This window comes from Natronomonas amylolytica (assembly GCF_037031205.1).
In the GTDB taxonomy this organism is placed as follows: domain Archaea; phylum Halobacteriota; class Halobacteria; order Halobacteriales; family Haloarculaceae; genus Natronomonas; species Natronomonas amylolytica.
Genome location: NZ_JAYEZM010000004.1, coordinates 219,005 through 426,027, shown reverse-complemented (window position 1 = coordinate 426,027; position 207,023 = coordinate 219,005). Strand labels below are relative to the sequence as shown.

The 207,023-nt window shown below is 65.7% G+C and carries 222 protein-coding genes, 6 tRNA genes and 3 pseudogenes; 142 read left to right on the top strand and 89 right to left on the bottom strand.

Features of this window, described 5'->3' with window-relative positions; translation table 11 throughout:
• Positions 1–81 (bottom strand): annotated as a pseudogene (locus tag U5914_RS16860) (IS6 family transposase); the annotation flags it as partial.
• A 126-nt stretch (positions 82–207) separates the two neighbouring features.
• Here U5914_RS16860 and U5914_RS07950 point away from each other — a divergent pair.
• A complete protein-coding gene (locus U5914_RS07950; protein ID WP_336135220.1) occupies positions 208–732 on the top strand; it encodes an SCP2 sterol-binding domain-containing protein in 525 nt (174 codons plus the stop codon).
• Here U5914_RS07950 and U5914_RS07945 read toward each other — a convergent pair whose 3' ends face one another.
• Entirely contained in the window at positions 733–2,391 is a 1,659-nt protein-coding gene (locus U5914_RS07945) for an AMP-binding protein (protein ID WP_336135219.1), read from the bottom strand. It lies immediately after the preceding gene.
• An 88-nt stretch (positions 2,392–2,479) separates the two neighbouring features.
• Positions 2,480–3,130: a helix-turn-helix domain-containing protein gene (locus U5914_RS07940; protein ID WP_336135218.1), complete on the bottom strand. Its 651-nt coding sequence runs from the start codon at positions 3,128–3,130 to the stop codon at positions 2,480–2,482.
• A 268-nt stretch (positions 3,131–3,398) separates the two neighbouring features.
• On the opposite strand from U5914_RS07940, the gene U5914_RS07935 reads away from it, so the two are divergent.
• Positions 3,399–3,956 (top strand): SCP2 sterol-binding domain-containing protein, encoded by a 558-nt coding sequence (locus tag U5914_RS07935; protein WP_336135217.1) that lies wholly within the window; start codon positions 3,399–3,401, stop codon positions 3,954–3,956.
• Positions 3,957–5,159 (top strand): acyl-CoA dehydrogenase family protein, encoded by a 1,203-nt coding sequence (locus U5914_RS07930; protein WP_336135216.1) that lies wholly within the window; start codon positions 3,957–3,959, stop codon positions 5,157–5,159.
• A gap of 481 nt (positions 5,160–5,640) precedes the next feature.
• On the opposite strand, the gene U5914_RS07925 is transcribed toward U5914_RS07930, so the two are convergent.
• The 4 genes from U5914_RS07925 to U5914_RS07910 form a co-directional block, all read right to left on the bottom strand.
• A complete protein-coding gene (locus tag U5914_RS07925) occupies positions 5,641–6,591 on the bottom strand; it encodes a ferritin family protein (protein WP_336135215.1) in 951 nt (316 codons plus the stop codon).
• A 92-nt stretch (positions 6,592–6,683) separates the two neighbouring features.
• Positions 6,684–7,451 (bottom strand): enoyl-CoA hydratase/isomerase family protein, encoded by a 768-nt coding sequence (locus U5914_RS07920; protein ID WP_336135214.1) that lies wholly within the window; start codon positions 7,449–7,451, stop codon positions 6,684–6,686.
• Between the two features lie 25 nt (positions 7,452–7,476).
• Positions 7,477–7,920 carry a hypothetical protein gene (locus U5914_RS07915; protein WP_336135213.1) on the bottom strand — a complete coding sequence of 148 codons (444 nt, stop codon included), beginning with the start codon at positions 7,918–7,920 and terminating at the stop codon, positions 7,477–7,479.
• Between the two features lie 40 nt (positions 7,921–7,960).
• Positions 7,961–8,665, bottom strand: a complete 705-nt coding sequence (locus tag U5914_RS07910) for a helix-hairpin-helix domain-containing protein (RefSeq protein ID WP_336135212.1) — start codon at positions 8,663–8,665, stop codon at positions 7,961–7,963.
• 84 nt (positions 8,666–8,749) lie between these two features.
• Here U5914_RS07910 and U5914_RS07905 point away from each other — a divergent pair, with 84 nt between their 5' ends.
• Complete coding sequence (locus U5914_RS07905; protein WP_336135211.1) at positions 8,750–8,977, top strand: hypothetical protein; 228 nt, start codon at positions 8,750–8,752, stop codon at positions 8,975–8,977.
• 3 nt (positions 8,978–8,980) lie between these two features.
• Here the strand turns inward: U5914_RS07905 and U5914_RS07900 are convergent, their stop codons facing one another.
• From U5914_RS07900 to U5914_RS07885, 4 genes are all read right to left on the bottom strand, one after another.
• The gene (locus tag U5914_RS07900; RefSeq protein WP_336135210.1) at positions 8,981–9,409 is read right to left on the bottom strand and encodes a universal stress protein; all 429 of its coding nucleotides are present in this window, start codon (positions 9,407–9,409) and stop codon (positions 8,981–8,983) included.
• Between the two features lie 95 nt (positions 9,410–9,504).
• Positions 9,505–10,038 carry a peptide-methionine (S)-S-oxide reductase MsrA gene (gene msrA, locus U5914_RS07895; protein WP_336135209.1) on the bottom strand — a complete coding sequence of 178 codons (534 nt, stop codon included), beginning with the start codon at positions 10,036–10,038 and terminating at the stop codon, positions 9,505–9,507.
• 635 nt (positions 10,039–10,673) lie between these two features.
• Positions 10,674–11,426 carry a coenzyme F420-0:L-glutamate ligase gene (locus U5914_RS07890; RefSeq protein ID WP_336135208.1) on the bottom strand — a complete coding sequence of 251 codons (753 nt, stop codon included), beginning with the start codon at positions 11,424–11,426 and terminating at the stop codon, positions 10,674–10,676.
• 47 nt (positions 11,427–11,473) lie between these two features.
• Complete coding sequence (locus tag U5914_RS07885) at positions 11,474–11,968, bottom strand: metallophosphoesterase family protein (protein ID WP_336135207.1); 495 nt, start codon at positions 11,966–11,968, stop codon at positions 11,474–11,476.
• 55 nt (positions 11,969–12,023) lie between these two features.
• Between U5914_RS07885 and U5914_RS07880 the strand changes: the two genes are divergently transcribed.
• The 9 genes from U5914_RS07880 to U5914_RS07840 all read left to right on the top strand — a co-directional run bounded on the left by U5914_RS07880 (position 12,024) and on the right by U5914_RS07840 (position 21,589).
• Complete coding sequence (locus tag U5914_RS07880) at positions 12,024–13,268, top strand: eIF2B alpha/beta/delta subunit family protein (protein ID WP_336135206.1); 1,245 nt, start codon at positions 12,024–12,026, stop codon at positions 13,266–13,268.
• A gap of 53 nt (positions 13,269–13,321) precedes the next feature.
• Positions 13,322–14,080 (top strand): endonuclease/exonuclease/phosphatase family protein, encoded by a 759-nt coding sequence (locus tag U5914_RS07875; RefSeq protein WP_336135205.1) that lies wholly within the window; start codon positions 13,322–13,324, stop codon positions 14,078–14,080.
• 189 nt (positions 14,081–14,269) lie between these two features.
• The gene (locus U5914_RS07870) at positions 14,270–14,965 is read left to right on the top strand and encodes a TMEM165/GDT1 family protein (protein ID WP_336135204.1); all 696 of its coding nucleotides are present in this window, start codon (positions 14,270–14,272) and stop codon (positions 14,963–14,965) included.
• A gap of 154 nt (positions 14,966–15,119) precedes the next feature.
• On the top strand, positions 15,120–15,467 hold the full coding sequence (locus tag U5914_RS07865) for a DUF8109 family protein (protein ID WP_336135203.1): 348 nt from the start codon (positions 15,120–15,122) through the stop codon (positions 15,465–15,467).
• Between the two features lie 56 nt (positions 15,468–15,523).
• Positions 15,524–16,147 (top strand): rod-determining factor RdfA, encoded by a 624-nt coding sequence (gene rdfA, locus U5914_RS07860; RefSeq protein WP_336135202.1) that lies wholly within the window; start codon positions 15,524–15,526, stop codon positions 16,145–16,147.
• Between the two features lie 76 nt (positions 16,148–16,223).
• Positions 16,224–18,164: an archaea-specific SMC-related protein gene (locus tag U5914_RS07855; protein ID WP_336135201.1), complete on the top strand. Its 1,941-nt coding sequence runs from the start codon at positions 16,224–16,226 to the stop codon at positions 18,162–18,164.
• A gap of 44 nt (positions 18,165–18,208) precedes the next feature.
• Entirely contained in the window at positions 18,209–18,898 is a 690-nt protein-coding gene (locus U5914_RS07850) for a cyclase family protein (protein ID WP_336135200.1), read from the top strand.
• A 320-nt stretch (positions 18,899–19,218) separates the two neighbouring features.
• Complete coding sequence (locus U5914_RS07845; protein ID WP_336135199.1) at positions 19,219–19,986, top strand: IclR family transcriptional regulator; 768 nt, start codon at positions 19,219–19,221, stop codon at positions 19,984–19,986.
• Entirely contained in the window at positions 19,949–21,589 is a 1,641-nt protein-coding gene (locus U5914_RS07840) for an AMP-binding protein (RefSeq protein WP_336135198.1), read from the top strand. The genes U5914_RS07845 and U5914_RS07840 overlap by 38 nt, the downstream gene beginning before the upstream one ends.
• A gap of 1 nt (position 21,590) precedes the next feature.
• On the opposite strand, the gene U5914_RS07835 is transcribed toward U5914_RS07840, so the two are convergent.
• Entirely contained in the window at positions 21,591–22,655 is a 1,065-nt protein-coding gene (locus tag U5914_RS07835; RefSeq protein WP_336135197.1) for a phosphotransferase family protein, read from the bottom strand.
• A gap of 124 nt (positions 22,656–22,779) precedes the next feature.
• Between U5914_RS07835 and U5914_RS07830 the strand changes: the two genes are divergently transcribed.
• Positions 22,780–23,994, top strand: coding sequence for an acyl-CoA dehydrogenase family protein (locus U5914_RS07830; RefSeq protein WP_336135196.1), 1,215 nt, complete (start codon positions 22,780–22,782; stop codon positions 23,992–23,994).
• 15 nt (positions 23,995–24,009) lie between these two features.
• Here the strand turns inward: U5914_RS07830 and U5914_RS07825 are convergent, their stop codons facing one another.
• The 3 genes from U5914_RS07825 to U5914_RS07815 all read right to left on the bottom strand — a co-directional run bounded on the left by U5914_RS07825 (position 24,010) and on the right by U5914_RS07815 (position 27,276).
• A complete protein-coding gene (locus tag U5914_RS07825) occupies positions 24,010–25,188 on the bottom strand; it encodes an MFS transporter (RefSeq protein ID WP_336135195.1) in 1,179 nt (392 codons plus the stop codon).
• Positions 25,189–25,255: 67 nt separating this feature from the next.
• Positions 25,256–26,251, bottom strand: coding sequence for an FAS1-like dehydratase domain-containing protein (locus U5914_RS07820; RefSeq protein WP_336135194.1), 996 nt, complete (start codon positions 26,249–26,251; stop codon positions 25,256–25,258).
• 2 nt (positions 26,252–26,253) lie between these two features.
• Entirely contained in the window at positions 26,254–27,276 is a 1,023-nt protein-coding gene (locus U5914_RS07815) for a zinc-binding dehydrogenase (RefSeq protein ID WP_336135193.1), read from the bottom strand.
• Positions 27,277–27,486: 210 nt separating this feature from the next.
• On the opposite strand from U5914_RS07815, the gene U5914_RS07810 reads away from it, so the two are divergent.
• The 7 genes and pseudogenes from U5914_RS07810 to U5914_RS07780 all read left to right on the top strand — a co-directional run.
• Positions 27,487–29,169 (top strand): acyl-CoA synthetase, encoded by a 1,683-nt coding sequence (locus U5914_RS07810; protein WP_336135192.1) that lies wholly within the window; start codon positions 27,487–27,489, stop codon positions 29,167–29,169.
• Positions 29,170–29,291: 122 nt separating this feature from the next.
• Positions 29,292–30,668, top strand: a complete 1,377-nt coding sequence (locus U5914_RS07805) for an ABC transporter substrate-binding protein (protein WP_336135191.1) — start codon at positions 29,292–29,294, stop codon at positions 30,666–30,668.
• Between the two features lie 7 nt (positions 30,669–30,675).
• Entirely contained in the window at positions 30,676–31,599 is a 924-nt protein-coding gene (locus U5914_RS07800; RefSeq protein WP_336135190.1) for a branched-chain amino acid ABC transporter permease, read from the top strand.
• Entirely contained in the window at positions 31,596–32,633 is a 1,038-nt protein-coding gene (locus U5914_RS07795) for a branched-chain amino acid ABC transporter permease (protein WP_336135189.1), read from the top strand. The genes U5914_RS07800 and U5914_RS07795 overlap by 4 nt, the downstream gene beginning before the upstream one ends.
• Complete coding sequence (locus U5914_RS07790) at positions 32,633–33,379, top strand: ABC transporter ATP-binding protein (RefSeq protein ID WP_336135188.1); 747 nt, start codon at positions 32,633–32,635, stop codon at positions 33,377–33,379. Before U5914_RS07795 ends, U5914_RS07790 begins: the two co-directional genes overlap by 1 nt.
• Complete coding sequence (locus U5914_RS07785; RefSeq protein WP_336135187.1) at positions 33,379–34,095, top strand: ABC transporter ATP-binding protein; 717 nt, start codon at positions 33,379–33,381, stop codon at positions 34,093–34,095. The genes U5914_RS07790 and U5914_RS07785 overlap by 1 nt, the downstream gene beginning before the upstream one ends.
• A gap of 40 nt (positions 34,096–34,135) precedes the next feature.
• Positions 34,136–34,930, top strand: a pseudogene (locus tag U5914_RS07780) (enoyl-CoA hydratase/isomerase family protein); the annotation flags it as partial.
• 24 nt (positions 34,931–34,954) lie between these two features.
• Here the strand turns inward: U5914_RS07780 and U5914_RS07775 are convergent.
• Both U5914_RS07775 and U5914_RS07770 read right to left on the bottom strand, forming a co-directional pair.
• On the bottom strand, positions 34,955–35,704 hold the full coding sequence (locus tag U5914_RS07775; RefSeq protein WP_336135185.1) for an SDR family NAD(P)-dependent oxidoreductase: 750 nt from the start codon (positions 35,702–35,704) through the stop codon (positions 34,955–34,957).
• Between the two features lie 49 nt (positions 35,705–35,753).
• A complete protein-coding gene (locus tag U5914_RS07770; RefSeq protein WP_336135184.1) occupies positions 35,754–36,542 on the bottom strand; it encodes an enoyl-CoA hydratase/isomerase family protein in 789 nt (262 codons plus the stop codon).
• Between the two features lie 119 nt (positions 36,543–36,661).
• Between U5914_RS07770 and U5914_RS07765 the strand changes: the two genes are divergently transcribed.
• Both U5914_RS07765 and U5914_RS07760 read left to right on the top strand, forming a co-directional pair.
• The gene (locus tag U5914_RS07765; RefSeq protein ID WP_336135183.1) at positions 36,662–38,359 is read left to right on the top strand and encodes an acyl-CoA mutase large subunit family protein; all 1,698 of its coding nucleotides are present in this window, start codon (positions 36,662–36,664) and stop codon (positions 38,357–38,359) included.
• Complete coding sequence (locus tag U5914_RS07760) at positions 38,356–38,778, top strand: cobalamin B12-binding domain-containing protein (RefSeq protein WP_336135182.1); 423 nt, start codon at positions 38,356–38,358, stop codon at positions 38,776–38,778. Before U5914_RS07765 ends, U5914_RS07760 begins: the two co-directional genes overlap by 4 nt.
• 24 nt (positions 38,779–38,802) lie before the next feature.
• Here U5914_RS07760 and U5914_RS07755 read toward each other — a convergent pair whose 3' ends face one another.
• Together U5914_RS07755 and engB are read right to left on the bottom strand one after the other, a co-directional pair.
• Entirely contained in the window at positions 38,803–39,567 is a 765-nt protein-coding gene (locus tag U5914_RS07755) for a DUF7260 family protein (protein WP_336135181.1), read from the bottom strand.
• Positions 39,568–40,404: 837 nt separating this feature from the next.
• Positions 40,405–41,025, bottom strand: a complete 621-nt coding sequence (gene engB / locus U5914_RS07750; RefSeq protein WP_336135180.1) for a GTP-binding protein EngB — start codon at positions 41,023–41,025, stop codon at positions 40,405–40,407.
• 737 nt (positions 41,026–41,762) lie between these two features.
• On the opposite strand from engB, the gene U5914_RS07745 reads away from it, so the two are divergent.
• From U5914_RS07745 to U5914_RS07735, 3 genes are read left to right on the top strand one after another with little or no spacing between them, the layout of a single operon-like run.
• Positions 41,763–42,152: a 30S ribosomal protein S6e gene (locus tag U5914_RS07745; RefSeq protein ID WP_336135179.1), complete on the top strand. Its 390-nt coding sequence runs from the start codon at positions 41,763–41,765 to the stop codon at positions 42,150–42,152.
• Positions 42,153–42,172: 20 nt separating this feature from the next.
• On the top strand, positions 42,173–42,586 hold the full coding sequence (locus U5914_RS07740) for a DUF7112 family protein (protein ID WP_336135178.1): 414 nt from the start codon (positions 42,173–42,175) through the stop codon (positions 42,584–42,586).
• Positions 42,583–43,032, top strand: a complete 450-nt coding sequence (locus U5914_RS07735; protein ID WP_336135177.1) for a DUF5807 family protein — start codon at positions 42,583–42,585, stop codon at positions 43,030–43,032. Before U5914_RS07740 ends, U5914_RS07735 begins: the two co-directional genes overlap by 4 nt.
• Before the next feature lie 24 nt (positions 43,033–43,056).
• On the opposite strand, the gene U5914_RS07730 is transcribed toward U5914_RS07735, so the two are convergent.
• Positions 43,057–44,136, bottom strand: coding sequence for a DHH family phosphoesterase (locus tag U5914_RS07730; RefSeq protein WP_336135176.1), 1,080 nt, complete (start codon positions 44,134–44,136; stop codon positions 43,057–43,059).
• Between the two features lie 70 nt (positions 44,137–44,206).
• Complete coding sequence (locus U5914_RS07725; protein WP_336135175.1) at positions 44,207–44,644, bottom strand: universal stress protein; 438 nt, start codon at positions 44,642–44,644, stop codon at positions 44,207–44,209.
• Between the two features lie 77 nt (positions 44,645–44,721).
• On the opposite strand from U5914_RS07725, the gene U5914_RS07720 reads away from it, so the two are divergent.
• Positions 44,722–45,156 (top strand): universal stress protein, encoded by a 435-nt coding sequence (locus U5914_RS07720; RefSeq protein WP_336135174.1) that lies wholly within the window; start codon positions 44,722–44,724, stop codon positions 45,154–45,156.
• 64 nt (positions 45,157–45,220) lie between these two features.
• On the opposite strand, the gene U5914_RS07715 is transcribed toward U5914_RS07720, so the two are convergent.
• Positions 45,221–46,084, bottom strand: a complete 864-nt coding sequence (locus U5914_RS07715) for a hypothetical protein (protein ID WP_336135173.1) — start codon at positions 46,082–46,084, stop codon at positions 45,221–45,223.
• Between the two features lie 108 nt (positions 46,085–46,192).
• Between U5914_RS07715 and U5914_RS07710 the strand changes: the two genes are divergently transcribed.
• The 4 genes from U5914_RS07710 to U5914_RS07695 all read left to right on the top strand — a co-directional run bounded on the left by U5914_RS07710 (position 46,193) and on the right by U5914_RS07695 (position 49,515).
• On the top strand, positions 46,193–46,744 hold the full coding sequence (locus tag U5914_RS07710; protein WP_336135172.1) for a hypothetical protein: 552 nt from the start codon (positions 46,193–46,195) through the stop codon (positions 46,742–46,744).
• A gap of 130 nt (positions 46,745–46,874) precedes the next feature.
• Positions 46,875–48,173 (top strand): TIGR00341 family protein, encoded by a 1,299-nt coding sequence (locus U5914_RS07705; RefSeq protein WP_336135171.1) that lies wholly within the window; start codon positions 46,875–46,877, stop codon positions 48,171–48,173.
• A gap of 63 nt (positions 48,174–48,236) precedes the next feature.
• Positions 48,237–48,992: an SIMPL domain-containing protein gene (locus U5914_RS07700; protein WP_336135170.1), complete on the top strand. Its 756-nt coding sequence runs from the start codon at positions 48,237–48,239 to the stop codon at positions 48,990–48,992.
• Between the two features lie 76 nt (positions 48,993–49,068).
• The gene (locus U5914_RS07695; protein ID WP_336135169.1) at positions 49,069–49,515 is read left to right on the top strand and encodes a hypothetical protein; all 447 of its coding nucleotides are present in this window, start codon (positions 49,069–49,071) and stop codon (positions 49,513–49,515) included.
• Here the strand turns inward: U5914_RS07695 and U5914_RS07690 are convergent.
• Entirely contained in the window at positions 49,512–50,492 is a 981-nt protein-coding gene (locus U5914_RS07690; RefSeq protein ID WP_336135168.1) for an NOG1 family protein, read from the bottom strand. The two genes, U5914_RS07695 and U5914_RS07690, sit on opposite strands and share 4 nt — an antisense overlap.
• 140 nt (positions 50,493–50,632) lie before the next feature.
• On the opposite strand from U5914_RS07690, the gene U5914_RS07685 reads away from it, so the two are divergent.
• From U5914_RS07685 to U5914_RS07675, 3 genes are all read left to right on the top strand, one after another.
• Positions 50,633–50,992 carry a DUF5518 domain-containing protein gene (locus U5914_RS07685; RefSeq protein ID WP_336135167.1) on the top strand — a complete coding sequence of 120 codons (360 nt, stop codon included), beginning with the start codon at positions 50,633–50,635 and terminating at the stop codon, positions 50,990–50,992.
• 102 nt (positions 50,993–51,094) lie between these two features.
• Positions 51,095–51,415: an ASCH domain-containing protein gene (locus U5914_RS07680; protein WP_336135166.1), complete on the top strand. Its 321-nt coding sequence runs from the start codon at positions 51,095–51,097 to the stop codon at positions 51,413–51,415.
• A gap of 42 nt (positions 51,416–51,457) precedes the next feature.
• Entirely contained in the window at positions 51,458–51,655 is a 198-nt protein-coding gene (locus U5914_RS07675; protein WP_336135165.1) for a hypothetical protein, read from the top strand.
• Between the two features lie 329 nt (positions 51,656–51,984).
• On the opposite strand, the gene hisE is transcribed toward U5914_RS07675, so the two are convergent.
• The 4 genes from hisE to U5914_RS07655 form a co-directional block, all read right to left on the bottom strand.
• Complete coding sequence (hisE, locus tag U5914_RS07670) at positions 51,985–52,284, bottom strand: phosphoribosyl-ATP diphosphatase (RefSeq protein ID WP_336135164.1); 300 nt, start codon at positions 52,282–52,284, stop codon at positions 51,985–51,987.
• Positions 52,284–52,727: a bifunctional nuclease family protein gene (locus U5914_RS07665; RefSeq protein WP_336135163.1), complete on the bottom strand. Its 444-nt coding sequence runs from the start codon at positions 52,725–52,727 to the stop codon at positions 52,284–52,286. Before U5914_RS07665 ends, hisE begins: the two co-directional genes overlap by 1 nt.
• A 96-nt stretch (positions 52,728–52,823) precedes the next feature.
• Positions 52,824–53,402: a pyridoxal 5'-phosphate synthase glutaminase subunit PdxT gene (pdxT, locus tag U5914_RS07660; protein WP_336135162.1), complete on the bottom strand. Its 579-nt coding sequence runs from the start codon at positions 53,400–53,402 to the stop codon at positions 52,824–52,826.
• A gap of 66 nt (positions 53,403–53,468) precedes the next feature.
• Positions 53,469–54,431 carry a cation diffusion facilitator family transporter gene (locus tag U5914_RS07655; protein WP_336135161.1) on the bottom strand — a complete coding sequence of 321 codons (963 nt, stop codon included), beginning with the start codon at positions 54,429–54,431 and terminating at the stop codon, positions 53,469–53,471.
• A 65-nt stretch (positions 54,432–54,496) separates the two neighbouring features.
• Between U5914_RS07655 and U5914_RS07650 the strand changes: the two genes are divergently transcribed.
• A complete protein-coding gene (locus tag U5914_RS07650) occupies positions 54,497–55,027 on the top strand; it encodes a metallophosphoesterase (RefSeq protein WP_336135160.1) in 531 nt (176 codons plus the stop codon).
• Positions 55,028–55,306: 279 nt separating this feature from the next.
• On the opposite strand, the gene U5914_RS07645 is transcribed toward U5914_RS07650, so the two are convergent.
• A complete protein-coding gene (locus tag U5914_RS07645) occupies positions 55,307–56,134 on the bottom strand; it encodes an ArsR/SmtB family transcription factor (RefSeq protein ID WP_336135159.1) in 828 nt (275 codons plus the stop codon).
• Positions 56,135–56,211: 77 nt separating this feature from the next.
• Between U5914_RS07645 and U5914_RS07640 the strand changes: the two genes are divergently transcribed.
• A complete protein-coding gene (locus U5914_RS07640; protein ID WP_336135158.1) occupies positions 56,212–56,409 on the top strand; it encodes a DUF7859 family protein in 198 nt (65 codons plus the stop codon).
• A 21-nt stretch (positions 56,410–56,430) separates the two neighbouring features.
• Here U5914_RS07640 and U5914_RS07635 read toward each other — a convergent pair whose 3' ends face one another.
• Positions 56,431–57,441: a threonine aldolase family protein gene (locus U5914_RS07635; protein ID WP_336135157.1), complete on the bottom strand. Its 1,011-nt coding sequence runs from the start codon at positions 57,439–57,441 to the stop codon at positions 56,431–56,433.
• A gap of 200 nt (positions 57,442–57,641) precedes the next feature.
• On the opposite strand from U5914_RS07635, the gene U5914_RS07630 reads away from it, so the two are divergent.
• The gene (locus tag U5914_RS07630) at positions 57,642–58,121 is read left to right on the top strand and encodes an RNA-binding protein (protein ID WP_336135156.1); all 480 of its coding nucleotides are present in this window, start codon (positions 57,642–57,644) and stop codon (positions 58,119–58,121) included.
• A gap of 29 nt (positions 58,122–58,150) precedes the next feature.
• On the opposite strand, the gene U5914_RS07625 is transcribed toward U5914_RS07630, so the two are convergent.
• Entirely contained in the window at positions 58,151–58,360 is a 210-nt protein-coding gene (locus U5914_RS07625) for a hypothetical protein (protein WP_336135155.1), read from the bottom strand.
• A 250-nt stretch (positions 58,361–58,610) separates the two neighbouring features.
• On the opposite strand from U5914_RS07625, the gene U5914_RS07620 reads away from it, so the two are divergent.
• The gene (locus U5914_RS07620) at positions 58,611–59,267 is read left to right on the top strand and encodes a helix-turn-helix domain-containing protein (RefSeq protein ID WP_336135154.1); all 657 of its coding nucleotides are present in this window, start codon (positions 58,611–58,613) and stop codon (positions 59,265–59,267) included.
• A 16-nt stretch (positions 59,268–59,283) separates the two neighbouring features.
• Here U5914_RS07620 and U5914_RS07615 read toward each other — a convergent pair whose 3' ends face one another.
• Both U5914_RS07615 and U5914_RS07610 read right to left on the bottom strand, forming a co-directional pair.
• Positions 59,284–60,054 carry a DUF1028 domain-containing protein gene (locus tag U5914_RS07615; RefSeq protein WP_336135153.1) on the bottom strand — a complete coding sequence of 257 codons (771 nt, stop codon included), beginning with the start codon at positions 60,052–60,054 and terminating at the stop codon, positions 59,284–59,286.
• Between the two features lie 99 nt (positions 60,055–60,153).
• On the bottom strand, positions 60,154–61,185 hold the full coding sequence (locus tag U5914_RS07610; RefSeq protein ID WP_336135152.1) for a two-component system sensor histidine kinase NtrB: 1,032 nt from the start codon (positions 61,183–61,185) through the stop codon (positions 60,154–60,156).
• A 165-nt stretch (positions 61,186–61,350) separates the two neighbouring features.
• Here U5914_RS07610 and U5914_RS07605 point away from each other — a divergent pair, with 165 nt between their 5' ends.
• The 3 genes from U5914_RS07605 to U5914_RS07595 are packed head-to-tail and all read left to right on the top strand — an operon-like array spanning position 61,351 to position 63,481.
• On the top strand, positions 61,351–61,704 hold the full coding sequence (locus tag U5914_RS07605) for a cell division protein SepF (RefSeq protein WP_336135151.1): 354 nt from the start codon (positions 61,351–61,353) through the stop codon (positions 61,702–61,704).
• 59 nt (positions 61,705–61,763) lie between these two features.
• Positions 61,764–62,711: an ABC transporter ATP-binding protein gene (locus U5914_RS07600; protein WP_336135150.1), complete on the top strand. Its 948-nt coding sequence runs from the start codon at positions 61,764–61,766 to the stop codon at positions 62,709–62,711.
• Positions 62,708–63,481, top strand: coding sequence for an ABC transporter permease (locus U5914_RS07595; RefSeq protein ID WP_336135149.1), 774 nt, complete (start codon positions 62,708–62,710; stop codon positions 63,479–63,481). Before U5914_RS07600 ends, U5914_RS07595 begins: the two co-directional genes overlap by 4 nt.
• Positions 63,482–63,490: 9 nt before the next feature.
• Here U5914_RS07595 and npdG read toward each other — a convergent pair whose 3' ends face one another.
• Complete coding sequence (gene npdG / locus U5914_RS07590) at positions 63,491–64,159, bottom strand: NADPH-dependent F420 reductase (protein ID WP_336135148.1); 669 nt, start codon at positions 64,157–64,159, stop codon at positions 63,491–63,493.
• Between the two features lie 155 nt (positions 64,160–64,314).
• Here npdG and U5914_RS07585 point away from each other — a divergent pair, with 155 nt between their 5' ends.
• The 6 genes from U5914_RS07585 to U5914_RS07560 all read left to right on the top strand — a co-directional run bounded on the left by U5914_RS07585 (position 64,315) and on the right by U5914_RS07560 (position 71,115).
• The gene (locus U5914_RS07585) at positions 64,315–65,946 is read left to right on the top strand and encodes an ABC transporter substrate-binding protein (protein ID WP_336135147.1); all 1,632 of its coding nucleotides are present in this window, start codon (positions 64,315–64,317) and stop codon (positions 65,944–65,946) included.
• 105 nt (positions 65,947–66,051) lie between these two features.
• The gene (locus U5914_RS07580; RefSeq protein ID WP_336135146.1) at positions 66,052–67,041 is read left to right on the top strand and encodes an ABC transporter permease; all 990 of its coding nucleotides are present in this window, start codon (positions 66,052–66,054) and stop codon (positions 67,039–67,041) included.
• Positions 67,041–68,099 carry an ABC transporter permease gene (locus tag U5914_RS07575; protein WP_336135145.1) on the top strand — a complete coding sequence of 353 codons (1,059 nt, stop codon included), beginning with the start codon at positions 67,041–67,043 and terminating at the stop codon, positions 68,097–68,099. The genes U5914_RS07580 and U5914_RS07575 overlap by 1 nt, the downstream gene beginning before the upstream one ends.
• A gap of 1 nt (position 68,100) precedes the next feature.
• Positions 68,101–69,264: an ABC transporter ATP-binding protein gene (locus U5914_RS07570; RefSeq protein WP_336135144.1), complete on the top strand. Its 1,164-nt coding sequence runs from the start codon at positions 68,101–68,103 to the stop codon at positions 69,262–69,264.
• A complete protein-coding gene (locus U5914_RS07565) occupies positions 69,257–70,591 on the top strand; it encodes an ABC transporter ATP-binding protein (RefSeq protein WP_336135143.1) in 1,335 nt (444 codons plus the stop codon). Before U5914_RS07570 ends, U5914_RS07565 begins: the two co-directional genes overlap by 8 nt.
• Positions 70,592–70,650: 59 nt before the next feature.
• Complete coding sequence (locus tag U5914_RS07560; protein ID WP_336135142.1) at positions 70,651–71,115, top strand: DUF7529 family protein; 465 nt, start codon at positions 70,651–70,653, stop codon at positions 71,113–71,115.
• Here the strand turns inward: U5914_RS07560 and U5914_RS07555 are convergent.
• From U5914_RS07555 to U5914_RS07545, 3 genes are read right to left on the bottom strand one after another with little or no spacing between them, the layout of a single operon-like run.
• Complete coding sequence (locus U5914_RS07555) at positions 71,112–71,309, bottom strand: hypothetical protein (RefSeq protein ID WP_336135141.1); 198 nt, start codon at positions 71,307–71,309, stop codon at positions 71,112–71,114. The genes U5914_RS07560 and U5914_RS07555 overlap by 4 nt on opposite strands.
• Complete coding sequence (locus U5914_RS07550; protein WP_336135140.1) at positions 71,306–72,175, bottom strand: TIGR01548 family HAD-type hydrolase; 870 nt, start codon at positions 72,173–72,175, stop codon at positions 71,306–71,308. The genes U5914_RS07555 and U5914_RS07550 overlap by 4 nt, the downstream gene beginning before the upstream one ends.
• Positions 72,172–72,561: a UPF0146 family protein gene (locus U5914_RS07545; protein WP_336135139.1), complete on the bottom strand. Its 390-nt coding sequence runs from the start codon at positions 72,559–72,561 to the stop codon at positions 72,172–72,174. Before U5914_RS07545 ends, U5914_RS07550 begins: the two co-directional genes overlap by 4 nt.
• 39 nt (positions 72,562–72,600) lie before the next feature.
• On the opposite strand from U5914_RS07545, the gene U5914_RS07540 reads away from it, so the two are divergent.
• Positions 72,601–73,122 (top strand): archaemetzincin family Zn-dependent metalloprotease, encoded by a 522-nt coding sequence (locus U5914_RS07540; RefSeq protein ID WP_336135138.1) that lies wholly within the window; start codon positions 72,601–72,603, stop codon positions 73,120–73,122.
• Between the two features lie 22 nt (positions 73,123–73,144).
• Here the strand turns inward: U5914_RS07540 and U5914_RS07535 are convergent, their stop codons facing one another.
• On the bottom strand, positions 73,145–73,570 hold the full coding sequence (locus tag U5914_RS07535; protein WP_336135137.1) for a hypothetical protein: 426 nt from the start codon (positions 73,568–73,570) through the stop codon (positions 73,145–73,147).
• 84 nt (positions 73,571–73,654) lie between these two features.
• Positions 73,655–74,428 (bottom strand): PHP domain-containing protein, encoded by a 774-nt coding sequence (locus U5914_RS07530; RefSeq protein ID WP_336135136.1) that lies wholly within the window; start codon positions 74,426–74,428, stop codon positions 73,655–73,657.
• Positions 74,429–74,481: 53 nt separating this feature from the next.
• Between U5914_RS07530 and U5914_RS07525 the strand changes: the two genes are divergently transcribed.
• From U5914_RS07525 to U5914_RS07515, 3 genes are all read left to right on the top strand, one after another.
• Complete coding sequence (locus U5914_RS07525) at positions 74,482–75,393, top strand: cobalamin-binding protein (RefSeq protein WP_336135135.1); 912 nt, start codon at positions 74,482–74,484, stop codon at positions 75,391–75,393.
• Between the two features lies 1 nt (position 75,394).
• Positions 75,395–75,817: a desampylase gene (locus U5914_RS07520; RefSeq protein WP_336135134.1), complete on the top strand. Its 423-nt coding sequence runs from the start codon at positions 75,395–75,397 to the stop codon at positions 75,815–75,817.
• Positions 75,818–75,908: 91 nt separating this feature from the next.
• Positions 75,909–76,553: an HVO_2922 family protein gene (locus U5914_RS07515; protein ID WP_336135133.1), complete on the top strand. Its 645-nt coding sequence runs from the start codon at positions 75,909–75,911 to the stop codon at positions 76,551–76,553.
• A gap of 16 nt (positions 76,554–76,569) precedes the next feature.
• On the opposite strand, the gene ubaA is transcribed toward U5914_RS07515, so the two are convergent.
• Positions 76,570–77,385, bottom strand: a complete 816-nt coding sequence (ubaA, locus tag U5914_RS07510; protein WP_336135132.1) for an SAMP-activating enzyme E1 — start codon at positions 77,383–77,385, stop codon at positions 76,570–76,572.
• 60 nt (positions 77,386–77,445) lie between these two features.
• Positions 77,446–78,144, bottom strand: coding sequence for a DUF2238 domain-containing protein (locus tag U5914_RS07505; RefSeq protein WP_336135131.1), 699 nt, complete (start codon positions 78,142–78,144; stop codon positions 77,446–77,448).
• A 195-nt stretch (positions 78,145–78,339) separates the two neighbouring features.
• Between U5914_RS07505 and U5914_RS07500 the strand changes: the two genes are divergently transcribed.
• A complete protein-coding gene (locus U5914_RS07500) occupies positions 78,340–81,492 on the top strand; it encodes a S8 family serine peptidase (RefSeq protein WP_336135130.1) in 3,153 nt (1,050 codons plus the stop codon).
• A 215-nt stretch (positions 81,493–81,707) separates the two neighbouring features.
• Here U5914_RS07500 and U5914_RS07495 read toward each other — a convergent pair whose 3' ends face one another.
• The 3 genes from U5914_RS07495 to U5914_RS07485 all read right to left on the bottom strand — a co-directional run bounded on the left by U5914_RS07495 (position 81,708) and on the right by U5914_RS07485 (position 84,012).
• Positions 81,708–82,451 (bottom strand): halocyanin domain-containing protein, encoded by a 744-nt coding sequence (locus U5914_RS07495; protein ID WP_336135129.1) that lies wholly within the window; start codon positions 82,449–82,451, stop codon positions 81,708–81,710.
• A gap of 70 nt (positions 82,452–82,521) precedes the next feature.
• Positions 82,522–82,920, bottom strand: coding sequence for a peptide-methionine (R)-S-oxide reductase MsrB (gene msrB, locus U5914_RS07490; protein ID WP_336135128.1), 399 nt, complete (start codon positions 82,918–82,920; stop codon positions 82,522–82,524).
• Between the two features lie 39 nt (positions 82,921–82,959).
• Positions 82,960–84,012 carry a sensor histidine kinase gene (locus U5914_RS07485; protein WP_336135127.1) on the bottom strand — a complete coding sequence of 351 codons (1,053 nt, stop codon included), beginning with the start codon at positions 84,010–84,012 and terminating at the stop codon, positions 82,960–82,962.
• 80 nt (positions 84,013–84,092) lie between these two features.
• On the opposite strand from U5914_RS07485, the gene U5914_RS07480 reads away from it, so the two are divergent.
• Positions 84,093–84,272, top strand: a complete 180-nt coding sequence (locus U5914_RS07480) for a hypothetical protein (protein WP_178289786.1) — start codon at positions 84,093–84,095, stop codon at positions 84,270–84,272.
• 15 nt (positions 84,273–84,287) lie between these two features.
• Here U5914_RS07480 and U5914_RS07475 read toward each other — a convergent pair whose 3' ends face one another.
• Positions 84,288–86,639, bottom strand: a complete 2,352-nt coding sequence (locus U5914_RS07475; RefSeq protein ID WP_336135126.1) for an amino acid permease — start codon at positions 86,637–86,639, stop codon at positions 84,288–84,290.
• Between the two features lie 262 nt (positions 86,640–86,901).
• Here U5914_RS07475 and U5914_RS07470 point away from each other — a divergent pair, with 262 nt between their 5' ends.
• From U5914_RS07470 to U5914_RS07460, 3 genes and pseudogenes are all read left to right on the top strand, one after another.
• A complete protein-coding gene (locus tag U5914_RS07470) occupies positions 86,902–87,318 on the top strand; it encodes a universal stress protein (RefSeq protein WP_336135125.1) in 417 nt (138 codons plus the stop codon).
• A gap of 101 nt (positions 87,319–87,419) precedes the next feature.
• A pseudogene (locus U5914_RS07465) lies at positions 87,420–88,244 on the top strand (universal stress protein); the annotation flags it as partial.
• Between the two features lie 146 nt (positions 88,245–88,390).
• Positions 88,391–89,854, top strand: coding sequence for an APC family permease (locus U5914_RS07460; protein WP_336135123.1), 1,464 nt, complete (start codon positions 88,391–88,393; stop codon positions 89,852–89,854).
• Positions 89,855–90,611: 757 nt separating this feature from the next.
• Here the strand turns inward: U5914_RS07460 and U5914_RS07455 are convergent.
• The gene (locus U5914_RS07455) at positions 90,612–92,006 is read right to left on the bottom strand and encodes a signal recognition particle protein Srp54 (RefSeq protein WP_336135122.1); all 1,395 of its coding nucleotides are present in this window, start codon (positions 92,004–92,006) and stop codon (positions 90,612–90,614) included.
• Between the two features lie 145 nt (positions 92,007–92,151).
• Between U5914_RS07455 and U5914_RS07450 the strand changes: the two genes are divergently transcribed.
• Entirely contained in the window at positions 92,152–92,742 is a 591-nt protein-coding gene (locus U5914_RS07450; protein ID WP_336135121.1) for a LysE family translocator, read from the top strand.
• 159 nt (positions 92,743–92,901) lie between these two features.
• Here U5914_RS07450 and U5914_RS07445 read toward each other — a convergent pair whose 3' ends face one another.
• On the bottom strand, positions 92,902–93,735 hold the full coding sequence (locus tag U5914_RS07445; protein ID WP_336135120.1) for a DUF8155 domain-containing protein: 834 nt from the start codon (positions 93,733–93,735) through the stop codon (positions 92,902–92,904).
• A 51-nt stretch (positions 93,736–93,786) separates the two neighbouring features.
• Here U5914_RS07445 and U5914_RS07440 point away from each other — a divergent pair, with 51 nt between their 5' ends.
• Both U5914_RS07440 and U5914_RS07435 read left to right on the top strand, forming a co-directional pair.
• Complete coding sequence (locus U5914_RS07440; RefSeq protein WP_336135119.1) at positions 93,787–94,476, top strand: lipoate--protein ligase family protein; 690 nt, start codon at positions 93,787–93,789, stop codon at positions 94,474–94,476.
• Positions 94,477–94,530: 54 nt separating this feature from the next.
• The gene (locus U5914_RS07435) at positions 94,531–95,793 is read left to right on the top strand and encodes a dihydroorotase (RefSeq protein ID WP_336135118.1); all 1,263 of its coding nucleotides are present in this window, start codon (positions 94,531–94,533) and stop codon (positions 95,791–95,793) included.
• On the opposite strand, the gene U5914_RS07430 is transcribed toward U5914_RS07435, so the two are convergent.
• Positions 95,790–96,446, bottom strand: coding sequence for a DUF5806 family protein (locus tag U5914_RS07430; protein WP_336135117.1), 657 nt, complete (start codon positions 96,444–96,446; stop codon positions 95,790–95,792). The genes U5914_RS07435 and U5914_RS07430 overlap by 4 nt on opposite strands.
• Positions 96,447–96,922: 476 nt before the next feature.
• Between U5914_RS07430 and U5914_RS07425 the strand changes: the two genes are divergently transcribed.
• From U5914_RS07425 to azf, 3 genes are read left to right on the top strand one after another with little or no spacing between them, the layout of a single operon-like run.
• Positions 96,923–97,291, top strand: coding sequence for a universal stress protein (locus U5914_RS07425; RefSeq protein ID WP_336135116.1), 369 nt, complete (start codon positions 96,923–96,925; stop codon positions 97,289–97,291).
• Positions 97,288–97,812 (top strand): GNAT family N-acetyltransferase, encoded by a 525-nt coding sequence (locus U5914_RS07420; RefSeq protein WP_336135115.1) that lies wholly within the window; start codon positions 97,288–97,290, stop codon positions 97,810–97,812. Before U5914_RS07425 ends, U5914_RS07420 begins: the two co-directional genes overlap by 4 nt.
• Before the next feature lie 50 nt (positions 97,813–97,862).
• Entirely contained in the window at positions 97,863–98,642 is a 780-nt protein-coding gene (gene azf / locus U5914_RS07415) for an NAD-dependent glucose-6-phosphate dehydrogenase Azf (RefSeq protein ID WP_336135114.1), read from the top strand.
• Here the strand turns inward: azf and U5914_RS07410 are convergent.
• Positions 98,639–99,172: a nicotinamide-nucleotide adenylyltransferase gene (locus tag U5914_RS07410; protein WP_336135113.1), complete on the bottom strand. Its 534-nt coding sequence runs from the start codon at positions 99,170–99,172 to the stop codon at positions 98,639–98,641. The genes azf and U5914_RS07410 overlap by 4 nt on opposite strands.
• A 51-nt stretch (positions 99,173–99,223) precedes the next feature.
• Positions 99,224–99,802, bottom strand: a complete 579-nt coding sequence (locus U5914_RS07405; RefSeq protein WP_336135112.1) for a DUF309 domain-containing protein — start codon at positions 99,800–99,802, stop codon at positions 99,224–99,226.
• A gap of 212 nt (positions 99,803–100,014) precedes the next feature.
• Here U5914_RS07405 and U5914_RS07400 point away from each other — a divergent pair, with 212 nt between their 5' ends.
• The 3 genes from U5914_RS07400 (at position 100,015) to U5914_RS07390 (ending at position 103,031) form a co-directional block, all read left to right on the top strand.
• Entirely contained in the window at positions 100,015–100,863 is an 849-nt protein-coding gene (locus U5914_RS07400; protein WP_336135111.1) for a universal stress protein, read from the top strand.
• 126 nt (positions 100,864–100,989) lie between these two features.
• Positions 100,990–101,574: a TetR/AcrR family transcriptional regulator gene (locus tag U5914_RS07395; protein ID WP_336135110.1), complete on the top strand. Its 585-nt coding sequence runs from the start codon at positions 100,990–100,992 to the stop codon at positions 101,572–101,574.
• Positions 101,571–103,031, top strand: coding sequence for an MATE family efflux transporter (locus tag U5914_RS07390; RefSeq protein WP_336135109.1), 1,461 nt, complete (start codon positions 101,571–101,573; stop codon positions 103,029–103,031). The genes U5914_RS07395 and U5914_RS07390 overlap by 4 nt, the downstream gene beginning before the upstream one ends.
• Positions 103,032–103,239: 208 nt before the next feature.
• Here U5914_RS07390 and U5914_RS07385 read toward each other — a convergent pair.
• Positions 103,240–103,312: transfer RNA gene (locus tag U5914_RS07385), tRNA-Arg, on the bottom strand.
• 107 nt (positions 103,313–103,419) lie between these two features.
• On the opposite strand from U5914_RS07385, the gene U5914_RS07380 reads away from it, so the two are divergent.
• The 9 genes from U5914_RS07380 to U5914_RS07340 all read left to right on the top strand — a co-directional run bounded on the left by U5914_RS07380 (position 103,420) and on the right by U5914_RS07340 (position 112,811).
• On the top strand, positions 103,420–104,076 hold the full coding sequence (locus U5914_RS07380; RefSeq protein ID WP_336135108.1) for a DUF7504 family protein: 657 nt from the start codon (positions 103,420–103,422) through the stop codon (positions 104,074–104,076).
• Positions 104,077–104,226: 150 nt separating this feature from the next.
• On the top strand, positions 104,227–105,630 hold the full coding sequence (locus U5914_RS07375; protein ID WP_336135107.1) for a single-stranded DNA binding protein: 1,404 nt from the start codon (positions 104,227–104,229) through the stop codon (positions 105,628–105,630).
• A gap of 179 nt (positions 105,631–105,809) precedes the next feature.
• Complete coding sequence (locus U5914_RS07370) at positions 105,810–106,754, top strand: alpha/beta hydrolase (protein WP_336135106.1); 945 nt, start codon at positions 105,810–105,812, stop codon at positions 106,752–106,754.
• Positions 106,755–106,888: 134 nt separating this feature from the next.
• Positions 106,889–108,172 carry an ABC transporter substrate-binding protein gene (locus U5914_RS07365; RefSeq protein WP_336135105.1) on the top strand — a complete coding sequence of 428 codons (1,284 nt, stop codon included), beginning with the start codon at positions 106,889–106,891 and terminating at the stop codon, positions 108,170–108,172.
• 6 nt (positions 108,173–108,178) lie between these two features.
• The gene (locus tag U5914_RS07360) at positions 108,179–109,147 is read left to right on the top strand and encodes a branched-chain amino acid ABC transporter permease (RefSeq protein WP_336135104.1); all 969 of its coding nucleotides are present in this window, start codon (positions 108,179–108,181) and stop codon (positions 109,145–109,147) included.
• Between the two features lies 1 nt (position 109,148).
• Complete coding sequence (locus U5914_RS07355; RefSeq protein WP_336135103.1) at positions 109,149–110,363, top strand: branched-chain amino acid ABC transporter permease; 1,215 nt, start codon at positions 109,149–109,151, stop codon at positions 110,361–110,363.
• Positions 110,356–111,174 (top strand): ABC transporter ATP-binding protein, encoded by an 819-nt coding sequence (locus U5914_RS07350; protein ID WP_336135102.1) that lies wholly within the window; start codon positions 110,356–110,358, stop codon positions 111,172–111,174. The genes U5914_RS07355 and U5914_RS07350 overlap by 8 nt, the downstream gene beginning before the upstream one ends.
• Positions 111,171–111,884 (top strand): ABC transporter ATP-binding protein, encoded by a 714-nt coding sequence (locus U5914_RS07345; protein WP_336135101.1) that lies wholly within the window; start codon positions 111,171–111,173, stop codon positions 111,882–111,884. Before U5914_RS07350 ends, U5914_RS07345 begins: the two co-directional genes overlap by 4 nt.
• Positions 111,885–111,971: 87 nt before the next feature.
• A complete protein-coding gene (locus tag U5914_RS07340) occupies positions 111,972–112,811 on the top strand; it encodes a proline dehydrogenase family protein (RefSeq protein WP_336135100.1) in 840 nt (279 codons plus the stop codon).
• On the opposite strand, the gene U5914_RS07335 is transcribed toward U5914_RS07340, so the two are convergent.
• Positions 112,798–113,529 (bottom strand): helix-turn-helix domain-containing protein, encoded by a 732-nt coding sequence (locus U5914_RS07335; RefSeq protein ID WP_336135099.1) that lies wholly within the window; start codon positions 113,527–113,529, stop codon positions 112,798–112,800. The genes U5914_RS07340 and U5914_RS07335 overlap by 14 nt on opposite strands.
• Before the next feature lie 169 nt (positions 113,530–113,698).
• Here U5914_RS07335 and U5914_RS07330 point away from each other — a divergent pair, with 169 nt between their 5' ends.
• The 4 genes from U5914_RS07330 (at position 113,699) to U5914_RS07315 (ending at position 118,004) form a co-directional block, all read left to right on the top strand.
• On the top strand, positions 113,699–115,207 hold the full coding sequence (locus U5914_RS07330; RefSeq protein ID WP_336135098.1) for an aldehyde dehydrogenase family protein: 1,509 nt from the start codon (positions 113,699–113,701) through the stop codon (positions 115,205–115,207).
• Positions 115,208–115,388: 181 nt separating this feature from the next.
• A complete protein-coding gene (locus U5914_RS07325) occupies positions 115,389–116,372 on the top strand; it encodes a nucleoside recognition protein (RefSeq protein ID WP_336135097.1) in 984 nt (327 codons plus the stop codon).
• 139 nt (positions 116,373–116,511) lie between these two features.
• Positions 116,512–117,594, top strand: coding sequence for a THUMP domain-containing class I SAM-dependent RNA methyltransferase (locus tag U5914_RS07320; protein ID WP_336135096.1), 1,083 nt, complete (start codon positions 116,512–116,514; stop codon positions 117,592–117,594).
• Between the two features lie 200 nt (positions 117,595–117,794).
• Complete coding sequence (locus U5914_RS07315; protein ID WP_336135095.1) at positions 117,795–118,004, top strand: hypothetical protein; 210 nt, start codon at positions 117,795–117,797, stop codon at positions 118,002–118,004.
• Positions 118,005–118,060: 56 nt separating this feature from the next.
• On the opposite strand, the gene U5914_RS07310 is transcribed toward U5914_RS07315, so the two are convergent.
• Complete coding sequence (locus tag U5914_RS07310) at positions 118,061–118,477, bottom strand: RNA-binding domain-containing protein (protein ID WP_336135094.1); 417 nt, start codon at positions 118,475–118,477, stop codon at positions 118,061–118,063.
• A complete protein-coding gene (locus tag U5914_RS07305; protein ID WP_336135093.1) occupies positions 118,474–119,013 on the bottom strand; it encodes an AAA family ATPase in 540 nt (179 codons plus the stop codon). The genes U5914_RS07310 and U5914_RS07305 overlap by 4 nt, the downstream gene beginning before the upstream one ends.
• 84 nt (positions 119,014–119,097) lie before the next feature.
• On the opposite strand from U5914_RS07305, the gene U5914_RS07300 reads away from it, so the two are divergent.
• The 3 genes from U5914_RS07300 (at position 119,098) to U5914_RS07290 (ending at position 121,963) form a co-directional block, all read left to right on the top strand.
• A complete protein-coding gene (locus tag U5914_RS07300; RefSeq protein WP_336135092.1) occupies positions 119,098–119,475 on the top strand; it encodes a YccF domain-containing protein in 378 nt (125 codons plus the stop codon).
• Between the two features lie 41 nt (positions 119,476–119,516).
• Positions 119,517–119,591 (top strand) — tRNA-Arg (locus tag U5914_RS07295).
• A 161-nt stretch (positions 119,592–119,752) separates the two neighbouring features.
• Positions 119,753–121,963, top strand: coding sequence for an LVIVD repeat-containing protein (locus U5914_RS07290; protein ID WP_336135091.1), 2,211 nt, complete (start codon positions 119,753–119,755; stop codon positions 121,961–121,963).
• A 34-nt stretch (positions 121,964–121,997) separates the two neighbouring features.
• On the opposite strand, the gene U5914_RS07285 is transcribed toward U5914_RS07290, so the two are convergent.
• Complete coding sequence (locus tag U5914_RS07285) at positions 121,998–123,089, bottom strand: aminopeptidase (RefSeq protein ID WP_336135090.1); 1,092 nt, start codon at positions 123,087–123,089, stop codon at positions 121,998–122,000.
• A 108-nt stretch (positions 123,090–123,197) separates the two neighbouring features.
• Here U5914_RS07285 and U5914_RS07280 point away from each other — a divergent pair, with 108 nt between their 5' ends.
• The 5 genes from U5914_RS07280 to U5914_RS07260 all read left to right on the top strand — a co-directional run bounded on the left by U5914_RS07280 (position 123,198) and on the right by U5914_RS07260 (position 128,307).
• Complete coding sequence (locus U5914_RS07280; protein ID WP_336135089.1) at positions 123,198–123,497, top strand: DUF7562 family protein; 300 nt, start codon at positions 123,198–123,200, stop codon at positions 123,495–123,497.
• A gap of 45 nt (positions 123,498–123,542) precedes the next feature.
• Positions 123,543–124,847, top strand: a complete 1,305-nt coding sequence (locus U5914_RS07275; RefSeq protein WP_336135088.1) for a ribonuclease catalytic domain-containing protein — start codon at positions 123,543–123,545, stop codon at positions 124,845–124,847.
• 63 nt (positions 124,848–124,910) lie between these two features.
• On the top strand, positions 124,911–126,434 hold the full coding sequence (locus U5914_RS07270) for a COG1361 family protein (protein ID WP_336135087.1): 1,524 nt from the start codon (positions 124,911–124,913) through the stop codon (positions 126,432–126,434).
• Positions 126,431–127,168 (top strand): ABC transporter ATP-binding protein, encoded by a 738-nt coding sequence (locus U5914_RS07265; RefSeq protein WP_336135086.1) that lies wholly within the window; start codon positions 126,431–126,433, stop codon positions 127,166–127,168. Before U5914_RS07270 ends, U5914_RS07265 begins: the two co-directional genes overlap by 4 nt.
• Entirely contained in the window at positions 127,165–128,307 is a 1,143-nt protein-coding gene (locus tag U5914_RS07260; protein WP_336135085.1) for an ABC transporter permease, read from the top strand. Before U5914_RS07265 ends, U5914_RS07260 begins: the two co-directional genes overlap by 4 nt.
• A 1-nt stretch (position 128,308) precedes the next feature.
• Here U5914_RS07260 and U5914_RS07255 read toward each other — a convergent pair whose 3' ends face one another.
• The 3 genes from U5914_RS07255 to U5914_RS07245 form a co-directional block, all read right to left on the bottom strand.
• The gene (locus tag U5914_RS07255; RefSeq protein ID WP_336135084.1) at positions 128,309–128,755 is read right to left on the bottom strand and encodes a pyridoxamine 5'-phosphate oxidase family protein; all 447 of its coding nucleotides are present in this window, start codon (positions 128,753–128,755) and stop codon (positions 128,309–128,311) included.
• A gap of 53 nt (positions 128,756–128,808) precedes the next feature.
• The gene (locus U5914_RS07250; protein WP_336135083.1) at positions 128,809–129,228 is read right to left on the bottom strand and encodes a group I intron-associated PD-(D/E)XK endonuclease; all 420 of its coding nucleotides are present in this window, start codon (positions 129,226–129,228) and stop codon (positions 128,809–128,811) included.
• A 159-nt stretch (positions 129,229–129,387) separates the two neighbouring features.
• A tRNA-Asp gene (locus U5914_RS07245) sits at positions 129,388–129,460 on the bottom strand.
• Positions 129,461–129,745: 285 nt separating this feature from the next.
• Here U5914_RS07245 and U5914_RS07240 point away from each other — a divergent pair.
• From U5914_RS07240 to U5914_RS07215, 6 genes are read left to right on the top strand one after another with little or no spacing between them, the layout of a single operon-like run.
• On the top strand, positions 129,746–129,976 hold the full coding sequence (locus U5914_RS07240) for a DNA-directed RNA polymerase subunit H (RefSeq protein WP_178289730.1): 231 nt from the start codon (positions 129,746–129,748) through the stop codon (positions 129,974–129,976).
• Positions 129,973–131,538, top strand: coding sequence for a DNA-directed RNA polymerase subunit B'' (locus tag U5914_RS07235; RefSeq protein WP_336135082.1), 1,566 nt, complete (start codon positions 129,973–129,975; stop codon positions 131,536–131,538). Before U5914_RS07240 ends, U5914_RS07235 begins: the two co-directional genes overlap by 4 nt.
• A gap of 1 nt (position 131,539) precedes the next feature.
• Entirely contained in the window at positions 131,540–133,366 is a 1,827-nt protein-coding gene (gene rpoB / locus U5914_RS07230) for a DNA-directed RNA polymerase subunit B (RefSeq protein WP_336135081.1), read from the top strand.
• On the top strand, positions 133,363–136,320 hold the full coding sequence (locus tag U5914_RS07225) for a DNA-directed RNA polymerase subunit A' (protein WP_336135229.1): 2,958 nt from the start codon (positions 133,363–133,365) through the stop codon (positions 136,318–136,320). The genes rpoB and U5914_RS07225 overlap by 4 nt, the downstream gene beginning before the upstream one ends.
• Positions 136,313–137,518: a DNA-directed RNA polymerase subunit A'' gene (gene rpoA2 / locus U5914_RS07220; RefSeq protein ID WP_336135080.1), complete on the top strand. Its 1,206-nt coding sequence runs from the start codon at positions 136,313–136,315 to the stop codon at positions 137,516–137,518. Before U5914_RS07225 ends, rpoA2 begins: the two co-directional genes overlap by 8 nt.
• 41 nt (positions 137,519–137,559) lie before the next feature.
• Positions 137,560–137,985: a NusA-like transcription termination signal-binding factor gene (locus U5914_RS07215; protein ID WP_336135079.1), complete on the top strand. Its 426-nt coding sequence runs from the start codon at positions 137,560–137,562 to the stop codon at positions 137,983–137,985.
• Positions 137,986–138,291: 306 nt separating this feature from the next.
• Here the strand turns inward: U5914_RS07215 and U5914_RS07210 are convergent, their stop codons facing one another.
• Complete coding sequence (locus U5914_RS07210) at positions 138,292–138,612, bottom strand: hypothetical protein (RefSeq protein WP_336135078.1); 321 nt, start codon at positions 138,610–138,612, stop codon at positions 138,292–138,294.
• A 192-nt stretch (positions 138,613–138,804) separates the two neighbouring features.
• Between U5914_RS07210 and U5914_RS07205 the strand changes: the two genes are divergently transcribed.
• The 4 genes from U5914_RS07205 (at position 138,805) to U5914_RS07190 (ending at position 141,988) form a co-directional block, all read left to right on the top strand.
• A complete protein-coding gene (locus U5914_RS07205; protein ID WP_336135077.1) occupies positions 138,805–139,233 on the top strand; it encodes a 30S ribosomal protein S12 in 429 nt (142 codons plus the stop codon).
• Positions 139,233–139,844 (top strand): 30S ribosomal protein S7, encoded by a 612-nt coding sequence (locus tag U5914_RS07200; protein ID WP_336135076.1) that lies wholly within the window; start codon positions 139,233–139,235, stop codon positions 139,842–139,844. Before U5914_RS07205 ends, U5914_RS07200 begins: the two co-directional genes overlap by 1 nt.
• Before the next feature lie 82 nt (positions 139,845–139,926).
• Positions 139,927–141,273 carry a PQQ-dependent sugar dehydrogenase gene (locus U5914_RS07195; protein WP_336135075.1) on the top strand — a complete coding sequence of 449 codons (1,347 nt, stop codon included), beginning with the start codon at positions 139,927–139,929 and terminating at the stop codon, positions 141,271–141,273.
• Positions 141,274–141,400: 127 nt separating this feature from the next.
• Positions 141,401–141,988, top strand: a complete 588-nt coding sequence (locus tag U5914_RS07190; RefSeq protein ID WP_336135074.1) for an FAD-dependent oxidoreductase — start codon at positions 141,401–141,403, stop codon at positions 141,986–141,988.
• Positions 141,989–142,125: 137 nt separating this feature from the next.
• On the opposite strand, the gene U5914_RS07185 is transcribed toward U5914_RS07190, so the two are convergent.
• Entirely contained in the window at positions 142,126–142,878 is a 753-nt protein-coding gene (locus tag U5914_RS07185; protein WP_336135073.1) for a DUF5781 family protein, read from the bottom strand.
• 310 nt (positions 142,879–143,188) lie between these two features.
• Here U5914_RS07185 and U5914_RS07180 point away from each other — a divergent pair, with 310 nt between their 5' ends.
• On the top strand, positions 143,189–145,378 hold the full coding sequence (locus U5914_RS07180; protein ID WP_336135072.1) for an elongation factor EF-2: 2,190 nt from the start codon (positions 143,189–143,191) through the stop codon (positions 145,376–145,378).
• A 402-nt stretch (positions 145,379–145,780) separates the two neighbouring features.
• Here U5914_RS07180 and U5914_RS07175 read toward each other — a convergent pair whose 3' ends face one another.
• A complete protein-coding gene (locus U5914_RS07175) occupies positions 145,781–146,194 on the bottom strand; it encodes a hypothetical protein (RefSeq protein WP_336135071.1) in 414 nt (137 codons plus the stop codon).
• A gap of 181 nt (positions 146,195–146,375) precedes the next feature.
• On the opposite strand from U5914_RS07175, the gene U5914_RS07170 reads away from it, so the two are divergent.
• The 5 genes from U5914_RS07170 to U5914_RS07150 all read left to right on the top strand — a co-directional run bounded on the left by U5914_RS07170 (position 146,376) and on the right by U5914_RS07150 (position 149,801).
• Positions 146,376–146,900, top strand: coding sequence for an amino acid-binding protein (locus tag U5914_RS07170; protein ID WP_336135070.1), 525 nt, complete (start codon positions 146,376–146,378; stop codon positions 146,898–146,900).
• On the top strand, positions 146,897–147,844 hold the full coding sequence (locus U5914_RS07165; RefSeq protein ID WP_336135069.1) for a homoserine dehydrogenase: 948 nt from the start codon (positions 146,897–146,899) through the stop codon (positions 147,842–147,844). The genes U5914_RS07170 and U5914_RS07165 overlap by 4 nt, the downstream gene beginning before the upstream one ends.
• A gap of 154 nt (positions 147,845–147,998) precedes the next feature.
• Positions 147,999–149,264: a translation elongation factor EF-1 subunit alpha gene (tuf, locus tag U5914_RS07160; RefSeq protein ID WP_178289713.1), complete on the top strand. Its 1,266-nt coding sequence runs from the start codon at positions 147,999–148,001 to the stop codon at positions 149,262–149,264.
• Between the two features lie 3 nt (positions 149,265–149,267).
• Positions 149,268–149,576: a 30S ribosomal protein S10 gene (gene rpsJ / locus U5914_RS07155; RefSeq protein ID WP_178289712.1), complete on the top strand. Its 309-nt coding sequence runs from the start codon at positions 149,268–149,270 to the stop codon at positions 149,574–149,576.
• A 153-nt stretch (positions 149,577–149,729) separates the two neighbouring features.
• Positions 149,730–149,801: transfer RNA gene (locus U5914_RS07150), tRNA-Ala, on the top strand.
• Between the two features lie 116 nt (positions 149,802–149,917).
• Here the strand turns inward: U5914_RS07150 and U5914_RS07145 are convergent.
• Positions 149,918–150,388: an FKBP-type peptidyl-prolyl cis-trans isomerase gene (locus U5914_RS07145; RefSeq protein ID WP_336135068.1), complete on the bottom strand. Its 471-nt coding sequence runs from the start codon at positions 150,386–150,388 to the stop codon at positions 149,918–149,920.
• Between the two features lie 135 nt (positions 150,389–150,523).
• Between U5914_RS07145 and U5914_RS07140 the strand changes: the two genes are divergently transcribed.
• Positions 150,524–151,027 carry a hypothetical protein gene (locus tag U5914_RS07140; RefSeq protein WP_336135067.1) on the top strand — a complete coding sequence of 168 codons (504 nt, stop codon included), beginning with the start codon at positions 150,524–150,526 and terminating at the stop codon, positions 151,025–151,027.
• Positions 151,028–151,121: 94 nt separating this feature from the next.
• Positions 151,122–151,433: a hypothetical protein gene (locus U5914_RS07135; RefSeq protein WP_336135066.1), complete on the top strand. Its 312-nt coding sequence runs from the start codon at positions 151,122–151,124 to the stop codon at positions 151,431–151,433.
• A 39-nt stretch (positions 151,434–151,472) separates the two neighbouring features.
• Here U5914_RS07135 and U5914_RS07130 read toward each other — a convergent pair whose 3' ends face one another.
• Both U5914_RS07130 and U5914_RS07125 read right to left on the bottom strand, forming a co-directional pair.
• Positions 151,473–152,885 (bottom strand): winged helix-turn-helix transcriptional regulator, encoded by a 1,413-nt coding sequence (locus U5914_RS07130; protein ID WP_336135065.1) that lies wholly within the window; start codon positions 152,883–152,885, stop codon positions 151,473–151,475.
• A gap of 166 nt (positions 152,886–153,051) precedes the next feature.
• Positions 153,052–153,555 (bottom strand): deoxyuridine 5'-triphosphate nucleotidohydrolase, encoded by a 504-nt coding sequence (locus U5914_RS07125; protein ID WP_336135064.1) that lies wholly within the window; start codon positions 153,553–153,555, stop codon positions 153,052–153,054.
• A 107-nt stretch (positions 153,556–153,662) separates the two neighbouring features.
• Between U5914_RS07125 and U5914_RS07120 the strand changes: the two genes are divergently transcribed.
• Complete coding sequence (locus U5914_RS07120; RefSeq protein ID WP_336135063.1) at positions 153,663–153,971, top strand: DUF5783 family protein; 309 nt, start codon at positions 153,663–153,665, stop codon at positions 153,969–153,971.
• On the opposite strand, the gene U5914_RS07115 is transcribed toward U5914_RS07120, so the two are convergent.
• Positions 153,968–154,420: an Ig-like domain-containing protein gene (locus U5914_RS07115; RefSeq protein ID WP_336135062.1), complete on the bottom strand. Its 453-nt coding sequence runs from the start codon at positions 154,418–154,420 to the stop codon at positions 153,968–153,970. The two genes, U5914_RS07120 and U5914_RS07115, sit on opposite strands and share 4 nt — an antisense overlap.
• Before the next feature lie 132 nt (positions 154,421–154,552).
• Between U5914_RS07115 and U5914_RS07110 the strand changes: the two genes are divergently transcribed.
• The 4 genes from U5914_RS07110 to U5914_RS07095 all read left to right on the top strand — a co-directional run bounded on the left by U5914_RS07110 (position 154,553) and on the right by U5914_RS07095 (position 157,294).
• Positions 154,553–154,921: a NifU family protein gene (locus tag U5914_RS07110; protein WP_336135061.1), complete on the top strand. Its 369-nt coding sequence runs from the start codon at positions 154,553–154,555 to the stop codon at positions 154,919–154,921.
• Between the two features lie 95 nt (positions 154,922–155,016).
• Positions 155,017–155,169 (top strand): hypothetical protein, encoded by a 153-nt coding sequence (locus U5914_RS07105; RefSeq protein WP_336135060.1) that lies wholly within the window; start codon positions 155,017–155,019, stop codon positions 155,167–155,169.
• A 70-nt stretch (positions 155,170–155,239) separates the two neighbouring features.
• Positions 155,240–156,727 (top strand): sulfatase, encoded by a 1,488-nt coding sequence (locus U5914_RS07100; protein ID WP_336135059.1) that lies wholly within the window; start codon positions 155,240–155,242, stop codon positions 156,725–156,727.
• 75 nt (positions 156,728–156,802) lie between these two features.
• Complete coding sequence (locus tag U5914_RS07095; RefSeq protein ID WP_336135058.1) at positions 156,803–157,294, top strand: GNAT family N-acetyltransferase; 492 nt, start codon at positions 156,803–156,805, stop codon at positions 157,292–157,294.
• Here the strand turns inward: U5914_RS07095 and U5914_RS07090 are convergent, their stop codons facing one another.
• The 3 genes from U5914_RS07090 to sufU are packed head-to-tail and all read right to left on the bottom strand — an operon-like array spanning position 157,295 to position 158,994.
• A complete protein-coding gene (locus U5914_RS07090) occupies positions 157,295–158,194 on the bottom strand; it encodes a ketopantoate reductase family protein (protein ID WP_336135057.1) in 900 nt (299 codons plus the stop codon).
• A 54-nt stretch (positions 158,195–158,248) separates the two neighbouring features.
• Complete coding sequence (locus tag U5914_RS07085; protein ID WP_336135056.1) at positions 158,249–158,533, bottom strand: DUF7130 family rubredoxin-like protein; 285 nt, start codon at positions 158,531–158,533, stop codon at positions 158,249–158,251.
• 44 nt (positions 158,534–158,577) lie between these two features.
• Positions 158,578–158,994: a Fe-S cluster assembly sulfur transfer protein SufU gene (sufU, locus tag U5914_RS07080; protein WP_336135055.1), complete on the bottom strand. Its 417-nt coding sequence runs from the start codon at positions 158,992–158,994 to the stop codon at positions 158,578–158,580.
• Positions 158,995–159,154: 160 nt separating this feature from the next.
• Here sufU and U5914_RS07075 point away from each other — a divergent pair, with 160 nt between their 5' ends.
• Complete coding sequence (locus U5914_RS07075; RefSeq protein WP_336135054.1) at positions 159,155–159,520, top strand: hypothetical protein; 366 nt, start codon at positions 159,155–159,157, stop codon at positions 159,518–159,520.
• 1 nt (position 159,521) lies between these two features.
• Here U5914_RS07075 and U5914_RS07070 read toward each other — a convergent pair whose 3' ends face one another.
• Complete coding sequence (locus U5914_RS07070) at positions 159,522–160,763, bottom strand: aminotransferase class V-fold PLP-dependent enzyme (protein ID WP_336135053.1); 1,242 nt, start codon at positions 160,761–160,763, stop codon at positions 159,522–159,524.
• 135 nt (positions 160,764–160,898) lie between these two features.
• Here U5914_RS07070 and U5914_RS07065 point away from each other — a divergent pair, with 135 nt between their 5' ends.
• From U5914_RS07065 to U5914_RS07055, 3 genes are all read left to right on the top strand, one after another.
• Positions 160,899–161,759 (top strand): hypothetical protein, encoded by an 861-nt coding sequence (locus U5914_RS07065; RefSeq protein ID WP_336135052.1) that lies wholly within the window; start codon positions 160,899–160,901, stop codon positions 161,757–161,759.
• Positions 161,760–161,816: 57 nt separating this feature from the next.
• Positions 161,817–162,719, top strand: a complete 903-nt coding sequence (locus U5914_RS07060; RefSeq protein WP_336135051.1) for an MBL fold metallo-hydrolase — start codon at positions 161,817–161,819, stop codon at positions 162,717–162,719.
• 66 nt (positions 162,720–162,785) lie between these two features.
• The gene (locus U5914_RS07055) at positions 162,786–164,636 is read left to right on the top strand and encodes a cation:proton antiporter domain-containing protein (protein WP_336135050.1); all 1,851 of its coding nucleotides are present in this window, start codon (positions 162,786–162,788) and stop codon (positions 164,634–164,636) included.
• 6 nt (positions 164,637–164,642) lie between these two features.
• On the opposite strand, the gene U5914_RS07050 is transcribed toward U5914_RS07055, so the two are convergent.
• Positions 164,643–165,608: a hypothetical protein gene (locus tag U5914_RS07050; RefSeq protein ID WP_336135049.1), complete on the bottom strand. Its 966-nt coding sequence runs from the start codon at positions 165,606–165,608 to the stop codon at positions 164,643–164,645.
• Positions 165,609–165,776: 168 nt separating this feature from the next.
• Here U5914_RS07050 and U5914_RS07045 point away from each other — a divergent pair, with 168 nt between their 5' ends.
• Positions 165,777–167,474: an aldehyde ferredoxin oxidoreductase family protein gene (locus U5914_RS07045; RefSeq protein WP_336135048.1), complete on the top strand. Its 1,698-nt coding sequence runs from the start codon at positions 165,777–165,779 to the stop codon at positions 167,472–167,474.
• Positions 167,475–167,943: 469 nt separating this feature from the next.
• Positions 167,944–168,084, top strand: a complete 141-nt coding sequence (locus tag U5914_RS07040) for a hypothetical protein (RefSeq protein WP_336135047.1) — start codon at positions 167,944–167,946, stop codon at positions 168,082–168,084.
• A gap of 69 nt (positions 168,085–168,153) precedes the next feature.
• On the opposite strand, the gene U5914_RS07035 is transcribed toward U5914_RS07040, so the two are convergent.
• Positions 168,154–168,582 (bottom strand): PaaI family thioesterase, encoded by a 429-nt coding sequence (locus tag U5914_RS07035; RefSeq protein ID WP_336135046.1) that lies wholly within the window; start codon positions 168,580–168,582, stop codon positions 168,154–168,156.
• Positions 168,583–168,685: 103 nt separating this feature from the next.
• Here U5914_RS07035 and U5914_RS07030 point away from each other — a divergent pair, with 103 nt between their 5' ends.
• The gene (locus U5914_RS07030; protein WP_336135045.1) at positions 168,686–169,189 is read left to right on the top strand and encodes an amino acid-binding protein; all 504 of its coding nucleotides are present in this window, start codon (positions 168,686–168,688) and stop codon (positions 169,187–169,189) included.
• A 58-nt stretch (positions 169,190–169,247) separates the two neighbouring features.
• Here the strand turns inward: U5914_RS07030 and U5914_RS07025 are convergent, their stop codons facing one another.
• Positions 169,248–169,955 carry a DUF5828 family protein gene (locus tag U5914_RS07025; protein ID WP_336135044.1) on the bottom strand — a complete coding sequence of 236 codons (708 nt, stop codon included), beginning with the start codon at positions 169,953–169,955 and terminating at the stop codon, positions 169,248–169,250.
• Positions 169,956–170,036: 81 nt separating this feature from the next.
• Between U5914_RS07025 and upp the strand changes: the two genes are divergently transcribed.
• Positions 170,037–170,708: a uracil phosphoribosyltransferase gene (upp, locus tag U5914_RS07020; RefSeq protein ID WP_336135043.1), complete on the top strand. Its 672-nt coding sequence runs from the start codon at positions 170,037–170,039 to the stop codon at positions 170,706–170,708.
• A 170-nt stretch (positions 170,709–170,878) separates the two neighbouring features.
• On the opposite strand, the gene U5914_RS07015 is transcribed toward upp, so the two are convergent.
• The gene (locus tag U5914_RS07015; RefSeq protein ID WP_418766750.1) at positions 170,879–171,502 is read right to left on the bottom strand and encodes an IMPACT family protein; all 624 of its coding nucleotides are present in this window, start codon (positions 171,500–171,502) and stop codon (positions 170,879–170,881) included.
• Positions 171,503–171,597: 95 nt separating this feature from the next.
• Here U5914_RS07015 and U5914_RS07010 point away from each other — a divergent pair, with 95 nt between their 5' ends.
• Complete coding sequence (locus U5914_RS07010; RefSeq protein ID WP_336135042.1) at positions 171,598–172,767, top strand: inorganic phosphate transporter; 1,170 nt, start codon at positions 171,598–171,600, stop codon at positions 172,765–172,767.
• Between the two features lie 25 nt (positions 172,768–172,792).
• On the opposite strand, the gene U5914_RS07005 is transcribed toward U5914_RS07010, so the two are convergent.
• Complete coding sequence (locus U5914_RS07005; protein ID WP_336135041.1) at positions 172,793–174,169, bottom strand: hemolysin family protein; 1,377 nt, start codon at positions 174,167–174,169, stop codon at positions 172,793–172,795.
• Positions 174,170–174,286: 117 nt separating this feature from the next.
• Between U5914_RS07005 and U5914_RS07000 the strand changes: the two genes are divergently transcribed.
• From U5914_RS07000 to U5914_RS06980, 5 genes are all read left to right on the top strand, one after another.
• Positions 174,287–174,592, top strand: a complete 306-nt coding sequence (locus tag U5914_RS07000; RefSeq protein WP_336135040.1) for a glutathione S-transferase N-terminal domain-containing protein — start codon at positions 174,287–174,289, stop codon at positions 174,590–174,592.
• Positions 174,589–175,104 (top strand): redoxin domain-containing protein, encoded by a 516-nt coding sequence (locus U5914_RS06995; RefSeq protein ID WP_336135039.1) that lies wholly within the window; start codon positions 174,589–174,591, stop codon positions 175,102–175,104. The genes U5914_RS07000 and U5914_RS06995 overlap by 4 nt, the downstream gene beginning before the upstream one ends.
• Positions 175,105–175,128: 24 nt before the next feature.
• The gene (locus U5914_RS06990; protein WP_336135038.1) at positions 175,129–175,722 is read left to right on the top strand and encodes an L-threonylcarbamoyladenylate synthase; all 594 of its coding nucleotides are present in this window, start codon (positions 175,129–175,131) and stop codon (positions 175,720–175,722) included.
• A 98-nt stretch (positions 175,723–175,820) separates the two neighbouring features.
• On the top strand, positions 175,821–176,198 hold the full coding sequence (locus U5914_RS06985) for an Hsp20/alpha crystallin family protein (protein ID WP_336135037.1): 378 nt from the start codon (positions 175,821–175,823) through the stop codon (positions 176,196–176,198).
• An 84-nt stretch (positions 176,199–176,282) separates the two neighbouring features.
• Positions 176,283–178,514, top strand: coding sequence for a PAS domain-containing protein (locus U5914_RS06980; protein WP_336135036.1), 2,232 nt, complete (start codon positions 176,283–176,285; stop codon positions 178,512–178,514).
• On the opposite strand, the gene U5914_RS06975 is transcribed toward U5914_RS06980, so the two are convergent.
• The 3 genes from U5914_RS06975 to U5914_RS06965 all read right to left on the bottom strand — a co-directional run bounded on the left by U5914_RS06975 (position 178,483) and on the right by U5914_RS06965 (position 181,950).
• Positions 178,483–179,355, bottom strand: coding sequence for an ATP-grasp domain-containing protein (locus U5914_RS06975; protein WP_336135035.1), 873 nt, complete (start codon positions 179,353–179,355; stop codon positions 178,483–178,485). The genes U5914_RS06980 and U5914_RS06975 overlap by 32 nt on opposite strands.
• A gap of 50 nt (positions 179,356–179,405) precedes the next feature.
• Positions 179,406–181,355: an ABC transporter ATP-binding protein gene (locus U5914_RS06970; protein ID WP_336135034.1), complete on the bottom strand. Its 1,950-nt coding sequence runs from the start codon at positions 181,353–181,355 to the stop codon at positions 179,406–179,408.
• 64 nt (positions 181,356–181,419) lie between these two features.
• The gene (locus U5914_RS06965) at positions 181,420–181,950 is read right to left on the bottom strand and encodes a DUF192 domain-containing protein (protein WP_336135033.1); all 531 of its coding nucleotides are present in this window, start codon (positions 181,948–181,950) and stop codon (positions 181,420–181,422) included.
• An 85-nt stretch (positions 181,951–182,035) separates the two neighbouring features.
• Here U5914_RS06965 and U5914_RS06960 point away from each other — a divergent pair.
• Both U5914_RS06960 and U5914_RS06955 read left to right on the top strand, forming a co-directional pair.
• A tRNA-Val gene (locus U5914_RS06960) sits at positions 182,036–182,109 on the top strand.
• Positions 182,110–182,343: 234 nt separating this feature from the next.
• Positions 182,344–182,417 (top strand) — tRNA-Phe (locus U5914_RS06955).
• Positions 182,418–182,688: 271 nt separating this feature from the next.
• Here the strand turns inward: U5914_RS06955 and U5914_RS06950 are convergent.
• The 5 genes from U5914_RS06950 to U5914_RS06930 form a co-directional block, all read right to left on the bottom strand.
• Positions 182,689–183,783, bottom strand: coding sequence for a type I restriction enzyme HsdR N-terminal domain-containing protein (locus U5914_RS06950; protein ID WP_336135032.1), 1,095 nt, complete (start codon positions 183,781–183,783; stop codon positions 182,689–182,691).
• A gap of 268 nt (positions 183,784–184,051) precedes the next feature.
• Positions 184,052–184,771, bottom strand: a complete 720-nt coding sequence (locus U5914_RS06945; protein WP_336135031.1) for an MBL fold metallo-hydrolase — start codon at positions 184,769–184,771, stop codon at positions 184,052–184,054.
• 74 nt (positions 184,772–184,845) lie between these two features.
• Positions 184,846–186,075, bottom strand: coding sequence for an MFS transporter (locus U5914_RS06940; protein WP_336135030.1), 1,230 nt, complete (start codon positions 186,073–186,075; stop codon positions 184,846–184,848).
• A 137-nt stretch (positions 186,076–186,212) separates the two neighbouring features.
• Positions 186,213–186,536, bottom strand: a complete 324-nt coding sequence (locus U5914_RS06935) for a hypothetical protein (RefSeq protein ID WP_336135029.1) — start codon at positions 186,534–186,536, stop codon at positions 186,213–186,215.
• A gap of 109 nt (positions 186,537–186,645) precedes the next feature.
• On the bottom strand, positions 186,646–186,897 hold the full coding sequence (locus U5914_RS06930) for a DUF7577 domain-containing protein (RefSeq protein WP_336135028.1): 252 nt from the start codon (positions 186,895–186,897) through the stop codon (positions 186,646–186,648).
• Positions 186,898–187,102: 205 nt separating this feature from the next.
• Between U5914_RS06930 and U5914_RS06925 the strand changes: the two genes are divergently transcribed.
• Positions 187,103–187,273 carry a hypothetical protein gene (locus U5914_RS06925; RefSeq protein ID WP_336135027.1) on the top strand — a complete coding sequence of 57 codons (171 nt, stop codon included), beginning with the start codon at positions 187,103–187,105 and terminating at the stop codon, positions 187,271–187,273.
• A gap of 141 nt (positions 187,274–187,414) precedes the next feature.
• Here U5914_RS06925 and U5914_RS06920 read toward each other — a convergent pair whose 3' ends face one another.
• Positions 187,415–188,413: a mechanosensitive ion channel family protein gene (locus U5914_RS06920; RefSeq protein WP_336135026.1), complete on the bottom strand. Its 999-nt coding sequence runs from the start codon at positions 188,411–188,413 to the stop codon at positions 187,415–187,417.
• Positions 188,414–188,801: 388 nt separating this feature from the next.
• On the opposite strand from U5914_RS06920, the gene U5914_RS06915 reads away from it, so the two are divergent.
• From U5914_RS06915 to serS, 6 genes are all read left to right on the top strand, one after another.
• Positions 188,802–189,272 (top strand): carotenoid biosynthesis protein, encoded by a 471-nt coding sequence (locus U5914_RS06915; protein WP_336135025.1) that lies wholly within the window; start codon positions 188,802–188,804, stop codon positions 189,270–189,272.
• A 70-nt stretch (positions 189,273–189,342) separates the two neighbouring features.
• Entirely contained in the window at positions 189,343–190,242 is a 900-nt protein-coding gene (locus U5914_RS06910; RefSeq protein ID WP_336135024.1) for a restriction endonuclease, read from the top strand.
• 62 nt (positions 190,243–190,304) lie between these two features.
• Complete coding sequence (locus U5914_RS06905; protein ID WP_336135023.1) at positions 190,305–191,105, top strand: tetratricopeptide repeat protein; 801 nt, start codon at positions 190,305–190,307, stop codon at positions 191,103–191,105.
• A complete protein-coding gene (locus U5914_RS06900; protein WP_336135227.1) occupies positions 191,105–191,395 on the top strand; it encodes a DUF424 domain-containing protein in 291 nt (96 codons plus the stop codon). The genes U5914_RS06905 and U5914_RS06900 overlap by 1 nt, the downstream gene beginning before the upstream one ends.
• 98 nt (positions 191,396–191,493) lie before the next feature.
• Complete coding sequence (locus tag U5914_RS06895) at positions 191,494–192,597, top strand: mandelate racemase/muconate lactonizing enzyme family protein (protein ID WP_336135022.1); 1,104 nt, start codon at positions 191,494–191,496, stop codon at positions 192,595–192,597.
• A gap of 107 nt (positions 192,598–192,704) precedes the next feature.
• On the top strand, positions 192,705–194,093 hold the full coding sequence (serS, locus tag U5914_RS06890; RefSeq protein ID WP_336135021.1) for a serine--tRNA ligase: 1,389 nt from the start codon (positions 192,705–192,707) through the stop codon (positions 194,091–194,093).
• Here the strand turns inward: serS and U5914_RS06885 are convergent, their stop codons facing one another.
• Positions 194,094–194,393 (bottom strand): zinc ribbon domain-containing protein, encoded by a 300-nt coding sequence (locus tag U5914_RS06885; RefSeq protein ID WP_336135020.1) that lies wholly within the window; start codon positions 194,391–194,393, stop codon positions 194,094–194,096.
• A gap of 37 nt (positions 194,394–194,430) precedes the next feature.
• Positions 194,431–194,775 (bottom strand): nuclear transport factor 2 family protein, encoded by a 345-nt coding sequence (locus U5914_RS06880; protein WP_336135019.1) that lies wholly within the window; start codon positions 194,773–194,775, stop codon positions 194,431–194,433.
• A 99-nt stretch (positions 194,776–194,874) separates the two neighbouring features.
• Between U5914_RS06880 and U5914_RS06875 the strand changes: the two genes are divergently transcribed.
• A complete protein-coding gene (locus tag U5914_RS06875) occupies positions 194,875–195,393 on the top strand; it encodes a DUF367 family protein (protein WP_336135018.1) in 519 nt (172 codons plus the stop codon).
• Positions 195,394–195,685: 292 nt separating this feature from the next.
• Positions 195,686–195,835, top strand: a complete 150-nt coding sequence (locus tag U5914_RS06870; protein ID WP_178289660.1) for a 50S ribosomal protein L40e — start codon at positions 195,686–195,688, stop codon at positions 195,833–195,835.
• Positions 195,836–195,905: 70 nt separating this feature from the next.
• Here U5914_RS06870 and U5914_RS06865 read toward each other — a convergent pair whose 3' ends face one another.
• Entirely contained in the window at positions 195,906–196,517 is a 612-nt protein-coding gene (locus U5914_RS06865) for an MBL fold metallo-hydrolase (protein WP_336135017.1), read from the bottom strand.
• A 146-nt stretch (positions 196,518–196,663) separates the two neighbouring features.
• Between U5914_RS06865 and U5914_RS06860 the strand changes: the two genes are divergently transcribed.
• The 7 genes from U5914_RS06860 (at position 196,664) to hisH (ending at position 201,773) form a co-directional block, all read left to right on the top strand.
• Positions 196,664–196,840 (top strand): DUF5786 family protein, encoded by a 177-nt coding sequence (locus U5914_RS06860; RefSeq protein WP_336135016.1) that lies wholly within the window; start codon positions 196,664–196,666, stop codon positions 196,838–196,840.
• Positions 196,837–197,415 carry an endonuclease dU gene (locus U5914_RS06855; protein ID WP_336135015.1) on the top strand — a complete coding sequence of 193 codons (579 nt, stop codon included), beginning with the start codon at positions 196,837–196,839 and terminating at the stop codon, positions 197,413–197,415. The genes U5914_RS06860 and U5914_RS06855 overlap by 4 nt, the downstream gene beginning before the upstream one ends.
• Positions 197,416–197,439: 24 nt before the next feature.
• On the top strand, positions 197,440–198,024 hold the full coding sequence (locus U5914_RS06850) for a uracil-DNA glycosylase (RefSeq protein WP_336135014.1): 585 nt from the start codon (positions 197,440–197,442) through the stop codon (positions 198,022–198,024).
• A gap of 100 nt (positions 198,025–198,124) precedes the next feature.
• Positions 198,125–199,159 carry a PhnD/SsuA/transferrin family substrate-binding protein gene (locus U5914_RS06845; protein ID WP_336135013.1) on the top strand — a complete coding sequence of 345 codons (1,035 nt, stop codon included), beginning with the start codon at positions 198,125–198,127 and terminating at the stop codon, positions 199,157–199,159.
• 28 nt (positions 199,160–199,187) lie between these two features.
• On the top strand, positions 199,188–200,006 hold the full coding sequence (locus U5914_RS06840; protein ID WP_336135012.1) for a phosphonate ABC transporter ATP-binding protein: 819 nt from the start codon (positions 199,188–199,190) through the stop codon (positions 200,004–200,006).
• Entirely contained in the window at positions 200,007–201,056 is a 1,050-nt protein-coding gene (locus U5914_RS06835; protein ID WP_336135011.1) for a PhnE/PtxC family ABC transporter permease, read from the top strand.
• 72 nt (positions 201,057–201,128) lie between these two features.
• On the top strand, positions 201,129–201,773 hold the full coding sequence (gene hisH / locus U5914_RS06830; RefSeq protein ID WP_336135010.1) for an imidazole glycerol phosphate synthase subunit HisH: 645 nt from the start codon (positions 201,129–201,131) through the stop codon (positions 201,771–201,773).
• Positions 201,774–201,813: 40 nt separating this feature from the next.
• Here the strand turns inward: hisH and lrp are convergent, their stop codons facing one another.
• The gene (lrp, locus tag U5914_RS06825; protein WP_336135009.1) at positions 201,814–202,266 is read right to left on the bottom strand and encodes an HTH-type transcriptional regulator Lrp; all 453 of its coding nucleotides are present in this window, start codon (positions 202,264–202,266) and stop codon (positions 201,814–201,816) included.
• A 127-nt stretch (positions 202,267–202,393) separates the two neighbouring features.
• On the opposite strand from lrp, the gene glnA reads away from it, so the two are divergent.
• Positions 202,394–203,767, top strand: a complete 1,374-nt coding sequence (gene glnA / locus U5914_RS06820) for a type I glutamate--ammonia ligase (RefSeq protein ID WP_336135008.1) — start codon at positions 202,394–202,396, stop codon at positions 203,765–203,767.
• Between the two features lie 301 nt (positions 203,768–204,068).
• Here the strand turns inward: glnA and U5914_RS06815 are convergent, their stop codons facing one another.
• The 3 genes from U5914_RS06815 to U5914_RS06805 all read right to left on the bottom strand — a co-directional run bounded on the left by U5914_RS06815 (position 204,069) and on the right by U5914_RS06805 (position 206,977).
• Entirely contained in the window at positions 204,069–204,965 is an 897-nt protein-coding gene (locus U5914_RS06815; RefSeq protein WP_336135007.1) for a phosphatase PAP2 family protein, read from the bottom strand.
• Complete coding sequence (locus U5914_RS06810) at positions 204,962–206,251, bottom strand: YihY/virulence factor BrkB family protein (protein ID WP_336135006.1); 1,290 nt, start codon at positions 206,249–206,251, stop codon at positions 204,962–204,964. The genes U5914_RS06815 and U5914_RS06810 overlap by 4 nt, the downstream gene beginning before the upstream one ends.
• A gap of 117 nt (positions 206,252–206,368) precedes the next feature.
• The gene (locus U5914_RS06805; RefSeq protein WP_336135005.1) at positions 206,369–206,977 is read right to left on the bottom strand and encodes a DUF1102 domain-containing protein; all 609 of its coding nucleotides are present in this window, start codon (positions 206,975–206,977) and stop codon (positions 206,369–206,371) included.
• Positions 206,978–207,023 lie beyond the last annotated feature (46 nt).

The following is a 207,023-nucleotide window of genomic DNA, read 5'->3' as shown; positions in this document are numbered from 1 at the left end:
CTGGCGGGGTGTCCGCTCGCGCTCAACAAACGCTAAGTCGATCCAGCCGGTATCACCGTCGAGGCGGTCGATTTCGACCATAGACCACTCGAAACACCGACCGCCTCGCTCTTAACTTAACAGCGCCCTGCGTTGCGAGTGATGATTGATAAACCCCCTCCGATTCGCGGAGATAGATTCACCCGGCGGTCCGTGCTGTGTGGGCGTATGGCACAAGCAAGCGACGCGGTGTACTTCCCGAGTCAGGCGTGGTTCGCCGAGTACGAGGAGCGCATCAACGACAGCGACGCCTACGCCGAGTCGGCTTCCGACTGGGGGGTCGGCTTCAACGGCGACTTCGTCTTCGAGATGCGGGGCCTGCCCGTCGACGAGTTCGACACCGAGGCCATGCCTGAGCGTCTGCGGGACGAAATCGACCGATACGTCCAAGCGGAGGACAACGAGTACGTCGGCTACTCGTACGTCGGCCTCGAAGGCGGCGAGTGCACCGGCGCCCGCCTCATCGAAAGCGAGGCCGAGGTCGACGCCGGGTTCAAATTGAGCGCCGACAACGAGACGTGGAAGCGCCTGATGGAGGGCGACATCGGCGCCGTCGACGGCATGATGTCCGGCGCCTTCGACATCGAGGGCGACATGCAGAAGGTGATGCAGTACTCCCAGGCGTCGGTCCACCTCACCGAGGCCGCGGCCGACATCGACGCCGAATACGCCGACGAGGCGTTCATCGACTGATCAATCCTCGCGGTTCTTCAGGGCCTCGCGGTCCGTCTTCCCGATATCGGTCAGCGGTATCTCCGCGACGAACTCGACGGCTTCGGGCATGGCCTGCCGGGGCACGCGCCCGTCGAGATACGAGCGAACGTCGGCGGCCGTAATCTCGGCGCCGTCCTCGGCTTCGACGAATATCTTGACGCGCTCGCTGCCCGGTCGTTCGGGGTCCGGCACGCCGACCGTCGCGGGCCGGCGGACGCCGTCCATCCCGTAGAGTTCCTCGTCGACCTCCTCGGCGTAGACCTTCAGCCCGGAGACGTTTATCATGTTCTTGACGCGGTCGACGACGTAGAACCGGCCCTTCTCGTCGACTTTCACCACGTCGCCGGTCGCGACGAAGCCCTCCTCGTCGAAGGGGTCGTCGGCGTCGAGATAGCCCGTCATGCGCTGGGGGCCGTCGACCAGCATCTCGCCTTCGCGTTCCTCGCTGGCGGCCTCCGCGAGCGGAATCTCCTCGTCGGTATCGACGTCACGGAGTTTGACCTCGGTATCGGGGACGGGCACGCCGATGGTCGGCCGGTCGTAGCCGGTGTCCTCGGCGGCGGCATCGCCCATGACGGCCTCCTGAATCCCGGCGACGTTGAAGTGGGTGATGGGCGACATCTCCGAGAGGCCGTAGCCCTGCGACATGCCCGTGGACTGCTCGCTGAACCGCTCTCTGGTCTCCTCGGCCAGCGGCGCCGACCCCGAGAGGCCGATGACGTCGCCGTCGAGTTCCTCGTCGGCGATTTCCATGAACTGCGTCGGGACGCCGAACATGACCAGCGGGCCGTACTCGGCGATGTGCTCGCGTATCAACTCGGTATCGCGGGCGTCGGGAACGACGAGCAAATCCAGCCCCAGCGAGACGAGCATGTTGGCGATGGTGTAGCCGTAGGAATGGTAGGCCGGCAACGCGAGGACGGCCGACTCGCGGCCGCGCATCAGGTCGGGCAACCGGGACTGGGCGGCGATGGCCTGCGTCGCGTTGGCGACGAGGTTGCGATGGGAGAGCAGACACCCCTTCGGCTTGCCGGTCGTCCCGCCGGTAAACAGCAGCGTGTGGGTGTCGTCGGGGTCGATATCGACCGGTTCGGGGTCGCCCGCGGATTCGAGGACGGCGGGCCACCACTCGACGCCCTTCTCGGAGTCGTGTTTGGGCGCGTCCTCGGCGTAATCGTCGAGGTCCGTCAGGACGAGGTGGTCGATGTCGGCCGCCCCGCGGAGTCGTTCGAGCAACTCGCGGTGGTCGTCCTGTCCGATGAGGACGTCGGGGTCGCCGCGTTCGAGGCGGTAGACGAGGTCCTCGTCGGCGTCGAGGAAGTCGTTCGGGATGTGGACCCCGCCCGCCCGCGAGATGGCGTGGGTGGCGACGACGAACTGGGCGGACGTCGGCAGGACGGTCGCGACGCGGTCGCCCTCGCCGACGCCGCGCTCCTGAAGGGCGGCCGCCAGCGCGTCGGCGTCCTCGCGCAGTTCCCCGTAACTGACGTGTCGGCCCGACTGGACGATGCCCTGCTCGGGGTACTGGTCGGCGGCCTCGTAGAGGAACTGATGAAGCAGGTGGTCGGGATACGGTTCGAGAGAGCGGTCGATGCCGAAGGCCTCGTATTCGGCGTACCACGGTGGCTCGTCGGGCATATCCGAACGTTCGACTCGTCGACGGAATCGGTGTTCGCTCGTATGGGAGGGCGTTTATGCGCACGAGCGCTCCGGCAAGCGCCGGCCGTCAGGGCGCGATGGCGGCCATCATCTTGGCCTCGATCTTCCGGAGGTGCTCGCCGACGGTGCCGTCCGAGCGGTCGAGGTAGTCGGCGATGTCCTGATGGGTCGCCTGCCGGGGGACCTGATAGTAGCCCACCTCTATGGCGGCCTTCAGCGTCTCCTGCTGGCGCTCGGTGAGCATCGAGAAGAGTCGCTCCTCCTCGGGGACGTAGTCGCTTATCTGTTCGAGGTTCAGGCCGATGCCGTCCGGCACTTTCGGGATGACCTCGCGGATGACGTCCTCCTCGCCGACGATGTGGGCTCGCAGGGCGCCGTCGGCGGCGTACTCCAGCGGCATATCGAGGATGAGTTCGTACTCCCGAAAGAGGCTCAACAGGTCGATGATGTCCTGTGTCGGCACGAAATGCGCGTAGACGGTGATGTGGTCGTCGCTTTCCGAGAGCTGGAAATCCAGCACCTCGTCGGCCTCGTCGGCGATTTCACGCGCGCGGTCGATATCACCCGACAACTGGAACAGGGTAATCGCGGTGCCGTCGTCGAGGAGGCTGATGTTGTGGAGCAGGTCCCGCTCGATGTTCGGGTCGTCGGCCAACGCCTCGTCGACCGGGTGTAACCCGCCATCCCGTGGGATGATTACCGTCCGAACGTAGCGCATACTATCCGATAGAGGGAGGTAACGACGGATAAGCGCTTTCCACGCGCCGGAATTCGCCGCCCGGAGCGCGCGCCGCGACGGTGCATATAAATGGCGCCGAATCGGCGGGCAGGGCAATTTAAACGAACTACCGGCGCATTCGGCGGTTTTCGGCTTCGAGCGCTCGACTTTCGCCATCGCTTATAAACCTCCACCCATGCGAGGGCCAATCCACAGGGTGGGGTGTCCGAACGTGTCGGGTAGCGGGGCCACGCCCCCGAGAACGACCATGACCGAAGCGACGACCTACGCCGAAGACCTGCTCGACGCATCGACCGACGACCTCGCCGACGAACTGTCCGGCTTCCTCGCCGACGTCGACGGCGAAACCGAGGCCTTCGTCCGCGCGAACCCCGAGTTGTTCGGGGCCGTCGTCGGCCGGATGGAGGAAATCGACATCGCCGCGTTCGTCGACGCCAATCCCGAGACCGCCGACGGCTTTCAGGACTTCCTGTGGACGGGTACGCAGGTACTCGTCGAGAACGACGAATCCGTCCGCGAACAGATTACACAGGACATCACCGTCAACTTCGAGGCCGACGACTGCGCGATGGCGGGCCACCTCGAAGTCGACGCCGCCTCGGAGACGCTGACCGGCGGCGCCGGCATCCTTGAGGACCCCATCCTCGAAATCGAGGGGCCCGCGGACAACCTCGTCGGCCTCATCACGGGCGATATCGACCCCGTGCAGGGGTTCATGAGCCAGCAGTACGAACTCGACGGCCCCGTCCACGTGGGCACCCAACTGGCCCCCATCATGGGCGCGCTCTCGGAGCATTACGAGTAGATGTTCTACGACGAGGACGGCGGCGAGTTCCGCGAGAACCTGCGGGACCGCTTGGAGGCGGAAATCGAGCCCATCGTCGACGAGGCCGACCGCGAGCCGCTGGACCGCGAGGAGTTCCTCGAGTACACGGGCGTCCTGCGGGACCTCGATATCGGCTTCAGTCCCGACATGGCCGCCGAGTATTTCGGCAACCTCGAACGGTTCGCCATCGTCTCCGAGGAGGTCTCGCGGGTCTGGCCCAGCCTCAACGTCGCCCTGCAGATGTCCTTCCCGTCGGTGTTCGTCCAGCACGCCGCCGCCGAGACGCAGGACGCCATGCTGGACAAACTCCACGCCGGCGAGTGTATCGGCTGTCTCGCCGTCACCGAACCCGAAGGCGGCTCCGACACCGCCCGTCCGAACACCGTCGCCTACAAGGACGGCGACGAGTACGTCCTCGAAGGCAAGAAGGAGTGGGTCGGCAACGCCCCCATCGCCGACGTCGCCCTCGTGGTCGCCCACGACGAGGCGGCCGACACCCAGGACATGTTCCTCGTCGACCAGCACAACTCCCCGTTCGAGACCGAGACGATGGACAAACTCGGCTGGAAGGGCGTCAACAACGGCAAGATGCACTTCGACGGCGTCCGGATTCCAGAGGCCAACCGCCTGTCGAACATCGTCGGCAACGCGCTGATGGACGGCGCCGACATGCAGGACATCGTCCCGTTTCCCGAAGCCGTCTCGCAGTTGTTCTTCGAGCAGAAGGCGCTCAACGCGACCTTCTCCTTTATGCGGACGGGCATGTCCTTCATGGCCGTCGGCATCATGCAGGCCGCCTTCGACGAGGCGCTGGATTACGTCCACGAACGCGAGACGTTCGGCAAACCCATCGGCCAGAACCAACTCGTTCAGGAGAAGCTCTACGAAATCCTGCGGGACCTCGAAACCTCCCGCCAACTCTCCCGGCACGCGCTGGAACTGCTGGAACGCGGCGACGACCGCGCCCGCCTCATCTCGTCGCTCGCGAAGGGCTACACCTCCGAGCGCTCCGTCGACGCCACCTACAACGCCCTCCAACTGCACGGTGGTGAAGGTCTCAAGACCAAAAATCGGCTCGAACGCTACTATCGGGACGCCAGCGTCATGACGATTCCCGACGGGACCACCGAGATTCAGAAACTGGTCGTCGGGAAGGAACTGACGGATTACGCTGCCTATTGAAGCCACTTTTTGCACGAGAACGCGGGTCGCGGCGTTGCCGCGACCCCGATTCTCGGCAAAAACGTGGTGAAAATATGCGCGAGAGCCTCCCGCCGCGGCGCGAAGCGCCGCGTTAGTCGACTCTCGCTACGGCGACTCGGCCTACGGCCTCGTCGCCGCGTGGTTCGAAAGGCGCTTTGCGCCTTTCGTCATGCCAAAAGAGCGCAACGCGCTCTTTTGAGCAAACCGCCTCGGGGACGTTCTTCGAACGCCCCGCTCGGCGGATGCCAACCTCGTTGCTTGTTCAGCCGGCTATCGCACGTGGTTCACTCGTTTTTTAAATAGAACTCTTCAGAACCACCCACAGGTTCTATTACCGATTTTCAATCTAGATTCTCGTCTGACCGCCCCGGTCGACCGCCTTCGGGGGGGTACTGGCGACGGACTCGGCGACCTTCGATGGGTGCGTCGCCTCTGAAATCTCCCGTACGAAAAGCAGGCGTCAGTCGCCTGCCGCAGCCGTTTCCTCGTCCAGCGCGACGAGTTCCTCGACGGGCGGAATCTCCGCTTGCGCGTCGGTGATGATGTCGATGCGTCGGGAGAGTTTGTCGCGAGCGTAGTTGACCAGCGGCATCGGGTCGACGACGCCGTCGCCGACGGAGACGGTTTCGGCGACCAGCGGCATGAGGTCCATCAGCGTCTCCTGAACGATATCTGGGTCGACGTCGTCCTCGGCGATGTGGCTCTGGACTTTCTGCATCCCGAAGCCGACGTGGCGCCCCTCGTCGCTGCGGATGTAGTTGATGCCCTTCACGAGACCGGGGAGGTGTGGCGTCGGCTCCTCGCGAAGGGAGATCTCGTTGTCGTCGCCCGGGCCCATCACGTTCGTGATGCCGTAATAGCCGGTCTGTGCGAGGACCGATTCGACGACGAGGTGGTAGTGACAGTACGCGCGAACCCGATTTTCGGGCGTGTCGTCGGTCAGAAGCGTCTCCATGGCTTCCTCGGTGCGGTCGAAGAGGTCGACGTAGCCGTCGGGGAAGAACCGCTGGTCGGTGGGCGCGACCTTCTCGAAGCCCTGTTCCTCGGCGATGGGGTAGATGACCTCCCGCCAGTAGCGGTCGAAGAACTGGGTGTGCTTGGCCTCCTCGTATATCTGCGAGGAGATGAACATCTGGTCGTTGATGTCCTCCAGTGCGACCATCAGCGGCGCGAGGTCCTCGGTGACGGCCTCCTCGCCGGCGCCGAACAGCGCGAGGTACTGCATCGTCTCGAAGTACTCCTCCTCGGTGAACGCCGAGTCCACGCTCCGTTCGAGGTCGGTTTCGAGGAGTTCGGCCTCGACGTCCTCGTAGGGGTCCCAGTGGTTGTAGACGGCGTGTTTGAAGTAGCCGCCGCCGACGGTCTCATCGCTGATGCGCAACTCGCGGCTGTCGTCCCGTATCTGTGTCATACGGGTGTGACAAGAACACACGAGTGTATCGAGTTACCTCCCCGCATGCGAGGGGGTATAAAACGCGTCGCCGAGGGCGATGCGACGGCGGCCTATCGCCCTTCGAACTCGGGTTCTCGGTCGGCCATGAAGGCCGCGACGCCCTCCATGAAGTCCTCGCTTTCTATCATCTCCTCCTGTGCGATGGCCTCCTCCCGGAGCGCCTCCTCCATCGACCGGCCGAAGTTCCGGTAGGCCAGCCGTTTGGCGGCGGCGACGGCCTTCGTCGGCCGGCCGGCAAGCGTCTCGACGCGCTCGTCGACGACATCGTCGAACTCCGCTTCCGGAATCGTCTCGTTGGCGATGCCCAACTCGACGGCCCGGTCGGCGTCGATGCGCTTGCCCGTAATCATCAAATCCAGCGCCTGTCGGAGGCCGACCAGTCTCGGGAGGATGTAGGTCGCGCCCGTGTCCGGCGCCAGTCCGATATTCGTAAAGCCCCACTCGAAGAAGGCCTCCTCGACGGAGTAGACGAAATCGCAGGCCGCCGCGATGGAGGCGCCCGCACCGACCGCCGGGCCGGGCACCCGCGCGACCGTCGGTTTCTCCATGCGCATCAGGCCGAGCGCGATGGCGTTGAGGCCGTTTTCCAGTTCCGCCATCACGTCGCCGCCGCCCATATCGCCCGACAGGTCGAGGCCGGAACAGAAGGCGTCGCCCTCGCCGGTGACGACGACACACCGGATGTCGTCGTCGTAGGCCAGTTCGTGTACGTAGTCGGCCATCGTCGCCGCCGTCGGGGCGTCGACGGCGTTCTTCCGGTCGGGGTTCGAGATGGTGATGGTGCCGACGCGTCCCTCGCGTGCTAGTTCGACGCTCATGCCCGATGGCCGACCGCCAGCGCCTTTATTCGTAGTGGTCCTCGAGCAGGGCGGCCACCTCGACTCTGGAGGGAACCGTTACCTCGCCGTCGGGTGTTTCCACCCGAAACCCGTCGTCGGTGGGCTCCCAGCGGTCCGCGTGTGTGTCGAGGATCTCGCCGCTGTCGCGGACCTGCTGGAGCCGCTGGACAGGGTCGTCGTCGGTGTTCTCGACGTACTGTCGGGCGCTGGCCGGCGACGACTGGTCGTCGGCCGCCCGCCCGTCCGCCGCGACGATGTCGCCGGACCGGCAGACGGGACAGGACGCCTCGGGCCCCTCGACGGTGGTGCCGCAGATGGCACACTCGTAGCTGCCGGCCTCCGATGACTCGCTCGCCGTGTCGGCGCTCCCGGCTTCGTCTTCCTCGCTGTCAGCACCGCTGCCGAACCGTCGTTGCCACCACCGTCGGAGTCCGTCGAAAAGGCCCATCAGTCGGCCGTAGCGACCGCGAGCCTCTCAGTAGTTCCGGTCACCGCCAGTGTTTGAACAGCAGGCGCTTGATGTCGTCCTTCGTGCGGACGGCTTCGGTGCCCCCGTCCGGCAGGTCGACCTCGTAGGGCTCGTCGCCCGAACTCTCCCGCCACTTGTCGTCGTGCTGGTCCAGCAGGCTCATCGCCTGCTGGAGGGTGTTCTCGGGACTTTCGTTCTCGCTTTCGCCCGGCCCGGCCTCGGTCTCCGTCGCGTCCTCTCCATCGGCCGCGCCGTCCTCGTGTTCTGTCCCGTCGAAGCCCGCCACCTCGGCTTTGATATCGATGGCCTGCTTGTCGGCGATGCCGTCCACGGCGGTCAGGTCGGCGGGGTCGGCATCCCGAACCGCGGCTATCGAGTCGAAGCCGGCGGCCGCGAGCGCCTCGGCGGTCGCCTCGCCGACGCCCGCGATGTCGGTGAGGTCGCCGGCTGGTTCGGCGTCGGTGTCGCTCTCGGCGTCGGTCGCTGTCGTCTCGTGTTCGGGTTCGGCGGTTTCTCCCCCCGTATCGTCGGTCTCGGCGGCGGCGTCGCCGGCCTCCTCGGCCGCCGCGTCGTGTTCCTCCGGCGGCGTGTAGGTGTCCAGCAGGTATTCGAGGGCTTCCTCGCGGCTGATGGTCCCGTAGGGGCCGACGTAGGCGGCTTCGAGGTCCTCGCGGACGGATTCGAGCCGCTGGAGTTGCGCTTCGGAGACGGACAGCTCTGGCATGGGAGGCGATGTGCGCCGCCGCGAGTAATAGTTTGGCCCCGCCGGGAAGCGAGGGCTTATCGGTGCGGGCGCCCGCCCTCCGATATGAGCGACCGGCCGGCCGAAGACCCCGGGGAGGGCTTCATTCAGGTTCGAGAGGCAGTTCTCGGCGTCGCCTTCCTGTGGCTCGCGGCGATGTCGGCCTTCGGCACGATACAGGCGGTCGCCTACGGCGCCACGACCGCGCCGGTCTACTTCCTCGTCGCCGTCGGCGCCGCCTCGCTGGCGGTCGTCGCCGGCTACGCGTCGCTGCGAGCGTTCGGCCTTCGGTAGGCCCTACTCTTCGCTTCGCCGGACGGTCAACACGGGCACGTCGGCGGTCCGAACGACGCGCTCGGTGACGCTGCCGAGCAGGTAGCGGTCCAGCCCGCTGCGGCCGTGGGTGCCCATCACGATGGCGTCGATGTCCTCCTCGTCGGCGTAGCCGAGAATCGAGTTGTGCGGCGCGCCCTCGCGGATGGCGGCGACGAGGTCGACGCCCGCCTCGTCGGCCCGCTCTCGAATCTCCTCGATGGCTCCCTCGCCGATTTCGCGGAGCTGGTCCTCGACGCGGTCGTCCATCATCTCGGGCGCGTAGGGGATGTCCTCGACGACGAAGAGGACGTGCAGTTCCGCGCCCGTCTCCCGCGCGAGGCCGATGGCCTGCTCGACGGCCGGGTTCGTCGCGTCGCTTCCGTCGGTCGGCAGAAGGATTCGATCGTACATATTCGACCCCTCGGCGGGCGGATATAAAGAGATGGGGGCGGGGTCCCGTTCGGCGGGACCGACGAAGGTCGCCGATACGGGCCTGCTCGTCGGCCTTAGTTGGCCATCAACCCGGCGTGCTTCTCGCGAATCTTCTTCAGTTTCGGGTTGATGTTGACGACACAGTAGGTGTCGTCGGGGTTCTTCTCGAAGTAGTCCTGATGGTAGTCGTCGGCCCGGTAGAACGTCTCCAGCGGCTCGACTTCGGTGACGATGTCGTCGTCGTAGAGCGGCTGGATGTCCTCGATGACTTCCTCGACGGTCGCCTTCTGTTCCTCGTCGTGGTAGAAGACCGCCGAGCGGTACTGCTCGCCGATGTCCGGCCCCTGCCGGTTCAACTGCGTCGGGTCGTGGATGGTGAAGAAGACCTCCAGCAGGTCCCGATAGGGGACGATGTTCGGGTCGAACTCGACCTGTACGACCTCCGCGTGGCCGGTATCGCCCCGACAGACCGCCTCGTAACTCGGGTCCTCGACGTGGCCGCCGGCGTAGCCCGAGACCACCGATTCGACGCCCCGCAACTCCTTCAGCGCCGCCTCGATGCACCAGAAACAGCCCCCCGCAAGCGTCGCGGTTTCGTTCTCGCTCATATGGGCTCGTTGGACCTCCAGACGCTTGAACCCCTCCGTGTCGGAAAGGCGACGAGAACTAACGAATCATCGAGTCGGTTCTGGGCTTATAAACAAACACGCGCACGGCCTCGGCCACATCGTCTGCGAAGCCCTCAGCCGGCTGGCGGACGCTCAGCGACATATCCGACGGACGTAGTTGCGTCGGATAGGGGTCGCTGAGCGCCCAAGACGAGCGCCAGCCAGCTTCGCCCTTCGATTCCGCCAGGCCCGCACCGCAAACCGCAGCCACATACCTCCCCAACCGACTCCCTCAGCCTCGCTGGCGCTCGGCTTCGGTCGTCCCTCGCACGGCTCCGCCCGACCGCCGTTCGCGAAGGCGCTCACGGCGGTCGGCCAGCGCGCGCCATTTATAAGAATCACCTGGCCGGGAGCGAGTGGCCGCCATCGGCGGCCCTCGCGACCCGGGGAAGGGCAGGCACGGTGCGGTCCCTGGTGGATTGAAAGGGCGAGGCGCGCTGGCGCCGGAGGGGAGTCGCTGAGCGGGCACTACCCGAACGGAGTGAGGGTATCCCGCTCAGCGACCGCCAGCGGGCCGAGGGCTTTCGAGATGTTCGCGGTCGAGGGATTACCAAGTTCAATTTATAAATGCGAAACTACTCCCCAAAACTCCAATCCCGCAGAGCCTCCCGAACGATGTCGTCTTCCTCGGTCCGAAAGAGGTTCTCGCTGCCGTCGTGGTCGCCGAATTCCCAGTCCCGGATAACGACGGCAGGCGTCCCGCCACCGCCTTCTCCGGCGACCAGGTTCGCGGTCGCGGCGAGTTCGTCGATGACGGCCTGGACGGTCACGCCGAGTTCGCGGCCGTCCCGGTCGGTTTCCCCGCGCCAGTCTCGGGAGGCGGGGATGCCGTGCCAGCCGACGGCGACGCCGCGCTGGCCGTAGCGGAACGGCCGCCCGGACGTATCAGTCACGATAACGGGCACGCCCAACGCCTCCGAGAGTCGGCGGGCGGATTCGCTCGGATTCTCGGGGAGCAAGAGCAGGTCGGCGCCGGGGACGTTCGAGCGGTCGATGCCGGCGTTGACGGTGATGTGCCCGAAGTGCGTGACCGCGAGCAGGAAGGGTGATTCGGTCAGCAACTCCTCGCTTTCGTCGAGGACGGCCTGTGCGAACCGGGGGTCCTTTTCGTCGCCGGTGATGGCTTCGATGCGGTCGGCGATGGCCTCGGCGCGGTCGCTGGCCTCGAAGTCCGCGAGGTCGGCCTTTCGACCCTCGGCTTTCGAGACGACGGTGCTGGCGATACACAGCACGTCTCCCTCGGCGAACTCGACAGCGTCGGCGACGAGTGCGGCGAGGTCGTCGCCTTCCCGAATCTCCGGCAGTCCCTCGACGGCGAAGGCCTCCATGCCTCGGAGTCGGTGGGTATGCCTCAAAAGGCTCGCGGTCGGCGAGGCTATTCGCGTCGAACCTCGACGTCAACCTCGCCATCTGCCACCTCGGCGACCATCATCGTCGCCTCCTGGGCCGGCCACGCCCCCGTCGCACTCCCGGGGTTCAAAAGGCGGTAGCCATCGACGGTGGTATCGAGGAGTGCGTGGGTGTGGCCGGAGACGCCGACAGTCGGGCGGTCGGTGGCGGCGTAGTCGTCGACGATGGCGGCGACCCGGGATTCGTAGTTGGCGTCGGGGCCGGTACCGTGGGTGACGACGAAGCGGACGCCGCCGAGGGCGACGGTGGCGACCTCCGGGAGGTCGAAGGCGCGGTCCATGTTCCCGCCGACGAGGGTGCACTCGGCCGCGAGCGACCGGACCTCCTCCAGCGCGGGTCGGGAGTCGAAGTCGCCGGCGTGGATGACGTGGTCGGCGGCCCGTAGCTCCTCGCGGACCCACTCGGGGAGTTCGGCGGCGCGGGATTTGATGTGCGTATCGCTCACGATGGCGGCGCGCATGGACGAGGATACGACCGGGGCCGACTTATAAGCGCCAGCCGCCCGAAGCGTCGGTATGGAGGAACACGCCGTCGTCACCTGCTTTCTCCGGCACGGGACGGAGGTGCTGGTCGTCCGCCGCAGCGAGGCGGTCGGCTCCTATCGCGGGCAGTGGGGCGGCATCTCGGGATTCACCGAGGGGAGGCCCGACGAGGCGGCCCGCTGGGAGATAGACGAGGAAGCCGGCCTTCTGGATGCCGTCGAGGAAGTGCGGTCGGCCGACCCGGTTCCCGTCGAGGACGACCAGCGGGGGACGCGCTGGCTGGTCCATCCCTACCTGTTCGACTGCAACTCGACCGACGTGACCCTCAACGAGGAACTCGCCGACCACGAATGGGTCCAGCCGCCGGAAATCCTCCGGCGGGAGACGGTCCCGAAACTCTGGGAGGCCTACACCGCCGTCGCGCCGTCGGTCGAGTCGGTCCGGTCGGATACCGAACACGGGTCGGCCTACATCTCCCTGCGTGCGCTGGAGGTGCTCCGAGACGGGGCGGCTGTCGCGGCCGAGGGGGGAGAGGGTGACTACGATACCCTCGCCGCGCTCGCCCGGGACCTCCGCGACGCGCGGCCGAGCATGGGCGCGGTCTCCAACCGCATCAATCGGGTGATGGCGACCGCCGAGGCGACGCCCGAATCGGTCCTCGAAGCGGCGACCGAGGCCTGCGAGCGAGCGGTCGACGCAGACGCCGAGGCCGCCGAGACGGCCGCCCGACGCCTCGGCGAGCGTGTCCTCACGCTCTCGCGGTCGGGGACGGTTCTCGACGCGCTTCGGGAAGTCGCCCCGGAGGCGGTCTACGTCGCCGAATCCCGGCCGGCACGCGAGGGCGTCGGCGTCGCCGAGCAACTGGCCGAGGCTGGCATCGACGCGACGCTGTTCGTCGACGCCGCGGTTGCCGACGTCATCGACCGGGAGGACGTCGAAACCGTGCTGTTCGGCGCGGATGCGGTGCTGGCCGACGGGACCGTCGTCAACAAGGTCGGAAGCCACCCGGCCGCCCTCGCTGCCGACGCTGCCGACGCCGACTGCTACGCCGTCTGTTCACGGGACAAGATAGTATCCGGGACGGCCCTTGACCGCGAACCCGGGCCAGCGGCGGCGGTCTACGACGGCGATGCCGACGTGGCCGTGCTCAATCCGACCTTCGAGGGAGTTCCTTCGGACCTCGTCGACGGTGTCGTCACCGAAGACGGCGTGCTGTCGACCGACGGGGTCGCGGCCGTCGCCGAGGAACACGCGGAGTTGGCCGACTGGAACGGGTGAGGGGTCGGTTCGCCCCTTCCGCTTAAGACGTCGCCAGCCGACTTTCCAGCAGTATGACCGTCGGCGTCCTCTCCTACAACGTCCGATACGCCGAAGTCGACACCGGCGAGAACGTCTGGGGGAAGCGCCGCGACGGCGTCGCGAGCGTCATCCGGTTTCACGCCCCCGACGTGGTCTGTCTGCAGGAGGTGTGGCTCGACCAGTTGGACGACCTCCGAGAGCGCCTGCCGGGCTACGAGTGGGTCGCCCACGAGGTTCACAACGGCGCACACACGCCCATCGGCTACCGGCCCGAGCGCCTCGTCGTCGCCGACGAGGCGGTCCTGTCGCTGTCGGAGACGCCCGATAACCCGAGCGCCATCGGCTGGGACGCGTCGATTCCGCGGGTGACGACGACCGCCGTGTTAGAGGAACGGGACACGGGCGAGGCCTTCCGTGTCGTCAGCACGCACTTCGACCACGACCACCCGACCGCGCGCCGCGAGAGCGCGCGCCTGCTCGCCGACCGCTTCGCCGCCGACCCGCTCCCGACCCTGCTGGCTGGCGATTTCAACGCCACGCCCGACGACGAGCCCTATCGTATCGTCGCCGAGGCCGGCCTGCGGGACGCCCGCGAGGTCGCCGCCGACCTCCACGGCCCCGAAACGACGTTCAACGATTTCGAGGCCCCCCAACCGGACAAGCGCATCGACCACGTCTTCGTCTCCGAGGGCGTCGATATCGAGCGGTTCGGCGTCCGGACCGACCTCGATTCGCGGGGGCTGTACCCGTCGGACCATTTCGCGCTGTTCGTCGAGTGCGCCTTCGCGTGAGCGACGGGAACCCCGCCCCCGAAGTGCTGCCGCACGGCCCGCTCGACTGACGAGCGGCGGCGGTAGAGTAGAAGCTTTTTCCGACTCCAAGGCCGTATTCTCGGGTAATGCGACGTGACGAGTCGGCGAGTCGTCGGAGACGCCCGCGGCGTTCGGGCCGCCGGCGAGTCGGCGGGGTGACCGACTGATATGGCCGATTTCGTCACCGTCGTCGCCATCGCATTCGTCGCGCAACTGGCGGTGCTCCCGGGCGAGAAGGTCCAGTTCATCATCGCGGGGCTGTCGACCCGATATCACCCGCTCGGCGTCGTCGCGGCAGCCGGCGCGGCCTTCGCCGGCTGGACGGCCCTCGAAATCTGGTTCGGGTCGCTGCTCCAGCAGTTGCTTCCGACCTTGGTCCTCGACGGCATCACCGCCGGTATGTTCCTGCTGTTCGCGTATCTGCTGGCGCGGTCGGCGTCTCCGGGCCAGAGCATGTCGTCGGTTGCGGAACGCGGCCTCGACGGTCTGGAGGACGTTCGGGTCCCGGTCGTCGGCTGGCAGGTCCCCGAGATGTTCGGGGACTACGTCCCGATATTCGTCCTGATGGCCGTCGGCGAGTTCGGCGACAAGACGCAACTTGTCACCATCGGCCTCGCCGCCCAGTACGGCGCCACGGCTGCCATCTGGGTCGGCGAGATGCTGGCTATCATCCCCGTCAGCCTGCTGAATGCCTACCTGTTCAGCCGGTTCGCCCACCTGCTCGACGCCCAAACGGTCCATTACGGGGCCGCCGGCCTGTTCGCCTTCTTCGGGCTTGACACCCTGCTGTCGATGGCGACCGGCTTCTCGGTGTGGGAGACCGCCGTCGAGGTGGTTGCCGACCTGCTCGTGACACTAGTGTAGCCGCTGACGGCCCGCTCGTCTTAGCTCTCGTCTCGTTTCCAGTCCCAACTCTCGCTTCCCGCTTCTAGTCATCCCTTTCTCGCGCCGAGCGGTTAATCTTCAAGCGAATCTCACGTAGTAACGCTTATGTGTGTAGGTGTTATACGTTGTATTGATGCGATACAGAACGCTCCTCGAACAAAAAGTCGACGAGTGGGAGGGCGGCTACGGCGTGGTCCAGATAGTGACGCCGGAGGGCGCCGACGAGAACGAACTCCGGTTCTGCTACTACAAGGACGGCGAGTTCGTCAACCGGCCGTTGACGATTTCGCCGTCGGCGGAGGCGGCCGACAAGACCGGCGAGGTCGTCGAGACGATGGCGAGTCTCGCACGCACCTTCACTGCCGACGAGATCGACGCCCTCGTCGAGGAGTTGGGCGAGGATAAGATCCTCGAACTCTCCGTGCTCATCGAGGAACTCGGCAAGAGCCGACTGATGGAGATCCTACAGGAGACCGACTAAGCGGCCGTCCACCTCCGGACGAAAGATATTACATCCCGACTACCGTTAGGTCGGGTATGGATTCGTCGAGCGAGTCGTCGGGCAGGGGTCGCCGGAGCAAGGTCGTCCGGCTCATCGAGGAGTACGACCTGCAGGGAATCGGCGCGGAACTCGAACGGTACTGGACCGCCGACGAGGACCGCCGGAGCCTCCGGGATCTCGCGGACTACTTCAACCGCCACCTCCTGGAGGCGGCCCTTGATTCGGCGGGCGTCCAGCATCTGGACGGCGAAACCGAGAACACCTATCGACTGTTGACCGACGACGACGTCAGTAGTGCCGACCGCACGCGCGTGCGCCGCCGCCTCGAACGCGACGGCGTCGACGTCGACGAACTCGAGAGCGATTTCGTCACCTATCAGGCGATTCGGACCTACCTCAAGGACCACCGCGGCGCCGAATACACGCCGGACGAGACCGACCCGCTCGAACGCGAGAAGGCCAACGCCCAGCAACTCCGCGGCCGGATGGCCGCCGTCACCGAAGGCAAACTGGAGCAACTCCGCGATGGCGGCCACCTCACCCTCGGGGAGTTCCGAACGCTGGCGGAGATTCGGGTCGTCTGCGAGGACTGCAACACCCAGTTCGACCTCGTCGAACTGCTGGAACGCGGCGGCTGTAACTGCTCGGCGGACGAATAAGATAACAAATCTAAATCTGTTATTTCTGTCGGTTCTTCCCGTAGCGTTAATATGTCATTCGTGTGTAGCGGCTGGCATGAGCGTTGAACAGGTAGATGTCGAGGCGACGCTAGACGTGCAGAACATCGGTGGTATCGACGAGACGTCGGTCGTCTTCGAGCCGGGCGTGACGGTTCTTGCCGGCCGGAACGCGACGAACCGGACCTCGCTGCTGCAGGCGGTTATGGCCGCCCTCGGCAGCGACAACGTCTCCGTCAAGGCCGACGCCGACGAAGCACACGTCGAGTTGGAACTCGACGGCGAGACGTATTCGCGGACGCTCGAATCGACCAACGGCCGAATCCGCGCCGACGGGGAGCCGTATCTGGAGGACCCGACCCTCGGTGACCTCTTTGCGTTCCTGCTGGAATCCAACGAGGCCCGCCGGGCGGTCGTGACCGACGCGGACCTCCGCGATATCATCATGCGGCCGGTCGACACCGACGAAATCCAGGCCGAAATCGACCGCCTCGTCGAGAAGCGCCGCGAGATAGCCGACGAACTCGACGAACTCGACGACCTCAAGAACCGGCTTCCGTCCCTCGAGGAGAAGAAGACGGGCCTCGAAGAGCGCATCGACGAGAAGAAGGCGGAACTCGAGGAGGTCGAGGCCGAAATCGAGGCCGCCGACGCCGATGTCGAGGAGGGCCGCGAGGAGCAGGCCGAATTAGAGGAGAAACTCGAGGAGTTGCGCGACAAGCGGTCGGACCTCGAGGACGTCCGCTACGAACTGGAGACCGAACAGGACAGCCTCGAATCCCTCCGGGCCGAAAAGCGGGAGGTCGAGGCCGAATACGACGAGTTGCCGGAGACGCCGGCCGGCGACCTCGACGAACTCGAGTCCCGCATCGACCGGCTCCGAACCCAGAAACAGGAACTCGAATCCGACCTGAACGAACTCCAGAGCGTCATCGGCTTCAATCAGGAGATGCTCGAAGCCGACACTACGGAGCCGCTTGCGGCCCTCGACGATGCGGGTGACGGCCCCGTGACCGACGAACTCCTCGCGGACGAGACGGTCACGTGCTGGACCTGCGGCAGCGAGGTCGAGTCCGACCAGATCGAACGGACCGTCGAGCAACTGCAGGAGCGCAGCCAGGAGATCGTCGGCGAAATAAACGACATCGAATCCGAACTCGACGAGGCGAAGTCGACGCGACGGGAGCGACAGGACCAGCAGCGCCAGCGTGAACGCCTCGAACGCCGGCGCCACGACCTCGAAGACGACATCGAGGACACCGAGGCCCGCATCGAGACGCTCACCGAGCGGCGGGAGTCCATGCAGGAGGATATCGAGGACATCGAAGCGGAGGTCGAGGCGCTGGAAAGCGATGCCTACGAGGAGATCCTCGACCAGCACAAGGAGGCCAACCAGCTGGAATACGACCTCGGGACGCTGGAAAACGACCTCGAACGCGTCGAGGACAACATCGCGACCATCGAGGACCGCCTCGACGAGGAATCCGACCTCGAGGCCGAACGCGAGGACGTAAACGAGGAGATTCAGGACCTGCGAACCCGCATCGAGCGCATCGAGCAGGAGGCCATCGAGGCGTTCAACGAGCACATGGAGACGGTGTTGAACCTGCTGGAATACGAGAACCTCGCGCGGGTCTGGCTGGAGCGGACCGAAACGGAGGTCCGAGAGGGTCGGCGGAAGGTCACCAAAAGCGTCTTCGAGTTGCATATCGTCCGGCAGACGGCCTCGGGGGCGACCTACGAGGACGTCGTTGAGAACCTCTCTGAGAGCGAACGGGAGGTGACCGGTCTCATCTTCGCGCTGGCGGGGTATCTCGCCCACGACGTCTACGAGACGGTGCCGTTCATGCTGCTGGACTCGCTGGAGGCCATCGACTCGAACCGCATCGCGACGCTCATCGACCATCTCGCGGAGTACAGCGACTTCCTCGTGGTGGCGCTGCTGCCCGAGGACGCCAGCGCGCTCGACGACGACTACCGGCGCATCGAAGAAATCTAGCGGTCCAGCGAACGTTTCTTGTCGTTGGGGCGTCGATAGCCGGTATGACGTGGCACGACCTGACACAGCCGTTTCACGAGGAGATACCGGGGTCGCCCGCCCTCCCGGCGCCCGAGGTGGAGACGCTTCGGCGCGTCGAGGACGACGGGATGAACGTCCAGCGGTACAGCGCCCCGACCCACGTCGGGACGCACGTCGACGCACCGCGGCACTTCGTCCCCGACGGCCCGACGATAGACGAATATCCCCTCGATAGGTTCGCGGGGCCGGGAGTCGTTCTCGACCTCGAGCGGTCGACCGCCGAGGAGATACCGCTGTCGGCCGTCCAGGCGGCCGCCGACGACGCTGGCGGTGTCCGGCCCGGAGACATCGTGTTCATCCGAACTGGGTGGGGCCGCCGGTTCGACGAGCCCGAAACGTATCAGCGCTATCCGTGGCTGGCCGGCGAGGTCGCCGACTGGCTTCTCGACCGAGGGGTCAACCTCCTCGGCGTCGACACCGTCAGCCCCGACCGACCCCGAACGATGCGGCCCGACGACTGGGCGGCCTACCCCAACCACCGAACGCTGTTGCCCGCAGACGTGCTCATCGTGGAACACCTGTTTCTCGAAGCGGTGGCGGGCGACCGCCTCGAAATCGTCGCGTTCCCGCTGAAACTGCGGGGCGGCGACGGGGCGCCGGTGCGGGTCGGTGCCCGAAAGCGGCGGGCGGACTCCTCGAGTCGGCCCGACTAGCCGGCCGCAGGTCAGGATAGGCGAATGAAATCTGTCGGTCGAACATACATACGTTCCACGTTACGTGGACGAACGTCGTAGGTCGGCGTCTCCCGCCCTCGATGCGGTAATCGGGGGATAGAGCAGGTGTATCTCTATACCGGGCCAAACGGGAACGTCTCTGGCGGGTCGGCGTTTCTTCCTCGAATCGGGCTACAACGCCGTGTTTCGGCTTTCGTCTACTATCGTTGGCGGGCTTCCCCCGATACACCCGTGAACTCCTCCGACCAGTATTTACAATTAGCAAAAACACTATGAACGTCGGGGCGTATCTTCGTGTCATGCTCGCAAACACCCCATCGCGTCAGGTCAAGTCGGTCCGGACGGTCTTCGAGTTGATCGACAGACTGCAGGCGCTTGGCGGTGCGACGCCGGCGCAGTTGACCGAGGAACTGGACCTCTCGAAGAGTTCGGTCCACAACTACCTCGCGACCCTCGAGATGGAGGGGTACGTGGTCAACGACGACGGCACCTATCGGCTCGGCCTTCGGTTCCTGACCCACGGCGTGGCCGCGAGGAACATGGCCGGCATCGAAGGCCCCATCGGCAGCACCGTCGAGGCCATCGCCGCGGAACTCTCCCAGCCGACGTGGTGGGTCACCGAGGAGGCCGGCCGCGGTTACTTCATCGAATCCGCCATCCCGGCCGACGCCAGCAGCATCTACGGTAGCGTCGGCAAGCGCTCGTATCTTCACACGCACGCGCTCGGCAAGGCGGCGCTGGCCCTCGCCTCCGAGGAGTACGTCGAGCGGGTCGCCGACCACCACGGCCTCCCCCAACAGACCCGACGGACGACGACCGACGTCGACGCCCTGCTATCGGAACTGACCGCGATTCGGGAGCGCGGCTACGCGATAAGCGAAGGCGAGGCGGTCCTCGGGGTCCTGTCGGTCGGCGTCGGCCTCGAGGACGCGACCGGTCGACGGCACGCCATCGGCGTGTTCGGACACGCACGGAACTTCGCGGGCAACCGCGCGGAGAACATCGGCCAGCGACTGGTCGAGGCGGTCCGTGACCTCGAACGCGACCTGCAGGACGGAGGGGCCTGAGATGGCGGGCACGCCCGACGAGGTTCGGACCCTCGGGGGCCTCCTCGAACACCAGACGGCCGAGTACGGCGACGAGACGTTCTTCCGGACCCGCGGCGAGGCCTACTCCTACCGGGACCTCGACGGGCGCGCCAACGCCATCGCGAACGAACTCTACGCCAACGGCGTCACGGCCGGCGACGTGGTCTGTCTGTACATGTACAACCGTCCGGAGTACCTCTATACCCTGTTCGCGCTGGCGAAGATCGGCGCCGTTGCCGCCCCCATCGACACGCGCTTTACCGACGAGACGCTCGCCCACGTCCTCACGGAGACCGACGCCGACATCGTCATCCTCGACGGTGATACCGAGGCGGCCTACGAGACCGTCCGGAACGAGGTCGCGACGATTAGCACCGAACTGTTCGTGGGCGGCGACCCCGACGGCACCTACCGGGATTTCGACCTGCTGTTGGAAGGCGAGGAGTCGAGCGCGCCCGACGTCGACGTTCGCGGGACCGACCCCTGTTCGGTCATCTACGTCCAGCGATACCAGCGGCCCCACCCGCAGGGCGTCGTCCTGCCGCACTACTCGTATATCAACACCGGGACGGTGTCCGGTGGGGAACTGCTCGGTCTCACACAGGACGATTGCCTCTTTACGACGCTGCCGTTCTACAGCAGTTATCCTATTCAGATGGGCGTCGCCGGAGCGTTGAGCATCGGCGCGGAGTTCGCCTTCGAAAAGCAGTTCGAGAGCGACCGGTTCTGGGAGTTGATTCGCCAGTACGACGCGACCGTTTTCCTCTATCTCGGGCGGATGCTCTCGGTGCTGTACAATCAGGCCGAACGGCCGGACGACGACGACAACCCGGCGGCCTACGCCGTTGGTCACGGGTTCGGTTTCGGGAGCGACGAGACGATGATCGCCAACTTCGAGCGCCGCTTCGACGTGACGGTGCTGGAGGCCTACGGCATCACGCCGACGGCGACGCTGGCGACGACGAACCGGCCGGACGACCGCCGACTCGGCAGCGTCGGCAAGCCCCTCCCACACGCCGACATCAAGATCGTCGACGAGGACGACTGGGAGGTCCCGGCCGGGGAGACCGGCGAGATTCTCGTCCGGTCGACCGAACTCAACGCCATGTTCGACCGGTTCTACGAGGACGACGACCTGACCGTCGAGGTCTGTCGGGACCGGTGGATTCACACCAACGACGTCGGCTACCTCGACGAGGACGGCTACCTCTACTTCGTCGCGAGCAAGCGCAACACCATCCATCTCGGGCGCGTCGCCGGCCGCATCTCCTCGCTGGAGATCGAGAGCGTCCTCGAGTCCCATCCAGAGGTTCGCGAGTCGGTGGTCTTCGGCGTCGCGACCGGCACCGGCGAGGAGGCCATCAAGGCGGTCGTCGTGCCCGTGGCGGGCACGTCGCCGAGTCCCATCGAACTCAGCGAACACTGCGAAAAGCAGTTGACCTACCACAAACTCCCACGGTTCATCGAGGTTCGGTCGGAGCTTCCGCGGTCGGCCTCGGGAAAGGTCCGGAAAGACCGGGTTCGGGACGTCTCCGGGGCGTCGGTCTGGGACCGCGAGAGCGGCTACGACCTGAACCGGTAGGCTACAGCGGTTCCTCGCCGTCGATTATCCGCATCGCCCAGTCGGCCATCGACGGCACCCGCTCGCGCATCTTCGGGTACATCGGGTTGTCGGCGTTGCCCTCCAGATGCCGCCGGAAGAACATCTCACACAGCGCCGTGAGCTTGTAGACCGACAGCACCCGGTAGAACCGGCTGTGTTCGAACTCGATGCCCGCAGCCGACTCGTAGCGGTCGACGAGTTCGGCCTTCGTCGGATACCCCTCGCGGTCGGTGAAGGTCGGGACGAGTTCCGGAATCGCCGGTTCGGGGTCGTCGTCGTCCCGCCAGTAGGTGAGCAGCCACGCGAGGTCGAACCGCGGGTCCCCGAGCGTGCTGAGTTCCCAATCGAAGATGCCGACGATTTCGGGTGGCGTCCCCGGGCCGAGCATCACGTTGTCGAGTTTGTAGTCGCCGTGAACGAGCGTGTGGGGATGGTCGTCGGGGACGTTGTCGTCGAGCCACGCCCCGACTTCCTCGAGTTCGGGGACTTCGCGTTCCTCGGCGGTGACCTCGAAGGCCCAGTCGAACTGCTTGTGCCAGCGGTCGACCTGCCGTTCGATGTAGCCCTCCGGGCGTCCGAAATCGTCCAGTCCGACCGCCTCGTAGTCGACGGCATGAATCTCCGCGAGCCGGTCGACGAGTTCCTCGCCGATTCGCTGGCGGCTCTCGGGGTCGGCAAAGCGGTCGGGCTCCTCGTCGCGGAGGACGTCGCCCCTCGTCCGCTCCATGACGTAGAAATCGCTCCCGATGACGTCGTGGTCCTCGCAGGCCAGCACGGTCGTCGGGACCCGAACCTCGGTGTTCTGGAGGGCGTCCACGACGCGATACTCCCGCAACACGTCGTGGGCGGTGTCGGCCTTCGCGCCCGGCGGCGGCCGCCGAAGCACGAGGTCGTGGTCGCCCCACGTCACGAACAGCGTCTCGTTGGAGTGGCCCGCCTGATGGCGGTCGATATCGTATTCGCTCGCCTCGCCCAGTTCGTCCTCGAGGTATGCGGCCAGTGCCTCTTCGTCGATTATCCGGTCGATATAGTCGTTGTCGCTCATATCGCTTTCCAGTGTTCCGGCGTCCATGCGCGCCCACAGTGCATGCCACTATGGTCGCGCGGACTATACGGCAACGTCGTTCCGAGCCCACTAAACTATGTGGGTGGACGTGATATGGGGCCACATGGAGTACAACGACTCCGATGCGGGACGAGAGCTTGCCGAACGTGCACAGAAGTTCGTCGACGAGATCGTGTTGCCGGTCGAACGTGAGCATTCGGGCGACGGTGCCGTCTCCGAGGGCGTCATCGAGGAACTCCGCGAGGAGGCCCGCGAACGCGACGTCTACTGTCCGCAGATCGACGAGGAACACGGCGGTCTCGGCTACGACTTCCGGGACGTCCTGCCGCTCTTCGAGCAGGCGGGCCGGAGCCTGCTCGCCGAGCGGGCGATGCGAGTCGCCGCGCCCGACGAGGGGAACATGCACACCATCGAACTCGTCGGCACCGAGGCCCAGAAGGAGGAGTGGCTCGAACCGCTCGTCGCGGGTGAAATCAACTCGGCCTTCTCGATGACCGAACCGCAACCGGGTGCCGGCTCGGACCCGAAGATGATGCAGACGAAAGCCGAAAAGGACGGCGACGAGTGGGTCATCGACGGCCACAAGTGGTGGACCACCCAGGGGACCGAAGCCGACGTCCTCATCGTGATGGCCCGCACCGACATGGACGCCCACCCGTACAACGGGACGAGCCTGTTTCTGGTGCCGGCCGACGCCGACGGCGTCGAGATGGTCCGTGACATCCCGCATCTCGGCCCCTCCATCGTCCATTCGAGCCACGCGGAGGTCAAATACGACGGCGTCCGGGTGCCCGAGGAGAACCTGCTGGGCGAGCTGAACGAGGGCTTTACTCACGCCCAACAGCGGCTCGGCCCGGCGCGGCTGACCCACTGCATGCGCTATTCGGGGATGGCCAAACGCGCCCTCGACGTGGCGAAGGCGTACCTCTCCGAGCGGGAGGCCTTCGGCGGGTCACTCGCCGACAAGCAGGGCCCGCGGTTCGACATCACCGACGAGGAGATTCGGCTCCACGCCGCCGGGACGATGGTTCGGGACGCCGCGGAGAAGATCTCCCGCGGCGAGGAAGCTCGCCACGAGGTCTCGGCCTCGAAGGTGTTCACCGCCAACGTCGCGCAGGACGCCATCGACACCGCTCTCCAGATGTGCGGTGGCTCCGGCATGTCGAAGGACCTCCCCATCGCCGACTTCTACGAGTCGGTGCGGTCGTTCCGCATCGTCGACGGCGCCGACGAGGTCCACAAGCGGACGCTCGCCCGCGAGTTCTTCTCCGACGTCGACACCGACGAGCTGTCCGGGCTCCCCCAGTTCGGCGAATAAGCGCCGTTCGACCGGCTATTCGAACGCCGCCGGCTTCGAATCCGGCGTCGCCACCAGGAGGCCGATGCCGAGCAGGCCGATGCCGACGTGGACGAGGAAGGCGGGCCCCCACGCGAAGGACTCGATGAGCCAGCCGCCGAACGTCGGCGCGACGAGGGTTCCGACGAACGATATCGTCGTGAAGACGGTGAGGCTCGTCGCGCTGGTGCCGCCGGCGGCGAGTTCGCGGGTGTACACGTAGTAGACGCCCATGCCGAACTGCAGGAAAAAGCCCACGCCGAGCATCACGGCCGCAAACAGCAGTATCGAGACGGCCCGCGAGATGACGAAAAACGCCGGGAGCGCGAACCCAAGCGAGGCGAGGGCGACCGCCCGCCGCCGGTAGCCCAGACGGTCGGAGAGCCATCCGCCAGCGGGGCGGGCGAGGACGCCGACCGCCGGCAGCAGCGCCGCGACCGTGCCGGCCTCGCCCAGCGTCATCGGTAGCTGTTCGGCGGCGTAGGTCGGCATCCACGAGTTCAGGAAGATGTAGAGCATGTACGAGCAGAACCCGGCGAAAGAGACCAGCAGGACCGCCCGGTTCCCGAGTGCGAGCCGGAAATCCCGAAGCGAGATGGGGTCGCCGGTCCGGATGGCGGCCGGCTGCGAGGCGAAAAACAGCAGGGAGCCGACCGCCGCCAGCGCCGGATAGGCGATGAAGGGGGCCTGCCAGCCGAAGGCCTCCCCGAGGGGTGGCCCGCCGACCTGACTGACCGCGAAGCCGACGGGGGCGCTGGCGAGAAACAGCGTCGTCACGAACCCCTGTCGCCGCCCCGCGAACACCTCCGCGACGACGTTGGCGCCGAGGACGAAGAGCCCGCCGGCCGCCAGCCCCGCCAGCACGCGGGCCGCGAGGAACGCGTAGTAGGCGTCGACGAGCGTGCCGGCGACGGCGACCGGCGCGAACACGAGCGTTCCGGCCAACAGTAGCCGCCGGTTGTCGTAGCGGTCCATCAGGAAGCCGCCGGGAAGTTGGATGAGGACCGACCCCAGCACGGCCGCGCTGATGGCTCCCCCGGCGGTCGCCTTGCTTATCTCGAAGTGGTCGACGAGCAACGGGACGATACTCGCCGGCGCGAGCATGTAGGCGTTGGCGCCGATGGAGATGAGAAAGCAGGCCGCGAAAACGCCGGCCGCCGTCCGTCGGCCGCTCACGGCCGCCCACCTCCGGGCGTGCGACCCGCGGACGCGAGACGCGGCGTCGTGAACGACCGGTGGCGACTCACGCCGAATTCACCGGCGCGACGGCCGCCGTCGCGTTCCCCTGAAGGACCGTCTCGCCCGTCTGTCTGGACGCGGTGAGTTCGGCGGTGACCTCGGCGCCGTCGACGTCCGTTACCTCCCCGCGGACGGTCAGGGTATCGCCCGGCCAGACGCGGGCGGTAAAGCGGGTCCGGAACCGCGTCAGTGCGGCCACGCCGAACCAGTCGGTCACGAACCGGCCCACGTATCCCGCGGTGAGCATCCCCTGTCCGAAGACGCCCTCGTTGCCCAACTCCTGTGCGTACCGCTCGTCGTAATGTATCGGGTTGAAATCGCCGCTCGCGCCCGCATATCTGACGAACGCCTGCGGCGTCAACTCCTCGACGATGAGCGTCGGCCCGGTATCGCCCACCTCGATGTCGTCCGGCGATTCGACGGGGTCGGTCCCCGCGTCCGGCTGTCGGACGTCGACCCGGCGGGTGGGGTCCCACCCGAGGCCGTCCCCCTGCCGGTTCGATTCGCTCTCGGAGACGGGGCCATCGGTCTCGATGAGCGTCTCCCGCTCGGTGAGCACCCGGTCGTCGGACTCGTCGCGATAGACCGTCTCCAGCACGGCGAAGGTCATGGTGGCGCCGTCCCGCCCCTCGCGCTCGTAGGCGTCGGCGAGCGTCGTCGTCGCCGAGAGCGTGTCCCCGACGTACACCGGCCGCTCGAACTCGTAGGCCTGCTCGCCGTGTAGCTCGTAGCGGATGTCGAACCCGAGATCGAAGCCGAGTCGCCCGACGCCCTCGGGGCGGTACTGTGGGAACATCGACGTGCGGGTGAACGTCGGCGGCGCGGGCCGGCGTTCGAGGCCTCTCTCGGTGGCGACCTCCCGGTCCCGGAAGACGGGGTTGTCGTCGCCGACGGCGGCGGCGAACTCGGCGACCTTGCCGGCCTCGACGGTCAGTCCCGACACGGAATCGACGGTGTCCCCGATTCGGCCCTCCAACTTGGCTATGGTGGGCTCGGGCATCGTCACGGCCTCACGATTATCTTTCCGAAGCCCTCGCCCTTCGAGAGCCGCTCCTGAGCGGCGGGAATCTCATCCAGCGAGATGACCGAATCGATGACCGGCGTGATTTCGCCCGCGAAGACGGCATCGAGCATGTCCTCGAACTCGCCCATCGTCGCGCCGGTCGCGCCGATGATTTCGAGTTGCTTCCAGAAGACGTGCGGCAGCATCGCGTGGTCGGCGTCGCCCGCCGTCGCGCCGATGGTGACCAGTCGGCCGCCGCGGGCGAGGCTCTTGACGGCCTGCTCGTAGGTCTCGCCGCCGACGGATTCGAAGATGACGTCGACCCCGCGGCGGTCGGTAATCTCGGCGACGGCGTCGTCGATGTCGGTTTCGGTGTAGTCGATGACGTGGTCGGCGCCCAACTCGCGGAGTTTCTCGGCTTTCTCCTCGGAGGAACTGGCCGCATAGACGGTCGCGCCCGCGTGGGCGGCCATCTGGACCGCGCCGTGGCCGACGCCGCCGCTGGCGCCGAGGACGAGGACGTCGTCGCTCGGCCCGACGTCCGCGCGGGTCATCAGCCCGCGCCAGGCGGTCCCGAAGTTCGAGGGCACCGCCGCCGCCTTCTCGAAGGAGACGTGGTCCGGAAGCGTCACGACGTGGCGGGCCTCGACGGCGATGTACTCGGCGTGGCCGCCGTCGGTCTTGACGCCGAGACCGCCGTAGTCGCGACACATCGTCGGCTCGCCGTGGTTGCAGAACTCACAGTCGCCACAGGAGGTCGTGTTCCAGTAGACTACGACGCGGTCGCCGACCTCGTGGTCCTCGACGCCGTCGCCGACGGCGTCGATTCTTCCGGCGACGTCGATGCCGGTGATGATGGGGGGTTCGCCCTCGTGGCCGCGGCGAACCCAGACGTCGGTGTGGTTGACGGCACAGGCTTCGACGGCGATGCGAACTTCGTCGTCGCCGGCCTCCGGGTCCGGTACTTCCTCGACGGTTATGACCTCGGGACCGCCAGTCTCGGGTATGACTGAGGCTAACATGCGCAAGTACTCGGTAATTCTCGGACAGGTACTTATATCTACGGCGTGGCACTCCCCTCCGGCGAATCGCGACCGCCGCCGTTTCGCCGTCGCCGCCGTCGATTCGGCCCGTTCGGCCCGATTCGTGGCGGCTTCCGGCGTGTCGTGGCCGTTTCCCATCGCCGACTTTCCACCACAAATTGTTTAGCCCCGGTCGTTGTTGGCTAACGCATGCCAGAAGCGTCCAGAATCGACGCCTACCACTTCCACGAGCGGGAGTGGACGGACTACGACGAACTGCTCGAGGCCTTCGAATGGTCGGTGCCGGACTCGTTCAACATGGCGAGTTACGTCTGCGACCGCTGGGCCGACGCCGAGGACGAGCGCATCGCCCTCTATGCGGACGACGGGGCCGGCGGACGGGAGTCCTACACGTTCACGGAACTGCAAGAGGCGGCCGGCGCCGTCGCGAACTACCTCCGCGACCGCGGCGTCGAACGGGGCGACCGCGTCGGCATCAACGCGCGCCAGCGGCCGGAGACGGTCATCGCCCACGTCGCCTGCTGGAAACTCGGCGCCGTCTCCGTCCCGCTGAGCACGCTGTTCGGCACGGACGCCGTCGAGTACCGACTCAACGACGCGGGCGCGGTCGCCTGTTTCGTCGACGATACGAACGCCGACACCCTCCGGGCAGTCGCCGGCGACGTCGAGTCGCTGGAGACGGTCGTGACCATCGGCGACGCCGACGCCGAGGCCGACGAGGCGACCTTCGAGGAGGTCCTCGAGACGACCCCCGGTGACATCGAGACGGTCGATACCGACGCCGAGGACGACGCCATCATCATCTACACCTCGGGGACGACCGGCGACCCGAAGGGCGTCCGCCACGCCCACCGGGTCCTGCTGGGGAACCTCCCGCTTTTCGTCACCGGCTTTCTGAACATGGAACTCAACGACGACGACGACGTTCTCTGGACGCCCTCGGAGTGGGCGTGGGTCGCGACGCTGTTCGACGTCGTCTTCCCGGGACTGTTCTACGGGCGGCCCATCCTCGCGTACACGGCCGACGAGAACTTCGACCCCGAGACGGCGATGGAACTCATCGAGCGCTACGACGTGACGAACTTCTTCGCGCCGCCGACGGCGCTGCGGATGATGGAGCAACTGGACGACCCGGGCCGGTGGGACGTCTCCAGCATCCGGTGTATCCCCAGCGGCGGCGAGTCACTCGGTGACACCATCGTCCAGTGGGCCGAGGACGTCTTCGAGGGCGCGGCCGTCCACGAGGCTTACGGTCAGACGGAGGCGAACATGGTCGCCGGCGACTGTACGGCCATGTTCGCGTCCCGCGATGGGAAGATCGGCCGTCCCGCCCCCGGCCACGAACTCGCCATCGTCGACCCCGAAACCGCCGAGGCGACCGTCGACCCCGGCGAGGTCGGCGAGATCGCCGTCCGCTATGAGGGCAACCCAGTCTGCTTCAAGGAGTACTGGAACAAGCCGAAGAAGACTGACGGGAAGGTCAAGAACGGCTGGCTGTTGACCGAGGACCTCGGCACGATGGACGAGGACGGCTATCTGGAGTTCCACAGTCGGAAGGACACGGTCATCATCTCGGCGGGCTACCGAATCGGGCCGGTCGAAATCGAGGAGGCGCTGGCGGCCCACGAGGCGGTCGCCGACGCCGGCGTCATCGGCGTCCCCGACGAGAGCCGCGGCGAGGTGCCGAAGGCCTTCGTCGTCCTCGCGGAGGGCTACGAGGCCAGCGAGGACCTCAAATCGACGCTCCGTCGTGACGTCCGGGACCGCCTCGCCGAGTACGAGTACCCCCGCGAAATCGAGTTCCTCGACGACCTGCCGAAGACGAGTTCCGGGAAGGTTCGCCGGACGTCCCTCGAAGAGCGGGAAGACTGACCGAACGGCTGAAATCGCCCACTTCCGGCCGTCTATGCGGTGTTCTATGAGCTGTATCGCTACCCATAGTGTGGATTATATGATGGAAACTGTTATCAAGGATAGTGGTATAACGTTGTCCCATGCGTCCATCCCTCAAACCAGATGGTGAGATTGTCAAGCGCGGCATCCCCCCGGTCGACAAGCATTTCGACCGCCGTACGTTCCTGAAGGGCGCCGGTGCCGCGACCATGGCGGCGTCGATGGCCGGGTGCAGTAATCCGGCCGGCAACGGCAACGGTGGCGGCAACGGCAACGGTGGCGGCAACGGCGGCGGCGAGATACCATCGGAGGACCTGAAGATGGCCGTTGTCGGCTTTACCTCCGGCCCGGCCGCCGTCTTCGGAACGCCGATGATGCAGTCCGCACGGATGGTCGTCGACAAGATCAACGAGGCCGGCGGCATCCTCGGCGAACGCCAGATCGCACTGGACGAGTACGACGAGAACACGGAGGACATCGTCCAGCAGTACCGTCGACTGGCGACCCAGGAGGATTACGACATCATCATGGGCTACATCTCGAGTGCGAACGTGCTTTCGCTTGCCCCCGTCGCCGAGGAACTCGACCAGCCGACGGTGATCATGGACACGGGGACGACGGAACTGTTCGACGACGCCGTCACCGAACCCGAGAACACGTTCCGGACCTGTGCGAGCAGTTCGACCGACGCGGTCGGCGCGGCGCTCCTGCTGGAGAACGCGTTGACCGACGTCGAGACGGTCGCGGGCGTCAATCAGGACTACGCCTACGGGCGAAACAACTGGGACCTCTTCTCGCGGGCCATCGAGGCCTTCGACATCGACGTCGAAATCGTCGAGGAGCGGTTCACCCCCTTCCCCAACGAGGACTTCAGTTCGACCATCAGCGCCCTGGACGACAGCGAGCCGGACTTCATCTTCTCGAGCCTCTGGGGCGGCGACCTCGTGAACTTCATCACGCAGGCCAACGACCAGGGGCTTTTCGAGGACACGCTGCCCTGCTTCAGCGGCGGGACCCACGTCTTCCACGACGCGCCCGACGAGGTCACCGACGGCCTCATCTTCGGCGCTCGCGGACCGCACTTCCCGTACGGGACCCTGGATTGGAACTCGCTACATCAGGAGTTCGTCAGCAGCTTCGAGGAGCGATACGACGCCTCGCCGTACGCCCACGGCGCGTTCCACGCCTGGCAGGCCATCCACGCCTACGTCTACTCCATCGAGCGGGCCTACAATATCAGCGGGGAGTACCCCGGCCGCGAGGAGTGGGCTGCATCGATGGAGGGCATCGGGCTGGATACCCCGAGCGGCTTCGTCAGCATCCCGAAGGGCAGCCACAACGCTATCGAACCCTCCTTCTGGGGCTATTCAGATACGAGCGGCGAGAACCTCTCGCTGACCGATACGGTCTGGATCTCCCCCGAAGAGGTGAACCCGCCGGTGAACAAGACGACCGGCGAGTGGCTGGACAGCGTCTAATTCGACGATGGTAGCAGATATCCTCTCACAGCAGATCCCGATCATCCTGAACGCCCTGTTCCTAGCCGCGGTGCTGTTCCTGCTCGGGACGGGCCTGTCGATCATCTACGGGATGTTGAACTTCCTGAACCTCGCCCACGCCGCGTTCCTCATGCTGGGCGCCTACGTCGCCTCGACGGTCGTCTCACAGACGGTCGGCATCATCGGCGGCTCTGTCGGCGAAGTCGTGCTGTTCGCCGCCTTCATGGTCGGCATGATAGTCGTCGTCCCGGCCATCGTCTCGGCGGTCGGTCTCGGGATGGAGCAGGTGATGTTCAAGCCGCTCTACGGCCTCGAGGACGACTACCAGTTGCTCGCCACGTTCGGCGTCATCCTGATGATGGAGGACGGGATGAAGTTCATCTGGGGCGGTCTCCCCGTCAGCGCGACCGAACCGTCGAACATCCTCGGGAGCATCGATATCGTCGGCAGCACCTACCCGGTGTGGCCGATATTCGCGATCGCCCTCACCGCCGTCATCGCCGGCGTCCTCTATTATTTCTTCGAGGAGACGCGCTTGGGCAAGATCACGCTGGCGATGGCCGAGGACGACGAAATCGTCGGCGTCACCGGCATCAACACCCGGCGGGTCCACCTCCAGGTGTACGTCATCGGCATCGCGCTGGCGGCGCTCGGCGGCGCGCTGTATCTGCCGAACGCCTCCGTGACCACCGGGATGGCGCTGCAGTTCGTCATCCTGGCGTTCGCGGTGCTGGTCATCGGTGGCCTCGGTAGTCTCAAGGGCGCCATCGCCGCTTCGCTGCTCATCGGCTTCATGCGAGCCTTCAGCAGCTACTACGTCCCCCAGCTGGAACTCGCCATCGTGTTCCTGTTGATGGCTGCGGTAATGCTGATCAAACCAACCGGCATGTTCGGAGACATCGAAGTATGAGTCAGGACACCGACACCACGTTCGCAAGCACGCTCCGCGACGAGTTCGCCAGCTGGACCGCCGTGGGTACCGCCGTCCTCGTCGTGTGGGCGGCCGTGCTGCCGTATCTCCCCACCACGGGGCAGTTCGAGGTCTTCCTCGCGGCACAGATACTCTCCTTTGCCATCGCCGCGGTCGCGTTCAACGTGCTCCTCGGCTACACGGGCCTGCTGTCGTTCGGTCACGCGGCGTTCTTCGGCGGCGCGGCCTACGCGGTCGGGTTCGTCCTCAAGTTCACCGCGATTCAGGAACTGCTCGTGCTGATACCCGTCGGCGTCGCCGCGGCGGCGGCCCTCGCCGTCGTCATCGGATACATCTCGGTTCGGCACACCGAAGTGTACTACTCGCTTCTCATGCTGGCGCTCAGCTTCCTGATATACGTCCTCATGGTGAAACTGTACACGTACACGGGCGGTACCGACGGCGTGTCGATTCCGACGCCCACCGTCGCCGGCGTCAACTACGTCACGACGTGGGGGTACGCCGGATACCTGCAGGGTATCCTCTACTACGTCATCCTCGGGTGCTTCCTCGTCTCCCTCGCGCTGATGTGGGTGTTCATGAACTCCCCGTTCGGCCTGACGCTCAAGACGATAAAGGACAGCCCGGACCGGGCCGAGGCCATCGGCATCCCGGTCGTCCGCTACCGGTGGTACGCCACCATCGTCTCCGGCGTCTTCACGGGCGTCGGCGGCGTGATGTACGCGCTGCTCAACGGCCACGTTACGCCCGATACCGTGCTCCACTGGTCGCGCTCGGGTGAAATCGCCTTCATGGCCGTCCTCGGCGGCGTCGGGTCCTTCTTCGGCCCCGTCGCCGGCGCCGGCGCGTTCATCCTCCTCCGTTCGGAGGCCCAGCAACTCACCGAGTACTGGCACTTCGTGATGGGGCTCGTACTCTTCCTCATCATCGTCTTCGAACCCGAGGGCATCGCCGGCATCGCGAAACGTGGCTACAAGCGAGGGCTCGAAACCCTCCAGCGAGGTGAGAACTGATGTCCGTCCTCGAAACCAAGCAACTGACCAAGCAGTTCGGAAAGCTCACCGCCGTCGACCGTATGGACTTCGAAATCGACAGGGGCGAAATCGTCGGTATCATCGGCCCGAACGGGGCCGGCAAGACGACGTTCGTGAACCTGCTCACCGGCGTTCTCGAAGCGACGGAGGGCGAAGTCATCTTCGACGGTGAATCCCTCGGGAACGCGCCCGTCCACGACCGGGCGAACAAGGGTCTCGTTCGGTCGTTCCAGATTCCACGCGTCTGTGACGACCTGACGCTGCTGGAGAACGTCCGTTCGGCGGTGCTGTCCCGTGAGCGGCGGAACAATTCCCTGTTTTCGATCCTCCACTGGGAGGACGAGAGCCGCGAGGAAGCGCTCGAACTGCTGGAGCGGTTCGGACTCGCGGACCGACAGAACGTCGAGGCGGAGACGATTCCGCACGGCGACAAGAAGATCCTCGACGTCTGTATGAGCGTCGCGATGCGGCCGAAGCTTCTCATCCTCGACGAGCCGACCAGCGGCGTCGCGACCGACAACAAACACGAGATAATGAACCGGCTACAGCGGTACTTCGAGACGACCGACTCCGCCGTCCTGTTCATCGAACACGACATGGAACTCATCGAACAGTACGCCGAACGGGTGTTGGCGATGGACCAGGGGCAGAAGCTCATCGACGGCACGCCACAGGAGGTCCTCGAAGACGAGACCGTCAAGCGCCGCATCCGAGGTGAGGAGTGATGTTGCTCGAACTCGCCGACATCGATGCGTCTATCGAGGGCGTCACCGTCCTTCGGGACGTCAACGCCGAGATCGAGCAGGCCGAAAGCGTCGCCATCGTCGGCCGGAACGGCGCGGGCAAGACCTCGACGTTCCGGACCATCATGGGGATGCGACAGCTCGACCGTGGGACGGTCACCTTCCACGGTGAGGACATCACGAACTACGAGACCCACGAGCGCAAGCGACTGGGCATCGGCTTTGCCCCCGAGGACCGGCGGCTCATCTCGAAGCTCACCGCACAGGAGAACATCGAGATGGCGCTGTGGGGCGACGACAACGCCGACATCGACGTCGACCAGCGGCTCTCGATGGTCCTCGACGTGTTCCCGGCGATGGAGGAGTTCCTCGACCGCGCGGCCGGCAAACTCTCCGGCGGCCAACAGCAGATGGTCGCCGTCGCGCGGGCGCTGGTCGCCCAGCCCGACCTCGTGTTGCTCGACGAGCCCTTCGAGGGACTCGCCCCGAGCATCAAGAAGGACCTCCGGGAGAGCATCGAGGTAATCCGCAACGAACTCGGCGCGTCCGTGTTCATCGCGGAATCGCAACTGAGCCACGTCCAAGGCGTCGTCGACCGCATCTACGTCATCGAGCGCGGCGAGATTATCGCCGAAACCGACGACCCTCAAGGCATCGAGGAAGACGAAGAACTGATGCAGATTATCGGCGGCGGGTAAGCCGCCCGAACCACCACTTTCGACTCGAACAATGCAACACGAAGACATTCCAGACCTCGAAACGCTCCGGCTCGAATACCCCGAGCCGGGCGTCGCCCACCTCGTATTGAACCGCCCGGACAACCTCAATTCGGTCAACAAGACCGTCCTCACCGAACTCTCGGAGGTGATGGATATCGTCGAGGAGGATTCCGACGTCCGGGCGCTGCTGATAACCGGCGCGGGCGACGCCGCCTTCTGTGGCGGCGCCGACCTCCAGTTCATGGGCGAGGGGCTCGACCCCTTCGATGCCGTCGAGTTCTCCCGACTCGGCCAGCGCGTCTTCGGCCGACTGGCCGAGCTTTCGGTGCCGGTCGTCGCGGGTATCGACGGCTTCGCGCTCGGCGGCGGCATGGAACTGGCGACGTGTGTCGACCTCTGTGTCGCAAGCGAGAGCGCGGAGTTCGGCCAGCCCGAAATCAACCTCGGCATCCTGCCGGCGTGGGGCGGCACCCAGCGTCTCAGTCGGCTGGTCGGCGAGCGTCGCGCCCGCGAGATAATCTTCACCGCCGAGCGGTACGACGCCGAGACGATGTACGACTACGGCTTCGTCAACGAAGTCGTCGACGACGAGGAACTCGCCGAGCGGGCGCTGGAGGTCGCGACCGACCTCGCGGCCGGCCCGCCGCTCGCGCACAAGGCGACGAAGATGGCGATGCACGCCGGCCGGGACGACATCGACGCCGGCCTACAGGCGGAATCCGATGCCTTCGGCCTCCTGTGGACGACCGAGGACACCCGCGAGGGCATCGACGCCTTCCACGACCGGCGCGAACCGGAGTTCGAAGGGAAGTAACGGCGGCCGCAGTCGACTACCTTTTTAAGCGCACGAGAACCCGCCGTCGATGACGAGCGTCTCGCCGGTGATCCAGTCGGCTTCGTCGCTCGCGAGGAACAACATTGCGTTGGCGACGTCTTCGGGCTGGCCGAGTCGCCGGAGGGGGTACTCCTCGGCCATCCGCGAGGCGATGTCCTCCCACTCCTCGTCGGAGTGGTCGCCCTTCGGCATCGAGGTCTCGGTGACGCCGGGACAGACGGCGTTGACGCGGACGCCGTCGGGTCCCGCCTCGGCGGCGACGGCGCGGGTGAGATTGACGACGGCGCCCTTCGTCAGCGAGTAGCCCGAGTAGTTCGGCGACCCGATGACGCCCGCCAGCGAGGCGGTGTTGACGATGGCGCCCGTCCCCTGCTCTTTTAAATGCGGCAACGCCGAAGCGGTCCCGTTCCAGACGCCCTTGACGTTGACGTCGATGAGTCGGTCCAGTATCTCGTGGTCGAGACCCTCCATCGGCGTCGCGTCGTGCATGATGCCGGCGTTGTTCAGCAGGATGTCGAGGCCGTACTCCTCGGCGGTCGCGTCGATGGCGTCGCGGAACGCCTCGAAGTCACGGACGTCGAGTTCGTGGGCGGCCCCGTCGCCGTCGATGGCATCGACGGTTTCGCGGACGCCCTCGAAGTCCACGTCGGCGCCGACGACGGTCGCGCCCTCGGCGGCGAACCGCTCGGCTGCCGCTCGTCCCAGTCCCGAACCTGCACCAGTGATGAACGCGGTCTTTCCAGCGAGTCGCATACCTCCGTTTGGCGAAGCGGATATAAAAAAGGCGTCGCCGGCCGGGTTCCTATCGCCCCTCGAATTCGGGTTCGCGCCCTTCGAGTCGCGCCTCGAAGCCCTCCTTGCGGTCGCGGCTGCCGTAGACCTGCATCGCCAGCCGGTGTTCGGTCTCGAGGCCGTCCTCGAGGGGGACGTCGAAGGTCGCCTGAAAGGCCTCCAGTGCGTTCCGAATCCCGAGCGGTGCCTTCTCGGTCAGGTCGTCGGCCAACTCCCGTGCGCGGGCGTCGACGTCGGCCTCGGGGACGACTTCGGTCACGAGGTCACACCGGTCGGCCTCCTCGGGGTCGATGTACTCGCCGGTCAGGACCAGTTCCTTCGCCTTGCCGATGCCGACGATGCGGGGGAGTCGCTGCGTCGAGCCCTGATGCGGGAAGATGCCGAGGGTGACCTCGATGATGCCGTATTTGGTCTCCTCGCCGAGCACGCGGAGGTCCGCGGGCAGCGTCAACTCGAAGCCGCCGGCGATGCCGGCGCCCTTGATGCCCGCGACGACGGGCGTCGTCGATTCGTCGATGGTGTTCAGAAGCGTCCGGAACGACCGCTGGAACTCGTCGTGCTCGTCGACGTCCTTCTCGTGCATCATCTCGAGTTGGAAGCCGGCACAGAAGACGTGGCCTTCGCCCAGCAGGGCGACCGCGCGAACGTCGTCGTCCGCGTCGACGCGTCGAATCGCCTCGGTGAGGTCCGCGACGGCCGCCTCGTTGAGGGCGTTGCGTTTGTCCGGGCGGTCGATGATGACGTCGGCGCGCCGGTCGTCGTACTCGATACGGACGTGTCCGTTCTCCATCGATGGCATACGTCCGCATCACTCGGCGCTGTCAAAAGCGTTCCTCTGAACGGGCGCGTGGCCCGGCGGACAGCCGCCGACCGCGGGAATGAGAACTGTTTTGGTACGGGCTATCATTAGACACAACCATGTTCGACGAGGAGGATTTAGCGGAGATACGCGGCGAGCGGGAGCGGTGGGAAGACGAGACTCTTGAACCGTTTTTGGAGCGCGGCGAGCGGAAGGACGACTTCGTGACGGTGTCGAATCACGAGGTCGACCGCCTGTACGGGCCGGAAGACATCGCCGAGATGGATTACGACGAGGACCTCGGCTTCCCGGGTGAACCACCGTATACCCGTGGCCCGTATCCGACGATGTACCGTGGTCGGACGTGGACGATGCGGCAGTTCGCCGGGTTCGGGACGGCCGAGGAGACCAACGAGCGGTTCCACTACCTCATCGACGAGGGACAGACCGGGCTGTCGACCGCCTTCGACATGCCGAGTCTGATGGGCATCGATTCGGACCACCCGATGAGTGAAGGCGAAGTCGGCAAAGAGGGTGTGGCCGTCGATACGCTTCGAGACATGGAGATTCTCTTCGACGGCATCGATATCGGTGAAATATCGACGAGTTTCACCATCAACCCCTCCGCCCCCGTGATTTACGCGATGTACATAGCGCTCGCGGACCAGCAGGGCGTTCCGCGCGAGGAGGTTCGCGGGACCCTCCAGAACGACATGCTCAAAGAGTTCATCGCCCAGAAAGAGTGGGTGATTCCGCCCGAGCCGTCGCTGGACGTCGTGACCGACACCATCGAGTTCGCCGTCGAGGAGACGCCGAAACTCCACCCCGTCTCCATCTCCGGCTATCACATCCGCGAGGCGGGGTCGACAGCGGCCCAAGAGGCCGCCTTCACGCTGGCCGACGGCTTTGCCTACGTCGAGGACTGTCTGGACCGCGGCATGGACGTCGACGAGTTCGCGCCGCTGTTGTCCTTTTTCTTCAATTCCCACAACTCGATTTTCGAGGAGATTGCCAAGTTCCGCGCCTCCCGTCGCATCTGGGCGAACGTCATGGACGAGTGGTACGGCGCGGAGACCGACGCCGCCAAGCGTCTCAAATTCCACACGCAGACGGCCGGCCAGAGTCTGACCGCTCAACAGCCGTTGAATAACATCGTCCGGACGACGGTGCAGGCGATGGCAGCAGTGCTGGGCGGCACCCAATCGCTGCACACGAACAGTTACGACGAGGCCCTCGCATTGCCGAGCGAGGATGCCGTTCGAGTGGCGCTCCGGACCCAGCAGATTCTCGCGGAGGAATCCGGCATCGCTGACATCGTCGACCCAATGGGTGGCTCGTTCGCCATCGAGAAGTTGACCAACGAGATGGAGGCCGAAATCATGGCCTACATCGAGGAAATCAAGGAAATGGGCGATGGGTCGGTTCGTGACGGCATCCTCGAGGGGATTCCGCAGGGCTACTTCCACCGGGAGATTCAGGAGGCCTCTTACCAGTACCAGAAGCGCGTCGATGCAGGCAAGGAAACCGTGGTCGGCGTCAACGAATACCAGATCGACGAGGAGACCGACATGGACATCCTGCAGGTCGACCCCGAAACGCGGGACCGGCAACTCGACCGGCTCGAAGCGGTCAAAGACGAACGCGATGACGCGGCGGTCGAAGACGCCCTCGACGACATCTCCGCGGCCATCGAGAACGACGAGAACGTCATGCCGCCGATTATCGACGCGGTGAAAGCCTACGCCACGATGGGCGAGATTATGGAGGTCTTCGAGGACCACTACGGTTCCTATCAGGAGACGGTTAGCCTCGCATGAGCACCGAACAGGAGCCGGACGGCCGGTCGATTCGGTGTCTGGTGGCGAAGGTGGGCCTCGACGGCCACGACCGGGGCGCCCACGTCATCGCGCGGGCGTTTCGGGACGCCGGCTTCGAGGTCATCTACTCGGGGCTTCATCAGTCGCCCGCGGATATCATTCAAGCAGCGGTCCAAGAGGACGTCGACGTGTTGGGCATCTCGATTCTTTCGGGTGCCCACGACACGCTGGTGCCGAAGATAATCGACGGCCTCGAGGAGTTCGACGCCTTCGAGGACACCGTCGTCCTCGTCGGCGGCATCATTCCCGACGAGGACCGCGAGGAACTGTACGCCCTCGGCGTCGACGCGATTTTCGGCCCCGGCGCCGAGATGCAGGAAACCATCGACTTCGTCCGCAAAAACGCGCCCGAACGATAGGGTTCGACGCCCTCGGCGGACAGTTCAATCCGACGACGCTTCGAGGCCGCAGTCGCCGGTGCCGTCCGGTGTGTGGGTGGCCGGATCGGTCGGCTCGCGGCGACACCGTTCGATGCGCCGTCGTGTTCCTGCGAGGGCACGTAACGCCGGGAATTCGGTTTCGAGGTCGTCGTAGAGGTACTCGTTGAGCGCGTGTGCCTCGACGTCCGCCCCGTCGATGGCTCGTTGGTTGGCGATGTGGCGCTGTCGCTGTTCGGAACGGCGGTCACACCGCTCGACGGCGTGTTCGTAGGTCTCCCAGACGTCCACGAACCGGTCGAACTGGAGGCGTCGGAACGAGCAGGCTGGCAGTTCCCGAAGCGTGTCCTCGATGTCCAGTACCGTCTCCCGAACCGTTCGTATCGACTCGTGTTCGGCCTCAAGAACCCGTATGAATCCGGTTCGCGGTTCGATGGCCGCGTTCGTCGCGACCAGCAGGTCGCGCTTGAACTGCTGTGTCACCGGCTCGTCTTCCTGGAGGGACTCCGCCAGCGACGGCGTGAACTCGGTTTCGAGGCTCTCCGAAACCGGTTCGTCGTAGGCCGCCTCGAAATCCGGCGTGGACATGACCGTCTCCCGATACGCTTCGAGTAGCGTTCCGGTCCGCGTCCCGCCCTCGTCCGTGGTCGTTTGAGTTCGGCTGACCGACGCACGAAACGCCTCGAAGGCCTCACGCTCCCGCTGGAGGCCTCGCTTTTCGGCCGCGATACGTTCTGCCGCCCGGTCGAGTATCTCACATTCAGTGGTCATGCTATTCCTGTAGGCTGTCGCTACGTCTCCACCCATCACGGACTGTCGTGGTATTATCTATCACGGTATGACTTAACAGTATCTCTCCACCTCACCTTCAGGAACAGTTCGGGCCGGAACCGCTTCGTCACACCGGGACGCTATCGGACAGGAAGGCGAAATCGATGGCCGATCTAATATATGTATTCTAACCTATATCACTTATGTACAAAAGAGAATACGGTTGCGAAATTGCGTTTAGTGCAAATGTGACTGTCGGGCCTCGTTCGAGAGGCGAGCGGATGACTGATGGCGCGTGTAAGCGTGGATTCTTATTTGTCCAGCATCAAGAGCGGATGGTGGCGGTGACGACAGTTACCCCCTCTGAGCCCCTTGTGATGAGGGACTTTCTCTGAGCCACCGTTCCTACTCCTGACGAGACAATTCACCAAGCAACGAGCGGTTAGCATCCGCGCGAGCGAAGCGAGCGCGGTTTGCTCAAAAGAGCGCGAAGCGCTCTTTTGGCATGCCACAGGAGCGAAGCTCCTGTGTAGCTCGCAAATCTCCGATTTGCTCACTGACAAAAGGCGGCCCATGGCCGTCTTTTGAACCACGCCGCGCCGACCAGGGGGAGGCGCGGGACCGAGACCCGACCGTAGGTCCCGCGAACGGAGTGAGCGGGAGCGTTGGAAGACGAACGAAGTGAGTCTTCCTGAGGGAGGGTCGACGTGTCTTTTTCATCGAAGTGGTTCGAGAGTCGCCTCTGGCGACTCTCGTCATCCAGCGAATCGCCTATAGCGATTCGCTCGGATTTTTGCCGGTCGCTCGCTGACGCGAGCGACCGGGCAAAAAGTTCGGTTAGAAGAACTTGAACAGGTCGTCTCGCTTCTGCTCGTGCAGGTGGTGTCGAACCGCGTCGTTGAGCGGTTGGATAGTGCCGCGTTTGGCGGAGATGGGCGCGAGGATGTGGTCGAACTGCTGCCACGGGGGATAGAGGCCGAGGCGTTCGGCGAGGTCGTCGAGGCGCTCGTCGCGGTCGTCGACCTTGTCCATCTTGTTGACGGCGACGACGGCGGGGATGTCGAGTTCCTGCAGGAAGCCGAACATCTCGACGTCGTGGGGAATCTCGTCGTCCCCGGAGTGGCGGTCGATGATGTCGACAGCGGCCTTGCCGTCGACGACGAGGATGCCGACGAGGATGTTGTCGGCGTACTCCTCGAGGTACTGGACGATGTTGCGCTTGATGTCCTCGCGGACGTCCTTGGGGGTGCCGGACATGAAGCCGAAGCCCGGCAGGTCCGTGATGACGAAGTCCTCCGAGGTCCAGTCGTAGTGGTTGGGCTTCGTCGTGACCCCGGGGCTGCCGCCGGTGGCGAACTTGCTGTGGCCCGTAATCTCCCGCATCAACGTCGACTTGCCGACGTTGGACCGCCCGATGAGGACGACCTCCGCATCGCGGTTCGGGCGTGAATCGAACATATCACTCGTAGCGCGCTGGTCCGGATAAGCCGACCGGTTCTGCTGGAATTGGAGGATTTTGTGGAGTATGCTGTTCTCTGGGTTCCGACTGTTACTCAAAAGGGACTGCCCCCTCCGAAGCCCTCGGCCGACTCGACTCGCGCGGCTCGCTGCGCGCCTCATCGCTCCCTTCGGTCGCTCTTGCGGTGCTTGCGTCGCCGTGCTTCGCCGACCCGCCCTCGCCCTTCGATTCCGCCAGGCAACCGCGGCCACACACCTCCCCAACCGACTCCCTCCTTCGCTGCGCTCAGTCGGTCGTCCCTCGCACGGTTTCGTCCGACCGCCGCTCACGAGATGTTCGCGGCGGTCGGCCAGCGCGCGCCATTTATAAAACCAATTGGCCGGGAGCGCGTGCGGCCCGTCAGGGCCGTCGCGCGACCCGGGGGAGGGCAGGGCTGTGCGGTCCCTGGAGGACTGAAAGGGCGAGGCGCGCTGGCGTTTATATAGTCGCTGAGCGGCCCCTATCCGAGCGAAGCGAGGATATGCCGCTCAGCGACCGCCAGCACGCCGAGGGCTTTCGAGGTGGTAGCAGTCAAGAAGTCGCCCAGTTCGATTTATAAACAATCGAGGAACACAACCCCACAAGAGCAAAACACCCGCAAGCGAGCCGAAGCGGACGAATATAAACCGAATCATACAGACCTTGACCACCAATACGTTTCAATACCCTTTTGCCGCCGCACCGAGTGTCATCCCGTATGGCAGACTTTCAGGTCGTCGTCGGGGACGAGGACGGCACTACGTACTCCTTCGAGGTGGACGGACAGGACGCGAACCGCTTTATCGGCCGCTCCATCGGCGAGACCGTCGATGGCGACGCGCTCGGCCTCTCGGGCTACGAACTCGAAATCACGGGCGGCTCCGACACGTCGGGCCGACCGATGCGCGAGGACGTCGCCGGCACGGACACCGCCGAAATCCTGCTCGAGGGCGGCGTCGGCTTCGAGCCGAGCGTCGACGGCGAGCGCAAGCGCGTGACCGTTCGTGGCGCCGAAATCTCCGACGACACGCGACAGATCAACGCCAGCATCGTCGAACAGGGCGAGGAGTCCATCGACGACCTCCTCGGCGGCGAGGACGACGAGTAACGACCGCGGTTCATTCTTTCATGCCGAGCCTTTCTTCAGACGGTGTCGAAACCGTCCGTGCGTCGATAGAGCAGGCTGGCGCGTTGAACCGCCCGAAAATCGTCGTTCCCGAGGGGACGATGCCGGAGGGCGTCGTCCGCGTCGAAGCAGGAAACACGACCTACCACGCCGACGTGCAGGTCGGCCTCGACGACGAGGTCGAGGTTCGCGGTCTCTACGAGAACGTGCGTCTCGCCCGCGAACGCGACGGCGAGAACCGACTGAGCGAGTGGGTCGACGAGAAGGGCCTCGACGCCGGCCGCTCGGCGCTGGTCGATATCGTCGTCGACGGCGAACAGTACGGTCTTCGGGCACCCGGTGAGGACGCGGTCTACCGCGTCGCCGACAGCCCGGACGACAGCCTCGCCTCGATAGCGGAGGACCTCGACGGATGACCGAGGACGGCGAGGGCAAAAGCGCCCTCTACGATGCTTTCCTCGAGGGCGAACGTCCCGACGATATCCTCATCTACCTCCACGAGGAGGGCGTCGGCTCCATCGACGACCTGCTCGAAATCGGCACGCGCGTCGACGAGGGCGTCGTCCTCGTGTTGCCGGGCGACGACGGCAAGGCCGCCTTCCAGAGCGCGACGGGGCTCGACGCGATGGATTTCGCCGGACAGGCGATGCAGACCGACGGCGAGGTCGCCGAGGACTGCACCAGCGGCACCTGTCCGGAGGCCGGCGACGACGCCGAACATTACGTCAAGTTCGTCTTCGCCTTCGCCGAGGAACAGAACGAGTCCGTCGGCGGCATCTACGCCGAGGGCGACGTCATCCACGCCTACGCGGCCTGTGCCTGCGGGACGACCTACTCGGATAAGTGGGTCGTCGAGGAATAGCGGGTCGGGCGCTCTTTTCGAACCCTATACGTCGGCTTGCGGTTCCTCGTCGTCGAGGTTCCGGAAGGCGTCGAGGATGACCTGCTTGGTGATGGCGCCGCGGGTCGTCCAGTGGTGGGCGTAATCCAGCATGTCGTCGTAGATGTCGGGCTTGCAGCCTGCGGCCTTCGGATGGCCGCCGCCGTTGACCTGCGCGGCGACCTCGTGGCAGCGCTCGAATTCGTCGGTGCCGCGAATCGACGCGGAGCCGGCGGGTTTGACGATGACGGAGGCGTCGGCACCGTCCTCGCGCATCGCCTCGGCGACCTCGTTTTGCGAACAGCGGCCGTAGGTGACGCCGACCGTCCAGTCGCCGATGGCCTTGTACTCGGCGCGGTTGACGGCCTTCTCGATGAGCGCCTCCTTCTCGACGCGCCGTTCTTCGAGGAAGTCCTGCACGTCGCCGGGGAGGTCGGCGCCGTGTTCGGTCACCGTCTCGATGTACTCCTCGGGGTCGGCCCAGTGGGAGTAATCCGCGAGGTCGTCGCTGCGAGGGTCGTCGCGAATCCAGAGGTCGTGGTCGCGGGTGACTTCGGCGAGGTCGACGAAGCGGTCGTCGAAGTCGTAGTCGAGCGAGCGCAACGCCACGTCGGTCGTACACTCCTCGTCGGAGTTGCCGACGACCAACTCGGCGTGTTCGCGGACGAGTTCGGCGTATTCGTCGTCCCACTGGTGGTGGTCGAACCAGCGGACCGAGTCGGCGAGTTCGGCCACCAGCGGCAGGGACTCGATGTCGTACTCCGAATCCGGACAGAGGTCGCAGACGTAGACGTCGAGGCCGGGGTCGGCGTACTCGGCGACGTATTCGAGGGCCTCGGCGAGTTCGTGGGGGCCGGCGGGCAGGAGTGCGGCCTCGCCGAAGGCCCACCGGAGGAGGGCGACACAGCCGAGGCCGTCGGCGTCGGGGTCGGCGATGACGACGCGGTCGGCGTCGGCCAGCGTCTCGCGGGCCTCCTGTTCGGCCTGTGCGTCGTCGAGCGAATCCGGCATGAAAAAGCCCTCGCCCGGAAGCACCGAGCGGCGGCTGAGGGGAAGCGTCTCGTCGTCGATGAGCCAATCGTCCATACCCACGGGAGGGGCGCCCCGGGGAATAATCCCTCGTTCGGCGGCGGGTGCGTGTCGGTGTCTCGGCCGGCTAATCGAGTTGTCGCACCGTCAACACGGGTTCGGGCGAGGTCCGGACGACGCGCTCGGCGACGCTGCCGAGCAGAAAGGAGTGCTCGCCGCTCCGGCCGCGGGTGCCCATCGCTACCGCGTCGGCGTCGATGTCCCGGACGTAGCCGACGATTTGCTTGGCGGGGCGGCCGACCCGGACCGCGGTTTCGAGGTCGACTGGTTCGTCGCGGGCGTCGTTTGCCTCCAGTACGGCGTCCAGCGCCTCCTGGCCCTGCTCGTCGAGGGCCTGCCGGACGTCGCTGTGGAGCCGTTCGGGCAGGGACTCGACCTGTCCCTCGTTGATGATGTAGAGCGCGTGGACGGTGGCGTCGAACTTCGCCGCGAGGTCGAGCGCACAGTCGACCGCACGCGCGACGCTCCGGGAGCCGTCGGTCGCGACCACCACCGTCTCGAACATACCCGATTGTCCGCTCGCCCTCGGCTTAAAACTACCCGCAGACACAGCTTTTTGATGGCCCGGAGCGAGGGTCCGATATGCAGGTCGATACGGTCCTCGTCCCGGTCGACGGCTCCGAGGCGGCGATGGAGGCCGTCGAGTACGCCACGGCCGTCGCCGAACGGTACGAAGCGGGCGTCCACGCGGTCTATCTCGTCGCCGAGAACGCCGGCGACGCGATGGCCAACGGCGACATCTCCGCGGCATCGGTCGCCGAGAACGCCGAGTCCATAATGGCGACCGTCCGCACCCTCGCCGGCGAGGTGCCGGTCACCCACTCCTCAGCCTGCGGCTTCTCGGTCACGCGACTCTCCCAACATCCCGGCAGCGTTATCCTCGACGTCGCCGAGACGCTGGAGGCGGATTTCGTCGTCGTCCCGCGGGAACCCGTCACTGGCAACCCCGAGGCGGTCATCGAGAAGGCCGCCGAGTACGTGCTGGCCCACGCCTCTCAGCCCGTGCTTTCGGTGTAACAGCAGACATTCCTACGGTTTCGTTATTCACCGTTGGTCGTGAAAATCACTTGATTCAAGGGAGTTACTGAGGGCAGCTACCGTCCGGACATGGGTCTCGGTAGCCTTCACAGCAGGCTTTCGGACAATCCCCACTGCAGCAATAGCCCGTATATTCGCTCGAACAAGTTCCAGCCTGACAGCAGATTCGAATTTCACCGCACGATGGGTAACATCCGGTATACCGTTCACAGCGGACCCAGCAGGTCCCGAACAGGATTACATCGTTTTCGCCGAGTACAGTCCCCTTTTCCTCAACGATATCAGTGACATCACGGTCCGGATCGATAAGACGCTGAGGAACCTCTTTTTTGATCCCCCTCTCTATCTCAGGGGTTGAATGCGCATACGCGTCTCCAGTTGCAGGAATCACACTAATAATGAACTCTGTAGGCTGATCGATCGCGCCCTCGTCAGCGGATAGCTGTATCTTGTAATATAACTCCGAACGGAGCAGACCGTCTACTTCCCTCAAGCCGACATATGCTGATTCGGTATTGGTTTCTTCAACACCGATCTCCGAAAATGCGGTACCCGTTTGAAAGGCTTCTATGCCGACGGCTGTCGACTCAAAAATACCTTTTTTCGAAAGCATCTGCATAAGGTCTCCTTCATGTTCCATGAACTGCTCCGTGAGAAGTGTTTTCTCCTCGCTGGTTGCAACATGAGCTTCTGTTGGGCGGTACTCAGAACGTTCAGTATAGTACCTGGCAACTGGGTCAGCTATCTCAGGGCTTGTGGATGCTTCAGATTCACCAACGGTACTACTCGCTAAGCCGGTTGCACTCGCTCCGGCAGCTGCGCGAAGAACAGTACGCCGCTGAATCTTTGAGTCGTCTGGCCCATCTTCAACGCTCCCCCGGATTTTCCTGACCAAATCTCGGAACATGATAACTACATCAACCCTAGTATAAAAAAAAATCTTTCAAAATATATTTTGTAAATATAGGAAAGAATATGGGTAAGTATTATACGTTTGAGTTATAAATTAGAAATTATGAACAGGCGGAAGTTCGTACGAGCCCTCGGCGGAATCACTCTCGGCGGGACAACCGCGCTTGCGGGGTGTTCGGGGCTGGATCCGGGATACACCGGTGGCAGCGAAGGCGGCGATACGGTGACTGCGACCGTCGGCGCAAAAGAACTCTGGATGGGCCACAAGCGAGAGGGTCGGGAACCAGGCTCGACGTCCGTGATTCACTTCGGTCCGGAGGGTGCGTGGATAGACGAACGAATCGAACCGCGCATCGACGCGGACAGCGAGGACATCGAGGTCGGGGATTCGCTGTATGATCTCCCGATTTCGGAGATATTCACGGAACTGGACGGCATCAGGACGTGGATAGTCTTCGGACTCGATATCAGTACGCCTGACGAGATTAACGGTAACGAACAGGTCGACGACGATAGCGAGTACTACTGGTATGCTGCGCCAACGGCGTTCTTCGACCACGTCGACGTGAAGTCGGAGCACACCTTCAGGGTCGCAACGCCTGGCGAGTACTACGACGGGGCGGGGCACGGTCGGATCATCGACATCGTGGACTGACGGGGGACCAGTCCAGTTCGAGGCCAGTCACGTTTCGGTTTCGTGTCTATCCACTACCGACCACCGCGTCCGTTTCCTGCCATCGACCCGACGGCGACAGGATTAACGCGGTGCCGGTCGAGGTGCCGGTGTGCGACTCGTTCAGGTGACCATTCCGGCCGGCAAGCGGGAGACGGTGCTCGACGTCCTCGACGAGCAGGGCATCGACTACGTCGTCACCGACGAGACCAGCGGCCGGGAGTACACGGCGGTCGCGTACTTCCCGCTGCCGACGAACGCGGTCGAACCCATCCTCGAAGAACTCCGCGAGGTCGGTCTCGACCGGCAGGCCTACACGGTCGTATTGAGCGCGGAGACGGTCGTCTCAGAGAAGTTCGACCGCCTGAAAGAGGAATACGAGGAGGAAAACGGCGAGAGCGGCGACCGCATCGCCCGACAGGAACTGGTCGCCCGCGCCGAGGAGTTGGCTTCCGCGTTGCCGACCTACGTCGTGATGACCGTCGTCTCGGCGGTCATCGCCACCGCGGGCCTCCTGTTGAACTCGCCGGCGACCGTCGTGGGGTCGATGGTCATCGCGCCGCTTATCGGCCCCGCGATGACGGCGGCGGTCGGCAGCGTCGTCGACGACGCCGACCTCTTCCGTCGCGGCGTCGTCCTGCAGGTTCTCGGCGTCGTCCTGTCTATCGTCGCGGCGACGGCCTTCGCCATCTTCGTGCAGGCGGCGAACCTCGTGCCGCCGGGACTGGACCCGCTGGGGCTGACCGAAGTCGAGGAACGGCTCTCGCCCAACTTCCTCTCGCTGGTCGTCGCCATCGGGGCCGGCGTGGCGGGCGCGTTCAGCCTGATGACCGGCATCAACGCCGCGCTGGTGGGCGTCATGATCGCCGTCGCGTTGATTCCGCCCGCGGCGACGGTCGGCATCGGCATCGCCTACGGCATCCCCGCGCTGGCGGTGGGCTCCAGCGTCCTCGTGGCGGTCAACGTCCTCTCTATCAACCTCGCGGCGCTGCTGGTGCTGTGGTACTCGGGGTACCGCCCGGAGCACTTCTTCCGTCGGGACCGCGCCCGCGTCGCGACGCTCAAGCGGGTCGGCGTCCTCGTCGTCGCCATCGCGCTGCTTTCGGTGTTCCTCGGCGGCGTCACCTACGACTCCTACCAGACGGCGACCACCGAACAGGACATCCGACAGAGCGTGAACACGGAACTGGAGGACCCCGCCTACGAGAGCTACCAGCTCGTCGAACTGGAGGTCGAGACGACCTCGGAGTACGTCCTCTTCCAGCAGGCCGATTCGGTCGTCGTCACCGTCGGCGTGCCGCCCGACGCTCCACGTCCGGGACTGGCCGACGCGATAGAACGCCGCCTCGCGACCGAACACGGCCTCGATATCGACGTGCAGGTGCTCTACTTCGAGGTCGAGCGAAGCTAAGACTCAAAGGCGCGTTTGATGTTTCGGCGTTTATAGGGCAGTTCCCGACGGAGACGGACGTGTATGCAACGAGATGCCCTCCCGGTGTTGGTCGTCGTCGTCGCGCTTCTGGGCGCGGCACTGGCCGGCGCCGCAGTCGTGACCGCAACGAACGACGACGGGACCGCCAGCGGTCCCGCCGACCGAGCGATAACCGTCGACGCGACCGGCGAGGCCCAAGCACCGCCGAATCAGGCCGTCGTCCGCGTTGCCGCCACCGCCGAAGGCGACAACGCGAGCGCGGTGCGTGATGCGCTCGCGGCCGATGCGGACGCTCTCCGCGAGGAACTGACGGCGGCCGGCATCGACGAGTCCGCCTACGAGACGACCGAGTACCGCATTCACGAACAGCGGCGCCCGCCACGAGAGGGCGAGCGCGAGGAACCGACCTACCGCGGCGTCCACGCCTTCGAGGTGACGCTGGATGACCCCGACCGCGCCGGCGACGTCATCGACGCGGCCGCCAACGCCGACGCCGAGGTCGGCGCCGTCCGGTTTACCCTCTCGGAAGAAACGCGCGACGAACTCCGCGAGGACGCCATCGCCGACGCGATGGGCGACGCGCGCACGCAAGCCGACGCCATCGCGGCCAACGGCGGCCTGCAGGTGACCAACGTCGCCACCGTCGACGCCTCCCAGCAGCGGTACCGCCCGATCAGCTACGACGGCGCTGCGGCGGTCGCCGAGCGCTCGGCCGGCGCGGACACGCAACTCGACACCGGCGAGGTGTCGGTCTCCTATCAGGTGCGAGTGAGCTACAACGCGACCGCGGCGAACTGAACGGCCGCCACCGCTCCGGACCCCCGTTCGGCCGTCCAGCCGGCTATTTTATCCCCGCATCGCCCCTACTGTACGTATGGACACGCGGACCGTCGAGTCGTGGGACCAGGCCGTCACGGTAGCCCGCACCCTCGACAGCGGGGCGTCGGTGACCGTACCGAAGGCCGCCGAACCGACGCTGCCGGGCGACCTCGACCTCCAGCGGTCGAACTTCCCGTGGTCGATTCACAAGGGCGCGGTCTCGGTCTACCGCGAGAAGAAACGGGACGACCACCTCCAGATACGGGAGTATCCCACCTCGTGGGTCGTCTCTCTCGACCGCTACAACCCCCATTACGACCCGGTCGAACACGCGACGGTCGACATCCCCGCCCACGTACTCATCGCGATGGGTGCGCTCACGCCGGTCCGGGGCTATCGCTGGGTATTCGGCGACCGTCTGCCCTCGCCCGCGGCCGGCATCGCCTTCACGACGGCCGCCGTCGGGATGGTCCCGAAAATCGGCCGGTCGCTCCTGTTCTAGTTCTCCTCGAACGGGAGTTCGGGCTCGTAGCCGACCGCCTCGATGACCGCATCGAGGACCTCCTCGACGTTCTCGCCCGTCTCGATGCTCATGTAGTGGTCGGCCTCGACGTCGGTCGAGCGGTCGGACTTGTTGCAGACGACGACGACCGGCACGTCGAACCGCGATTCGACCTCCGCGAGCAGTTCGAGTTGGTCCTCAAGCGGGTAGCCGCAGGCCCCGCTGGCGTCGACCATATATAAGACGGCGTCGGCGAGATGCTCCAGCGCGGAGACGGCCTGCGATTCGATGGCGTTGCGCTCCTCGGAGGGCCGGTCGAGGACGCCGGGCGTGTCGACCAACTGATAGCGGATGTGGTCCCGCTCGATGTGGCCGACGTTGATGCCCGTCGTCGTGTAGGGGTACGACGCTGTCTCGTTCGTCGCGTTGGTGACGTTGTTGACGAAGGAGGACTTGCCGACGTTGGGGTAGCCGGCGACGACGATGGCGGGTTCGTCCGCGCGGATGTCGGGCAGGACCTTCAGCGCGTCGCGGGCCTCGCCGATGGCCAGCAGGTCGTCGGCGACGCCCTCGGTCACGTCCGCGAGGCGGGCGAAGGCCTGCTTGCGGAGCTTTCGAGCGGTGTCGCTGTCGGCGTTGCGGATGCGGCCGTGGTACTCCTCTTTGAGGTTCTCTATCTGCCGGCCGGCGCTCATGACCGACGAGAGGTGCTGGCGGAGGTTGTCGACGCCCCCCACGTCGGTTTCGGCGAGCGTCGCGTCGGCGAGTTCGTAGTAGAAGTCGTCGACGAGTTCGAAATCGGGCCACGAGGTGACGACGTTCTGGAGGTTGTCCGACAGGATGTTGGCCGAGGTCTGGAGCATCGACTCCTGGGCCTCTATCCCCTGCTTGGCTCGCCCCGCGCGTGCCGCCCGCGAGAACGCCTTGTCGACCAACTCCTCCGACCGGGGCGTCGTCGGAAGGTCTTCGAAGTGCATACCCCCGTTTGGTCGTCCGCCCGTATAAGAAGCGTGTCTCGCGTACGGGCGGCTCACCCCCTCTTGGGCCGAAAGCGAGGGCGGGCGACCGACACGAGACGGCCGACAGCCATTTGCGCGACGGCGGCCTACCCGAAGCCATGACGAACTGGCGTGCCGTCCTCATCGGCGCTCTCGTCGGCATCGTCGCCGGACTTTTCGCCTTCGCGCTGCCGGTCGTCGGCCACGTCGGCGCGGGACTCATCGGCGGCTTTGCCGCCGGCTACGTCGCCGGTGGCGGCCTCCTCAGCGGCGCGTGGCACGGCCTGCTCGCGGGGGCGCTGGGCGGCCTCCTGCTGGCGGTCATCGCCGGCCTACTGGTCGCGGTGGTCGGCCTCACCATCGGCGGGCCGGTCGGCGCGCTGGGCGGCCTCGGCGTCTTCGCCATTATCGCACTCATCGCCTTCCTGCTGGCGGTCGACAGCGCCATCGGCGGTGCACTGGGTGGCCTCCTCGATTGATACGGATATCGTAACGATTTGCCGGTCATCGCCGACAGGGGCTGGCGATGACCGGTAACGGACTACAATAATCCGTATGGGGCTGGCGCCCATACCACGGGTATGGCACGCATCGACGCCGACGCACTCCTGCCGAACGACCGCGTCAAAGGGGCCGCCCTCGACGGCGATATCACGCAACTCAGCCGCGGCGCCGGGAACCGCTACGCCGCGGAAGGCGATACCTTCGAGGTCGACGACACCACCTTCGAGGTGACCAGCGTCGAGGAGCGCACGCTCGGCGATTTGACCGACGCCGACGCGAAGCGCGAGGGGTCGCCGTCGCTGGAGGCATATAAAAAGCGGATGAAGAAGGTCCATCCCGGCGATTTCGAGTGGGACGAGACCAGCGAGATACTGACCTACCGGTTCGAGGCGCAGTAATCCGGGGCAGTCGTTTTGTTCCGGCGGCCCGATTCGTCGGGTATGTTCGCCCCCGCTGAACCCTTCGCCGAAGCCCTCCGGGACTTCCTCCAGACGACCCTCGAAGACGCCGTTATTTACGGCGAAGACGGTGAGACCGTGATTCACGAGGGCCCAGCGACCATCAAACCCGACGGGTGGGTCGAACTGCCCGACGGGCGGTTGATCTCGCCGGGCGCGATTCATCATATCGAGCCCTAGGAGTAGCTCGATTCGGTTCCGACCGCTGCTCACGGTGACGGTCGCGGCGGTCGGCCAGCGCGCGCCATTTATAAGGTTACTCGGCCGGGAGCGAGTGGCCGCCCTCGGCGGCCCTCGCGACCCGGGGAAGGGCAGGCGCGATGCGGGGCGGTCCTCGGCGGAATGAAAGGGCGAGGCGCGTTGGCGTTTATATAGTCGCTAAGGAGGCACTATCCGACCGAAGGGAGGATAGTGCCTCCTTAGCGACCGCCAGCGGGCCGAGGGCTTTCGGGCTGTTTGCGGTCACGGGGTCGCCAAGCTCTGTTTATAAATAAATCACAGAAAAGCGGTTACCGACGCTCACGCAACTCAGCACGCAAATCAGCGACGTCCATGTCCTTCATCGACAGCAACACGAGCATGTGGTAGACGATATCGGCGGCCTCGTGGGCCAGTTCCTTGTGGTCGTCGTCCTTGGCGGCGAGAATCAGTTCTGTCGATTCCTCGCCGAGTTTCTCCAGCACAGCGTTCTCGCCTTTCTCGTGGGTAAACAGCGAGGCGGTGTAGGAGTCCTCGGGCAGTTCCTCCTTCCGGGATTCGATGACGGCGAACAGTTCGTCCAGAATCTCGTCGGTCGAAGCCTCGCTCATCAGGCCATCACCTCGCGGACGTCGTCGAGGTCGTCGTACTCCTCGGGGGCTTCTCGACCCGCTTCGAAGACGCCCTCCTCGATTTCGATGTCGGCGTTGGTGCGGGCCGCGAGCGCTAGCGAGTCGCTCGGCCGGGCGTCGACGACGGCCTCCGTGCGCGGCGTCTCGATGTGGAGGTCGGCGACGTAGGTGTCCTCGTCGAGGCCGGAGACGACGACGCGCTCGACGCGGCCGCCGAGTTCCTCCATCACGTCGAGCATGAGGTCGTGGGTCAGCGGCCGCCCGATGTCGGTGGCGTCCTGCCCGCGGGCGATGCTAGTCGCCTCCTCGACGCCGATGAATATGGGGAGGACGTCCTCGTGTTCGTCGACGCCGAGGAGGACGACCGCCGCGAGTCCCGTGGGGGTCTCGGCGACCCGGACCCCGTCGATGTGTGCGTCCATACGTCCGAAACGGTGCGCACGGCTAAAAACGCGTTCGTCTGCGCGAAAAACCGTGCTCGGCGCGCGTTCGGTGCGAGTCGACGGACGCGTAGCGGGCTACTCGAAGAACGCCAGCCCGTGAACCCGGGAGTCCTCGGTGAGTTCGGGGTGAAAGGCGGTGCCGACGATGTTGCCTTCGCGGACGGCGACGACGCGGTCCTTGGCGGTCGCGAGGACGTCGACACCGTCGCCGACCTCGTCGACGGCGGGCGCGCGAATGAAGACCGCGGGGAAGGGCGAATCGAGTCCCTCGACATCGAGGTGGGCCTCGAAACTGTCCTTCTGTCGGCCGAAGGCGTTGCGGTCGACGGTCACATCGAGGATGTCGAGCGTCTCGACGCGGTCGTCCTTGGCGTCGCGGCTGGCGACGATGAGGCCGGCACAGGTGACGAGCATGGGCTTGCCGTCGGCGGCGAAGGCCCGAATCTCGTCGTCGATGCCCTCGTCTCGAAGCAGTCGGGAGATGGTGGTCGACTCCCCACCGGGCATGAGCAGGAGGTCACACTCGGGGACGATGCCGGGGTCGCGAATCTCCTCGACTGCGACGGACTCGCCGTGGCGGTCGGCGGCCCGGCGGATGGCGTCGGCGTGTTCCGAGACGTCGCCCTGGACGGCGATGACGCCCGCTGTGAGCATACCGACTCTTGCCGACTGGCGGGCAAAAAGGACTCGAAAGGCGGCGCCGGTATCGACTGCGCCGACTTAGTCCGCGGGCTCGATGTAGACGAACGCGACGCGGTCGTCGGCCTCGCGGAGCGTGTTCTCGATGTCCTCGATGGCGAGGTCGACCTCGGCGGGCGTGAGGTGCGTCTCGAACCGCACGTCGCCGACCACGAGGACCTTTTGGGGGCCGACGAAGGTCGTCTGGAGGTCGTCGACGCCGAGGATGCCCTCCCCGTTGGCGACGATCTTCCGGAGGTCCTCTTCGGCCGTCTTTGCGAGGCTCTCGCCGAGGATGAGCCGCTTATTCTCGATGGCCAGTAGGACGGCGAAGGACATCAGGAGGATGCCGATGACGATCGCGCCGGCGGCGTCGTAGACCGGGTTTCCGGTGAAGCGGCTGGCGAAGATACCGATTAGCGCGACGACGAGACCGACCAACGCGACGGTGTCCTCGGTGAAGGCGGTCAGCGTCGAGATGTCGCTCGTCCGGTCGAAGGCCTCGCGGTAGCCCGACCAGCCGTACTGCTCCATCTGGCGTTGCAGTTCGGCGTTGGCCTTCACGAACGCGTAGGTCTCGAAGCCGATGGCGCCCAGCAGGATGATCACCGACAGCCAGAAGGGGTCGACCGGCAGCGGGATATCGATGGTGTAGCCGAGGAACTCGGCGGCGCCGGCCTCGGTCTCGCCGCCGCCGTGGCGGACCTTCTCGTAGCCGTGTTTGAGGCTCTCCCAGCCCGCGATACCGAACAGCAGCACCGAGACGAGGAAGGCATAGAAGAACTGTGCCTTCCCGTAGCCGAACGGATGGGTGCGGTTGGCCTCCTGTTGGCTGTACTTGATGCCGACCAGCAACAGCACCTGATTGCCCGTATCGGAGATGGAGTGATAGGTCTCGGCCAGCATGGAGGGACTCCCCGTCAACAGAAAGCCGAAAAACTTCAGGACGGCGATGGCCCCGTTCGCGAACATCGCGGCGATGACGACGCCAGTACTACCTGCCATACGCGACCCACTACCCGACGGGACTAAGGCGTTGGTGTCATAGGTCCCCTCGCCGTAGCGGCGGTATGCTCGTCGCCCTCTCGGATACCCACGGCCGCGAGTCGACCCGACTGGAGGGTCGCACCGCCGAAGCCGTCGATTCGGCCGAACTCGTGGTTCATGCCGGCGATTTCATGACCGAGCCCGTCCTCGACGCCTTCGAGGCCCGCTGTGCGTTGTGCGGCGTCTACGGCAACAACGCCACCGACCCCGTCCGCGAGCGCCTGCCCGCCGAACGAATCGTCGAGTGGCGGGACCTCCGTATCGCGGTCACCCACGGCCACCAGAAGACCGAGACGGCGCTGTCGATGTTCGCCCGGCAGTCCAGCGCCGACCTGCTCGTGTTCGGCCACTCACACCGACCGGAGTTCCGAGAGGGGACCGTCCCGATGCTCAACCCCGGCAGTCACGCCGACCCGCGCTGGAACCGCCCGGCCCACGCCGAACTGACGTGGGACGACGACGCGGGTCTCGCTCGCGGGCGACTGGTCGAACCCACTGGCGAGGTCTTCGAGGAGTTCACCGTCGAACCGCGGGCGGTGGACGCGGAGACGTGACTCCGCGCTGTGGACGCGGAGACGTAACTCCGCGCTGTGGACGCGGAGACGTGACTCCGCGCTGTCGGTGAGATAATTCGGGCGGAGACGGGTGGGTGGATGAAGGGTGCGCCGAACGCCGATCGGGCAAGGGCAAGCGCCAGCGGGGTGGAGGGCTGAGATGGACGGTTGTAGACCGTCCGGAGCGTTCAGCGCATCCGTTCCTACGACGGGTACTTATAAGGTAGCGGCGAAAGGTCAAACCCCGATTTTAGCTATCGAAAGCCCACGACAGCGGCGCTACGTTCGGGTCCGAACGTAGGTCACCGCCACGAGGACCGTCAGCACGGTCGCGCCGCCGAGGAAGAAGGCCACGCCCGGCGGGAGGCCGCCGCCGAACAGGCCGTCGACGAGCGCGGGCAGGTCGAGGGCGCCACCGCCCTCTGCGGCTTCCGTGGCGACATCGGTCGGCGTCGGGGTCATCGTATCGGCGGCGACTTCGGCCTCCGTTTCCGGAGGGGCTTCCGTCGGCACCGGAGTTCCCGTCTCGGTCGACTGGATGCCGATATCGCCGCCATTGCCGCCGCCCGTGGGCGTCGGTGTCGGCGTCTCCGTCGGTGCCGACTCGGGCGTCGGCGTGGCCGTCTCGGTGCCGGCGCCGGCGGGAGCGGCGCTGTCCTCACCGGCGCGGAGGATGCTCCGGCCGAACAGTTCCTGAATCGCCACGGCGCCGACCGCCAGCGCGAGGAAGCCGCCGAAGAGCCGCGAGAGCGCCGCCCGAAGCCCGGAGGCGCGTTCCTGCTCGCCGGCGAAGATGACGAGCGGGCTGTCGGCGGGGCCGTAGACGTTCATCTCGCGGCCCTTCTCCGAGTAGGCGGTGCCGACGACCTCGATGGCGCCGGCGTCTTCGAGCTTTTCGAGGTGATACTGGGCGTTCTGCAGCGACGTATCCACGCGGTCGGCCAACTCGCCCGGTGGGGCGGGCTCCTCGTGGAGTTCCGAGAGAAGCCGCCGGGCCGTCGTCGAGGAGAGCGCGGCCATCAGGTCGTCGGCCTCCTCGCTGTCGAGGCCGACGACCCGCGGCTCGCTGTCCGGGGAAACGTCCGGACTGGAGGGCAGGAGGCTCATCGCCAATTGGTTATGAACCCGTGAGCATGAACTTTGTTCCCCGAAACGCCTTTGGGCCGGCGCGGCAACCGCCGACTATGTACCCGCTCGTCTCCCTCGCCGGGGCCGTGGCTCCCTTCGTCGGCGGTTCCGTCTTCCCCGGCGGCGTCGACGCCACGCTCGTCGGCATCATCGTCGTCCTCCTGCTCATCGTCTTCGGCCTCTTCCTGTTCGTCCGCCGCATCCTCCTGAGCTTCACCGAAGGGCTCCGCAGGGGCCGCGAGGGCGGCGAGTAATCCGACGCCGAACCGCCAGCGTCAGCCGCGAACCCCCTCGATACGCCGAATCGCAGACTCGACGTCCTCGCGGTCGACGTCGAGGTGCGTACAGAACCGAACGACGTTGTCGCCGAAGGCCGAACCGAGTACGTCCCGCTCCGCACAGCGTTCGAGGAACCGTTCTGCGGGTTCGTCGGTTTTCACGAGGACGATGTTCGTCTCCGGTTCGCAGGCCGTCAGGCCGTCGAGGGCGTCCAATCCGGCGGCCAGCCGCCGGGCGTTCTCGTGGTCGTCGGCCAGTCGCTCGCGGTTCTCCAGTGCGATGAGCCCCGGTGCGGCGATGACGCCGGCCTGCCGCATGCCGCCGCCGAGCAGTTTCCGGGCGCGGTGGGCTTCCTCGATGAACGCCTCGCTGCCGGCGAGCATCGACCCGACGGGCGCGCCGAGGCCCTTCGAGAGACAGCACATCACCGAATCGACGTTCGCGACCAGCCGTGAGGCGTCGGTATCCAGCGCCGTCGCGGCGTTGAACAGTCGCGCGCCGTCGAGGTGGACCGATACGTCCCGGTCGTGAGCGGCCTCGCAGGCGGCGTCGATGCGGTCGGCCGCGATGGCGGTGCCGCCCTTGCTGTTGTGGGTGTTCTCCAGGCACAGCAGGCCGGTTCCCGGCCGGTGGTCGTCGGCCTCGACGTAGCCGTCGGCGACCGCCTCGGGGGTGACGACCCCGCGGTCGCCGCCGTCGATGGTTCGGACCTGTAGCTCCGAGTGCTGGGCGAGGCCGCCGAGTTCCCACTTGTAGATGTGGCTCTCGGCCTCGACGAGTGCCTCCTCGCCGCGGTCGGTGTGGACGCGGGCGGCTATCTGGTTGCCCATCGTCCCCGAGGGCACGAACAGGGCCGCCTCCTTGCCAAGTACCTCCGCGACGCGCGCTTCGAGTTCGTTGACCGTCGGGTCCTCGCCGTAGACGTCGTCGCCGACCTCGGCGTCGGCGGCGGCCTCCCGCATCCCGAGCGACGGCTTGGTCACCGTATCGCTCCGTAGGTCTATCATACCGACATGCGGGCCGCCGCGGTCTTATATGGATTGCTGTAGTCTTTTACCGGCTATCGCCGACTGTACGGGCGATGGCCGGTAAATCGTTACAGCAATCCATATTAGCGGTGACGGGACGGCGGTGCGGCGGCGAGTCGTCGCTTTCTGTCGCCGCCTCGGACCGGCGGTTTTTAACTCGTGACGCGCCAAGTTCGGGTATGGACGTCAAGTCCCGCCACCACCTCCGGTCGGACGAAATCAGCGAACTGGAGGGCGACCTCGCCGAGAAACTCGGCGTCGACCTCGATGGCGACAGCTACGAGCGCGTCGAGTTCGACGACGTCGACCGCGAGGTCGTCCTCGTCGACGGCGACCCGCTGGTCGCTTCCTTCGACGGCGAACTCTTCCTGACGGTCGTCGGCGCCAACGAACACCCGCCCGAGAACCACGTCGTCACCGTCGATTCCGGTGCCATCTCCTTCGTCTCCGACGGCGCCAACATCATGCGGCCCGGAATTACGGAAGCCACCGACGACATCGAACCGGGCGACCTCGTGGTCGTCGTCGAGGAGAACCACGGCAAGGCGCTCGCGGTCGGTCGCGCGGAAGCACCGGGCGATGACATGGTCGGCGACTCCGGAAAGGTCGTCGAGAACCTCCACCACGTCGGCGACGACCTCTACGAGTTCCACGTCTGAGGGGTCCGGGCGGAACGACGACGCGCTTTTCAGTCCGAGGCGTCCCGCGCCTGCAGTTCCAACACCATGACTTCCCAGTCCGTGTCGGCGCCGTCGGTGCGGTACTCCCACGCGCCGCGCGGGTCGACGTCGTTTTCGAGGGCGGTCAGCAGGAGTCCGTGAAGTGCGGCTTCGAACGCTTCGGGGCTCGTGATTTCGGCATCGAACGGCGCATCGTCGAACGGGGAATCGTATGTCATGGATTGGAAATCGGGTTCATGCTGGTCGAGACGCTCTCGTCGGTCACGCCTCGGGAGGTAACGTCTCGACGAGATCGTCGCTCGAAGAACGGGACACCCTGAATGCCTCCTGCGTTTGCAACTCTACGCTCACCAAGGTCCGCATGGCGGATAGTAGTACCGAAAAGCATGGTGTATCATGTCTCGAATCGCCCGAACCGGCCGATGGTGGGGAGTCTTTAACGCGTCGGAGCGGAAACGCCCCTATCTAATGAGCGTCATTGTCGAGGCGTCGCTTCCCGCCGAGGCCTTCGAACTCGGGCGCATCCTGCGGGTCGAGGGGTCGACGCAGGTGTCCCTCGAGACGATGGTCCCGCTGGGCGGCCGCCCTACGCCCCTCGTCCGCGTCCGTAACGACGCCCGCGAGTCCTTCGAGGCGGCCGTCCGGGACCACCCCTCGGTCGACGGCTTCGAGTCGGTCGCGTCCTACGACGCGGAGACGCTGTATCGCTTGACGTGGACGCCGTCCGACGAGACGCTCCTCGGGACGCTGCTGGAGTTGGATGGGACCTTGCTCGCGGCGACCGGCGGCGCCGAGCGGTGGAACATCGACGTCCGGTTTCCCTCCAACGACCTGCTCTCGGCGTTTCAGGAACACTACACCGACGAGGGGATTCCGCTGACGGTCGAGCGGGTCTACAAGCCGACCGAATCGACCGACAGTACATCGCGGGGGCTGACACGTTCACAGCGGGAGGGCCTGACGCTCGCGGTCAGCGAGGGCTACTACCGGCTTCCCCGGGAGGTTTCGACGCAGGAACTCGCCGAGGAACTCGACATCTCCGATCAGGCCGTGACCGAACGCCTCCGCCGGGGCATCACGAGTCTCGTGGAGAACACGCTGTTGGTGGCGGGCGGGGATTCCTGACCGGGGTGTTGCCGCCTTAGTCTTCGGCGGCGCCAGCCATATCGTCCTCGTCGTAGGCGTCCTCGTAGAGGTCCATCGCGTCCTCGTGGCCCTGTACGGCCGTCTCGTAGGTCTCCCGGAGGTCCTCGATGGGCGTCTCGGTGGCGTCGATGCGGAGGTCGTTGTAGGCGGGGTCCAGCGCGAATTCCTCGGTGGATTCGACCAGCAGCGCGGCGCTCTGGACGGGCAGTTCCTCCCGTTTGTCGCCGCCCTCCTCGTGGCCGGCTTCGAGGGCGTCGACCAGTCGTTTGGCAAGCGGCTCATCGCGGTCGCCCGTCTCGCGGTTCCCTTCGGTCTCCGCTCGACTGTCCGCGCCGCGTGGCGGCGCGCTCTTCTCGTAGCTGTCGACGACCGCGTCGATGACTTCCTCGCCGGTCAGGAGGTTGCCGGCGACCGTAAAGGAGCCGCCGTCGTGGTGGCCGTACCACGGCTTGCACTCCTCGCCGGAGAAGACGAACGAGCCCTCGCTGTCGACGCCGTGGAGCTGGCAGTTCTCCGCGCCGTCGTCGGCATTTAAAAGCGACTGGAGGGCGTCCTCGACGGCCAGTCCGTCGTCGATGTACTCGATGCCCTTCTCTCCCAACTCGACGTTGACGAGGCTCTGGGTGGCGACGGCACCGTTCTCGCTGATAAATGGACAGAGCGTGCCGACGCCGGCCAGTCGGGTGGTGACCGCGACGCCGAAGCGGGTCTGTTCGTCGCCGTCGTCGTCCTCGTATTCCTCGCGAACGCAGATGCTGAAGGTCATACCCGAGGGTCGGTGCGGCGATACCAAAAACAACCGGTCCGGGGGCGGTGTGGCCGCTGCTCGGGCGGTGGCGGGAGCGGAGGTGGCTCCACGGCGGCCCTACCGTCGGTCGATGCCGGCGAACTCGAAGCGTGCGCCGCGTTCCGTTTCTGTGGCCTCGACCGTCCAGCCGTGGGCGTTCGCTATTCGCTGGACGATAGCGAGGCCGTAGCCGGTGCCCTCCGGCCGCGTGGAGGCGCCGCGCTCGAAGGGGTCTTCGAGGTCGTCGGCCAGTCCGGGACCGTCGTCCTCGATGTAGAACCCGTCGTCGGTGCGGTCGACCCGAACCGTCACGTCCGCGCCAGCGTGGTCGACGGCGTTGCGGAGGACGTTGGCGAACAGTTCCCGGAGGCCGCTGCGGTCGGCCTCGACGACGCCCAGTTCGGCCTCGATTTCGAGTTCGGCATCGGGCGTCAGAACTTCCTGCCACGCGGTTCGGAGGGCCTCCTCCAGCGAGATGGGTTCGGTTTCGCCGACGAATCCGCTGTCGCGGGAGCGGGCCAGTACGTCCTCGATGAGTTCCTCCATGCGGTCCAGCGCGTCGGCCACCTCGTCGAGTTCGGGCACGTCGTGGGCCTCGCGGGCGAGTTCGGTGTAGCCTCTCGCCACCGACAGCGGGTTCCGGATGTCGTGAGAGAGGACCTCGGCGAACTCGTCGAGGCGCTCGTTTCGCTCCCGAAGGACGTCCTCGTGTCGCTTCCGTTCGCTGATGTCGCGGATGATGCCCGTGAAGTACCGCTCGCCGTCGTGTTCGTGCTCCCGGAGGCTGATGAGCGTCGGCACCTCGTGGCCCTCCTTGTGGAGTGCGGGCAGTTCGATGCCGTCCCAGTCGATGTGTCGCTCGCCGGTCTCGACGTAGGCCTGGAGGCCTTCGGCGTGGACCGGCCGCAGTCGCTCGGGGATGATTCGCATCTTCGAGCTGCCGACGAGTTCCGACGGGGAATACCCGAGAATCTCCTCGACGGCCGGGTTCGCATACACGATGCGGCTCTCCGTGTCGATGGTGAGCATCCCCTCGGAGGCGTTCTCGACGAGGGTCCGATAGAACGACTCGGTCCCGAACGGTACCTCGTCTCGGTCCGGTTCCGTCACTTGCCTACCGAACCTACGAGCGTACCGGGTATATATATTCTGTCAAATAGGTCTCCCGCGATGGATTCGGGCCACAGCCGTCCGCCCGGTTTCGTTCCGGTGGTGGCACGCGGCGGCGACCGCACGGACGTAAGACCTATGCCGCCAGACGCCGCTGTCGCAGGTATGGGTCTCATGAGTAAACTCCTCGGCGGCGATTCCCACAGCGCCGAGGACTACGTCGAACTCGACATCGACGATTTCGACGCCGACGCCGGCACCGCCAGTATGCAGGTACACTTCGCCGAAATCAGCGAAAGCGGCGACGTCGTCGATATCAAGGACGCCGTCTACGACGGCGACGTCGTCATCGCCGACATCACCCGGCATACGACGACCGACCGGACGATGGAGCACATCTCGGACGAACTCAAGCAGGTCGCCAACGAGGTCGGCGGCGATATCGTCCAGAAGGAGGACGACCAGATCGTCATCACCCCCGGCGGCGTCGGCATCGCGCGGTCCAAGCTCGGTCGGTAAGGGCACTCGTAGCATTCGCCTTCAGCAGTCTTAACCGGCCGAATCGACTCCGTTTCGGTATGGAACCAGCGATACGTGCTGACGACCTCCGGAAGTCATACGGCGACGTCCGGGCGCTCGACGGGCTCTCCTTCGAAGTCGAGCGCGGGGAGTTCTTCGGCCTGCTCGGTCCGAACGGGGCCGGCAAAACGACCTTCATCAACATCCTCGTCGGCCTCGTCCGCAAGGACGGCGGCACCGCCGAGGTCTTCGGATTCGACGTCGAAGAGGACTATCGAGAGGCACGGGACCGCATCGGCCTCGCACCACAGGAGTTCAACGTCGACCGCTTCTTCCCGATTCACGAGGTACTCGAACACAAAGCCGGCTACCACGGCGTTCCCGCCGATGAGGCCGCCGAACGGGCCGAGGAGGCCCTCAAGACCGTCGGCATCTACGACAAGCGCGATACCCGCTTCGACTGGCTCTCCGGCGGGATGAAGCGCCGGTTCCTCCTCGCGCGTGCGCTCGTCACCGACCCCGACCTGCTCATCCTCGACGAACCGACCGCGGGCGTCGACGTCCAACTCCGTCGGGACCTCTGGGGCGTCATCGAACGCCTCAACGCCGAGGGGACGACCATCCTCCTGACGACCCACTACATCGAGGAGGCCGAACGCCTCTGTGACCGCGTCGCCATCTGTGACTCGGGACAGGTCGTCGAGGTCGCCACGCCCGACGACCTCCGCTCGCGCGGGACCGACCAGCTCCACGTCACGCTGGCGAACCCGCCCGAATCGGTGCCCGACATCAAAGTCGACGACGTCATCGAATATCGCGTCGAGGACGACGGCCTGCTCGTCACTGCCGGCGGCGGCCGCAGCGTCGCGCCCGACCTCCTGCGGGAACTCGAAGCCGCCGGCTACGAGGTGCTCGACCTCGACATCCGGCGGGCCTCCCTCGAAGAGGTCTTCGTCGACATGACCCGGCCCGGCGAGGAAGCCGAGGAACTGGAGGTGCTCCAATGAGCACGTCCGTCTTCGGCGTCGGCTTCCGGTCGCTGTTGAAGCGCGAAATCCTGCGGTTCATCCGCCGCCCCCGGAACACGTTCCTCCCGCCCGCGATTACGAACGTCCTCTACTTCGCCGTCTTCGGCGTCATCTTGGGCCAGCGCATCGACGACATCGCCGGCTTCGACTACCTGCTCTTCATCCTGCCCGGCCTCGTCGTGCTGGGCGCCATCGGCAACGCCTTCGAAAACTCGTCGTTCTCGATTTTCCACGGCCGATGGAACGAGTACATCCACGAGACACTGACCTCGCCGCTGTCCTATTCGTCGATGGTGCTGGCCTACATCCTCGCGGCGGCGCTTCGCGGCATCATCGTCGGCCTCATCATCGTCGCCATCGGTCTCGTCTTTACGTCGGTGCCCGTCAGACAGCCGTTCTTCCTCGTGGCGTTCATGGTCGTCGTCCCCCTGCTGTTCGCCTCGCTGGGCGTCATCGGCGGCCTCGTCGCCGAGGACTTCGACGACCTGACGGTGATGAACCAGTTCATCCTCCGGCCGCTGGTCTTCTTCGGCGCCGTCTTCTACTCGCTGGAGGTCCTGCCGGGCATCTACCAGACGCTGTCGCTGCTGAACCCGATGGTGTACATGGTCAACGGCGTCCGCTACGGCTTCCTCGGCTTCGAGGAGGTCGACCCCGTGCTCTCGCTGGGCGTGCTGTCGGGGTTGACCGCCGGCGTCATCCTGCTGGACATCTACCTATTTAAAAAGGGATACGGCCTCATCGACTGACGACCCCGGTTACTGGAACTTCACACCGAGGTCGTGCATCCTCTCGTTTTCCGAGGCGACGTTGATGAGCAGCGGCGTGATGGACTCGACTTCGGGCGCGTTGGCCAGTCCGCCGACGTCCAGCGGGCGTAGGCCCTCTATCTCCCGGGCGAGGTCCGAGACGATGCCCTTGGCGTCCTCGTCCTCGCCGAAGACGAGGGTGTCCCACTCGAAGTCGTGGTCGAGGTCGGCGAGGCCGCCGGCCGGCAGGTTGTGGAAGGCGCCCACCAGCGGCACGTCGTCGGGTTTGGCGTCGGCGGCCAGCGCGGCGACGCTGCCGGCGCCGGGGCGGTTGTAGTGGAAGCCGTCGTCGTCCCGTTTCATGCCGACGGCGGGGGAGACGAGGATGGTCTCGTCGTCGAGGCGGTCGGCGATGGCCTCGACGGTGTCGACCAGATGGTAGGCCGGAACCGCCAGTACGACCACGTCGGCGCGGTCGGCAGCCATCGCGTTCTCGAAGCCCTTGATTGTCGTTTCGGTCCCCCGGCTTTCGAGTTCCGTCACGTACTCCTCGGCCTTCGTGCGGGCCCGTTCGGGGTCACGAGAGCCGATGAGTATCTCGTGGCTGCTGTCGTAGCCCCACCGGAGGGCCAGTCCCTGTCCGATATCGCCGGTTCCGCCGAGTAGTGCGATTCGCATACACGGATATCACCCTTCCGGGGGTTAACCGTTGTGCGAGCGGAGATGGTTGCCGTCGAGCGAGGTGTCCGGTCGGCGACGGGGTTCCCTGTATTGCCGCAAACCGGAGCTATTTATCACCAAAGTATATGTAAGGGTTGCCCGATAGACGGTGTATGTCACGCGACGACGTAAATCGACGGACGTTCCTCCAATACGGTGGCGCCGCCGCCGCGACGGCGGCCAGCGTCGGTCTGGCTGGCTGTGGTGACAGCGGCAACGGCAACGGTAACGGAAACGGCAATGGCAACGGCGGTGGCGAGACGGATACGCCCACCGAGGGCGCCGAGGCGCAACTGCGGGAGTACGACGGCGAACTCCCCGAGGACCCCACCCGCGAGGAGGTTCTCCAGCACGCCAACGGCCTGTCCAACGAACTGGCGCCGTGGGTCTTCCTCCACCAGCAGTACAGCATCTACGGCGTCAACAACGACATCGAGTGGACCGCCCGCGCCGACGAGGACATCAACGTCAAGGAGATGTCCACCGAACGGGACGAAATCACGATTACGCAGGGGCAACTCGCGCCCACGCTGGACCCCGTCGGCGACAACAGCACGTCGACCTACAACGTCATCGACCAGGGATACGAGCCCTTCCTCTACCGGGACCGTGAGGGCCGTCCCATCGAACTCATCGTCACCGACTGGGAGCGGACCGGCGACCAGGAGATTCGCCTGACGATTCGGGACGACGTCACCTTCCACAACGGCGACGGGATGACCGCCGAGGACGTGGCCTACTCCATCAACCGGGCCAACGACCCGAACGTCAGTGAGGTTGCGTCGACCATCGGTGACATCAACGAGGCCAGCGAGGTCGACGGCGACGTCGTCCTCGATTTGAACTCCATCGAACCCGCCATCTTCCGGAACCTCACGGCCTTCGGCCGGGTCGTCGAGAAGAGCTGGGTCGAGGACAACGACGGCGAAATCGCCGACGTGATGAACGGCACCGGCCCCTACGAACTCGACGAGTTCGTCGACGACACGCGCGTCGCCTACACGAAGTTCGACAGCTACTGGGGCGAGGAGCCGGACCCGCAGTCGGTCACCTTCACCGCGATTCCGGAGAACGGCCCCCGCGTCGACGCGCTCATCGCGGGCGATACCGACCACATCGTCAACGTCCGGCCCAACGACATCCCGGACGTACAGGAAGCCGAGGGCGTCCGCTACGAGGACACGCCGTCGACGCGGCTCATCTTCCTCGTGATGAACGACGCCTTCGAGCCGTTCGACAGTCTGGAGTTCCGACAGGCGATGAACTTCGCCGTCGACGTCCAGTCCATCATCGACAACATCCTCAACGAGTTCGGCGACCGGACGAGCCAGCCGACGCTGCCGGGCCACAACGGCCACAACTCGGATATCGACCCCTATCCGCACGACCCCGCCAACGCCGAGGCGCTCGTCGAGGAGAGCGGCTACGCCGGCGCCGAACTCGAACTGCACGTCCCGCGCGGCCGCTACCTCCGGGACGTCGACATCGCCGAGGCCTGCGCCAGCCAGATCGACGAACTGGAGAACGTCTCCTGTGAGGTCAACCGGCGGGACTTCCCCAACCTCGTGAGCGAACTCGTCGCCGACCAGAGCGAATCGCCCGCCTTCTTCCTCATCGGCTGGGGCAACCCGACGCTGGACGCCAACTACGCGATGGCGCCGTGGTTCACCGAGGGCGCCTTCCAGCACTTCAACAACCAGGAACTGGCCGACCTGCTCGAACAGGCCAACAACATCCCCGAATAACGCCTCCACTGGCCGGTTCGGGACCTCACTCCCGTCCTGACCAGTCGGTCGAATTCGGGGGAGAGCGGCGGTTTTTTATATCACCCCGGCAAGTCTTGCGACAGTATGGGGTTCGCGAAGTTCCTGCTCAAACGAATTCTCCAGGGCGTTCTCGTCATCTGGGGCGTCGTTACGGTCGTTTTCTTTCTGCGGTTCCTGACCCCCGGGGACCCGACCTCGGCGCTCGTGCCGCCCGATGCCGGCCAGGAGGTTCGAGACCGCCTCCGGGAGAACCTCGGGCTCGACGAACCGCTCTACGTCCAGTATTACGACTACCTCACCGACCTCGCGGTCGGTGATTTCGGCCAGTCGATGGCGATAGACCGCGAGGTGAGTTCGCTCATCCTCGCCCGCCTGCCGGCGACCATCGAACTCGCCGTCGCCTCGACCATCGTCGCCATCGTCATCGCCATCCCGCTCGGCGTCATCAGCGCCCGCCGCCGCCACGAACCCGTCGACTACGGCGCGACGCTGTTCTCGCTGTTCGGCATCTCGACGCCGAACTTCTGGCTCGGCGTCATGCTCATCATCTTCGTCGCCGTCCACGTGGACTTCCTGCCGACGACCGGCCGACAGATGGCGCTGTCGACGGCCGCGGCGGCGCTGGTCAGCGAGGGTTCGGTCTCCGAACTCGGCCGGTGGGCCGCCCAACTGGTACTGCCCTCTATCACGCTGGGGACGTACTTCACGGCGCTCATCACGCGACTGACCCGCAGCGGCATGCTCGAAGAGATAAACAAGGCCTACGTGAAGGCCTGCCGGGCGAAGGGACTGCCCGAGACGCTCACGCTTTATAAACACGTGCTCCGCAACACGCTCATCCCGATTATCACGGTGCTCGGCCTGCAACTGGGGACGCTCATCGGTGGCGCGGTCATCACCGAATCCATCTTCGCGTGGCCCGGCCTCGGCCGATTCCTCATCACGAGTATCAACAACCGCGACTGGACGTCGATTCAGGGGACCATCATCGTCATCGGCGCCGGCTTCGTGGTCATCAACATCGCCGTCGACGCGCTGTATGCGTACCTCGACCCGCGGGTGGTGACCGACTGATGGTGTCGGACCGCGTTCGACGGAGCCTCAAACGGGAGTTCAAGACCAGCCGGCTCGCCCAGTTGGGCGTCGCGCTCGTCCTCGTCATCTTCCTCGTGGCGACGTTCGCGCCCTTCCTGACGCTCCACAACCCGACGACGACCAATATCGGGACCGGCGGCGGCGAGGACCGCTCGGAGTTGCCGCCGCTCGGCTTCTCGTATACGCAGGAGCGAGTCACACCGAGCGGGAGCGAAACGGTCGAGATCGATGCCCGCACCGAGTACCCCCTCGGGACCAACGCGCTCGGGCAGGACATCTTCTCCCGACTGCTGTACGGCGCTCGGGTGTCGATGCTCGTCGGGATACTCGGGGCGCTGCTGGCGACGCTCATCGGCGTTCCCTACGGGCTGGCGGCCGGCTACTTCGGCGGTAACGTCGACGATACGTTGATGCGCGGCGCCGACGTGATGTTGGCGTTCCCGTCGCTCGTGCTCGCCATCGCGCTGGTCGGCGTCTTCAGGGAGACGGAGTTCCACACCGCGACGATACCCGACCCGTTCGTCTATGCGGCCCGGTCCGACGTCGTCCCGAACGTCGTGATTCCGCGGGCCGACCACGTCGCGAACATGCCCGCGGAGTTCACCTTCCCCGTGACGGTGACCCTCGTCGTCGCCCTCGTGAACTGGGTGTGGTTCGCCCGCGTCGCCCGCGGCGAGGCGATGAGCGTCCGCTCGGAGGAGTACATCAAGGCCGCGATAAGTTCCGGCGCCAGCGACCGGCGCATCCTCAGACAGCACGTTCTGCCGAACTCGCTGACGCCCATCATCGTGCTGGCGACGATTCAGGTCGCCGCCATCATCCTGCTGGAGTCGGCGCTTTCCTTCCTCGGCTTCTCGGGGACGGACCTCACGTGGGGCGCCGACATCGCCGACGGCCGCAGCGACCAGCGCTCCTACTGGTGGATAGCCACGATGCCCGGTCTCGCCATCGTGCTGGCGGTCATCGGCGTCAACCTCATCGGCGACTGGCTCCGGGACGCGCTGGACCCCTCCATCGAAGGGGAGGGAGGTGTCTGAGATGGCCGAGACGAAACTCCGCGTCGAGGACCTCTCGACCCGCTTTTTCACCGAGAGTGGGCAGGTCAACGCCGTCGACGGCGTCTCCTTCGACGTCGAGGACGGCGAGGTCTTCGGCATCGTCGGCGAATCCGGCTCCGGCAAGTCGGTGACGGCGCTGTCGATAATCGACCTCGTGGAATCGCCGGGCCGCATCACCGGCGGCGAGGTGTGGTTCCGGTCGCCGGAGATGGCCGACCGGGTGGCCGATGAGACCCCCGAGGCCGTCGACGGCGAGATGGTCGACCTCCGGCGAATCGACGAGAGCGAGCGCCGCGCCCTGCGGGGCACCGAGTTCTCGACCATCTTCCAGGACCCGATGAGCAGTTTCAACCCCTCGATTACCGTCGGCGAGCAGATCGCCGAGGCCGTCGAGGTCCAGCGCCGCGCGACGGCGAACCCGCGGTCGACCCGCTCGCGGACGCAGGGCTACGGACTGGCGAAGTTCGTCACCGACAGCGTGCTTCCCTCGCGGGATTACGTCGGCGAGGAATCCCATACCCGCGCGGTCGAACTGCTGGAGTTGGTCGGCATCCCCGACCCCGCCGAGCGGGCCGACGAGTACCCCCACCAGTTCTCCGGCGGGATGCTCCAGCGGGCGATGATAGCACAGGCGCTGGCCGGCGAACCGTCGGTGCTGGTCGCCGACGAACCGACGACCGCTCTCGACGTGACGATTCAGGCGCAGGTGCTGGACCTGCTGGACGACCTGCAGGAGGAGACGGGCATGACGACGGTGCTCATCACGCACAACCTCGGCGTCATCGCCCGGATGTGCGACCGGGTCGGCGTGATGTACGCCGGCGAACTCGTCGAGCGCGGCACCCTCGAGGACGTCTTCGAGGAGTCGGTCCACCCCTACACGCAGGGCCTTTTGGGGTCGATTCCGGACCTCGACGGCGAGGACGGCCGACTGACGCCCATCGAGGGCAACGTCCCGAGCCTCATGGACGAGGAGATGCCGGACCGTTGTTACTTCGCCGACCGGTGTCCGAAGGCGATGGAGGCGTGTCTCGACAAGCCGCCCGAGTTCGACGTCGACGACGACCACGCGACGATGTGCTATCTCGCGGAGATGGACCACACCGCTGCCAACGCGCTTCCGGAGGGGTACTTCGATGAGTAGCGACCACACGAACCCGACGGCCGGCGACCCGCTATTGCGAGTCCGGAACCTGGAGAAGCACTTCGATACCGATGACTCGATTCTGGACCGACTACTCGGCGATACGACCGATCCGGTCCGGGCCGTCGACGGTATCTCCTTCGACATCCACCAGGGCGAGACGCTCGGACTGGTCGGCGAATCCGGCTGTGGGAAATCGACCACGGGCGAGACGGTCCTCCAGTTGCTGGAGCCGACCGCCGGCACCGTCGAGTACGACGGTACCGACCTCGTCGAAAGCGAGGACCTCACCGAGTTCCGGCGGCGGGCCGGCGTCGTCTTTCAGGACCCCTACTCGAGTCTCGACCCCCGCATGACCGTCGGCGCGTCCATCCGCCAACCGCTGGACATCCACGACTGGCCGTGGCCCGACAGCGACGTCGACCGGGAAGGCCGCTCCGACGAGGAACTGCGCCGCGAGCGGGTCGCCGACCTCATGGAGCGGGTCGGCCTCTCGGCGGACCAACTGGACCGCTATCCCGGCGAGTTCTCCGGCGGCCAGCGACAGCGCGTCGGCATCGCCCGCGCGCTCGCCTTGGACCCCGACTTCCTCGTGTTGGACGAACCGACCAGCGCCCTCGACGTGAGCGTGCAGGCGCAGGTGCTCAACCTGCTTGCGGACCTGCAGGACGACTTCGACCTCACCTACCTCTTTATCAGTCACGACCTCTCGGTCATCCGGCACATCTGCGACCGCGTGGCCGTGATGTATCTCGGCGAACTCGTCGAGGTCGCCGGAACGGACGAACTCTTCGCGAACCCACAGCACCCCTACACCGAGGCGCTGCTGGATAGCGTTCCCCGCGCGTCGACCGACGAAAAACGGCGGGATATCGACCCGCTGTCCGGTGACGTGCCCTCGCCGCGGGACCCACCCTCCGGCTGTCGGTTCCGCACCCGGTGTCCGAAGGTCATCCCGCCGGCCAATCTCAACATCTCACAGAGGGCCTATCGCGCGGTCATGGACGTGCGGGGCCGCATCGAGAGCCGCGATATCAGCCTCGGCGAGATTCGGGACGACGCCGAGGAAAACGTCGCCGCGGCGCTGGCCGACCGCCTGCTCCCCGACGATATCGACCTGCCCGAACGGGAGCGACAGCACCTCCATTCGGCCTTCGAATCGCTGGCCGACGGCGAGTGGGACGACGCGGCCGAGCAACTCGCCGAGCGCTACCGGAGCATCTGCGAGACCCACGCGCCCGAGGGCGACCGTGCGGCGTGTCACCTCACCGGCCTCCCCGAGGGCGTCAATCCCAGAACCGTCGACCGCGTCGAAACCCGGGAGTAAGCGCCCGAAACGGCCCCCATGACCGGGGTGTTTTTGCCGTTCGATGCCCGCTACCCGATATGAACTCCCAATCGCCGCCGCCCGTCGTCGCCGACCGCTGGCAGGAACTGATGGACGACGCCGAGGCGACCGAAGCCGAGTACAACGAGGAGGGCTATCGGACGCTGCTGATTCGGCCGGGTGATGTGACGCCGCTGACGAACGTCCCGTTCGGACTCGACGTGCTGGCGCCCGGCGACGAGTTCGAGGCGCTGGAATCGCTCGTCGAGGGGGCCACCTTCGATACCTCACACGTCTACCGCAACGAGGAGGGCGGCGCTCGCTTCCTCATCGTCGTCGTCGAGGGAACCGACGCCGACGGCGAGGACGTGGCCGTCGTCGTTCCGGCGTTTCTCGACCTCGCGGAATCCGACTCGCTGGAGGAACGCGCGACCGACGCCGGCGTGATGTACACCCACGTCCGGCCGCTTTCGGACGACAGTCGGGTGACCTTCACCCACGAGGACCCCGGCCTCTTCTTCTAGCGCCAGCCGCGTTTCACGGGGCGGAACGACAGCAGGAAGCGACCGAAGACGACCGCAAGCGGCAGCGCGACGAGCGCGCCCAGAGCGAGGAGAAGGTCCGTCGATTCGGGCCGCGACACGCCGGCGTAGACGGACGCGGACCCGACACACGCGAGAATCCCGACGACCCACACGAGGAGGCGTTCGGCGTTCATGGGCTATCGAGCAGGGTCGGCAGGTCGTTGATGCTGTCGATGATGACGTCGGCGCCGACCTCGCGGTACTTCCGCTGGCCCTTCTCGCCGGTCAACCCGCCGGTCAGGACGCCGACGCCGTAGTACTCCCGCTCGGGGTCGGCCTCGGCGGCGTTGTTCGCGGTGTGGATGTCGTCCAGCGTGTCGCCGACGAACGCGAGGCTGTCGGCGTCGAAGGCGTCCGCGAGGTCCAACAGCGCGCGAGGATGGGGTTTGCCCTCCTCCCAGTCGTCCATCGTGAAGCGATGCTCGTCGGGGATATCGAGGCCGACCCGTTCCAGCGCGATGTCGGCCTCGGCGGCGGGCCGGCCGGTGACGACGCCGAGGGGCCACGCTTCCAGTGCCTCCCGCGTCTCCGGCGACAGCAGCACGGGTTCGTCGTGGATGAACCCCTCCGTATCGAGGTCCGGTTCGCCGCCCTCCAACTCGCGGTAGAGGTCGCTGCCGAGGTAGAGTTGCTGGAAGACGTCCCGCAGGCGCTCTCGGTCCCATTCGCTGAGAATCTGCTCGCGGGAGGCGGGGTCCAGTTCGTCGGCGACGGCGGTCTGGGCGGCCTCGGGGCCGCCGCCGGAGGCCGCGATGAGCCCCGCGTACGTCTCGATGCTCAGGCCGGGTTTCTCGCGGCGCGCGAGCACGTACAGCGCCGCCGCGTAGGTCAACTCCCAGTCGTTGTTGAACCCGCCGGCGTTCTTGAACAGTTGGATGTCGTCCTTCTCGATGGTCTCGCCGTAGACGTGCTCTATCGACTCCACGATGGCCCGTCGGTAGGAGTCCGCCACGTCGACCAGTACGCCGTCGATGTCCAGAATAACCGCGTCTACGTTCATAGTTTGGCTCGGAATACGGTCTGGTTGCCCACCGTCTCTGGCGCCGCCGCGACCACGGCGGGGTCCCCACCCAGCGTTGTAAACAGGCAATCCGCGTCCGCCGTCCGCGCGGCGTCGACCAGCGGCCGCTGTAACTCCGGCGGACAGCGCAGCGCGTACACCGCCTCGGCGCCGCGGTAGACGCTCGCCTCGGGGTCGGTCACGTCGTCACGAACGAACCGCACACCCGCCGGTACGTCCCGGTCGTGGACGTCGGTCGCGGTGACCGAACACCCGCGTTCGGCCAGCCGTGCCGCGATATCCGGGCGGTTCCCGACGCCGACTTCGACCACCTCGTCGTACCGGGCCAGCCGGTCGACGAGTCCCGCGTTGGACTGGGTGTGCACGTCGGGATGTTTATGAACAGCGGTATCTAACGTTTTCCCATGCACGTCGACATCGTGCCGGTCGGCGACATCCCCGCAGTGGTCAAGCGGGAAGCCTCTAGCGCCCTGCGGTCCGTCTACGATTGTGACGTCACGATTCACGACACCCGGCCCATCCCCGACGGCGCCTACGACCCGGCACGAGAACAGTACCGCGCAGAGGAGTTCATCGAACTCGCCGGCCGCGTCGGCAGCGGCGAGAAAAACATCGCCATCACCGACAACGACCTCTACTACCGGCGACGCAACTACGTCTTCGGGCTGGCCTACCTCTCCGGCAACGGGTCGGTCATCTCGACGTACCGCCTCCAGACCTCCTCGGACGGCGGCTTCTCGAACAAGTCGGCCAGCGACATCTTCTCGGACCGGGTCCGGAAGGAGGTCGTCCACGAAATCGGCCACACCCTCGGCCTCGAACACTGCGACAACTCCCGGTGTGTCATGAACTTCTCGCCGACCGTCCGCGAGGTGGACGTCAAAGAGGAGAACCTCTGTGGGAGCTGTCAGCGACTCGTTTTATAAACCCGCCTCTCGCGTGCTCGGGCTACACTCCACACTCGCTGCCGCCGAACTCGATATCGCCGCCGTCCGGCGAGTGAATATATAAGAAGAAGTTGTTCTCCGACCCCTCACGTCGGTTGCAGGTCACCTCGTAGCTCCCGCGGTACTCCTCGCCGTCGAGACGCACTCGGGCGTCGATGATGTCCCTGTTTTTCACCTGCGTTATGATTTCCAGATACACGCCGGGCGGGTCATCGCGGTCGGGGCCGTTTGCGGCGATATCGAACCGGCCGTTGACGAGTTCCTCGTCGTCGTTCTTCTGGAGCAGGAGTTCCGCCGTGTACGTCCGCTCTCGCCAGTTGGTGATGCCGAAGTGAAACGGCCCCGGGTCTTCCAGCAGGGACGAACACCCGGCCGTCAGCGCGAACCCTCCGCTCCCCACCGTCGTGAGAAACGCTCGTCGGTTCATGGCGACCTCTCGTGGCGGCCCGGAAATAAACGCCCGCGAAAGTCAAACCGCGATTGGTCCTTCGCCGGCCGCCGGTCGCGGGCGTTACAGGTTCAATTCCGTCGTTTCGAGCCCGTGGGCGGCCGCGAACTTCTCCAGTTCCTCGGTGCGCTCGACGACCTCCTCGGGCGTGTGGCCGTCGGTGCTGAGGACGAACTCGAGGTCGTAGCTCTCGAGAACCTCCATGAAGTCGGGACCGGGGTGGAACTCGCCGTACTCACCGAGGATGCGCCCGGCGTTGATTTCGAGGTGGGTGCGGGAGTTCTCGGCGGCCTCGGCGACCCGATGGAAGTGGTCCTCCGTGGCGTAATCCCGGAGGGCGGGGTTCCGCTCCACGAGGTCGACGTGGGCGGCGATATCGAACAGTTCCGACTCGATGAGCGCGACCGCCTCGCCGTAGAACTCGTCGACGAGGGCGGCTTTCTCCGCGTCGTCCTTCTTCGCGAAGTAGGGTTCGACGTGGACGTTCATCCCGTCGAGGTGGTGGACGCTGCCGATGGCGTACTCGAAGTCGGCCTCGTCGAGGAACTCGGCGATGGCGTCGATGTCGCGGGAGTCGAAATCCATCTCGACGCCGTCGAAGACGGTGAGATCGAACCGCTCGTTCATCGCGTCGATGGCCTCGCGGCGGCGCTCGTAGGTCATATCGAGGTTGAACCCGAGCGCCGCCTTGGCGCGCTGCTGTGGTGCCCGGGTGGAGACGTTACAGTGGTCGGCGAAGCCGAGGCCTTCGAGGTCGGCCCGCTCGGCGGCCTCGCACATCGACCACATGAAGCGGCCGTCCGAATACGTCGAGTGGGTGTGGTAGTCGACGCGCACAGGTGGTGGTCGCGCCGGGGTCCCTTTAATTCGCTGGCGAACGAAGGGTGGGTATGCGCGTCGTCTCCCTGCTGCCCTCGGCGACCGAGATCGTCTATGCGCTCGGCGTCGAACCGGTGGCGACCTCCCACGAATGCGACTACCCGCCCGCGGCGGCCGACCGCCCCAGCGTCGTCGACTCCCGAATCGATGCCGACGCCTCCAGCGGCGATATCGACCAGCAGGTCCAGCAGGCCGAAACCGAGGGCGGCGTCTACGAAATCGACCGCGAGGCGCTCGCCGAGGCCGACCCCGACCTCGTCATCTCACAGGGCATCTGCGAGGTCTGTGCGGTCGATACGGTCGTCGTCGAGGAGGCCATCGCGGAGTTGGGCCTCGATTGCGAACTCCTGACGACGGACCCGCACAGCCTCGCGGACATCTTCGACGACGTCCGGCGCATCGGCGAGGCGCTGGGCCGCGCCGACCGGGCCGATGAACTCGTGTCCGACCTGCAGGCCCGCGTCGACCGCGTCGCCGACCGGGCCGCCGAGTCGCCCGTCCGTCCCGAGGTGGCCGTCCTCGACTGGCTGGACCCGGCGATGGTCGCCGGCCACTGGGTGCCCGAACTGGTCGAACTCGCGGGCGGAAACTACGGCCTCGCCGACCCCGGCGACGCCTCGACGCCTCGGGAGTGGGCCGAGATTCGAGAGTACGACCCCGACATCCTCGTCGCCGCACCCTGCGGGTTCGAACTCGACCAGACCTTCGCGAACCTCGCGGACCTGACCGACCGCGAGGGCTGGCGCCAACTCCGGGCCGTGCGGATGAATCGCGCCTACGCGATGGACGGCCACCACCTCGTGAACCGCCCCGGCCCCCGGGTCGTCGACACGCTGGAGGCGCTCGCAGCGCTCGTTCAGCCCGAGAGCTTCGACGTGCCCGAGGAGTGGATGGCCGCCTCGCTGGCGAAACACCCCGCCTGAGATGCTGAAACTGCCCGCCGCGGTCCGAGACGAAGCCGTCGCCCACGCGAGAGACGGCGCCCCCGAGGAGGTCGTCGGCGTACTCGCCGGCCGCCGCGGCGAGGACCGCTCGACCGTCGAGCGGATTTATAAGGCCACGAACGCCGCGGAGACGCCCGAGACGCGCTACGAGATCGCACCCGCGGCGGAGTTGGACCTGCTGGAGCGAATCGACGAGGCGGGCCTCGACGTGGTCGGCTTCTATCACTCCCATCCGCGCGGTCCCGCCGGTCCCAGCGAGACGGACGCCCGACTGGCGGCGTGGCCCGGCCACTCCTACGTCGTCGTCTCGCTGGCGGGCGACGACGCCGACCTCGGGAGTTGGCGCTGGACGGGCGAGACCTTCGAGCGGGAGGCCGTCGACGTAATCGCGTCCGGCGGGTAGCCGCGGCCGGGGTCGGTCGCCGTCCCGTGTCGTTCGTTGGCACGTTATTCGAACACATACAGTTAACCGGCGTTCGCCCCAAGACGGTCGTATGTCCGACGAGACGATTCACGAGTCGAAGCGCCCGCGGAGTCGCCGAAGTATCGCCACCTATCTCCGCCGTATCGCCGACGCGCTCGGTCGCGGCGAACGGGTCCCGGTCGACGACGAGGGGCAGGTGGCCGTCGACCCGCCGGCCGAACCGAACATGGACGTCGAACTCGAACGGGGCGAAGACACCATCAGCCTCGGACTCGAACTGGAGTGGCCGGCGGCGGATGGCGCCGTCGACACCGACGCCGACACGAGCAAGGCGACCTTCGAACTCTACGAGGACTCGGTCGGCGAGTACCGCTGGCGGCTCCGCCACCGCAACGGCAACATCATCGCCGACTCCGGGGAGGGCTACGCCGCCAGAGGGGGCGCCGAGGGCGGCATCGAGAGCGTCAAGGCCAACGCCCCCGGCGCCTTCCTCGACGACCAGTCGACCGACGACGAGATACCCACCGAGGGCGGCAGCGACGCGACCTTCGAACTCTACGAGGACTCGGCCGGCGAGTATCGCTGGCGACTCCGCCACGACAACGGCAACATCATCGCCGACAGCGGACAGGGCTACTCGTCGAAGCAGAAGGCCAAACAGGGGCTTCGGAGCGTCCGCCGGAACGCGCCCGGCGCACCCGTCGAGGAGGAATAAGCGAAGACGCCGGCACCTACTGAATCGCGCAGGTGGACTCGTAGCTCACGTCGTGAATCGACTCGATGCCGCCCTCGCTACAGACGGGGCAGTCGGGTCTGGGTTCGACCGCGATCTCCTCGAAGGTCATGTCGGCGGCGTCGTAGAAGAGCATTCGACCGTCGAGCGTCTCGCCGTATCCGAGGACGAGTTTGACGGCTTCGGTCGCCTGAATACAACCGACCGTGCCCGGCAGGACGCCCAGCACGCCCGCGGTCGCACAGTCGGGGACGGTGCCGGGTTCGGGCGCTTCGGGGAAGAGACACCGATAGCAGGGGCCGCCCTCGTTGGCCTCGAAGGTGGTAATCTGCCCCTCGAACCGGAGGATGGCGCCGTGGGCGAAGGGCACGCCCGCGAGCGTGCAGGCGTCGTTGACGAGATACCGCGTCGCGAAGTTGTCCGAGCCGTCGACGACGACGTCGTAGTCGTCGAGGAACTCGTGGATGTTGCTCGAATCCAGCCGCGTCTCGTGGGTTTCGACGGTCACGTCGGGGTTGAGGTCGGCGACGAACTCGGCGGCGGATTCGACCTTCGGCCGCCCCACGTCGGCGTCGGCGTGGATGGTCTGCCGCTGGAGATTCGACCGCTCGACGACGTCGTCGTCGACGATGCCGAGCGTCCCGACGCCCGCGGCGGCGAGATACTGGATGATAGGCGAGCCGAGCCCGCCCGCCCCGATACAGAGCACGCGCGAATCGAGGAGCTTCTTCTGGCCCTCCGGCCCCACGTCGTCCATGATGATGTGTCGGGAGTAGCGGTCGAGTTGGTCCGCATCCAGCGACAGGTCGGTCATGTCCGCTCATAGCGGCCGAACCCATAAATCACCGCCGGGTGTGCGGGTCCGGACGCGTAGCTACGCGGCGGCCTCGTATAACACGACCAGCGCCAGCAGGACGCCCCCGACGACGACCACGACGCCGCCCCCCAGAAGGAGCGTTGTCGTCACGCGGGGGAACCGCTCGGCGGCGGGGACGAGAATCCCGACGTCGAAGGCGACGACCGCCAGCGCGCCGACGATGTCGAACACGAGGTCGAGGGCGGTGTCGCGCCACCCGTAGTAGACGAGCACCGGTTCGACGTCGTACCGCTCGCCGGCCGCCCGGGCGACCAGTTCGCCCAACTCCCACACGATACCGACGACGAACGTGAAGAAGACGGTCAGGCCACCGACCGCCGCCGTCGAGAGTTCCACCACGTCCGCGTGCTGGCCGGCGACGACGAGGCCGGAGTAGACCAGCGCGGCGACCAACGCCCCGGCCATCGTATGGGTCAGATGGTCCCACCACCAGACCGTGTCGTAGGGCCCGAGCATCCCATAGGAGTGGAGACACCCGACCGCCGCGAGCCAGAACGGCAGCGCCGGAGCCACCCCGACGCGCTGGCCGGTTCGGAGCCAGACGGCGCCCTCGACCAGCAACGGGACGACCGCGACGACGAACGAGAAGACCGCGTTCACGACGGCCGGAATATTGTCCTGCCTGTACGCTCGCAGGAGTATCAGGAGGGTTCCGACGAGGAAGGCGGCCGTCCCGCCGAGTAGCAACTCGGACATCACCTACTTGTCGATGAGCGGCAAGCGGCTTATAAATACAGCCCGTACGCCGGCACAGCGCCGACCGACGGTTACCCGACGCCGAGTCGCCCCGTATCAGCCCTTCTCCGTAACGTTTGGACGGTTTTGCCACCGCCGTTTGGACGGTTTTGTCAGAATCCCTTTTGAGTGATACCCGGTACGCGAGGGTACGCTATGAGTGGACAGCAGAACGACGACAGCACCGATTTCTCCCGGCGGACGTTCATGAAGGCGTCCGGTGCCCTGGCCGGTGCCGGACTGCTCGGGACGGGTGCCGCCGGCTCGGCCGCCGCGGATATGGGCCCGCTCGACGACCGCCTCCTGAACTGGCGGGTCGCCGAGGCGAAGAAGGTCTGGGAGAAGGGCTACCGTGGCCGCCCCGACCGAACGCTCGGGCTGACCGACTCCGGGGTCGCCGCCCGCCATCCCGACCTCGGACCGTGGAACGGCGCTCGACTCGCCCCCGACGGGGAGGGTGGTCTCGACGTCCAGAGCGTCGAGAAGGTCGAAACTGAGGTTCCGGTTACCGACGCGAAAACGTTCGATTCGGTCTCCTTCAGCGGGCAGAACGCCGGTGCCGGAGCCGTCGGGCTGACGAACCAGACCGAGACGTTCGAACTCCCGTCTCAGGACGGCGAGGACGTCGTCGGTCACGGTATCTCGGCGACCCTGACGTGGAACGCGGACACGCCCGAGGCACAGGCCGCGAGCGTCGAGGCGACCCTCCAGCGGCAGACCGGCGACGGCTTCACCGACGTCGCGAGTTTCGGCCCGGACGGGCTAACCGTCGCCAGCAGCAACGAACACGAACTCGACGTCGAGGTGCCGGCCGACGAGACCTACCGATTCGAGGTCACCACGTGGCGGGCAGTCGCCTCGTGGGAGGTCACCGCCGACCTCCAGACGCTCCTCGACACCGGCGAGACGGAGACGGACACCGTCGTCGAGTTCGGCGACTTCGACGGGACGCTGCTTCCGGACGAGATCACCGACTTCACGACGGAGACGCCGAAGACGGTCGCGTGGTACAGCGAGACGACCCGATACGGTGCCTTCGACATCCCGCGCGACCAGAACGGCCACGGCACCCACGTCTCGGGCATCATGACCGCGACCGGCCGGGCGTCGACTGTCGACCCCGAACGAACGGACATCCACGAGGAGAACGCGACGGTCCTGCCGACCGACTTCCTCGAATACGAGGTCACCGCTCGCGCCGGCACGAGCGTCTTCGCCAGCGCCATCGGCGAGGGCGTCGTCGTCGAAATCGTCCACGACGGTGACACAATTCATCAGTCGCCCCTCCGCTTCGACTCGATGATCGCCGACGCACCGACCGTCCACGAGGAGGGCGAGGATACCTACACGATTCGTGTCAAACCCGCCGAGACCGATGCTGCAGTTCCCATCGCCGAGCAGGCACAGGCCGGGAACCCGCTCATCGGACGCCTCGAACAGATCGCCGTCGGTGCGTACAAGCACCCCGCGGAGACGACCGGCGACCGGACCACGCTCGACGAGGCCGACGACGAAAACGAGACGACGGTCCACGGCGGCGTCGCGCCGAACTTCAGTCTCGCCGGGTTTCAGGGGCTCGGCGACCCCGCAGAGGACCTCGGCGGCTTCGCCGAGGACGCTGCGGACCTGCTCAACATGCGCGCGGTCAACATGTCGTGGGGGCCGCTGCTCGGCGCGCCCGTGAGCGCGTTCGGTGCCGTTCCCAGCACGGCGCCGGCCATCCGCAGCATGGCCGACGCGGGCATCCTCACCGTCGCGGCGGCTGGTAACTCCTGGACGCCGGCCAACGGCAACGGCGAACCGGCCGCCGTCGGCGAGGCCATCTCGGTCGTCGCGACCGACCCCTTCGACGGCATCACCGGCTACTCCTCCGGCGGCATCGGCCAACTCAACGAGAATCAGGACGGCTTCGACTTCAAGCCGGACGTGACCGCGCCGGGCGGCGACATCAAACCCGACGCCTTCGCGACCATCGTCCTCGGCCTGCCGGGCGCGCTCGCGCCGGTCGACGTGCCCGGCGTCGGCACCCCGACGCCCGACAACGTCGAGTTGGTGCGTGCGACCGCCAACCCCGACCCCGACGCCGACGTCACGCCGGTCGCCGACGCGGATAGCAACGACCTCGACGTCCCGCGCGACCACCGCTCCATCGGCGGCACCTCGATGGCCAGTCCCTACGTCTGTGGCGTCACCGGGCTGGTCGCACAGGCGATGGAGGAGGACGCTCCCGACGCCATCGCCCTGCCGGAACCCGGTACCGAGGAGATGGGCCACGAGGAGACGATGCGACTGAAGCAGACCGTCCTCTCGACGGCGTCGACGACGACCTTCACCGCCGCGCCGTACCACAACGCCAAACTGGTCCCGAGTCCCGCCGCCTACACCCACGGCGAGCGGGACCCCTACGAGGGCTACGGCCGCGTCAATCCCGACGCCGCCGTCGACGCGGTCACCCGTGACCTGCTCGGGGAGGTCGACCTCGGCGACGACCCCACGAGCGTCACCCACGAGGAGACGGTCGGCCTCGACGTGCCCTTCGATTCGCGGGCCGTCGCGGGCTACGTGCAGGTGCCCGGCGGCGAGTTGACCGCCTCCGTCCAGTTCGATTCCTACGGCGGCGGCAACGCCGGCATGGCGAAGGACGACCCGCACATCGACCTGTTCGTCTACGACGCGGAGAACCCGACCGATGTCGGCGAACCCAATATCGTCACCAGCGCCGTGGGCGAGGGCGGGACGGCCGAGGTCTCGGTCAGCATCGACCGCGGCACTCGCGAGGCCCCCACCGAGCGGACGCTGTTCGTCGTCGCCAAACTCGTCAACGTCCCCGGCGTCGTCAACGGGTTCGACGTGCAGGCGGACTTCGATTTCGGCATCGAGTTCACGCCCGCCGACGCGTTCCCACAGCCGACTTTCGCGGCCGCTGGGTCCCGTCAGGTCGACAGCAGCGTCGTGACGGGAACGCAGGCCAACCGCGTCGAACTCACCGTCTCGAACCTCGACGGCGACGCGGTCGTCCGCGACCAGTTCCCGCCAGAATGGGACCTCCTGCCGTGGGGTGAGGGGGAGGCAGTCGAAGGCGAAGACGGCGTCGTCACCTTCGGCCGCCTTGACGACGCCGCAGTCGACGGTGACGACGAGTCGGTCACCTTTACCTACTTCGTGGAGGCGCCCGACGGCGTCGAGAACTCCGACCTCGGGACCTACGGCCCCGCCATCGCGCTTCCGGATGCCGCCGACGAGTACAGCAACGCCGAGGCCGAATTCGCCGGGCAGGACGACGTGGTCGCCGTCGGCCTCAGCACCTGACCGCGCTCGCTGTCCACTCTCGTTCTTCGCGCGGCCGGCTTTCGACGCACCCGCTGCTCGTGATTTCTTTTCGGTGATTTCGGCCCCGCCTCGTTCGTGACGGCTAGCCTACGATTCCGTTGGGGTAGCCGTCGTGTTCGGTGGCGTCGTTCGGGCCCATCGGCACCGCAGTATAGCGAGCGAGACGGTCCCCGAACGCTTCCGGAGCGTTCCGATTAGACCCCTTCGTCCTGCATGTTCCGGTACATGAGGAAGATGAGGCCGAACGGCGACAGGAACGCGATGACGGCCGCGAGACCGTAGAGCGCGATGATGTCGCTGTCGACGCGGAACGCCGGGGGTTGGTCCTCGTTGCTGCCGCCGCCGGACCCGCCGTCGGAGCCGTCGCCACCATCGGAGCCGCCGTTTTCGCCGCCGTCGCTTCCACCGTCACCGCCGTCGCCCGACCCGCCGCCGGACCCGCCGACGACGGTTTCGCCTTCACTGATATCGGGCGTGCCTTCGCCGCTGCCGACGGTGACGGCGCCTTTCATCCCCTGTCCGCGGTGGGGTTCGCAGACGTACGTCGAGATGCCGTCGCTCTCGAAGGTGACCTCGTAGGTGGTGCCGGACTCGCCGGTGAGTTCGCTCTTGTAGCGCTCGCCGGTCTCCTTCTCGGCGACGTTGTGGAAGCCCTGGTCCCACTCCCAGACGACGGTCGTGCCGGGGTCGACGTGAATCGCCGCCGGGCCGAACACGAGGTCGCCGCCGGGGCCGACGGTCACGACGACCTCGTCCTCGCCGGTCCGGTCGACGGTGCCCTCGAAGTTCGGCACGCCGTCGAACCAGCCGCCGTAGTCGAATTCCTCCTGTGCGTAGGCCGTCGACGCCGCCGACGACGCTGCGACCGCCGCTGCCGCGCCCGCCCCCGCGCGGAACAGTCCGCGACGGCTCAGGCCGGCCGAGTCGTTGGAAGTCATTGTCGGAGTTAGCGTGGGGCCTTATATCAGGATTGTCACTTCGTCTCGGGAGATGGGACCCAGCGATGGGTCACTCCTCGTCGAACTCCAGGGCGACGGAGTTCATGCAGAACCGCTTGCCCGTCGGGTCCGGTCCGTCGTCGAAGACGTGGCCGAGGTGGCCGCCACACTCCGCACAGACGACTTCGGTCCGGACCATCCCGTGGCTGCGGTCCTCGCGCAACTCGACGGCGCCCTCCTTGGCGTCGTAGAAGGAGGGCCACCCGGAGTTGGTGTCGTATTTGGTCTCGGAGTCGAACAGGTCGGCGCCACAGCCGGCACAGCGGTAGACGCCGTCGTCGTCCTTGCCGAGGTAGTCGCCAGAGAACTTCGGTTCGGTGCCCTGCTCGCGGAGGACTTCGTATTCCTCGTCGGTCAGGACCTCGCGCCACTCCTCGTCGGTCTCGGGAAGTTCGTGGGTGTCGGCCATACGCTCGCTTGGGGCGCCAGCGGTTTCCCCGTTGCGGCGCTACTCGGTATCGAGTGGGGGCTCCTCGGCCTCGTTCGCGGGGAGTTCGGGGCGGGTTCGGGCGACGAAGCGGGCGCCGCCGCTTTCGGCGGTCTCGACGTCGACCGCCCAGCCGTGGGCCCGGACGATGGTTCGGACGATGGCGAGTCCGAGGCCCGTCCCGCCGCGTTCGCTGTGGCCGAACTCGAAGATGCCTGCCCGCTCGTCGGGCGGGATGCCGGGGCCGTCGTCCTCGATGTAGAAGCCGTCGTCGGTGGTGCCGACCCGGACGGTGGCGTCGACGCCCGCGTGCTCGATGGCATTTCGAAAGAGGTTCTCGAAGACGTTTTCGAGCAGGCCCGGCACGCACCTGAGCGTCATCGTCGACTCGACGTCGAGCGTCGCCTCGTAGGTCGCGACGGAATCCCACGCCGATTCGGCGAGGGTTCGCAGGTCTGCCGTCGTCCGGTCGTCGATTTCGCGGCCCGCCTTCACGAACGCCAGCGCGTCCTCGATTATCTCCTCCATCCGGTCGAGGGCGGTCTGTAACTCCTCGAGGGCGTGCTCGTCGCGGCCCTCCTCGAGGATGTCGGCCCACCCCTTGGCGACCGAAAGCGGGTTCCGGAGGTCGTGGCTGAGGATGCTCGTCAGCGTCTCCAGTTCCCGGTTGCGCCGCTGGACGGTTATCTCCGAGACCTTCCGGCCCGTGATGTCGAGATGGGCGACGATGACGGCGGCCCCGGGAACGTCGACCTGCCCGGTATACAGCAGGAACCAGTGTTTCTCGTCCGGCGAGTGGCAGGGATACTCCAGTCGGAAGGAGTCGCGGTCGCCCTCGATGACCGCGCGGATACCGGCCGCCGCCGCGGTGGCGAAGGGGTCGCCGGTCGCGGCGTCGCAGGTCTCGAGGTAGTTCTGTCCGACGGAATCGGGCGGGCCCTGAAGGCCGTTGAACTGGCCGAACTCCGCCCACGAGTCGTTCGTCACACACACCTCGCCGTCGGCGTCGAGGAGGGCGACGCTGAAATCGAACCCGTCGAGGAGGCGTTCGAGTTCTGGCGCGACCGTTTCCATGCCGGGGGTTGCCCGCCGGAGGGCAAGTAAGTTCGCCCGTCGCCGCAAGGACAAAGTTGGCTCCCACGAAGGTGTCGTGTATGCGCGACGAATCCGACATCCGCGAGCGCATCGCGGAACTGGAATCCCAGTACGACGACTACGACCCGCCGTCCTCGGAGTTCGAGGACACCGCCGAAGTGGCCATCCTCCGGGCCATCGAGGAACTCGAATGGGTCCTCGAAGAGTACGACGAATCCGCCGGTTTCACGACCTCGTAGGCCGCGGTCGCCGGCCTACTCCTCTTTGGCGTTCGGGCCGTCCTCGGGGTTCGAGAGGTCCGGCGTTTTCGCTTCGGTCGTCACGCCGGTCGCTGCCGTGTCGGTCTCTTTCGTTCCGCCTCCCAAGAGTCGGTCGTAGAGGCCCCGGTCGTGTGCACGCTCGGTCAACAGCACCGAACAGTCGACGTCGTAGAGCACGTCGAGGACGAGCGAGCCGCGGACCAGCCGCGAGAGCAGGCCCTTCTCGGTCGCGCCGATGACCAGCATCGTCGCGTCCTCGGCGGCGCGTGCGATGTTCTCCTCGACGTCGCCGGTTTCGACCCGCAACTCGGCGTCGTCGAGGCCGTGTTCGGCGGCCCACTCGCTGAGGAACGCGTGACCTTTCTCCTCGTCGTCGGTGACGTGCAGCAGCGTCACCTCCGACCCGAATTCGGCCTGCAGGACGCGGGCGACGCCCGCCGAGAGGTCCGAGGCGGGGCCGCCGGCGGTCGGAACGAGGATTCGCGAGGCGTCGAAGCCGCGGTCCCGGAAGACGAGGAAGTCGCTGGGCAGCGACTTGGCGAGTTCGTCGATGGCCGACTCCGCGCGGCCGGGCGCGCCGTGGGCGTCCTCGCCCCAGCCCATCACGGTCACGTCGGCGCCGTAGGTCCGGGCGGCGTCGAAGACCTCCTCGAAGGTCCGGTGGGAGAGGACGACGTGGGTCTCGACGTCGACGCCGAAGGTCTCGGCGTCGCTCTGGGCTTTGTCCAGCAGGTCGTGGGCGGCGTCGTGGGCGCCGCGCTCGCGAGCCGCCTCCAGCGATGTCTGGTCGGGGACGTTGGCGATGTTGACCGCGACGACGGTCCCGTCGTACTGGTGGGCGATGGCGGAGGCGAGCGTGATGAGGTGTTTCTCGGTCGCGGGGTTCGAGAGCGGCACCATCACGCGGTAGTCGTCGCCCTCGGGGCGGACGGAGGTGGCCGCCGAGACGGCCGCTTCGGGCAGTTCGTCCGAACGGCTGAGAACCCACTCGGCGAGGACGCCCGCGTCCTCGACTTTCCGGCGGGCGTACAGGAAGTACCACAGGGCCGCGAAGACGGTCAGCCCGGCCGAAAGCAGGATGACGAACGGCTCGATGTAGACGATGAGCGCGAAGGAGGTTATCGCGCCGATGATGGGCACGAAGGGGTACAGCGGCACCGTGAAGTCGGGGTCGTAGCCCGGGGGTTCGGCCTCGCGCATGACGATAAGCGAGAGGTTCAGCAGGCCGTAGACGATGAGATGCAGCACGGACCCGGCCGTCGCCAGCAGTTCGAGGTTCCCGAGCAGCAGGAACACGAGGATGAGCGCGCCGGTGACCGCAATCGAACGGTACGGCGTCCCGAACCGCGGGTGAATCTCGTTGAGGTTCGGCGTGATGATCTTCTCCCGTCCCATCGCGAAGTTGATGCGCGAGGACGAGAGGATGGATGCGTTCGCCGAGGACGCTGTCGCCAAGAGGCCGCCGAACAGCAACAGCCCCCACCCGAGGAGGCTCAGATCGAAGCCGAGAATCGAGTACTGGCCGAAGAGGAGCTGTGCGGCGTCGACGACGGCCGTCTCGTTGCCGGCGACGAGTTCGTTCGGGACCGCCGCCAGCAGGACGACGAGGAACAGCGCGTAGACGACGGTCACCAGCAGGACGGAGCCGATGACCGCACGCGGGAGGTTCCGGCCGGGGTCTTTGATCTCCTCGGCGACGGAGGTAATCTGGACGAAGCCGAGATAGGAGACGAAGATGATGCCGGTGACCGGCAATACGTCGCTCAGGGCACCGGGCGGCACGAGGGGCGTCAACGAGTCGAGGTCGGCGTTCAGCAGGCCGACGAACGTGAATATCGCGAGGATGCCGAGCAGCATGAGGACGATGACGATCTGGAGCCCACCCGTCTCCTTGGCGCCCACGTAGTTGACGGCGATGAAGAACAGCGCGCCGACGAGGCCGATGATCTGGGCGGCCTCCAGCGAGACCGGCCCGAGCGCGAGCGCGGGCGCGCCGACGAGCGTGTTGACGTACTCGCCGAGGCCGTACATGTAGAACGCGGAGGCGAAGGCCAGTCCGAGCCAGTTGGCCCAGCCGCTTATCGACCCGAACAGGGGGCCGAGCGCCTCGTTGATGTAGAAGTACGCCCCGCCGGATTTCGGCATCGCGGTGCCGAGTTCGGAGGCCGACAGCGCGGTAAAGAGGGCGATGACGCCCCCGAGGACGAACGTGGCGGCGGCCAGCGGGCCGACCCGAAGGACGGCCGTCCCCGGTAGCACGAAGATGCCGGCGCCGATCATCGTCCCGACGCCGATGGTCAGCGCCGCGAGCGGGCCGAGGTCCTTGGCGAGTTCCTCGTCGCTCATCGGACCCTGAGGCGACACCGACCGTCGGTCGACGCACGTACATCCATCTGTGGTCCGAGAAGTGACATACCGTTTCGTTACGCGGCCTCAGTTTTATATCCGCGCATATCCCACGGAGACACCCTCGACCCGCTGTCGGTCCCTTCTAAAGGTTTAACCGACGGGACGGAGTATCCGTTCGTATGCACCGTGCCCCCGCGGGCCGAACGCACTATCGCCCGGACGTCGTATCGTCGGGCCGGGAGTAACCGGAGGGTTTTCAATGTCGATAATGGACCGCATAGTCGTCCCCGTCGCAACGCCGGAGGACGCACAGGAGACGTGTCGCGCACTCGAACCGCACCTCGACGAGGTCGGGGTCGTCGTCGCCGTCCACGTCATCGAGAAAGCCGGCGGTGCCATCGACAAGGCGCCGCTCGAAAAGCGGCAGGAAGACGCCGAGGAGATACTCGGCGTCGTCGAGAACCGCCTCGGCGACGATGTCGCCGTCTCGACGCGCGTCGTCTACGATACCGACGCCGTCGACGGCATCTTCGAGGCCGCCGAGGACGCCGACGCCACCTCGATAGTCTTCGTCGCTCGCGAGGGGGGTCGATTCATCCGACTGCTCTCCGGCGATACCGCCGCCCGAATCGTCAGCGAGGCGCCCATCCCCGTCGTCGCGCTCCCGGACGACTAGGTCATGAAACCCGTCCTGTCCCGCCGATACGCTTTCTTGCGCCTCCCCGAACCCCCCTGTCGGAGGGTGTTCCGGTGACGAACGACAGCGTTGGCGGTGGCGCACCGACGATACTGGTCGCACTCGCGAACCCCCGAACGGAGCGACCGCTCGTGACGGTCGCCGTCGCGCTCGCCCGCCAGCAGGGCGCCGAGGTGCTGGCGACCCACATCGTGCAGGTGCCGGACCAGACGCCGCTTTCGGCCGCCGCCGAGAACGACGACCTCACCGCCGAATCCGAGCGCCTGCTCGCCGACGCCAGGGCGGACGCCGAGGCGATGGGCGTCGACATCGAGACGACGACCATCCTCTCCCATCGGGGCCTCGAAGAGGTCTTCGACGCCGCACGAACCCACGACGCCGAGACGGTCGTGATGGGCTACGGCGGCGCCCGCTTCGCCGGCGGCCGCGCGGAGACGGCCGTCGACGAACTCACCCACGACCTTCCCTGCGATTTTCTCGTGCTCAAGGACCGCGAGTTCGACCCCTCGACGGTCCTGTTGCCGACCGCCGGCGGCTACTCGTCGGACCTCTCGGCGGCGGTCGCACGCGCGCTACGCGACGCGCTCGGTTCGGAGGTGTCGGTCCTCTACGTCGCCGACGAGGGCGAACGCGACGAAGGCCGGGCGTTCATCCGCGAGTGGGCGAGCGACCACGGCCTCGACGACGCCGAAATCCTCGTCGAGACCGGCGACGTCGAGGCCGCCATCGAGGACGCGGCCGCGAGTCGGACGCTGGTGGTCATCGGCGCCACCGAGAGGGGCCTGCTCTCCCGTATCGTCTCCGGGTCGCTGGCCTTCTCGGTGCTGGAAGAGGTCGAGACCTCCGTCCTGCTGGCCGAACGGCCCTCGGAGCGGTCGCTCCGGGAGCGACTGTTCGGTCGGTGACGTGTCATTTCGTTTCCCGTAAATCGCACCGCGATTCTCCGGTGTTTCTGTTAAAATAGCGGGCGATAGCACCGCTGCTTGTAAATGGCTGGTTGTGACAGGGGATACGTTAAAGGCGCTCTGGCGGGACGCTGTTCCATATTCCCATGGCAGACGATTACAAGCTAATCGACGAACAGGTCGGTCTCTGGGGTGCGGTCGCCCTGCTGGTGGGGACCGCACTCGGGATGAGCATCTTCATCGTTCCGACGCAGATGGCCGCCGCCGCCGGGCCGAGCATCACCATCGCCATCCTCGTCTCCATCGTCCCGATGGTACTTGGGGTACTGCTCCTCTTGCAACTCGGCGGCGCCATTCCCGTCGCCGGCGGCGTCTACGTCTACGGCTCGCGGCTCGTCGGCCCCTTCTGGGGCATGCTGGGCGTCTCGGTACCCGTGCTGGCCGTCTGGTCGTACCTCCTTTTCGCGGCCTTCGGCTTCGCCGACTACCTCAACGGCATCCTCGAGAACTTCGGCGCATCGGTGCCGAGCGTCGCCGCCGTCTGGGGTCTGCTCGGCCTCTTTCTCGTGTTGAACTACGTCGGCGTCCAGATCGTCACGAAGGTGCAAATCGCCTTCGTCCTCATGCTCATCGTCGGCATGCTTGCGTTCGTCCTCAGCGGCCTCCCCCACGTCGACGCCGCGAACTACACGCCGGTGTTCCCCTCCGGCGAGGGCCAACCCTTCGCCGATAGCTTCGCGCCGTTCCTGCTTGCCGTCGTCACGCTGTATATCCCCTTCCAGGGCTTCGGCATGATTATCGAAATCGGCGAGGAACTCGAAAACCCCGTCGAGAACATCCCGCGCGTCCTCGCCATCGGCATGGCCATCGTGACGGTCCTTTCGATTGCCATCGTCTTCACGCTCGTCGGCGCTATCCCCATCGAGAACATGACTGTCAGCGGCCAGTTGGGCGGCGAATCCGTCGAGGGCGGCCTCGCCGCCGTCGGCGAGGGTGTCCTTCCCGCCCCGATTTTGCTCGTGGTTGGCATCGCCGCGCTCATCGCCGCGGCGACGACCGTCAACACGCTGTTTACCTCCTACTCGCGGACGGTCATGCGCGCCGCACGTGACGAGGTCCTCCCCGAGGTCTTCGCCGATGTCCACGACGACTACAACACGCCCCACCGTGCGGTCCTGCTGTTCGGGATTCCGCCCCTGCTGGCCGCGCCCTTCCGGGGCCAACTCGAAGCCATCACCGGCCCCGACGTGCTGGACTGGCTCGTCGTCATCGTCGTCACCGGCATCTTCATCGCCTTCATGATCGGCGGCGTCGCGCTGTGGAACCTCCCGAAGGTCTTCCCCCAGCGCTACGAGTACTCCTTCTACAAACTGCCGATGCCCGTCCTCCGAGTCGTCGCCGTCGGCAACGTCGTCGTCTCGCTGCTGTTCACCTTGCTCGTCGTCCAGAGCGCCCCCTCCGCGTTCCTCGTCGTCCTCGCGTGGATGGTGCTGTCGACCGGGCTCTACGTCTACCGCATCCGCGCCTACGAGAAGCAGGGCGTCGACCTCAAGGCCCGGATGGCGTTGCTCCACAAGCACGAGCAGGTCGGTGGCGGGGACGAGGACTAGCAGGTTTCTCTGTGGATCCGATTTTTGTCGAGGTTGGTTTATAAATAGAGCGTGGCGACTTCCTGACCGCAACCACTTCGAAAGCCCTCGGTCCGCTGGCGGTCACGGCTCCCTTCGGTCGCCGTTCCCGCTCCGAGGGTCTCGCTCCCGGCGGTCGCTCCGACCCTCGCGTGCGGTCGCTACGCGGGATATCCTCCCTCTGGTCGGATAGTGCCCGCTTAGCGACTAAACAAGCGCCAGCGTGCCTCGCCCTTTCATTCCTCCAAGGGCGGCAACCGCACCACGGACCTCCCCAACCGACTCCCTCCCTCACTCCGTTCGGTCAGTCGTCCCTCGCACGGCTCCGTCCGACCGCCGCTCACGGGTCACGGGTCGCTCCGCTCCCCGTTCCCTTTCGAGGGTTCGCTTCGCTCACCCTCGCAACCTCGCGGCGGTCGGCCAGCGCGCGCCATTTATAAATAAACACTCGGCCGGGAGGAGGGGTCGGCCGTAAGGCCGGCCCTCCGACCCGGGGAAGGGCAGGCACGGTGCGGTCCCTCGGCGGACTCGAAGGGCGAGGGCGGGTCGGCGAAGCACGGCGACGCAAGCACCGCAAGAGCGACCGAAGGGAGCGATGAGGAGCGCAGCGAGCCGCGCGAGTCGACCCGGCCGAGGGCTTCGGAGGGTGCGTTCCCCGTTGAGTCGTAGTCCGTCGAAAAGCCGGGTGCTACGGGTGGAACTGACACCTATAAACAGAACTCGAAAAATCCGATCTTCTCTAGTCGCCGAACGGGCCCATACCACCGAGGCCGCCACCGCCTCCACCGCCGCCGCCCTGCATCTGCTTCATCATCCGCTGCATGTCGCCGTCGCCCATGCCCTGGAACTGCTTCATCATCCGCTGCATCATCTTGTGCTGTTCGAGGAGTTCGCGGATGGTCTCCTCCTCTTTGCCGGAGCCGCGGGCGATGCGTTCGACCTGACTTTGACCGATGGAGCGGGGGTTCTCCAGTTCGTCCTCGGTCATCGAGTCCATGATGACCTCGAAGTCCCGGAGACGTTCCTGGGTCATGTCCATGGCGTCGTCCGGCAGCTGGTCCTTGATGCCGCCGCCGAGGCCCGGAATCATGTCCATCACCTGGTCGAGCGGCCCCATCTTGTTCATCGCGTTCATCTGCTTGCGCATGTCCTTGAGGGTGAAATCACCCTGCATCAGGTCCTCGGGGTCCCAGTCGCCCTCCTCTTCCTGGGTCTCCTGCATGGCGCGTTCGACCCGCTCGGAGAGCTGTTTGAGGTCGCCCATGCCGAGCAGCCGGGAGATGAAGCCCGACGGCTCGAAGCGCTCGATGTCGCCGACTTCCTCACCCGTACCGAGGAAGGCGATAGAGGAGTCGGTCTGGTCGACCGCGGCGAGGGCGCCGCCACCTTTCGCCGTCCCGTCGAGTTTGGTTATCATCACGCCGTCGATGCCGACGGATTCGTGGAACTGCTGGGCCTGGTCCTTGGCGCCTTGGCCGATTGCGGCGTCGAGGACGAGCAGGTTGCGGTCGGGTTCGACGACCGCCTCGATCTGTTCGAGTTCGTCGATGAGGTCGTCTTCGAGCGCGTGGCGACCGGCGGTGTCGACGATTTGCACGTCGGCGTCGGCCGTCTCTTCGAGGCCCTTCCGGGCGATATCGACGGGGTCGTCGTTGTCGGGGTCGCCGTAGAAGTCGACCTCGGCGCGTTCGGCCATCTCCTTGGCCTGGTCGTAGGCACCGGGTCGGAACGTGTCCGTCTGGATGATGGCGGGACGGAGGCCCTTCTTGGAGAACCACCACGCCATCTTCGCGGCGGAGGTGGTCTTCCCGGACCCCTGGAGGCCGGCGAGCATGATGGTCTGGTCCTCCAGCGGGAGGTCCGTCGATTCGCCGACGAGGTCGACCATCTCCTCGTAGACGATCTTGAGGACGTGGTCCTTCGCGGTCGTGCCGGCGGGCGGCTCCTCCTGGAGGGCGCGCTGACGGATGGAGTCCGACAGCTCCATGACGAGGTCGACGTCGACGTCGGCGGAGAGCAAGGAGCGCTGAATCTCCTTGACGATCTCCTCGACGTCCTCCTCGCTGAGGGTCGTCTTGCCCTGTAATTTGTCGAGCGTTCCCCGGAGGGAACTGCCCAGGTCGTCGAGTACCATTTACCGTTGGTAGACGGTCCAGCCGGTAAAGGCTTTGTTCGTTGGGCCGTGGCACGGGAATTCGGTTCTCGGTCGCCTGATTGCCGCTGTCGTCGGTTTCGTGGCCGCCGACAGAGGTTTCAACGCCAGCGGAGAACGAAGCCGTGTGTTCGACGCCGCCACGCTGGCCGTCTACCTGACCGCGGCCGTCGCGCTCATCCTCTCGCCCGGCCCGGATACGGCCTACGTCCTCGCCCGCGGGGCCGGCGAGGGCCGACGTGCCGGCGTCCTCTCGGCCCTCGGCGTCGCGACCGGGATTCTCGTCCACACCGTCGCCGCCGCCGTCGGCCTCGCGGCGCTGTTCCGGGCGGTGCCCGAGGCTCGAACCGCCGTGGTCGCCTTCGGCGCCGTCTACCTCACCTACCTCGGCGTGCAAACCCTCCGAACCGCCGGACGTGCCGACGCACACGAAGCGGAGGGAAATCCCTACGTGCAGGGACTGGCCGTCAACGTCCTCAACCCGCAGGTCGCGCTGTTCTTCCTCGCCTTCCTGCCGGGGTTCGCTCCCGACAGCGCCCCCGCCGTCGGGATGCTGGTTTTAGGAGCTATCTACGCTGCTATCACAGCCATCTACCTCGGTGGCGTCGGCGCGCTCTCCGGAAGTCTCGCTCCCGAGGGCCCGTGGCTCCAGCGGGTCTCCGGCCTCGCTTTACTCGCCATTGCCGGGTGGCTCGCCGTGAGAAACGTTCCCTTCTGAACGCCGAGATGCCGCCACGGCTGGGGTTTAAATATCAATCCGAGGCCAAGACGGCGCGTGACGTGAGACGCGCCCGCGGCGAACGAGGCGGGAGTCCGGCGCACCGCCGCGGATTCACCGTGACCTTCGCTTCACTCAGGTCACGCTATTCGCCGGCTGTCAGCCCAACCGAACCGGTTCCTCGGCCGGTTCGATAGCGACCTCGATTCGGTCGCCCGCGGAGAAGTCGTGCCCCTCGTGGAAGACCACCTTCGCACCGAACGGGACCTGCGAGGCGAACAGCGAGAGCCCCGTCGCTCGTTCGCCATTCGCGTAGACGGCCACGTCGTCCCACGCGAGGTCGCCGTCCTCGGCCGTTCCGATGCTCGTTCCCAGTAGAGAAACGTCGCTGTCAGCTCCACCGAGCGCCCCGCCACCAGTGTAGTGGACCAGCCCCCCGTCCAGCGGCCGGCCGTCGTCGCTGGCGATTGCGGCGAACCCGTTTCCGTGGTGGGCCGGCGTATTGAGTCGGACGTGGGTCGGCCCGGTTTCGACCACCTCGCCGGTGCCGTCCCACGCCACTCCATCCACGACAACGCCGAGCGACAGCGGTAGCGACCCCGAGGCCCGCCGGAGGTTCTGGTCGTGGCGTCGGAAGCCGAGATGGATGTGGTTGTCGACCCACCGGCCGAAAAACCCCGACCGGACGAGCGTGCCGAGCGAGTCACCGACGGCGACCGTATCGCCGGCCGAGACGCTTGGGTCGACGTGGAGGATTCGCGCGACCACGTCGCCGCAGTCGACGAGAATCAGGTGGTCCTCGGAGACGGCGTAGGACTTCGGCGGACAGCTGACGGTCCGCGTCTCAAGTACCTCGCCTTCGACCGGCGACGGAGCGTCGTCGCTGCCCGGATACAGGTCGACCGCACAGCCGGCATCGTGGGCCGGATATGGCGAGTTGTACCGCGAAAAGCGTTCGTAGCGCGCGACCACGTCGGCCGGAAGCGAGACCATGCCGGCGGTTCGGGCCGGTCGGTTTTAGCCCCGTCGGCACGAAGCGCGAGCATGCACGCGGTTCGCGGCCGACTCGATGACATCGACGCCGATAGGGACGTCGCCGACGCGCTTCCAGACCTCGTCGCCGAGAGCGGCGTGCCCGCCTTTCGGGCGTGGACGCCCCCTCGGCAGGTCGCCTTCGGCCGCCGCGACGCGGCCGCCGACGGCTACGACCGCGCCCGCGAGGCGGCCCGCGAGCGCGGTTACGAACCCATCGAGCGACAGGTCGGCGGTCGAGCGGTCGCCTACACCGGCTCCGTACTCGCCTTCTCCCACGTTGTCCCAAACGAGGAGGGTGACAGCATCCAAGCCCGATACGAACGGACGACCGACCTGCTGGAGCAGGCGCTGGCGCGGCTCGGCGCGACCGTCGACCCCGGCGAACCCGAGGCTGCCTTCTGTCCGGGCGACCACTCCCTGCAATGCGACGGTAAAATGGCCGGTATCGCCCAGCGCGTCCGTCGTGACACCGCTGTCGTCGGTGGTTGTCTCGTCGTCAGCACGGGTGACGAACGCGCCATCGGTGGCGTCCTCGACCCGGTCTACGATGCGCTCGGCGTGCCGTTCGACCCCGAAAGTGTCGGGAGCGTCGAGAGTGCTGGCGGGCCGGATGACACTGACGCCGTCGTCGAGGCGCTCGAAGCCGCCTTCGCCGCTGGCGGTTCCATCGAACGGGTCGACGCCCGAGAGCTGTTGTGACTCCGATGGGATGCCATCGTGAGGCTTAGGGAGCTTCCCCTCCCAGCCTCGTCAATGCTCATTCGGAACGCGACGCTGGCTGACGGCCGCGTCCGGGACGTTCGCGTCGACGGCGAGACCATCGCCGAGGTCGGGACCGACCTCGACGGCGACGGTGACGTGCTGGAAGCCGACGAGAAACGCCTGCTGCCGGGGATGATCGACGCCCACGTCCACTTTCGGGAACCCGGATTCTCGCATAAGGAGACGTGGACAACCGGCTCCCGGAGCGCCGCCGCGGGCGGCGTGACGACCGTCTTCGACCAGCCGAACACCGACCCGCCGACGGTCGATGCCCGGAGTTTCGAGGAGAAGGACAGACTCGCGTCCGTCTCGTCGGTCGACTACGGCATCAACGGCGGCGTCACCGAGGACTGGAAGCCCGACGAACTGCTTGAGAAACCCCTCGCCGCGCTCGGCGAGGTCTTCCTCGCCGACTCGACGGGCGATATGGGTATCGACGTCGACCTCTTCGAGGAGGCCCTCGAACGCGCCGCCGAGGCCGGCGTGACGGTGACGGTCCACGCCGAGGACGCCGATCTGTTCGACGAGTCCGCTAAAGAGCGCGACGACGCCGACGCGTGGAGCGCCTACCGCACCGCCGAGGCCGAAGCCGCGGCCGTCGAGCGCGCCTGCGAGACGGCCACCGAGGTCGGCGTCGACGCCCACATCGCCCACACGTCGACGCCCAAAGGCGTCGATATCGCTTCGGAGGCGGGGATGACCTGCGAGGTGACGCCGCACCATCTCTTTCTCTCCCGTGAGGACCTCGACGAACTGGGAACGCTCGGACGCATGAACCCGCCGCTGCGGAGCGAACAGCGCCGTGAGGATGTCTTTGAGCGCCTCGTCGACGGCACGGTCGATATCGTCGCGACCGACCACGCGCCCCACACGCGCGACGAGAAGGACGCAGGCATCTGGGACGCCCCCAGCGGCGTGCCGGGCGTCGAGACGGCCCTGCCGCTCCTGCTGGAGGAGGCCCGACAGGGAACCATCAGCTACGAGCGCGTCCGGGACGTGACCGCGGCGAACGTCGCCGAAATCTTCGACCTCCCGTCGAAGGGCCGCATCGAGGCGGGCAACGACGCCGACCTCGTGTTGGTCGACCCTGACGACCCGGTGTCGATTCGCGGCGAGAAGCTCCACTCCAAATGCGGTTGGACGCCGTTCGAGGGCAAACAGGCCGTCTTCCCCGAACTAACGATGGTCCGCGGGACCGTCGTCTACCACGACGGCGAGTTCGCGGAAGGAAGCGGTAGAAACGTTCGCGCCTAGTCGTCGGCCGGTTCGTCGACTGCGTGGCCTTCGGTCCCGTCGAGGTCGTGGCCACAGTGGGGACATTCATCGTGTCGGAGCGCCGCCGAGGATTCCCGAACCTCGCGCATGACGCTGGAGATGCGCTCCTCGGCCTCCAGTTCCTCGTCGACGGTGAGTTCGACGCCCTCGACTTCGAGGAGGAACTTCGCGATCTCCGTGATCTCGTACATCAACTCGTCGAGTTCCTCGGCGGTGTAGAAATCACACATCGCGCCGTAGAGGAAGGTCGCGCCCGCCTTGCGGACCTTCTCGTCGAATGAGGAGCGTGCCTGATTGACCGCCTGCGGGCTGTAGGTGTCGGTCATGAAGGGCACGAGTTCGGGCAGGTTCTCGCCGATTTTCGTCATCTCGACGCCGGTCTCCGTGCGGAAGTCCGCACAGAGCCGTGCTATCGCCCACTCGCGGGCGGTGATGTAGGTGCGCTCGCGGAGGAACTCGTTGGCTCGGTCGTAGGTCGCGCCGTCGATCTTCGAGAACCGCGTGTACTCCTTTACGTCCTCCGGGATGTCGGGGTCCTCGTCGGGGGTTCCCTCGTCGGCCGCCCCCTTGGAGACGCGCCTGACCGCGGGCGTCGGTTCCTCCCCGTCCGCCGCCTGCGTGTCGTCGTCCATACTGAGCGTACCGTCCCCGCGCCGAAAAAGCGTGTCGGCGATGTCTGACGAGTGGCGTACGGGAGAGCCGACTGGAAGGAGGCTCTCCGATTGCGAACGGTGAGCGTAGCGAACCGTGAGCCGCGTGGTCCGACCGTAGGGAGGACCACGGTCTGGGCGAGCGGCGACCAGCGGGAGCCGCGAGCCGGGAGACGCGACCGAAGCGAACGTCCCCGTATGTGCGAATAGCGCGGGACCGAAGGTCCCGCGGACCGTGCGAGCGGCGAAGCCGCGAGCAGACGGCGAACGGAGTGAGCCGTGAGCCGCGTGGCTCGACCGAAGGGAGAGCCACGTTAGGGTAAGCGGGGAGCGAAGCGACCCGCGACCCGCGTGACGCCGGACACGACACTAAATCGCCCTTAAAAACGACCGGCCGTTCGCCATTGGCGAGCAATATAGCCGGGAGGCTTTTGCTGTCCCGCGTCGAGATGTCGCTCATGAAGGTCCTGCTGGGAATCGGCGGAAGCGAGGACTCACTTCGCGCCCTCGAGAAGGCGGTCGCCCGGTCGAAGGAAGCGGGCGACGAGTTGACCATCGGCATCGTCGAGAACCCCGAATCGACCCGAGAGCCGTCCGACCTCCGCGAGCGGGTCGACGAGGTGCTCGACGAGGCGGATTTCGACGCGGACGTCCGACAGTTGTCGGGGCATCCGGGGAGTCAGTTGCTCGAACTGGCCGAACGCGAGGGCTACGACCGAATCGTGCTGGGCGGCGGCGAAACGAGTCCGCTCGGAAAGGTACAGCTCGGCTCGATAGCCGAATTCGTCCTCCTGAACGCACAGACGACGGTGACGCTCATCCGATGAACCGAGAATATCCCGACGAGGTAGCGGGTCCCTACGAGGCCCCACCCCGTTCGTTCACCGACCGCGAGGACCGAGAGATCGAAGTTCGACGGTACGACGGCGACCTCGAGGCGCTGGTCGATATGTACCTCGATTTCAACCCCGAGGACCGCGCACAGGGGATTCCGCCGACCCCCGAGAAGGGCATCCGGGAGTGGCTCGATGCCCTGCTCGACGATGACTGTGTCAACGTCGTCGCGTGGCACGGTGACGACCCGGTCGGCCACGCCACGCTCGTCTCGGACGAACACGGCGCCTCGGAACTGGCCATCTTCGTCCTCCGGGAGTATCAGGAGGCCGGCATCGGGACGGAACTCATCGAGGCGCTGCTCGGTGCCGGCCGCGAGGCCGGTATCGACCGCGTGTGGCTGACCGTCGAGCGCTGGAACAACGCCGCCGTCTCCCTCTATCAGAAGGTCGGCTTCGAGTCCAGCGACACCGGCGGCTTCGAGCTGGAGATGGCCGCCAAACTGACCGAATAGGCGGAGCGAACCGCACGTTTCTTACGGGTTTCCCCCGTTCCATCACGCAAATGGTCGAGAGCGTGTTACTCACGGGGGCGAAGGGGTCGGTCGGGACCGCCATCCGCGAGGGCCTCCGAGACGAGTACGACTGGCGGTATCTCTTTCATAACCCGCCGCCGTTCGAACCCGAACATCCCTACCTTGTCGGCGACGTCGTCGACGAGGAACTGGTGGCCGAGGCCTGCGAGGGGATGGACGCCGTCGTCCACCTCGCCGGCGACCCGCGCCGCGATGCGCCGTGGGACTCGGTTCTGGAGAACAACATCCACGGGACGAAGGTCATCTACGAGGCGGCCATCGACGCGGGCGTCGAGAAGTTCGTCTACGCCTCCTCGAACCACGCCGTCGGCCACTTCGAGACCGAACGCAAGCCCGACCTCTACCGCACCGACGACGACTTCATGCTCGACGGGACGGAACTGCCGCGGCCGGGCAACCACTACGGCATCTCGAAGGCTACCGGCGAAATCATCGGCCGCTACTACCACGACGAGTACGGCATCGACGTCTGCAACATCCGCATCGGCAACCTGACGAAAGACCACCCGCCCAAGGAGTACGAGCGCGGACAGGCGATGTGGCTCTCCTACCGCGACTGTGCGCACCTTCACGACTGCGCGCTCGAGGCCGACTACGACTACGAAATCGTCTACGGCATCTCGGATAACGACCGGAAGTACTACTCGCTGGAGCGGCCCAAAGCGGTGCTCGGCTACGAACCGATGGACAACTCCGCGGACTTCACCTTCGAGGGCGAACCGAAGGACGAAATCGAAAGCGAGGATTAGTGCGTTCGCGGGTTTTCGCCCGCCGGTTCGTCGGTCTCGTTGATTTTCCGCAGTCGTGCCACGCCGTCTATCTCCTCGATAGCCTCAACCACGACGTCGGGGACGAGGTGGTCCCATTCTTCGCCGTCGAGCATCCGGCGTCGAATCTCCGAGCCACAGTACTCTTCGCGGTTGTGGAGTGGCGTCCCGCGGACCTCGTAGCCGTCCTCCTCGAAGAGCCGTTCGACGAAGGGGTTGTTCGAGTAGACGACGTCGAAGGCCGGACACAGGATTTCGATGTGTTTGACCCACATCGCGTCCCGGTCGATATCCGCGATGGGAATGAGGTAGGTCTTGGCGTCCAGTTCGTCGAGGGCGTCCTGTACGATGTGGACGCGCTCGCCCGACGTGAAGGGGTTCTTAAGCGAGTGCGACTGGCCGGCGCTCCCGATGCCGACGATGACCTCGTCGACCTCCTCGCCGACGTGGTCGACGAGAAACCGGTGGCCGAGGTGGAACGGCTGGAAGCGGCCGATGACGAGTCCGCGCATAGCGGGGCTTCTCGTCGAGACCACAAATCCTTCGCGGCGGAAGCGACGGTGCTACTCGAAGAGCCCCTGTACGTCCGCTTCTTTCGCTCGCCGGCGCTCGACGTGCTGGGCCAGACGGTCACGGACCGCAGGCCCCTCATCGCGTAGGTACGCCAGCGTCAGCGTGACGAACGCGGTCGTTTCGTCGCCGGCCTCGACGTCCCGCTGTGCGTACTCGACCGCACGCACCATCGCCTCGTCGCCACGCGTTTCGGCGAGCGCCTCGGCGGCCATGCCCGCGGCGGGAAACCGGAGGTTGGCGGGGGTGAGGACCGTTCCGTCGACCCGAACCGAGGGCGGGCGTTCGCGCTCGGCGAGTTCCGGGTCGGCGGCGAGGCGGTCGAGCCACGCGCGCAGGCGCTCGCGGTCACACCCGTCGAGGTAGCCGCTCGCGCTTTCGGCGAGGCCGACCGCCCCCGGCCAGTTTCCGGTCCGGGCCTTGTGGACGGCCGCGGCCGCCTGCACGAGTCCCTGTAGGCAGTCGTCGCGCTCGCCGCGGGCCGCCTGCAGCCACCGCTCCTCCAGCGGCTCGTGGGCCGCGAGGTAGTGGCCGGCGTTGAAAAGCGCCGCTCCGGCGCGAAGGTGGTCCATGTCTCGGTGTTCGGCTTCGAGGCAAAAAGGGCTCGCACCCCGACTGCGGGAGCCGTTCGGTTAGGGAATTTCTATCATCGCACAACACTGTTGAATGGGTATGTGGTTTGAATTGGGTTCTCTCGCTGAAATGTCCTTAATCTTCGAACTTGGTGTTTGTAGTATTGGGATTTTAGAACAATATTATATAGCCGGGGCGACTAGTGACGGGTATGCGAGCCGTATTCGCCACCGACCTGTCGGACGCTATCGAGACGGCAATCGACACCCGCGTGTGTCTCGAGTGTCTGGGACGGTACGGAATCACCGACATCGACCTAGTCACGGTCATCAACGAGAACGTCACCACGGGAATGCCCGGTGGCGACATCGGTAAGCGAGCCAAGCGCGGCCTCGAACGCCAGCGCGAGCGGCTGGAAGCCGAGGGATTCAGCGTCGAGACACATACGATTCGGGGGACCCCACATCGGCGAATCAACGGCCTCGCCGAGCGGGTCGATGCCGACCTCATCGTCGTCGGGTCGCGCGGACAGAGCCCGCTCCGTCAGCGGCTGATCGGCGGCACGGCACGCAATATGGCCCGGACGGCGGTCCGGCCGCTGCTCCTGCAGCGTATCGTCGAAGAGGACGAGGGCTACGAGGTCGCGAACGAGCACCTCTTCCAGCGCGTCCTCTATCCGACCGACTTCTCGGAGAACGCCGAACGCGCCTTCGAGCAGTTCCAGCACCTCTCGGAGGCGACACAGGAGGCGACGCTGCTGCACGTGACGCCGCCGGAGCGCCGGCCCGACGCGGAAGGAATCGAGAACGCGGAGACGAAACTCGAAGAACTGGCCGCCGAACTGGAGGACCTCGGCATCGAAACGCGGACGATGGTCCGGGAGGGCGAGGTCGTCTCGGAGATTCTCGATGCCGAATCGGAACTGGACCCCACGTCCATCCTGATGGGCTCCCGCGGTCAGGGTCGCATCCGCCGACTACTACTCGGCAGCACCTCCGAGGCGGTGACGGGCCAGGCATCGAGCAACGTCCTGCTCGTGCCGCCGTCCAGAACGCGGTAGCCTCGGACGACCGGCCGCGCTCGGGCGTCCAGCCGGCGGATTCCGGAACACGCTGGTCAGTCCGGAGCTCCTGACTGACTAGTCAGTAAGTCTCTTACCTGACGAGTTAGTACGTGTGGGTAACGAATGGAAACGGAGTCCGTCGAAGAGATACTGGAAGCGACCCGGCACGCCCTCTGCGAGCACGGATACGCCGACCTGACGGTACAGCGAATCGCCGACGAGTCGTCGATGACGTCGGCGGCCATCCACTATCACTTTGATACGAAAACGGAGCTACTGAACGCGTTTCTCGACTACTTCACCGACGAGTTCGAGCGCCAACTGGCCTGCGAGGACGACGACCCGCGCAAGCGGCTGGAGACGTTCTTGAGCGTGGTGTTCGAACCCGCCGAGAACGGCGACGACGATTTCGCCATCGCGCTGATGGAACTGAAGACGCAGGCGCCCTATCAGGATACCTACCGCGAGCGGTTCGTCGCCGTCGACGAGCGGATGCGAGCGGCGGTCGCCGAGGCCGTCCGTGACGGCATCGAGGCTGGCCACTTCGAGCCGGTCGACCCCGACGCAGTCGCGCGGTTCGTCGTCACGACCATCAACGGCGGACACGTCCGCGAGGTCGCGCTCGGGGAACGCCTCGCCGAAACCCGACGCATCATCGAGTCGTATCTCGAGGCGCGACTCGGGTGGGCCCCGGAGGTGTCGACATGAGCTTTTTCAAGGGGCCGGAGGAACTGGAGTTGACCGAGGGCGGCATCCTCAAGCCACTGTTCTTCCTGTCGTTGCCCATCATCGTCACGAACCTGCTGCAGACGGCCTACAACCTCGCGGACACCTTCTGGCTCGGCCGCTACTCCACGGAGGCGCTGGCGGCCATCTCCTTCGCGTTCCCGATGGTGTTCCTGCTCATCTCGCTGGGGATGGGACTCTCGGTCGCCGGCAGCGTCCTCGTCGCCCAGCACACCGGCGCCGGCGAACCCGAAAAGGCCGAATACGCCGCCTCCCAGACGGTCTCCTTTGCCTTCATCGGGTCGGCCGCTCTCGGCCTGCTCGGCTACCCGTTCGTCCGGCCGTTCCTCGCCTTCCTCGGGGCCTCCCCGGAGGTGCTTCCGGGCGCGACCGGGTACATGCAGGTCATCGCACTCGGTCTGCCCTTCATGTTCGGCTTCTTCGTGTTCATCTCGCTGATGCGCGGGGCGGGCGATACGGTGACGCCGATGTTCGTCATGCTCGGGACCGTCGTTATCAACGTCATCCTCGACCCGTTTCTTATCAATGGGTGGACGGTCGTCACCGACGCGCCGCTTGTCGGCACCCTCGCGTTCCCGGAGATGGGCGTCGAAGGCGCGGCCGTCGCGACCGTCTTCTCCCGGAGCCTCGCGATGGCCGTCGGTATCGCCATCATGCTCTCGGGCTCTCGCGGCATCCGGATTCGGCTGCGTGACATGCGGCCCGACTTCGTGTACCTCCGGAAAATCCTCGAAATAGGTGTGCCCGCGAGCGTCGAGGGGACGGGCCGCGCGCTCTCCATCAACGCTCTGCTCATCGTCGTCGGACTCTTCTCGACGACGGTCGTCGCCGCCTACGGCATCGGGACCCGCGTCTTCTCGGTCATCTTCCTGCCGGCCATCGCGGTCGCACGCGGCGTCGAGACCATGAGCGGTCAGAACATCGGCGCCGGCCAGTACGACCGCGCCGAGCAGGCCAACTACCTCGCCGCGAAAGTGATGTTCGTGGTTCTCGGTCTCGCGGGCGTGCTCATCTTCCTCGTCCCGCGGCCCATCGTGGCCGTCTTCACCGACGACCCGGCCGTCGTCGACGTCGGCGTGGAGTTCCTCCGATACGTCGCGCTCTCGTTCGGCTTCATCGGCATCATGCGGTCCTTCTCCGGGGGATTTCGAGGGGCCGGCAAGACGCTCATCGCCGCCGCCATCTCGGTCATCACCCTCGCGGGCGTCCGCCTGCCCATCGCCTACGTCGCCTCGCAGTACCTCTTTGGGGTCAACGGCATCTGGATGGCCTTCTTCGTCTCGAATGTCTTCGGCGCCGTCATCGCGTGGCTGTGGTTCCGCCGTGGGACGTGGCGCGACGGCGACGTTCGCGGAACGACTGGCCCCGGTCCGGGGCTGGACGCCGACGAGACCGAAGCCGCTGCTGCGAACGACTGACCGCGCGACGGCCCCCGATTTATTACTCACTGCGTTCTTGGTGTAGCGTCGACAGAAACGTCCGGACGGAGATTTGAACTCGAGAAGACGGTTCTGCTCGCTCCCTTCGGTCGCTGCGCGGACTGCGACTTCTCTGCTCAAATCTCCGGGGCCGTTTTCCAAAGCGCGGACTCCTCGCTGTCGCTCGTCGTTGTTGCGCTTTGGAAAACGTCCGGACGGAGATTTGAACTCCGGTCCCTGGCTCCGCAAGCCAAGAGGATAGTCCACTACCCTACCCGGACTCACTCGTTCATAACCCGGATTGACGTATAGGGGTTACGATTCGACCGTCGGGAAGGTCGCCTAGCAAGGTGGTCGCCGAGGTGTCATCACGTGCAATATATTTATAATGGAACTTGCCACAAAGAAGCACATGGGTATGGGGAATGCCGTCGATGAGCGGGCCGACGCGGCGTCGGGGGTGGAACTCGACGGCGTCTCGAACGTGCTCGTACTCTCGCCCACGATGGACGAGGAGGCCCGTGCGGCCTACTACGAGCGACTGCTTCCTGACGCTCTCGAATCGGTCGACGTGCTGGCTGTCGATTACCGGCAGACGCCGGACCAGTGGGTCGATGAGTGGAAACGGCACGTCGGCGAGCAACCGCGACGATGTACCATCGTCAGCGTCGACGAGGCGACGCGTTCGGTCTCCGGGGGCGCCGACGAGCGGACGCGACGGGGGCCGAACACCGTCACCTGTCTCAAAAGCCCGACCGACCTGACTGGACTCGGCATCACGATAAGCGAGTACCTCGCCGACGAGGGAAGCGACCGAACGGTCCTCACCTTCGATTCGCTGACCGTCCTGTTGCAGTACGTCGACCTCCAGCGCGCCTTCCGGTTCCTGCACGTGCTGGCCAACCGCGTCGAGACGGTCGGCGCGACCGCCTACTACCACATGGACCCCGGCGCGCACGACGACACCGACGTGGCGACCCTGACGTCGCTTTTCGACGCCATCGCGGAGTTCGAGGACGGCGACTGGTCGATTCAGAGTCGATAGCGCCGACGTGTCGACGGACCGCCGAGGGTTTTTGAGTGAGGACGCGCCCAGAGCGGGTATGCCGCGTTCCGACCTGCTGGCAGCCGATTCGACCGCGTCGGGCCGACAACGACAACGCTTTTCGGGAGGCCGTGCTTGCCTTCCGTAGCAATGGGCGCTATCGAGGACATCTATGCGGACCTGGAGGCCGACGTCTCCGAAGAGGAGTTCCGCGAGGCCGTCGAGGCCAAGGTCGAACAGATGGGGGGATTGGCGGACGAGGAGACCGCCGCGATGCTCATCGCGCACGACCTCGACGGCGGCGAGGTCGACACCATCGCGGACATCGAGGCCGGACTCGAGGAGGTGAAGTTCCTCGGCAAGATCGTCAGCGTCGGCGAACTCAAGACGTTCGAACGCGACGGCGACGACGAGGACGGCCACGTCCTGAATCTCGAACTCGCCGACGAGTCCGGCACCATCCGGGCCGCGCTGTGGGACGACGACGCCGTCGCCGCCGAGGAGGAACTCGAACGCGGGCAGGTCATGCGCGTCAAGGGCCGCCCCAAGGACGGCTACAACGGCGTCGAGGTCAACGCCGACCGCGTCGAACCCGACGAGGAGGCCGACATCGATATCGACCTCGACGGCGAGTCGACCATCGACTCGCTGACGCTCGGCCAGTCGGACGTGAATCTCCGTGGCGTCGTCCTCGATACCGATTCCATCCGGACCTTCGACCGCGACGACGGCACCGAGGGTCGCGTCTCGAATCTCGCGTTGGGCGACGAGACCGGCCGCGTGCGCGTCACGTTATGGGACGACAAGGCCGACCTCGCCGAGGAACTCGACGCCGGCCAGAGCATCGAAATCATCGACGGCTACGTCCGCGAACGGGACGGCAACCTCGAACTCCACGTCGGCGACCGAAGCGAAATCGACGAACTCGACGAGGCCGTCGAGTTCGTCCCCGACGCCACCGACATCGGCTCCCTCGAACTGGACGAGACCGCCGACATCGCGGGCGTCGTCCGCTCGGCCGACCCCAAGCGCACCTTCGACCGCGACGACGGTTCGGAGGGACAGGTCCGCAACATCCGGGTGCAGGACCAGACCGGCGACATCCGGGTCGCGCTGTGGGGTGACAAGGCCGACATCGACCTCGGTCCCGGCGACGAGGTGTTCTGTGCCGACGTCGAGATTCAGGAGGGCTGGCAGGACGACCTCGAAGCCTCCGCCGGCTGGCAGTCGACGGTCACCGTCGTCGACGGCGCCGACCCCGACCGCGGCGGCGACTCCGCGGGGCTGGACCAGTTCGCCGACGGCTCGTCGCCCGCCAGTTCGGAGAGCGGCTCCGACGGCGGTTCGGGTTCCAGTGACAGCGACGGCGGCGCCACCGAAGTCGAAGAGGAAACGGTCACCGGCACCGTCGTCCAGCCCGGCGACCCCGTGATTCTGGATACCGGCGAGGAGACGGTCCACGTCGAAACCGACGCCGACGTGCATCTCGGCCAGGAGGTCACCGTCCGCGGCCACACCGACGACGACCGCTTCATCGCCGACGACGTGTTCTGAGGTGGGCGTCTTTCTCTGAGTCCGTCACTCGAAACTAACCAAATCGTTCCTGAAGGCCGGCTCAGCTCGATTTATAAGAGAACGAACTGCCAAACAGCGCTATGCCTCCACATCCACGAACTGCCAGCCGTTTCTGCGGGTGGGAATACGCTCAAGTGGTTTCCCGGGCACGACAGACCATGGCAGACGAGCCCCATCCCCAGTTGCAGCCGATTCTCGATTTGGTCGACGAGACGCCGAACTTCGAGGAGGTCGGCGTCGAAATGGCGCGCGAGCAGTTCGACGCGGTCGCGGATTTCACGCCGTCCCACGAGGTCTACGACGAGTACGACACGACGGTACAGGGTGCCGACGGCGAGTTGGACGCCCGCGTCTATCTCGCGGGCGAGGGCGAGCGGCCGGTCCTGGTGTACTTCCACGGCGGCGGGTTCGTCATCGGGGGACTGGACACCCACGACAACGTCTGTCAGAAACTGGCCGACGAGAGCGGCTGGAACGTGATATCGGTCGATTACCAGCTGGCGCCGGAGCATCCGTTCCCGGCGGCGCTGGAGGACGCCTACACGGCGACCGAATGGGTCGCGGAGAACCCGGACGTCGCGAACGGCGACGGGACGCTCGCGGTCGGCGGCGACAGCGCGGGCGCGAACCTCTCGACGGGCGTCTCGCTGATGGCCCGCGACGTCGAACGCGAGGTGACCAGCGACGACGTCGGGCCGGATATCGCCCATCAGGTGCTCTATTACCCGGTCTGTGGGTCGCCGTTCGAGGAGTATCCCAGTCGCGAGGAGAACGCCGAGGGGTACTTCCTCGAGCGCGAGACGATGGAGTGGTTCCAGGAGCAGTACGTCCAGTCGCCGGTCCACAACCGCAACGAGTACCTCGCGCCGCTTCTGGCCGACGACCTCTCGGGGCTGCCCTCGGCGACGGTCGTGACGGCCGGCTTCGACCCGCTGCGCGACGAAGGCATCGCCTACGCCGAGGCGCTGGAAGACGACGGCGTCGAGGTCCTCCACGCCCACTACGAGTCGATGATTCACGGCTTCGCCAGTTTCATCGGCATGGTCGACGCCGCCGACGACGCGATTCGGGCGGCCGTCTCCGGCCTCGAAGCGACCCAGTAATCGCACCCACTCGATTTATCGTCAGTTCGCTGACGCCCGGTTGCAGGCCATCTCCCGTCCGGACCCGGTGGTACCGACCATGGGAGGGCGCGGATTGACCCCGGTCGTTGTCCTACTGTACTCGTAGCTATACCATGAGAGAGGATACCACGAGCAGTACGACCCGACGGACCCTGTTGAAAGCCTCCGGTGCGGCCGGTCTCGCGGCGTTTGCAGGCTGTATCAGTCAGACTGGAAACGGCGACGGCAATGGCAACGGGAACGGAAACGGCAACGGTAACGGCAACGGCAGCGGGGACACGTCCCCCTACACCATCGGGATGGTCGATTCCCTGACGGGGTCGCTGTCCGCGTTCGGCGAGCGGAACCAGCGCGGGAAGGACCTCGCGCTCGCTCGCGTCAACGACATGGGTATCGGCGGTCGGGAACTCGAAATCACCGTCGAGGACGACGAATCCGAGAGTCAGGGCGGCGTCTCGGCCGCCCAGAAACTCGTCAATCAGGACGACGTCCCGTTCCTCATCGGCGCGGTCGGCTCCGGCGTCTCCTTGGCCATCTACGAGAGCGTCATCGAGGGCACCGACGTCGTCCAACTGAGCCAAAACTCCACGGGGCTCAATCTGACGGAGTTCCCCGGCCTGCTGCGGATGTCGCCGACCGGCCGCACCCAGTCGCTCGCGCTGTCGAACATCATCGCCGAGGACGGCTACGACGAGGTGGCTATCACCTACGTCAACAACGACTACGGCCAGAGCCTCACCGACGCCTTCGTCGACGCCTACGAGGGCGAGGTCGTCTACAACTCCCCGCACGACCAGGAACAGCAGTCCTACTCCAGTGTCATCTCCGAGATGAACGGCTCCGGGGCCGAGGCGTGGCTGTTCATCACCTATCAGGCGGAGTTCGCGACGATGGTCAACGAGGCCTACTCCAGCGGCTACGAGGCCCAGTATTACGGCGCCGACTCCGTCTCCGGCGACAACGTCATCGAGAACACCCCCGAGGGCAGCATGGACGGCATGAAAATCGTCGTCCCCTCCGCGCCCGTCGACCAGGAAAACTACCAGGAGTTCGCCAGCGCCTTCGAGGACGAATACGACCAGCAACCGACCGCGTGGGCCGCCTACGCCTACGACTGCGTCGTCAACGCGGCACTGGCGATTCAGGCCGCCGACGACTTCACCGGCGCCGCCCTGCAGGAGACCGTTCGCGAGGTCTCCCGCCCCGAGGGCGAGCAGGTGACCTCCTTCGAGGCCGCAAGCGAAATCCTCGCCGACGGCGGCGGTCCCAGTGACGTCGACTATCAGGGTGTCAGCGGTCCCATCGACTTCGACGAGAACGGCGACCCCGTCGGCTACCTGCAGATTCTGACAGTCGAGGACCACGACTACGAGGGCACCGGCTTCATCGAGTCCTAACCGCCAATGCCGCTTCTCGAATATCTGGCGAACGGCTTGGTGTTCAGCAGTATCATCGTTCTCGGGAGCATCGGCCTCTCGTTGATATACAGCATCGCGGATTTCGCGAACTTCGCCCACGGCGACACGATGACCGTCGGCGCGTACGCGGCGCTCGTCACCTTCGGCACCATCGGCGGGATAACCGCCGGCGTTCTGAGCCTCCCGCTCGGTTTCTTCGTCGCGCTGCTGGTCGGCATGCTCGTCGCCGTCGTCGTCGCGGTCGTCACCGACCGGCTCATCTACGACCCGCTGGACGTGGGCTCTATCGGGATGCTCATCACCTCCATCGGCGTCGCCTTCGTCTATCGCGCCGTCATCCAGATGGGTTTCGGCGCCGACTTCACCCGGTTCGACGTGCCGACGCTGCGACCCATCGAGTGGCTCGTCCCCTACGGGGTCCGCATCACCGAACACGACGTGGCCATCGTCATCACGGCGGCCGTCCTCGTCGTCGGCCTGCACCTGCTGTTGCAGCACACCGACCTCGGGCGGAAGATGCGCGCGATGGCGGACAACCCCGACCTCGCGCGGATCAGCGGCATCCGGACCGACCGCGTCAAACTCGTCGCGTGGGTCATCGGTGCCGGTCTCGCCGGTGCCGGCGGCGTCTTCCTCGGCCTGTTCAACCAGCTTGCGCCGCGGATGGGCTTCAACCTCCTGTTGATAATCTTCGCCGCGGTCATCCTCGGCGGTATCGGCTCCGTCTACGGCGCCGTCCTCGGCGGCTTCCTCATCGGCATGATAAACCAGCTGACACCGATTCTCTCTGATATCCGGCTTCTCACCGACTTCGGGGCATATATCCCGTACGTTCCCGACAGCGTCGGAATCACCATCGGCATCGAGTACGCCAACGCCATCGCGTTCGTCATCATGGTGGCCGTCCTGCTCGTGCGTCCGAACGGCATCGCCGGCGACGCGGAGGGGGCCTGAGATGAGTATCCGCTCCGCCCCCGGCGAGTTCTGGGAGGACCTGACGACGCCCGAACGGGGCGTCACCGTCTTCATCGCCTTCGCCGCGCTGTTGCTCTTGCTCAGCCTCGTCACCGGCCGGCTCGGCCCGACCTACTTCCTGTACGTCGTCGGCCTCGCCGGGATGTACGCCCTGCTGTCGTTCGGGCTGAACTCCCAGTGGGGCTTTACCGGTCTCATCAACTTCAGCGTCGCCGCCTTCTTCGGCGTCGGCGCCTACGGCGCGGCCCTCATGAGCGGTAACACGTCGCCGATAGCGGGCGATTACCTGCCCATCTTCGGCCTCGTCGTCGCGCTGATACTCGCGGCCGCGCTGGCCCTCCTCATCGGCGTGCCGACGCTGCGGCTCCGGGCGGACTACCTCGCTATCGCCTCGCTCGGCCTCGCCGAGGTCGTCCGCCTGCTCGTGTTGAACGAACGGCAGTGGACCAACGGGAGCGCCGGGGTTCGCGGTATCCCGAGTTTCTTCGAGGGCTGGCCGCTTCTGGAGACGTTCCCGAGCGCGATGCCCGGCCTCGAAATCGTCGTCATCCCCGGGACGCCCATCGTGCTTGATACCCCCTTCTGGAGTTCGCTGTTGAACGTCGCGTTCGTGTTGGCGCTTGCCGGCATCAGTTACGCCGTCCTCAAGCGCGCCCACCGCTCGCCGTGGGGCCGCGTCCTCCGGACGATTCGCTCCGACGAGGACCTCGCGCGGGCGCTGGGGAAAAACACCTACTCGTTCAAGATGCAGTCGTTCGTTCTCGGGAGCCTCATCATGGCGCTCGCGGGCGTCTTCTACGCGCATCTGAACCTCTACGTCAGCCCCGGCGACCTCGACCCCATCACGACCTTCTACGTCTGGGTCGCGGTCATCCTCGGCGGTAGCGGGTCGAACCGCGGCGCGCTGTTCGGCGGCATCATCGTCGTCGCCATCCGCGAGGGGACCCGGTTCCTCAACGAGATCGTGATTCCCGTCAGCGTCGCGCCGGTGGAGTATGCCCCGCTTCCGTTCGACGTCGCGCCGCTGCGCCTCCTGCTCATCGGCGTCATCATCATCCTCGTCATGCGGTTCCGACCGCAAGGCGTGTTGCCGCCACAGCGGGAACTCATCTGGCCGGAGTCGGTCGACGACGCCGCGCCACAGCGACCCGACTCCGGCGTTCGCGACACGAAGGCAGGTGAAGACAATGAGTGACTCCGAGTTCGACACCGACGCCGACGCATCGACCGCCGACGCGGCCGACAACGTCGTCTTGCGCGTCGAGGACCTCCAGAAGCGGTTCGGCGGCCTCGTCGCGACCGACCACGCGACCTTCTCGGTCGAGCGCGGCACCATCACCGGCCTCATCGGGCCGAACGGCGCCGGCAAGTCGACCATCTTCAACCTCATCTCGGGGTTCTACGAACCGGACGGCGGCACCGTCACCGTCAACGGGACCGACGTCACCGGCGCCGAACCCTACGAGGTGGCCGAACACGGCCTCATCCGCACCTTCCAGACGCCGCGGAAACTGGAGGGGATGACCGTCCGCGAGGCGATGCTCGTCGGCCCGCGAAACCAGCCCGGCGAGTCCTTCATCAAACTGTTCACCTCGCCCGGCGAAGTCGGCGAACACGAATCGAAGAACCTCGAAGACGCCGAGCGCATCCTCGAGGAGTTCGAAATCGACCACCTCGCGACCCAGCCCGCCACCGACATCTCCGGCGGGCAGATGAAACTCGTCGAGTTGGCGCGGGCGATGCTGGCCGAACCGGAAATCCTGCTGTTGGACGAACCGGTCGCCGGCGTCAACCCGACGCTCCGGAACAAACTCGCCGACCAGATTCGCCGCCTCAACGAGCAGGGCACCACGTTCCTGCTCATCGAACACGACATGGAGTTCGTCATGAAACTGGCCAACCCCGTCGTCGTCCTCGACCAGGGCAGCGTCCTCATGGAGGGGCCACCCCAGCGGGTCCAGTCGGACCCCCGTGTCATCGAGGCGTACCTCGGAGGTGGCACGTGAGCGCCGACCACGTGCTGTCGCTGTCCGAAGTCGACAGCGGCTACGGCGAAGTGCAGGTGCTGGACGACCTCACGCTCCATCTCGATGCGAACGAAATCGTCTGTCTCATCGGGCCGAACGGCGCCGGCAAGTCGACCGTCCTCAAGACGGCCTTCGGCATGCTGACGCCGTGGGAAGGGTCGGTCACCTACCACGGGGACGATATCGGCGGCATGGCGCCTGAGGACATCGTCCGCGAGGGCATCGGCTACGTCCCACAGACCGACAACGTGTTCGGCTCGCTCACCATCGACGAGAACCTGCGGATGGGCGGCGTCGCCCGCAAGGACGGCCTCGAATCGGTCATGAGCGACCTCTACGACCGGTTCGGCATCCTCCGCGAGAAGAAGACCGCCAAGGCCCGGACGCTCTCCGGCGGCCAGCGACAGGTGCTGGCATTCGCCCGCGCGCTCGTGATGGAACCCGACGTGTTGCTCATCGACGAGCCGTCGGCCGGCCTCGCGCCCAACACAGCCGACGAGGTCTTCGAGGACGTCCAGGCGGTCAACGACATGGATACGGCCATCCTCATGGTCGAGCAGAACGCGACCAAGGGACTCGGCATCTCCGACCGCGGCTACGTGCTGGACCAGGGGACCGTCCGGTTCGAGGGCACCGCCGACGACCTCCTCGATAACGAGGAGGTCTCACAGCTGTATCTGGGCGGCTGACCCCCTTCGACCGGCGTTCCGGCTGTCCCTTTCGGCTTCGACCATGGTCGGGTTGGTGTTGAGGCCGCTGGCCGACCGATTACGAATATGCTCCCACCCATCGCTAGCAACTTCGTCGCCGGCGAGGACGCCGCGACGGCTATCGACCACGTCAGGGACTGCAACGACGACGGTGTCTCGGCCATTCTCAACCTGCTCGGCGAACACTACGACAGGCGCGCGCCGGCCGACGCGGACGCTCGCGCGTACATGGACCTCATCCGCGATATCGACGCTGCCGGTGTCGACGCCTGCGTCTCGGTCAAGCCCTCGCAAATCGGCCTCGACGTCGGCGACGACGCCTTCCGCGAGAACCTCGCGAGCATCGTCGAGGTCGGACAGGAACACGACTGTTTCGTCTGGGTCGACATGGAAGACCACACGACGACGGACGTGACCCTCGACGCCTTCGAGGAACACGCCCGCGAAACCGACGGCGACGTCGGGGTCTGCATCCAGGCGAACCTCAAACGCACCGCCGAGGACATCGAGCGGCTGGCCAAACTCCCCGGCAAGGTCCGCTTGGTCAAGGGCGCCTACGACGAGCCGAAATCGGTCGCCCACAAGGGAAGCGAGGACGTCGACACCGCCTACCGCGACCTGCTGGAGTACGCCTTCGAGGAGTTCGAGGACGGCGTCGCCGTCGGCAGCCACGACCCCGCGATGCTCGACTACGCCGCCGACCTCAACGAGGAGTACGGCACCCCCTACGAGGTACAGATGCTGATGGGCGTTCGCGAGTCCGCCCAGCGTGAACTCGCCGCCGACGGCGTGCCGACCTACCAGTACGTCCCCTACGGCAACAAGTGGTTCTCCTACTTCTACCGGCGGATTCGGGAGCGAAAATCGAACGCGCTGTTCGCGCTGCGTGCGGTTATCGGTCGCTAGCCGGGTCGAGCAGTTTCGCTTCGGCCTTCCGCAGGTGTTCGAGCAGCGTCGTCTTCGAGACATCGAGTTCGTCGGCGAGGTCGCGGGTCGAACAGCCGCGGGGCCACTCGTAGTAGCCCATCTCGCGTGCAAGGTCGAAGACCTTTCGCTGGGTGGGCGTCAGGGCATCGAGGCGGCGGTTGCGTTCCCGGTGGCCGTTTTCGCTAGCGGAGGCGATGCGCTCGATGGTGACCTCCGCTCCCGCGTCCTCGCGGACCCCGTCGAGGGCCGGCTGGATGTCGCCGCGCTCGCCGGCGAAACTCACCTGCCAGTACTCGCGGCCGTCTTCGATGCGGACCGGCTGGCTGTGGACGAAGCCGTGTTCGAGCAACACCGGACAGACCATGTCCGCGGGGTCGTATTCGAGGAAGAACTCCCGGACGACGTTGCCCGGCGCGGCGTGGCCGGTGCCGAACCGCTCCTGCAGTTCGAGCAACTCGCCGCTGTGTGGCGAGTCCTCGATGGTCGACAGCAGTTCCTCGATTTCCTCGTTGCTGTCGGCGAAGGCGGTGAACAGCCCGTTGACCGAATCCCGTTCGATGTCCGCCTTCGGCGTATTATAAATCGCGTGTGCCAGCACGCCGCCCGGTACCTCCGACGTCGACTCGCAGGCCCAGCAGTTCGGATGCCACAGATCGAGCGTGAGCCGTGTTCCAGACCCGGGCTGTGCGTCACTCATTGTACGGTATTGGGTGTCCGTGGCTATGACGTTGCCGGCGCCTGTAACCGCGGCCGACCATGGTCGGGTGATGCGACGTTTCGGCTGTTTCCGGCGCGCTGGACCCCGGTCGAGGCCACCCGTCCATGGGCGGGATGGGATACTGGGTCTCCCGGGATAACGAGAACGTATGGAGTCACACGCACACTACATCGGCGGCGAGTGGGTATCCGGCGAGGAGACCTTCGAGAGCACGAACCCGGCGACCGGCGAGTCGCTCGGGGAGTTCCCGAAGGGCACCGAAGCGGACGTGGCAGCGGCGGTCGACGCCGCCGACGAGGCCTTCGAGGAGTGGCGCGAACTGTCCTATCCGGACCGCGCCGAGCACCTCTGGGACGTCTACGAGGAACTGAAGGCTCGCACCGACGAGCTCGGCGAACTCGTCACCCGCGAGTGCGGCAAGGAGATATCGGAGGGCAAAGCCGACATCGTCGAGGCCGCCCACATGGTCGAGTGGGCCGCCGGCAACGGCCGCCACCCCCACGGCGACGTGGTCCCCTCCGAGATTCCGAGCAAGGACGCCTATATGCGACGGAAACCCCGCGGTGTCGTCGGCTGTATCACGCCGTGGAACTTCCCCATCGCCATCCCCTTCTGGCATATGGCGGTCGCGCTCGTGGAGGGCAACACCGTCGTCTGGAAGCCCGCCGAACAGACGCCCAAATGCGCCCACGCCATCGCGGAACTGATGGTCGACGCCGGGATTCCCGAGGGCGTCTTCAACATGGTTCAGGGCTTCGGCGACGCCGGCGCCGCAATCGTCGACAGCGATATCGAGACGGTCCTGTTCACGGGAAGCGCCGAGGTCGGCCATTCCATCGCGGACAAGGTCGGCGGTACGCCCGGTAAACTCGCCGCATGCGAGATGGGTGGCAAGAACGCCGTGCTGGTCACCGACGAGGCGGACCTCGACCTCGCGGTGCCCGCCGCGACGCTTTCCAGTTTCAAGACGACGGGCCAGCGCTGTGTCTCCAGCGAGCGCATCATCGTCCACACCGACGTCTACGAGGAGTTCAAAGAGCGGTTCGTCGCCGCCGCCGAGACGGTGGCTGTCGGCGACCCCCTCGACGAGGGCACCTTCATGGGCCCGGCCATCGAGGCCGAACATGTCGAGAAGATACAGCGATACAACGACCTCGCCCGCGAGGAGGGCGTGAACGTCCTCGTCGACCGCACGGAACTCCCCGCCGACGAGATTCCCGACGGCCACGAGGAGGGCCACTGGGTCGGGCCGTTCGTCTACGAGACGGAGTACGACCCGGGCCTCCGCTGTCTCCACGAGGAGGTCTTCGGCCCCCACGTCGCCCTCATCGAGTACGAGGGCGACATCGAGCGCGGCGTCGAACTCCAGAACGCGACGCCGTACGGCCTCGCCGGCTCCATCATCAGCGAGGACTACCGGCAGATAAACTACTACCGCGACCACGCGGACCTCGGCCTCGCCTACGGCAACCTGCCGTGTATCGGCGCGGAGGTCCAGTTGCCGTTCGGCGGCGTCAAGAAATCGGGTAACGGCTACCCCTCCGCCCGCGAGGTCATTGAGGCCGTCACCGAACGCACGGCGTGGACGCTGAACAACTCCAAGGACATCGAGATGGCGCAGGGTCTCTCGGCGGACATCAAGACCGAGGACGACTGATGGCCGTCTCGACGGCGGTCGCGGCCTGTCTCCGGTGTGGCGCGCCGACGGCGCTGGTCGCCGGCAACCGCTACTGTGAGGACTGTGGCTGGCGGGAATGCGCCGGCGCTGACTGACCCGCGGGCCGGCGTTCGACCGGAAACGCAACCGTTTCCTCGCCCCGGCCCCTGTTTCGCGTCGAATGGACCCCTCGCTCGGGAGCCTGCTCGTCGGCGAGGTGCTGCCCCGAATCCTGGGTATCGCCCTCGCCATCGCGGGCGGCGTCGCCTTCGCCAACGTCCTCGTCGCCTTCGGCGCCATCCGGTACATCGCGGCGCTGTCGAAGCCGCTGACGCGGCCGGCGAACCTCCCCGACGAGGTCGGCAGCGCCATCCTGACGACCGCGGCCTCCACGACGGCCGGCTACGGCATGCTCGCCGAATACCGGGATTCCGGCCTGCTCGACGACCGAGCGACGCTGGTCGCCGTCACCATCAACACCTTCTTCGGCTTCGTCCAGCACATCTTCACCTTCTACGCGCCGGTGCTCATCCCGATTCTCGGCCTCCGGGTCGGCCTGCTGTACGTCGGCGCGCGGGCGGGCGTCTCGCTGGCCATCACGGTCACGGGCGTCCTCGCCGGTGCGGTGTTGCTCTCCGACCGGAACGTGGACCCGGATGCGGTCGTCGAGTCCGACCCCACGGCCCGCCCCGACGGTGGCGACGCGGAGACCGCCGCGGAGAAAATACGAGGGGCGGTCCGGTCGGCCCTCGAAAAGACGTGGGAAATCCTCCCCCGGCTGGCGGTCGTCTACACGCTCGTCGTCGTGGCGACGACTTACTACGACATCCAGTCGATGACCGGCGGCGCCGCCGACCCCCTCCAGAGCCTGACGGGGCTGCCCGCCGCGGCGGTGCCCGTCATCGTCGTCTACGCCTTCGATACGACGAGCGGCGCGCTGACGCTCGCGCCGCTCATCGAGGACGGCGTCTTCACCGCCCGGACGGCCGTCGCGACGATGCTCGTCGGCGGCATCGTCTCCTTTACCGTCTCGACGTTCAAGCGGTCGATTCCCTTCCAGTTCGGCATCTGGGGCGCCGAGTTCGGCGCGAAGGTGGTCGTCGTGAACACCACGCTGAAGATTCTCTGGATTGCCGTCGCGCTGGTGCTGTTGTTGGCGGTGTAGCGAGGGTCTCGTTCCCTACGGTCGCGGTTCACTTCGTTCGCCGCTCCCATTCGAGGGTCTCACTCTGTTCGACCCTCGCAGTCGCTCCGACCCTCGCACGCCACGCTACCCTTTTCCTCCCACCCCTACAACCGAAGGTGTGTACCTTCTGGCGACGACGAACGGCGGACTGGAGTCGGTGACGGCCGGCGAACTCGACGAACTGGTCGGCGCCGACGCCGAGCGCCACCACCGCGGCGTCGTGGAGTTCGAGGCCGACCGAGAGGCGGTCTACGACCTTCACTACCGCTCGCGGACCTGCCACCGGTTCATGGAGGTGCTGGTCGACGCGTCCATCGACGACCTCGAAGACGTCTACGACCGCACCCGTGAGGTCGATATCGCCGCCCACCTGCCCTTCGAGGATTTCGGCGTCGTCAGCACCCGCCACGGCCACCACGACTTTACGAGCATGGACGTCTCCGAGCGGGTCGGACAGGCTGTCATCGACGGCTATCGCGAGGCGACCGGCGAGCGCCTGCCGGTCGACCTCGACGACCCGACGGTTCGACTGGAGGCCTACTGCTACGACGACCGATTCACGCTCGCGGTGGACCTGACGGGCCGGTCGCTACACAAACGCCCGTATCGGGTCTGCGAACACGAGTCGCCGATTCGGCCGACGATGGCCTACTCGATGCTCCGCATCGCCGGCTATGCGGCCGAGGACAGCCTCGTCGACCCGATGGCCGGGTCGGGGACCATCCCTATCGAGGCCGCGCTGGCGGCGACCGACCGGCCGCCGTGTCCGGACCACGACCCGGCATTCGGCGTCCTCCCGCGATACGACGCCGAGGCCTTCGCCGAGCGCCGGGCCGCCCACGAACCCCAGTCGCCGTCGCTGAATATCGAGGCCCGCGACCGCCGCGAGGAATGGCTCGACTGCGCGCGGAAGAACCGGGATGCTGGGGGCCTCGCCGACGAAATTGCTATCGTCGAGGCCGACGCTCGCGAGGCGACGCTGGATGCTGATTGCGTCGTCACGAACCTGCCGTTCGGCGTCCGCGTCGACGAGGATTTGCGGAACCTCTATGCGGCCTTCGCCGACCGACTCGTCGAGGGGTCGGTCGACCGTGCCGTCGCGCTCACGACGAAACCGGAGTTCCTGCCGTTGGAGCCCGTCGAACGCTACGATATCCCTTACGGTCGGCTCGACGCCGTTATCGTGGTCTACGAACCGTGAGGTTCGTTACCGGGGGTTTGTGGACGACTGTCAGCAACGATTGCCGCGCGTCGGTATCTTTATGAACAACCGTGTAGTATAACGAAAGTACATGCGAGACAATCGTCGCACACGAGGTTCGCTTCTTGCCGTCGTAGGTGTACATCCCTGATTCTGTCCGCCCGACCGCACCGACGACGACCACACGACCCACCGAACCAATGAGCACCGAACCTTCCACGACCCCTGACCCGCAGTTGACCGACGCCCCGACAACCGAGATCAGCACCCGCGGTACCGACCCGTGGGCCACCGAGGAAACCAACGAAGCCGCCGATATCACCTCGGCGAAGGCCCCCCAGCAGTTCGACCCGCTTTCGCTCGCCCGGATGCGCAACCTCATGGACGACGACAACGCCTACTGCCGCTAGAACGAGCCGCCTGCTTTCTTGCGCTTCTGTCCCGCCCTGCCCAGAGGCCGGTCGGTCTACCGCCGGTCGGAATCGACCGGTCGCCCTTCCTCGGTCGGCGGCGCGATGTGGTCGATGAACGTCTCGGCGTCTGGGTCGGTCACTTTCACGCGGACGTGGATGTCGCCCAACTCGCTGGCGTTGCCGACGGCGAAGTTGATGACGTCCTGGAAGGCCGCCTGCTTTTTCAGGTCGAAACTGAACGTCTCGCCCTCCAGATTCGCGAAGAACTGCCCGCGGGCGGTGTCGAGAATCGCCTGCTCGTGGAGGCGCTCCGAGAAGTGGTCCATCGTGTGGCACGTCGCCAGCAACTCGCCCGGGTGCGATTCGATGTTGGCCTCCGGGAAGAGGTTCCGGATGGCGTCGGCCACCCGGTCGCTTACCTCCGTATCCTGTACCGGCGCGGTGATCTGAACGTCGGCGCTGTAAATCATTGGTCGAGTAACTCCTTGGCTCGCTCGCGGAACTCCTCGAGGGTGCCCGTATTGTCTATCGTCACGTCCGCGCGTGCCAGCGCCTCGTCGAGACCGAAACTCAACTCGCGCTCGTCGCGGGCTTCGAGGCTCTCGCCGTCCTCGCCGACCTTGTCGCGGCCGCGGTCGTTGATTCGCTCCCTGCGCACCTCGAAGGGCGCCTCGATGCTGACCAGCGTGAAGTCGTCGCCGAACCGCTTCTCGAAGGCGTCGACCTCGACGCCCGAGCGGATGCCGTCGACGACGACGGTGTCGCTGTTCTCCAGCGCCGCCTCGATGTGCGGCAGCGACTCCTCGGCGATAGCGGCGGGGCCGTTTTCCTGCCGCAGTTTCTGGGCGATTTCGCCGTGATGCTCGGCGGGGTCCAGCCCGCGTTCGCGGCACTCCGCCCGGATGACGTCGCCCATCGTGACGACCGGGACGCCAAGCTCCTCGGCGACGTTGGCGAACTCGCCTTTGCCGCTGCCGGCCAGCCCGACGGTTCCGATGACCTGCATTCGTCCGTCCGTAGTCCGAGCGGCCGTTTAACCGCTTTGCTCGCCGGCCGCCAACCTCATCCCCGCCGGGACGCTACCGACCACATGGCACAACGCTCCCTCCTCACCCGCGGGCTGTGGTTCGTCTTCGTCGGCTGGTGGCTCACGCCTATCCTCGTCAACGCCGCGTGGCTACTGGGTCTCACGGTCGTCCTCCTGCCCGTCTCGGTCAAACTCATCAACCTCGTTCCCACGGCGCTGACGCTGAAACAGCCCGAATCGACCATCGACCCCGAGGCCGGCCGCGGCCAGCACAGCCTCGTGGTTAGGGCCGTCTACTTCGTCCTCGTCGGCTGGTGGGCGAGTTTCGTCTGGGCCAACGTCGCCAACGTCCTCGCTATCACCGTCATCGGCCTGCCTGTGGCCATCTGGATGCTGCATCGCCTGCCGTTCGTGCTGTCCCTGTACCGCTACAACGGCTAACCCGTACGGCTTTTTAGGGAACCGTCCCTTTTCGCATCCGAGGGCGCGTAGCTCAGTCCGGATAGAGCGTCGGACTTCTAATCCGACGGCCGTGGGTTCAAATCCCATCGCGCCCGTACGCAGCCACTTTTTAAATGGCCGCTCGCCAGCGGCGACGACTGCCGAATGAACTCTTCTGTACCCTCTTGGACGGTATCTCGCTCGTTTCGAGCCGACCTTTGGACGGGTTTGCCAGAAGCCTTCAAAGGGAGTACAGATATGGCTGGGACAGAGAGTCATGCTCCCCAAACCGAACATCGACATCGGTGAGAAGACCCGACGTGCGGTACTGAAGGCCGCGGGTGCGGCCCTCGGCGTTGCGTCCATCGGGACGGCGTCGGGCCATCCCGGTTCCATCACGGGCGAGAACAACAAGTTCTACGGCGGCACCGACGGCTACCTCGGCGACAACGTCGCCGACGCCTCGTCGGACGACGTCAGCCTCGTCGGCTATCACAGCGGCGGCGGCGTCGGCCCGGCGAGTTTCTCGGGCCGACCCGAGGACGCTCACAGGGGCGCTTTCTCGGAGTTTCGCATCCACGACGACCTTGCGTTCGCGAGCGTCTTCTCGGCCCGCGGCGACGACTCCCAGCGCGGCGTCGCCATCTTCGATATCAGCGATTACACTCGTGCGGAGGGGCCGGAGGACCTCGAAACCGCCGAAATCGGGCTGCTGTCGTTCGTCCGCAACGACAACAGCCAGTCGGCCTGCATGGACGTGAAGGTCAGCGACGACGGCGACTACGTCTTCGTCTGCAAGCAGGCGGTCACGGCGCTGTTCGGCGAGGCACAGGGCGCCGAGCCGAACGCGGACAACCACGGTAACACCGCCGGTGCCGGGTCGCTGGTCGCCGTCGACGTCTCGGACCCGGGCAACCCCGAGGTGACCGACGAGGAGTCGCTGAGCCACTGGTCGGTCGGCCCGCACAACGGCTGGTACCACCAGATAGGCGGCGAGGAGTACGTCTTCACCGTCCACGGCACCTCCGGCGCGGCGAGTGCGGTCAACACCTTCCGGTTCGACCGTGCGAGCGGCCAACTCCAGCAGGTCAACGCGTGGTCGTGGGACACCGACCTCTCGCAGGGCGAGTACGGCGCCGACAGCAACCAGTGGTATCACCACGACATCAACGTGCAGGAGGACCCGAGGACGGGTCGCCCGCTGGCGTACCTCCACTGCTGGGACGCCGGCCTACGCATCTTCGACGTTTCGGACCCGCTGGACGTCCGAGAGGTCGGCGTCTTCGAGCAGTACGGCGCCCACCACGCCGTCCCCGCACCCACGCTGGTCGACGGCAAGCGCGTCGCCGTCACCGGCCACGAGAACCCCGACTCGGCGTACCACCCACACATCGACGGCCACGAGACGGGCCGGTACACCCTCGTGGACTGTGACCCCCTCGACGAGGCACTGGACCCCGAATCCGATGTCGACCGAGTCTATCTCGGCTGTGCCAGTTCCGTCCGACAACACGGCCAACACGAACCTCTCGGGCGCGTGCCCTATCGGATGTACGATGCGCCGGACGACCCGACGGTGAAGACACTTCGCGACAGGGAAGAACTCGACTACTGGGCGCTCATCGAGGACGGCGAGGGCTGGGGGCAGGCTCCCGGGTTCGACACGGAGGAAGAGCGAGCCGATGACGGCGAAGCCCCCGGCAAGTTCCAGGAGAACGGCTTCGCCGACTTCCGCGTCTCGGCCCACAACATCGACATGGACACGCGGGGGAACCTCTATGCCGGCCACTACCACGCCGGCGCCCGGTTCCTCGATGCGACCGACGGCACGATAGACGAGGCCGGCTACTTCCGAGAGGGCAAGGAGATTCCCGAGGACCGCGCGATGGCCTACGACACGCCCGAGCAGTCACCCGTCGCCATCGACGGCCTGACTGCCTCGACGCCGTTCTTCTGGAACGCCGTCGAGCGCAACGGCGTCGTCTTCGCCGGTGGTATCAACTCCGGTCCGCACGCGATGTACAGGGACGGTACGCCCGTCGGCAGCGACACGCCCGTCGACGTCTCCATCGAGCGAACCCACGACTCCTCGGTCGTCACGGCGGGCCAGACCCACCGCGTGACCATCACCGCCGACAGCGACGAGGACGTCGTCGTCCGCGATGCGGTGCCGGCCGCGTGGAACGTCTCCGAGTTCTCGCCGGACCTCGTCGGCAAACACGAAATCGACGGCTACCGCACCATCGTCGAACTCGAACTCACAGACGGCGAGGCGACCTACGTCGTCGAAGCGCCCGACGGAACAGCACCCGGAAACAGCGGCAGTTACACCTTCGGCCCCGTTGAGTACGCTCGCGCCGACGGGAGCGGCAACGCCGTCGTCGACAGCGACTTCGGCGGCGGCAACTCGACGACCAACCGCCTGTGGCGCAAGGAGAACGGCGCCGTCACGTCGGTCAACGTCGTCGGCATCGACACGGCGTTCTGACCCGCCGCCTCTTATAAATAGGGTTCCCGTCGTCCTATCCCTCGAACCCGTCCTCGAAGCGGAAGGCCCCGTCCCGCTGGACGATGTCGCCGTCGACCTCGATGAACGAATCCTCGCTCATGTCGACGATCATGTCGAGGTGGACCGCCGACTGGTTGGCCTCGCGGTCCTCGCCGACGCACTCGTCGTAGGCGCGGCCGATGGCCATGTGGACGGTATCGCCCATCTTCTCGTCGAAGAGCATGTTGTAGGTAAAGCGGTCGATGTCGCGGTTCATCCCGATGCCGAGTTCGCCGAGGCGGCGGGCGCCCGCGTCGGTGTCGAGTACCTCGGTCAGCAGGTCCTCGTTCTGGTCGGCGCTGTGTTCGACGACTTCGCCCGCCTCGAAGACGAGGTGGGCGCCCGTGATTTCGCGGCCCTGATGGTAGAGCGGTTTGTCGAACAGCACCTCGCCCTCGACGCTGTCGACGACCGGCGCGGTGAAGACCTCGCCGCCGGGGAGGTTGTGCTCGGCGTAGTCGTTGATGGTCTTCATGCCGTCGACCGACATCGTCACGTCGGTGGTGTCGCCGCTTTTGATGCGTACCTCGCTTGCGGGGTCGAGGATGTCGATCATCCGGGCCTGATGCTCCCGCTGAGCGTCCCAGTCCTTGTTGACGGCGTCGTAGACGAAGTTCTCGTAGCCCTCGGTGCTCATGCCCGCGAGTTGGGCGTGGCCCTGCGTCGGGTACTGGGTGAGACACCACTGCTTCGAGAGGGTGGCCTCCTGAACGGGGCGGCGCGCCTTCGTGTGGGCCGCCTGCGTTTCGGGTGCGACGTCGCTTTGCTCGGTCGCGTTGCCCTCCCCGCGCACGCGGATGACGACATCGCTTTCCTCGTAGAGGGCCTTCGCGTGCGTGGGCGTCTCGATATCCTCGTCGTCGATGGCCCGCAGGTAGGCGCGACCGGCGCGGGCGTTGCTGGCGACGTGGAAGGGCGACGCGCCGCGGTCGCCGACGACCTCGTGGAGGGCGACGGCGAGGTCCTCGGCGGCCGGCGGCGTGCTGATGACGACGTTGTCCCCCTGTTCCACCCCGGTCGAGTGGTCCACGATGATCTCTGCGTGTTCTCGGATTCGCGGGTCCATACCCGGGTCCACGGTTCGCGCCCCTATATGCTTTTAAATACAGGCGTTCTCGTGAGGGCGTCCCGCCCGTCAGATAACGCTAAGTGCTGGCCCGTGCTACTCCGAGGCATGTGGCAACGGGGAGACCGGACCGAGGTGACCTGCATCGCCTGCGGCGAGACCGTCCCCCGGTCGAAGGCCCGCGAGTACGACAAGCACGGCGACCGCTGGGACCGCGAGGACAAGGAGTTCGAACACCTCTGTAAACCCTGCTATCGGATGCTCTGTCACCAGCCGCGGAAGGGACTGGAGACGCTGCTGGCGGAGGCGGGCGCGGGCGACGTGCCCCAGTCGGAGTTCCTCAGGCGGTTCAGCGAGGCGGTCGACGCCGAGGCCGACAGCGAGAACGAGCGCGGCCCCCAGCAGTAGCCGTCGCACACAACTCCTAACTACTCCTCGCTACTACCTGCCGGTATGACTGACTCCGACGAACAGGCGTATGCCGGCACTGCGGAGGGGCAAGGCCCCGTCGTCATCGACGAGGAACTCGCCCGGCACCTCGAAAACAAGCGGGAGGAACTCTTCGAGGAGTTCGAAATCCGCGACGAATTCCCGCGGGAAGTCCTCGAAGAGGCCGAGGAGGTCGCCAGCGACCCCGAAGGCGACATCGAGACGGAACTCGACGAGCGCAAGGACCTCCGGGACCTGACGACGTGGACGACCGACCCTGCCGACGCGCAGGACTTCGACGACGCCATCTCCATCGAACGCACCGAGGAGGGCTACCGCCTCTGGGTCCACATCGCCGACGTCACCCACTACGTCAACCCCGAGACGGCGATGTGGGAGGAAGCCCAGAAGCGCGGCAACACTGTCTACCTGCCCGGGTACACGATTCACATGCTCCCGCCCATCCTCGCCGAGACGGTGTGTTCCCTCGTGCCCAACGAGGACCGTCTGGCCCACACCGTCGAGATGCACATCAACGGCGAGACGCTCTCCCACGAGTCCATCGACATTTATAAATCGGTCATCCACTCCGACGCTCGCCAGACCTACAACGACTGCGAGGAGCGACTCGACGACCCGGACGCGCCCCTTCACAAGGAGAACCAACTCGCCTACGAACTCGCCGAGAAACTCCACGAACAGCGGAAGGAGGACGGCTCGCTCGTCCTCAACCCCAAGCGGGACCGCGCCCACACCATCATCGAGGAGTGCATGCTGAAGGCGAACAAGGCCGTCACCCACACCCTCCAGTGGGACCGCGGCCTCGAAGCCATGTTCCGTGTCCACCCCCAGCCGACCCCCGACGAGTGGGACGAAGCCCTCCGCGAGATTCAGGACCTCGAAGGCGTCTCGATTCCCGGCAGCGCGTGGGACGACCCCCGCAAGGCCGTCAACGCCACCCTCGAAGAGGCGCCCGGCCGCCAACTCGACAAGATTCAGTGGGCCGTGATGAAGGTCATGCCGCGGGCGAAGTACATGTCCGACCCCTTCGGCGGCCACCACGCGCTGAACTTCGAAATATACGGCCACTTCACCTCGCCCATTCGCCGACTCTCCGACCTCGTCAACCACTGGATCATCTACACCAACGAGGTGCCCGAGGGCATCGCGGACCTCTGTGACCACGCCAGCGACAAGCAGAAGGACGGCGAAACCTGCGAGCGCATTTATAAGGACTTCCTCGAGGAGGTCGGCCTCGACGCTCACGCCATCAACAACCGCGGGCTCGAAGTCGTCGAGGACCCCGAAGAAGCCGACTACACGGCCTGAAAAGCGGCAAGCCAGCGTGGCCCGCGGCAGGTATTTGGCCGTCCGACCCTTTGGTATGGTATCGTGCGCCGCGCCTCCGTGATTATCGTGGCCGTCGCGTTCTGCCTCTCGCTCGTCGCACCGACAGTCGCCGGTGTCCCCGACGCCCGGTTGACCGTCGACGACGCGACGGTCGCTCCCGACCGACCCACGACCGACGAACCGACGACCGTCACCGCCGACGTCTCCCTCTCGGCCGGGTCGAACTCCCCCGTCGAACTCGACCGAGTCGTCCTTCAGGACGATTCGGGTGACCGCCTCGCGGCCGCCTCGAATCCGGGGTCGCTGTCGCCCGGCGATAGCCTCACCGTCGACCTTGTAACCGAGTTCGCCGACGCGGGCCGACACGACCTCACGCTGGTCGCCAGGGGAACCGACAGCGACGGCGCGAGGGTCACCGTCGAACGCCCCGTCACCGTCGTCGTCGAGGATTCGCCGCCCGGCATAAGCATCGACGCCGCCCTCGTCGAGGGCGTCCGCTCGCCCGTCGAGGTGACCGTCGCCAACCCCGCTGTCGACGCGGTACGCAACGTCGAGGTCGCCGTCATCCGAGACTCCGCGACCGACGACCGGGCCTTCGTTCCCACGCTCGCGGCCGGCGCCGAGGAGACGCTGAACCTCTCGGCGCGGCCGACCAGCACCAACGACAGCATCGCCGTTCGCGTCTCGTATACCACCGTAACGGGCGACCGACAGACGACCGTCCGCCGGGAGAACCTCCGCATCGAACCGCTCCGTGACGACGTCGGTATCGACGTTCGGCCGGCCGACGACCAGACGGTCGATGCCGGTGGCGGCGCCGGCGGCCTCGGCGACCTCGTCGGCGGCGGTGGCGGCGGTCTCCAACAGGGGGACGGCGAAGAGGAGGGCCCCCCGACCGAGGTCGAGGTGGCCGTCACCAACTTCGGCAACGCGGCCATCGAGGAGGCCGTCGTCGAACCGTCGGCCGACCAGGCCCTGCCCCGGCAGTTCGTCGGCGGCCTCGAACCCGGTGAGACCGAGACGGTGACGCTGGACCTCTCGAACGTCCCGCCCGCGGACCTCGAGGTCGCCGTCACCTACCGACTCGACCGCGAGCAGCGCCGGTCGACGACGACCTACGCCCACCGCCCCGAAACGGCCGCCATCACGCTCACCGGCGTCGACATGGAGCGCGAGGACGGCCGCCTGCAAATCTCCGGGAACGCGGGCAACACCGGCGACGCCGAGGTGACTGGTGTCGTCGTCGCCGTCGGCGAGGCTGAAGGCATCACGCCGGCCTACCCACAGCGCGACTACTTCATCGGCACCGTCGACGGCAGCGAGTTCGCCCCCTTCGAGTTGACCGCGGCCGTCACCGAGAACGCCTCGACGGTTCCCGTCGAGGTGACCTACCGCGTCGACGGCGAGCCACGAACCGAGCAGGTCGACCTCCCGGTCGAAGCCGACGGCGAGAACGAACGCGGCGGCTTCTTCGGGACGCTCTCACCGCTCGTAGTCGGCGGCGCCCTCGGCGTATCGGTGCTGGTCGGCGGGGCGTTGCTCGTCCCCCTCTATCGAAGACGATGACCGGGCCGAACGTACCCGAAGCCGTCGCGGAGAGCCAAACGGCCGAGACGAAGACGGGCGCTGATGCCCCGCCGCTTCAACTCCGCGGCGTCGACCGCATCTACGAGCGCGGCGGCGAAACGGTCCGCGCCCTGCAGGACGTCGACCTGACGGTTCGGGCCGGCGAGTTCGTCGCCGTCGTCGGCCCCTCCGGGTCCGGTAAATCGACGATGCTCAACACCCTCGGCCTGCTTGATACGCCGACCAGCGGCGACGTCTTTCTGGACGGCGACGAGGTGTCGGACCTCGACGACGAGGCCCGCACCCGCCTCCGCAAGGAGTACATCGGCTTCATCTTCCAGGATTTCTATCTCCTCCCGACGCTGACGGCGCTGGAGAACGTCCTCCTGCCGACCGTCTACGACGCCGACCGCGAGGCGACCGACCGGGGTCGCGGACTGCTCCAGCGGGTCGGCCTCGGCGACCGCATCACCCACCGGCCGACCGAACTCTCCGGCGGGCAGAAACAGCGGGTCGCCATCGCCCGCTCGCTCATCAATAGCCCCGAAGTCCTGCTGGCCGACGAACCGACCGGCAACCTCGATACCGACACCGGCCGGCAGGTCCTCGGCGAGTTCGAGCGTGTCTGTGAGGAGGGCGTCGCCGTCGTCGCCGTCACCCACGACGAACTCGTCACCGAGTACGCCGACCGGACCGTCGAACTCGTCGACGGCCGACTGGAGGACAGGCGATGAGACCGGACTTCTCGGCGTTCCCGGCGGTGTTGATGGCGATTCGGAATCTCGAGCGAAACCGGCTTCGGTCGGTGCTGGCCGCGCTCGGCATCGTCATCGGCGTCCTCGCCATCGCGACGCTGGGCATCTTCGGCAACGTCCTCCAGTTGGCGGCGGTCGAGTCGCTGGGCGGCCTCGGCAACCAGGTCATCGTCTCGCCGGCCGAGGACGGGGGCGGCGAATCGCTGACCGCCCGCGACATCGCCGAAATCGAGCGGGCGACCGAGGGCCGCGGCACCGCCGTCCCGATACTGACGAACGGTGCCTCGGTCGAGGGAACCGGGGGCGCGAGCGGGTTCGCCACCATCTACGGGACCGACCAACCGGCCGAACTCTTCTCGGCGGAAGCCGGGCGGATGCCCGAACGCCACAGACAGGGCGCGCTCGTCGGCAGTTCGCTGGCCGACGAACTCGGCGTACAGGTCGGCAGCGTCGTCGAGATATCGGGCAACTCCTATCGCGTCATCGCCATCCTCGCGCCGGGCGAGGACATCTCGCCGATTCAGCCCGACGACGCGGTCGTCCTCCCCGAATCGGCCTTCACAAGCGACGACTACGACCAGGTCGTCATCCGCGCGGACTCCAGCGCGGACGCCCGCGACGTCGCCACCGACCTCCGCGACCGCCTCAACGCCCGCGAAGACCGCGTCTCTATCTTCGAACTCTCCAGTATCCTCGACCGCATCGACGAGTTCTTCGGCCTCCTGAACCAGTTCCTCATCGGCCTCGGCGCCGTCTCTCTCATCGTCGCCGGCGTCGCCATCTTCAACGTCATGCTGATGAGCACGACCGAACGGAAAGGCGAAATCGGCCTCCTCCGGGCGGTCGGCGTCCAGAAACGCGATATCCTCCGGACGCTCGTCGTCGAGGCGACCCTGCTCGGCGTCATCGGCGGGTTCGTCGGCGTCCTGCTGAGCATCGCCGCGGCGCTGCTGTTGTGGTACGTCGCGCCTATCTCGCTGAGCATCATCCTCGCCCCATCGAACGGCCTCTATCTGGTCGTTGCCTTCGGGTTCGGGGTCGTCATCAGCCTCGCCAGCGGCCTCTATCCGGCGTGGAAGGCCGCCAACCTCGAACCCGTCGAGGCGCTGCGGGACTGATTCACACGTCCTTCATCCGCTCGGAGAAATCCCACGTGTAGAGCCGCTCCGGCTCGATTCGAAGTCGGACCTCCTTCCGGCCCTCCACGAGCAGTTTGTCGGCCAGGGAGTTGTCCGTCCCGCCCAGATACCGTTCGAACAGCTCGTGGAGGAGTTCCTTCTCGGGGTCCGGTTCGATGCTCACGGTTCCCGCGCCACGCACGCCCCGATAGGGCGGGTCGTTGTCCGATATCTCGAAGGCGACCGACCCGTCGGCTTCGAGGTACTCGACGATGTCGGCGTCCGCGCCCGTCGCACACAGGAACTCGCCGTCCCGATAGGCGAACCACAGCGAGAGCATCCACAACCCGCCGTTGGGTCGGTTGCACGCGAGCCGAATCGGAACCGTCGCGTCTTCCAGATACGCCGTCGCCTCGGCGGCCGACCACGCGCCCTTCCAGGTTGGCATACGTACTATCTGTCTTCCTGTCGCTAAGTAGTTCGTCTTTAGGAGAGAATCTCTTATCCCGGCGGAATACTCTCGCCGAGTTCGTAGTCTTCCGCCCAGTTGATCGAGGGATGGTCGATTTCGGCTTCGAATCGGAGCTCCATCTTCTGCTCGGTGGCGTCAGCTACATCAACCCAGTAGAGCTGCTCGGTTTCCGGGTAGCGGACGACGAACGCGTCGATTTCCCCGTGATACGTCTCCTCGAAATACTCGCCCTGGTTCGTCGTCTGACTATGTGTATTGAATCGAATGGTATTCGGCTTGTTCTGCCAAGCGGTCTTGCATTGGATTCGGTACAGCTGACCGTCGATGTCCGCTATCAGGTCGTACTTATCGTTGTCCCCGAATGGGATTGCAACGCTACACTCTCTGGAGATTAGCGCGTGAATTACCTTCGATTCGCTTTCGTCACCCCGTCGTTTGCTGTTCTCCATCCTGTGCCCGGTTGCCGCTGGATGACGTATAGGTCTGTGGAGGGAACGCAGAACTGGCGGAGCCGCCTACTGAATACGAGAGAGCACCACGCGGCCGTCCGTTAGTGTACCGGCTTACCGGCTGAACTAGCCACTGTGGATGTAATCCGTCGGAGAAAGCGCCCGAGGCGGGATTTGAACCCGCGTCACAACCGTGACAGGGTTGTATGATGGGCCACTACACCACCCGGGCTCCCTGCACTCACTCGTAACCGGGTTTTGACCTTAAGGCTTTCCAATGGACGGCGCCGAGGTGTGGGCTCACACACCGCCCGCTTCGATGCCGGCTTGACGGCCGTCGCTCTCGCCCGAGGATTTTTGATAACTGCTGTCCAAGGGGAGGCAACGAGCAGTTACGTGCCGCCGGAGTCGCGGTACGGGTAGCCCCGGCCGTCGGATTTGGCAACTGTTAAATCCCTCGCGACAGTAGCACGCTGTAGTATCTCGTGACAGCTTCTTCACCCGGCCAGCCCAACACATGGTAGACGTAAGCCAACACAACCTGGTTCCGGAGCACACGGTCCTCGAGGAAGACGAAGTCGAGGAGGTGCTCGCGGAGTACGACATCGACCGCACAGACCTGCCGAAAATCGAGCGTCGCGACCCTGCCCTGCCGAGCGAGGCGGAGGTCGGCGACGTGCTTAAAATCGTCCGTGACTCGCGGACGGCACCGAACGAAGCCGTCGTATATCGACTGGTGGTAGAATGAACAGGCAAGACCGACGTTCGATCTCCCGGGAGTACTTCTCGCGGGACCGACTCGCAGAGCACCACTTCCGCTCGTTCAACAACTTCCTCGACCGGGGGATGCAGGACGTTGTTGACGAGAAGGAAAGCATCGACACGGACATCGGCGACAAGGAAGGCCAAGAGCCGGTTCGCGTCGACCTCGGGAACGTCCGCATCGTGACCCCGCGCGTCCGCGAGGCCGACGGCTCCGAAGAACTCCTCTATCCGCAGGAGGCCCGCCTCCGCAACATCACCTACTCGGCGCCGGTGTTCATGGAGATGAGCATCGTCCGCGGCGGCGACGAGGAAGAGGAACACATCGTCGACCAGGCCGAGACGAAGGTCGGCCGGATGCCGATCATGGTCGGCTCCAACAAGTGTAACATCGCCGACTTCACCGACGACGAACTCATCGAAATCGGCGAGGACCCCGCCGACCCCGGTGGCTACTTCATCGTCAACGGCTCCGAGCGCGTCCTGATGACCAGCGAGGACCTCGCGCCGAACAAGATCCTCGCCGAATACGACACCAAATACGGCGACCAGATCCAGATCGCCAAGACGTTCTCTCAGCGCCGTGGCTACCGCGCGCTGGTGCTGTGTGAGCGGAACCGCAGCGGGATTCTGGAGGTCTCCTTCCCGTCGGTTTCCGGTTCTATCAACTTCGTAACGCTCGTTCGCGCACTGGGTCTGGAATCCGACGAGGAGATCGTCCACCGCGTCTCCGACGACCCGGAGATCGTGAAGTTCATGCTCGAAAATCTGGAGGAAGCCGAGGTTCAGTCGACCGCCGAGGCCATCGAGAAACTGGGCCAGCGCGTCGCCTCCGGGCAGGGCAAGAACTACCAGCTCAAGCGGGCCAACTACGTCATCGACCGCTATCTCCTCCCGCACCTCCACGAGGAAGGCGTCGAAGACGAGGAGGTCCGCATGAACAAGGCGGTCTACCTCTGTCGGATGGCCGAGGCGTGTTTCGAGCTGGCGCTCGAACGCCGCGAATCCGACGACAAGGACCACTACGCCAACAAGCGCCTGAAGGTATCGGGCGACCTGATGAAGGACCTCTTCCGGACGGCGCTGAACAAGCTGGCACGCGACGTGAAGTACCAGCTCGAACGCGCCAACATGCGGAACCGACAGCTGTCGGTCAACACCGTCGTTCGGTCGGACGTCCTGACCGAGCGGCTCGAACACCCTATCGCGACCGGGAACTGGGTGGGCGGCCGCTCCGGCGTGAGCCAGCTGGTCGACCGGACGGACTACATGGGTGTGCTGTCGCACCTGCGCCGTCTCCGGTCGCCGCTTAGCCGCTCGCAGCCGCACTTCGAGGCGCGTGACCTGCACGCGACCCAGTGGGGTCGTATCTGTCCCTCCGAGACGCCGGAGGGGCCGAACTGTGGGCTGGTGAAGAACTTCGCACAGGCGATGGAACTGTCCCAGAACGTCGACGACGAGCGCGAGTTGAAACGCGAACTCGCCTCGATGGGCGTCGAGGGCATTCCGGGAATCGAGACGGTCGAAACACACACGGCGGACGACTAACATGAGTCAGGGAAGAGAAGCCAAAGTCTACGTAAACGGGAGCCTCATCGGCACCCATCCGGACCCGCACAAACTCGCAGACGACATCCGAGAGTCACGGCGTCGCGGCGAAATCGACGAGATGGTCAACGTCGCCGTCCGCGACCGGACCGACGAGGTCATCGTCAACGCCGACGCCGGCCGTGCCCGACGGCCCCTCATCGTCGTCGAGGACGGCGAACCGCTGCTGACCGACGAGGAACTCGAGGCCGTCGAGAGCGGCGAACTCGAATTCGAGGACCTCGTCGACCGCGGCTACGTCGAGTTCATCGACGCCGAGGAGGAAGAGGACATCTACGTCGCCGTCGACGAGGACGAACTCACCGAGGACCACACGCACCTCGAAGTCGACCCGCAGTTGATGTTCGGTATCGGCGCGGGCATGATTCCGTACCCCGAACACAACGCCTCGCCGCGGATTACGATGGGCTCGGGGATGATCAAGCAGTCGCTCGGCCTGCCGTCGGCCAACTACCGTATCCGACCCGACACCCGCCAGCACCTGCTTCACTATCCGCAACTCTCCATCGTCAAGACCCAGACGACCGAACAGATCGGCTACGACGACCGACCGGCCGCACAGAACTTCGTCGTCGCGGTCATGTCCTACGAGGGCTTCAACATCGAGGACGCGCTGGTCATGAACAAAGCCAGCGTCGAGCGTGCGCTCGCGCGGTCGCACTTCTTCCGGACCTACGAGGGCGAGGAACGGCGCTACCCCGGCGGTCAGGAGGACCGCTTCGAGATTCCGGACGACGAGGTCCGGGGCGCTCGTGGCGAGGAAGCCTACACGCACCTCGACGAGGACGGCCTCGTCAACCCCGAAACGCGCGTCGGCGAAAACGACGTGCTGCTGGGCAAGACCAGCCCGCCTCGGTTCCTCGAAGAGCCGGAGGAGATGGGCGGTCTCTCCCCGCAGAAGCGGCGTGAGACGTCGGTGACGATGCGCTCCGGTGAGTCCGGGGTCGTCGACACCGTCACGCTGATGGAAGGGGAGGACGGCTCGAAGCTCTCGAAGGTCAAGGTCCGCGACGAGCGGGTGCCGGAACTCGGCGACAAGTTCGCCTCCCGGCACGGCCAGAAGGGTGTCGTCGGCCACCTCGCACCGCAGGAGGACATGCCCTTTACGCAGGACGGGGTCGTGCCCGACCTCATCCTGAACCCCCACGCGCTGCCGTCGCGGATGACGGTGGGCCACATCCTGGAGATGCTCGGCGGCAAGGTCGGCTCGATGGAGGGCCGCCGTGTCGACGGGACGCCGTTCCAGGGCGAAGACGAGGACGAACTCCGCGAGGCCCTCGTCGAGCGCGGCTACAAGTCCAACGGCAAGGAGGTCATGTACTCGGGCATCACTGGCGAGCAGATCGAGGCCGAGATCTTCGTCGGCGTCATCTTCTACCAGAAGCTCTACCACATGGTCTCGAACAAGCTGCACGCCCGCTCGCGCGGGCCGGTGCAGGTGCTGACCCGCCAGCCCACCGAGGGGCGTGCCCGTGAGGGTGGCCTCCGTATCGGTGAGATGGAACGTGACGTCTTCATCGGCCACGGCGCGGCCATGACGCTCAAAGAGCGCCTGCTGGACGAATCCGACCGCGAACTCATCCACGTCTGTGGGCAGTGTGGGATGAGCGCCGTCGAGAACGTCGAGCAGCGCCGGGTCTACTGTCCGAACTGTGACGAGGAGACCGACGTCCACGAAGTCGAGATGAGTTACGCGTTCAAGCTCCTGCTCGACGAGATGAAGGCGCTGGGTATCGCCCCGCGGATCGAACTGGAGGACGCAGTATAATGCAAGGACAAGCCCCAAAAGAAATCGGCCAGCTCAGTTTCGGCCTCATGGACCCCGAGGAGTACCGTGACATGTCGGCCACGAAGGTCATCACGGCCGACACATACGACGACGACGGCTTCCCCATCGACATGGGGCTGATGGACCCCCGACTGGGCGTCATCGACCCCGGCCTCGAATGTAAGACCTGCGGGAAGCACTCGGGTTCCTGTAACGGCCACTTCGGCCACATCGAACTCGCGGCGCCCGTCATCCACGTCGGCTTCGCGAAGCTCATCCGTCGCCTGCTTCGCGGCACCTGTCGTGAATGCTCGCGGCTCTGTCTGACCGAGGACGAGCAGGCGGAGTTCCGCGACCGGCTCGACCGGACCCGCCAGCTCGGCGAGGACCTCAACGACGTGACGAAGGCGGCCATCCGCCTCGCGCGGAAGAAGGACCGCTGTCCGCACTGCGGCGAAAAGCAGTTCGACATCAACCACGAGAAGCCGACGACCTACTACGAGGTCCAGCAGGTGCTCTCGTCGGATTACCCCGAGCGTATCGCCGCCGCGATGGAAGGTCGCGACCCCGACGCCGAGGAGGGCGAGGAAGACGAGGACCGCGAACCGGTCTCGCCGAACGAACTCTCCGAGGAGACGGGCATCGAACTCGAACGCATCAACCAGATTCTCTCTGGAGAGTTCCGGCCCAAGAAGGACGACCGGAAGGCCCTCGAGAAGGCCCTCGACGTCGACCTGACCGAGGAGGACATGAACAAGCTGATGCCCTCGGACATCCGCGACTGGTTCGAGGACATCCCGGACGAGGACATGCGCACGCTCGGCATCGACGCCGAGAAGTCCCGTCCCGAGTGGATCATCCTGACGGTGCTCCCGGTCCCGCCGGTAACGGCTCGCCCGTCGATTACGCTGGACAACGGCCAGCGGAGCGAGGACGACCTCACTCACAAGCTGGTCGACATCATCCGCATCAACCAGCGGTTCATGGAGAACCGCGAGGCGGGTGCGCCCCAGCTGATTATCGAGGACCTCTGGGAACTGCTCCAGTACCACGTCACGACGTTCATGGACAACGAGATCTCGGGCACGCCGCCGGCCCGGCACCGCTCTGGCCGGCCGCTCAAGACCCTCAGCCAGCGGCTGAAGGGCAAGGAAGGACGCTTCCGTGGTAGTCTCTCCGGCAAGCGTGTCAACTTCTCGGCCCGAACCGTCATCTCGCCGGACCCGACGCTGTCGCTAAACGAGGTCGGCGTCCCCGACCGCGTCGCCAGCGAGATGACCCAGACGATGATCGTCAACGACCGGAACCTCGACGACGCTCGTCGCTACGTCGCCAACGGCCCCGAATCGCATCCGGGCGCCAACTACGTCAAGCGACCCGACGGCCGACGGCTGAAGGTCACCGAGAAGAACTGCGAGGAACTCGCCGAGAAGATCGAACCCGGCTGGGAGGTCGCCCGACACCTCATCGACGGCGACATCATCATCTTCAACCGGCAGCCCTCGCTGCACCGGATGTCCATCATGGCCCACGAAGTGGTCGTGATGCCGTACAAAACGTTCCGGCTGAACACGACGGTCTGTCCGCCGTACAACGCCGACTTCGACGGCGACGAGATGAACATGCACGCCCTCCAGAACGAGGAGGCCCGTGCCGAGGCGCGCGTCCTGATGCGCGTCCAAGAGCAGATCCTCAGCCCGCGCTTCGGTGAGAACATCATCGGCGCGATTCAGGACCACATCTCGGGGCTCTACCTGCTGACCAACCAGAACCCCAAGTTCAACGAGACACAGGCGCTGGACCTGCTCCGTGCGACCAGCATCGACGAACTCCCCGACTCTGACGGCACCGACGAGGAGGGCAAGGAGTACTGGTCCGGTCGGACGGTCTTCTCCGAGTTGCTGCCGGACGGACTGAACCTCGAGTTCACGTCCTCGGCCGGTGACACGGTGCTCATCGAGGACGGCGAACTCGTCTCCGGGACCATCGACGAGGACGCCGCCGGTGCCTTCGGCGGCGAGGTCGTCGACACCATCTGTAAGGTCTACGGCAACACGCGAGCACGCGTGTTCGTCAACGAGGTCGCCACGCTGGCGATGCGTTCCATCATGCACTTCGGGTTCTCGATCGGTATCGACGACGAATCCATCGAGCGGGAGGCCGAAGAGCAGATCGCCGAGGCCATCGACGGCGCCTACGACCGCGTCCAGAAGCTCATCCAGACCTACCACGACGGCGAACTCGAATCGCTGCCGGGGCGGACGGTCGACGAGACCCTGGAGATGAAGATTATGCAGACGCTCGGCAAGGCCCGCGACTCCGCGGGTGACATCGCCGACGACCACTTCGACGACGACAACCCCGCCGTCGTCATGGCCGAATCCGGCGCGCGTGGGTCGATGCTGAACCTCACGCAGATGGCCGGCTGTGTCGGCCAGCAGGCGGTCCGCGGCGAGCGCATCAACCGCGGTTACGAGGACCGCACCCTCAGCCACTTCAAGCGCAACGACCTCTCGGCTGACGCCCACGGATTCGTCGAGAACTCCTACCGCAACGGCCTGACGCCCAAGGAGTTCTTCTTCCACGCGATGGGCGGCCGCGAGGGCCTCGTCGACACGGCAGTCCGGACCTCCAAGTCCGGCTACCTGCAGCGTCGGCTCATCAACGCGCTGTCGGAACTCGAAGCCCAGTACGACGGCACGGTTCGGGACACCTCCGACACCATCGTCCAGTTCGAGTTCGGCGAGGACGGCACCTCGCCGGTTCGGGTCTCCTCCAGCGAGGAGTTCGACATCGACATCGAGTCCATCACGGACCGCATCGTCGAAGAGGAGTTCGACACCGAACAGGAGAAACAGGAGTTCCTCGGCATCGAGGAACCCGAGACGAACCTCTCGGAGCACGGCGAACGCTGGCGGTCCGACTCCGCCACGGGGGTGGAATCAGATGACTGAGATCACCGCCGAAATCGAAGACATCGTCGAGGGGACCGACCTGCCTCGACGCCTGAAGGACGAACTGTACGCGACGCTCGGGGACCGCAGCGACGTGACCGTCGACCACGCCGAAGACATCGTCGAGGCCGTCGAATCCCAGTACCTCGAATCCCGCGTCGACCCGCTGGACCCCGTCGGTACCGTCTCCGCCCAGTCTATCGGCGAACCCGGAACGCAGATGACGATGAACACGTTCCACTACGCGGGCGTCGCCGAAATCGACGTCACACAGGGCCTGCCCCGGCTTATCGAGTTGGTGGACGCCCGGAAGACGCCCGACACGCCGATGATGACGGTCCACCTCGAAGACGAGTTCGCCGAGGAACGGGACCGCGCCCACGAGGTCGTCTGGAAGATCGAGGCCACGAAGATCCTCGCGCTGGGTGACGTCTCGACGAACGTCGCCGACATGCTCGTCCAGATCGACCTCAACGAGGAGACGCTCGAAGAGCGCTGGCCGACCGTCCCGAACATCAACGAGGTCGCCGGCGAGATCGCCGACACCATCGAGTCCAAGCTCGGCGTCGAGACGGTCCAGCCCGAACCGACGCTCATCGAGTTCGGCCCCGACCAGCCCTCCTACCGCCAGCTCCTCCAGCTCGTCGAGGAACTGCGCGAGATCGTCTTCAAGGGCATCGAGGACATCACCCGCGTCGTTATCCGCAAGGAGGAAACCGAACAGGGCGAGGAGTTCGTCCTCTACACCGAGGGCTCCTCGCTGAAGGACGTCCTCGACATCGAGGGCGTCGACGCCTCGCGGACGACGTGTAACAACATCCACGAGATTCGCAACAACCTCGGCATCGAGGCCGCCCGCGAGGCCATCATCGAGGAGACGATGAACACGCTCGAAGAGCAGGGCCTCGACGACGTGAACATCCGCCACCTGATGCTGGTCGCCGACATCATGACCAACAACGGCGAAATCGAGTCCATCGGCCGACACGGCATCTCCGGCAACAAGGACTCCGTGCTCGCCCGCGCCGCATTCGAGGTCACGGTCAACCACCTGCTGGATGCGGCCATCCACGGCGAGGTCGACGAACTCGACGGCGTCACCGAGAACGTCATCGTCGGCAAGCCCATCAAACTGGGCACCGGCGACGTCGATCTCCGGATGGGCGCCACGCAATCGGTCGAATCCGCCGACGACTAACCCTGCCGAACCAACCCTCGACTCCACACTACCTTCTTCCCATGGCCGTCACGCTAACCGACGAGGCACGACAGTACATCGCGCTGTTCGACGAGGAAACCGACGTGGCGGCCACCGATTGCATCGTCGATGAGGAGTACGACCGCGTCGTCTTCGTCGTCCCGCCAGGCACGATGGGCAAGGCCATCGGCCCCGGCGGCAAACACGTCCAGCAACTCGAAGGGAAAATCGGCCACGACATCGAAATCGTCGAGGGCGCCGACACCGCCGAGGACTTCGTCGCCAATGCGCTGGCACCCGCGGCCGTCTACAACGTCACCATCTCCGAGAACGACACCACGGTCGCCTACGCCGAGGTCGACCGCGACGACGTCGGCGTCGCCATCGGAACTGACGGCCGCAACATCGACCTCGCGCGACGGCTGGCCAAGCGGCATTTCGACGTGGACGAGATTGAACTACCATAGCCACTTTTTGCACGAGAACGCGGGTCGCGGGCGCTTCGGCCCGCGACCCCGGTTCTCGGCAAAAACGTGGGGAAAATATGCGCGACTCGTTCCTGTCGCAGCGCTTCCCTTCGGTCAGCGCTGCGGTAGTCACTCGTCGCTACGGCGGCTCACTTCGTTCGCCGCCGGGTGGTTCGAAAGGCGCGAAGCGCCTTTCGTCATGCCAAAAGAGCGCGTCGCGCTCTTTTGAGCAAACCGCCTCGGGGGCCTTCTTCGAAGGCCCCGCTCGGCGGATGCCGGCTCTGTTGTTTGGTCGGTCAGTTTCGGTTAGGGCAACAGTCGGGCAAGTGCGGCTGCGAGTCGGCCGACGAATGAGTCGGGTCGCTGTTGGGAAAACGCGGTGGGCTCTCCCTTGTGATAGGCGTCGATATCGTCCAGCAGGTCGCCGAGGCGGGAATCCATGTCGCCGAACTCGTTGGTGGCCTTCTGCGGCTCCGATATGGAGCTTTCCGTTATCAGGGCGCTGCCGCAGTCCGGACACTCGAAAAACCGGTTGGCGCCGTCGCTGCCGAGTTCGCGGGCGGCGGCGTGGTCGCAGTCCGGGTCGCCGGCGATGGCGAAGACCCGCGGTTCGCTGCTGGAGGACATCGTACATTGTCATACGTTCGCACGGGAACTAAACCTTCGCGTTGTGGCGCAACGCCGAAAGGCAGTCGTCGGCGGGCGCCGAGACGGTTGCTGTTCGGGGCGTTCGTCCGGATACTGCGCCGTGGTGGTGTCTCACGCCCGCTGTTTCGAAAAGGGATGCTTAAGTAGCTCCGTCGGGAAGCTACTGGCACTATGGCGAACGGCAAATACGCCGCGCGGAAAATCAAGAAGGACCGCCAGAAGCATCGGTGGTCCGACTCGGATTACGCGCGCCGTGCCCGCGGACTCGGCAAGAAGTCCGACCCCCTCGAGGGCGCCCCGCAGGGTCGGGGCATCGTCCTCGAGAAGGTCGGTATCGAAGCAAAGCAGCCCAACTCGGCCATCCGGAAATGCGTCCGGGTGCAGCTCATCAAGAACGGAAAGCAGGTCACCGCCTTCTGTCCCGGTGACGGTGCTATCTCGTTCATCGACGAGCACGACGAGGTCACCATCGCCGGTATCGGCGGTGCCAAGGGTCGTGCGATGGGCGACCTTTCGGGTGTCAACTACAAGGTCGAGAAGGTGAACGGCGTCTCCCTGATCGAACTCGTCCGCGGGAACGCGGAGAAACCGGTCCGATAATGAGTTCGGAAGCTCCCGAACCCGACGCGCCCGCCTCCACCGAGGACGAGCGCGTGTCGGCCAAGCTCTTCGGCGAATGGGACGTCGACGGTATCGAGTATTCGGACCCCTCGACGCGACGGTACATCACCGTCACGCCCATCGCCCACACGATGGGTCGCCACTCGGAAAAGCAGTTCAAGAAGTCGGAGATCTCCATCGTCGAGCGGCTCATCAACCGCCTCATGCAGACCGAGGAGAACACCGGCAAGAAGCAGAAGGCAGCCAGCATCGTGCAGGACGCCTTCGAACTCGTCGCCGAGCGCACCGAGGAGAACCCGGTGCAGGTACTCGTGACGGCCGTCGAGAACGCCGGCCCGCGGGAGGAGACCGTCCGCCTGAAGTACGGTGGCATCTCGGTCCCGAAGGCCGTCGACGTCGCCCCCCAGCGGCGCGTCGACCAGGCCCTGAAGTTCATTGCACAGGGCACGCTCAGCGGGTCGTTCAAGACGACGACGCCCGCCGCCGAGGCGCTGGCCAGCCAGCTCGTCGGCGCGGCCAACTACGACCTGCAGGCCTACCCCATCAGTCAGAAGGAAGAACAGGAACGCGTCGCGGCCGCAGCTCGCTAACCGTTCGTCACCCCTCTCTTTCGTTTTCGCGGACGGACGCTCGAAGCAGCAATCTTTAGCGGCTAGCCCCATAGCAACCGGTATGCGCCCGCGTGCCACCCGACGACGGTTCCTCGCATCCGCCGGAACGGCCGGCACTCTCGCCCTCGCTGGCTGTCTCAATCCCTTCGACGACACCGAGCCGGTCGACTCGGAATACGACCTCTCCGTCGACCACTCCCTCGACGACTGGGACCGACACGACCCCGACTGGTCGGCTCCCGAATCGTCGCCGCTGGAGGCTTCTTTCGGCACCGAGACGATAATCGAGGGGCTCGAGGTCCCGTGGGACATCGAGTTCGCCCCCGACGGCGAGGTGTTCATCTCCGAGCGCGTCGGCCGCATCAGCCACTACAGCGCCGGCGAACTGGAGGCCGTTGCGGAACCCGACGCCGTCATCGACCACGCCGCCGCCATCGAAACCGACGAGGAGGGCGGCTGGTGGGCCGGCGGCAGCGAGGGCGGCCTGCTCGGTATCGCGCTCCATCCGAACTATCCCGAGGTGCCCGTCCTCTATGCGTTCTACACCTATCAGGCGGGCGAGGAGGACTACCGAAACCGGCTGGTCCTCTACGACATGGACAACGGCAACGAGGAGACGGTCGTCGTCGACGATATCCCGGGCCACCGCAACATCCACAACGGCTCTCGGCTGGCCTTCGGCCCGCGGAACTACCTGTGGGTGACCACGGGCGATGCGAACATCGAGTCGGGGCCACAGGACACCGGCAGTCTCGCGGGCAAAATTCTCCGCCTCGAACCGGACGGGACCGCCCCCGACGGCAACCCCGGCTTCGAGGCGCCCCGCGTCTACAGCTACGGCCACCGGAACCCGCAGGGCATCTCGTTTCTGCCGGACGCGACGCCCATCGCCCCCGAACACGGGCCGTCGCCGGGCCGCGACGAGGTCAACCTCGTCGAGTCCGGCGGCAACTACGGCTGGCCGTCGGTTCGTGGCGGTCCGGACGACAGCGAATACGAGTCCTACGCCGCCCACGACGATGTCGTGAACCCGCTCGTCAACACCGGTCCCGACGTGACGTGGGCGCCCTGTGGCGGCGTCTTCTACACCGGCGAGTCGGTACCGGCCCTGCGGAACCGCTTCGTCACGGGCGGCCTCATCTCCCAGCGCATCAACGTCGTCACGGTCTTCGACGGCGAGGCCCCCGACATCGGTGGCCGGCGATTCGAGGCCGACTGGCACCATCCCGCGTACGACGCCGTCGCTCACCCGCTCTTCGAGGACGAATTCGGCCGGATTCGACACGTCGAACAGGGGCCGGACGGTGGCCTCTATGCGCTCACGTCGAACCGAGACGGCCGCGCCTCCGACGCGTTCCCGAAGGAGGGCGACGACCGACTGGTGCGCATCGTTCAGGAATCGTCGTAGACTGGCCGGTCGAGATACCTGTGTCACCGCTGTGGGTGCCGGTTCTCGAGGAATACCGTCCGGACGGATGTCGTCGGCTTCCGGGTTCCGTCCCCTTTTGTCGTTAGAGGCACTATACTAGTTAGCTATGGCTACTGTAAACGTCGTCGGCGGCGGTCCTGCTGGTCTCAGTACAGCGCTGTTCACCGCGAAGAACGGGCTCGACACCACGGTCTTCGATACCGACGAGACGTGGATGCACAAGGCGCACCTGTTCAACTATCCCGGTATCGGGTCGATAGACGGGTCCGCGTATATGGAGACGCTCCGAGACCAGGTCGACGAGTTCGGCGTCGACCGACGGCAAGGGACGGGCGTGACGGCCGTCGAATCGACGGCTGACGGCTTCACCCTCTCGACCGACGACGGCCAATCGACCGCGACGTACGTCGTTCTCGCGACCGGCGCCGACCGCGATTTGGCCGAGGAACTCGGCTGTACGCTCACCGACGAGGGCGTCGTCGACGTGGACGTGACGATGGAAACCTCGGTCGAGAACGCCTACGCGACCGGGGCGATGGTGCGCGCCGAGGAGTGGCAAGCCGTGATTTCGGCCGGGGACGGGGCCGCTGCCGCGCTGAATATCCTCTCGAAGGAGAAGGGCGAACACTTCCACGACTTCGATACGCCGGCGGACGCGGAGGAACTCTTCGGGTCGCTCGTCGATACCGCCTAACTCCGCCCTGTCTTATTCGGCACGAACTCACCTCGAACGGTCGATTTCAGTTCGGCTGCCGTCTCGTGTGAGACGTGCGCGCCATCCGTATGTTTCTGGACGAGGAATGGACGTGAACACGAATCCGACTACACGTGTTAGTCGGCGGCCTGCCGGCCGTCGATGGCGTACTCGCGGGTCACGTCCACTAGCGCCTGCCGGTACTCCGACTCGTCGGGGTCCCGTCGTAGCGACTGGAAGTGGTTTTTGAACGCCGCGAGGGAGACGCCGGGGGCGTCGGCCGCGGCGGCGTCGGCGAGGTCGTAGAGCCGGTGGTCCCGCTCGATGGCGTCGTGTCGCTCCAAGAGTGCGAGCGCGAAGGCGGCGTTGACAGCCGTGATTTCGGGGTCGGCGGCCTCCGTCCAGCGCTCCCAGTCGCCGGGCGCGGCCGGCGGGGAATCGGCGACGGCGCTGGCGAGCGACGACTCCATGAAGGCGACCAGTTTCTCGGTCGGCCCGATGTCGAGGGTGATGTCGTCGGCGTAGATGTCCTTCATGTGGTTGGCGATCTGATAGCAGTGGGCCAGTTTCCGCCGCTCGACGCTCTTGCCGGCCAACGCGAGGAAGAGGGCCTCCTCGGTCGACTGGACGTGCGAGGGGTGTTCCTCCTCGTAGCGAGCCATGTGGGCGAACTCGTGGAGTGCGAGTTCCCGTGCCATCGCCGAGGTGGCGGCCCGCTGGGAGACGAGCAGTTCGTGGTGGTCCTCGTAGTGGCCCGCAACCGTCCGCTCGTCGGGGTTCTCTCGTATCTCGACGTCGACCGGCAGCGTGAGCTCGTACTCCGTCTCGAAGACGTCACGAGCGCTGAGAAACGGCTCCGCCGGCCCACATCCCGTCACGCGAACATCCATGTCATATCTTAACAGGGGCTGTTGCCGTTTGACTCTTACGTATGCCGAAGGAAACGGCCGGTTTCCCCCGGCCGGACACGCGAGCATACCGGCAATCCGACACGGAATTCCGGGGAGTGAACCCGTACCGTGCGGGACGAAACCACGGGGTACGTCCCGAAAACGCCGGTTTTGACCGCGGCAAAACACCGGAAGCCTCGCGCTGCTCGGCCTCCGAGCTTCGCCGCGAACGAGCGCTTTGCTACCGCGTCGCGCCCGCTCGCGGCGAAACACTACCCTTTTCACCCTGCTACTGGAAACTGACTGTATAATGGGCCGACGTAAGAAGATCGTACAGGAGTGCGAACGGCTGATGGACGAACCGGAGAACATCCGGAACATCGCCATCGCCGCCCACGTTGACCACGGGAAGACCACTCTCACCGACAATCTGCTGGCTGGTGCGGGCATGATCGCCGAGGAGAGCGCCGGCGAACAGCTCGCGATGGACACCGAAGAGGACGAACAGGAACGCGGCATCACCATCGACGCGGCAAACGTTTCGATGACCCACGAGTACGAGGGGAAGAACCACCTCGTCAACCTCATCGACACGCCGGGCCACGTCGACTTCGGTGGCGACGTGACGCGGGCGATGCGTGCCGTCGACGGCGCGCTCGTCGTCGTCGACGCCGTCGAGGGCGCCATGCCCCAGACGGAGACGGTGCTTCGGCAGGCGCTCCGCGAGGGCGTCAAGCCGACGCTGTTCATCAACAAGGTCGACCGCCTCATCTCCGAACTGCAGGAAGGCCCCGAGGAAATGCAGGAGCGACTCCTCGGCGTCATCGCCGACGTCAACGAGCTCATCCGCGGGATGACCGAGGAGATGGACGAAATCGAAGAGGACTGGACGGTCTCCGTCGAGGAAGGCACCGTCGGCTTCGGTTCGGCCCTCTACAAGTGGGGCGTCTCGATGCCGTCGATGCAGCGGACCGGGATGGACTTCGGCGAAATCATCGAACTGGAGCGCGCCGACAAGCGGCAGGAACTCCACGAGCGGACGCCGCTTTCGGACGTCGTGCTCGACATGGTCTGTGAGCACTTCCCGAACCCTATCGACGCCCAGCCGATGCGTATCCCGCGTATCTGGCGTGGCGACCCCGAATCCGACATCGCCGACACGATGCGTCTGGTCGACGAGGACGGCGAAGTCGTCATGATGGTCACCGACATCGGTGTCGACCCCCACGCCGGTGAAATCGCCGCAGGGCGTGTTTTCTCCGGGACCATCGAGAAGGGCCAGGAGCTCTATGTCTCCGGGACCGCCGGCCAGAACCGCGTCCAGAGCGTCGGTATCTACATGGGTGGCGAGCGTGAGGAAGTCGAGCACGTTCCCGCCGGGAACATCGCTGCCGTCACCGGTCTGAAGGACGCCATCGCCGGCTCGACCGTCTCCTCCGTCGAGATGACGCCGTTCGAGTCCATCGAACACATCTCGGAGCCGGTCATCACGAAGTCCGTCGAGGCGAAGAACATGGACGACCTGCCGAAGCTCATCGAGACGCTCCAGCAGGTCGCCAAGGAAGACCCGACCATCCAGATCGAGATCAACGAGGACACCGGCGAACACCTCATCTCCGGGCAGGGTGAACTCCACCTCGAAGTCATCACCCAGCGTATCGAGCGGAACCAGGGTATCCCGGTCCACACCGGCGAACCCATCGTCGTCTTCCGCGAGGCGCCGCAGACCGAATCCCGCGAGGTCGAAGGGCGCTCGCCGAACAACCACAACCGGTTCTACATCACTGTCGAACCCCTCAGCGACGACATCGTCGAGGGCATCAAGATGGGCGACATCTCGATGGACATGCCCGAACTGGAGCGCCGCGAGGCGCTCATGGAAGAGGGCATGGACAAGGACACCGCCCAGAACGTCGAGGAGATTCACAACACGAACATCTTCATCGACGACACGAAGGGTATCCAGCACCTCAACGAGACGATGGAACTCGTCATCGAGGGCCTCGAAGAGGCGCTCGACGACGGTCCCCTCGCCGCCGAACCCGTCGAAGGCGCACTCATCCGCCTCCACGACGCCCGTCTCCACGAGGACGCCATCCACCGCGGTCCGGCGCAGGTCATCCCCGCCGTCCGCGAGGCCGTCCACAACGCCCTCATCGACGCGGACATCAAACTCCTGGAGCCGATTCAGGAGGTCCGCATCGACGTGCCCAACGAGCACATGGGCGCCGCATCCGGCGAGATTCAGGGCCGCCGTGGCCGCGTCGACGACATGTACCAGGAAGGCGACCTCATGGTCGTCGAGGGTATCGCGCCCGTCGACGAGATGATCGGCTTCTCCTCGGACATCCGGAGTGCGACCGAGGGACGGGCCTCCTGGAACACGGAGAACGCCGGCTTCCGCGTCATGGCCGACAACCTCCAGCCCGAAACCATCAAGGAAATCCGCGAGCGGAAGGGCATGAAGACGGAACTGCCCGAGCGTATCGACTACTTCTGAAACTTTTTGCACGCGAGCGCCGCTGGCGCTCGCGGCAAAAACTTTCATGAAAAAGACACGGCGGGCCTCCCTCGCCTCACGGCTCACTTCGTTCGCCGTTCGGCACTTCGAGACTCCTCACCCCGTTCGGAGTCTCGCTACCGGTCGGCCCTTGGTCCCGCGCCTCGCTGACGCTCGGCGCGGTGTGGTTCGAAAGACGCCGTCGGCGTCTTTCGTCATGCGAAAAGAGCGCTCCGCGCTCTTTTCAGCAAACCGCTCGGCGCGTTCCGCGCGCCTCGCGGATGCTATCTTATTGTTGCTTTCCTCTCGCGTATTGCCGCCAGACGCGACACTACTGTTTATAAACAGTCAGCTATGCGTGATGACGACCAGCAGTAGTCGATTGCTGAAGACCGAGCGAAATCAGACCGCCGTGCCGTCGCTGGCCTCGGGACCCCACTCGAAGACGCCGTAGTAGGACAGCGCCGCCGCGCCGCCGACGAGGACGGCCATCACGGGATTGATTGGGACGGCGAACTGGAGGCTGGAGACCCGATAGAGGCCGATATCGAGCACGGGTTGGCCTAGGAGTGTGGCGACCAGCAGCGTCAGGCCGACGAGCGTCCCACAGAAGACGATGGCGAACCGCGAGAGACGCGCCGGGTTGACGTCGGCGGTACCGACCGCGACTGCCAGCGGCAGCCACCCGAGAACGGCCGCCTGCAGCAACTCCCGTGGCGTCGGGTCGACGAAGACCACGGCCGCCGCGACGACCGGAACGACGGCGCTGGCGACGACGGCACCGACAAATCCCAGAGGGCGATTCGTGGCCATCATGGCCCTCTCTTATATCTGACAACATTTAAAAACGGGTTCGGTGTCAGCTGTCGAAATTCGCCGCTGTCGGGCGGGAGTGAGGGTGTTCACCGTCGATGCAGGATACATTTGCGAATGACGGCGTTCTTATAGCCGGCGGACCGTGAGATTGGGTAATGAGTGAACGCTCGGAGGTGAGCCGATGAGCGAGGCGGACGTCCGGTCCTACACGGTGCGTCTCGAACTCGTCGACGAACCCGGTGAACTACTGCGCGCGCTCGAACCCATCGCCGACAACGGTGGGAACCTCCTCTCGATATTCCACGAGCGCGGCAACCTCACACCGCGGGGGCACATCCCCGTCGAAGTCGACCTCGAAGCGACCCAATCGCAGTTCGACGTCATCGTCGACGCGCTTCGGGACGCCGGCGTCAACATCATTCAGGCGGGCGCCGAGCGGTACAGCGAGGAGCTGACGGTCGTCCTCGTCGGCCATCTCGTGGATACGGATCTCTCGGATACCCTCCAACGGTTCCAGGACTGCGGCGGCGTCTCGGTCGCCGACGTGTCGCTTTCGGCACCACAGGGTACCGAAAACCCCTCCAGCGCGCGCCTCCGCATCGTCGCCAGCGAGGGCCAGTCCTCCGATGCGCTGGAGACGGTTCGGGAGATTGCCGACGAGAAGGACCTGCGTGTCATCGAACCGCTGACGGAGGGTGGCCAATGAAACTCGCCGTACTCGGTGCGGGCGCCGTCGGCACCTCCGTCGTCGAGTTGGCCGGCGAATACGGCCACGATATCGTCGCGGTCGCGGATTCCTCGACGGCCGTCGTCGACGAGGACGGCCTCGACGCCGAGGACGTCCTCTCCCGCAAGCGAAGCCGCGGCGTCGTCGGCGATGCCGAGGTCGAAGCGGCGCTTTCGGCCGATTACGACGTCCTCGTGGAAGCGACGCCGACGACGCTAGGCGACGCCGAACCTGGATTCTCCCACGTCGAGCGCGCGCTCGGCCGTGACCGGCACGTCGTCCTCGCCAACAAGGGCCCGGTCGCCGAGCGCTACGACGAGGTCCGGCAACTGGAAGCCGACTCGAAGGGGTCGGTGCTGTTCGAGGCGGCGGTCGGCGGCGCGATTCCGGTGCTGTCGACCATCGACGACCTCAACGGGCAGGTCACCGCGGCCCGTGGCGTCCTCAACGGGACGGCCAACTTCATCCTCAGTCGGATGGCCGCCGAGGGGCTGGACTACGAGCACGTGCTGGCAGAGGCACAGGACCTCGGCGTCGCCGAGGCCGACCCAACCTTCGACGTGGAGGGCACCGACGCCGCGCTGAAGTGTGTCATCCTCGCGAACGTCCTCTACGACGAGACGTACACGCTCGAGGACGCGGAGGTCGAGGGCATCGCCGACCTGCCCGGAAGCCCGCTCGAACTCGCCGCCGAGGACGGCCGGACGATTCGCCTCATCGGCGAGGTTTCGGACGGGAAGGTCCGGGTTGGTCCCCGCCTCGTTCCGGAAAACGGGACGCTCGCGGTGTCGGGCACGCTGAACATCGTCCAACTGGAGACGAATCACGCGGGTCGACTCAATATCTCCGGCCGTGGCGCTGGCGGCCCGGAGACGGCGAGTGCGGTGCTGGCGGACATCGGGCGACTCCCGCCTCGGGAGTAGCCACACGGCCGTCTCGGGACGGTTCCCCCTCGCCCCCGTGGTATCTGCTCGCAAACCGCCCGACGCGCCCGGTTTCGGCCGAATCCCTTTCGAAATCGTTTTACGGGCCACCAACAAAAGATTCGGACACAGCGCATTCGCGCGTGAGAATACAATGAGTGACAAACCGCACCAGAACTTGGCCGTAATCGGCCACGTTGACCACGGTAAGAGCACGATGGTCGGGCGACTTCTCTACGAGACAGGGAGCGTCCCCGAGCACGTCATCGAACAGCACAAAGAGGAAGCCGAAGAGAAGGGCAAGGGCGGCTTCGAGTTCGCCTACGTGATGGACAACCTCGCCGAGGAGCGAGAGCGTGGTGTCACCATCGACATCGCCCACCAGGAGTTCGACACCGACGAGTACTACTTCACCATCGTCGACTGTCCGGGCCACCGCGACTTCGTCAAGAACATGATTACTGGCGCGAGCCAGGCCGACAACGCGGTCCTCGTCGTCGCCGCCGACGACGGTGTCCAGCCGCAGACCCAGGAGCACGTCTTCCTGGCTCGTACCCTCGGCATCGACGAACTCATCATCGCGGTCAACAAGATGGACCTCGTCGACTACGACGAGAACAAGTACAAGGCAGTCGTTGACGAGGTCAACGAACTGCTCCAGCAGGTCCGCTTCAACACGGACGACGCCAAGTACATCCCCACCTCGGCCTTCGAGGGGGACAACGTCTCCGAGGCCTCCGAGAACACGCCCTGGTACGACGGCCCGTCCCTGCTCGAGGCCCTCAACGACCTGCCGGAGCCGCAGCCGCCGACGGACGCGCCGCTGCGCCTCCCGATTCAGGACGTCTACACCATCTCCGGCATCGGTACGGTCCCGGTCGGCCGTATCGAGACCGGCATCCTCAACACCGGCGACAACGTCTCGTTCCAGCCGTCGGACGTCGGTGGCGAGGTCAAGACCATCGAGATGCACCACGAAGAGGTCCCCAAGGCCGAGCCCGGTGACAACGTTGGCTTCAACGTCCGTGGCATCGGTAAGGACGACATCCGCCGTGGTGACGTCTGTGGTCCCGCCGACGACCCGCCGTCGGTCGCCGAGACCTTCCAGGCGCAGGTCGTCGTCATGCAGCACCCGTCGGTCATCACCGCTGGCTACACGCCGGTCTTCCACGCCCACACGGCGCAGGTCGCGTGTACCATCGAGTCCATCGACAAGAAAATCGACCCCTCCTCCGGCGAGGTCGCCGAGGAGAACCCGGACTTCATCCAGTCCGGCGACGCCGCCGTCGTGACGGTCCGACCCCAGAAGCCGCTCAGCATCGAGTCCTCGAACGAGATCCCCGAGCTGGGCAGCTTCGCCATCCGTGACATGGGTCAGACCGTCGCGGCCGGCAAGGTCCTCAGCATCAACGAGCGATAACGCATGCAACAGGCACGCGTTCGCCTCGCGGGCACGGCACCCGAGGACCTCGACGACATCACGGAAGACGTCCGCGAAATCGCGGACAAGACCGGCGTCGAGCTTTCGGGCCCGGTTCCGCTCCCGACGAAAACGCTGGAGATTCCCGCCCGCAAGTCCCCCGACGGTGAGGGGACTGCGACGTGGGAACACTGGGAGATGCGCGTCCACAAGCGTCTCATCGACATCGACGCCGACGAACGCGCGCTCCGCCAGCTGATGCGGATTCAGGTCCCGAACGACGTCTCCATCGAGATCGTCCTCGAAGACTAGCGCGACTCCGTAGGAGTCGCCGATAGCGAGGACGCTTTCGACCGGTCGTCACCCGGGTTTCGCCCGCCGCAACACTCACGCGCGACTGCTTTCGTCGCCTTCGGTGTTGCAAAACGGAAGGTACAAACGGCCGAATCGATAACTGAAAATCGCGGGCCAGTAGATCAGCGGCAGATCGCTTCCTTCGCAAGGAAGAGGCCCTGGGTTCAAATCCCAGCTGGTCCATTCCTTCACTTCGCTACGTTCGCCTAGTCCTGCTTGCTTCGCTCGCAGGCGTCCCGGCGAGTCTAATAAATGGTATCGTAGAATTACTGCCAGCAGTCGTTAGAAACGCTCAACCGTTAGTTGACGTCGACGATTTCGATGTCGAACGTCAGGGTTTCGCCAGCGAGTTCGGGGTTGAAGTCCACGCGAACGACGTCCTCGCCGGAGTGGATGATTTCGCCGTGCTGGCCGTTCTGAGCTTCGAGGTAGGCGCCCTCCTCGGGCGTCTGACCGCCGAGCATCTCCTGAAGCTCGTCGGCGTCGAACTCCTGGACGTTCTCCTCGCTTCGTTCGCCGTAGGCTTTCTCGGGCGGAATCGTCAGGGTTGCCGTCTCGCCGGCTTCCATGCCGATGAGGCCCTCCTCCATGCCTTCGATGACCTGTTCGGCGCCGACGTCGACCGTCAGCGGGGTGTACTCCCGGTCGGGTTGGGCTTCGGCTAGTCCCGCTTCCTCGGCGACGGTCTCCCGTGAGGTGTCGAATACGGTCTCGTCGTCCAGTCGGCCCGTGTACTCCAGCGTCACGGAATCGCCAGTAGTAATCGTCATATGCGGATGAAGGACGCCACACGGAAAACCCATCGTATGTGGGATGACGAGTCGAATCGGATGGATACCAGATGGCTACTGGCTACCGGTCCTGTGCCAGAAGATTTACCCCTCGTGGAAGCGACAGAATCCGGCGTGCGACGGATTTTACTCGTGGTTGCAGTCGTGACGATGGTAGCGTTCTCCGGGTGTGCAGCGCTCAACGGCGGGTCACCGGACGGGACACCTGACGACGTGGCTGTCGAAAACGACGACCCCGGTGCGACGAACGTGACACAGACGCTTCGTATCGATGCCAACGAGACGACTGCCGACACCGAGTTGACGGCTATCGGGGCGACGTACCCCCGTGAGAACTTCACCGTCGATGCCGCTCAACACGACCAGATCCAGCTCGGGGTCGATACCGACGGCGACGGCGAACTCGAATCGGAGTTCAACGAGACGCACATCAGCGGCGTCAACAACAACGAATACTCCTTCGATATCACCCTCGAAACCGACTACACGCTACAGGCAGGCGACACCGTCGTCGTCAGCTATCCGGCGGTCGACAACCCCTCGGAACCGGGCGACTACGAGGTCGAAATTCGCCTGAACGACGAACAGAACGCGACCGACACCGTCGAAATCGAATAGGGCAGCCGCGTTTTGGCTCTGTCCGAGGTTCCATCGTTCCCCGTTCGTTCTAGTTCAGTGACTCTTTTGTCGCTCTGGCCGTATAGACCGTTCAATGAAGACCACGACGGAACTCATAGACGTGATGAACCGCGCCGAGGCGGGCGAGCGGCTGACCGTTCGGGTCGAGGACGACACGTACAGCGGCGAGGTCCGGGAGACACACTACGCGGCGCCCGAAAGCGACGAGGAAGGCGTCGTGGGGCTCGACCTTCGAATCGCGGGCGGCGACCGCGACGGCGAGCGACTGGAAGTCCGTTCGACGGCGGGGTCGAACACGCAGAAGTTCAGCCGCCCGGTCGTACGGTTCGCCGCGGGCGACGGGACCGAACACGAGGTTCTGGACCTGTCGCCGTCCGAGGAGTAGTCCGTCTCGCTGTTCACGCGAGGGCCGAAGACGGCGCCGTCAGTCCGCGCCGCCGGCGATGGCGCTGCTGCTGTCGCCGGGCCGGGGCGTCGAGTCGGGTTCGAGCGCGGTCCGGGCCTCCCCGGAGAGCTTGTTCATGACGGCACGTCCCTCGCGTTCGCGCGTGATGATGCCGTCCTCTTCGAGTCGCTGGAGGTGGTGGCTGATGGTCGAGGGGTCTCGGCCGATGTCGTCGGCGAGGTCGCTGACGGAGGCGGCGCCGAGGCGGGCGATGGCGTCGATGATGGTGGCGGTCGCCTCGTCGTTGAGCGCGGCGGCGAGTTCGACGCCTTCGGCGTAGGCGGGATAGAAGCGGCGCTTGCCCCGCAGTTTGGCGCCGGAGACGAGGTCCTCGCGTTCGAGGACCCTGACGTGGTGTCGCGTCGTCGACAGCGGGAGGTCGGCCTCCTCGGAGAGTTCCGAGAGGTAGGAGCCGGGGGACTCGTTGACGATTTCGTAGACCTCCTCGCGGGCCTCGTGTTCGAGGGGGTCCGAATCGTCGTAGCGGCTGTATCGGAGCGGGAAGACGAAGGGCCGAAGCTTACTCAGGATGGCCGGCATCGAAATGCTGGCGCTGATGGACCCGAGGGTGGGAACGCCGCCGGCGACCAGCGGCGTGGTTCGGAGAGCGGCCATCGCTGCGAGCATGCTAATGCTGATGGCGGCGCCACCGACGGGGGCGTCGGGAACCGGTTGGCCGCCGGCGCCGCTGGTCGTAGTCGCCGCGACAGCGTGGCCGTCGTCGGCATCGTCGGCGTCGGCGACCGCGGTCTCGTGGTAGCTGGCACGGTCCGTGTCGGCTCCGGTGTCATCGACTCCGTCACCATCGGTCCCGTCGAGTTGCAGCGACTCGTCGGTGGACAGTTGGGGGGAGACGACGTCAGCGGGGTCGGTCGATGCTGGCGAGACGAGCGCCTCGCCAAGCGAAAGCGTCTCGACGGAGTCCTCGGTGGTCGTCTCGACCGTATCCGTGGTGTCGTCGACGGTGTCCTCGACGGTCTCGGTCGTGTCGTCGACGGTGTCGGTGGTCGTATCGGTCGACTCGTCGAGGGCGTCGGCCGTTCTCTCGACGGTGTCCCGCACCTCGTCCGTCGTGTTCGTGTCGGTTTCGTCGTCGGTGGAGGTGTCGCCGTCGTCGGTTCCATCGGTCGATGTATCGCCGTCGTCGGAGTCGTCTTCCGTCTCGTCGGTGGTCGACGTATCCCCCGTGCTCGACGTCTCGTCGGTGTCGTCGCTTGACGCCCCGTCCTCGGAGTCGGTGGTGTCCGAGTCGGTCGAACTACTCGTCCCGTCGAAGCCGTCTCCCAGCGTGGTGCCGTCGCCTACTCCCGCGACGGGAACGGCGACGAACGAGCAGACGACCAGCACCGCCACCAACAGCGCGAACAGCCGCCGTGCGTTACTGAATGACATTGTGTGGGAGGCCCCCGAACCTCGGAGTTGTCGGTCCATTCGTTTCCCCACCGATAGCGATTTGGCTGTGCATGTCTGGTGTTTTAAGTCGATACTCGGAGTGGCACTCGAGCCCGATAGCGAACGCGGTTGGGGAGGCGATACGGGCCCCCGTTGTGGTGGCCGGCTAGAGGTTCTCGTTCTGGTAACTGCCGTCGTAGGTCGCCTCGCCTTCGGCTTCCGCGAGGACGAGCTGGGCGATGCGGGCGCCGGTCTCGATCTCGATGTCGTGGTGAACTTCGAGCAGCCCCTCGCCTTTCCCCTCGTAGCCGGCGTCCCAGACGGCGGTGTTGAGCATACAGGAGTTCCGCATCAGCGACGAGCGGGGGTAGATGAAGCCGACGTGGTCGTCGGGAATCGAGACGATTTCGGCGTACTGGACGACGTAGCCGCCCGGCGGGAGGTAGTAGGTGTCGTTCTGTTCGGTCACCTCGTCGATGGAGGACCCTTCGACGACGGGGTCGGCCGGGCGGCGGTGGCGGGACCCGACCTCCTTGCCGTCCCGTCCGATGCGGCCGGGTTCGCGCTGTTCGTAGACGGCTTCGAGCGTCAGGTCGACCCCGTTGGGCTGGACCTGCTCGTCGGTCGTGGGCGTGACGTGGTCGGCGACGAACGCACCGCTCCGGTACATACCGGCGTCTCTCCCGGGGCGGTCAAGTCGCTTGTGTTCGCTCCCCTGCGGGACCGGCCGCGGTCGCGTTCGACCGTCTTTTAGGCGCCCGCGCCTAACAGCGGCGCATGGACGCCGAAACCTTCGAGGAAAAGAAGTTCACCGACTTCTTCCCGCAGCTCCAGCAGGCCTACAAGAACGCCTTCAACCGCGTCAACGAGACCTACGATTCGACGCTGGTTCACGGCATCGATCAGCAGATACTCAACGAGTCCGAGCCGTTCTACGACGACGAGGAGGGCTTCTACCTCGAAGTGCCCGAGGACCCCTACGACCGCCTGACCGGCGTCGTCGCGAGCGAAGAGAAGTTCGAGGCGGTCCTCGAGGAGTACGTCGAGGAGATAGAGACGGAACTCGAACGGACCTTCGAGAACTAAGCGTCTTCACAGCCGGCGCCGTCCCAGATGTCGAGTCGGCCGCCGCGGCCGACCCGAACCAGCACCCGCACGCAGTCGACCTCCTCGCCGCCCTTCTCCGAGATGTCGGCGGTCCGAACCTCGCCGTCGTCCAGCCGTGCGTGGATGCGGTAGTCGCCGGCCTCCTCTAGCCATTCTCCCTCGACGGTCGTGCTGCCGCCGGCTTCGAGGTCGTAGGTCCCCAGTTCGAGGACCTCCTCGCCGTCCTCGATGGCGAGCTGTATCTGGTGGGCCTCCTCGTGGTTGTTCTCGACGGCGAGTTCCCCGAGTTCGATGGTCGCGGCCGATTCGGTCGTCGGGTTGCCGTCGTCTTCGGGGCTCGAATCGCCCTCGTCGCCGAGGGCACCCATACAGCCGGCTCCCGCGACGGCGATTCCGGCGGTAGCGAGCAGATGGCGGCGCGTTGGCATATCTACGTAGCCGTCAGCATCGCCTATAAACTCCCGTCAGACAGCCGTCGCTCGGTCGGCGGACGCCGGACGGCGATGCCGACCGACGCCGGGAGCCAAATCTTCATACGCCTGCACTGCATAGGCCCTTTCATGAGCACCGAACCCGCCGACGCCGACGAGGACCTTCGCGAGCGCATCAGCAACTTCCTCCGGCGCAACTTCCCGCAGATTCAGATGCATGGCGGCAGCGCCGCCGTCCAGAACCTCGACCGCGAGGCCGGCGAGGTCACCATCATGCTCGGTGGCGCCTGTTCCGGCTGTGGCATCTCCCCCATGACGATTCAGGCCATCAAGAGTCGGATGACCGAGGAGATTCCCGAAATCGACACCGTCCACGCCGACACCGGCATGAGCGGCGGCAGCGAGGGCATGGCCGGCGGCCAGATGTCGCCGTCCTTCCCCGGCCACGAGGGCGACAGCGACGACGAGGCCGACGAAGGTCCCGAAGCCCCGTTCTAACTCGCGCGTAATTTCCCCGTTTTCTACCGGCCCTTAGCTGTGACTTCGCTCCCACGAGGGAATGGTATTTGGTCACACGGAACACAGCTATGGGTATGGCGGTGGAGGCATGCGGGATGTGCTCGCGTGAGGTCCCGTTCGACGAGACGGTCCACGTGCTCGTCCACACCCACGGCGAATCGGGGGTCATCGACCGGTACGTCTGTCGGACCTGCTACGAGAGCGAACTCGAACCGCTTTTCGAGTGACGGCGGGCCAACGGCGCGCTGAGGGTACACCACGGTATTTAAGCCTCCAACTCCCGGAGTGTCAGCCAGCATGCCCGCTGACGACGGCCGGAACGTGCTGTTCGTGGTAATGGATACGGTTCGCAAGAGCCACCTGACGCCCTACGGCTACGACCGGCCGACGACACCGGGACTGGAGGCCTTCGCCGAGGAGGCGCTCGTCTACGAGCAGGCCGTCGCGCAGGCGCCGTGGACGCTGCCCGTCCACGGTTCGATGTTCACGGGCCGGTATCCGGCCCAGCACACCGCCACACAGGAGGCGCCCTACCTGCCTGACGATATGGGCACGCTCGCACAGACCGTCTCCGAGGCGGGCTATGCGACCGCCTGCTACTCCTCGAACGCGTGGATTACGCCCTACACCCGACTCACTGCTGGCTTCGAGGACCAGGACAACTTCTTCAAGGTCCTGCCCGGCGACGTCCTCTCGGGCGCGCTGGCGAGTTTCTGGCAGAAACTCACCGATAGCCGGTTCCGCGGCGTCGCCGACCGCCTCGTCGAGGTCGGCAACGAGATTCACGAATATCTCGCCAGCGGCGAGGGCGAGGCCTCGAAGACGCCGCGTATCGTCGACAACACGATGGACTTCATCGACGACAACGACGACTGGTTCGCCTTCATCAACCTGATGGACGCCCACCTGCCGTACTACCCGCCCGAGGAGTACCGCGAGGAGTTCGCGCCGGGCGTCGACCCCCACGCAGTCTGTCAGAACTCCAAGGAGTACAACTCGGGCGCACGGGCGATTAGCGACGAGGAGTTCGAGGACATCGAGGGCCTCTACGACGCCGAAATCCGCCACATCGACGCGGAACTCCAGCGGCTTTTCGACCACCTCAAGGAGACCGACCAGTGGGACGACACGCTGGTCGTCGTCTGTGCGGACCACGGCGAACTCCACGGCGAACACGGCCTCTACGGCCACGAGTTCGGCATCTACGACCCGCTGGTCAACGTCCCGCTAATGGTCAAACACCCCGACGTCGAGGCGGGCCGCACCGACGAGCAGGTCGAACTGCTGGACCTCTACGATACCGTGCTGGACGCCACGGGCGCTGCCGACTACACCGACCGGGTCGGCTCCCGCCGTTTCGACTCGAACCGCTCCCTGCTGACCGAGGGCCGGGACATCGAGGACGGCGAGTTCGCCTTCGTCGACTATCACCGGCCCGTGGTCGAACTCAATCAACTCGAAACGAAGGCCGCCGAGGCCGGTATCGACCTCGACGAGAACTCCCGGTTCTACTCGCGGATGCGGGCCGCCCGGCGCCCCGACGGCAAGTACATCCGAAACGAGCGGATTCCGGACGAGGCCTATCGCCTCGATACGGACCCCGGCGAAACCGAGCGCGTGGGAACCGACGACGAGGTCATCGAGGAGGTGCTGGCCGCACTCGAACGCTTCGAGGACCGGGCGGCCGACGAGTGGGGCGACGCCGCCGCGGACGCCGACGAGGCGCTCGACCACATGGACGAGGAGGCCAAAGAGCGGCTTCAGGACCTCGGCTACATGGAGTAGCGAGCGGCGAGGCTGGCTTTCGAGCGCGCTGGATGCAGAGAAAGGTCTAACGGCGAGGGCGTGGTATGTGATGGCATGGAACTACGAGAGGCGACTGATGCGGACATCGACGCTATCAGACGGGTCGCCGAGCGGTCGTGGGAGGTGGATTACCCGGCGATTCTGACCAGAGAGACGGCGCAGGAGGCGGTTTCGGAGTGGTACGGGTCCGACGGACTCGCGGATGCCATCGCCGAGGGGCGGACGGAACTGTTGGTCGCCGAACGCGACGGCGAGGTCGTCGGCTTCGCACACGCGACGTGGAACGGGTCCGAAGCCGAGGGGTACATCCTCCGACTCTACGTCCATCCCGACCACCGGGGGCGGGGCGTCGGCGGCGAGTTACTCGAAGGGACGCGGCAGGCACTCGCCGGCTACGACGTCGACCGAATACACGCGATGGTGCTCGCGGAGAACGACCCCGGAAACGCCTTCTACGAGCGGTTCGGCTTCGAACGGGCCGACGAAAGCCGGACCCGCATCGGCGAGGGTACCTATCAGGAGAACCGGTACGTGCTGGAACTCTAACTAGGGACGGAACCCCTGACCGCTCTCCCACGCCCGCAACAGCCGCGTCATCGTCGCGTTGACGGGCACGTCGATGCCGCGTTCGTCGGCCCGTTCGAGGACGTAGCCGCCGATGGCGTCGACCTCGGTTCGCCGCTCGGCGAGTACGTCCTGCTGCATCGAGGAGGTGTTGTCGGCGGTCGCCTCGGCGACGCGTTCGACCGCCCGCTCGGCCTCGGCCTGCGAGAGGTCGACGCCCTCCGCACGAGCGACGCGAGCGACCTCTCGGCCCGCCGCCGTCGCGACGGCGTTCGCATCGCCGTCCAGTAGCGCGCCGTTATCGACGCGGGCCAGCGCCGTCGTCGCGTTGATGCCGGCGTTGACCGCGAGTTTCTCCCAGAGTCGCCGCGGCATGTCCTCGGCGACGGCCGTGACGATATCGGCCGACTCGAAGGCCTCGCCGACCGTCTCGGCGGCCGCCGAGTGGCCACCCTCCCGGGCGCCGAGGACGACTTCACCGATGCCGGTACAGCGGACGACGCCGGGGGTCGACGAGAGCGCGCCGTAGGTGCAGGTGCCCGCCAGCACGGGCACGTCGAGGCGCTCGGCCAGTAGGTTCTCGTTGCCCATGCCGTTCTGCACCGAGAGACAGCAGTCGAGGTCGACGTCGGCGAGCGCGTCGGCCGCCTTCGGCGTATCGAAGGCCTTCACGCAGACGAGCGCGAGGTCGGCCTCGGCGGGCGGGTCCGTTCTCGCCTCCGGATACACGGTCTCCTCGACGGCGCCGGTGATGCGGAGGCCCTCGGCCCGGACGGTTTCCATGTGCGGGTCGCGCCCGACGAGCGTCACCGCGTGTTCGCGGGCGAGGAGGCCGCCGAGCAGGCTCCCGAGACTGCCGGCGCCGAAGACGACGACGTTCATACTGCCCGCTTCGAGCGGCCGGATAGAAAAGGTGCGTTCTCGGTCCGCCCCTGCTCAGTCCTCTTCGAGGTATGCGATGCTCTCCCCGGAGGCGCCGCAGGAGGGACACATGTCCGGAATGTCGTCGATTTCGCCGACCTCTCCACACTCCATGCAGCGCCACATCAGCGTCTTCTCGCCGGCCTTGCTCTCGGCCTGAGAGGCCGTCGAGACGCCCTCCAGCATCGATACGTAGAACCCGTCGTCGCCGAAGTTCCGGACCTGTCCCAGTTCGTTGCCCTCGTCGTCGTAGACGGTCTGACCGAACCGTACGTGGGGCTGTTGCTCCTCGGTGGACATACTATGTGGTACGTTCCCACCCACCAAAAAGCTGGAGGTCCGTTCTACTCCGTCGTCGTCTCGTCGATGTCGGCGTCGCCCTCGTGAATCTTGATGCCGTCCTGTGCGACTTTCTCGGCGAGGACGGCGCATTTGATACGCATCGGGCTGAGTTCGACGCCCAGCATGTCCTCGATGTCCTCGCGGTCCATCTCTCGGACCTCCCCGAGGGTCTTGCCCTGCAGTTCGCCGGAGAGCATGCTCGCGGAGGCCTGACTGATGGCGCAGCCGTCGCCGATGAAACTCACGTGCTCTATCGTCTCGTCGTCGTCCGCCAGTTCCACGAACATCTTGATGGTGTCGCCGCACATCGGGTTCTCGCCGACGTGCTCGATGTCGGGGTCCTCGAGTTCCCCGTAGTTGCGGGGATTCTTGTAGTGGTCGAGGATCTGCTGGCGGTACATGTCCGAGCCCATACCCATTGTTGTCCTAGGGAAGGGGAATGACACTCAAAAGGGCGTCGGTCGGGGTGGTACGCTCCGACACGGGTCGTCCGCTCTGTATTCCCCGCATCGCCGACGTGGGGTGCGAGCGACGGCATGGAGCACAAAGGCGAATACCCTCCCGCCAGCAGGGGTGGGTATGAGCGACGACGGCGACGACGAAGGCGGCGGGACGCGAATCTCCGACGACGGCCTCATCCTCGCGCTCGCGGGTGCGGCGTGTCTCCTCGCCGCCAACACCGCCTACGGGCGGAACCAACCCGACGCGGTCGTCGTCTTCGCGATGCTGGCCGCGGTGCCCGCCCTCGCCGCGGTCGTCGCCGACCTCGCGACCGACTACGTGCCCAGTATCCGCATCCATCTCCTTTTGGGTGCCAGCGCGCTCGTCGCGACCGCTTTCGCCGTTCCCGGTCGCCACTACGCCAACATCGCGACGCTCGGCGTCGCCGGGCTGATGGGTCTCGGGCGGGTCTTCGAGGTCGAATATCGGGGAAAGGAGTCCTGAGTTACTTAAAGAGCTGTCGCGCGTCGTCGACCGCTTCGACCAGTTCGTCGACCTCTGCCTTCGTGTTGTAGAGGTAGAACGAGGCTCGCGCGGACGCGGCGGTGCCGAGGACGTCGTGGAGCGGTTGGGTGCAGTGGTCGCCGGCGCGGATGGCGACGGCGCTGTCGTTGAGGATGCTGGAGAGGTCGTGAGCGTGGACGCCGTCGAGGTTGAAGGCGACGAGGCCGCCGCGGTCGTCGGCGGGCGGGCCGTAGACCTCCACGTCGTCCTTCGCGGTCAACTGCTCGTAGGCGTACTCGGCGAGTTCGGCCTCGTGGCGCTGGATGTTCTCGAGGCCGATATCGTCGAGATAGTCGCAGGCCTCCGCCAGCGCGATACCCTGCGAGATGGGCGGCGTGCCGGCTTCGTACTTCCACGGCAGTTCGTTCCACTTCGAATCCTCGTAGGTGACTTTCAGTATCATCTCGCCGCCGTAGAGGTACGGCTCCATCCCCTCGAGGATGTGTTCCTTGCCGTAGAGGACGCCGATGCCCGTCGGGCCGCACATCTTGTGGCCGGAGAAGGCCATGAAGTCGGCGTCGATTGCCTCGACGTCGACCGGGCGGTTCGGCACCGACTGGGCGCCGTCGACGAACATGTAGGCGTCGTGGTCGTGGGCGATGTCGGCCAGTTCGCCGACGGGGTTGATGGTCCCGAGCGTGTTCGAGACGTGGACCGCCGAGACCATCCGCGTGTCGTCGGTAATCATCTCGCGGGCGGCGTCCATGTCGAGACGGCCCTCGTCGGTGATGGGGATGTACTTGTAGTCGGCGCCGGTGCGCTTGGCGATTTGCTGCCACGTGACCAGCGACGAGTGGTGTTCCATCTCCGTCAGCACGACCTCGTCACCGGGGCCGAGTTCGTTCAGCCCCCACGCGTAGGCGACGAGGTTCATCGACTCGGTCGTGTTCTTCGTGAAGACGATTTCCTCGCGGCCGCCGGAGGCGCCGATGAACTCGGCGACCCGGTCGTGGGCCTCCTCGTAGGCGATGGAGGCCTCCTGACTCAACTGGTGGATGCCGCGGTGGACGTTGGCGTTGTAGCGCCGGTAGTAGTCCGTGATGGACTCGATGACCGGTTCCGGCGTCTGGGTCGTGGCCGCGTTGTCGAGATAGACGAGTTGCGTCCCGTCGAACTCCCGCTTCAGGATGGGAAAGTCCTCGCGAAGACGCTCGACGTCGAGCGGCTCGGCCTGTTGGCTCATTATCGGATACAGGGTTTCGAGGGTGGTGCCTCTTTCGGTCGGGGGAAAACGGGGATTGGACAGTCCCCAAAAACGGCGAATCCGTCGTGTAGAGTTGACGACAGACCGAAGTACGCGGAGACGGACGCTCGGCATATGATAGAGCAGTATCTCGAGCGGCTCTTCACGTGGGAGAGCCTCGAAAACACCGAACGCGGGGTCGAATTCGAGCTGAAGAACCGGCTCATCGAGACGGGGTTTCATGGCGTGACGGCGGCCCGAGTGGACGGGGAGGACGTTCCGAAGGAGGACATCATCCTCGAGGTTTCGCCGGAGGAACGCTTCAGGGCCGACGAGATAACGCCGGAGAACCCACTGGAGTTGGACCTCGCGGAGACGGTGCAGGTGATTCTGGACCGCGAGCGCCTGCGCATGGGCGTCCACGAGATCGAACTCGGCCTGCAGGTCGACGGCTACGGCGAGGTGGGCTTTACGACCGACGACGAGATTCGGGCCGATGACCTCGTCGACGTCGACCCTGCCGACGTCACCGTCGCGGAACTGAAAGCCCTCGCGGACGACATCACCGAACCCGCTTCGCTGGAGCGACTCATCGAGCGCGAAGAGGACGGCAAAGCCCGGAAGACGGCCCTCGCACACCTCGAAGAGCGCTTACAGGAGGCCGAACCGCTGACCGAAGACGAGATGGTCAAAACGCAGGTCCCCGACAAGGAGACGGGCGGCGGCCTCGTCAACGAACTGCTCGTCGAGGTCCTGGAGAGCCCCCAGCGCGTCTCGGTGTATCTCGCCGCGCAGACGCTCGGCAGCGGCACGCCCGCCGACATCGCCAGTCGGGTCATCTTCTCGGAGGACGTCGTCGAGTCGACGCTCGAATCCTTCGAGAGCGAGGGACTGGCCGAACAGAAGGAAACCGGCGAGTACCGGGTCGTCTCGCCGGTCGCCGTCCTCCAGAAGCGGCAGAACGACCTCTGGAACGTGCTTCGCGGAACGCTGTGAACTGACCGCGATTCCGGGGTCCGCTGGCTTTAGGACTGCCGGGTGCCCACCTTCGGTATGGCAATCGGAGACGTTCACGAAGTCGACGGCGCGACGGACCTCTTCTACGTCGATACGGGGATGTACGACACCCCCGAGTACGGCGCGGTCTACATCCTCGACGCCGAGCGGCCGGCAATCGTCGATACGGGTATCGGGACCAACTACGAGTTGATTCTCGATGCGCTGGAGACGGTCGGCATCGCGCCGGCCGACTTGGCGGCCATCATCCCCACGCACGTCCATCTCGACCACGCCGGCGGGGCGGGGTTCATCGCCGACGAGACGGACGCCGACGTCTACGTTCACGAAAGCGGCGCGACGTTCCTCACCGACCCCGACCCCCTCTGGGAGGGCACGAAGGAGGCCGTCGGCGACGTAATCGAACACTACACGAAGCCGAAGCCCGTCCCGGTCGACCGAATCGAACCGCTCCACGACGGCGCGACGGTCGACCTCGGCGACCGCCAACTCCACGCCCACCACGCGCCCGGCCACGCGTTCCACCAACTCGTCTTCCACGAACGCGACGACGCCGTCGTCTTCACTGCCGACGCAGCAGGTATCTACATTCCCGAGTGGGACGCCATCCACGAGACGTCGCCACCGCCGGGCTTCGCCCTCGAAGGCGTCATCGAGGACGCCCGCATGATCGCCCGACTCGACCCCGAGATACTCTGTTACGGTCACTTCGGGGACGCGCCGACCGACGACCGGCTCTCGGAGTACGTCGACGTGATCACTGCGTGGGTCGAAGCCGTCGCCGAAAAGCGAGCGGAACTGGACGACGACGAGGCGGTCATCGAACATTTCGTCGCCGAGCACGATATCAGCGAGGTCTGGGATGAAGAGATGACCAGCGGTCAGATCGCGATGAACGTCCGCGGTGTGCTGCACTATCTCGACGACCGCGAGGCGTAATCGACCTCGGTACCGCAGGGGTTTATTCGACTGGCAGCAGAACCGGTAGTCGATGGAGGCCAGTCCGTGTCGAGCCAACTGATTCCGCTTGTCGCGGCTATCATCGCCATCGGCGTCGCCGCCCAGCTACTCGCGGACCGCTTCGAGGTCCCGAGTATCGTCTTCCTGCTGGCCGCAGGCATCGCCCTCGGGCCCGAGGGGATGGGCGTCATCACGGACGACTCCTTCGCATCGCTTCCGGCTATCGTCGGCCTGTCGGTCGCTATCATCGTCTTCGAGGGCGCCTTCCACCTCCGCATCGAAAAGCTCCGGCAGGCCACCAGCGAGAGCCTCCGGCTCATCACCATCGGTGCCCTCGTCGCCTTGGTGGGAACGGCCGCCGTCGTCCGGTTCGCCCTCGGGGCGGGCTGGGGGCTCGCCTTCCTCATCGGCGCGCTGCTCGTCGCGACGGGCCCGACGGTCATCACGCCGATACTCTCGGTGGTGCCCGTCCGCGACCGGGTGCAGGCCGCACTCGAGACCGAGGGTATCGTCAACGACGTGACCGCCGCCATCCTCGCCGTGGTGGTGTTCAAGACACTTCGGCTAGACGAACCGACGCTGTCGGCGTTTCTCGGCCTCTTCATCGAGCGGTTCGGGGGCGGCGTCGCCATCGGTCTCGTCGTTGCGGGCATCGTGTGGCTGGTCCTCCGGTATATCGACCTCTCACCGGGAAGCGCCCCGCAGAACGCCCGCCTCGTCGTGCTGGCTGGTGCGCTGGTCGCCTTCGGCGCCGGCGAGACGGTCGCAAGCGAGGCCGGCGTCGCCGCCGTCGCGACCGCGGGCGTCGTCCTCGGCAACCTCGATCTCCCCTACGAGGAGCAGATTTCGGATTTCAAGGGCGACATCACGCTCATCGTGCTGTCGTTCGTCTTCATCGCTCTCGCCGCGCTGCTCGAACTCGGGGACCTGCTGGCTCTGGGGATGGGCGGCGTGGTCGTCGTCCTCGCGATCATGTTCGTCATCCGGCCGCTCTTGGTCTACCTCTCGACGGTCGGCGGGGACTTCACCCGCAACGAGCGGCTGTTCGTCGGCTTCGTCGGCCCGCGGGGCATCATCCCCGCGTCGGTCGCGACGCTTTTCGCCATCGAACTGCAGGCGGCGGGCAACGACGAGGCCGCAACCCTCCTGGTCGGCACCGTCTTCCTCGTCATCCTCTCGACGGTCGTTCTGCAGGGCGGTCTCGCCCGCCACATCGCGGAGTTCCTGGATGTGATACCAATGCGTGTACTCGTCATCGGCGGCGGACAGGTCGGCCGCGAGGTCGCCCGCCGTCTCGAAGACCGGGGAGAGAACGTCGTTATCATCGAAAACGACGAAACAGTCATCGAACAAGCCCGCGAAGCGGGCTTTGCCGTCCACATCGGCGACGGCACGAAGATAGAGACGCTTCGGTCCGCCGGGGCCGACAACGCCCGGACGGTCGTTGCGACGACCGGCGACGACGAGGTGAACCTCCTGATCGGCCAACTCGCCACCACGAAACTCGACACCGAACGGGTCGTCTGTCGCGTCAACGACGCCGAGAACGTCGAGGCCTTCGAGGAACTGGGCGTCGATACGATTTCCTCGACGCTGGCGACCGCACAGGCCATCGACAACGCCATCGAGCGCCCGGCGATGGCCCGCTGGGCCCGGAACATCGAGGAGGGCGGCGACGTTCAGGAAGTGACGGTGAAGTCGGAGGAGTTCATCGGCCGGCCGATACGGGAGGTCGGCCCCGAACTCCCGGGCCGGTGTCTCATCGGCCTCGTCACACACGACGGCGAGACGTTCGTCCCGGATGCCGACTACGTCCTCGAACGCGGCGACCACCTCACGCTCATCGGCGACCACGATGCGGTCCGAGACGCGATGGCCGTCTGCCGCGGAGATTAGGCGACGCTACAGCTCGCCCTGCTGGACGACGGCGACGTTCAGACCGACGTCCTCGCCTGTCATCTCCTTGCAGCGCTCGACGGTCGTCCCCGCCGTTCCCTGTGCCGTGAGATGGGTCAGCGCGCCCGCCGCGACCGTCCCCTCGGGGTCGGCGGTCGGGTCCGCACCGAGGATGGCCGACCCGGAGTCGCCGGGCGACCCCCGGAGGGCCGCATACCAGCTCCGGTAGTCGCCGAGGTCGCCGAGCGAGGCGCCGCGGCGGCCCTTCGTCGGGAAGACCTCGCCGTTGGCGACGCCGTTGCCGTACTGGCAGATGGGCTCGCCCGCGGGAAGCGCCCCCGACTCGACGACGCCGGTCGGCCCGCCGAACTGCGGCAGGGAGGGGTCGACGATGCCGGCGTCGATGGCCTCCTGCGGAATCTCGACCAGTCCGAAATCGTGGCCGACCTGCGTGCCGTCGTCCGCGGCCTGTCGGGCGTAGACCACGTCGCCGAGTTCGTAGGTCGTCCCGCGCAGACCGTTCAGGGCCGTCAGCCCCCCGAAGGTGAAGTCGTCGACGCCGACCCGGACGGTGATATCGAGGGAGTCCCCGCCGGGGGCGGTGTTCTCGCCGACGGCGCCGTCGGCGAGGAAGCAATGGCCCGCCGCGCCGAGGTAGTAGGAACCGCCGTCCTCCCAGACGAAGTTGGCGGTACAACCGGCGGTGGTGCCGTCCCGTTCGATGAGGAGCATCGACCCCGGGCCGATACCCGAGGACCGTTCGGGAACCGACGCGGCGTCGACGGTCTCGGTGGCGTCGTCGAGGCCGCTCAGGTCCCACGGACCGATTCGTTCGGCCGAATCCCGCACCGCCGTTTCGTCCACGCCGTCGGTGTCGGTCGCGGACGCCGCGCCGATGCCGCCGATGCCGACCGCGCTCGCGACGCCAGCACGGAGCAGTCGCCGTCGTGTCAGGGAGTCGTAATCCGTCATCGACCGAGTGTTAGCGGATTCCTGAATAGGCCTGCTGGTGGCCATAGCCGGCCTTTTTAATCGTCTCCGTGTCGGCCTCCGACGCGGAACCGGACCGCCCGCCCAAGAACGTCCCTCGGTCCGACGGCGCACGCTTTATTGTGGGTCGGTGTAACCTATCCACAGACAATGATACACAGCGAGGGTCCGCTACTCACTATCGACGTCGGCACACAGGAGACGACGGAGGCGGCGATCGACGACGTGCTCGAATCGTTCATCGGTGGCCGCGGCGTCGGGACGAAACTCGCCCACGACCGCATCCCCTTCGACGCCGACCCGCTCGGCCCGGAGAACCGACTGGTCTTCGCGGCCGGCCCGCTCCAGACGTCGATGATGAGCTACACCGGCCGGATGTCCTGTACCGGCCTCTCGCCGCTCACCGACGGCCTGCTGTCGTCGAACGCCGGCGGCTTCATGTCCCGGCCGTTCGTCGACACCGGGTACTCCGCGGTCGAAATCGCCGGTGCCAGCGACGAACTCGTCGGCATCCACGTCACCGACGAGGGCGTCGAGTTCGAGACGGTCGACGAACTCGAGGCAGCGACCGTCGAGGAGACCATCGAACACATCGAGGAGTCGGCGGGCCTCGATGCGGAACACACCGCCGTCGTCGGCCCCGCGGGCGAAAACGAGGTTCGCTTCGCATCCATCATGACCTCCGAGTCCCGCGCGTTCGGCCGCGGCGGCCTCGGCGCCGTTCTCGGCGCCAAGAACGTCAAGTTCCTCACCTTCGACGGCGACTCCCGTCCCGACATCGAGGGCCTCGACGACGACCTCATCATGGAGATTCACACGGAGGCCTCCGAGTCCAGCAGCCCCATGAAGGACGCCGGTACCGTCTCCGTCTCCGATTACGCCAACTCCGTCGGCGCGCTGCCGACCAAGTACTTCGAGGAACTCAGCTACGACAAGGTCGACCAGATCGGCTCCGCCGCCGTCATCGAGCACAAGTACAAGAAGGGCACCTGCTCGTCGTGTGCCTTCGCCTGCAAACTCCCGACCCGCGACGAGGAAAGCGGCCTCGAAACCGAGGGCCCCGAATACGAGACGATGATGTCCTTCGGCTCGAACGCCCTCGTGGACGATTTCGCCGCCATCATGAAGTCCAACGAACTCTGCGACCAGTACGGCCTCGATACGATCTCCTGTGGCGACGCCATCGCCGCCTATCTCGCCGCCGAAGACGAGTTCGGCAACACCGACCTCATCCACGAGACCATCGAGAAAATCGCCCACCGCGAAGGCATCGGCGACACCCTCGCCGAGGGCATCGACCGCTTCCACGACGAGTTGGGCGTCGACAACTGGACGATGAAGGGCATGGAGTTCGCCGCCCACGACGGCCGCACGCTCAACGGGCAGGGCCTCTCTTTCGCCACCTCGAACCGCGGCGCCGACCACATGTACGCCGAGATGTACCAGCTCGAGTACCCGCTCGTTGCCCCAGACCAGGCGCTCGATTCCGACGGCGTCGAGGGCAAATCTGACCGCCTCATCGAGATGGAGAACAAGAACGCCGTCCACGACTCCGGCGTCCTCTGTAAGTTCGCCTTCTCGAACATGACCCACGACCGGTACGCCCGCCTGTTCGACACCGACTGGGAGACCATTCAAGAGGTCGGCGGCCGCATCATCGGCCTCGAACGCCACTTCAACAACAAGCGCGGCTTCGACCGCGCGGACGACGACGACCTGCCCTACGAACTGGAAGGTCTCGACGACGAACTCGACAACTACTACGACCTCCGCGGCTGGAACGACGACGGTACTGTGCCCGATGCGAGCGTAGAGGGCAGTTCCGGCGCGACGCCTGCTGACGACTAATCGCTGCTTCTTTCTTTTATAAATAGAACTTCGACGACAGTCCAAACGCAAACAGCCAGAAAGCCCTCGGCGCGCGCTGGCCGGCCGCCGCGAGGTTGCGAGGGTGACCGAAGGGAACCCTCGATGGCGAACGGGGAGCGAAGCGACCCGTAAGTCCGTGAGCGGCGGCCGGACGATACCGTGCGAGGGATTGAGAGGGTCGGAGCGACCGGAGGGAGCGAGACCCTCGAATACCCGAACGGCGACCGAAGGGAGCCGTGAGGGACGACTGACCGAACGAAGTGAGGGAAGGAGTCGGTTGGGGAGGCTAGTGGTGCGGTTGTGGAGCCTGGCGGAATCGAAGGGCGAGGCCGGTTGGCGCTTGTGTGGTCGTCTCAGCGACCTCTATCCGAACGAAGTCGTTCGAAAGGCGCTACGCGCCTTTCGTGATGACGAAAGACGCCAAAGGCGTCTTTCGAACCATGAGGATATGTCGCTGAGCGTCCGCCAGCCGGCCGAGGGCTTCGGGGGTATTGCAGTCAGGGAACTCGCCACGCTCTATCCAACAAAAGTCCCAGAATCACCACCATTATTTATAAGCAAAAACGCGGCCACTGCCGGTATGACCTGAGAACTGCCGGCCGGCGTCTCGCGGGAGCGTGGTGCAGCGTCGGTCGGGAGGTATTGCATCGCCTGTTCGCTATTCGGCGTCCTCGCCGCGCCATGCCGACCCACCATCGCCGCCGCCTGTCTTGTAGGTCCCGCGGGCGGTTGCGATGTCGGTTCCGTCCTCGTCGGTCACGTCGACCGAGACAGTGGCGACGCTGTCGCCATTGCGGATGACCTCGGCCTCCGCACGGAGCGTCCCGCCAGTCGCGGGTGCGAGGTAGTCCATCCGCATGTTGATGGTCGGCGTGACGGTGAAGTTCGCGGAGATGACCGCCGCGCCACCGACGGTGTCGGCCAGCGAGTAGGCTACGCCGCCGTGGGCGATGAACCGGTCCGGGTTCGAGGAGTGCTCCTCGGCGAGTTCCAACTCTCCGACCGCGTGGCCGTCCTCAGCCTCCACCAGTTCGATGCCGAGGTGGTCGTTGTACGGCATCCGCGCGAACATCTCTGAGAGCTCCATGTTAGTCGGTCGGCCGCCGGCGGACAAAAGGCCGTCCAATCGCCGGCGACCGGCGGCCCGCAGTCGGCGCAACTAACAACACCCCTCCCTTCGACGAACGCGTATGTTCGACGAGATCATGCGGAAATTCGAGGACAGCCCCAGCCAGCAGGCTGTCATTCGGCTGTTGCTCGAACGTGGGTTCTCGGTCAACGACGAGGGGCGCGTCGTTTCGGGCGGTATCGAAATCCCCAACACGGGAATCGCCCGCGAGATCGACGTTGACCGTCGCGTGGTCGATGCGACGACCGACGCCATCCTCGCCGACGACGAACTCCGACGCATCTTCCAGAACATCTCGGCGATTCCGTCACTGATGGACCTGGCGCCGGTGTTGGACCTGAACGTCCTCACCGTCGGACCGACCGATGCCGACCAGCCCGGCATCGTCGCGACGATTACCGGCATGCTGGCCGACGACGGCATCTCCATCCGGCAGACGATAAGCGAGGACCCGGAGTTCACCGACGAGCCGAAGCTCTACATCATCACCGAGGAGCCGATTCCGGGTGAGTTGCTCAACGAGATTCGCGATCTGGAGTTCGTCCGCAAAATCGAGTTGGAGTAGATAACAGTCCGTCTCGAGGCACGTCACGAGACGGAACTTCGAGCAGTTACGTCCGACGCTAGTTCTTCGTCGGTTCGGACTCGCCGTGGGTCTCCTCGTCGCCCTCTTCGGGTGGCGGGTGGCCCTCGACGGCTTCGGCGACGTCGGTTTCCTTCGGAATGTCGACGTGCCAGCGGTCGACCGAGGTCTCGTAGTCGGCGAGTTTGTTGGAGACGCGGATCTTCAGGTCGTCGTCGTTGATGTTCACCTCGAAGACGTAGTCGTCGCCCTCGCCGACCGACCGGACGTTGGCGCTGACGAGTTCGTTGTCGAAGTAGTACGGCGAGACCTGCGTCATGACGTTCTGGTAGACGCTGTCTTCGACCTTGCGGAGCGCCTTCCGGGTGGCCGAGTCGGCCGCCCGGGCGACGTGGTTGATGGATTCGCGCCACTCGCCGACGGCCTCCTCGGGTTCTTCGAGCCGGTCGTAGGAGTCGGCGAGCTTCTCTCCGGCGGTTCTGAGGTCGTCCTCGGGCTCCTTGCCGGCCTTCTCGCCTTCGCCCTCGGAGACGCTGGCCTTCTCGGCGGTTTTCTCGCTGACGTCCTCGCTGAGGCGCTCCTCGGCTTTCGGCCGCCAGTCGTCCCACTCCTCGAGCGCGTCCTCGTCGACCGGTTGGTCCTCCTCGACGAGGTCCTTGAGTGCGCGCGTGATTCGCTCCCCGTGTTCGACGATATCGACCCAGCGCCCGCGGACTTTGAACCCCGAGACGCTCTCTTCGACCTCCATTGGCGACCCGTTCGGGCCACATCGACTTACCTTTTGTCGCCTATCGGCGGGCTTTAAGCCGACGGCGTACGCGGTACCTGTATGCCCATCGAGGACCGCGATGACGCACACGTCATCACTCACTCGCTGGCGAAGCACACGCTCTCGGAGCTTCGCTCGGACGAGACCGATCAGGTGGCGTTTCGGAACGGCCTCGTCGACCTCGGTCGTCTCTGCGGCTTCGAGATCATCGACGGAATGCTGGAGACCGAATACGTCTCGATTACGACACCGCTGGCCGAGACCACCGGCGAGGTCGTCAAGGGCCTCGACGACGTCGTCATCGTCAACGTACTTCGCGCGGCGACTCCCTTCGTCGAAGGGCTCGTCGACGCGTTCCCACATGCCCGACAGGGCGTCATCTCCGCGGGACGGGACGAGGAAGCCGGCATGGACGAGGACGGCGAGTTCCCCATCACCGTCGACTACGTGAAACTCCCCGAAATCAACGAGGACGACACCGTCATCGTCGCCGACCCGATGCTCGCGACGGGGTCGACGATGGTCGCCGTCCTCGAAGAGGTCATGGAGATGGGCGACCCCGAACGACTGGTCGTCCTCTCGGCGGTGAGCGCACCGCCGGGACTCGTCCGCGTCGACGAGGAGTTCCCCGCGGCCGACATCCTCACCGTCAGCATCGACGAGCGCCTCGACGACGACGGCTACATCGTCCCCGGCGTCGGCGACGCGGGCGACCGTGCGTTCGGCACCTGAGGCCACCCTCTCCGACCCGCCCTCCGTTTCGGGTCGAAATCCCACACGCGCCTCGTGGGAACTATCTCCACGAGAACCGGACACAACCCCTCTCCTTCACGTGGAAATAACTGCAGTCTTGCGGTTTCGTTCCTGTCGAAGCGTCAGACGTTCGGCATACGGCGGCGATACTACGGGTCGACGCGGCCGCTGGTAGCGCTCCGGAGACGGTCCCGAAGCGCATCGGCCTCGACGACGGGCACACGAACCTCGAAGGCGACTGCCTCGCCGTAGTCGGCCTCGAACTCGACGCCCTCGCTTTCGAGGATGCCCCGAACCGTGCCCGAATCGTCGTAGTCGACGGTGACCGAAAACGCCTCGTGAGGGCGTTCTTCGACGATATCCGCGGCATCGAGGACGTCCTTGACGGCGCCGGAGTAGGCGCGTACGAGGCCGCCGACGCCGAGTTCCGTGCCGCCGAAATAGCGGGTGACGACGACACAGACGTTCTCTATCTCTCGGCCCTGCAGCACCGAGAGCATCGGCTTGCCCGCGCTCCCGGAGGGTTCGCCGTCGTCGGAGGCGTACTCGCGGAAGGGGTCGGCGCGGACGTGGTAGGCGGGGACGTTGTGGGTCGCGTCGTCGTATGCGGCCTCGATCTCCTCGATGAACGCCTCGGCGGCGGCGACGCTCTCGACGGGGGCCGCGTGGGCGAGGAATTCCGAGCCCTGCACGGTGAAACTCGCGTCCGCGCGGTCGGCGAGCGTCAGGTACGCGTCGTCCACGTCGGTCGCAGCGTCGTCGTCGTCCGGCACACCTTCCCGTCCGGACCGACGGACCAAACCCGTTTCGCGTTCGCCGGCAGCCGTCCAACGGGTATTTATACGGAGGGGAGACCTATCGGGGGCCAATGGATGCGGTCACACTCGGGACGTTTCTGGCTGCCAGCGTCGCGAGCCTCTTTATGGCGTGGGCCATCGGGGCGGGTTCCTCGGGGTCGACGCCCTTCGCGCCCGCGGTCGGCGCCAACGCTATCTCCGTGATGCGCGCCGGCTTCTTCGTCGGTATCCTCGGCTTGCTCGGTGCTACCCTGCAGGGTGCGAACGTGACCGAAGCCGTCGGCCGCGAGCTCGTCGTCGGGGCGACGCTCACGCCCATTGCGGCCATCGTGGCGCTCACCATCGCCGCCGGCCTCGTCGCCATCGGCATCTTCACCGGCTATCCCATCGCCACCGCCTTCACCGTCACCGGCGCCGTCGTCGGCGCCGGACTGGCGATGGGTGGCGGCCCGGCGTGGGCGAAATACACGGAAATCCTCGCCGTCTGGACGCTGACGCCCTTCGTCGGCGGCGGTATCGCCTACGGGACCGCCAGAGCGCTCCGCAACGATGCCATCCCCGAACTCGTCGCGATACCCGTCCTCGCCGGCGTCGTCGGCGCCATAATCGCCAACGTCGAGTTCGTGCTGCTCGGCCCGCCGGGCGAGGCCGCCTCGGTCGCGACGACGGCGACCGCCTCGATACCCGGTCGCATCGCCGTGACGCTTCTCGTGGCCGTCGCTGCCGGTATCGCCCTCGGCGCCGATATGCGCAACGACCGGAAAGCCGGCCAACGGCACTTCCTGATCGCGCTGGGGGCGCTCGTGGCCTTCTCGGCCGGCGGCAGTCAGGTCGGCCTCGCCTTGGGGCCGCTGCTGCCGCTTTTCGACACCGTCGACTTCGCGGTGCCGCTGGTCGCGCTCCTCTTCGGTGGCGGCCTCGGGCTCCTTCTGGGGTCGTGGACCGCCGCCCCGCGGATGATAAAGGCCATCTCGCAGGATTACTCCTCGCTGGGGCCGCGTCGGTCCATCGCCGCGCTTATTCCCTCCTTTACCATCGCGCAGGTGGCCATCTTCCTCGGCGTGCCGATCTCCTTCAACGAGATCATCGTCTCGGCGGTCGTCGGCGCGGGCGCGGCCGCCGGTTCCGGCGGCGTCAGCGGCGGCAAAATGGGCTATACCGTGCTGGCGTGGGTCGGCTCGCTGGTCGGCGCCAGCGTTCTCAGCTACGGGCTTTATACGGGGCTCTCGCTGGTGTTGTGAGTCGGGCCTCGAAAGGCGGCGGCGCTTACTCCTCGGTGCCCGGTTCCTCTTCGTCGGTCGCTTCCTCGTCGTAGTCCTCGGTGCGGGTGATTCGGGCCTTCAGGATGCGCGTGTTCTCCACGCGCTCGACGAGGATTTCGAGGCCGTCGTACTCGATGACCTCCCCCTCCTCGACGAGGCGACCCGCGAGGTTGAAGATGAATCCGGCAAGGGTCTCGAACTCCTCGCCCTCGGGGATGTGGATGTCGAGTTCCTCGTTGACCTCGTCGATGTTGACCTCGCCTTTGACGATGGCCGTGTCGTCGTCGATGAACTCGATCGGCTCTTCTTCGCCCGCTTCGAGCAGTTCGCCGACGATTTCCTCGGTGATGTCCTCCATGGTCACAAGCCCCTCGGTCGTCCCGAACTCGTCGATGACGATGACCATGTGGAGGCGCTTGCGGCGCATCTCCTTGAGCAACTCGTCGACGTTCTTCGATTCGGGGACGTGGAGCGTCTCCTCGATGAGGTCCTCGAGTTCGATGTCGTCCTTCTCGCCGTAGGTGTAATCCCGCACGAGGTCGCTGACGTGGACGATGCCGAGGACGTTGTCGAGGCTGCCCTCGTAGACCGGCAGGCGAGTGTGGCCGCCCTGTACGCATTTCTGGAGAGCGTCCTCGATGGTCGCGTCCGTCGAGACGGCCTCCATGTCGAGCCGCGGCGTCATGACCTCCTTGGCGATGGTGTTGGTGAACCGGAAGATGCGCTGGAGCATCTCGCGTTCGTCCTCCTCGAGGACGCCCGCGCGCTCGCCCGTCTCGATGATGTCGCGGATCTCCTCGCGGGTGACGTAGGTCGACTCGATTTCACCCCGCCCGCCGGTGATACGGTTGACCTGCCGGGTGAGGTAATCGAAGGTGACGATGAGCGGCAGGAGGAAGTACTCCGAGTACTTCAGCGGTCGGGCGACCCGCAGCGCCCACGACTCGGTGTTCTCGACGGCGTAGGATTTCGGGGCGCTCTCGCCGAACAGCAACACGAGCGCCGTGATACCGAAGGTGGCGATGAAGACGGCGATGGACTGTCGGAAGTACAGCGCGAGCAGTCCCGTCGCGATAGAGGACATCGCGATGTTGACGATGTTGTTGCCGACGAGGATGGTGACGAGCAGTCGGTGTGGGTCGTCCTTCAGCGATTTCAGTATCTCCGCGCCGGGCATACCGTCCGCGACCATCGAGTCGATTCGGTGGGGCGGCAGCGAGAACATCGCAATCTCCGACGAGGAGAAGAATGCCGACAGTAGCAACAGCCCGAAAATCGCCGCCCCGCCGAGGGCGGCGATGGTCGCATCACTAAGCGGGAGCGTACCCGGGTCGGGTCCGACCTGTATCACACGAGCGACGTACCACGCGAGAGAGCCCATCTGGACGTGCGGTTTTCTGCGGGCGCAGGATTAAGGCTTACTCATGTCCCACGCGGTCGTGTCGAACCGATGGCCGCGGGCGACACCCTTAGGCGCGGACCGCCCGTACACCCCTCCATGAGCGAACCCGCAATCACGCTATACCGGCTACAGGCGTGTCCCTTCTGTGAACGCGTCGTACGCGTCCTGAACGACCTCGACCTCGATTACGAGTCCCGCTTCGTCGAAGCGCGTCACTCCCGCCGGGACGCCGTCAAGCGACTGACCGGCGCCCGGACCGTCCCCGCCATCGTCGACGACAACACCGGCGTCACGATGAGCGAGAGCGCGAACATCGTCGAGTACCTTCAGGCGACCTACGGCGAGGGCGCGACCGACGCCGAACGCGTCACCGCGAGCGCCGCTGGGGGTGACGGCGAATGAATCTCGGCTTCGACGTCGTCGAACTCGGTGAGGCCGACCACCCCGAGCCCGGCGACGAGGCCCCCGACTTCACCCGCCCCTTGGTCAACGACGAGTACTGGGCCGACGCCTCGCTGTCGGAGTTGACCGACGACGGTCCGGTCGTCCTCGTCTTCCACCCGATGGACGGCGACTTCCCGGCCACCTACATCTGGCAGGAAGTCGATAAGCGCGGCTGGGACGACTACGACGCCTCCGTCGTCGGCCTCTCGATTTCCTCGCCGTACGAGCATTCCCGGTTCCTCGAGGAGTGGGGGGTCGAACAGTACCGGCTCTTTTCGGACCCGCAGAACGGCGTCGCCGAAGAATATGGCATCGTCAACGACCTCGATGGAATGGCGGGCGTCGCCGAGCCGCGGCCCGCGGTCTTCGTCGTCGACGAGGACCGGACGGTCGAGTTCGCGTGGGTCGCCACCGAGTGGCCGGAGTTCCCGCCGTACGACGCCGTCGAGGGCGCCATCGAAGGACTGTAATCGGTCGAATCCATACGTCCGGCCGTGACCGAGAGCGACATCGACCTCACCGAGGCCGTCGCCGCGATCCGCCGCGGCGACCTCGTGGTCTATCCGACCGAGACGGTCTACGGGCTGGCCGCCGACGCGCTGGACCCCGAGGCCATCGAGCGCGTCTTCGAGGCGAAGGGTCGTCCCCGCGACAAGCCCATCTCGATGGCGCTGCCCGACGCCGAGGTCGCGCGGGACTACACCCACGTCTCGGACCGCGAGGCCTCCTTCTGTGCCCGCTTTCTGCCCGGCCCCGTGACCGTCCTGCTGGAGCGGACCGACCGCGTGCCCGACGTGTTGGTCGCCGGCGGTGACCGCGTCGGGGTTCGCGTTCCGGACCACGACCTCTCGCGGGAACTCGCACGGCGGACCGGACCGATTACCTCGACCAGCGCGAACAAGAGCGGCGAGCCGAGCGCCCGCCGCGTCGAAGATATCGCACTCGAGGTTCGCGAGCGCGCGGCGGTCGTGCTCGATACCGGCGAGACGCCCGGCACGGAGAGTACCGTCGTCAACGTCGCCGAAAACGACATCGTTCGCCGCGGCGCACGCGCCGACGACATCGAGGCGTGGCTGGCCGAGAACTGATAGGGGTCCAAGAACGGGAGCGGCGATACCTCCTGCCAGCGGTATCGAGTTCTGCCCCCGACAGAAGGCTTTTGAGCGATACTGACCAACTTCGCCACATGCGCCGAGACGACCGCGACGACCCCTTCGACGACATCTTCAGCGAGATAGAGCGAATGATGGAGGAGATGACGGGCGGCGTGAACGGTCCCGGAAGCGCCGGCTTCGGCGACGACGCGCACGTCTCGGTGTACGAGACCGACGACGAACTGACCGTCGTCGCGGACATGCCCGGCGTCGCCAAGGAGGACATCGACATCAAATGCGACGGCCGGCACGTCACCATCTCGGCATCGACCGCCCGAAGCGAGTACGAGGAACGCATCGAGTTGCCCGCACGCGTCGACGAACACTCCGCGACGGCGACGTTCAACAACGGCGTCCTCGAAATCCGCCTCGACCGCACCGGCAGTTCCGCGAACATCGACCTCTCCTGACAGCACTCGGACGGACGGCTGGCGTCCGTATCGGCTCTCGAAATCGACGGCATGTTTATTCCGAAAAAACGGAACGATGGTATAATGGTTCGCCACGGGAGGAGGGGACGAGAGACATCGGGGTCCGAGGGGGAACGGGCCGACGTGGGGGATGGACGCGATTCCGTCATCTCCGTTCTGCAGTTGGACGACGAGCCGTCGTTCCTGCGGACGTCGAAGCGGCTTCTGGAGCGACACGACGAGTTGCGGGTCGAGACCGAAACGGGCCCGATGGCCGCACTCGACCGCCTCGATTCGTTCGACTGTGTCGTCGCCGATTACGACATGCCGGCGATGGACGGCATCGAGTTCCTCGAAGCCGTCCGAGCGCGGGCGCCCGACCTGCCGTTCATCCTCTTTACCGGCAAGGGAAGTGAGGACATCGCCGGTGAGGCCGTCCGGGCCGGCGTCACCGACTACCTCCGGAAGGGGGCTGACTCCGACCGGTTCGCCGTCCTCGCGAACCGGATAACGAACGCCGTCGAGCGGTACCGGGCCGAGAAGCGAGCGACGGCCGCCGACCGCCGCGTCCGCCGCGTCTACGAGCGCATCGACGACGGCTTCGTCGCCGTCGACGACGAGTGGCGCTTCACGTACGTCAATCAGCGCGCCGGCGAACTCCTCGATTCGGACCCCGAGCGACTCGTCGGCAGCACCATTCGGGAGGCGTTTCCCGAGGCGTCCGGCACCCGATTCAAAACGGGGATGGAGCGCGCGATGGCGGACCAGGAGACGGTCACCATCGAGGAGTACTACGAACCGCTCAACGAGTGGTTCGAGGTGCGGGTCTTCCCCGACGAGGCCGGCCTCTCGGTCTACTTCCGTGACGTGACCGACCAGAAGGAACGCGAGCGCCGCTACGACGCCGTCTTCAACAACACCTATCAGTTCACGGGCCTGCTTGAACCCGACGGCACGCTCATCGAGGCCAACGAAACGGCGTTGGAGTTCGTCGGGGCCGACCGCGAGGCCGTCCTCGATACGCCGCTGTGGGAGACGCCGTGGTTCCAGTTCAACGACGAAACCCGCCGCATCGCCCGCCAGTCGGTCGAGCAGGCGCGGGACGGAACCTTCTATCGCGACGAGTTTCCCGTCGAGGGCGCCGACGGCGACACCATCATCGTCGATTACTCGCTGCGGCCGGTGACCGACGAGCAAGGCGACGTGACGCTGCTCGTCCCCGAGGGCCGGGACATCACCGACCGCAAGGAGCGGGAGGCGGAACTCCGCGAGGAGCGGGCCATCACCGAGAGCATCTTCTCGTCGCTTCCGGACGTCTTCTACGTGTTCGACGAATCGAGACGGTTCATCCGCTGGAACGACCGCCTGACGTCGGTGACCGGCTACGACGACGAGGCGATTGCCGAGATGGACCCCGTCGAACTCGTCCCCGAGGCCGACCGCGAGACGGTCGAAGCGGGCATCGAGGTCGCACTCGAGGACGACCGGACCGTCACCATCGAATCGGCGCTCGTAACGAAGGACGGCGAGGAGATACCCTACGAGTTCGCGGCCGCCCAGTTGACCGACGACGACGGCGACGTGCTCGGACTCGTCGGTATCGGCCGGGACATCAGCGAGCGAACGGAGCGGGAACAGCAGCTCGAACGGAAGAACGAACAGCTCGAGGAGTTCGCCTCGCTGGTCTCACACGACCTCAAGACGCCCCTGTCGGTCGCCAGCGGCAACCTCCATCTCGCCCGGCAGACGGGCGACGAGACGTACTTCGAGGAGATCGAGACGGCCCTCGACCGGATGGAGACGCTCATCGACGAGGTACTGGAGTTGGCCAAACAGGGCGAGGTCGTCGACGACGCGGCGCCGGTCGCGCTCGACCCGATGCTCTCGGACATCGAGACGGCCACCGGCACCGACATCGAGAAAGCCTATCCGGACGACGCGGCCGTCGTCGCCGAGCAGCCGCGCCTCTACTCGCTTTTGAGCAATCTGGTCGCCAATTCCGCGGAGCACGGTTCGACGGACTCCCGCTCGCAGGCTCGCGAGGACGCCGTCGACCACAGCGATGCCGGCGTCACCATCGAAGTCGGCCTCGAAGACGACACCCTCTACGTCGCCGACGACGGGACGGGCATCCCGGAGGGGGAACGCGAGAACGTCTTCGACCCCGGCTATTCGGGCGACGACGGCAGCGGCTTCGGCCTCGCCATCGTCGAAGCCATCGCCGACGCCCACGGCTGGGAGGTCGACGCGACCGAAAGCGAAGCCGGCGGCGCACGCTTCGAAATCAGTGGCGTCGAGACGCGGTCCGTCGAATGAGCGCCGCCAACCGGTCGTAGAAGTCCGCCTCGTACTTCGTCGCGTCGTCGACGGTCGGCCGGGCGTTGGTCTCGTTGACGACGGCGCGGTCGCCGGTCGCGAGGATGTCGACGCCGAGCCAGTCGATATCGAGCGCCGCGGCTGCGTCCTCGGCGAGCGCTCGGAGTTCGACCGGTAGGTCAACGCCCTCGGCGACGGCGCCGCGGTGGACGTTGTGTTTCCAGCGGCCCGCCTCGCGGTCGGCCTCGGGCAGGCGTCGTTCGACGGCCCCGACGAACTCGCCGTCGACGACCATCGCCCGGTAGTCGCGGGCGTCGGGGAGGAACTCCTGGACGAGGAACGACCGGTCGTCGGCCGCCCGGTAGTCGTGGACCAACGAGAGGTAATCGCAGACGCCGAGGAAGGAATCGAGGTCGTGGGCCTTGGCGATGCCGACTCCGCGGGTCGTGGAGTTGGGCTTGACGACCACGGGGGGGTCGAACCGCTCGAAGGCCGCGCGGAGTTCCGACCGGTCGACGGGATTGGAGAGGTAGACGCTGTCGGGCGTATCGATGCCCGCTTTCCGCAGGCGAGCGAGCGCGCCCGCCTTGTTCCGCGAACGGAGGACGGCCTCGCGGTCGTTGACCCACGGCACATCGAGTAGGGCGTCGCCGACGCCGCCTTCCATGATGCGCGGCGGATAGACGAACCCGACGTCGAAGGCCCCGTCAACCAGCGGTTCGTCCAGCGGTTGGGCGCGCTCGCGGGTCGGGACGTGTTCGGCCTCGATGCCGCGTTCGCGGAGGGGTTCGCGGACTCGACCGAGGGTTTCGGCGTTCGTCGCCACCGCCAACCGGAGCATATCCGGTGGTCGGTTGCTGGCGTCTTGAATCCGCCGTCCCACGACGCCCGTCAGTCGTCGTCCGTCTCGACTTCCACATCGGTACGGGCCTGTCGTTCGGCAGCACGTTCGATGAACTCCTGTGGGAGTTCGTCGATTTCGCCGGCTTGGACGCCCCAGAGATGGGCGTAGAGGCCGCCGTCGTCGAGCAACTCCTCGTGGGTGCCGCGCTCGACGATTTCGCCGTCCTCGAGGACGAGAATCTTGTCGGCGTCCTTGATGGTCGACAGTCGATGGGCGATGGCGAAGGTGGTTCGGTCGGCCGTCAGTTTGTCCAGCGACCGCTGGATGAGCATCTCCGTCTCCGTGTCGACGTCCGACGTGGCCTCGTCGAGGACGAGGATGTCGGGGTCCTTGAGGACCGCGCGGGCGATGGAGATGCGCTGCCGTTGGCCGCCGGAGAGTTTCACGCCGCGCTCGCCGACCATCGTGTCGTAGCCGTCCGGCAGGTTCTCGATGAAGTCGTGGGCCTCGGCGGCCTTCGCGGCTTCGACGACGGCCTCGTCGTCGGCCTCGAAGGTGCCGTAGGTGATGTTCTCCCGGACCGTCCCGTAGAAGAGGAACGTGTCCTGACCGACGTAGCCGATGGATTGTCGCAGCGAGGGCAGCGTCACCTCACGGAGGTCCTGCCCGTCGATGCGGATTGCCCCCTCGTCGACGTCGTAGAGGCGAAGCAGGAGTTTCAGGACCGTCGACTTGCCGGCGCCCGTGGGGCCGACCAGCGCGAGGGTCTCGCCGCCGTCGACCTCGAAGTCGATTCCGTCGACGATGGTCTCGTCGTCGTAGCCGAAGGAGACCTCGTCGTATTCGACGCGGCCCTCGTCGACTGCCAGCGGTTCGGCGTCGGGGTCGATGGCGAGGCGGTCCGGTTCGTCCATCAACCCGAAGATTCGCTCGGCGGAGGCGTAGGCGCGCTGGTACATATTGATAATCTGGCCGAACTGCGCCATCGGCCAGATGAACCGCTGGGTCAGGAGGATGAACGTGACGAACTCGCCGGTGTAGAGCGGTTCGGTCAGGGGACCGGGCGCGGCGCCCGTCGTTTCGGTCGCCAGCACCCAGATACCGCCGACGAGGAACGTGAGGACGAAGCCGACCCCGGCGATAACCCGCAGGCCGGGGAAGAACTTGATGCGCGTCTCGATGGCGTCCCAGTTGGCGTCGAAGTAATCGCCGGAGACGTCGTCGACGCGCTCGGACTCGTAGCGCTCGGTGTTGGCCGACTTGATGACCTGAATCCCGCCGAGGTTGTTCTCCAGTCGGGAATTGACCTGCCCGACCGTCGACCGGACCTCGGCGTATTTCGGCTGGATGATCTGGATGAACTTGTAGGTGAACAGCGCGATGAGCGGCACCGGAACGAGGGCGATGAGCGCGAGTTGCCAGTTGAGCCAAAAGAGGATGGCCGCGATGCCGACCACCATCACCGACAGCCGGAACGTGGAGTTGAGGCCGTCGTTGAGGAAGCGTTCGAGGCGGTTGACGTCGTTCGAGAGGATGGACATCAGTTCGCCGGTCTGCTTGTCGGCGAAGAAGTCCATGTTCAGCCGCTGCATCGTGTCGTAGGTGTCGGTCCGGATGTCGTGCTGGATGTGCTGGGCGAAGGAGTTGAACCCCCAGTTGCGCACCCAGTGGAATATCGCACCGGAGAAGAAGGCCGCCGCGATGAGGCCGACCGTAAAGAGCAACTGCTCGTCCTGTGTCGTCGGCGTCCACGCCTCCGGGACCAGCCACAGCGCGAAGGCCTTGTCGTTCCGGAAGACGGCGTCGACCGCCAGTCCGAGCAACACCGGTGGCAACAGGTCGAGGAGGCGCGCGAAGACGCTCGCGAGGACCGCGACGACGAACTGGACGCTGTTCGGGCGGCCGTACTCGCCGAACAGCCGCCGCATCGGGTCCTCAGCGTTCTCGCGCTGCTCCTCGAAGGGGTCGTCGTCGTCCTCCCACGCGATATCTCCCATTCGTTTAAATTGACCGTTCAGTCAGCATAACGCTTCGGCTTGGGTGTGACGGGGTGTCGCGCATTTATAGGTCGAATTCGATGCGGTCGCCCTCCTCGATGCCGCGTTCGGCGGTCCATCCCCTGTTGACCTCGAGGACGTACTGGCCCTCACCGGAGTAGCGCTGGTCCTCGCCGTCCTCGTTCGGGCCCGGGGCGGGAGCCTCGTGAATCGTCGTTATCGTTCCGTTGGGCGCGACGAAGACGATGTCGATGCCGAAAGACATGTTCCGCATCACGTAGGTGCGTTCGGCGGCGCCGTCGTGGATGAAGAGCATGCCGCGGTCCTCCGGCAGGTGGTCCGTCTCGCTGAGGCCGACGTACCGTTTCGAGAAGGTGTCGGCGACGGCGGCGTTGACCCGTCCAAGTTCCTCGTCCGTCTCGCCGTCGTAGACGGCCACCTCGGTGTGGTCGTAGTCCCGCGATTCGTTGAAATCGGCGTTCGCGTCGTAGCCGCCGAGATACGGCGCGAGTGCGCCGCTCGACAGCCCTACCAGCACGACTGCGGCGACGACGGCCGTTGCGGCGACACCGTAACCGACCCACCGGGTGTTCATCGGCGAAACGAAAGGACTGCGGGCGGGTAAGCGTTCCGTCGCGGAAAGTAAGGCTTACCCCTGCGGGCCGTCTCCCCTCGGTTGCGGGCGCGTGGTCTAGTCGGCTATGACGCGGCCCTTACAAGGCCGAGATCGGCGGTTCGAACCCGCCCGCGCCCATACATCCTGCGGCGAGGCACACACGCCGAGCCGCAGGTTCGCCCGGCAGGTTCGAACCCTGCCAGCGGCAGTCTGCGAGCGCAAGCGAGCAGGAGCCGTTGGCTCCGGTTCGAACCCGCCCGCGCCCACTTCTCGAACGGTACATCGCGCCCAGCGGCTGCCCCGTGGCCGACCCACACAGGGCGGCGGTTTTCGAAACCCTTTTTGATAGCCTCGGCGTCGGTGGGAATGCAAGCCGCCTTAGCTCAGACTGGGAGAGCACTCGACTGAAGATCGAGCTGTCCCCCGTTCAAATCGGGGAGGCGGCATACTCCCACTTTTTACTTCGTCGGGTTTCCTCGCTCGCTCCGCTCGCTGCGGGAACCACTCCTCGTAAAAACTTGGGGAAAAACGACCCGGACGCTCCCTACGGTCGCGTCCGGTGAAACCGCGACTCGCTTCGCTCGCCGCGGTATGCTGACCATCGACTGATGGTCAAGCAGTCCTTGCTCCTACGTGTCAGTGAGCGGTTCGGTGACTCGAATCTGAGAAGCGGCATGCGGTTTTCCGTGCGGATACGGAACTATTCAGAGATGAGGGTTAGAGCATATCGTCCGTCGTCTCTGCTGACCGAAGCGCTCCGAGCGTGGTGTAGCGGAGTCCCTGTGGGTACTTTGTTTCGTAGGGAACGGGGTCATTCAACTCGTACAGACTCTCTGGCTCAAATCGAATGACCATTTTGTCGTCCGCGATTTTCGCGCCGTCTGCGTATTCTTCGATGGGGCGAGATAATTCAGCCTCCTCTGGTGGAACTATATCCTTGACCGTAGCGAAGTATTTGACCTGACGCACGTCGCCCGTCACGTACATTGCTACGTACTCGAACTCGCTTCCAACTCGGACGAATCCCCATGCGTTGTTTTCTTTCAAGAACGGTAGGCCGGACTTCTTCGTCGGGAATACTGCAACCTGCGCGTCGTCGTCGCCTTCAATCTCCTCGCGTTTGATTTGACCGACAATCCGGCTTCCTGTTGGTTCGATACCCCCGCTGCTACTGCCACCTATCGGGTCGTCTGTGCCCTCGCCGTCGGTGTCTATCTCTGACTCAATATCTTTTACGAGCCGGTCAATCATCTCCTTTGCCTGCGTTTCCGCAAGCGAGGAGATAGCACCTGAAATTTCATTAGCCAGTGTGTCCGAGAGTTCGACTGCCAATTCGTCTTTGTTGGCTTCGAGGGTTTGGCGGGCCTCCCGTAACTCATTGATCCGACCGAGGATTTTGCCGGATTCCCCTGATTCGATTGCATCTTTCTCGTAGGCTTTCAGAACAGCCAGACGGTTAGGGAGGTCTTCGAGAGATACGTCACCCACCTTCTGGACGTCTACGTTAGATGCGTCGACACGGCGCTGAAAGAACTGGTACTGTTTTCCATTCGTGAGAATACCGTACGTAACGTTCTTGTTCGTCATGTACGACGACAACTGGTCTTCGTGGTCGTCGGTCAGTGCTGTGTCCGCGCCCTTTGCTTCGAGAAAGGCGACCGGCGTTCCGTCGAGGATCAGTGCATAATCGACCTTATATGTCTGCCCGAACGCCTCAACGGAGTATTCGAGTTGAGTGTTCTGCGGAATTTGCCAGTCAAGAAGGTCCAAAAAGTCACGCAGAACGGCGGCCTTTGTGTTGGCCTCATCCATCTGCGGAGAAGAATCGAGAACTGCCTCAGATTGGTTCACGTAATCTCGAATGGAACCCCTATTCATCCTATTCTGTCACGACTTACCGACACCATATCAATCCCTGTGAACGAATACAAGGCTCTGTAAACTGGAATCTCAAAAAATGTCGCTATATCAAAACTAAACCTATCACAGAGACGATGACTGATAGAGGCGCATAGAGCCGTCTTTTTTGTCTGTACGACGGCTGATGGCGAGACAGACCTGCCTCCAGTTTTCCGATATCTCAGACCGACAACTCGTCGCCGTCCTCGGGAATCAACACATCCGAAACCGCGTCCCGCAAATCCTCACGGGTCAGCAGACAGTGGTTGATGGCGTCCATATGGACCGCCACGACCGGACAGTCGGCTGCCGCGACGGTCGAAGCGACGTCGTCGGCGTCCATCGTGATGGGGTCGCCCTCCACGAACCGCGCGGCGCCGGCGTTGACCACGACCGCGTCGGGGTCGTGGCGGTCGATGGTCTCGGCGACCGGGTCGTACCAGACGGTATCGCCGGCGAGATACACCGTTCGGTCGCCATCGAGGACGAACCCCGAGACGGGGCCCATCCGCTCGGCGAGGTCGCCGTATCCGTGACGGGCCGGCGTCCGGGTAATCTCGACGCCGTCGAAGGTTATCGAATCCGCGACGGGCCGTACGTCGGTAAAGCCGTCCTCGCGGAAGGCGTCGGCCTCCTCGGGCTGGCAGAACAGCGGCGTGTCGTCGTCCAGTCGGTCGACTGCGGCGTCGTCGAAGTGGTCGGGGTGTCGATGGGTGACCAGCACCGCGTCGTGTGAGAGGTCGACGTCGGGAAGCGGAACCAGCGGGTTCTCCCGGTCGTTCGGCGAGTTCTGAATCGGCGGAATGTCGCCCGGTGCGCCGAGCATCGGGTCGACCAGAACGGTCGTTCCGTCCATGGAGACGAGCAGCGTCGCGTGACGGACGAGCTGGATGGTTGCCATACGGTCACACGGATTTCATCGGGCGTAAGGCTACGGCTTCCGGTCCGTACGGCCGGGGCCGCTTTCGGAGCCACTCACCCACGCCCACCGGCGAGCGCCTCGGCCTCCGGAAGCCGCCGCAGGGTGAGCATCGCGACGGTGCCGACCAGCGGGCCGACCGCGAGGGGCGCGAAGGCCCACTGCCAGCCGACCCAGTCGGCGACGATGGGCGTCAACTGGATGGACCCGAGCGTCAGGAGGTAGCCGATGGCGGTCTGGAAGGTCAGAGCGCTGCCGACGTAGGAGTCCTCGGCGAGTTCCGAGACGGCCGTCGAGAACTGCGCGGAGTCGGCGACGATGGCGAAACCCCACAGGAGGACGAACGGGACGACGACGAGTGTCGAGGCGCCGAAGACGAAGCCGGCGGCCACGCAGGCGCTGCCGCTGATTATCATGCTGGCGCTGGTGACCGTCGTCCGGCCGAGTCGGTCGGAGGTGACCCCGGCGATGACGGCGCCGAGGCCGCCGATAGCGATGGTGCCGAATGTCACGAACGCGGCGAAGGCTTCGGTCTCGCCGCCGTTGGCGGTGAAACTCGCCGAGAGATAGACCGGAATCCACGCCCAGACCGCGTAGAGTTCCCACATGTGGCCGAAGTAGCCGAGGTTGGCGAGGACCGTCCCGCGGTCGCCCGCGATGCGGCGGATCGCACTCGGGTCGAAGGGGGCGGCCGGCGCCTGATACGGCCCGGGTTCGACGAGGAGAACGAGTACGCCGCCGACGACGGAGAGGGCGGCCGCGCCGAGCAACACCGGCGTGGGGCGGCCGACGCCGCCGAGCCCACGCAGGAGGTGCGGCATCGCAGAGCCGACCGTCAGCGCGCCGACCAACACCCCGATGGCGAACCCGCGACCCTTCCGAAACCAGCCGGCCATGATCTTCATCCCCGGCGGATACACACCCGCGAGGGCCATTCCCGTCAGGAACCGAAGGAGGACGGCCGGCAGGAACGACTCGACGCTCGTCGCGATGACGACGGTCGCGGCGGCGCCGACGACCGCCGAGACCGAAAACAGGTAGCGCGGCTTGACGACGTCGGAAATCGTAAACAGCGCCGAGAGCAACGCGCCGGCGACGAAGCCGAGTTGGACGGCGTTGGTGAGCCACGCCGTCTCGGCGGCCGAAAGCCCCCACATCGTCGCTAGTTCCGGCCCGACCGCGGAGACGCTGAACCACAGCGTCATCGCCAGCAGTTCGGCGGTCGCGAGCACCCCGAGAACACGATACTTCCGGTACCCTCCCGATGTTCGGTTTTCGTCGGCCATCTCTGGGTCGTCTACGCCCTTGATATCCGGCGAGGTAGTTAGTCGCTAGGGTGGCGGGGCTGCTATCCGACGCAACGCCCGACAAAGAGCATCTGCAGTCGTGGATATATCTGCCGAGCGCGGCGAGTCGCGCTGGCCTACTCCAGACAGGCGTCGTGGACGGTTCCGTACTCGGGGTGCGGTTGGCGGCCCTGTCCGGCGACGATGGGCTCGCCGCAGATGTCACAGCGCAGTTCTCGCGACCGGCTGATCGGTTCGATGCTGTGAGCGTCGGGCTCTGCCCCCGATTCGGCGGACTTCGCCGTCGCGGTGTACCCAAGGGCGACCGCCGCACCGCCGGTCACCGCCGCGAGGAGCCGCTTTTCCTTCCGGAGCGAGTCGAGCGCGACCGCCGCCAGCCCGACCGCGAGGAGTACCTTGGCGAGTCCCGAACGACCGTCGACGTTCTCGTTTCGTGCCATAGCTTGAATTGGACTCCCAGACGCTTGTAGTCACCCCCCGATTGAGTTGGGGAGGGAAACGTTGGCCATCTCGGTCGTGGACGGAAGTCGAGAGGCGCACGACGGCGTTTCAGAGACGCGTGCCACACGCTCGGCAGTAGGAGAAGTTGGGGTCGTTCGGTGTCCCACAGGCCGAACAGACGACGTGCGGGCCGCTGTTCCCTGTCGAATCGTCGGCAGGTTCGGTTTCGGTCGTCTCACGCGTTCGCCGTCGCTCGATGCCGTCGAGGACGATACCCTTGAGTACGGGGATTGCAGCCCCGAGTGCGATGAGCAGCAGCAGGGCAGTGATGGCGACGTAGAGTTCGCCGGACGGAAACACGGGATGTACTACGGACGGAACCCGTTTAGCTGTCTCGCCGGCGGACGGGCTCTGTCAGTAGCCGATGGCACGGTTCCTTTATTTCAGGGGACTTCTGAAACAGCCGCAAGAATGGTGCTGCGTATCGGTCGCTTTCGGTTTCGGCCGCACATTAGTTGTGCTCTATTTCGACAATATTATGCAAGACTAGAGGGTACCAAAAAACATGACGCCCCTCCAGATGTTCGGAATCAACTCACTCGGTACTTTAGTGCTGGCACTCGTAGTCCCGCTCGTGATCGTCGTCTTCGGGACGTACTTAGGGGTCCTCGGGGCGCTACGGGCGTTCTTCGGTGAGTCGTCGTGGCAGGATGTCTCGACTGTCGAGGAGGAGTGAGACCTTCGCCCGCCAACCAGTGGTAGGGCCATCAGCCACCCGGGAATTGGTGGAAGGTGTAGCTTCTGTACCGAGCACTTCCGACTCGTCTCACATCCCGATTGAACTGGAGCCAGTCCCAGTACAACGGACGCGAGTACGTTACTCGGCGTCCGTCGACTCCTCGTCGGTGACCGTGCCGACTGTAGTATCCATCCAGCCATCGATGTTCTCGGCGACGTAGTCCTGCCCGCCGAGTCCGACGGCGATTCCGATTCCGATGGCTAGTGCGAGCGCCAACGCGCCGAAGAAGGCGGCGACGAAGGCGGTGAACAGGGTCGTGAGCGTGGTGATATTGAAGCCGATCGTTGCCAGCACGATCGTGATCGTGATGTAGTATATCAACAGTTTCACACCGACGCTGGCGAGTTGAATCATACGACTGTCGTCGGTGTCGGCAATCAGTTCGCCGACCCGTTCGGCGATCCAGATACCGACCAGCAACACGATGAAGCCCGCGATTAGCACCGGGAGATAGGCCGCGAACGTGTTCAGAAGCGACGAGAGGGCTCCGATGGCGAGGATGTCCGCGACTGCCATGAGCGTCAGCAGGTAGACGTAGTAGGTGACCAATTTGCCGACGAGGCGACCGAACTCGCCTTCGGACTCGCTCAATGGCTCCAGCGGTGTCTCCCGGAGGTACTGACCGACCCCGAGGCTGCCGACGATTCCCGACACGATGTCACCGAGGATGCGGGCGATGACGAACCCGATGACGAGGACGACGAGCGCCCCGAGGATGACCGGCAGGAACGCCGCCAGTTCCGAGAGGAGGTCCGTGAGCTGTGGAATCCCGAGGACGTCTGCCGCCGCGAGCAACGCGACGAAGTAGATGTAGTAGGCGACGATTTTCCCGAGGGCCTTCGAAACGCCGTCGCCGCTTCCGACTTCCTCTATCGCGGTGCCCTGCGTGTACTTGCTGATTCCGATGCTCCGAACGACTCGCGTGACGATGCCGCCGACGATTCGACCGATGATGTACCCGATAACGAGGATGACCAACGCCGAAATCAGTGTCGGGAGATAGGCTATCACGTCGGCGATCGTCTGTTCGATAGCTGTGCTGACTTGGAGGACCGGTATCGTAGACTGGATCGACATAGCCGGTTTCTATTCTATCCATTTGTGTATAGTTAATCGGATATTATGAAGGAATCTAGCGAGTAGGCCGTATCAAATTATTATGACAATATCGTGTAGGGAGACCACTGCAGAGGGGATACGTTCCGGTCGTAAGTCCGCACTTCCTCCCGCTCGGGTCGGCCTCGACGACCGCTCGCGCGAAATGCACCCACGAAAAAAGCCCGACGGCTCCCGGTGGTCGCCGTCGGCGAACCGCCCGCTCACCCCGTTCGCTCGCGGCTGCTACCGTGCGGTAGACTCGCGATACTGCCCGATGCTGTCGCCGAGTGGTTCGGGAGGAGGGCAGAATAACGAAACCGCTCACCACCTACTGCTAAGACGCGCGGGACCGCAGAACGACCCAACCATGACCGACGGTCGAACGTTCGCGGCGAGTACGGTCGCGCTCGGCCTCCTCGCGCTCGTTCACGCGACGGTGACGTGGCCCCTGCGAGTGACCACCGCCTTCTTCGTCGGCGGTGCAGCCGTCGCCTTTCTCGCGGAGGCGGTCGTCATCCGACTCGGCTGGCTCGAACATCACGTCGGGCCGAAAGCCCTCGGCGTCCCGCTCTACGTCCTCTTCGGGTGGACCGGCGTGGTCTACGTCGCCTTCCGTCTGGCGCTGCTCGTGGCCGACGGCTGGCCCGCGGTCGCTCTCGCGGCCCTGCTGGCGACCGGCTACGACGCCGTGAGTGACCCCCGAGGCGTCGCCGAGGGCTTCTGGAGTTACACCGACGACCTGCCGGGGCCCCGTCCCGCCGGCGTCCCGTGGTGGAACACCGTCGGGTGGTTGTGTATCAGCGCCGCCACCGCCGGGTTCGCCGTCCTCGTTCGTTAATCCGTCCGAGCCCGGCCAGCAGTATTTTGGCAGTCTGTCGAGAACGGAATGAAATGGACTCCCACCCGCGATGAGCCACGACTCGGACGCGGAGCCGCCGGAGCCGATCTCCGTCGAGGAGGCCCTCCAGCGGCTCGATACGCGGTCGATGCGCGACCTCGTAAGTCGGCTGTGGGAGGAACGCGGCTGGACGCTGGAGGGGGTTTCCAGCCCGGACGACCGCGGTGTCGACCTGCGGTTTTCCCGTGAGTGGCCCCGGAGCCGAACGCTCCTCCTGCGGGCCCTGTCCTTCGACCGGGGCGACCACCTCAACGACGCCGACGTGCAGGCGTTCGTCCGGACCGTCCAGCGGGAGGGCGTCGACATCGCCCGCATCGTCGCGCCGACCGAGACGCCATCCAGCGTCGAGGCGACCGCCCGCGAGTACGGCGTCGACGTCATGGGGCCGGCGGCGCTGGCGGCGTTGCTCGACCGACTGGGCCAGCGGGCGGCGCTGGCGGCGCAGGTCGACGTGCCGGTGGCGACCGATTCGGCCCCATCGCTGCCGGCGTGGGTCCCGGACCGACTGACAGCCGCGATTGGCCGCCTCGACCTCGCGGACCGGCTGGAGGCGCTTTTGGCTCGCCATCTCCCGCCGGACCCGACGATGGCGGATATGGCGGCGCTGAGTTTCACCGGCCACCGAATCGCACTCGTCGGGGCGGCGCTGTCGCTGCTGCTTTCGGTGCTGGCGGCGACCGGGTCGGTCGCCTTCTGGGTGCTGATGACGACCCACCTGCTCGTCACCTACGGCGCGCTTCTGCCGGCGATGACGGCGGACATCTATCTCTGTCGGCAACTGCGGCTCGAATGGGTGCCGTCGTGGTGGTATCTGGTGGCGTTCCTCCTCGCGCCGCTGCCGGTTCTCGCGGGGAGCGTCTACTGGTATCGGCGACGCGACTGCGTGATGGACCGACACGCGGTCGGTTGACCTGCGCACCCGACCGTTCCAGCCCGCAACCCTTACCCGCGCGCGCGGCCAACCGACGGTATATGACTGACGAGGAGCCAGCCGACTCCCACGAGTTCTCCGAGGGGCAGGGCTTCGACGAGCCCCACGAGGGGTTCGACATCGACCCGCCGGAACTCGACGTCGACCCCGAACAGGTCGACCCCGTCGACTCCCGGGTCGTCTCCGACACGCTCGACCGCCGGCAGATCGGGGCCGACGACGTCGACGCCGAGGAACTGCTCGACGTCGGACTCGAGTACATGCGCATCAACCGCCACGAACAGGCCACCGACGCCCTCGAACGCGTCGCCCAGTACGCCGACGACGAGACCATCGAACAGGAGGCGTGGGTGAACAAGGGCGCCGCCCACGCGGAACTCCAGGAGTTCGAGGCGGCCATCGACGCCTACCGGCAGGCGCTGCACATCGACGACGACTCCGAACACGCCGCCACCGCCGAGACCAATCTCGCCTACGCGCTGTGGGAATCGGGTCGCAGCGAGCAGGCGCTGGAACACGCCGAACGCGCCGTCGAACTCGACCCGCGCTTCCCGCAGGCGTGGTACAACCGCGGATTCTTCCTGCTGGAGCGTGGCCTCGCCGAGGACGCCGTCACCTGCTTCGACAACGCCATGCGACTCGGCCAGCGGTCGGTCGACGTCCTCGAGGAGAAGGCCCGCGCGCTCGAAGAACAGGGCAAGGACGAGGAAGCCGAGAAGGTCGCCGAGGAGGCCGAGGAGATGCGCCAGCGCGCCGAAGACCAACTGGTCGACGACCACGGCGCCGGTGGCCCCGCGGGCGGCGAACGCGGCGGCGGGCGTGAACGCCAGCGCGAACGATGATGCTACTGTGCGAACGGGAGACACAGGAGGGCCCGCTCGTCTCCGTCTGTGATGCGGACGTCCTCGGTGAGACCTTCGAGAACGGCGACGTCTCGCTGACGGTCGAACGCGACTTCTACGACGGCGAGGAGGCAAACGCCGAGGAGGTCGTCGCCAGCCTCTCGCGGGCCGCGGTCGCCAACCTCGTCGGCTACGAGGCCGTCGAGGTGGCCGTCGAACACGGCTTCGTCGAGGAGACGAACGTCTTGGAGTTCGAGGGTACCGTCCACGCGCAGTACCTCCGCCTGTAGGCGCGGGCCGGCCGTCTCCAGCGCCCTCGTCGGTGATTCTTAAGCTCCCGTCAAGGCGTGGCAAAGCGTTCAAGCCGCCAGCGCGCGCGGAGCCGTCCATGCAGATAACCGGCGTCAACCAGTATCACCTCGCCCACACCCTCGAGGAGCCGTTCTATCCGACGTGGATTCCGGGCTATCCGCAGTCGACCCACGAACTCGAACTGTTCGAAATCGAGACCGACGAGGGCATCACGGGCTACGGCGCCTCCCCCTCCTTCGCCGGCGGCCTCGATTACGAGACGCCGCTGGAGTTGTTCCTGACCGGCGAGGACCCCCACGACGTCGAGTCGATTCTCGGCAAACTGGAGACGGTCAACCTCGTCGGCCCGCGGCCGTGGCACGTCGAGATGGCGCTGTGGGACATCATCGGCAAGGACGCCGGCAAGCCGGTCTACGAGTTGTTCGGAGCCAGCCAGCGGGAGATTCCGGTCTACGCCTCGACGGGCGAGGTGATGGAGGCCGACGAGCGCATCGACTACGTCGAAGACCGAATCGAGGAGGGCTTCGAGGCAGTCAAACTGCGCGTCACGGAGGTCGACCACATCGAGACCGTCCGGCGGGTCCGGGAGGCCTTCCCCGACCTCACGCTGATGGTCGACGCGAACAAGGGGTGGGCGGTGCGGGTGATGGACGACCCCGTCGAGTGGTCGTTCTCCGACGCTTTGGAGTTCGCCCGCGGCCTCGAAGAACTGGGCGACATCGGCTGGCTCGAAGAGCCGCTCCACCGCCACGACTACGAGGGCTATGCCCGCCTCCGCGATGCCGTCGATATCGACATCGCCGGCGGGGAGTTCAACAACGGCACCCACCACTTCCGGGAGTTCGTCGACCACGGCTCGTTGGATATCCTCCAGCCCGACGCCGCGCTGGCGACGGGCATCCGGCAGGCCGTCGACGTCGCACGGATGGGCCACGAACACGGCCTGCAGTTCGTCCCGCATACGTGGACGAACGCGCTTGGCTTCGCCGCGAACCTCCACGTCATGACCGCCGTCGGGAGCCCGTGGTGTGAGTACCCGATGGAGCCGCCGTGGACGCCCGACGTCTGGTCGTTCATGCTCGAAGACGGCTTCGAACACGACGATGGCACCATCGTCGCGCCCGACGACCCCGGCCTCGGTATCACGATTCCCGACGACGTGCTGGCCGACGCCGAGTGACCAGCGCGGAGCGCGTCCGGAGCCCCCTATTTCAGGATTACTGCCGCCCGAGACGGGGCGTCACGGTACCGACACGACTTTGCCCGGGCCAGTCGAACCGTCGGCAAATGCTATCGAGGCAGTTCGTCAGGGAGAACCCCGACGAGGTGCGGCGGGCGCTCGACACCAAGGGCGTCGACGTCGACCTCGACCGTATCCTCGACATCGACGAGGAGTGGCGCGAGTTGAAAGCGGAGGGCGACAACCTCCGACACCAGCGCAACGAGGTCTCCAGCGAGATCGGCGAACTCAAACGCGAGGGCGAGGACGAGGCGGCCGAGGAAGCCATCGAGCGCTCCCAAGAGTTGAAAGAGGAACTCGAGGAAGTCGAAGCACGCGCCGAGGAACTCGAGGCCGAACTCGAAAAGGCGCTGCTCCGGTTGCCGAACGTGCCGCATCCCGATGCCCCCGTTGGCGACGACGAATCGGACAACGTCGAGGCCGAGCGGTGGGGCTTCGATGACCGACGGGAGCTACCGGACGATGTGGTGCCCCACTACGACCTCGGTGAGGACCTCGAAATCCTCGACTTCGAGCGCGGCGCGAAGGTCTCCGGCGGCGGCTTCTACTTCGCGAAGGGCGAGGGCGCCCGACTGGAACACGCTCTGGTCCAGTACATGCTGGAACTCCACCGCGAGGAGCACGACTATATCGACGTCTTCCCGCCGATTCCGGTCAACTCGGCGTCGATGCGCGGGACGGGCCAGTTCCCGAAGTTCGTCGAGGACGCCTACCGCCTCGGCGGCGACAACGACGAACCCTACGACGACGACGACCTGTGGCTGCTGCCGACCGCCGAGGTGCCGGTCACGAACATGTACCGCGACGAGATACTGACCGACGACGACCTCCCGCTGAAGCATCAGGCCTACTCGCCGAACTTCCGGCGTGAGGCGGGCGAACACGGCACCGAGACCCGCGGTATCGTCCGGGTCCACCAGTTCAACAAGGTCGAGATGGTCAACTTCGTCCGGCCGGAGCACAGCTACGACCGCTTGGAGGGCCTGCTCGACGAAGCGACCGAAGTGCTGGAACGCCTCGGCCTGCCCTATCGGGTGCTCGAGATGTGTACCGGCGATATGGGTTTCACACAGGCCAAGAAGTACGATATCGAGGTGTGGGCGCCCGGCGACGATATGAAGGACGGTCCCGACGTCGGCGGCCGGTGGCTCGAAGTCTCGTCGGTGTCGAACTTCGAGGACTTCCAGGCCCGGCGGGCGAAGATCCAGTACCGGCCCGAACAGCACGAGTCGGCCGAATACATCCACACGCTGAACGGTTCGGGGCTGGCGATTCCGCGCGTGATGGTCGCCATCCTCGAATACTACCAGAACGACGATGGTACGGTCACGGTGCCGGAACCGCTTCGGCCCTACATGGGCGGCCAAGCGCGCATCGAGGGTCACGAGTCGGTCGGCGAGTCGGCCCTCGGCGAAGCAGAAGGCGACGGCGAGTAATCAGGCCGGAACCGGCAGCGGGCCGGCGCAGTTTCCACAGAAGACGTATCCCTGTTCTACCTCGCTTCCGCAGTGCGGACAGCGACGCGGTGCCGTGGCATTGTCGACTGATTCTCCCTCGCGCGTCGGCATCTCCGCGTCCGGATATCGTTCGAGTCGCGCCATCAGGGGCATGACGGTTCCCTCGTCGCGGACGAGGGGTTCGAGGAGGAATCCCACCACCGCGAGCCCGCAGAGGGCGAACAGCACAGACAGATGGAGCATCGTCTCGAAATTCGGGCCGTATTGCCTTGGTGCCATCGTTTCGCCGACGGCTTTGTGAGTCGATATCGTCCCGCTATTGGCCGTGGCTGTCGGTGTACGTCCGAATCCCCCGTATCCCACGCTCGCCGAGTTCGAAGGTATCGACGAAGCGGAACCAGACGCCGCCGTCGGCCCGCAGCAGGCGTCCCTCGGCGGCGACCCGATTGTCGTTCGCCGTCCCGTAGACGGCATCGAGGACGTGTTCGGTCTCGGTGTCGGGGCGGTCCGAGCGCATGAAGGAGACGAACTCCTCGCGGCCCTCGATGGTCATGTCCGGTCGTCGGTGGACGAACTCGGCGGCGAGAGCGTCCCGAAGCGCCTCGTAGTCACCGTCGTCTATCGCGCGATAATACTCCCGGGCCAGCGCAGGACCGTCCATACCGGCCGTAGGGTCGCCGGACGGAAATACGCTACCGGAGCGCCACTTCGAACGCCGCCGGGGCGAGCGACTTTTGCCGCCCGGCCGTCTGTCTTCGGTGTGGAGCTCCACGTCCGCTACGAGGGTGACGACGACCCCGAGAAGTGTTCGGCCCGGAAACTCGCGCGGTTCGACCTCGCGGAACTGCATCACTCGGCCCGCGAGACGCCCGCGGGTATCGTGCTCGACCCGTACGCCGAGCAGGCGCTGTCGCCTGCGGACGGGGATGTCGAGCGGCACGGCAGCGCCGCCGACCGCCTCGTCGCCCTCGATTGCTCGTGGGAGACCGCCGAGAAGGAAGCGTTCAAACTCGACGGCCCCCATCGCGCATTGCCCTTCCTCGTCGCCGGCAATCCGGTCAACTACGGGACGCCGTTTCAGCTCAACACCGTGGAGGCCTTCGCGGGCGCGCTCTGTATCCTCGGCCACCGCGAGCAGGCCGAGGAAATCCTCGGCAAGTTCCGGTGGGGCCACACCTTCCTCGAACTGAACGAGGAACCCCTCTCGCGGTACGCCGACTGTGCGGATTCGGCGGAGGTCATCGCGGTTCAAGAGGAATACCTCGAAGCGGCTGAGTAACTGCTAGACTGTTCGGCGGATGTTTCTTTTATAATACCTATGCGTAGCTGGTCAGATTCAAAACGAGCATACGGCGCGCGAAGCGCGCCGTTTCTCCGGACGCGACCGTAGGGAGCGTCCGGTAGCGCGCACGGACTGGAGGCGGCCGAAGGCCGCCGAAAGGAGTACGCGCGCATATTTTCCCCACGTTTTTGCCGTGAGGCGCGGCGTAGCCCGCCGAGCGTGCAAAAAGTGGGCTGAAAAGTGGGTGTGAACGGTTAGGTTTATCCGCTCGCGTTGACTCGCTACACGTATGGCTAAGTTCGACCCGGCTGAGGACCGCACCCTCGAAAAGATGATCTGCATGCGCTGTAACGCCCGAAACCCCAAGCGGGCCGACCAGTGCCGGAAGTGCGGCTACAAGAAGCTTCGCCCGAAGGCGAAGGAACGCCGCGCCGCATAAGGGTTCCTCGGCTTTTCACCTCGAACTCCTCTCGCGTAGCGACGGCTTCGTCAGCCGTCAGTCACGGTCCCTATTCGTCGGGATACTTCGGCTCGCGCGTTTCGGCCCGCTCTAGGGCCGTCTGCACGACATCGCGGACGTCCCCGTGGAACTCGTCGCCGTGGCCGGCGTACATGTCTTCGACGCCGTCGGGCATCCGCTCCAGAAGCGTCCGAATGCTCTCGATGAGCCGTTCGCGCGATTGGCCGGCCATGTCGGTCCGGCCGAAACTCCCGTAGTCGAAGGCGCCGTCGTCGTGGACCACGACGTCGCCGCTGAAAAGCGTCGTCTCCGAGACGAAGGAGACGTGGTCGTCGGCGTGGCCCGGCGTATAGATCACGTCGAAGGCCTCGTCGCCCATGAACACCTGGTCGCCGTCTTCGAGTTCGGACGCCCGGCGAGGGTGGTCGCTGTAGGCGTACAGCGGCGCGTCGAAGGCGTCGAGGACGGCATCGAGCTGGGCGACGTGGTCGCCGTGCTGGTGGGTCAACACGACGGCGTCCAGTTCGTCGGTGTAGCCCTCGATGACGTCGACGACGCCCTCCATCGCGCCGGCGTCGACGAGGACGGTCCGGTCGCCCTCGACGAGATAGGCGTTGCAGGTGAAGGTGTCGGCGTTGGCAGTCACGTTCGTGACGTTCATATCGAACGGGTGGACCGCCGCCGTAATCACGCTGGCGGCTACGTGGTGTCACTGCCGCGTTCGGCAATCCGTCGCCGTTCCGTGTGAACGCCACCCGTGGGTCGGCGTGGCGCTTAACTCGAAGGAGCCGTTACCATCGCGTACGCATGGGATTCGGCAGTTACGACGAATCCGAACAGGACAACCAGCAACTCGACACCGACGACATCGAGGGGAGCGACCAGTCCACGTTGCCGACCCACGACGGCGACGTCGAGTTCGAATACGAGGACGCCTCCAGCGAGGACCTTCTGGAGACCTATCAGGAGCTACAGAACCAGTGAAGCCCGGCCGACGGGCGCTGGGTATCGCCGAATCGTATCGGGGGACCGACGACGACCACGCGCAAAGTACCCTCGCCGGTGCGGTCGTTCGCGCCGACCGGACGGTCGATGACTTCGTTTTCGACACGTGTACCGTCGGCGGCCGCGACGCGACCGAGGCAATCATCGACTGCTGGCGGCGCCTCGACCGCCCCGACGTCCAGTACTGTTTTCTCGCGGGCGTTGCGCTCGCGTGGTACAACATCGTCGATATCGACGCTCTCGCCGAAGCCATCGAGCGCCCCATCATCGCGGTGACGTTCGAGGAAAGCGAGGGCCTCGGCGAGGCCATCCGAGCGGCCTTCGACGGCGAGGCCCGAACCCGGCGGCTCGACGCCTACGAGGCGCTGCTCGAGCGGCGCCGCCTCGATATCGACGGCGAATCCCTGTTCGTTCGGAGCGTCGGCCTCGACGCCGAAACGACCGAGACGGTCGTCCGGGCCTACACCTACGAGCGCCGGCCGGAACCGCTTCGGGTCGCAAAGCGTGTGGCCCGCCGGGCCGACGCTGCCCGCGACGTCTTCCGGCGAGATTAACTTGGGGCAACTCGACCGACGGGTATGAGCGAGGACATCGCGGTCACCGAATGTACGCGGTGTGAGGAACTGTGTGCCTCCCGGAGCCGCATCGTCAACGGCGTCGGCCCCGACGACGCGGAGTTGCTCTTCGTCGGCGAGGCTCCCGGCGAGAACGAGGACCAGCAGGGCGAACCCTTCGTCGGCCGGTCCGGCGACGTTCTCGACGACGCCCTCCGCGACCGGGGCTTGGCCCGCCGGGACGTCCGAATCACCAACTGCGTGCGGTGTCGCCCGCCGGACAACCGGGACCCCACGGTCGAGGAACTGGCGAACTGCCGGGAGTACCTCGAACGCGAGATCGATGCGGTCGACCCGACGGTCGTCGTCACGCTCGGGAAGGTGCCCTCCGAACACCTGCTGGAGCGGTCGGTCGCCGTCACGAAGGAGGCCGGAACGCTCCACGACGCCCGCATCGCCGGGTCGGCGCGGCGCGTGCTAGTGTGTGTCCATCCCGCGGCGACGCTGTACGACCCCAGCCAGCGCGAGACGTTCGGGGCGGCCCTCGACGAGGCGGTCGGGCTCGTCGACGACGACGGGGGGGGTCAGTCCCGGCTGGGTGACTTTTGAACGGCCGGCTCACCGCCGGGATATGCCGAACTGAGGCTTATTCGTACTGTTTGCGGCAACATTCAGAAACGCTTAAATCGACCTCGTGATAGGCACAAGTATGTCCAACGGCTCCTCGGTTGACCGACGGACGGTTATCAAAACGACAGGTGCAGCAGGTATCTTCGGTCTTGCGGGCTGTCTCGGTGACGGTGGCAACGGAAACGGCAACGGCAACGGAAACGGCGGCACGCGAGGGGAGGCGGACGGCGACAACGAAGTTCGATTCATTCTGAACCCGGCCGAAGCTGACGTCGACATCTCCGAACAGTATCAGCCGATGTTCGATTACCTCGAGTCGGAGACCGACGCGACCATCGAGCCGGTCGAAACGGCCAGTTACGCGGCGACGATTCAGGAGATCCGCCGCGGTGGCGGCGAAGTCGCTGACACCTCGCCCTCGGCGGCCGTCGCGGCCCAAGACCAGGCCGACGTCATCGGCATCCGCGTCGCCTTCGGCGCGGCCCAGTACTTCTCGCTCATCACCACGACGCCCGACGACAACGGCGTCGACTCGCTGCCCGAACTCGAAGGCCAGGAGGTCGCGATGGGCTCGACGCTGTCGGTCAGCGGCACGCTGGCTCCGATGGTCATGCTGAAGAACGCCGGCCTCGACGTGGGTACGGCGCCCGACGGCGACGCCAACGACTTCACCGCACGCTACTCCGACCACTCGACGGCCCGCGACCAGCTCATCGAGAACCCCTCCATCGCGGCCGCGACGACGGGCGCCTTCTCGACGGCCCCGCACGTCCCACAGGAGCAGTTCGACGAGATGTCGCAGGACTTCGTCGACATCTCCGCCGAATACGAAAGCGCCGGCTCGGCGACCGACGAGGCCGAACTGAAACTGCTGGCGGTGTCGGACCCGCTGCCGCGTGCCCCCCTGATGTCCCGTGCCGACTGGGAGGCCGACATCCGCTCGGACGTCGAGGAAGCCATCCTGAACGCCGACGAGGAGGACCTCTCCCACGGCGAGGACTACGATGGCGAGGAACTCTGGTTCACCGGCGTCAACGAGGGCAGCCACGAGGACTTCGAACCCATCGCCGACATCCTCGACGAACTCGGTCTCGAGTTCGAGGACCTCGAGTAACGACCCTAACTACCCCTATTCCCATCTTATGAGTCGCATCACGGCCGATAGCCTCACGAAAGAGTACGGCGATGTCGTCGCGCTCGATGACGTCTCCTTCGAGATACCGGACGGGGAGTTCGTCATCGTGCTCGGCGTCTCCGGTTCCGGCAAATCGACGCTGTTGCGCTGTCTCAACGGACTGACGCCCCCGACCGAGGGCACCGTCTCCATCGACGGCGACCCGGTGACGGAACCGCGAGACGACGTTGCGATGATCTTCCAACAGCACAACATCATCGGACAGATGTCCGCCTATTCGAACGCGCTTACCGGCACGCTCAACCGCTCGGGCTTTCTCGAAAGCCTCCTCCAGTTGCAGAGCCGCGAGGAGAAACTGCTCGCCTTGGAATCGCTCGATACCGTCGGCCTGCTCGACGAGGCTCGGCAGAAAGCCCGACAGATGAGCGGCGGCCAACAACAGCGCGTCGGCATCGCCCGCGCGCTGGTTCAGGAACCCGACGTACTACTCGCCGACGAACCCGTCGCCAGTCTCGACCCCGGAAGCGCCCAGCAGGTGATGGGCTATCTCCGGACCGCGGCCTCCGAACGCGGCCTCACGACGATGATCAGCCTCCATCAGGTCAACCTCGCCCGGAAGTTCGGCCAGCGGTTCATCGGCCTTCGGGACGGCAAGAAGGTCTTCGACGGCTACCGCGAGGAGATGACGATGGAGGTCATCGACGAGATTTACGGCGATATCGACACCGAGGGCATGCTCGCCGAGACCGATGTCGACAGCGACGACGGCTCGGGCGGCGATGCCTCGAGCGGCACACGCATCCAAGGCGAAGGGGGCGCCGTATAGATGTCAGAGGAAACGGCAGGCGGTGCGGACGACGGGAGCGGTCGCCTCGCCGACCAACTCGACCGCATCCGCGCGGCGCGCAAGCGCCGGGCGGTCGGCGGCGTGGCGCTGCTCGCCGTCCTCGGCGTCCTGTTCTATCAGTCGATGAGCGCGGCGGGAACGCTCTCGACCCAGTACACGACCGGCTTCTTCCTCGAATCCCTGCGGGACTTCTTCCCGCTGACGACCTACTTCGGCCTCTTTCCCTTCATCGATTTCAGCCAGTATCTCGATTACATCGGCCAGCAGAACCTGCTTTTCGCCAGCGACATCTCGCTGCTGTGGTCCGACCCCGCACAACTGGTCTCGGAGGTCGGCGCGCTCATCGCCGACGAGGGTATCTTCGCGGTGTTCGGCGTCGCCGGTATCACCCTCGCGATGGGGTTCGCGGGCACGATTATCGGGTTCCCGATGGCGCTGCTGTTCGGCGTGCTCGGCTCCGAACGGGTCACGCCGTTCCCCTTCAACTTCGTCTTCCGGGGGACGATGTCCGCCATCCGCGCCATCCCGGCGCTGGTGTGGATTCTCATCTACATCCCGCTGGCCGGCCTGACGCCCGTCTCCGCGGTGTTGGCCATCGGGACAGACACCATCGGTAACCTCGGCCGACTCTTCACCGACGAACTCGAGGAAATCGAGGAAGGTCCCATCGAGGCCATGAAGACTACCGGCGCCAACCGGACCCAGACGGTCACCTTCGGCATGCTGAGTCAGGTGACCACGCCCTACATCGCGTGGACGCTCTACATCTTCGAGATCAACGTCCGCATCGCGGTGTCGCTGGGCGTCTACGGTGCTGGCGGACTGGGACAGGTCGTCGAGACGCAGGTCGGCCTCTTCCAGTTCACCAACGCGATGGCGACGCTGCTGTGTATCTTCCTGCTCATCATCTCGGTCGAACTGCTCAGCCAGCGCGTCCGTGCGCGACTGCGGGCCGACACCGAGACGATGAGCCTGAAGGAACTCATCCTCGGGTTCCCCCGTCGCTTCGCCGAATCGCTCACGAAGTAAAGCGCGGTTCGCCGTCGCTTCCTTTCTGTCGCGATGGAAACCCACTTTGCGTGGGGCCGCCCACGTTCCGGTATGAGCACCACCCAGCGGACCGCCGAGGTCGTCCTCGTCGACTACGGGCTCGGCAACCTCCGTAGCGTGACCAAGGGGCTGGAACGCGCGGGCGCCGAGGCGACGATAACCGACGACCCCGCGGATTTCGACGCCGCCGACGGTATCGTCCTGCCGGGCGTCGGCGCCTTCAGCGAGGGCATGGACAACGCCGGCCCGTTCCGCGAGGCGCTGGTCGACGCCGCCGCCGAGGGCAAACCGCTCTTCGGCATCTGTCTGGGAATGCAGATGCTCCTCACGTCGAGCGAGGAGGCCGAACGCGTCGGGCAGGGCGACGTCGAGGGGCTGGACCTCGTCCCGGGCACCAACGTCCGCTTTGCCGAGGGACAGAAGGTCCCGCACATGGGCTGGAACGAACTGAACGTCCAACGCGAGCATCCGCTCGCCGAGGGTATCGACGGCGAGTACGCCTACTTCGTCCACTCCTACTACGCCGACCCCGACGACGACGAGGCTGTCGTCGCCAGCACGGACTACGGCGTCGAGTTTCCGGCTATCGTCGCCAACGAGGCGGGCAACGTCTTCGGCACGCAGTTCCACCCCGAGAAATCCGGCGAGACGGGGCTTCGAATCCTGCGTAACTTCGTCGACTACTGTCTGGAGTAGGGCGGGCGCCGAGGAACTGTCGCGGCCGCTCGGACCGCGCTCAGACGTCGAGGTCGAACTGCTCGTGTTCGGTGACCGTGTTCAGGACGACCGAGGTGTTGGATTCCTTGATGTCGGGATCGATGAGCAGTTCCTTGATTTGGTCGTTCATGTGGTCGGTGTCGGTGAACTTGCCGATGGCGATGATGTCGTGGTCGCCGGTGACCTCGTAGACCGACACCATGTGTTTGTGGTCCGCGAGGCGGTCGGTGATTTCGGGGAGGGCGCTGCCCTCGACTTTCATCTGGATGACCGCGGTCACGTCGTAGCCCAGTTCGCCGTAGTCGATTTCGGGGCTGTAACCCCGAATGATGCCCTGGTCTTCGAGGTCGGAGATGTGATTCGAGACGGTCGTCACCGACACGTCGAGGTCCTCACCGAGCGAGCGCAGCGAGGCGCGTCCGTCGGCCAATAGCGCGTTTACCAACTTGCGGTCGAGATTTTCGTACGTCATTACACCTCCGTACGCCCCGGGGGGTTTAGAAATTTACGAATATTCATTTTCACAGCGTTAGACGGAAGGTTTGCGCAAAGGAGCAAGGCTTTAGTAGTGGCACTCATCGAAACAGGTGGCGAGAAAGATGACGAACGAAAACGTAGCCACCGACGGTGGCCTCTCCCCGGAAGAACAGCGCGTCCTCGACGAGATCGACGAGAAGAACGTCGACTTCCTGCGCCTGCAGTTTACGGACATCCTCGGCACGGTCAAGAACGTTTCCGTGCCGGCCGAACAGGCGGAGAAAGCCTTCACGGAGGGTATCTACTTCGACGGCTCCTCCATCGAGGGCTTCGTCCGCATTCAGGAATCCGACATGCGGCTCATGCCCGACCCGAGTACGTTCTCGGTGCTCCCGTGGCGTGACCGCGAGGAGGGTGCCTCCGCCCGGATGATCTGTGACGTCTACGACACCACCACCGGCGAACCCTTCGAGGGCGACCCGCGCCGCGTCCTCAAAAACGCCCTGCAGCGCGCCCACGACATGGGCTACAAGGTCAACGCCGCGCCCGAACCCGAGTTCTTCCTCTTCGAGGAAGACGAGGACGGCCGCGCGACGACCAAGACCAACGACGCCGGCGGCTACTTCGACCTCGCGCCGAAGGACCTCGCGAGCGACGTCCGCCGCGACATCATCTACGGCCTCGAGGACATGGGCTTCGAAATCGAGGCCAGCCACCACGAGGTCGCCCGCGGGCAACACGAGATCAACTTCGAGTACGACGACGCCCTGACGACCGCCGACAACGTCGGCACCTTCCGGACGGTCGTCCGCGCCATCGCCGCACAGCACGACCTCCACGCGACGTTCATGCCCAAGCCCATCCCGAAGATCAACGGCTCCGGCATGCACACCCACCTCTCGCTTTTCACCGAGGACGGCGAGAACGCCTTCCACGACGAGGACGACGAGTTCAACCTCAGCGAGACTGCCAAGCAGTTCCTCGGCGGCATCCTCGAACACGCGCCGGCCATCACCGCCGTCGCTAACCCGACGGTCAACTCCTACAAGCGTCTGGTTCCCGGCTACGAGGCCCCGGTCTACGTCGCGTGGTCCGACCGGAACCGCTCGGCGCTCATCCGCAAACCCGCCGCGCGCGTTCCCGCGTCCTCTCGTGTCGAACTCCGCTCGCCCGACCCGTCGTGTAACCCCTACCTCGCCTTCGCGGTCATGATTCACGCTGGCCTTGACGGCATCGAGAACGATATCGAGGCGCCCGACCCGGTCCGGGAGAACATCTACGAGTTCGACGAGGACAAACGCGAGGAGTACGGCATCAACACGCTGCCGCAGAACCTCGGCGAGGCCGTCGACGCCCTCGAAGAAGACGAGGCCATCTACAACGCCCTCGGCGACCACGTCGGTTCCAAGTTCGTCGAAGCCAAGCGTCAGGAGTTCAAGGAGTACCTCATCGACGTCTCCGACTGGGAACTCGACCGGTACCTCGAGACGTTCTGAAACCACTTTTTGCACGCTCGGCGCGGCGAAGCCGCGCCTCGCGGTCATCAGATTCCGCAGGAATCTGATGGGCAATCAGACCGCTATGCGGTCTGATGACGGCAAAAACGTGGGGAAAATATGCGCGAGCGGTTCCAGCCGCGCGCCTTCGGCGCGCGTTAGTCACCGCTCGCTACGCTGGCTCACTTCGTTCACCAGCGGGAACCACCTCAGGGGCGTTCTTCGAACGCCCCTCGGCGGATGCTACTCTTGTTTCTTGAACGAACGCCCGCGCCTCCGTGGTCGGTTTCGCGGGCCGACTTTATATACGGCGAGCGACGGCTTCGCCGACGACCGGCGCCGCGACGACGCCGCCGAGGCCGACCGCCATCGTCAGGAAGGCGACGTGGGGTGCGGCTTCGATGGCGTATGCGAGGCCGCCCGGTGCCGCGACGATGCCGCCGAAGACCGCTGCGACGACGGCGCCCACTCGTGTCGTCTCCTCGTGGAGAACGGCATCGCCGATGCTGCCCCACATGATGCGCGCGCCGAGGGTGAGGCCGAGGACCGCCATCGTATCGAAGGTGTACTCGCCGACAAGGGGGCCGAGAAGCGCGATGACGAGCGCGATAGAGAGGACTCGTCCGGGTTTGTCGCCCCGGTCACAGCCGTGGTAGGCGACCGCGAGGAAGGCGAGGCCGACGACCGCGCCGGCGGTGATGTCGGCGAGATAGTGGACGCCGAGGACGACCCGCGAGAGTGCGACGACCGCGGCGAGGACGGCCGCGCTGGCGTAGGCCCGTCGGGTACCGACCAGAAGCGCGATACCGCCGTAGACGACGGTGGCCCCGACCGCGTGGCCGCTCGGGAAGCCGAACCCGGTCCCGGTCGCGGCGGCGGCATATATCGGTTTGAGGAGGGCCGGTACGAGGTCGGTAGCCGGTGCCACGTCCGCGTTCGGCGGCCGCGGGTAGGCGAACAGCGCTTTCAGCGTCGTCGCGGTCGCTCGATAGCCCATCGCGAGCGCGAGCACGAAGGCGCCGCGCCGCCTGTCGAAGGCGACCGGTCCCGGGAGGGTCCCGCCGAACCAGTAGAGGAGGCCGACGATGCCGAAGAGGAACCACACGTCGCCGAGTTGCGTGACGAGCGCGGCGAACACGACGACGACCTCCGGAAGCGCTGCGACGAGTTCGGACTCGCCGATACCGCGGTCGTTCATCGGTTCTCGAAGCGCTCCTTCAGGCTACCGGGAAGGCGGGCGGCGCTGACGGTCCCGCCCACGATGAGCATGAGGGCGTACAGTCCGAGCGTCGACAGCCAGATGACCAACATCGCGAGGACGGCCCACCCGCTGGAGAGGTAGGCGAAGGCCCCAAGAGTCATCGCGGTGCCGTACAGCAAGACGAGGTACGGCCCCCAACCGCGGGCCTTGCCGCGGCGGACCTGCTGGCGCACGTAGCGTTTCAGGTCGGCCTCGACCTCCTCGCGGTGGACGGTCCGGTCGTCGATGCGGTCCTCGAAGCGGTCGAGTTCGTCGTAGAGCGTTTCGAGTTCCTCGCGCAACTCCTCGTCCGATACGTCGTCGTCGATGCGGTCCCGTGTCATGATTCCGTCGAGTATCGCGGTCGGTTCGGGTTCCGGTTCGTCGGCCGGGTCGGCGAGGCCGGTCTCCTCGTCGGCACGCCCCGCCAGCACGGCGTTGAGGACGACCCCGAGCAGCAACACCAGCGCGCCGAAATAGAGGAAGGTAACGAGCAGCAGAACGCCGCCCAGAACGCCGTAGGCCTCGTAGTTGCCGGCGTTGGCGGCATAGATTCGAAAGCCGGTCTGGAGGGCGGTCCAGCCGAGGGCGGCGAGGACCGCACCCGGAAGCGCCTCCCGAACGTCGATATCGGCGCCCGGCAGGACGTAGTACAGCGGGAGGAAGGCGACCGTCAGGCCGACGACCAGCGCGAGCGTACCGAGGGCACCGACGAAGGGAACGCCGGCGGCGACCTCACTCACGCCGAGGAGGGCGATTGCGGCGCCGATGGCGACGGTTCCGGCCACGCCAAGCGCGACGGCTCCGAGGGCGACGGTGGCGTCGCGAACCTGATCGAGTATGGAGTCGGGGCCCGGGGCGCCGTAGACCTCCGAGAAGGCGATATCGAGGCCGCGGAACAGTTTGAGACCGGACCACAGCAGAACGGCAACACCGAGGACGGTCGCACCGCCGCGGCCGGCGGCGCCGGTGACGGCGTCCTGTACGAGACTGCCGGCCTGTTCGCCGAGCGTCTCGGCGGCGGCCGCGACGAGCGCGTCGACGGTCCCCGTGTCGCCGAGAAGCGACGCTGCGACGAGCGCAAGCAAAACGAGCGGCAGAAGCGAGATAAAGGCGTAATAGGCGAGGCTGGCGGCGATGAAGGTGATCCGGTCCGACTGGGCGCCGTTGACGACGCCGCGTGTCACCGTGACGGCCCTGTCGAGATGCCCTTTCACGCCCCCGGCTATGCGCGAACAGTACATATAATCGGTGGGAAGCTATTCGCCGGCAAGAGGGTGACTCAGAAAAGTGGCCGTTCGTTCAAACGGTAGCTCACAAAATCACGGCGAGTCAAATACAAAAACGTATTTAGATGGCCTTTACAGACCGTTATCTAGCTCCTGAGCGACGACCTCGAACGTCTCGTCAACGTCGTCGCTGCTCAGATCATCTTGGACGATTTTGACGCCGACTGCGACGGCCTGTCCCGGACTCAGCGATTCACGACTGTTCGTATTAAACGGCGTTCGGTTGCCGGGCGAGCTGCCCGTATAGAACGTGATTCCGTCGATGTTCTCGTTTATCCACACCTCGATTTCACCGACTCCGCTCCCGCTGTTGTTCGAGAGGTTGCGTATTTCGAACGTACCATCGAAGTAGTACGTCGAATCGGGGTTTACACCCTTGCCGCCGAGGGAGTTCCCTTCCTCTGGATCACCACTCCGGGCGCTCGTCGGGTTGTCGCTGGTGAAGTCCAGCGTGAGTTTCTCGTTGTTGTACTCAACGAAGTTCCCATTTCGAGTATCTCCACTGTCACTGAGACCATCTTCGGGACGCTGCAGGGCGATGTAGGCCCTGGCGTCACCGACTGTTTCAACGCCGATGTGACGGTTGCCCGAATTGAATTGTGAAACGGCACCTGTTCCCATTGCAGCAGCCCCGCCGGCAGCGAGCGATCCGAGTCCGACCACGAATTTGCGTCGTTGCATTGTTTTCTACCTCGTTTGCTGCGCCGCGTTTGGGCGGTACCTCACC

What these genes read in the sequence shown, in the direction of transcription:
- U5914_RS07950 (WP_336135220.1), top strand. Translation starts at nt 208, where the DNA reads ATGGCACAAGCAAGCGACGCGGTGTACTTCCCGAGTCAGGCGTGGTTC.
- U5914_RS07945 (WP_336135219.1), bottom strand. Translation starts at nt 2,391, where the DNA reads ATGCCCGACGAGCCACCGTGGTACGCCGAATACGAGGCCTTCGGCATC.
- U5914_RS07940 (WP_336135218.1), bottom strand. Translation starts at nt 3,130, where the DNA reads ATGCGCTACGTTCGGACGGTAATCATCCCACGGGATGGCGGGTTACAC.
- U5914_RS07935 (WP_336135217.1), top strand. Translation starts at nt 3,399, where the DNA reads ATGACCGAAGCGACGACCTACGCCGAAGACCTGCTCGACGCATCGACC.
- U5914_RS07930 (WP_336135216.1), top strand. Translation starts at nt 3,957, where the DNA reads ATGTTCTACGACGAGGACGGCGGCGAGTTCCGCGAGAACCTGCGGGAC.
- U5914_RS07925 (WP_336135215.1), bottom strand. Translation starts at nt 6,591, where the DNA reads ATGACACAGATACGGGACGACAGCCGCGAGTTGCGCATCAGCGATGAG.
- U5914_RS07920 (WP_336135214.1), bottom strand. Translation starts at nt 7,451, where the DNA reads ATGAGCGTCGAACTAGCACGCGAGGGACGCGTCGGCACCATCACCATC.
- U5914_RS07915 (WP_336135213.1), bottom strand. Translation starts at nt 7,920, where the DNA reads ATGGGCCTTTTCGACGGACTCCGACGGTGGTGGCAACGACGGTTCGGC.
- U5914_RS07910 (WP_336135212.1), bottom strand. Translation starts at nt 8,665, where the DNA reads ATGCCAGAGCTGTCCGTCTCCGAAGCGCAACTCCAGCGGCTCGAATCC.
- U5914_RS07905 (WP_336135211.1), top strand. Translation starts at nt 8,750, where the DNA reads ATGAGCGACCGGCCGGCCGAAGACCCCGGGGAGGGCTTCATTCAGGTT.
- U5914_RS07900 (WP_336135210.1), bottom strand. Translation starts at nt 9,409, where the DNA reads ATGTACGATCGAATCCTTCTGCCGACCGACGGAAGCGACGCGACGAAC.
- msrA (WP_336135209.1), bottom strand. Translation starts at nt 10,038, where the DNA reads ATGAGCGAGAACGAAACCGCGACGCTTGCGGGGGGCTGTTTCTGGTGC.
- U5914_RS07890 (WP_336135208.1), bottom strand. Translation starts at nt 11,426, where the DNA reads ATGGAGGCCTTCGCCGTCGAGGGACTGCCGGAGATTCGGGAAGGCGAC.
- U5914_RS07885 (WP_336135207.1), bottom strand. Translation starts at nt 11,968, where the DNA reads ATGCGCGCCGCCATCGTGAGCGATACGCACATCAAATCCCGCGCCGCC.
- U5914_RS07880 (WP_336135206.1), top strand. Translation starts at nt 12,024, where the DNA reads ATGGAGGAACACGCCGTCGTCACCTGCTTTCTCCGGCACGGGACGGAG.
- U5914_RS07875 (WP_336135205.1), top strand. Translation starts at nt 13,322, where the DNA reads ATGACCGTCGGCGTCCTCTCCTACAACGTCCGATACGCCGAAGTCGAC.
- U5914_RS07870 (WP_336135204.1), top strand. Translation starts at nt 14,270, where the DNA reads ATGGCCGATTTCGTCACCGTCGTCGCCATCGCATTCGTCGCGCAACTG.
- U5914_RS07865 (WP_336135203.1), top strand. Translation starts at nt 15,120, where the DNA reads ATGCGATACAGAACGCTCCTCGAACAAAAAGTCGACGAGTGGGAGGGC.
- rdfA (WP_336135202.1), top strand. Translation starts at nt 15,524, where the DNA reads ATGGATTCGTCGAGCGAGTCGTCGGGCAGGGGTCGCCGGAGCAAGGTC.
- U5914_RS07855 (WP_336135201.1), top strand. Translation starts at nt 16,224, where the DNA reads ATGAGCGTTGAACAGGTAGATGTCGAGGCGACGCTAGACGTGCAGAAC.
- U5914_RS07850 (WP_336135200.1), top strand. Translation starts at nt 18,209, where the DNA reads ATGACGTGGCACGACCTGACACAGCCGTTTCACGAGGAGATACCGGGG.
- U5914_RS07845 (WP_336135199.1), top strand. Translation starts at nt 19,219, where the DNA reads ATGCTCGCAAACACCCCATCGCGTCAGGTCAAGTCGGTCCGGACGGTC.
- U5914_RS07835 (WP_336135197.1), bottom strand. Translation starts at nt 22,655, where the DNA reads ATGAGCGACAACGACTATATCGACCGGATAATCGACGAAGAGGCACTG.
- U5914_RS07830 (WP_336135196.1), top strand. Translation starts at nt 22,780, where the DNA reads ATGGAGTACAACGACTCCGATGCGGGACGAGAGCTTGCCGAACGTGCA.
- U5914_RS07820 (WP_336135194.1), bottom strand. Translation starts at nt 26,251, where the DNA reads ATGCCCGAGCCCACCATAGCCAAGTTGGAGGGCCGAATCGGGGACACC.
- U5914_RS07815 (WP_336135193.1), bottom strand. Translation starts at nt 27,276, where the DNA reads ATGTTAGCCTCAGTCATACCCGAGACTGGCGGTCCCGAGGTCATAACC.
- U5914_RS07810 (WP_336135192.1), top strand. Translation starts at nt 27,487, where the DNA reads ATGCCAGAAGCGTCCAGAATCGACGCCTACCACTTCCACGAGCGGGAG.
- U5914_RS07805 (WP_336135191.1), top strand. Translation starts at nt 29,292, where the DNA reads ATGCGTCCATCCCTCAAACCAGATGGTGAGATTGTCAAGCGCGGCATC.
- U5914_RS07800 (WP_336135190.1), top strand. Translation starts at nt 30,676, where the DNA reads ATGGTAGCAGATATCCTCTCACAGCAGATCCCGATCATCCTGAACGCC.
- U5914_RS07795 (WP_336135189.1), top strand. Translation starts at nt 31,596, where the DNA reads ATGAGTCAGGACACCGACACCACGTTCGCAAGCACGCTCCGCGACGAG.
- U5914_RS07790 (WP_336135188.1), top strand. Translation starts at nt 32,633, where the DNA reads ATGTCCGTCCTCGAAACCAAGCAACTGACCAAGCAGTTCGGAAAGCTC.
- U5914_RS07785 (WP_336135187.1), top strand. Translation starts at nt 33,379, where the DNA reads ATGTTGCTCGAACTCGCCGACATCGATGCGTCTATCGAGGGCGTCACC.
- U5914_RS07775 (WP_336135185.1), bottom strand. Translation starts at nt 35,704, where the DNA reads ATGCGACTCGCTGGAAAGACCGCGTTCATCACTGGTGCAGGTTCGGGA.
- U5914_RS07770 (WP_336135184.1), bottom strand. Translation starts at nt 36,542, where the DNA reads ATGCCATCGATGGAGAACGGACACGTCCGTATCGAGTACGACGACCGG.
- U5914_RS07765 (WP_336135183.1), top strand. Translation starts at nt 36,662, where the DNA reads ATGTTCGACGAGGAGGATTTAGCGGAGATACGCGGCGAGCGGGAGCGG.
- U5914_RS07760 (WP_336135182.1), top strand. Translation starts at nt 38,356, where the DNA reads ATGAGCACCGAACAGGAGCCGGACGGCCGGTCGATTCGGTGTCTGGTG.
- U5914_RS07755 (WP_336135181.1), bottom strand. Translation starts at nt 39,567, where the DNA reads ATGACCACTGAATGTGAGATACTCGACCGGGCGGCAGAACGTATCGCG.
- engB (WP_336135180.1), bottom strand. Translation starts at nt 41,025, where the DNA reads ATGTTCGATTCACGCCCGAACCGCGATGCGGAGGTCGTCCTCATCGGG.
- U5914_RS07745 (WP_336135179.1), top strand. Translation starts at nt 41,763, where the DNA reads ATGGCAGACTTTCAGGTCGTCGTCGGGGACGAGGACGGCACTACGTAC.
- U5914_RS07740 (WP_336135178.1), top strand. Translation starts at nt 42,173, where the DNA reads ATGCCGAGCCTTTCTTCAGACGGTGTCGAAACCGTCCGTGCGTCGATA.
- U5914_RS07735 (WP_336135177.1), top strand. Translation starts at nt 42,583, where the DNA reads ATGACCGAGGACGGCGAGGGCAAAAGCGCCCTCTACGATGCTTTCCTC.
- U5914_RS07730 (WP_336135176.1), bottom strand. Translation starts at nt 44,136, where the DNA reads ATGGACGATTGGCTCATCGACGACGAGACGCTTCCCCTCAGCCGCCGC.
- U5914_RS07725 (WP_336135175.1), bottom strand. Translation starts at nt 44,644, where the DNA reads ATGTTCGAGACGGTGGTGGTCGCGACCGACGGCTCCCGGAGCGTCGCG.
- U5914_RS07720 (WP_336135174.1), top strand. Translation starts at nt 44,722, where the DNA reads ATGCAGGTCGATACGGTCCTCGTCCCGGTCGACGGCTCCGAGGCGGCG.
- U5914_RS07715 (WP_336135173.1), bottom strand. Translation starts at nt 46,084, where the DNA reads ATGTTCCGAGATTTGGTCAGGAAAATCCGGGGGAGCGTTGAAGATGGG.
- U5914_RS07710 (WP_336135172.1), top strand. Translation starts at nt 46,193, where the DNA reads ATGAACAGGCGGAAGTTCGTACGAGCCCTCGGCGGAATCACTCTCGGC.
- U5914_RS07700 (WP_336135170.1), top strand. Translation starts at nt 48,237, where the DNA reads ATGCAACGAGATGCCCTCCCGGTGTTGGTCGTCGTCGTCGCGCTTCTG.
- U5914_RS07695 (WP_336135169.1), top strand. Translation starts at nt 49,069, where the DNA reads ATGGACACGCGGACCGTCGAGTCGTGGGACCAGGCCGTCACGGTAGCC.
- U5914_RS07690 (WP_336135168.1), bottom strand. Translation starts at nt 50,492, where the DNA reads ATGCACTTCGAAGACCTTCCGACGACGCCCCGGTCGGAGGAGTTGGTC.
- U5914_RS07685 (WP_336135167.1), top strand. Translation starts at nt 50,633, where the DNA reads ATGACGAACTGGCGTGCCGTCCTCATCGGCGCTCTCGTCGGCATCGTC.
- U5914_RS07680 (WP_336135166.1), top strand. Translation starts at nt 51,095, where the DNA reads ATGGCACGCATCGACGCCGACGCACTCCTGCCGAACGACCGCGTCAAA.
- U5914_RS07675 (WP_336135165.1), top strand. Translation starts at nt 51,458, where the DNA reads ATGTTCGCCCCCGCTGAACCCTTCGCCGAAGCCCTCCGGGACTTCCTC.
- hisE (WP_336135164.1), bottom strand. Translation starts at nt 52,284, where the DNA reads ATGAGCGAGGCTTCGACCGACGAGATTCTGGACGAACTGTTCGCCGTC.
- U5914_RS07665 (WP_336135163.1), bottom strand. Translation starts at nt 52,727, where the DNA reads ATGGACGCACACATCGACGGGGTCCGGGTCGCCGAGACCCCCACGGGA.
- pdxT (WP_336135162.1), bottom strand. Translation starts at nt 53,402, where the DNA reads ATGCTCACAGCGGGCGTCATCGCCGTCCAGGGCGACGTCTCGGAACAC.
- U5914_RS07655 (WP_336135161.1), bottom strand. Translation starts at nt 54,431, where the DNA reads ATGGCAGGTAGTACTGGCGTCGTCATCGCCGCGATGTTCGCGAACGGG.
- U5914_RS07650 (WP_336135160.1), top strand. Translation starts at nt 54,497, where the DNA reads ATGCTCGTCGCCCTCTCGGATACCCACGGCCGCGAGTCGACCCGACTG.
- U5914_RS07645 (WP_336135159.1), bottom strand. Translation starts at nt 56,134, where the DNA reads ATGAGCCTCCTGCCCTCCAGTCCGGACGTTTCCCCGGACAGCGAGCCG.
- U5914_RS07640 (WP_336135158.1), top strand. Translation starts at nt 56,212, where the DNA reads ATGTACCCGCTCGTCTCCCTCGCCGGGGCCGTGGCTCCCTTCGTCGGC.
- U5914_RS07635 (WP_336135157.1), bottom strand. Translation starts at nt 57,441, where the DNA reads ATGATAGACCTACGGAGCGATACGGTGACCAAGCCGTCGCTCGGGATG.
- U5914_RS07630 (WP_336135156.1), top strand. Translation starts at nt 57,642, where the DNA reads ATGGACGTCAAGTCCCGCCACCACCTCCGGTCGGACGAAATCAGCGAA.
- U5914_RS07625 (WP_336135155.1), bottom strand. Translation starts at nt 58,360, where the DNA reads ATGACATACGATTCCCCGTTCGACGATGCGCCGTTCGATGCCGAAATC.
- U5914_RS07620 (WP_336135154.1), top strand. Translation starts at nt 58,611, where the DNA reads ATGAGCGTCATTGTCGAGGCGTCGCTTCCCGCCGAGGCCTTCGAACTC.
- U5914_RS07615 (WP_336135153.1), bottom strand. Translation starts at nt 60,054, where the DNA reads ATGACCTTCAGCATCTGCGTTCGCGAGGAATACGAGGACGACGACGGC.
- U5914_RS07605 (WP_336135151.1), top strand. Translation starts at nt 61,351, where the DNA reads ATGGGTCTCATGAGTAAACTCCTCGGCGGCGATTCCCACAGCGCCGAG.
- U5914_RS07600 (WP_336135150.1), top strand. Translation starts at nt 61,764, where the DNA reads ATGGAACCAGCGATACGTGCTGACGACCTCCGGAAGTCATACGGCGAC.
- U5914_RS07595 (WP_336135149.1), top strand. Translation starts at nt 62,708, where the DNA reads ATGAGCACGTCCGTCTTCGGCGTCGGCTTCCGGTCGCTGTTGAAGCGC.
- npdG (WP_336135148.1), bottom strand. Translation starts at nt 64,159, where the DNA reads ATGCGAATCGCACTACTCGGCGGAACCGGCGATATCGGACAGGGACTG.
- U5914_RS07585 (WP_336135147.1), top strand. Translation starts at nt 64,315, where the DNA reads ATGTCACGCGACGACGTAAATCGACGGACGTTCCTCCAATACGGTGGC.
- U5914_RS07580 (WP_336135146.1), top strand. Translation starts at nt 66,052, where the DNA reads ATGGGGTTCGCGAAGTTCCTGCTCAAACGAATTCTCCAGGGCGTTCTC.
- U5914_RS07575 (WP_336135145.1), top strand. Translation starts at nt 67,041, where the DNA reads ATGGTGTCGGACCGCGTTCGACGGAGCCTCAAACGGGAGTTCAAGACC.
- U5914_RS07570 (WP_336135144.1), top strand. Translation starts at nt 68,101, where the DNA reads ATGGCCGAGACGAAACTCCGCGTCGAGGACCTCTCGACCCGCTTTTTC.
- U5914_RS07565 (WP_336135143.1), top strand. Translation starts at nt 69,257, where the DNA reads ATGAGTAGCGACCACACGAACCCGACGGCCGGCGACCCGCTATTGCGA.
- U5914_RS07560 (WP_336135142.1), top strand. Translation starts at nt 70,651, where the DNA reads ATGAACTCCCAATCGCCGCCGCCCGTCGTCGCCGACCGCTGGCAGGAA.
- U5914_RS07555 (WP_336135141.1), bottom strand. Translation starts at nt 71,309, where the DNA reads ATGAACGCCGAACGCCTCCTCGTGTGGGTCGTCGGGATTCTCGCGTGT.
- U5914_RS07550 (WP_336135140.1), bottom strand. Translation starts at nt 72,175, where the DNA reads ATGAACGTAGACGCGGTTATTCTGGACATCGACGGCGTACTGGTCGAC.
- U5914_RS07540 (WP_336135138.1), top strand. Translation starts at nt 72,601, where the DNA reads ATGCACGTCGACATCGTGCCGGTCGGCGACATCCCCGCAGTGGTCAAG.
- U5914_RS07535 (WP_336135137.1), bottom strand. Translation starts at nt 73,570, where the DNA reads ATGAACCGACGAGCGTTTCTCACGACGGTGGGGAGCGGAGGGTTCGCG.
- U5914_RS07525 (WP_336135135.1), top strand. Translation starts at nt 74,482, where the DNA reads ATGCGCGTCGTCTCCCTGCTGCCCTCGGCGACCGAGATCGTCTATGCG.
- U5914_RS07520 (WP_336135134.1), top strand. Translation starts at nt 75,395, where the DNA reads ATGCTGAAACTGCCCGCCGCGGTCCGAGACGAAGCCGTCGCCCACGCG.
- U5914_RS07515 (WP_336135133.1), top strand. Translation starts at nt 75,909, where the DNA reads ATGTCCGACGAGACGATTCACGAGTCGAAGCGCCCGCGGAGTCGCCGA.
- ubaA (WP_336135132.1), bottom strand. Translation starts at nt 77,385, where the DNA reads ATGACCGACCTGTCGCTGGATGCGGACCAACTCGACCGCTACTCCCGA.
- U5914_RS07505 (WP_336135131.1), bottom strand. Translation starts at nt 78,144, where the DNA reads ATGTCCGAGTTGCTACTCGGCGGGACGGCCGCCTTCCTCGTCGGAACC.
- U5914_RS07500 (WP_336135130.1), top strand. Translation starts at nt 78,340, where the DNA reads ATGAGTGGACAGCAGAACGACGACAGCACCGATTTCTCCCGGCGGACG.
- U5914_RS07495 (WP_336135129.1), bottom strand. Translation starts at nt 82,451, where the DNA reads ATGACTTCCAACGACTCGGCCGGCCTGAGCCGTCGCGGACTGTTCCGC.
- msrB (WP_336135128.1), bottom strand. Translation starts at nt 82,920, where the DNA reads ATGGCCGACACCCACGAACTTCCCGAGACCGACGAGGAGTGGCGCGAG.
- U5914_RS07485 (WP_336135127.1), bottom strand. Translation starts at nt 84,012, where the DNA reads ATGGAAACGGTCGCGCCAGAACTCGAACGCCTCCTCGACGGGTTCGAT.
- U5914_RS07480 (WP_178289786.1), top strand. Translation starts at nt 84,093, where the DNA reads ATGCGCGACGAATCCGACATCCGCGAGCGCATCGCGGAACTGGAATCC.
- U5914_RS07475 (WP_336135126.1), bottom strand. Translation starts at nt 86,639, where the DNA reads ATGAGCGACGAGGAACTCGCCAAGGACCTCGGCCCGCTCGCGGCGCTG.
- U5914_RS07470 (WP_336135125.1), top strand. Translation starts at nt 86,902, where the DNA reads ATGTCGATAATGGACCGCATAGTCGTCCCCGTCGCAACGCCGGAGGAC.
- U5914_RS07460 (WP_336135123.1), top strand. Translation starts at nt 88,391, where the DNA reads ATGGCAGACGATTACAAGCTAATCGACGAACAGGTCGGTCTCTGGGGT.
- U5914_RS07455 (WP_336135122.1), bottom strand. Translation starts at nt 92,006, where the DNA reads ATGGTACTCGACGACCTGGGCAGTTCCCTCCGGGGAACGCTCGACAAA.
- U5914_RS07445 (WP_336135120.1), bottom strand. Translation starts at nt 93,735, where the DNA reads ATGGTCTCGCTTCCGGCCGACGTGGTCGCGCGCTACGAACGCTTTTCG.
- U5914_RS07440 (WP_336135119.1), top strand. Translation starts at nt 93,787, where the DNA reads ATGCACGCGGTTCGCGGCCGACTCGATGACATCGACGCCGATAGGGAC.
- U5914_RS07435 (WP_336135118.1), top strand. Translation starts at nt 94,531, where the DNA reads ATGCTCATTCGGAACGCGACGCTGGCTGACGGCCGCGTCCGGGACGTT.
- U5914_RS07430 (WP_336135117.1), bottom strand. Translation starts at nt 96,446, where the DNA reads ATGGACGACGACACGCAGGCGGCGGACGGGGAGGAACCGACGCCCGCG.
- U5914_RS07425 (WP_336135116.1), top strand. Translation starts at nt 96,923, where the DNA reads ATGAAGGTCCTGCTGGGAATCGGCGGAAGCGAGGACTCACTTCGCGCC.
- U5914_RS07420 (WP_336135115.1), top strand. Translation starts at nt 97,288, where the DNA reads ATGAACCGAGAATATCCCGACGAGGTAGCGGGTCCCTACGAGGCCCCA.
- azf (WP_336135114.1), top strand. Translation starts at nt 97,863, where the DNA reads ATGGTCGAGAGCGTGTTACTCACGGGGGCGAAGGGGTCGGTCGGGACC.
- U5914_RS07410 (WP_336135113.1), bottom strand. Translation starts at nt 99,172, where the DNA reads ATGCGCGGACTCGTCATCGGCCGCTTCCAGCCGTTCCACCTCGGCCAC.
- U5914_RS07405 (WP_336135112.1), bottom strand. Translation starts at nt 99,802, where the DNA reads ATGGACCACCTTCGCGCCGGAGCGGCGCTTTTCAACGCCGGCCACTAC.
- U5914_RS07400 (WP_336135111.1), top strand. Translation starts at nt 100,015, where the DNA reads ATGCGAGCCGTATTCGCCACCGACCTGTCGGACGCTATCGAGACGGCA.
- U5914_RS07395 (WP_336135110.1), top strand. Translation starts at nt 100,990, where the DNA reads ATGGAAACGGAGTCCGTCGAAGAGATACTGGAAGCGACCCGGCACGCC.
- U5914_RS07390 (WP_336135109.1), top strand. Translation starts at nt 101,571, where the DNA reads ATGAGCTTTTTCAAGGGGCCGGAGGAACTGGAGTTGACCGAGGGCGGC.
- U5914_RS07380 (WP_336135108.1), top strand. Translation starts at nt 103,420, where the DNA reads ATGGAACTTGCCACAAAGAAGCACATGGGTATGGGGAATGCCGTCGAT.
- U5914_RS07375 (WP_336135107.1), top strand. Translation starts at nt 104,227, where the DNA reads ATGGGCGCTATCGAGGACATCTATGCGGACCTGGAGGCCGACGTCTCC.
- U5914_RS07370 (WP_336135106.1), top strand. Translation starts at nt 105,810, where the DNA reads ATGGCAGACGAGCCCCATCCCCAGTTGCAGCCGATTCTCGATTTGGTC.
- U5914_RS07365 (WP_336135105.1), top strand. Translation starts at nt 106,889, where the DNA reads ATGAGAGAGGATACCACGAGCAGTACGACCCGACGGACCCTGTTGAAA.
- U5914_RS07360 (WP_336135104.1), top strand. Translation starts at nt 108,179, where the DNA reads ATGCCGCTTCTCGAATATCTGGCGAACGGCTTGGTGTTCAGCAGTATC.
- U5914_RS07355 (WP_336135103.1), top strand. Translation starts at nt 109,149, where the DNA reads ATGAGTATCCGCTCCGCCCCCGGCGAGTTCTGGGAGGACCTGACGACG.
- U5914_RS07350 (WP_336135102.1), top strand. Translation starts at nt 110,356, where the DNA reads ATGAGTGACTCCGAGTTCGACACCGACGCCGACGCATCGACCGCCGAC.
- U5914_RS07340 (WP_336135100.1), top strand. Translation starts at nt 111,972, where the DNA reads ATGCTCCCACCCATCGCTAGCAACTTCGTCGCCGGCGAGGACGCCGCG.
- U5914_RS07335 (WP_336135099.1), bottom strand. Translation starts at nt 113,529, where the DNA reads ATGAGTGACGCACAGCCCGGGTCTGGAACACGGCTCACGCTCGATCTG.
- U5914_RS07330 (WP_336135098.1), top strand. Translation starts at nt 113,699, where the DNA reads ATGGAGTCACACGCACACTACATCGGCGGCGAGTGGGTATCCGGCGAG.
- U5914_RS07325 (WP_336135097.1), top strand. Translation starts at nt 115,389, where the DNA reads ATGGACCCCTCGCTCGGGAGCCTGCTCGTCGGCGAGGTGCTGCCCCGA.
- U5914_RS07315 (WP_336135095.1), top strand. Translation starts at nt 117,795, where the DNA reads ATGAGCACCGAACCTTCCACGACCCCTGACCCGCAGTTGACCGACGCC.
- U5914_RS07310 (WP_336135094.1), bottom strand. Translation starts at nt 118,477, where the DNA reads ATGATTTACAGCGCCGACGTTCAGATCACCGCGCCGGTACAGGATACG.
- U5914_RS07305 (WP_336135093.1), bottom strand. Translation starts at nt 119,013, where the DNA reads ATGCAGGTCATCGGAACCGTCGGGCTGGCCGGCAGCGGCAAAGGCGAG.
- U5914_RS07300 (WP_336135092.1), top strand. Translation starts at nt 119,098, where the DNA reads ATGGCACAACGCTCCCTCCTCACCCGCGGGCTGTGGTTCGTCTTCGTC.
- U5914_RS07290 (WP_336135091.1), top strand. Translation starts at nt 119,753, where the DNA reads ATGCTCCCCAAACCGAACATCGACATCGGTGAGAAGACCCGACGTGCG.
- U5914_RS07285 (WP_336135090.1), bottom strand. Translation starts at nt 123,089, where the DNA reads ATGGACCCGCGAATCCGAGAACACGCAGAGATCATCGTGGACCACTCG.
- U5914_RS07280 (WP_336135089.1), top strand. Translation starts at nt 123,198, where the DNA reads ATGTGGCAACGGGGAGACCGGACCGAGGTGACCTGCATCGCCTGCGGC.
- U5914_RS07275 (WP_336135088.1), top strand. Translation starts at nt 123,543, where the DNA reads ATGACTGACTCCGACGAACAGGCGTATGCCGGCACTGCGGAGGGGCAA.
- U5914_RS07265 (WP_336135086.1), top strand. Translation starts at nt 126,431, where the DNA reads ATGACCGGGCCGAACGTACCCGAAGCCGTCGCGGAGAGCCAAACGGCC.
- U5914_RS07260 (WP_336135085.1), top strand. Translation starts at nt 127,165, where the DNA reads ATGAGACCGGACTTCTCGGCGTTCCCGGCGGTGTTGATGGCGATTCGG.
- U5914_RS07255 (WP_336135084.1), bottom strand. Translation starts at nt 128,755, where the DNA reads ATGCCAACCTGGAAGGGCGCGTGGTCGGCCGCCGAGGCGACGGCGTAT.
- U5914_RS07250 (WP_336135083.1), bottom strand. Translation starts at nt 129,228, where the DNA reads ATGGAGAACAGCAAACGACGGGGTGACGAAAGCGAATCGAAGGTAATT.
- U5914_RS07240 (WP_178289730.1), top strand. Translation starts at nt 129,746, where the DNA reads ATGGTAGACGTAAGCCAACACAACCTGGTTCCGGAGCACACGGTCCTC.
- U5914_RS07235 (WP_336135082.1), top strand. Translation starts at nt 129,973, where the DNA reads ATGAACAGGCAAGACCGACGTTCGATCTCCCGGGAGTACTTCTCGCGG.
- rpoB (WP_336135081.1), top strand. Translation starts at nt 131,540, where the DNA reads ATGAGTCAGGGAAGAGAAGCCAAAGTCTACGTAAACGGGAGCCTCATC.
- rpoA2 (WP_336135080.1), top strand. Translation starts at nt 136,313, where the DNA reads ATGACTGAGATCACCGCCGAAATCGAAGACATCGTCGAGGGGACCGAC.
- U5914_RS07215 (WP_336135079.1), top strand. Translation starts at nt 137,560, where the DNA reads ATGGCCGTCACGCTAACCGACGAGGCACGACAGTACATCGCGCTGTTC.
- U5914_RS07210 (WP_336135078.1), bottom strand. Translation starts at nt 138,612, where the DNA reads ATGTCCTCCAGCAGCGAACCGCGGGTCTTCGCCATCGCCGGCGACCCG.
- U5914_RS07205 (WP_336135077.1), top strand. Translation starts at nt 138,805, where the DNA reads ATGGCGAACGGCAAATACGCCGCGCGGAAAATCAAGAAGGACCGCCAG.
- U5914_RS07200 (WP_336135076.1), top strand. Translation starts at nt 139,233, where the DNA reads ATGAGTTCGGAAGCTCCCGAACCCGACGCGCCCGCCTCCACCGAGGAC.
- U5914_RS07195 (WP_336135075.1), top strand. Translation starts at nt 139,927, where the DNA reads ATGCGCCCGCGTGCCACCCGACGACGGTTCCTCGCATCCGCCGGAACG.
- U5914_RS07190 (WP_336135074.1), top strand. Translation starts at nt 141,401, where the DNA reads ATGGCTACTGTAAACGTCGTCGGCGGCGGTCCTGCTGGTCTCAGTACA.
- U5914_RS07185 (WP_336135073.1), bottom strand. Translation starts at nt 142,878, where the DNA reads ATGGATGTTCGCGTGACGGGATGTGGGCCGGCGGAGCCGTTTCTCAGC.
- U5914_RS07180 (WP_336135072.1), top strand. Translation starts at nt 143,189, where the DNA reads ATGGGCCGACGTAAGAAGATCGTACAGGAGTGCGAACGGCTGATGGAC.
- U5914_RS07175 (WP_336135071.1), bottom strand. Translation starts at nt 146,194, where the DNA reads ATGATGGCCACGAATCGCCCTCTGGGATTTGTCGGTGCCGTCGTCGCC.
- U5914_RS07170 (WP_336135070.1), top strand. Translation starts at nt 146,376, where the DNA reads ATGAGCGAGGCGGACGTCCGGTCCTACACGGTGCGTCTCGAACTCGTC.
- U5914_RS07165 (WP_336135069.1), top strand. Translation starts at nt 146,897, where the DNA reads ATGAAACTCGCCGTACTCGGTGCGGGCGCCGTCGGCACCTCCGTCGTC.
- tuf (WP_178289713.1), top strand. Translation starts at nt 147,999, where the DNA reads ATGAGTGACAAACCGCACCAGAACTTGGCCGTAATCGGCCACGTTGAC.
- rpsJ (WP_178289712.1), top strand. Translation starts at nt 149,268, where the DNA reads ATGCAACAGGCACGCGTTCGCCTCGCGGGCACGGCACCCGAGGACCTC.
- U5914_RS07145 (WP_336135068.1), bottom strand. Translation starts at nt 150,388, where the DNA reads ATGACGATTACTACTGGCGATTCCGTGACGCTGGAGTACACGGGCCGA.
- U5914_RS07135 (WP_336135066.1), top strand. Translation starts at nt 151,122, where the DNA reads ATGAAGACCACGACGGAACTCATAGACGTGATGAACCGCGCCGAGGCG.
- U5914_RS07130 (WP_336135065.1), bottom strand. Translation starts at nt 152,885, where the DNA reads ATGTCATTCAGTAACGCACGGCGGCTGTTCGCGCTGTTGGTGGCGGTG.
- U5914_RS07125 (WP_336135064.1), bottom strand. Translation starts at nt 153,555, where the DNA reads ATGTACCGGAGCGGTGCGTTCGTCGCCGACCACGTCACGCCCACGACC.
- U5914_RS07120 (WP_336135063.1), top strand. Translation starts at nt 153,663, where the DNA reads ATGGACGCCGAAACCTTCGAGGAAAAGAAGTTCACCGACTTCTTCCCG.
- U5914_RS07115 (WP_336135062.1), bottom strand. Translation starts at nt 154,420, where the DNA reads ATGCCAACGCGCCGCCATCTGCTCGCTACCGCCGGAATCGCCGTCGCG.
- U5914_RS07110 (WP_336135061.1), top strand. Translation starts at nt 154,553, where the DNA reads ATGAGCACCGAACCCGCCGACGCCGACGAGGACCTTCGCGAGCGCATC.
- U5914_RS07105 (WP_336135060.1), top strand. Translation starts at nt 155,017, where the DNA reads ATGGCGGTGGAGGCATGCGGGATGTGCTCGCGTGAGGTCCCGTTCGAC.
- U5914_RS07100 (WP_336135059.1), top strand. Translation starts at nt 155,240, where the DNA reads ATGCCCGCTGACGACGGCCGGAACGTGCTGTTCGTGGTAATGGATACG.
- U5914_RS07095 (WP_336135058.1), top strand. Translation starts at nt 156,803, where the DNA reads ATGGAACTACGAGAGGCGACTGATGCGGACATCGACGCTATCAGACGG.
- U5914_RS07090 (WP_336135057.1), bottom strand. Translation starts at nt 158,194, where the DNA reads ATGAACGTCGTCGTCTTCGGCGCCGGCAGTCTCGGGAGCCTGCTCGGC.
- U5914_RS07085 (WP_336135056.1), bottom strand. Translation starts at nt 158,533, where the DNA reads ATGTCCACCGAGGAGCAACAGCCCCACGTACGGTTCGGTCAGACCGTC.
- sufU (WP_336135055.1), bottom strand. Translation starts at nt 158,994, where the DNA reads ATGGGTATGGGCTCGGACATGTACCGCCAGCAGATCCTCGACCACTAC.
- U5914_RS07075 (WP_336135054.1), top strand. Translation starts at nt 159,155, where the DNA reads ATGAGCGACGACGGCGACGACGAAGGCGGCGGGACGCGAATCTCCGAC.
- U5914_RS07070 (WP_336135053.1), bottom strand. Translation starts at nt 160,763, where the DNA reads ATGAGCCAACAGGCCGAGCCGCTCGACGTCGAGCGTCTTCGCGAGGAC.
- U5914_RS07065 (WP_336135052.1), top strand. Translation starts at nt 160,899, where the DNA reads ATGATAGAGCAGTATCTCGAGCGGCTCTTCACGTGGGAGAGCCTCGAA.
- U5914_RS07060 (WP_336135051.1), top strand. Translation starts at nt 161,817, where the DNA reads ATGGCAATCGGAGACGTTCACGAAGTCGACGGCGCGACGGACCTCTTC.
- U5914_RS07050 (WP_336135049.1), bottom strand. Translation starts at nt 165,608, where the DNA reads ATGACGGATTACGACTCCCTGACACGACGGCGACTGCTCCGTGCTGGC.
- U5914_RS07045 (WP_336135048.1), top strand. Translation starts at nt 165,777, where the DNA reads ATGATACACAGCGAGGGTCCGCTACTCACTATCGACGTCGGCACACAG.
- U5914_RS07040 (WP_336135047.1), top strand. Translation starts at nt 167,944, where the DNA reads ATGTCGCTGAGCGTCCGCCAGCCGGCCGAGGGCTTCGGGGGTATTGCA.
- U5914_RS07035 (WP_336135046.1), bottom strand. Translation starts at nt 168,582, where the DNA reads ATGGAGCTCTCAGAGATGTTCGCGCGGATGCCGTACAACGACCACCTC.
- U5914_RS07030 (WP_336135045.1), top strand. Translation starts at nt 168,686, where the DNA reads ATGTTCGACGAGATCATGCGGAAATTCGAGGACAGCCCCAGCCAGCAG.
- U5914_RS07025 (WP_336135044.1), bottom strand. Translation starts at nt 169,955, where the DNA reads ATGGAGGTCGAAGAGAGCGTCTCGGGGTTCAAAGTCCGCGGGCGCTGG.
- upp (WP_336135043.1), top strand. Translation starts at nt 170,037, where the DNA reads ATGCCCATCGAGGACCGCGATGACGCACACGTCATCACTCACTCGCTG.
- U5914_RS07010 (WP_336135042.1), top strand. Translation starts at nt 171,598, where the DNA reads ATGGATGCGGTCACACTCGGGACGTTTCTGGCTGCCAGCGTCGCGAGC.
- U5914_RS07005 (WP_336135041.1), bottom strand. Translation starts at nt 174,169, where the DNA reads ATGGGCTCTCTCGCGTGGTACGTCGCTCGTGTGATACAGGTCGGACCC.
- U5914_RS07000 (WP_336135040.1), top strand. Translation starts at nt 174,287, where the DNA reads ATGAGCGAACCCGCAATCACGCTATACCGGCTACAGGCGTGTCCCTTC.
- U5914_RS06995 (WP_336135039.1), top strand. Translation starts at nt 174,589, where the DNA reads ATGAATCTCGGCTTCGACGTCGTCGAACTCGGTGAGGCCGACCACCCC.
- U5914_RS06985 (WP_336135037.1), top strand. Translation starts at nt 175,821, where the DNA reads ATGCGCCGAGACGACCGCGACGACCCCTTCGACGACATCTTCAGCGAG.
- U5914_RS06980 (WP_336135036.1), top strand. Translation starts at nt 176,283, where the DNA reads ATGGTTCGCCACGGGAGGAGGGGACGAGAGACATCGGGGTCCGAGGGG.
- U5914_RS06975 (WP_336135035.1), bottom strand. Translation starts at nt 179,355, where the DNA reads ATGCTCCGGTTGGCGGTGGCGACGAACGCCGAAACCCTCGGTCGAGTC.
- U5914_RS06970 (WP_336135034.1), bottom strand. Translation starts at nt 181,355, where the DNA reads ATGGGAGATATCGCGTGGGAGGACGACGACGACCCCTTCGAGGAGCAG.
- U5914_RS06965 (WP_336135033.1), bottom strand. Translation starts at nt 181,950, where the DNA reads ATGAACACCCGGTGGGTCGGTTACGGTGTCGCCGCAACGGCCGTCGTC.
- U5914_RS06950 (WP_336135032.1), bottom strand. Translation starts at nt 183,783, where the DNA reads ATGGATGAGGCCAACACAAAGGCCGCCGTTCTGCGTGACTTTTTGGAC.
- U5914_RS06945 (WP_336135031.1), bottom strand. Translation starts at nt 184,771, where the DNA reads ATGGCAACCATCCAGCTCGTCCGTCACGCGACGCTGCTCGTCTCCATG.
- U5914_RS06940 (WP_336135030.1), bottom strand. Translation starts at nt 186,075, where the DNA reads ATGGCCGACGAAAACCGAACATCGGGAGGGTACCGGAAGTATCGTGTT.
- U5914_RS06935 (WP_336135029.1), bottom strand. Translation starts at nt 186,536, where the DNA reads ATGGCACGAAACGAGAACGTCGACGGTCGTTCGGGACTCGCCAAGGTA.
- U5914_RS06925 (WP_336135027.1), top strand. Translation starts at nt 187,103, where the DNA reads ATGACGCCCCTCCAGATGTTCGGAATCAACTCACTCGGTACTTTAGTG.
- U5914_RS06920 (WP_336135026.1), bottom strand. Translation starts at nt 188,413, where the DNA reads ATGTCGATCCAGTCTACGATACCGGTCCTCCAAGTCAGCACAGCTATC.
- U5914_RS06915 (WP_336135025.1), top strand. Translation starts at nt 188,802, where the DNA reads ATGACCGACGGTCGAACGTTCGCGGCGAGTACGGTCGCGCTCGGCCTC.
- U5914_RS06910 (WP_336135024.1), top strand. Translation starts at nt 189,343, where the DNA reads ATGAGCCACGACTCGGACGCGGAGCCGCCGGAGCCGATCTCCGTCGAG.
- U5914_RS06905 (WP_336135023.1), top strand. Translation starts at nt 190,305, where the DNA reads ATGACTGACGAGGAGCCAGCCGACTCCCACGAGTTCTCCGAGGGGCAG.
- U5914_RS06900 (WP_336135227.1), top strand. Translation starts at nt 191,105, where the DNA reads ATGCTACTGTGCGAACGGGAGACACAGGAGGGCCCGCTCGTCTCCGTC.
- U5914_RS06895 (WP_336135022.1), top strand. Translation starts at nt 191,494, where the DNA reads ATGCAGATAACCGGCGTCAACCAGTATCACCTCGCCCACACCCTCGAG.
- serS (WP_336135021.1), top strand. Translation starts at nt 192,705, where the DNA reads ATGCTATCGAGGCAGTTCGTCAGGGAGAACCCCGACGAGGTGCGGCGG.
- U5914_RS06885 (WP_336135020.1), bottom strand. Translation starts at nt 194,393, where the DNA reads ATGGCACCAAGGCAATACGGCCCGAATTTCGAGACGATGCTCCATCTG.
- U5914_RS06880 (WP_336135019.1), bottom strand. Translation starts at nt 194,775, where the DNA reads ATGGACGGTCCTGCGCTGGCCCGGGAGTATTATCGCGCGATAGACGAC.
- U5914_RS06870 (WP_178289660.1), top strand. Translation starts at nt 195,686, where the DNA reads ATGGCTAAGTTCGACCCGGCTGAGGACCGCACCCTCGAAAAGATGATC.
- U5914_RS06865 (WP_336135017.1), bottom strand. Translation starts at nt 196,517, where the DNA reads ATGAACGTCACGAACGTGACTGCCAACGCCGACACCTTCACCTGCAAC.
- U5914_RS06860 (WP_336135016.1), top strand. Translation starts at nt 196,664, where the DNA reads ATGGGATTCGGCAGTTACGACGAATCCGAACAGGACAACCAGCAACTC.
- U5914_RS06850 (WP_336135014.1), top strand. Translation starts at nt 197,440, where the DNA reads ATGAGCGAGGACATCGCGGTCACCGAATGTACGCGGTGTGAGGAACTG.
- U5914_RS06845 (WP_336135013.1), top strand. Translation starts at nt 198,125, where the DNA reads ATGTCCAACGGCTCCTCGGTTGACCGACGGACGGTTATCAAAACGACA.
- U5914_RS06840 (WP_336135012.1), top strand. Translation starts at nt 199,188, where the DNA reads ATGAGTCGCATCACGGCCGATAGCCTCACGAAAGAGTACGGCGATGTC.
- U5914_RS06835 (WP_336135011.1), top strand. Translation starts at nt 200,007, where the DNA reads ATGTCAGAGGAAACGGCAGGCGGTGCGGACGACGGGAGCGGTCGCCTC.
- hisH (WP_336135010.1), top strand. Translation starts at nt 201,129, where the DNA reads ATGAGCACCACCCAGCGGACCGCCGAGGTCGTCCTCGTCGACTACGGG.
- lrp (WP_336135009.1), bottom strand. Translation starts at nt 202,266, where the DNA reads ATGACGTACGAAAATCTCGACCGCAAGTTGGTAAACGCGCTATTGGCC.
- glnA (WP_336135008.1), top strand. Translation starts at nt 202,394, where the DNA reads ATGACGAACGAAAACGTAGCCACCGACGGTGGCCTCTCCCCGGAAGAA.
- U5914_RS06815 (WP_336135007.1), bottom strand. Translation starts at nt 204,965, where the DNA reads ATGAACGACCGCGGTATCGGCGAGTCCGAACTCGTCGCAGCGCTTCCG.
- U5914_RS06810 (WP_336135006.1), bottom strand. Translation starts at nt 206,251, where the DNA reads ATGTACTGTTCGCGCATAGCCGGGGGCGTGAAAGGGCATCTCGACAGG.
- U5914_RS06805 (WP_336135005.1), bottom strand. Translation starts at nt 206,977, where the DNA reads ATGCAACGACGCAAATTCGTGGTCGGACTCGGATCGCTCGCTGCCGGC.